We start from the raw sequence: 230686 nt of genomic DNA, 5'->3' as shown, positions 1-230686 counted from the left end.
CCAGGATCCCGGGACCACTTCTTCGTCGGCGAATCCTCTGTGGCCGACCCTTCCCCGTTGCGCGGCGGGGAGAAGTCGATGAGTTCTTCCGGCGTGAGATGGAAGGCTCGGGTATCGATCGACGTGGCCTTGTCCTGGCGAATGAAGCTTCGGAACGGTTCGATGCCGGTGCCGTCCAGCAGATCCATGATCTTGCCGAGCGTCTCCTCGTTGCGGCGGACAGCGCGCGGATTGCAGTCGAACAGAACCATTCCCATGAGTTCTACGAGAGCGCCGTCCTTCCGGGCCCTCAGGTAACGTCGCGCCAGCAGTTCAGCGCCATCGATACTGCCGTCGTCCTCCTTGGTGGGGACGATCAACCAGCTGACAACCTGCAGAAGCAGATCGAGCAGGGCGCGGTCGCCTGGGCCCGAGTCGATGAGCACCAGGTCATAGCCCACGGTGTCGACGAGGTTCTCCAGGGCGATCAGCAGGTTCTGCCGGGGATCGATGCCGTGTTGTTCGGCGCCGGAAACGACAGTTCCGGCCATCGCCAACATCTTTCCGCCGCAGATGACATCAAGATCCTGACGCACATCGCGCACGGGTTCGAGAGCGGAACCGTACTGGAGAGTCATCGCCAGCGACCGGCCTTCGTCGGTGCTCTTGACGCCAAGGTCCCGAATGGTGCAGTTGCCCTGCTGGTCGGCATCGACGACGAGCACTCGCTTACCTCGCTTCGCGACCGCGACGGCGATGGCAGCCACGATCGACGACTTGCCCACTCCCCCTTTTTGGTTGGCCACGAGAATCGTTCGTCTCACGGCTCGGAGATCTGTCAGCAAACGCGAACTGGTCACGATCGTGGACAGTACCGGAGGGCGGGTCGACACAACAACAACCCACGGGGGGTGTGTCGCGGGCAGTTCAGTGATCGCGGCGGCTACCCGGCCGCACGCCAATACCTAGATGGCTCAGGCGATCTTCGGGCTCGCCTGCGAAAATGCACTCCGCAAGGTCGATGCCGACTTCGTTTCGCGTGTCATGGTCGCACTCCGAGAAAAGCCGTAGTGAGAGCCCTTGCCGCAGATCGGCACTCGGAGCGCTCGGCGTGCCAAGCAGCTGTTCGCCACGCGGGCAGGATATCTCGCCGATCTCACGAACGAGTCAGGGGCAGTGTCACTGCCAGCCGGTCCGCCCGGGTATTCGGTCTGACCAAGAGCGGTCGTCACACCCGACCGACAGAGCGAAGAACAGTTCGTTGATTTCTCCTTTGAACTAGCCATGTCTTGACCCATGAGTAGTACGCCGACTCTGCCCGCCGATCGGGTCGGTATGTGTGGCAGCAAATTCGCTCTGTATGAGGCGGTCTCATCGACATGCTTGCTTGCCGCTTCGACCATCCTCGGGTGGATCTGTGGCAGGGAGGTCGCGGGAGTACTCGCAGGTGGAGAGTCGATGGTGATAGACGATGCCATACCAATGGCACCAGCGTGCGCACAGCAAGTGGTACTGCACAATGCCGAATGGGAGATTGGTAAAAGGGGCGATCTGAATGGTTTTGCTCCGGCCATCGATTCGCCGCTAACCATGCCATTACCGAGGGGTGCCACTCGGGGAAACGAATTTGTCATCTGCGTGACAGACCAGAGCGCCAGATATTTGAGCGTGGTTATGGGTAAGCGAGAGACGAGCGGAACTACGCTGATACTGGCACAACATCGGATCGGAGCGAATGTCCTCATGAAGGTCTGACAAATGGGAGCGATAAGCGCTTTAACATCACCCCTGAAATTCGTCATCCTGAAGGCGTATGAAATTGCCAATAGCTCGTCCATTCCGGTAACCGATGTATCTACATCGAGAGCGATCTTTGCGAGGGACTCATTCAATGGAGAACAAGATGCATCAGCATGGGTAAAATTATAGGCAATAATCGGGACATCTTCCGGGGACCAATGAGATGCATGTGAAGGCGTCCTTGCGTCGGGCGCATCCGCTGCCGGAATGGCAGCGGACTCAAGGACGTATCTGCAGATCAAATATTCGATCCGAGAGTGGGCAAGTTGGCAGGCAGTTTGCAGCGTCGCACTTAACGTCGTATGCACCGTCGTAGGGTTCGTCGTAGCCACTGTCGTACGTACGACGTTAACTACGGCGGGTGTCAGCGCACTCGTTACGCCACCATGGGATGTCATGAGATGTTCCACCTGGTCAGAGTGGATAAATATCATAATATTGCGATCGGAACCAAGGTGATCTCTGGCCTGCAGAGCGGGCATTCGCGGCGAGTGGGGGCGTTGGATGTCGAAGCTGACGGCGCCTGTGATCCACATACGTGTGGAGTGCAATCTCCAGCTCACCAGGGCCCTCCTCTCTCGAATCCGCTGACCGTATGAGCAATCTACCGCGTCAGCTGATATTAGCCGGATAGGCGCTTCTGCGGTGGTTGGTGGGCATCTCGAGAGTGATGAGCCTCCGATAGAAATTCCTGGGCGATCCCAGTTCTGTCTCCAACTACGAGGGAGGTTCGGAGGGTGCGATAGTGATCCACCCGTAGGCTCGGCAAGTATGCGCAGATCGCCCGCTCCCCCTTCTCGGGTGGTCCCGAGACCAACGTGATCGATCGACGATCGTGCATCGCCCCCAAGTCGGGAACCTCTCCTCGGCAGTGTCGAAGTCGAACTCGACAAACGGCCAGACGAGGCTCTGCTTGCAGATCCTGTGACGAGTAGGGCATCCGCGCAAGCCGATTCGCCCTTGAAACTGCGCTTCCCACTGCGGGGCAATTCTCCCGACAGCTGCTGTGATTGCTTACCGATTGCGGTTTGCCCGCCGGGCCGAATCGGTGCGGCCGACGAGAGTGGGGGAGGGGTGGTCTTGCGCAGCACGTTGGGTAAACCAGGGCTCAGGCAACGCAGTATCGATGCCCGCGGGCACCCAGATCGATCCGCGGGTCCTTCGTCCATCGCACGAGAATGGTTTCGTTCGTCCAGGTGTCCCCGGTCCGAATGTGCTCTGCGGGTAAGCATCGTCGTACGGGTCATTGCGCCGGACCTGCCAAGCCTGGGGGCGAAACATCCGGCACGACCGCTTCGTCACACAAGCAGGTGGGCACTGTTGGTGCCCTCCACTCCACCGGCGCCGATTGGTTCCTGTTGTGCCGTAAAAGGATCGAATTCCACTTCGGCCTCAGGCTGTCCGTCCCGTCCACGTCGTTGACGGGTGACGGTGACGTGGGAATGGTTTCGCTGAATCTATCGGTAAGCGATCTCGGGCGCACGCGATGACAGCCGGCCGCGCCGCGCATTCACGGACGACCAAGGTCTGGGCGAGCAGGAAGGGCTGCGTCTATTCGGCGGGCCCAGCTGGATGGCGGCCCGAGTAGGGGATGGGGGGGTTGCCGAACCGGTGGTCTGCCGGTGCGGACTGGCTCGGCCGGTCTTCGTATCGCAGATCCTGACAGTTCTGCCTTCACGGTCTCGGCGAGACGCCATCAGCGCGCGCCGGGCCGTATCACGCAGTTTGCTGTCCGGATGCTGATTTCAGCCGCACGAAGGACGTTTTCTCATGTATTTGCATCCTCCCGATGCCCCAAAGCCTGAAAGTGGCCCTCATTTCGCCCGTGTAGCGCACGAGACCCTGTTTCGAGGCCCGGCATCGTTCTAGGCAAGAAAATGTCCCTACGAAGGATTTGGCAGCTAATGCACTCTGACCTGCGGTGATTAACCTGCAGTCGCTACCGGACGGAGATATTCAATGTGATAATGGCACTATGCGCATTGGTGCATGTATTTTGGTTCGAAGAGTCTCCGTGCAGTCACCTATAGCGACACGTCTAGTCCTACATCAATCACCATTCCTGCACGGGACCGTCAAGGAGATGCGCACCGAGTCCATAGGTGGCGCAGGTCGATCGAAATATTGGAGATATGCAGGCCGTACCAGTTCATCGTGTCGGCGATGATGTCGCAGCCGACATCGTCCCCATCCCTGGGAAACGACTCGTAGCTGACTCGAGGCCGACGCCGTTGACTAGTGCAACAGACCGTGCGCAGGCAGATCGCGAGAAGGGTTGATCGTGGAATGGCCTTGGGCGAAAACGCTTCTGGAGAAGATGAAGGGACTGGCATGCGGTGTCACTGAGATACCCGGATCCTTTTACCGGAAGGTCGCCAACGCGGCCGGGGGCGCCAGTGAGGCGTACCCCTCGGTCGACGACAAAGCGGTCACGGGCCTGCCCGCGGACTTCGGAAGTCGGTCTGGCGTTGGCCACGTTGCTGAACTCCCAACCCTTCCTTGGCCTGCGTTGTACGAGCTGAACTCGCGCTCGAGCGAACTGACCGAAGAACAGGCATCGCGCATACACGAAATATGGCGTAAACCTCGGCTGCTCGAGGGTGGGGGATACGTACCACGGCTCGAGCAGGTCCGGAACGACCAGGAATGGATCGCCGCGCACGGCACCGAGGTGGACATCGCCAACACCTCCTATCGCGATCTGCCCATCGACTATCAGCAAGAGAACCAGGAGTCGGCCAAGGTGGCACTGCCGGCCGTCCTCAACGAGTACCTGAGCGGCCGCGATCCCAGTCGATCCGACTTCATTGAGGAAGCTGGCAGCCGAGTTCACGATGCCTGGCTGGAACGAAACAGAGACTGGGCGCCGCCCGATCAGTCCGTACGCTACGGCGATCTCACGGACTCCCTGATCCTTCAGCACTATCCGCAATCTTGCTAGGATTCATATTATGAAAGCTAATACGTCGCTTAGCTTGGATGGCACAGTGCTCGAGCAATCCAGGGAGGTTGCCGCAGCACTCGGTATCACCTTCTCGGCGTTCGCTGAAGAGGCGTTGCGGGACAAGCTGCTGACTGCCTCGGCGCATATTGCCGCCGTCTACGAACGCGCCCAGGGCCGCGACGGCGCCGAGCATTTCGCCGAGGTCGAAGCTGAACGTGCGGCCATAGCCGAGGCGATCCGCGCCGACGGCGCCCAGTGGTAGCCGCCGCCATACCTGCGCACGGGGAGGTATGGCATTACTTGCCCACCATCGCCGGACGTGAGAAACCGTCATCCCTCGGCAGTGACCGCGTGCTGATCGTCTCCCGCAGCGCGGCAAACGCGATCCTGCCGACCGTGCTCGCGGTCCCGGTGGAGCTCGCCCCGAGAATGCCGGGCCTGGCCGTCCCGTTCTCCGACAATGATCCACTGCCTGGTTTGTCGGCGGTCATCTACCGGATTACGCCGCTGTACCGGCCCTGGCTGCAAGATCGCATCGGTGTGGTCAGTGAATCGACGCTGCGACAGGTCGTTGGCGCACTGGTGAGCCTAATCGCGCCCGACACCGTGATCGCTCTCGAACGATAGCCGCCGGATACACGAGAGCATCAGGGGGACAACCGATCTCGCTGGGTCTTCTGGTCCTGGGGCATGTGGTTCAGCCGGTTATCCGGCCTGCCGACGCCCAGCAACTCAACGCACACGGGTTGGTACCGGTGGTCAGGAGTCGGCGAAGAGTGTCCGCCATATCGCTATCGAAATCGAGCGGGGAGACCTTCAGTAGAAGGTCTCCCCGCTCGATCGGTGGGTGTTCGCATCGTTCGGCGGCACCGGTTTTCGATGGTCAGGCGTCCTGACGCTGCAGTCGTACCGCGGCGATTGCGAGAAGTGCTGCGGTCCAGAGGGTGAGGACGGCGAAGCCCTGCCACGGTCCGAGCAGATCCCCTGCGGCGGCGTGCTGCTGGGTGATCAGGTGTCCGGCTTCCGAAGGGAGGTAGGCGTGGATGTGCTTGCCCACCGTGCCGGGGAGCATTTTGGCTATCGGCGCGATGACCAGGACGAAGGCGATGACACCGGTGATACCGGCGGCGGTGTGCCGGATGATCGCACCGATGGCGAGGGCGAAAAGGCTGAGCATGGCCAGGTAGAGGCCGCAGCCGATCACGGCGCGCAACACTCCGGGGTCGCCGAGCGAGACGTGGACCTTACTGCTCATGATCGGCGCGCCGATCATGAAGGACACGAACGAGACCAACTCGCCCATCACCAGGATCAACAGTCCGAACACCGCACCCTTGGCCGCCAGCATCGGCACCCGCTTGGGCACCGCCAGCAGACTGGCCCGGATCATGCCGGTGGAGTATTCGGAAGAGATGACCATGACGCCCAGCACGCAGATCGTGAGCTGGCTCAACAGCATTCCGCTGCCGAGGATGGTGCCGGTCGGATCCAGGCGCATGGCGGCCTGCTGGGAGGCATCGGCGCTATTCCACCCGGCCACACCCATTCCGATGAACAGGGCGGTGCTGGCCACGCCGAGCACGACCAGCAGGATCAGTGACCAGATCGTGGAGCGGACCGAGCGAATCTTTGTCCACTCCGAGAGCATGAGCTGCCCGAAGCCCGGTTCCCGGGTCTCGATGAAAAAAGCTGCATCGGTAGTCATTTCACTCCTCCAGAAACCTTGACGTCGTATTCCACCGCGTCCCGGGTCAGCTCCATGAACGCATCCTCGAGCGAGCCGCGCCGGCGGGTGAGTTCGTGCACCATCAGCCCGGCGGAGGCGGCGAGCACGGCAATGCGCGGAGCCTCCAGGCCCGTCACCTCGAGACCCTCCGTACCGGCGGTGACCATGCCGCCCTCGGCCCGCAGCAACTCGGCGAGCCGATTCTGATCCACGCTCTTGACCAGCACACTCTCCTCGGTGCTGCGCTCGATGAACTCCTCGGTCGAGCAGTCCGCCACCAGTTTGCCGCGGCCGATCACGATGAGATGGTCTGCGGTGACGGCCATTTCGTTCATCAGGTGACTGGAGACGAAGACGGTGCGACCGGCCGCGGCCTGTGCCTTCATCAGATTCCGGATCCAGACGATGCCTTCGGGGTCGAGGCCGTTGAGCGGCTCGTCCAGGATCAGCAGGGCCGGATCACCCAGCAGCGCAACAGCAATGCCGAGCCGCTGCCCCATACCGAGGGAAAACCCGCCCGCCCGTTTGCGGGCCACCGCGGTCAGCCCGACCTCCTCGATGACCTCCTCGACTCGCCGCCTGGGCAGGCCTTGGGCTTGTGCCAGGCAGAGCAGGTGGTCGTAGGCGCTGCGGCCGGTGTGCACGGCACGGGCCTCGAGCAGGGCGCCGACCACCCGCATCGGCTGCGGCATATCGCGGTAGTGCTGGCCACCGATGGTGGCCTCGCCGTGGTCGGGGCGGTCGAGGCCGAGCAGCAGACGCATGGTGGTGGACTTGCCGGCGCCGTTGGGGCCGAGGAATCCGGTGACCCGGCCGGGCTGGACGGTGAAGGACAGGTCGTTCACTGCGGTTTTGCCACCGTAGTGTTTCGTGAGGTGCTTGGCCTCGATCATGGCTTCTCCTTAGAACGATGAGCAGCGGGACGGGTGCTTAGCGGTCCTGAATCAGCCCGAGGACATTGCCATCGGTATCGGCGAAGGTGGCCACCAGTCGGCCCTCGCCGACCTCGCGGGCGGGCTCCTTCACGGTGGCTCCCGCCGCGGTGACCTCGGCGAGCTTCGCCTCGATGTCCGGGACGTGCCAGTAGGTCACCGGCGCGGTCACATCCTGGGTGTCGCTGGCCGGGACCAGTCCGATGTGCTGGCCTTCGGTGTCGAAGCCGACGTAGAAGGACGAATCGGTCTGCGGCTCGATGCCGAGCAGCGCGGTGTACAGCGCCTTGGCAGTCGCCAGATCCGACACGGTGTGCAGGACGGTCTTGATGCCCTGGGTGGTCGAGCTGGTCATGATTTCTCCTGAGGTAGTGGGCCGGATCGACCCGGAGTTTCCGGCTGTCAGGCCGTTCTCGGTGTGCTCATAGCTTGGCTTGCGGTGCCACCGCCCCACATCCGTGACGATCACGGAACCCACCACTGATGGGGGCACCGAGCGGGGCACGGATCGCATACGGTCAGTACGGAACTGGACTGCGTGTACCTGAGCACGCAGCGGAAATAGGGCAGGCTGAGAGCTGTGGCGGTGACGATGGAGATCTCGGTTCGCGAGGCCGAGGTGCTGGCGCTGCTGGGTGAACATCGCAGCAATGCCGAAATAGGTGCGCGACTGTTCATTTCGGTGCGCACCGTGGAGAGCCACGTTTCCTCCCTGCTGCGCAAGCTGGAGGTCCCGGATCGACGGGCATTGGCTCAGCGCGCATCCGAGGTCGCTCGCGTCGACCGGTCACATCCGGTGCCGGTCCTGCCGACGCCGCTGACCTCGTTCATCGGCCGCACTCGCGAACGTGCCGAGCTGACCGAACTGATCGGAAAACACCGGCAGGTGACCGCCGTCGGGCCCGGCGGAGTGGGCAAGACCCGCCTCGCGCTGACGGTCGCGGCAGCGGTGGCCGGCGAATATCCCGACGGGGTGTGGTTCGTGGACCTGGTGCCCATCAGCAGCTCGGATATCTCTGTGGTCGCCGGTACGGTCGCCCTCGCTCTCGGCATCGGCGAGCAGCCCGGCCGGGGCATGGACGAATCGGTGCTGGCCGCGCTGGCCGACCGCAACGCCCTGCTGGTGCTGGACAATTGCGAGCACGTGCGGGATGGGGTGGCGCTGTTCATCGAACGCCTGCTCGCGGCATGCCCGCAGGTGACGGTGCTGGCGACCAGCCAGGCGCGGCTGATGGTGCCGTTCGAACGGGTCTACCCGGTGCCGCCGATGTCCTTGGCCGGTGAGGGTGAATCCGATGCCGTCACCTTGTTCATGGAACGTGCGGCGGCGAGCGGCTGGCCGCCGAATAACGCACTGCGCGAACAGGTCTCAGAATTCTGCGGGCGGCTCGACGGCGTGGCGCTGGCCATCGAGCTGGCCGCCGCCCGCTGGACCACCCTCGGACTGGAGGGCCTCACCGCCGGGCTGTCGGATCAGCTGCGGATGCTCGCCGGCGGCGCCCGCGGCGATGACCGGCACCGTTCGGTGCGCGCCGCGCTCGATTGGAGCCACGCCCTGCTGGATCCGGAGGATCGAGTACTCCTGCGCCAGGTGTCGGTGTTCATGAAGTCGTTCACCGTCGCGGCGGCCGCGGAGGTTACCGGGTCTGAAAAGGGCGTTGTCGCAGACACATTGGCGCGGTTGGTTGAGCAGAGCCTGCTGGTGGTGACGGCCACTCCCACCGGAATGCGATATCGGACGCTGGAGACCATCCGCCAGTACGGGATCGAACGCCTGGCCGAGGCTGGTGAGCTGATCGACGCTCGAGCCCGGCATCTGCGCTGGGGTCTGAACGCGGCCGCCGAACTGGCGGTCGCGCACGCGGATTGGCGGGCCGGGTTCGACGCGGCGGCCGACGATTTCCGGGCCGCGATGGCCTGGGTGGCTGACCAGCCGCAGCAGCGCGCGGACGCCTACCAACTCGCCCGGATTCTGGCGGACCTGTCCTTTACCCGGCATCTGACCGGAGAATCCCAGATGCGCTACGAGCAGGCGGCGGCGCTCGTCGATGACCCGGCCACCAGCGCGGCGCTACTGAGAAAAGCGGCCGCCGTGGCGGGATGTCGAATGCGGGGTGACGATATGTACCGTCTGTACCGGGCCGCCGCGAATGCCGCTCTCCTAGCCGGGGATACCGCGGGCGCAGCCGCTGACCTGGCGACCGCCGTCGCCACCACGTACCGGTTTGCGAGCAAGTTCGCTCGAATCCTGCCGCAGGCCAAGGCGATCGAGCTCATTGCCGATGCGCGGGAGCTGGCCGGCGCCGACCCGGCCGCCCTCGCCGCGGTGGCGCTGGCCGAGGCCGGGAGAGCGCTCACCGAGGCGTTCGGCGCCGCCCAGCGCGCACCTGGCAAGACCGTCCAGGAGGCCGTGCCGGAGCCGATTGCGTGTGCCGAACTGGCGGTTGAACTTGCCCACCGCACCGGTGACCCGCTCGCCGAATCCGCCGCGCTCGATACGCTCACCGGGGCCCAGAGCTGGGGTGGTGACACGTTCGCCGCCGTCGCCACGGCCCGGCGGCGGATCGCATTGCTTTCCTGCACCCAAGACACCCCGGCAGGCACGCACGAACTGATCGATGCGCTCGGCGAGGCCACCGAGGCGTGCCTGGGCGTGGGAGACCTGCCGGGTGCTCGCCGGTGGGCACGGCAACTCGCTGACCATCCCCTGCTGGCCGAGGTCGGCCACCGTGCCACGGCCGGGCTGTTGGTCGCAGATGCATTGGCGGGCAATGTCACCGACGTGCGCGCCCGCAGTATCCGATTCCTCGAATCGTGGCAGCGTGCCGGCCGCCCCACCGGATCGGGCCTGGGCCCGGCGGTGGCAGGTGTGCAGATGATTCATGGCCTGCGCGCGGACGAGGAAGCCCACAGTGAGTGGACTGCCGTCATGGATCAGCTGGGCACTCCACCTGAACATGACTACGGCTACAAGGCGGTCTTCGACTCGATCCTGCTGCTGCACAACGGCCGGGCAAAGGACGCGCTGGAACGGATGGCGCCGGAGCCCGGCGCGGTCTGGCAGTGGGTCACCTGGATCTGGCTGCACTGGTATGTCGCGCTTCGCGCCGAGGCCACCGTGCTCGCCGCAAGCCCCGAGGCCGCCGACCGCCTGGCCGAAGCCCGGACCATCGTAGCCAGAAACCCCATTGCTACAGCCATTGTGGAACGAGCTGGCGCGCTGCTCGCCGCAGATGAGCCCCGCCTACTCGCCACGGCGAAGGTGTTCGAGGCCGCCGGCTGCCACTACCAATCGGCACGAACCCTGGTCTTGGCCGGCGGCGATCATGCCGACCACGGCGCGGCAATTCTCGAGGACCTCGGTCTCGCGCCGATGGTTCCACTCCGTAATCCTTGATGAACCCTCTACCCATAGCCGCCCGCTCAATGTCCCGGAGCTCATCGTCGGCGGATGTTTCGAGAAATATTGAACGGGAAGGGTTTTCGGGACAGCCACGCGACTCTTGACCGCAGGTTGGCCAAACTTGCCTGCTCACGAGCTGGGTATCTCTGAACCCGCTTTTTCGGGAATATGCACCGATAACGATGACGGTAAGTCCCGTCATTCGTCCAGAATTGTGGTGGCGAAGGGTGGTTCCTCCGGCGTCCAGCCTTCGACGCATCGGTACAGCTCGACGTTCTTGGCGGTGAGCAGCTTGCTTCCGTCCGCTCTGGGTGGATAAGCGGTGATCTGCTGCAGATGAATTTTGGTCAGGAGACGCTGCCGCCCAGGCAGGTCCGTGTACTTGATCACGATGTAGGCGGTGCCGCCGCCGATCGCATCCCGAAAGGCTTTGTAACGCTTGACCTGGTCGAGCGTGACCATAATCCTGAAAGACGCCGTCTCTCCCGCAGGGACTACCTTGCGGTCGAGCGATGCCTCCAACTGCATCCGTGGTCCAGGCTCCGAACTCATCATCCACTCGTGCTCGGGGTCCACCACGATCGCCGCATCGTGCACGAACGCGATGCCATTGCCGACATTGCGCACCTCTATTCGGACACCGGACTGAGCCAAGGCGTCAGACCCACTCGTCCACCAGACGTTGTGCTCCTCATCGGGCCGGGACGCGTCGTTCGGGTCCTTGGGTCCAAAGCTCCGGGTGGTGTCGCGCTGGAGCGGGGCATCGACAATGAGCGGGCGAATCGACGTCTCGAAAGCGTTCAGGTTCTGGTCCAGATGCCTCTGCGCCATGTCTACCTGCTTCGCAGCGAGCTCCGCCTGGCGCTGCGCCGTTTCCGCCAGTCCCTGCGCCGAAGTCGCTTGCCTGGCGGCCACCTTCGCCGGTCCGATAGGCAAGAAGTTGACCAGCAGCGCGGCCACCGCCACTACGACAACCCCTATCCCGCTGACCGCCGAGAATGTGTCGGCGGCCGTCCAGCCCTCAGCGATTAGCTCCACCCGAGCAATGATGCTCTGCTGATGCGACGAGGGTGAAGATTCTTCGGTTCGGGCTCCCGCGTCGAGACCGCGGTGGAGGTCGAAGTCGTTGGGCGGCTGATCGAGCCGTGGGTGACATGGTTCGTCAACGTCGCGCACACCGTGATCCTCGGCGTCGCGGTCACGCCGCAAGTACCGAGTCGTGGAAGCGTTGCGGGCCGTGGTGATCACCTGTGGCGACGTTGGCGGGAGCGTGCGTCGTTCATGCCGCCGCTGGCACAGCACTGTTGCCCGTAGGGGTGCTTCTGCGGGTTGGGCTCAGCGCCGCCCAGCGGCGGCTCGCTCGGCAGCTGCTCGGCCGGGTCCGACCGGGGTGGCCTGTCGTGGCTGCTGCTATCCCACGCGGGGACAGCGTTCCTCGTTTTCCTGGGGAAAGGCCAGGCGGCTCGTCAGCAGAGCGGGGACTTGGACCCCGTGTAGCTTCCCTTCAGCACACAAATCAGGAACTGCCCGGCATCGGTCGCGTAGGACGCCGAGCCGCTGGCGGAACCGGTTCCGTCGATGGGCTGCGCATCGGTCAATGCGAGGGGTTCGGCCTGCGCCGGCGCGGCCAGAACACTCACGGGTGCGATCAGGGCGGCCGAAACGACGAGGGTGCTCAGCAGTTTCTTCGAAATCATTTGCTACTCCATTGTTCTCGATCTTGACGGCCCCCAGTATGTAAGGCGAGTCGCGTTCGCCGACAGCCCCGATTCTCAGGGGTCATCCTGCTGAACCAGTCTCCGACTGGGAAATCTTCGCCACACGCTGCGAGGCGACACGAAAATGTCAGTGACTCAGCGACATCAAAATGTCAGTGGTCCGGCACTTCTCGGGGCTGGGAAGGAGCGCGATGTCCTCTACGTCGTGACCGAGACGGTCGCAACGTGATAGACGACAACGACCGCGCCTTCTAACTGCCTGATCAGGCGGATCCGAACCGGTTGCATTCCACTACCGCCACCTCGGGGTACTGCTCTCAAGATTGGGAAGGCCCTAGTCTTTCGGAAAACGGACGTGGTCCTACGGCAGGTAGGTATGCACGTGAACTCCTAGTTGCTGTCGGAGAATCGATTGGCCATGCTCGACGTGCTCATTTATGTCGCTGACGGTCAACCGTTCGATGGAGTCGATTATGCGTCTCGAATCGAAGAGCGCCTGTCGATTGCTGGACTCGATTCAGAACGATGTGATCTCACAGCCCAGGACAGTTCATCACAACCGTCAGCGCGGGCATACGTGTTCTGTCAACAGCAGTTCGACAAGCTCCGGGTCCTCACTCGACGCCGCGATTCACCAGGACCGTATTGCCGTCGGCGTCAGTCGCGTTGCTATCCGCACCGGTGCCCAGCAGCACTTCCGCGTGCTTCAGATCTCCCGCCCGCACCGCCGCGATCAAGTCGACATCACTGTCCATAGCTTGATGGTGCCTGCTGATGGTCACACCATCTCCCCACCGGTGGAGAGTCCTCCCCTCAGGAGAAGTCCATCCAATGCTCTTCGGTAGTGCGGCAATAGCATGCGCTGCCGCGCGTTGTCGTTGGGATCGGTGCGGGGGCGACATGGAGATGGCGACACCTGGATGGCACTCGCATGGCGGCGGCCAAGACCTGGTGGATGGCGTTTCCCGCAGATGGAGCTGTCGTTCGGGGTCACCAGCCCTGGCTCTCGGCCGTCCAGTTCGGCCGGTACAGGACTCAAAAGGTCTTCGATCGGAGCTGAAAACTGCTGTACTGCAATACTTTCCGGTTCAGAACGACCGATCTGGCTGAGGTGTATGTGAAGCCAAGTCGTCAGTAACCTTTGGCAGTGGTGGCGTTGGGGTCCGCCTGCTGAATATTCGCGGCCAGATTCGATCCGTCGGGCTTGACATTGTAGTCCTCCATCGCATAATCCATGCTGGCGGCAATGCTGGCAACGGGGTCGGTCATCGAGTTCGCCGTGCCGGGAACATGAAACTTATCGAAGGTTTTCTGAATCGTCTGAGTGAGGCCGGTCGAGGGGTGTCCCGCCAAGGCGTTACTGTCCCAATTGTTGACTGCCTTGTAGTTGTCGGTCGATTCATTGTCAGTCAGGTGAAGGTATCCCGCCGTCCAGCGAAAGCGAGCGACCGGATTGATGATGCTCAGGGAGTCGAGTGCTTGACTGATAAAGCTGGAGACCTGGCCGTCTGTCAGTTTGCCGTCGGGTGGAAGGTTGGAATCGGCAAATTCCAACTCCGCCAACGTCGATGGCCCGTTATTGAGACGGCGAGCGAGCATGAGTCCGGCCTTATCCTGGCCTGCGATTAAGTCCCGGCATTCGCAGATTTGTGTTTCTGCCCCAGCGACGTCGTCATGCACCTCTCCGACACCGGTGAGGAAGGCGTCGAGCAACGCCTGCTCGGTGGTAGGGGACAGCGGCTTCCGCGGACCTGCGGCCACGATGACCTGCTTGAGCTGGCTGACCCGAAGATCGATCTGGGCGCAGGTTTGAACGACAATATCTCCCACACCCACGGTAGAACCCAGCACGTTGGTATGGCTATCCTGCATACCGGCGTTGATAGTGTTCAGCTGGGCCACGTGTGATTCGTACCTGTCCACGGTGAGGCCGTGGCTTTGTGGATCGATGAAGCCATTGGTCTGCAACAGCTGTATGAGGTCGGGTGCCATATCGGGCCTACCTTGCCCCAGAGCATCTCGCGATAGTCGAATCGCAGTTTGCGCATCCTCTATGACCGCTACCAGACCAAGCGACGCCCCCGGCGGCACCGGACTGAAGTCCACCCCATCGGCGGTCGGCGGTGGCGATGGCTGCGGCATCGCGTTGCCACCCGGTTCAAGCAGTGTCATCTGGATCCCTATCGCGTCCGATGCCTCGAGTATCAGCCTTCCCCAAAGATGGGGATATGTGTTCCGTAATGGGTCCGGGATCAGTGGACCACCTTGCTCGACGACTGCGCTCGCTGAGCTTGGATTGCACAGTGCTCGATCAATCCCGGGAGATCGCCGCAGCGCTCAGGATCACCTTCTCGGCGTTTGCTGAAAAGGCGTTGCGAGACAAGCTGATCACCGCCTCGGCGCATATCGCCGCCCGACACGAACGCGCCCAGGGCCGCGACAGCGCCGAGCACTTTGCCGAGGTCGAGACCGAGCGCGCGGCCATGGTCGAGGCGATCCGCGCCGACGGCGCCCGGCCCGTCCGAGGCGGACGCCTCACGCAGGTCTCAAAAGAGGGTTTGGCTTCACCTTGCTTAGTCAGTTGATGAATTTTTGTTCGGAAGCGCGATAATGGCACTTATCACGCATTGAATGTTAGATATGCGAGGTCAGAGTCTGTTTCTATCAGAGAAAATTGAGGATAGACCGGATCTGTCGATTGCCCCTCTTCCTCGGCTATGCCGCCGGGTAGCAGATTCAGCCGGGACGACGAGGTGTGGGGCGCACCGTTCTCCGGTGTCAGTTGTCGGTTCCCGACCGAAGTGGCGGATTCCCATGAGAGGTGGCGGATCGGTGGCGAGTTCCCACCTGAAGTGGCGAAAATAGTGGGGTGCTGAATGCTCCTGAGCCCCAAGGCGATTCGACCGCTTTGGGTGATTCGTCGTTCGAGGTGGAGTTCGTGACCGGGTCCGGCGAGCGGCGGCAGATGCGTTGGCAGTCGTTTCCGCCGGTCGCCGGGGAGATCGCGGGGCCGGTGCGGTCGTTCTCGTCCTACCGGGGGCAGAAGAACTTCCCGGGCTGGTATTGGTCGGCGACGCTGGGCCGGCGGGTGGGGTTCGAGTCGTGGGTGGAGCGGGATCACCTGGTGGCGTTGGATTTCGACCCGGCCGTGTCCGATGTGGTGTCGCAGCCGTTCACGCTGCTGTGGGATGCCGGTTCTGGCCGGTCGCGGCGGCACACCCCGGATTTCCTGGTCCGGTTGGACAGTGGGCGCACGCTGGTGCTGGATTCGCGACCGTTGGAGCGGATCAAGGACCGGGATCGGGATGCGTTCGCGGCGACAGCGCGAGCATGCGGTGATGTCGGTTGGGAGTACGCGGTGTGGGATCGGCTGGATCCGGTGCCGACAGCGAATCACCGCTGGTTGGGCGGATATCAGCACCCGCGGTGTTTCGACGAGCGGGTCGCGCGGGACCTGCTACGCGTGTTCGCCCGCCCCCAACAGTTGCTCGACGGTGCCGAGGCGGCCGGGGACACGGTGGCGTTGGCGTTCTTGCTGGCAGCGGAGGACTTCGAACTGGTCGGGGCGGCTGCGGCACCGAAGGTCGAACCGATCAACTTGCTCGAATCGCTGCCGGAGAAGGTGCTGGAGACGGCCAGGGACTGGGAACGTCACGTGATCGAAGTCGAGACCGGCCTGCTCCCGGACGCACCCCAGGGTTCGGAGCCGCGTCTGGGTTACGACCCGGCGGTGTTCTCGGTGAGGTCGCGGGAGAAGGCCAAAGCCGAGGAGCTGAGCGCGTCCTCTCTGTCGGCACGCCCGAATGGCGCGCGATTATTTCTGAGGGGGTGATAATCCGCTGCAGTTTCTGCCGACATGGATGCTCGTTCTGCCCGAAGCGGTGGTCCTCGCCGAAATCTTGATGGATCCGATCTGGCGGCGCCGGATCGGTCTCGCGGAGCTGTTCTACGAACAGCGGTCGTTCTATCAGCACGTCGCCCGCCGTCTCGGGCTTCGCGGATGGGCCTCGGGCCTGCATACCGGCGAGGACCCCTGCGCCGTTGGGTCGAGCAGCATCAAGCCCAGCGCCGAGACACCTAGAAATTCACTGCCCTGAACCACGCTGCGGTCTGACGACTTCCGGCCTCCGCACGAACCTCACCGCGCCGACCAGAAATCCGCCACTTCCGATGGGAAGAAATGACAAATGGCCGCATGGACCCCGAATGGCGAGCCGCAGGTCCCCGAGGGTCAACCCCGCCACATCAGACGGGAACTGACATCCCCGCAGCCTTCTCCGCGCGGCCTCGTCCACCGAAACCTGTCGGTTCTCAGGCCCTATTTCCGTCGCGAACGTCAGGCGCAACCGAATCTGGCGAATTCCCACTGCGTGTGGCGGCGCGCTTCGTCCATACCTTCGCGGGTGGGGAGGGCGGTTGACGCTGGCGTTGAACTCGGCAACGATGTCCGACTGGACTGAACTTGGCCGCGACTCCCCCTGTCGTAGTAGCGGATCGTTCTACGGATGTCGGGAGATCATGGACGAGGAACCGGCACAACTGCTCAAGCTTGTGACCGACGGACTCGCGGGCACGATCGACCGACCGGGCCTCCCGCAGGCAGCCAAGGCGATGGCCGAGCATTACCAGGGTTTCGGCAGCATGTCCGATCGAGCAGCCGTCGGACTGGATGACGCCGATCGCCGATCCGCCGATGTGATTCGCACGGCGGCACCCTCTGGGAGTCGTAGCGAATCCGGTATTGCGCCCAAGCCGGGGCCACAAGAACCATTTCTGAAGATCTTTCCTGAACTGGGTGGAGTCAACCCGGGGTTCAAGTCAGGCCAGTGGGGTTTCCGTTACAACTGTCAATCCTGCGCGGTCGCAGTCGACCAACGGCTGTCGCGGAAATACGTGATGGCCGTCCGGCGGCCCAAACCACCTGCCCCTGATTGGCATTGGCCCGACCATGTGATGAAGTCAGTCGGTGTCCGCGACCGACCCCGGGCGGTGTCAGGTTTTCCCGAGATCGAGAGAACGCTGTTGTCCGCGGGTCCGGAGGCGCGCGGGATCATCTATGGTGTGCGGCGCGATGAGAACGGGAAATTCTTGGCGGCTCACACATTCAACGTGGTAAATCGCCGGCGTCGCATCTTCTATGTCGACGGCCAGCTTGGCGACTGGGCCAACACCGATGGTTACGCTGAGTTGCAACTGCTACGGACGAACTGAGGGGTGCACATGGATGAGCCGACAGCTCGGGCACTAGCGTCTCAGTACCTGGAATCGCTCTCGAGCCGATCCCGACCACTGGCCCTCTATTCAACAGTCGAGGACCACGGCTGGTGCTACCTATTCGGGTGGAATACCCTGCGATACATCGAAACCGGAGACATCGCGGACGCGATAGGCCCCGGAACCGGCCCCATCGTAGTGGTGAAGCCGACCGCGGACGCCTGGATGCTCTCGAGCGCACCGACATTCGATCTCCAGCTCGCGCGCTACTCGGAGGAGCACGGGATCACCCCCGTGCCGCACACGCCTCGGTGATGGCGACGACCGCCTGCCAGCTCGGCCGGCGCCCGCACGCCGGCAAGGTCGAGCTCTGACAGTTCGCGGCTCGGACGAAGACGGTTACCTTGGTCGTATGCGGCAGGATTTGTACCCCACCCTCGACTATGCGGACTTTCCGAGCATTGTGATTCCGCTGGAGTCGCCTGCGGGTCTGGTGGCGCATGCGCATCCACAGCATCAGCTGACCTGGGCGCCGGATGGGGTGCTGACCATGGTGGTCGAGGAGTGCCGGTGGGTGGTGCAGCGGGCTCGGGCGCTGTGGATTCCTGGTGGGACACCGCATTCGGTGGTGCCTACGGCGTCGTGTGAGATGTTGTCGCTGTACTTCGAGACCGGTGATTGCCCGCTGGATTGGCGGGTGCCGACCGTGGTCGATGCGTCGGGGCTGATCGGGCCGCTGCTGACGTATCGGGGTGCCGGTAAGAATCGTGTCACCAGCCGCAAAGGGGATTCGGGACCGGTGATTCGGTAGGTGGTTCAGATGTCTGGATCATCGCCGTCACCGTTGATCAAGTGCTCAACGGTGGCGGCGTGGTCGGCTAGCGCGGTGGCGATGTCACGGAGCCGGTGGGCGTTGGCGCGGAGTTCCGGGGTTACCCGGCCGTGGGGAATCCATTGGGTGAGTTCGGTTTCCAGGTCGTTGGCGATGCTGGTCAGGGTGTGCGACACCGGGGTGAGGTATTGCCCGCCCTCGCCGCCTTCGAGGGCTTCGGCCATCCGATCGTGCCGCAGCCGCACGCGGCAGTGGACGCCGGGCGCCGGTGCCGAGCTGGTGGCGAGGCCAGCACACGCACGCCCAGCTGCAGGGCTGGTTCGATAGTCACCGGGTGTGTTCGCCGGGTGCGTAGTGGTTCCAGGTGCCTCCGGAATGCGAGTTCTCGGCCACACCCAGGCGCATCAACTGGTGAGCGGTCTCGAACTCGGTGGCATCGAGTGTCTCGGTGATCTCGACCAGCGAGCGGGCACGAGTCAGCCCCGATCCTCGAGGCCGACTCGTGTTCAACGCCCGTTTGCCTTCGGCATTGCCGCTCAGGTTCGTTTGATCATCGCGACGCAGGGAGCGAAGCCGGGTCACCCGCCGCCGCGGTCGACGGCAAATTGATTTAGGCGGCGTGACCGGTCCGGTGCGATAACCGTGCCAGTGCCTCGTCCACTGCGCGGGTCGCGATTTCGCGCGCTTGCTCGAGGGACACCATCTCCGGCTCGTCGCTGTATGCGTTCTTCAGATCTTTCTCGGCCAACCAGCGGAAATAGGCGCTCTTGCTCATGCCGAGTCCCGCGGCACGGACCTCGACACGCGTATCGAGCTCCTGCGGCATTTTCACCGAGCGTGCTTGCATGCGGTTTTCGGTGCCGGTGTCTGCGGGAGCCGGTGCCTCGGGTGCACTGCCGCGCTGGAGGCGGGCCAGGATCTGTGCCATCTCCTGCGGGGTGACGTCGTCGGTGGGGGTGGTGTTGTCAATCATTGCGGGCCTCCCACTGGGTAAGTTCGGCGGTTTCGGTGACGGTCAACGGGCGGACATCGATGATGGTGAAGTCCGGTGGGGCGATCCGACCGGTGACCTGGACAGGTTGCCCGTCGTCGGTGCGCATCCACAGCTGGTGCATCAGCCATCCGGTAGCGGGGTCATAGGCGGGTTCGCCCCATGCCCTGCGCTGACCGGCCAGCCATCGGCGCATCAGGTCCGTGACCTGCTCGGGGGTGAGGTCGACTCCGGCCTTCGCCATCATCTGTGCAAGCGCGAAGTACAGTCTGATAGCCACCGATGGAGACTACCCCTTAGCTCAATGAGACTACCATGGCAGGGCGGTGCCCGACACGCCCAAGTCGCTGCCGAACCATCCATCGGTAGCCCCGAGTGCTGCCCCGATCGAACTCGCCCGCGGCGACCGATGCGTTAGCGGTGATCGCAAGCAGGGCGCGCACATCGCTGCCGAGGGCGTAGGTCCGCGTCCAGTAACGATCGTTCGCGAGACACCCTCGGCCGCAGCAGGTTTACGCAGGCGAGATCTGTAAAGGTTGCCGTGTACGCGGCAAAATCAACACAGCCGGGGACGGGCATTGGTGCCGCGAAAACCTTACGATTCGCGACTAGGACGGGGATTCTGCGGTCAGCAAAGCGCGTGCCGCTTCAAGGCACGGGCGAAGCCGTTCGGCGGGAGGGACGCCGGCCAGCGCCAGTGATCGTCTCGGGACCTCGAGTCCGATCACGATGTCGGAGGGAAGCGCGGTGAGGATATCGCGCAGAGGTAGTTCACCTTCGCCGGGAACCATGCGTTCGTATAGGGCTTCCTCGGCGTAGTTGTCAGTTCGTGGTTGCAGCGTGGTGTCGTTGATTTGGGCGTAGCCGATGTGGCAGGGGTCGACGGCGGCGAGGTCCGCGGCATCGGATCCCGACCGCACCAGGTGCATGGTGTCGATCAGCAATCGGAAGTCCGGCCTCGCAACATGTTTCACCGCGGCCAGTGCGGTTGGCAGGTCACCGACGGTCAGGCTCGGGCACCACTTCGATCATCGTCTCGATACGGTGCTGCGCCGCCAATTCTGCCAGCGCACCGAACTGGTCGAAGGTGCGGTGGCGGTCCAGGTCGAGGCTGACCACGTTGATCCGGGGCACGCCGAGTTCGGCGAGGATGTCGAGATCGCCGCGAAACGAACGCATGTCAGCGCCCGGTAACACCAGGACCCCGTCGCCCAGCGAGACTGTGACGCCGCGGTGGTCCATCGCGCCCAGCATGTCCTTTCTGAGCGCGGCGTCATCCTTCAGTGAAAACGGTGGATAGCCGAGCGGCACTGACGCCACATTCTGCAGAAAGATCGTGATGCGGCGACATCCGAGATCTGCGGCGAGATCAACGAATTCCACTGGTGGCAAACCGAACACGCTCAGAGCCTCGATAGCCAGCCGATCCATTACCCGAGTGAACCACACCGAAACCGGGACCGAACCATATTGAGCCGCTGCGACTCTGGCCTCATGCGCAGCTCCAATGGCTGCTTCAGTCCTAGCACGCTGAGGTCCCCGTGGCGGGCTGCGGTCAGGCGATGCCCCTGACCAGGAGCTCGCCGCTGGTTGTCGAGGGGGTTCCGGGGAATACAGACCAGTTGAATACGGGTCCTTACCAGTCACTACCCCCGGGTTCCGCCAGATCGCATGTGGCGGAGGCGGCGAGCCTCAGGTCACGGAGCGCGCTGGGCACCCGCCGCCGCCGTGCTGATCCAGAAATCCGCCAGATATCTCGGGAAGAAATGAGGACGACATGACTGATGCAAGTGGCGAGCCGCTGGTCACGGTGGGTGGGGCCCGCCAGATAGGTCGGGAAGCCACACTCCCTGTCAGTTCTCACGCGATCTGTCGGAGGCCTCATGCAAGCTGTCGCATGAGCCGTCTGAGCTGCTCCGGCGGGGAGCGGGGAGTCGGTAAGGAGGAAACTGACCATGACCTACGACGATTTGGCGGCGCAGTTGAAGGGCGAGGTCGCTGCTGGCGGTCTCAGCCGTGGCGATGCGATCGAGCGGCTGTAGCACGCGGGTCGTGTGGACGTGGTAGTCAGGGAAAGTGGTCAGGGAAAGCCGGGTGCGTGAACCGTGCCCCTGATCCGGCCGGGGTCATCGACCGAGTCAGGGCAGGCGAGCGAGCACGCGGCGTCCTCGGTCAGCCGCTCCGGTGCCGCGGCAGTAGCACGCTGACCACCGCGATAGCTAGGCCGAGCCCGGCCGCTACGAGGAAGACCAGGTCGTAGCCGGCGGCAAGGGCGGCCCGGGAACTTCCGCCGGCCTCCATTGCGACCGTTGCGAGCACCGCCAGGCCAACCGACCCGCCTACCTGATTGGCAGTGGCTGCCATGCCTCCGACGATTCCCCCTTCGTCCTCGGGAGCGTCGGCGGTCGCCGCGGCCATGAGGGTGGGGAAGGTCAGCCCGATGCCGACCGCGATGAGCAGCGCAGGCCCGAGCACGCCGGTGACGTAGCCGCTGTCGGCATGGGCCAGCGCGAGCCAGCCGAAACCAGCCAGGAAACAGGCACAGCCAGCCAGCACCTGAGGGCGCACACCAGTTCGCGGCAGCAGGGGGGCGGCCAATCGCGCGCGGTCGTGGTGGCCCTCGCAGGCGACGGAAAGGCACGGGCCATTCCACCGTGGGAGCCGATCTCGGACGAGGACCACGCGCTCGACGACCATGCCCGCGACCTCATCGAATTGCGTTCCGCGGTAGCGCCGTTCACCCCGACCAACGCCGTGCCGCCGGACACGGAACCCAGCTACCTCCACCTCCCCGAGCTCTCCGCACGCGCAGCCGGCCGGACCTGAAGTACCTACCGGCCGACGACCTGACACCGAGCCCGACGATATCGCTTCGGTTCCCACCTATGAGAAGAGAAGGCCGACGAGAACCCTTGTCGCTGAGTTGAATACGACAGATGCGTTCGGCTGTACAGGTTTGCCGGACTCCGGCCGGAGCCGCGGGAGTTGCCATGAGCAGAGCTCCCGCATTGGAGTCTGACCAGCAATGACCGATGAAATCTCCGAGTTGCTGAGAAGAATCAACCTCGAGCTCGGACACGAGCTGCCCGACCTGCCGGCGTTCCGCAGCGCTTCCTCATCTCCGAACTCGGTGATACCGTTTTAACGGGTCGATGATTAACGTCCCGTCAAATAGCGGCTTATATCTCGGAGCGGCGCAATTCGTTCCGATCATCGGGAGGTCGACGATGCGTCTGGATACGAGATCTACCGCTGTCCGGCCCTACGAATGGGCGGAACTGGCGACGGCCGTCCCGGAATACACCGTGTCGGTGCCATGGCTCGAGACCATGGGGCCACTGCTGCCCGGGGACCCGCTGTGGCTGGTCGGTGAGGTCGATGGGCAGGCCCGAATCGGGCTGCACGCCCGTTGGCTCGAGTCTCCACCTTCGGAGTCCCGATACGACATCGCAGCGGTGCTGCGCGGCGATATCCCGTGGCCGGAACCACGGGAAGCTCCGGCGACGGTGCTCGCAACCGGGCAACTGTATCCGTCGATCCTGGTGATGCTGCCTGGATACTCTTGTGCCCCGGCTGGATCGGGCGCGACCGACCCTGTCCTGCTGGGGCGAACCCTGGACGACCTCGACGCGTGGGCGGCAGCTCACGGAGCTCGATCGGTGTCCTTTCTCTACGTTCCCGAACGACAGGCACTGCTCCGCCGAGCCCTGGCGGACTTCGGCGCGCATCCTGTCCCGTTGTATTCGACCTGTGTGCTGCCGATGACTTTCAGCAGTGTCGAGGAGTACCTGCAACAGCTCTCTCAACGGCGGCGCTCCGGGATTCGGCGGCTGCTGCGACGCCTGGACGAGAACAGGATGACAGTCCAAGAAGCGGATCTACACGAGGTCCGCGACGAGGTGCTCGAGCTCCGCCTCGGGCTGCTGCGCAAATACAAGTCCGCCGCCGATCGGACTCAGCAGTCCGACACGCTGGACCGGATGTTCGAACACTATGCGCCCGAAGACATTGTCGTAACCACGGTGCGCCACGAGGACCGCGTCGTCGCCTTCACCTTGGCGCTGCGCCACGGCGACACCCTGCGGCAACTGTGGTGCGGGCAGTTGCCGCAGGCATACGGCGCCTACTTCGTCATGCACTTCCACGAGCTGATCTCGGCGGCCTTGCGGCGCGGAGTCGCTCGTATCGACTACGGCACGCTCAAATGGGCGGAGAAGACCGCGCACGGTTGCCGCCTCGAACCGCTGACCGGGCACATGTGGACGGTGCCCAGGCATGCATAGCAGCCGCATATTCCTTCCGGGCCAGGCAGTTTCGCTGTTCGGCGACGGGCTGGCCATATTGGCTGTTCCCCTAGCGGTGCTCCAGCTGACCGACAATCCGTTACTGGCCGCGCTGGCGTCTGCCCCTCGCCTGGTCGGCTATCTCATCGCCGGACTGCCCGCCGGCCCCCTGGTGGATCGGACCGATCCGTGGCGAGTCCTCATCACCGCAGACGTTGCCCGTCTGATGATTTTCCTGACCTTGTCCGGAGCTATCACGCTGCGGGTGTGCCCGGTTGCGGTGGTATTGGGTCTGGCGATCGCGGCCGGCATCGCAGGGGTCTTCTTCGAGACCGCCCTCACAGTGGCCGTGCGCGATCTGTACGACGGCCAGAAACTGTTGCGCACCAATGCCTTCCTGGAGACGTCTGGCCAGCTGTCGATTGTGCTCGGTCCCGCGGCGGTCGGACTGTTAGCGGCCGGCTGCGGAGTAGGCGCGGCGCTGCTGGTCAATGCGATGACCTTCGCGGTCTCGTTGGCGACTTTGTGGCGCACCGCCAGGAGTGCGACCTCCGTGCGAGTACTCGCCAGCCGGCAGCTGTCCGAACCCACGACCGACCAAGTCCCGATTACGGGGACGCTGCACCGGTCCTACCTCGAATTACGTGCCGGGCTGCGCTATTTGACGGCATCGACGATCCTGGGCGGCCTGGTGTTGCTGCAGGTGATCACCAATTTCGCTCAGGGCTCCGAGACCTTGATTCCCTATTTCGCCCGCGAAAGACTGGGCGCCTCAACAGCTCTGGTCGGTCTCGTGGTCGCCGGTGGCGGAGTCGGCGGAGTCCTCGGAGCGCTGTGCGCCTCGACAATCGCCGCCCGATTGCCGCCGATATCACTGTGCGCACTGGGCGCACTGTCGATCTCGGGCGCGCTGGGGCTGATCGGCGTGGCACCCGATGTGCTCTGCCTGGCCGCAGCCCATGCATTACTCGCCGGAGCATCCGTGCTGGTGGTCGTCGTGGTGCGGACGCTGCGGCAACAGCTGGTCCCTCGGGCGATGCTCGGGCGGGTGACAAGCGCGGCCCGCTCGGCGATACTCGCGGCCGCCACGTCAGGCGCCCTGCTCGCAGGCCTACTGACCCGATTCGACGGCAACAATCCGCGCCCCATCTTCGTGTGCGCAGCGCTGATCATCGCGCTGTCGACACCTATCGTCTGGCTGAACGGTCTGGCCAGGCACCGACATCTCCCTCCGGCATCGAACACGAGGAGCTCGTGCGTCAACACATCGTCGTGATCCACCGCTCGCGGGGACCGCTCGTTCCGTACTTCGACTGCATCGACCACAGCGCGAACGTCGTGACCTACGTATGCGCCGAGCAGGTGCTGGACCGAATTCCCGCATACGCCGCCGCAGAGGTGCTCACCTCGAGCTCCGCGGACGATGTCGCAAGCTCGGTGCGTGATCTTGCGAGCCGCCACGGCGTTCCACACCGCATCGTGGCGATCAGCGAGTTCGATCTACTGGTAGCGGCGCAGCTGCGCGAGGAATTCGATATCGCCGGTGACCGCCTCGACCACGTGCGGGCGTTCCGCGACAAACTATTGATGTGCGCGAAGGTGGCCGCAGCAGGTGTTTCGCTACCGGCGTTCGCCGATGCCCCTGACCGGAATGCCGTGCTGGAATTCGCTGCGCAGCATGGTGTTCCGTTGGTAGTTAAGCCACGATACGGTGCAACAAGTCGTGATGTCGTCGTACTGACCTCTGTCGAGGAACTCTCACTCCTCCCCGACCTCGACGCGGAACCTTTTCTCGTGCAGCGCTTCTGCCCAGGGGAGACCGGTTCGATCGACGGGGTGTGGACCGGCACCGACCTCGGCCCCTGGCGTGGCACACGGTACTTCCACAACTGCCTCGACTTCGAAAATGGCGAGAATAGCTGGGGCACAGTCGATATCGATGACGTTGTGCTCAATGAGTCGCTCGCGGACTTCGCGCGCTCCGTGCTGTCCGCCTTGAGCGAGGGCGTGCCGACCGTCTTCCATCTCGAGCTCTTCCACGGCCCTTCGGGCGTGCCGCAGCTGCAGTTCCTGGAGGTGGCCGGTCGCATCCCCGGTGCGGAATTCACCCATCTGTGGCGGGAGGTGTACCACTACGACCTCGTCGCCGCCGCTGTGGACATTCAGATGGGACGCAAACCGCTGCCCGGCCCGCTGCCGAGCGGGCAACGGGCCGGGCAGCTGCTGGTGCGGCCGCCGGTCGCACCCCCATGCGTCGTCACCGCGGTGTTCTTCGCGGTGGCACCTGCTTACAGCCCCTACTACAGCCTGGTTCCCCAGGCCGGGGAAGTCATCAGGGAAGCGTCCGGCTATGTCGGCGTAGGAGCAAGCTTCCGCTTCCGCGCCTCCTCCTCGGCGCAGGTCGCGGCAGCATTGCTGCATACCTTGGCCGGCTTCCACATGGAGTGTGTCCCTTATGAACTCACGGCCTCAGAGCGCGATGCCAGCTCCTGCCCGACGAGAAATAGGTAGATATGAAGCTCTACACCGGCGAACGACTCGCAGAACTGGCGAAGAGTCGCGGGCTCCCCGACGATTACGTGCGGGAGCTGCGCGTGGTATCGAGCGTACTGCCGTTCCGGGTGAACAATTACGTGGTCGACGAATTGATCGACTGGGATAACGCACCAGATGATCCGATCTTCCGCCTCACCTTCCCGCATCGGGACATGTTGCCGCTCAACATATTCGGAAGCATCGACGAATTGATACGTGCCGGAGTTCCGCGTGCCGTGCTGGCCAAGGCGGCGGCGGACGCACGCCACATGCTGAACCCACATCCGAGCGGGCAACTCGAGGCCAATGTGCCGACGGTGAACGGACTCCCGGTGCTCGGCCTGCAGCACAAGTACCAGGAAACCGTTCTGGTATTCCCCTCACAGGGGCAGACCTGTCACGCGTACTGCGGATACTGCTTTCGCTGGGCGCAATTCGTCGGCAGTGAAGCTCGTCAGGCGCTCTCGGACCCCAGCCGGATGGTCGAATACTTGCATCATCATCGGGAGGTCACCGATGTCCTGTTCACCGGCGGCGATCCGATGATCATGCGGACAGATGTCCTGCGCCGCTGGGTCGATCCATTGCTGTCGGCCGATCTCGGCCACATCGCCACGTTGCGTTTCGGGACCAAAGCATTGTCGTATTGGCCTGCCCGTTTCACCGACGGCCAAGATGCCGACGACTTGTTGCGGCTGCTCGAGCTGTGCGTGGCCGGCGGCAGACATGTGGCGGTGATGGCTCACTTCTCTCATCCGCGCGAGCTGCAGACCACCACCGCGCAGCGGGCGATCGCGCGGGTGCGTGACACCGGCGCGGTGATCAGAGCGCAGGCGCCGCTGGTTGCACACGTCAACGACGACGCCCAAGTGTGGTCGCGGATGTGGCAGCTACAGGTCTCGTCGGGAGTGATCCCCTACTACATGTTCGTCGAGCGCGATACCGGCGCGAGGACATACTTCGAGGTACCGCTGGCCCGCGCGCTGCAGATCTACGTCGCGGCTATCTCCCGGGTATCCGGATTGGCCCGGACAGCACGCGGCCCGGTGATGTCCGCTCATATCGGAAAGGTGGTGCTCGACGGAGCTCCCACTATTCACGGCGAACAGGTCTTCTCCCTGCGGTTGTTGCAAGCGCGAGATCCGAGCCTCGTAGGGCAGCAGTTCTTCGCACGCTATGACCCGGCCGCGTGCTGGTTCGACGATCTGGAACCTGCCCTGGGAACCGAAATCCCAGGCCGGGCAGTGGGTTAGGTCCCGGACTTCGGCGAGACCCAGCGGTAGAATGTTCGCAGCGCAACCAGATTCGAGCTGAACGAGGAGAGCCGGTCATAACCGTCCGGGCCGTTCGGAGCTCGCAGCAGCGTCTGCGGCGCTGCGGAGGTCCGCCCGTTTCGATGAACGGCGCCACCACTTCTCGCAAGGGGACGTTCGCCTGGCACCGCATCAGGCACGCTGCTGCAGCCACACGAAACCCGCCAGCACCAGAATCGCTGCCCCGCGCACGGAGAGAATCCATGCGGGCCAACCGCATTCACGGCCCTGGACGAGTGGATAGATCAGCAAACCCATGCCCGCGCTGGCAAGGATCGCACCCGTCAGGTCGGGCCCGCCCGATCGACCAGGCAGCGCCCGCATGCCGGCGATGAGCGCGAAACCGCCGAGCGGCACATTGATCTGGAAGATCATCCGCCAGCCGGTGTCGAACAGATCTGCCTTGATCAGCAGTCCCGCGATGATCTGGCCCAGGATGGTGGACAGTCCGATCGTGGGGCCGAAGACCCCCGCCGTTCCGGGCGATGGCCTCGTCCAGGCTCAGATGGCGCACCGGATCTTCGGAGATTTCACGGCCTTCGTTCAATGCGACACGCTCGCGCCCATTCGGATCGCCGGGCGAAATTATCGAATGCGCGCCTTATTAGTGAATACTGCTGAGCCTCCGGATCGGGGTTCCGGTAGTAGTCGCCGAGAAAACAACGGATATGGAGTAGTCCCTGGTCAGGGCTGTGGCGGGCGGGGGTAATGGCGTTGGCGAACAACAAGTTTCCGCCAGTCGATGCCCTGGTACTCGCGAGAAACGGTGAACGAGAGCACCACCGCCACACCGGCCCGTGTTCAGTGCTCAGAGTCGTTCACCTGACAAGATCGGTGCCGTTGCCATGCACGCTGTCACCGACCAGGAGCGCCGTGAAACCGAACGCCCACTACTGCGGGGAATGCCCCTGCGTCCCAACCCCACGGGCGGCGTCTACTGCGATGACTGCGTGTGCCCGCTGTGCAACGAGGACCCCGACAGCGACCTCGAATGCGCCTGCCACCGAACCTGGCGGCGCTCGGAGATCCGCTTGTTCGATCAGGGCGCACTCGACGCCGGGTGATGAGGGGTCGGCCGGAGTACGCCAGATCCCTGCCATCGCAAGAGGGTCGGCCCGCGTGTTTCATAGGTGATCACCCGATGAAACACCCCCGCACCCGACAGGCATCCAGGGCATTTGATGTTTCATAGGATGTTGCAAATACCTCAACATTTGAAACATACCTATGAAACAATGTTCGGGTGAGCGACGACGACTTTCTGCGCGTGGAGGCCAACGACTGCCCGATGTCGAGCTGCCGCGCGCCGGCGGGCTCACCATGCCGGACCGGCAAAAGTAAGGTCGCCATCGGCTACCACACCGCCCGATTCCGCCTTGTGCCCTCGCTGGCCAAGTCCCTCACTATCGACACCCCGGCGCTACGCAAACCTGGAAAGGCCTGGACCGAGCTGCCGCGCCCGGCGGCGGCCGCGACCGAACCCGGTGGGCATGTGCGCATCGGCTACGCCCGGGCATCCACCGTGCGCCAATCCCTGGACACTCAGCTCGACTCCCTGCGCGCCGCGGGTGTCACCCGGGTCTTCGCCGAGAAGATCTCCACCCGTGCCACTACCCGACCCGAGCTCGACAACGCCCTCGCCCTCGCCCGCGAGATCCGCGCCTCCGGTGTCGCGGTCACCCTCGTCGTGCACGAACACAAACGGCTCGGCCGCGGAATCGAGCTCGCCGCCCTGGCCGAGCAGCTCAAAGCCTCCGACATCGGACTGGTATTCCTGTCCGGGGAACTCCAGGGGTCCCACGACCCGTCCGGTGTCGTGTTCACCGTGCTGGCCGCCTTGTCGGGGATGGAACGCGAATACATCCGCGACCGCACTCTCGAGGGTCACGAATCCGCTCGCGCGCGGGGCAAAACCATCGGCGGCGCCACCGTCACCGACGAGGACATGCTGTCCATGGCCCTGCACCTGCGCCAGCGCAATCACAGCCTGCGCGACATCGCTGCGCGCCTGGTCATCACCACTGGCAAGAAGAAGGGCCGGCACCCCTCACCCGCCACCGTTCTGCGACTACTGCGTGACCATGACCAAGCCACCGAGCACGCCGGTGGTGGTTCGCCGGCTGCCGCCGACACGATGGTTGTGCCTGGTGTGCGTACTCCGCTGCCTGTCGATCGTCGCGACCCGACGCCCGACTTGCGGCGCTACGACCAACTGCTCACCCGCACCCCGTCCGCGAAACCACCTGAGCCCGAACACACTGCCACGCAACCCGATACACCTGCCGAACCGGTCCAACGTCCGCGCGCGAGTGCGCCGGAATCGGCGCGAGCATGGGCGGCGCGGGTGACGCGGTGGAGGACCGCGCCCGGCCCGGTGTCCGAACTGGTCAGTCTCACCCGCGATCCCGAGCTCGGCGAGTGGACGGTCACCGACCACGACGGCACCCACCTGGGTGCCCTGGCCAGGGAGGTCCGTGTCGGTGGTGGCCGCGGCCGATGGAAAGCCCGCGACCGACACGGCGCTCGCCTCACCGGCCGCGGACCCTGGGCCACCCGAGACGACGCGCTGGTCGGTCTGCTCGGCTACTACATCGACCGACAGACCGTCAGGACATGACAGCGACCCTGCCGCACGACGGCGGCCGGGTCGCTGAGAGTTCCCCTGGTCAGGCTTGCCGACTACCGGACAACTTCGGACGGCTCCTGTCGGCGTTCATCCGTGAGCACATCGGCATCGACGGCCACTACGCCTTCCATCTACCCGACTTCGGCGGTAACCACCGACTACTACGCGACCCCGACAACGCGGCCGATGACTGAACTTCACCTGATGATGCAGTACCGGCCGGGAATCTCCTGGAACTCGACGGCGGCCGCGATATCGTCGTCGCCCAGCGGTGGGGCGTCGACGGGGAGGACGACGAGTTTGTCATCGTCATCGTCGACCCGGTGGATGATGGCTACGCAGATCCCGTGCGCGGTTTCCATGGGTTCGGGGCCACCGAGGAAGTAGGCATCGAGTTCGTCACCGTCGGGTGCGAGGGTGCCGGGGACGAACCCCCTCGGGAAATCGCGCGGGTAGATAACCCTGCAGTTCCTGAAAGCTTCAGGCTTCTAAGCAACGCCATCGCTGCTGGTCCAGCCGTATGTGTTGTTTTTCGCGCGGATACTACCGGGACCCCCCAAGGTGATTCGACCGATTTGGATGATTCGTCGTTCGAGGTGGAGTTCGTGACCGTGTCTGGCGAGCGGCGACGGATGCGTTGGCAGTCGTTTCCGCAGGTCGCCGCAGCGATCGCGGGGCCGGTGCGGTCGTTCTCGTCCTACCCACCCCGAGGTGCCGTGCAGCGATCCGAGATGACTTCCGCCGACGGTCTCAACCCCGGCGACCGGCTCGACGATGAGGACTTCCCCGCCTGCAGCATGGGACGCGCCGCCGAACTCCTCGATGTCACCCAAGCATTCCTGCGCGGTGAAACTCCTTGCCCCGCAACGCTCGGCGGGCGGGCAACGCCGCTATTCGCGGTATCAGCTGCGGATCGCCGCACGAGTACGCCAACTGGTCGATGACGGCAATTCCCTCGAAGGCGCGTGCCGCCTCGTGATCCTCGAGGATCAGCTCACCGAGGCCCAACGCATCAACAACGAACTCCGGCGAACCCTCGACGACCGGCACTGAGACACCGAAGCGACCCCTCCCGCTCAGGGCCAGTCCTCGGTGATGGGATACATGTCGGCGTAGGGATCGGGTTCGCCGGTTTGCGGGTCCAGGCCGGCCAGAAGCCGTCGACGTTGCTCGCGCCAGCTGACGAAGGTGTCTGTCCGGTTCCAGAGCGACGCATGGCCCAGTGGGCAGGCATCGAACCGGCCCAGCATCATTCGGGTGATGAACTGGACCATGCCGCACTCGAACAGGGCCCACGGCGACTCGCCCCACGAGAAGTGCCGCCGCCAGGCTACGACTGGCCACTTGTCCGGTTCGGGGTCGTTCATGAGCCAAGCCATCTCGTTGGCGTTCATTCCTGTGCCCCAGGGCAGCACGGCATCAGCACCCAGCGTCACGCCGGAGACACCTCCGTCGCTGTCCCAGAGCCGGCGCAAACCGGTCGTATGGCTGCCGATGTGAGTCTCCTCCCACCCACGCACGTCACTCGGCAATGGAGGCAGAATGACGAGCTCTCCGATGTCGCCTACGCCGTAGGTGTCCAGCAGTGCCTTGTAGTCGCTCGGAAGCCTGGTGCCGAGCAAAGCTTCGGCTGCCGTCCAGTCGATTCGCTCGCCGCCCGCAAAATCTGCTGGTACAAGATCGAGCAATACGGCTACATCGGGATGAATGTCCATGGTGGTCCTCTCGCAGTCAGCGACAAGCCACGTTAGTTGTGCCCGCTTCGGTGGCACTTCTCATTGATGGTGAGGCGGCTCCGGGCCGGCGATGATGTAGTCGCGGGGTTCGGGAGCATCTCCGCGTCGGATCATGGTTGTCGGAAAACGATCGGTTTACAACACCAGTGGTGACCCCCGGGTGCGCGCACTGATGTGATTGTTCGAAGTCGTGTTCAGTGCTGACGTGCGGATTCGCTTCTGATTGAAGGGGTCTTCGAACATCGGCGTGTCTCGAACTCGCCTTCAGTACCGTTGTTTTGGCTCGTACTCGTCTTCCGCACGGGGGTGTGGGGATGGCCGGGGATTCGTCGCTGTCGGATCGTGGTGTGCTGACCACACAGGAGACGGACCGGCAGGTGGCGGTGCGCCGCGCGGAGGTGATAAGCCCGCTGGCACAGCTGGATCGGGTGAGTGTGCCGGTCGCCGAGGCGGCACCGACGTGTCCAGCCTGTTGCGGGCATGGGTCGATCACCAGATCGAGGCAACCGAGCACCCAGAGCGGCAGACGATTACCGTCGACGAGGCGATCCAGGCGTTGCGGAACCTCCCGCACTCCGCCTGACCGGAGAGCGGGAGACGGGCCAGGGGCTCGGACCCTGGCCCGTGATCACAGCAGGAACAACAACGGCTGCGCCCGCGCGGATCCAGGCAGCACTAGGACCTGCTCTGACCTCAGTGCGCGTCGGTGCTGTTCTGCGCGACCAAAGAGTAGAACTCCCACAGCGCGTCGCCGTACAGCACTCCGGGTCTGGCCACGGCGTGTGGGTAGTACTCGGACTGGTATTCCAGGGTTTCGCTCAACATCAGTCTGGTGTCGTGGAAGGGGGTGCCGCGTCTGATACAGGCCTCAAATTCTCTCTGGATGAGCTGGTGATCGGTCCCGCTATCGGTCCCGCTCCGGCGGGACCGTGGAATGCACTGTGCGCGTGAGGAATCCGTCCGACGACGAAGTGTGGACCGCACCGTTTTCCGGGGTCAGTAACCGGCGGCGTGAGGGTCACGGGTAGCGCGCACTCGCAGCGCGCGAGTGCGCGAAATATCCTGGGCGGTCTCGGATGCGAAGGCCGTGCGGTGGTCCGGGCTAGGTTTCGCGATGTGAGGAAGAGCCGACTGCGGATCGTGGGCCGATGGACTCATTGTGCGCTGCGGTCGGGACCGGTGCCAGTGCTGACCTGCGCTGCAACATCAGTGCGGGCACTATCGCGACAGCAGCGATAACCAGCGCCCACCAATAGGTCTGGGTGAACGCGTGGGTCAGCGACCGGGCGATGTCAGCCGTTGGAGCATGCCCCGCGGGCATCGCCACACCACCGGCCGTCGCGGGCGACTGATGTTCGAAATTGCGCTGCAACAGCACGAACAGTGCCGCGACGCCGAAGGAACTCGCTGTGCGAACGCCGACATTGGTAACCGTTGTGGCCGCGGGGATTTCGGAGTGCTGCAGAGTCTGGTAGCTGGCCCCCATGGCTGGCGGCATGATCATGCCGTGTCCGAGTCCGATCACGAACAGCATTGCCACCAGCAAGGCCGTGCTGGTGTCGGGGCCGATCTGGGTCAGGCCCAGAATTCCGATCAGAACCACCGGCAGGCCGCTGAGAATGAGTAGCCGTGGTGAGAGTTTGTCGGTCACTTTGCCGGTGATCGCCATGGTCGTCATCGCGCCCAACCCCAGCGGCGCCACCATAATCCCTGACCGCAGTGGGGTTTCGGCATTGACGGTTTGCAAATACAGCGGCAGCAATGCCATCAAACCGGACAGTGCCCCGATGTAGAGGAACACTATTGCGTTGATCGCAGCGAAGTTCCGATTCCGCAGCAGTCGGACATCGATCAACGCCGCTGTGCCCTTACGTGCGGCATGCAGGACGTAGCAGGCGACGAGCGCAACACCCGCCAGCACGCTTGCGACGACTCGGGCATCGGTCAGGCTCGCACCGCCACCCGCCTGTGCGGTGCCGTACACGAGCGCACCCAAACCCGGTGACAGCAGCGCCAGTCCGAGTGCGTCGAGCTTGCTTCCACGGTCGCGGATCGAGTCGCGCGGCAATAGCCGGATCGCGGCAGCGACGGCGACGGCACAGAGTGGAACGTTGATGTAGAACATCCAGCGCCATGAGAGGTGGCCGAGAATCAATCCGCCGACGACGGGACCGAGTACCGGGGCAAGCATTGCGGGAACCGCCACCGCGCTCATGACTCGGCGCATTCTTGCTGGGCCGGCCGCGCGCGCCAGCATGGTCTGGCCGATCGGCAGGATCATTCCGGCGCCGAAACCCTGTAGCAGCCGAAACACGATGAGACTGGCGACGTTCCAAGACATCCCGCACAACACCGACCCGGTGATGAACAGCAACAGCGAGGTGATCCACATCGTCTTGGGACCGAACCGTGTGATCGCCCATCCCGACAACGGGATGCTCATTGACAGCGCCAGCGTATAACCGGTCAGCACCCACTGGATCGATGACAGTGACGTATTGAACTGGGCGCCAAGTGTATTGACGGCAACACTGGTGATCGTGGTGTCCAGGATTGTCATGATCGCGCCGAGGAGCACCACGATCACGAGTCTGCGCAAGGCTGGGTCGAAGTCGGTTGATGTTGTCTGAGGAGATGTCATTGCAGCGCTTCCTATATCCCTTAACGATACGGTGTATGGATAACAATACGCTGTTCTGTCAAGCGATACGCTGTATGCAGTAGACTGCGGGCCGTGGACCTGCAGAATCCCGGCAAAGACGCGCACACTGGCACACCCATCTGGGCGCGCCCGAAACCGCAGCGGCGACCCACGGTGACCAGAGACGACATCGTCACTGCCGCAATGAATATCGCCGACGAGGAGGGGTTCGAGGCGGTGTCCATGCGCCGAGTGGCGTCACGGCTGGGTGTGGGTCCGATGGCCCTCTACACCCACATCGACTCCAAGGACGATCTGTTGGACCTGATCGCCGACGCGCTTGCCGGCAAGATCGTGCTCAGCGACGACGACCTCACCGAGGACTGGCGTGAGTCGATCACGCGAGTGGCCCGGCGCGAACGCGCCATGATCAAACAGCATCCCTGGGCCATCGAACTCTTCGGCAAGCGCCGCACGATCGGGCCGAATGCAATGCTGCACAGCGAACAATCGCTCAAAGCCCTGGACGGCCTGGACTCCTCACCGGCGGTGACAATTCAGATCGTGAAGGCGGTTGACCAGTACACCACCGGGTTCGTCCTCCGCGAAACCCTGACCTATTCGCAAGAGGCATTCGGACTCGGCTCCGCCGCCGGCGCCTACATGCGCGACGCGGCCGTCGCCAATGGCTACCGGCGGCTCACGAAGCTCCTGCAGCACAACCCGACCGAACTCCCCGGCAACGACGAGAGTTTCGAACGGGGACTCCGCTGGCTGTTGGAAGGAATCGAGCGGGACATCACCGGCCGATGATTCAGTGATCTATCGCTATTAGTCGTTCAGTGCGGTGAGATCGAGTCAGCATTGGTAGTAAGGCCGCTCCCACATCGAACCCTCCATGCGTGCTCACTATTGACAGCGTTGTCGACACTACTCGAGGAGGGTCGACACTGGTGACCTCGCGGAATCAACTGTCGCGTAAACCCTGCCGGTGGTGTGTCCGGATCCGCCAGTGTGCGGAGGAGTTGTTGGACATGAGGTTTGGCGGTCCAGGTCAATCCGCTGCGTGGCCGGGTCATCGCGCGGACACCGTCGAAGAAGGGCCTCAACTCGGGTCGGATCTGCCCGGTGCCGTCGTCGATCAGGCCGTGAAGCCTGTCGGACAGGACGCAGCGTGCGCAGAGATTCCGCAGTTGGTGCCGGGCTTCGGAACCACAACGGCCGCAACGGTAGTCGCCCGCGATGCCGGCGCTGTCGACGCAGAGCGGCCTCCTGTCGGGTGCCCGCCCGGGGGTCATGCGCTCTGCGCCGTAGCCGGAGCACAGGCCGTAGGTTTCCAGTGCCCAGGTGTGGCAGGTGGAGCACAGATACCCTTCCGGCCAGGGTCGGCGGACCCAGCGAACGGTCCGGAAACTTCGACGGCAACGTGCGCAATCCTGTTCGCTGGTGACCTGACGGTCCGGCTCGGTCACGGTTCAGGGCGCAGGCGGGCTCGTGTGGGCCTGCGTGCGCTGAGGTTGACCACCCCGTCGTCGATGGCGGTCTTGCGGGCGGCGGCGTTCTCGGCCTTGGTGGCGATCAATTCCGCTGATCTGCCGTTTCATCGTCTCCTTCTCAGCGGGATCGCCCAGCGCCGCGCTCAGTGTGTCACCGAGGGCCCTCCGCAACGTCGAGGTCCGGAAGTCCGAGGAGGCAGCCAGCCCTTGCGGCCGTAGTTACGGGCCCGGGTCACCTGTTCGTCGGCGTAGTCGAAGAACATCTGCAACTCGTCGAGAGTGAAGGCGCGCTTCTCGGGACGCGACTCGGCAGGTCGACATCGACGCCGAGTTGGCCCAGCTCGGACCGACCGGCTATCGGGCCCCTACGAATGCGCGACACACTGTTCTGATATTCGACGGTCACGGTCCTTCTCGACATCCAGCTGTGGCCGTTTCGAACCGAGCGCTATGCGGCTAGTTCCGTGCGTTCACGCCAGATGGGGAGCCAGGATCGCCGCGCCTGCACGCACGACGGCCCAGTCGGTGTCCTCGTGTCGCGCCAACGCACGCGGCAACCAAGTGCGGCGTTGCGCCTGCTCCCGGATCAGTCCGGGGATATCGAGCTCGATCCCTGGACTGGAGCCGACCACAGCCAGGTGGTCCACCCGCTCCTGCATGGCTTGCAGCAGTCGGTGGTCGAAATCGGCTACGGCAGCAACGAATTCCTGGGTGCTGACCGTCCTCCGGCCCGACAGCGGCGCAGAGAACGTGATCTCACCGTCGGGATCGGGTGTGAACCGCCACACCACGGTGACCGTGTCCTCGGGGCGGAGAGTGCGCCACCACCGAAACGCGGGTCCGAATCGCAGATATGAGCTGTCGGTCCACCGCAGGCTGTATGCCTCCGAGGCAGCGTCGATCGCGGGATCATCGAGGAGAGATGGGTCGCTGGTATCGACCCATCTCTCGGGTTCAGCAGCGAAGAATTTCGCCAAATCATCCGGTACCGGCTCGAGAGCCGGAGGCAAAACAGTGAGCAGATCCTCCCACAACCGCACCACGTAGTAATCCACCCAAGATGTTGCGGCAGCGCTGCCATCGGCTATCGAATTCGCTTTCCGCTCTGCATATCTCAGCAGCTCGACACCACCAACCTCCAAGCAGTACTTCCCTTGGGTGAGCCCGAACCAATGCAGGCAGCGACTCTCCCCCCACGGAACAACCATCTTGAGGGGCGCCAACTCGAACCGGACGCGCATCATGCCTAGATTCAACTGGCGGCCCCGCGCGCTGTCGACCACGACCTCCCAGGATCGAAAGGTCGATCGCCATGCATAGCTGGGGAGATCAAACACGACCCAATGAAATCGGCAATTGAGTGCGTGCCGGCCCCGCTCGCAGATGGCGTCAGATTCCACCGATACGACATGGGTGTAGCTCTTCTGCAGGGACCGATGTATCTGTGAGCATCAGTGAGCTAGGTGGCGATTCAATCGACGATCGTCACGAATTCGAGAGAATCGTCCAGGGGATCCATCAATCTGTCGATGTTCACCAAGGTTTGTGATCGCGTGAAATACGCCATCTGCGCCACGACATACCCATCGGCAGCGTTTTCGTGGGTAGACCGGTGGCCATCATGTTGCAACACGAAGATCTCACCGGGATCTACATCCCTGGCGATGTCTTCGCGGATGCGGACAACCTCATCAACGACAGGCCGACGGATGGTCAACGCTCCCATGTATACGGGCAGCTTCAGGTCCAGGACACCGTGGAATACCAGTTCGATGAAACGGCAGTACTCATCAGTATCAGCTGCTTGATCCGAGGGGTCGGAGTGCAGAAACAGGCGGGCGAACGACGGTGAGTAGGCATACATCCGGAAGCGTCGCCCGAACTGCACTGGCAGTCTGATCTCCGATCCTTCTGACCCAGTCACGGTTTCGACCCTACAGACACGCGTCACTGTGGACATCGAGCGAGCTTCTCAACCGAGGGGACCACTCCGGTGACAGGTCGAGCTGTGGTTTCCGAGCGTGGTCTGTCGTTGGGCTGGATCGTCTTCTACTGTCGGGGTGGGGGTTCGGCGCTGGAGGCAACTGTGTCGAATCCTGAGGTGTTGAACGTGGAGAACTGGGGGAGATCCGGATGCTGCTCGACCCCTACTCGCTTGGCGAGGGCCGGGTCATCGCACTCATCGAGCCCGATCAATAGAGCATCGGCTGAGACCGCAAAGCCCTTCTCAGTCGAGGGAATTCGTGAACCGAGACGTCCGACTACTGTTGGATGGAAGTGCCCGCGCAGGCACTTCAGCTCTCCAGGGCTGCGAGCGCGCAGGTGATGCTATCGGCAGCGAGAACATCCATCGCGCCGGACTCGGTTCTTCTGAGCAGGCTGTACTGGGATCGGTGAGCTGAAGGAACGCCGACACGGGAGGCCTCGTTGCTCGATGCATATCGCGAGTAGGGGATTGTCTTGCCACACAGCGTCTTCCGGAAAGTGTCGTGAGCTGCGAAGTGGAATCGTGGAGGCTCCTTCGAACGATCGTGCCGAAATTGATGCATGCGGTGCGGGCGGGTGCGGAAACCTTGGCCGAGGTTCAGCACAGCGCCGCCAGAGAGATCGCGCGTGTGATCGACAAGTCGGGCAGGATCGACAAATTGGGTGCCGAGAAGTTGGCCGCGCAGAACTTCGACAGTGGAGAGACCTCGTTTGGCGGCTGGCGAGCGGAGGGGTACAGCACGCCAAACCCCGCCGAGCTCGAACGGGAATTGCTATCCCACAACGGGTTTCAATACATCGCCGAGCTGCCTCGGGCTGAGCCTGGCGAGCTGGTGGGTCGTGCGTGGATCACGAGCGGGGAGCGGCGACGCTGGGAGATCTCGCGGGTTGCCAGGCGCGCACCGGCCTACGCGTTGCTGTCCGCGGTTCTCGCAACCGCGTTGCACGGTGAGAGGTGGTTGATGGCGGGCGACGTCGTATCGGACCTGATTATCGAGCAGCAGCGACTTGCTACGAATGGGGAGACGATCACGATCCGCAAATTTCGTACCTTGCCGAAAGGTGAACCGTTGCAGCCGAGTACACGCGAGTCTGCGGCGCGAGCAAGTACGGTCGCGGGTTTTGCCCGCTCGCTCTCGCTGGATGAACTTCCGCAGGTTCTCTCGATCCTTCGTGGTCGAATGTCGTTCGTCGGCCCCCGGCCTTTGCTGGCCATCGACCACGACCTGATGGTACCGCCGACACTGAGCACCGCAGAACGCAAACACTGGGCCGGTATTCCACGCGGCGGCTTATGGACGATGCACTTTCCGGGTTGCCGAACGCTCGAGCCGCAATCATCGGACTACCTGCGCACGCGGTATCTGGCCGATGCTCTCTATGATCAGATTGCCTGCCGCCGGCTCGATGAATGTCTGCTGGACAGGGTGATTGGGCCCTACTTGCGTCAACAGGGGTATTCCGCACTGAACACGCTATTGGACCGGTAATTCACCTCCTCGGTCCTTCCGTGCGCGCGCACTATTGACGGCGCTGGCCACGCTACTTCAAGACCACTCGAAGCGGCCCGACCGCGCGCTTACGAGCGAATGGCGCGCTAACGCTCGATATGTCACCAACACGAGTTCGTCTTCGTCAGCAAACGCCAGGTTCTCAGGCCAGCACATCGTGCTGGCGGTCGAGATTCGGTGAACGGCCTTGCCGGAGTAGGACATTCGCAGCGAGAACAGGAACCACTTCGCCAGCTCTCCGCGGCAACGCACCATGACCTCACCGAAATCGGCCTCGGCCTCCATGCCCGATTGGTGCAATTGCCCGATGAACACCTGCGCGAGGCGCGCGTCCGGCGCCGACCCGAATTTGCGGTTTGCGCTGCGCGACATAGCGTCTCACCAAGTCATAGGACGCCTCGATCATGGCGTGCTCCTCCAGCAGGCGGTGGTAGATCCGGGTCGCGGTGTGACGCTGCTTGGCCGGCGCGTCCAGATCGCCCCGCAGGATCTCCTCGATCACCCGCTTGTAGGGATCGAGTTTGGAATCGCGCATCGGATACCGCTTGCGCGGCGGCCACGCCGTACTTACGTTGGATCGCCAACCGGGCCATGCCCGCACGAAGATCGCGGATCGCCGCGTACAACTCGACCCCGGACTGCTTCACCATGAGCGCACTCCTCGCGCTCACCATGCTCACCCACAGGGGCCGCTCACCACGCCGAAATTCACGCCGAAACCGCGCCGTAGATAGCGCTCAAAGCCAGCCCAGCACACCGCTGTCGGGGACGGGGGCTGGAGCAGCGGTTTTCGTCGGAGGCTTGGCCGGGGCCAGGGACGGCAAAACCGCGCCGTAGATATCGGTCTTCGCCGGAGGCTTGGCCGGAGGCTTGGCTGGAGGTGCGGCCGGGGGTGTGGCTGGAGGTGCGGCCGGGGGTGTGGCTGGAGGTGCGGCCGGAGGTGCGGCCGGAGGTGGCTGAAGGGCTAATCTTTCCCCCGGTTGGATATCGTTCGGGTTGGCTCCGACGACCTTGCTGTTGCTCCCGTACAGCTGCTCCCAGGTCTCACCGTGCGCGGCGGCGATCGTGCTGAGGTTGTCGCCGGACTTGACGGTATAACTGTTCGCTAGGTTATTCGCATGGACCTTTACTTCCGCCATGTAACCCTGATAGCTCTGAGACACAGTGTCCATCGCCGCGGTAACACACGCCAGAATTGTGTCCGTATTGGAGGTGTCTAATTTTTCGCCGGAGTTTGGATCCGGCGGCAGCAGCTGGCGCAAAGATGTATTAAGGTTGGTGATCGCACCGGTGATGGCGTTGGAGTATTTGGCGTTTGCCTCTGCCATATTTGCAGACGCCGCGACTGCAATTTCGTCGCTAGTGGGAACTATTGCTTCCTGAGCGGAAATCGAAACCAGCTTCGCATTATACGCGTCGATGAATTGGCCTGAGCTTCTGTCCAAAGGGGCGTAAAATGCCGCCGTCAGTGGATTTGGTAAGACCACCGTCGCCTTCTTCGACCCGAAATGACCGAGTATATTCTGTGTCAGACTCTGCAGGTCATTGATAGCGTTCTGCACCAGTCCCGGTACATTCGTGTTGACTATGGTGCCTGGCGGGGGTTTCGCTGTCGTGGATGCAATAGACTGCACAGTGTTATTCGTCGTGCCCGCGGTCGCATATTCGGTGAGTTTGCCGTCGTTGTCGAGAGCGATGTGCCCACCCGAGGCCGCTAGCGGCGCGAGTAGGCCAAGGCCCGTCGGCTTGCCGTCTGGCCCGAGAATCTTATAAGCACCAGGAGCGGCCGCCGAGTCGGCTTCAGCGGTATACAAACCATTCGGCGACACCACGGAGCCGGACGGTGCGGCACCGCCGACCAGCGGTGCCGCAAGCTGTAAGCTCTGGCTGCCTATCGGATCGTCAGGAGTTTTGGTCATTGGCTCACCGGCCGAATATCACCGGCAGCGTTGATCACGCGGCCGGTCTCCTGATCCGTTCCATGAAAGGTCGGTATCAAGTCGCTCAAGGATTGGCCTATCTTGCCCCGTGTGGCCGCGTGATCGTTCAACTTCGCCTGGCGATAGGTCACGTGATAGTCCACCAAGGCTTGTGTGCCGGCCGCGCCGGCAACCCCTAATTCTTTGTGCAGATTGTTCAAGTGTTCGACCGGCGCGACTGCTGCCTGACTGAGTTCGGCGGACCGCTGGTGCTGCAGGTCGCTGTGATGCTGCAGTTCATGCTGATCGATCGCAAACGTCTGGTTCTCGTTCGACATGTCAACTACCTGCCGTCAGCACTCGGTATCGTGGTCACGGTCAATTATTGCTCGACCACGACTTCTCATATCGCCAACGATGGGAACACGTCCGGCTATGCCGAATCAGGTCCCTACGCTGCGGCTTTCGAGGCCGCAGAGAGGTCGGTCGCGACGGGCCACCCATCGGGTCCACCGCCGACCGAGACTGAAGCTAGGCGCGTTCGTTCCGAATGAACTGCGCCAGAGTGATGTCCTGGGTCTCGAAATTGTCCGCCACCTGACGTAGATCGGGACCCGCACATGCGCTACGAGGCATTGACGAGACGATCTTCTCGCCTTTTCGCCGATCTGCGGCGCCGCCCTGATGCGGGGCCGCATCGAACACGGCTCCAGCATGGGGGTCTATCAGCCGAGCCACTGAACAAGCAGTATGTGCACCTCACGGCGCGGTTCGTCGATCAAATACAAGACCTGGCCCGACCCGGCGAATAACCAATGACGGACGGCGCCGTCCGGGTTGTCCTTGTGCTGCGGTCGGCCGTTCCACGGTATGACCTGCAGGGTGGTGAGAACCTCGAGATAGCCATCGAGGGCATCGGTGGGGAGGGCCGCGACCTGGTCGAAGGTTTCCGGGTCCGGGACTATGCGATACAAGGGGTCAGAGGGCTCGGCGCCGGCGTTCGATGTGGGCGAGCATGTCCTCGAGGGTGCCCCCGTGGGGGTTTCCGCCCTGCTCGAGGATTCGTGCGGCCTTGTCCAGCATCCGCTGATATGAGCCCGGATCCCGGAACTCCATCGCCGCAGTGTGCTGCCACTTGTTCAGCAGTGCGTGGATATCGACGAGGGTGTGGGACTTCTTCGCGTCCTCCAGCACCGACTCCCACTCACTGTCGAACTCCTCGCGCAGCGGCGGCGGCAGGGCGGCGCGCAACGCTTCCGGCTCTGCCGCAGGCACCAGTTGGTGCGCGGGATCGTGATGTGGGGCGGCCATACAGACACGATAACCGCTGGCGTCGACAAATCGCGGTGCCGGTAGGAGACATGGGCGTGCTGTGCGCATTAGAAGCCGACCGTGTCGGGGTCTGACTGGTGACTCGGAAGGCTGGATGGCTACGTCCTCAGCAGCTACGGCGCCACGTCCCGGAACGAGCTCTCTGGTCAGTCGTCGTCGGTCAACAGTGCCAGTGCTTCGCCACGATGCGACGGCATCATCACGGCCAGCTGTTCACGTAGCTCTCGCGGCCACCTCGGATTCGCAATCTGTGCGAACAGCCAAGCTGGGTCCCGGTTGTCCATCCGGAAGATGGCGAGTATGAGCACATCATCCCGGAAGATGATGGGATCTCGTTCCGGCGTGATATGTCCAGAGAGAAAATCAATTGCCAAGTCGCGATCCTCCTGGAAATAGTCCACAATTTCTTCCCTTTCTTTATAATTTCGCTCATAGTCGTTCCGTATTGCGATGGGGCCGCAAAGAATCGATGCCGTTTCGATCGAATCCACGAAGTACTGCGTCTTGGAATTCGGCGAAACTCTGAGCCGAGTGGAGTTGTTCGGAGATTATGCCCGATCGGACCGATCCGAAGCTCACTCGCCCCATGCTCTCTTCGGGTTCGGCTCCGACAGAAATACCCGGTGCAGCCTGATTGGTCATTGCAGGGACCGGCCATTCGAACGAGTCGGGATTTCGTTGCTGGTAATCTTTCAGCCAATCGACTACACGTCCCGCCGATTCGATGTCGCTCACATAGATGACCACGCCGTCCGCTCGCATGCTGGTCGGACCAGAAATCTTGGCCAAGCTGACGCCGGGAAATCGGTCAGAATCCTGCACGATTTGATGAACGATGCCCTTCATCAAATCCGGAGCCGCCATTTGGTGTGCGTTTACGTAGACGCGATATCGGATGTCGATCTGACTATCGCCTTCTCGGGAATAGCGAACGAATTTTAAATCATCCGGATCGATAGTCAGATAGTTATCGGGCGTAAGCAGTATGTACCCCGAGCTGTGCTGTGCAAGCGCTCCGCGCGGATATCCGTCAGCGCGTTCTGGAATCATGTCTACCAGATCCTTGATATATCCCGTCGGGTCCGGTACCGATCCTCGCACGGTACCGCTGTATGCGTCATAGATCTTGAGCTTCGGATCACTGCGCCGGTTCCAGATATCGGCGAGGAAAGAATCCAGATTCTCCCTGGACAGCGCCGGCGGTTCCACTCCATTGCTGCGATAGGAATGTTCGCGAACCGCCATCAGATTGTCGAAGCTGGTATCTGGCCGTAGATTCTCATGCAAGTTGTCGAGCGTTCGGGGCTGGTCGAATACCGATGGGAAGTCGGCGACCGCACGTGCTGCGACGTCCGGATGCAGTGGCGGCGCAGGGATTTCGTCCACTGCCGGACCAACGACCGCGGGATGCCCGCCCCGGTCGGGCTCCGCAACCGGGTCTGAAGGTGTCGGGCGCTCAGGTTCCAGTCGTACCCCGGCTTCCAGCCCCTGCCCGAACTTCACTCGATCGCCATTATCGAGGAACACCTTCTCTCCCGGCTCGATCCTTCGATCGCTGACCCAGGCCCCGTTGGTGGAGGCATCGTCCCGAATCCAGATCCGCCGCTGACGGTCCATGCCGATCGTGGCATGGTTGCGCGAAATCTGCTGGACCAGACCTGGATCGGACGTCAACCCACCCAGGTCGTCCCGTCCGACTCTGATCTCCTCACCGGGCGCCAGCCGAAGCGGCAGCGAACCATCCGGACCGGACAGGCGAAGTACGACCGGCTGCGCCTCAGGGGAGGTGACCGGCCCATCCGGGAGATCAGGGTGTGTGATCTCGACGTTCGTCTCGTAGTCACTGCCGAGCCGCACCCGGTCGCTCTGGTGCAGCGTCGATTCTTCGCCATGGCCGAGTCGCCTGCCGTTGATGAACGTGCCGTTCGACGATCCTTCGTCCCGGACCCACACTCGCCCGCTCTCATCCACGCCGAGGGTCGCGTGACCACGAGACACGGTCGGATACGACGAGAAGTGTTCGGACAGAGGTGAATCGGCACGTCCCAGGCGAACCTCACCGCCACGGGGAATGCGGACCGACGCGTTCCCGAACCGGATCTCGACCTCGCCGCCCTGGTCGCCCGCCGCGCTCGGCCGATCGAAACCGCCACCGCCACCGCCACGAAAGTCATCGCCGCCGCCCCCGGCAGGGCGCCCGCCCGCAGGAGGCTGTCCAGGCGTCCAGGGGCTGGCGTCGGCGGCCACCGGCCGGTGGTGATCCGGCGCCCGCGGGGCGACCATTTCGGGTGCGTGACCCGGGCCGTGCTCGCCCCGACCTCGCTGGAACAATGCTCCTTCGCGTCCCTTCGGAGCGACCTCGCCCGGCCGGTTCGCGCCGCCCGGGCGCCGGAGGTCGCCGACCGGCGACACCTGGCGAAGGCCCCGACGGCCTTGGGCGACGTCCTGGCTACGGCCGTGCTCACCGCCGTGCTCGATGTGCCTGACCAGTTGCGCCGGGGCGACGACAGATTTCCATTCGTTACCGGCGGACGGTGCGGCCTCCTCGGTGATGGCCGGCGGCTTCTCGATTTCGGCCGGCGGCTTCTCCACCGCCGACGCCTGCTCGGGGTGACGCGACGCGGGCTGCGGTTCAGCAGTGACTTGGACGGGAGCAGTCTTGGTGGCTGGGAGCGGCAAGTGCTCCGCGACACCCGGAGCAGGCCGGTCCCGAGTGGCATCAACGGATACCTGGTATCCAGGAGACTCCACCGGATTCTGATCCGGCTTCTGGTACGCGGCCTTCGGCAGTTGGCCCTCGCGCTGGGCCGCCGACTCCGGAGTCGGTGCTGTGCGAGGCGACCAGCTACCGATCTCGGCCGTTTTGGCCGGCCGCTGCACCTGTTCGACCGGACGCCGGGGTACTTCGGACCGGACTGGTTCGACAACGCGAGCTTGGACTTGCGCCGGCGGGCGCTCGGCGTCCGGGGCGCTCCTACCCACGACCGTGTGACTGGTCCGCGCTGCCTCGTCGACGCGGACCGGCCGTATATCGGGTACCGCCGCCTGATGCCGCGGTGTCGTATCAGGCGGCGGCTGCGGCACCGGGTCGTCGACCTTGCCCAGCGACTGCTCCGGCCTGCCGGAGTCTGATGCCGGCTCTACACCGTTTCGGGTGCGGTCGTCCGGCACATGAACATCCCCGTTCCGAACCACCGACGACCCGGGCGGTTCGCCGGATGGCTCGGGCGTCGACTGGGCGCCATTGTGGGGTTCCCGGCCTGTGCGCAGCGCCTCGGAGGCGCCACCCAGCAATCCGCCTCCAATACCGGCCTCGACCCCCTGCATGAGGGTGTCGAGGCCCAGGCCGTGGAACAGATTCACCGACTGGCCGTGCGCTGCGGCGATCGCGTTGCCGGCGATTATTGTGATCGCGCCGCCAACGAGGCCGCCAGCCGCGCCGCCTCCGAGCGCACCGGCCATGCCTGCCCCGAGATGTTGGAAGTATTGGCCGGGCAGGGATCTACGATCGCCGAGGATGTGGCCGAATCCCTGCCCGAGTTTGGCGCCAACGAGGCTGCCGGCGACGCCGCCTCCGGCCCCGGCGAGGGCTGCCTCGCCGACATCGGTCCAGTTGATCCCGTTGCCGTGATGATCGGCATCCATCCACAGATCGGCCACGAGAACCGGCGCGCCACCCCAGACTGCTCCCGAGACAACGGTTTTCGCAATAGTGCGGATGGCCGCCCGCTCCGCGACCGCGGCTGCGGCGTCCTCGGCGACCGCGGTGGCCGCCGCGTCGGCGGCCGCTCGGATCTCCGCCTCTGCGGCCAACCGTTCCACCGGTGCGTCGGCGGCACCCCCGGCGAAGAAGGTCAGGGCGTCCCAGACGAGTTGGGCGGCGAGGATAACCAGGGTGACGATGATCACCTGCTTGGCGTATTCGATCGAGTTCGCGGCATCGTCGCACTGTTTCGCGAGGCTCGTGCACTGGTCGGTCAAGCTGTGCAGATTCGCTGTGTTGGTCTTGCCCAGTTCCGTCAGCGCTGCGGCGGTGTTGCCTGTCGCCACGTCGGCGAGTTCCGAGACCGCCACGACATGCTGATCAGCCAGCTCCGAGCACACCTTCGCAACTTCGCGCAGCGCCGTCGCGCGCCGCCGCAGCGCATCTTCGTCGCCGACCGGGAAAGGCCCCGCCACCAGGCTGACCAATGAGCTTGGCACCTCCGGAGGAATCCGCAGTGTCATCGGCACCACCTAGTGCCGATCGACGATAACTGCACCATTAGTGGGATTCATTCGACGAGTGAGCGCTGTCTGCAGCCTCTAGCAGCACCCGATGCAGGGCTTTCGACTGCGGTTTGGCTGCGTCTCCCATCAACTCGACCTCGGCGAAAGCAGCGGCCACGGCCGCAGCGGGGTTGCCGGATCTCCCCGAGCGCTCGGAGATCGGCATCTCCTGCACGGTCGCACGGGCCCGATGGCCACCGACGGCATCCATGGCATATCCGAGTTCATGTACTACCAGCGCGTAGACAGGCGGTAGTTCGATCGCGACGGGCCATTTCCCGGCTTGCCGTTCCGTCGCGATCCATTCAGCGGCGAGACTACGATCACGGGCGGTGGCCAGGCTCAATACCACGTGCATTCCCGATATGCCGTCACCGGACTCCTCGGTGAAACTGCGGGCCAGCTCATCCTCGGGTAGTTCAGAGATGGCTATTGAGGTCAGAATGAGGACCGGATGCCGGGTGAGCATGTCATCGATCGCCGCAGCGAACTCGGCCACTGCCTGCTCGTCTAGTCCCGGGCTACTGAACCCGAGCACCTCGAGCCCGTATTTTCGCGCCAACTCCCGGGCCAGTTGCATCGACAGAGTGTCCCGAGGACCCCGATCTGGTTGCGCGACATCTTTTTTCGCTGGCTTACGGCCGATCGGCCGGGCTTGCGGTCGCGGCGGGACACCGCGACCGGATTCCTGTGGAGCGGATACTCCGCCCCCCGCCGGACGCAGCCGTGTCCAGGGCGTGGTCAGCGGGCCGGAGTCAGATAGCGCGCGTGTGCCGGCCTCGCGACCGAGATCACGACCGCCGCCGTTTAGCGTCGGAGTGGCGGCGCGCATGCTCACCGACGCTTCCGTGGCCGCATTTTCGACCGATGCCGCAGTTGTCCCGCCGGGTGGTCCCGTATCCGCGGCCCGGATGGAATTCGAGGGCAGCATGGAATTCACAGGCGTATCCGCGCTCGTCGGTGACGATCCCTGCGTGGAGTCGACTCCCGGATTCTCGTCGCCGACGACAACGACAGGGGTAGGAGATTTCGCAACGCCGACGAGCGCCGTCCCCGGATCGGCTCGTGCGGTAAGTTCCGTCGCCCTTGGTACCCGCGAATCAGGCTGGAGCTCGGCATTGTTTGATGGTGTATCGGCGGGAGCGACCGCTGATGGCGGAGCGAGGGTGGCCGACGGCGGGGAGATCGGCTGCACCGCCGCCAGAACCCGGCCCCCCAGCTGATCTTGGTTCTGCAGGGCGTCCAGGAGTCCGAGTAGATTGCCACCCTCGTCGCCGAGGCCTGCGGCAACCTGGTGGAAGTCGCTCACGGTCTGCTGCTCGGCGGACACATACGTGCCTGCAAAAGTCTGGCCGATGCTGTCTTTGCCCCACGGCTGACCGTTCTCGGCGAGTGCGGACTGTAGCTGCTGCGCAGCAGTCGATGCCTCGGCCGCGATCGCAGTGAGCCTGGATGTCAACGCCCGCAGTGGATCCTCGTCTACCCGAAGCGAATCGCCCATAGCGGTCCCCCAGATGTCAGATTTCGCTCAGCTCCGGGGCCGAAGGATGGATCATGCCAACGGTCGTCAGTATGGCTTGCAGAGGTCGACTTACCAGTGCTGGGGATGGACCCCTTGCGGATCCGATCACCCACCGTGTGCCTCCCGGCAGGCAAACCAGCGACAGCCCATGACCGGCACCAGGCACGGTGTAACCCCTGCTGGAAGAAGCGTTTACATGACACTCGATACTCACCGCGGCCGCCGGTCGCGAACTAACGACTCCGCGAGTTTCGGAACCAGGTAGTGCGCCAGCAGGTCTCCATGCTGTGATCAGTCTGCACGCCAATTGTATTGGCGTGCAGACTCATTGGGGGGCGCGTGCCCGCTGGTGATGATCACTCTCGGCAACGGGATCTGGACGTGCTTACATGCAGAATTGCTTGTCGACGGTGTGCAGCGCCCGAGCTTTTAGTGAAAGGGTAACTGTAGCAACGGGTTCAGTAAGTCAAGGGCGGCGAGAAACGGTGTGAACGGGGGCATCTCGTCGGGATCGCAATCGATCGCGATGAATCGGGGGCCGCTCTCGACGGGGCTGGATAGTGCGGCGCGCAATTCATCTGTATCGCGTACCGCGTGGCAGGGCAGTCCGGGGAACATCGCCGCCATTCCTTCGGCGAGCATCGCGCGGTGGAAGCGGTTGCGGTCGTCGTGGTTTTGGCAGTACAGGCGGTCCCGGATCACGCACATGGCGTGCGCGTTGTTATTGAGGATCACGAAGGTGATCGGTAGAGCGTGCTCGATCGCGGTGTGTACTTCCATGCCGTGCATCAAGAATGAGCCGTCGCCGGCGATGACGTAGGTCGGGCGAGGGTTGGCGAACGCCGAGCCGATCGCGGCGCCGAAGCTGTAGCCCATACCGCCCATGCCCAGCGCCAGTCCGAACCTGCCATTTACCGGTAGTTCGAGGTGGTGGACAGCCGCCGCACCCGTATTGCCTGCGTCCGCGAAGACCGCACAGCTCGCGGGCAACAGCTCCGAAATGGTCTCCATCACTTCCCGATAGTGAAGTCCCGGCCCGTTCGCTGCTGGCGGCCGCAACCGCATCGCAGTGACCGGGATTCCGGCGTGGAGAGTGTTCTCGGAAGAGGTTGCATCGCTTCCACCTTCTCGCACTAACGCGGTGAGTTCCGGTAGTGAGACGGCCAGATTCGAGCTGGGCGCGTAGAGGGCGGGCAGGTAGGGCGGCTGCCCGCCGATGGCGGCCAGCGGGATATTGCCGAGCGGAATCTGCGCTGTCGCGGGTAATCGGGTGCCCACTAGCAGGCAAAGGGTGGTCGCCCGTGCGACATCGAGCAGTTCCGGATGACCCATTGTGCCCGCGATTCCGCAGTATCCCGGATCTCGCGGGCCGTAGACGTCCTTGGCGTCCGGTGTCACTCCGACTGCGGCATCCAGGGCGACCGCCAGGTCGCGCAACGCCTCCCGCGCATCGTCTCGCGCGACCTGGTTACCCGCGATCACCAGAGTCTTGCCGGTGGTTCGCGCTGTTTTCAGCGCGGTGCCGACGGCGGCCAAGTCTGCCGGGTCTCCGATCGTGCGCGACGGCAGGTTCCGGCGCACTGTCCGTGTCTTGATGGGGGAGCGCTGTACATCCTTGGGCAGCAAGAGAACCGCCGGTCCACCGCCTAGCGCGGCCTCGACCGCGGTCGCGAACTGCTGTGGCAGGTCCGTCGCATGCTCCACGCGTGCGCAATAGCGTGACACCGTACTGAACAGTGCCGCCGCATCGATGCTGCCTGCCTTGCCGCTGGTGTCCTGGAAGGCGCCTTTGCCTTCTAGATCTCGAGGAGGCTGCCCAATCAGAGCGAGTACCGGTATCTGCGATGCGAACGATTCCGCCAGTCCGGCAACCAGATTCATTGCGCCACCGCCGGATGTCGCGACCACTACGCCCACACCGCCGGTGGCGCGCGCATACCCGTCGGCCATTGTCGCGGCGGAGAACTCGTGTTTGGCCACCACGCCGTGAACTCTCGTGTCGCTGCCTGCGGCGTGGTAGGCCGCGGCATCGTAAACGTCCTCGATATTCGCGCCGTCCACACCGAAAATGTGCCGAACTCCCAGTTCGGCGCATCCCCGCACGAGATATTCGGCCACGCGCCAGTCATTCATACCGACTATCCGATCCCTATGCCACATGAGCGATGCGCACCAACTCAGGTGAGATGGTCAGCTGTCGAGCGGGTGCGGGCCGACGGGTAGTTGATTGGCATGCCGATACTCGAGAATGGCCTTGAGGTTGTCCAGTTCGACGCCGTGGCCCGGTCCGAAGATTCCCCACATGTCACCGACCCACTCGGCGCGGTTCGCTGGCGCTGTTGTGGGATAGGGGTTTTCGCCGTAGTAGGGATGCCGGCAGTTTGTCCACGTGACCACGGAGCCGGGGCGATTGAGCACCAATTCGGCGGGGACCACTCGCATCAAGTAGATCATCCAGAGGTCGTCGCCCTGGTCCCACGCGCAGTGATAGTCGACGGTGAGTGCCTCGGTGTTGGAGACGACCTTCATGAAGATCTTGGTGTCGACGCCGAGTGTATCGACGCCCTGGTAAATATTCGGCAAATCGGTCGGTTCGAAATCGCGTGTGCTGTAGCTCCATTCCGACAGGCTATGAATATTTGCCAGGTAATCGAAGACGTCTCGAGGCGGGCAGTCGATATAGCCGTGGACGGTGCAATAGTTCCGGTAGAAATCTTCGTAGGTGTACTCGCCTTGAAGGACATCGGCACAGCGGGCCATCACCTCGCCCACGCCGATCTGTTCTCCCCGCACCAGACCGGGAATGTCGGAGAGTTTTTTCTCGTCGATCTTCATGGGCCCGAAGCTACACCGGCGCCGACGTCGTGGCGGTATTCCCGTTAGTGGGAAGGTCCTGCGGTCGTCGCTGGAGGGGATGGATTAGTGTCGCGCACAACGACAATCGCGCGGAGCACGCATATCGGAGTCTCGAAATATCGGATTACTGAATGTAATTCGGCAAGCGTCGAAGCGAGAGTTTGTCGGCAATACCCGAACTCCTCAGGAGCTGTTAATGAGTCCGTCATTTTCCGGCTTGCCCAGCGGCCATCAGACAATGCTGTTGGCCCACCGCGCGATGGTCAACGATCTTCCCCGGATCGCCGGGGCTGCTTCGCGTTTGGCGGAGTCTCCGAACACGGCGCGTGCCGCCGCGCTCAGCGGTTACATCGACCGGGTGCACACGCTGATCGTTCACCATCATGGGGGCGAAGACGGGTTCCTGTGGCCGCGACTGCGCAGCCTCGGTGCCGACGAGAGCGCGATTGTGCTGCTGACCGGCGAACATGAAGAGCTGGATAAGTTTTTGGCCGACTGGAGCCGAGTGGCGCGGGAGCTCGGTACCGATGGCGGCGTGGCGGCGGAGTTGGCGCGAATAACGACGGATGTGCACGCGCGGATCGTCGCCCATACCGAGGACGAGGAGTCGGAGTTGCTGGCTCGGCTTGCTCCGGTTCTCGACGATGCGGTGTGGAAAGGCTTCGAAACCCACATGCGCAAAACGGCGCCGCTCTGGACGCTGCGGTTTATGCCTGCTTGGCTCCTATCGGTGGCAGCGCCGGACGAACTGGGCGGAGTGCCGGCGCTGCCGATTGCGCGACTCTTCCGTGGGTGGCTCGCGCGCGCACAGCGAGCGGCACTGGGTTGAGCCGTTGGGATTACCGAATCGAGCAGTGCCTCAATACAATTGGAAATAGAAGATTTGCGGTTAGATATGCATAAGATTCTTCGTGCGTTCAAGGTCAACCGAAGCGTGCGATTCCGCGTTCTATCGATAGCGCTCATACCTAGTTTGTCCCTGCTGATAGTCGGCGGCGTGACGGCGGATTACTTTCTGCGCCAGTCGGAATCGATCCGGGATTGGTCCGCCGCAATCAACAAAACCGCGGGACCGGCGCTGGAGTTCGTACAGGCGGTGCAACAGGAGCGCCGCACCAGCATGCTGGTGCTGGCCGGCGATACCTCTGGCGCGGCGAACCTCCCGCCCGAACGGGCTCGGCTCGATGCCGCCGTTCCCACGATGATGGCTGCGGGCAACGACCTGATCAAACTGTTCCACGGCTCGATCGGTGATGCCGTGACGCAAATGCAGGCAACGTTCGGGCAACTACCAATTATTCGCCAGCGGATCGATCTGGGGGCAGCCCAGAGCGATGAGGTCTATGACTACTACGACAAGGTCATTCAAACGGTGATCGTCGCGGGCCGGCTTGCCGCGCGTACGGCCACGGTGCCGGAGGCCGCCAATGAGCAGGACACCGAGGTCGGTCTGTTCGAGAGCGCTGAAGCGATGTCCCGCAGTTCCACATTGGCTGCGGCTGCGGCGATCAAGGGCGGATTTACTCCCTCGCAGCAGGAGGAGTACAGCAAGCTTGTGGGGTTTTACCACAACGAACTCGACAACCGGGTCAGTGAGCTGACCCCGGACGAGATGGCCAGCTACAGCGCGCTGGTGTCGAGTTCGTCGTGGCGGCAGATGGGGACTCTCGAAAAGAGCCTGCTTCAGCGGACAGTCGCGGTGGTAGCTCCACCCGCCGGTACCTCCGATACGGGATCCTCGTCGTCCGGGTCTTCCGCTTCGGGCGGTTCTACGTCGGGGACTTCCCCGCAGGGGTCCACCACCTCGGGAACATCGTCGAATGGCGGCACCACCGTAAATGGCAACTCCGCCAATACCGTGAACAGTTCGCCGGCTGCGGTGTCTCCGTCGATAGCACCCCTGGTCGGGTGGACAGACGCGGCCGAACAGGTAAGTTCCGCGCTGGTCGGAATCTGGAGCTCCCACCTGCGCTACGCAGGCGAGGTGGCCGATCGGGTAGGCGGCAGGCTGGCCCACAGATCCGTCGTGGGTGGTGCGGCGGCCTTGTCATTGTCTTTGATCGCCTTCATGGCTGCGGTGTTGTTGTCCCAGCGGCTGATAGGGCGACTGCGCCGGTTGCGGGCCGAAACCCTTGCGGTGAGCGAGAAGCGGCTGCCCAATATTTTGGAACAGCTCAGGCGCGCCGAAACGATCGACCTGGACCTGGAAATGCCCAAGCTCGACTTCGGTCGTGATGAGATCGGCCAAGTCGCCGATGCGTTCAATCAAGCGCAGCTGGCAGCCACCACCGCCGCGGTGAACGAGGCGCAGACCAGGCAGGGCGTGCAGTCGGTCTTCGTCAATATCGCGCGCCGGAGCCAGGCGACGATGCACCAGTTGCTCGGGCAGTTGGAAAAGGCCGAGCATCGCCACGATGATCCGGACACGCTGAAGATGCTGTTCGAGTTCGACAATCTGGCGACCAGGGCGCGGCGTAATGCCGAGAATCTGGTGATCTTGGGTGGGGAACGGCCTGGTAGGCAGTGGCGCAACCCGGTGCCACTGCACGATCTGGTGCGCAGCGCGGTCACCGAGACCGAGCACTATTCCAGGATCCACACCGTCCGACTGCCCAACGTGCCCGTGGTCGGCGCGGTCGTGGCCGACCTCATCCATCTCATTGCCGAGCTGATCGACAATGCCGCCACCTTCTCCCCGCCGCAGACCCGTGTAGAGATCTCGGGCGAGTTGGGCGGGGCAGGTCTGATCATCGAGATCTCCGACCTGGGCATCGGTTTGAGCAGAGTCGAGATGGCGCGGATCAACGACATGCTGAGCGACCCACCGGACTTCAATATCGCGACGCTCTCGAGCGATCCGCGGCTGGGTCTGTTTGTGGTGGGGCAGCTGGCCAAGCGTCATCAGGTCGCGGTGCGACTGACCGAGTCCGATTACGGCGGTATCCGCAGTGTCGTGCGGCTGCCTTTCGAGCTGGTCGTCGTGGACCAATCCGTCGAGCCGGCGCCGCCGAACGAATTCATGGCGGACCTCGGCGAACTGCGGCGGGGGGCGCAGGAATTCATTCGAGAGCCCCAGTTGGCGGAGTTGATCGCGCCGAGCCAACCGGTGGCGCGCGAGCCGCAACCGGTCGCCGAGGCCGACATGTTCCGCAATCGGACCATGGCCGAGGTGCGGGGCGAGAGCTCCGGCCCCGCCCAGTACGCGTCGTTCGACGATGGCCCTGTGCTGCCGCAGCGCAAGCGGCAGCCTGTCGCGCCGGCAGTGGCGCCTATGCCCGAGGACCACCCCAGTGTTCGCATACAGCGCGACAGGCCGTCGGGGCAGGGGCGGCCCACCGATCTGTGGACCGCCCTGCAGGCCGGAACGAAGCTCGGTCGCTCGGGCGTGCCCGTCGGGTCGCCGGGTGAGCCCTTGTCCGACAACGAAAGACAGTGGAATGACTGAACAGCACGGCAAGTTCAATTGGATCCTGGATGATTTGACCGGCCGGCTCAAGGGTGTTCGCTATGTTGTGATGCTGTCCAATGACGGATTGATGCTCGGACACTGCGCCCAGATTTCCAGGGATGACGGCGAGCGCTTCAGCGCGATGGCGTCGGCGCTGCACAGTCTCGGGGCCAGCGCGGGACGCCAATTCGCTTCGGGCTCACTGCAACAGGTCATGGTCGAACTCGACGAAGCGATGCTGTTCGTCACCGCGGCCGGTGCGAATGCCTGTCTGGCCGTTCTCGGTGAGGCCAACGCGGATTGGGGTTCGGTGGCGCACGAGATGAATCTGACCGTTCAGCGCATGGGAACTTGGCTTTCCGCGCCCTCGCGTCATAGCAACCAAGCTCAATGATCGAACGAAGACATGGATCGGGAACGGGACTTCTGGTACGACGAGGCGGCCGGTCCTCTGGTCCGCTTGTATGGCGTGACTCGCGGACGGACCCGAGATGTGACGCCCGAGCTGACCATGATCACCATCGTCGTTGCGGTCGGCGGTACTGCGGATACTCGGCTGCATCGAATGGATCCCGAGTACCAGCAGATCGTCGAAATCGCGCAGAACCCGCGGGCGATCGCGGAAATCTCGGCACGACTTGGGCTTCCGGTTCGGGTGACCAGGATTCTGATCGGCGACCTGATCGCGGACGGCTATCTGAGCATCAGCTCGAGGCAGTCCCGCCACGCTGCCGACGACAAGAACGAAGCCGCCGAATTGTTAAGGGCGATACGTGATGGCCTTCTCAAGCTTTGACATGGTGCAACCGTCGAAAATCACTTCGGCGAAGATCCTGATAGCGGGAGGATTCGGTGTCGGCAAGACCACCATGGTCGGAGCTGTCAGTGAGATCGCGCCGCTGTCCACCGAGGAGTTGATCAGCGCCGAAAGCGAAGGCGTCGATGATCTTTCGGGTGTGGAGTCGAAGGTGACCACCACCGTCGCACTCGATTTCGGACGCATTACGGTCAACCCGAGTCTGATCCTCTACCTGTTCGGCACGCCGGGACAGGAACGGTTCCGGTTCTTCTGGGATGAACTCGCCGCCGGCGCGCTCGGCGCGGTTGTCCTGGCTGACATCCGCCGCTTGGATGATTCGTTCGCCACGATCGACTTCTTCGAAAGCCGGCGGCTGCCATTCGTGGTCGGGGTCAACTACTTCGACGGCGCGCACCGTTATCGCCTCTCCGACCTGCGAGCCGCCCTCGATCTCGAGGACCAGGTGCCCATGCGGTATTGCGACGCACGCAGCCGCGACTCCTGCAAGCAGCTGCTGGTCGGTCTGACCGAACACCTGCTCACCCGGCTCGAAAGCGTTCCGGACCAGCCGATTTCAGGAACGCCGGCATCGCCGGCGATTCGATTGGACAGATGATCGACATGACCGTCACCGTGAGTTTGGCCGATGTTTCCAGCTATCGGCCTGGAAATCCTGTCTCGGCTGAGTATTTCGCTCAGTTCCATGACGACGCGGGGTCCGCGTTGTCTGCCATGTTCAATCCGCCGCGTTTCCGACATCATGTCGGCGTGGGCGAAACCCCGGCCGATATGGCCTTTCGGGCAATCGCGCCGATGCTGGTTCGCCACGGGCCGGAGCTGTTGGACGAGGTGGATGTCCTTGTGGTGCATACGCAGCTGCCTGAAACCTGGTTCGTTGGCAATGGTGGCGAGATCGCCGCCCAGTTCGGCATCGTGCCGGAATGGCTGATCGACCTCGCTAATGGCGGCTGCGCCAGCTTCATCCATGGGATCAAGCTGGCCCGGGAGATTTTGCAGAACACCAAGGCAAGAAGCGCGCTGGTCGTCAATGTGACGAATACGGCCGGACAGGTGTTCGCCCAAAAAGGGGTGCGTTCCATGGCGCAGGCGGCGATCCCCGGCGACGGCGCGGGCATCGCGTGGCTCACCAAATCGGATCAGTCTCCGATACTCGATATCGAGACGCGGCACCTGCCCCAATTCGCGGGTGAGATGACCTCGGTGGCCACTCCGCCGCGCCGGTACTGGGAGGCGGGTCCGGGCGAGCATCACATTGGATTCACCGAGTCGAACGTCGTCAAGGTGCTGGACCGCGGCAATCGGATCGTCCCGGAAGTTGCTCGGGCGGTCTGTGAGCGGATTGCGGTGCCGCCGAGCGAACTTGACCTGTTGGTGACCAATCAACCCAACCGCACGTTTCTCCGGAACTGGCGTGAGGAGTTGGCACTACCTGCCGAGCGGCACCCGGACACCTTCGAAGAGTGCGGCAATCTCTTCGGCACCGCCATGCCGATGACTTTCGACCATGCCGTGACCTCGGGGCTGGTGCGGGACGGCGACGTGGTCATGTTCGCGGGGTTCGCCCACGCGGGAGATTTCGCCGCCGCGGCTGCGGTGCGCTGGGGTGGACGGCACTCCGCGGGGGGTGCGTGATGCTGACCGCGCTCGAATGCGCGCGATACCCACTGGCACTCAATGAAAATCCGTATGGCCCTTTGCCGTCGGTCCGTCGCGCCTTGGAACTGGCGCTGGCTTCGACGAACCGCTACCCGGAATTTCTTCCCTATCGGTTGCCGCGGCTTATCGCGGCCCGGATCGGCTGTTCGCCCGCGCAGATCATTGTCGGCGCCGGAGCCACCGGCGTCATCATGCACATACTGCAGGCGTTCGCCGCGCCCAGCGGTGCGCGAGTGGTCATGGCGGAGCCGACATTCGACGGCTACCCGCTCCTGACCGAGACAGTCGGTGGCCGTCCGGTCATGGTGCCGCTGACTGCGGACGGAGCGCAAGATTTGGCCGCGATGGCGGCAGCGGTCGACGAGCAGACTGCGGTGGTCGTGCTGTGTAATCCGCACAACCCGACCGGCACCCGGCTGCACTATGGAAAACTGGGCGAATTTCTCGACCGGATCGACACCCGGATCGCGGTGATACTCGACGAGGCCTACATCGAGTTCGTGCCATCCAATCAGCGCATCGATACCCAGACGTTGCTAGCGGCATATCCGAATGTCATTGTGGTGCGCACTTTTTCGAAGGCGTTCGGCTTGGCGGGCCTGCGCATCGGGTATGCCGTCGCCGACCCCCAGACCGCCGCCCGGATTGCCCACTGGCAGGTGCCTTTCGGCATGAACATTCTTGCCGAAGTCGGCGTTCGGGCGTGCTACACGGCCGAGAATGAGCTGAATGAACGCATTCACGCGATAACGAACGAACGCGATCGGCTCTCGGTCGCCCTGCGCCGGCTCGGCTACGCCCTGCCGGACAGTTCCGCGAACCATATCTTTGTTCCGCTGAGCGATCCCGTGCTGACTCATCGCATCTCCGAGGCCTTCGCTAGAGCGGGAATTCGAGTGAAACAGTATTCGACTGGTATGCGGATCACGGTCGGTGACCGCGCCGCCAACGAGGCCGTCATCACCAGCCTGGCCGCTGTTCGCGACGAGTCGCTCGGCCTCCTGCCCGAAGACTATGGATACTGTCCGGTGTAGAGGTGCACGTCATGGGCGAATCGCCCTCGAGCAGGGGGACATCCCGGCCTTCCTCGGATTGCTGTCGGCGACTACTGGGAGCCTGACGTCTCTCCTGCGTATCGGGGTTGCCGGTAGGCTCTCGGAAGGCAGTGAAGCAGAGCGACTTCCACCTTCGGCAGCGGGATCGATCAGCAAAGCAAGGAGGGTCGGCGTGGACGGGCGAGATCTCGGTGCCGAAGCGATCATGACCGAACCAGGCGTCTTCATGAACGATCCGGCGATACCGAACGAGCCTGACCAGCGGTCCGGCAGATCACGTCAGTGGCCCTCGCCGGCTAGGCGGACCCGCACCGGTGTCACTTTGCAGGCGGTGGACGAGAGCGTGCCCGAGCATCGGGCGGCCCCGGAAGATGCTCTGATCGCCGAAGATCTAGCGGCCGCGGAGGCCTCCAATACCCGTCGCGCCTATGTCTCGGGCTGGCGGCGGTTCGACAACTGGTGCGTCGAACGCGACTATGCGGCCTTGCCTGCCGCGCCCCGCACGGTGGCCCGATACTTCGCCGCCGCGGCCCGTGAGCGCAAGGGTGAAGATTTTCGATACAAGACAAGCACTTTCGGGGTGTGGCTGGCGGCGATCGGAGATCGGCACGCTGCGGCCGGATTCGAGCACCCCGGGCAGGATCCGCTGGTCACACGGACCCTGCGTGGCATCCGCCGGCGTCGTATAGCGGCGGGGGAGACCCCGCGCCAGGCGGCGCCCCTGCTGACGGAACATCTACAGACGATCGTGCAGGTCGTCGGTGATGAGGCGCGGGGGTGGAAGCAACAGCTCACCGCTCGCCGGGATATCGCCCTGCTGGTGCTGGGTTTCACTGGAGCGCTGCGGCGAGAAGAGTTGGCGCAGCGCGAGATTCGAGACTTCTCTCCGGCGGGCGATCGTGACGGGGATTGGCTGGCCATCCACCTGCGCGGCTCCAAGGCCAGCCCGGAGGATCCCGAGTATGTGTACGTCCCACGCGGTCGGACCTCGGCGCGCTCGTGCCCCTGGTGCGTACTGCTGCGCTGGATGGCGGTCGTGATTGCCTATGACACCGCGGCAGACGGTGTGAAAAAGCATGCGGTGCAGCAAAATGCGGCTACCCGGCCGCTCGACCTCGCCGAGGCGACCCGAGTTGCCTCCGATGCCGGGATGCTCGCGGTGCAACGACTGCTACGCCGCGAGGGTTCCGACCTCGATACGCATGTCTGCGATCGGCCATGGCCCCGTGCGCCCCGCACCACGGTGGCATTATTCCGGTCACTGAAGAACGGCATGCTGCCGTACGAGGCGCGGCCGCTGACGGGGGAGTCCGTCGAGCGGGTCCTGCGCCGCCGCGCCGCGCAGGCCGGGATCGACCCCGCACTGGTGGCGCAATTCAGTGCACACGCCCTGCGTGCGGGCGCCGCGACCGAGGCTTTCGATCGAGGTGCCAGCCTGGAGGAGGTCATGAACATGACCCGGCATAAGTCGGTGACCACGGTGCGCCGCTACGACCGCAACCCACGCCACAAACGTAATGCGGCCGCGCAACTGGGCCTATAGCCGTGATTGTCTCCGGCGCAACAGAATTCGATGTTGCCGCACTGCAGTCGCCGGCGGGCTTGGCCCCGCGTTACCGCCGCAGCTGGATACTGTTCGCGCGCTGGTGCCTCGCGGCCGAGCGACGCGTGCTGCCCGCGACCGCGATGACAGTGGCTGAATATCTCGAGGACAATCCCGCCGCGAACAGCACGCAACGTGCTCGTCTCGCCGCAATCAACCAGGCGCACAGTATCGCTGGCCTGCCCGCGCCGGGCCGTGCCGTAGTGCTCCGCCAAGCGCTGAACGATCGGTATGCAGAACTCTGCGCCGGGAAGGCCGCGCGCGTGGAGCGTCTCCTGCCGCGAATTCCTGAATGGGGTTGGACCCGTGGGCTAGTGGGTCGCCGCAATGCCGCCCTGCTCGTCCTTGCGGCGTCCGGGTTGTCCTACGTCCGGATCGCGTCGCTGAAGCAAGGCGAGCTGACGTTGTCACGTGACGTAGCGATCGTTGGCCCTGACCTTGCGACAATTACAGCCACGCACGACCCATATCGGTGTCCGGTGGCCGCGCTCGGCCGATGGGCTGCCGTACTGCGCCTGGTGCCGACCCCCGCGGGTCGTGCTGTGCTCGAACATCATCTGACCCATCGCACCCTGCCTGAGGCGGGACTCGATCCGCGTCACACTGATCTGCCACTGTTCACCTCGTTCGATCGGCGCGGCTGGTCCCCAGCTGCCGACTCCGGATGGGGAGACCTGCAGCCGCTCTCGGAGACATCGGTGGCAGCGATCGTCGCCACGCATCTGCGCGGCCAGTTCCCGAAGTATCGCTCAGCCTCGGGCCCTCGCCCACCGGCGAACGAACCTTCGCCTCCGCCCGCGCATTCCGACATCATTCTCGCTGACAACTGGGAGGCTGGTGTCACCGCACGTCTGCGAGATCATCAGCGTCTCAGCGATATCGGCGAAAAGTTCGACGAGATCGACGCCGAAACCGACAGAATCGCCCGCCTCCTCGCCAATGCTCTGGCGATGGCAACGACCTAGTGGCGCACTGCATTACAGCCTCAACGAGGTCGATATCGACACGGTTCTGCAGGCAGTCCGCGAGGTCGGTTCGGAGATCTGACAATAGGCAGTGATTCGAGCACCTCAGAGCTGAATCACCGAGGGGCAGGTCGGATTTGATCCGACCTGCCCCTCGGCAATGCTGAGATATTTCGAGCGGTACGGTCATCCGGCCGCTCGGGCGTAGTTCAAGATTCCTTCGAATGTGGCGGTTGAGCCCGAGGGTAGATGGTCGCTGTCGATCAGTGAGGCCAGGACCAGGCTGTCCAGCTCGGCGAGATCGGGGGCGCCTGTCACGAGATAGTCGTAGCGCCGGGGTGTTCGCAATCGCCCGAATTTCGCGCGGTCTACGCGAGCGCGATGCGCGGACAGGAAAACCTCGCTGTGCCGCCAGGCCCGGAAGTCGGACATGTCATCCCAGGTTGTGAGTGACACAAAAGTGCACTCCTCGTTCGCGGCTATCAGTTTACGAAGATAGAAATCGTGGAATCCGGAGACATCGTCGAGCGTAGAGAGAACGATGCGGTACTCGTCCTCGATCCAGGCGGCGAGATCGGCTGGGCCGGTGACACAGTTGGCAATGACAAGCATGGTGAGACTTCCTGATCGGCGGCCGGGTGCTCGTCATACTCGAGAACTCATAACCCGTCAGGCAACCTCGCCCTTCCCGTGGATGGGAAGAGTGGTGTCGGGTTATGGCGCATTATTTGCTGGAACCTTGTCCGTCGACTCGGGTGTAGCCCAATTATGAGCTCCAACTCCAGCAGTGAAAGTACGTGCATTGATGGTTGTTCACCACGGCACCACCACGAGTTCATATCGGCATAGAACGCTTCCCGATGAACACGGACGGTTTGGAGAGTTCGGCGGCAGGTATGTGCCCGAGGGGCTCATGGCGGCACTACTGGATCTGGAAGAGGCTTATGAAATTGCCCTCACCGATCACGACTTCATCGAAGAATTGACCGATTTGCTGCGCGAACGGATAGGCCGGCCAACGCTGCTGCACAAAGCGCAGAATTTCGCGGACCTGCTGGCTGTGCCTGATGTGCGGGTCTATCTCAAACGGGAAGATATGGCGCACACCGGAGCTCACAAGATCAATAATGCGCTCGGTCAAGCCTTGCTCGCGCGCCGCATGCGCAAGAGTCGAATCATCGCTGAGACGGGCGCCGGGCAGCACGGGGTGGCGGTAGCGACGGCGTGCGCGATGCTCGGGATGGCATGCACCATTTATATGGGTTCCGACGATATGAGACGACAAGAATCGAACGTCGTTCGAATGAAATTGCTTGGCGCAGAGGTACGTTCGGTGAGTACTGGCGGTGGCAGACTCAAAAGCGCTATCAGTGAGGCGGTTCGGGACTGGGTCACGAACGTGGACACCACCTACTATCTGTTCGGGACGGCGGCAGGCCCGTCACCGTATCCGGCGATGGTGCGGGACTTTCAAACGGTGATCGGCAGAGAGACCAGGACCCAGATCCTGGCATCCGAAGGACGTCTACCGGACTGCGTTATCGCCTGCGTCGGCGGCGGAAGCAATGCGATAGGCATGTTCCACCCGTTCCTGAACGACCCCGAGGTCCGTTTGATCGGCGTCGAAGCCGCAGGCCGGGGCATGGCCACCGGTGATCACGCCGCGACCCTTGCCGCGGGAAGCCCGGGCGAAATGGACGGGGCTTATAGCTACGTACTACAGGACGAGGATGGGCAGATCGCTGGCACCCACAGCATCGCGGCGGGCCTCGACTACCCGGGCGTAGGTCCAGAACTCAGCTACCTCAAAGACAGCGGTCGCGTAATCTACCGCGCCGCAACCGATACGGTCGCCTTGCGCGGAATGCGAGCTCTGAGCCGCAGTGAAGGCATCATCGCCGCTCTCGAATGCGCGCACGCCGTCGGCTACCTCCTGGACCAGGCACACCACGGTGATCTGCCTGTCGGCGCACTGATCGTCGTGTGCATCTCCGGCCGCGGAGACAAGGACTTGGCCATCGCAGCGGATCTGCTCGATTCCTAGCGGCGGTGTCGACGATTGCGTGCCGGTCCACGACGAGCCGCCGACACTCAGATCGAACTTATTTATCGGGTAGGCGCCCTCCTCGCTCGGCGGCGAAATTGGTTGCGACCGAATGTCCGGAGCAGCGGTTGGCCGAGGCGATCACCCATTCCGGTAGGAGATCGCGAAACGCGCCGGCCATGGTCTGCACGGCATCGACATCTGTCCGCCCGACGCGCCGCGACGATCCCGTCGACACTGGGCGCTCGGGGCCGGGCAGAGTCAGCCACCGCATCGTTGCCGCCGGGTAGACCGCGACCGCGTATGAGGTGCCTTGTAGGAATCGCCGGTGCTCAACATCGTTAGTCGGAATCCTTTAGATCCGGTTGGCTGGGCGCGGGGAAAGATCCGGTATGCGGAGGTAGCTAGGTTCCGTGTCCGGCGGCATGGCGCTCGAAGGGGTGAAAGGTGCGACCGCTGAACGCAATTCGACGAGGAGGCGCGCGTGTTCGTCGAGTGCGCGGTCTTCATCGGACAGCGGCTCCCAGGGTCGGATCGCCTGCGCTTTTCCGTCGGTGGCGAGCGCCACCACCACCGCGAGTCCGTGCGCTGAGAGCGCGGGCTGATCGGAGTGTGTGTCGGTGGAAGTCACGTGCACGCTCATGTGCATGCTGCGCGGGCCGGTATAGATCAGCCGTGCGGTCACCTCGACCACATGACCGATGACGATCGGCCGATAGAAGCGGATTCCACCGAAATAGGAAGTGATGACATGCTGTCCGGCCCAGGCGGCTCCACAGACGTACGCGGCTTCGTCGATCCATTGCATGGTCCGACCCCCGTGTACCCGTCCGCCCCAATTGATATCCGACGGCGCGGCCAAGAAGCGCAGGGTGGCGCTCGGTGCGGTGCCCGCGGTCGTGTAATGCTGTGCGGCCATTGCTTCCTCGATGTGCCGGCGCACCGAAATCCGTGCCCGTGCTTGCCGGTTTCGCTGCTGCTCGAGGATGGTCGCCGGAATCCATTGCGGGACTTCGACGGAGCGGCGTTCGTCGTCCATCGCGACGAAAATCATCAGGCACTGGGACGTCTGGACAGGTTTCACCCGTGTCGGGTCTGTCGAGTAGACGGTGACCAAGATATGCATGCTGGTGCGGCCGGTGTGCACCAGGTTCGCGTGCAGCTCGACCAGTTCACCGACAGCGATCGGCCGATCGAGGTGGATATTGCCGACATACGCGGTAACGCAGTAGCAGCCGCTCCACTGGGCCGCGGCCGCATAACCGACCTTGTCGATCCACTCCAGGAGCTTGCCGCCGTCAACCAGCCCTGCGATGCCGGAATCATTTGGTTTGACGAGAAATCGATGAACTGAGCTGGTCACTGTTGGATCCGTTCGGGCTGAACCTTTTCGCGTAAGCGCTTCCCCGACTGCGTTGTCTCGTAGGACAGTAGGGTCCGCATCGGGTTACGGGCGAGTAGGGGCTACCTGTCTCGGCAAGACCGCCGAGTGGTCGGATAGCGGGAGCGCATTGCTGAGTTCCCGCCCCCGCCTGTCACCATTCCCGGTGGAAACTGACGTCGTTGCTGGAGTGTCGACCCAATGAGGTTTCCCAGCCCTGGGAAGGATCTCTCCGTCATCTATTGGCGGGGCCGATACCGTTCGCATATGGGGTAACAACAACCTGGACCAGGTGCGCCAAGCCATCGACTCGAGTGTTCAGTGCCCTCTGTCAGTGAAGGCGGCCCGTTCCGACCCTCAGGGTTCCGGCGGATGTAGGCGTCGGTTCAGGTGAAGAATCGTCGCCGTATCAGCGTTCTATCAGCCTGCTGTCTGCCCGGCCAGGCAATGTCATCGACAGCACAACGGACGACGCGGAATTCCTCAGCAGTCGGGGCAACAAGAAGGTTAAGGAAACGAAAATGTCTGAAGTAGCACTGTCGGAGTTCGTCGCGGCGAAGGCAGAAGAATTCGGCCTTCCGGGTGTCGCCGTCGGCGTGTGGGTAGATGGCGCAGAGGTTTTCGCCACCCACGGCGTGACCAGCCTCGAGAACCCGCTTCCGGTCGATCGGGACACCGTTTTCGTGCTCGGCTCGGTGAGTAAGACCTACACGGCCACGGCCCTGATGGGTTTGGTTGCGGAAGGCCGGGTCGAGCTGGACGCCCCTGTGCGTCGCTACATCCCCGAATTCACTCTGCCCGACGAGCAGGCCGCAGCTGACATCACGGTACTGAACCTGCTCAACCACACCGCAGGCATGGACTGGCGGCAAGACGTCAATACCGGCGAAGGCGACGACGCCTTGGCGGCCTACGCCGCCAAAATGGCCGACTTCCAGCTGATCGGCAAACCGGGCGAACGCGCGTCCTACAGCCAGGCCGGGTTCGACCTGGCCGGCCGGATCATCGAAAAGGTCACCGGTCAGACCTTCGAGCAGGCCATCACATCGCTGGTGCTCGAACCGCTCGGGATGACGCACAGCTTCTACTTCCGCGACGACGTCATGACCCGCCGGTTTGCGGTGGGCCACAACCTCGGTGAGGACGGCACTCTCACGGTGGTGCGTCCGTGGAGCCATGCACGCCAAGACAACCCCGGCGGCGGTCTGGCATCCTCGGTCGCCGACCAGTTGCGTTGGGCCCGGTTTCATCTCGGTGACGGGACCAACGAGGACGGCACGCAGGTGATCGGCGCCCACGCGCTGGCGCAGATGAAGCAGCAGACAGTCGAGCTGCGCGCCAGCACATTAGGCGACGGCTTCGGTGTCTGCTGGTTTCTCAAGGAAATCGGTGGCGTCCAGACCATCGGCCACGGCGGCTCGGCCATGGGCCAATTCGCCGATCTGCTCATCGTGCCCGAGCGAAACTTCGCCATCGTCGTCACCTCGAACGCCGGCCCCGACGCAGGCATGGCCTTCAACCGGACCGTGGTCAAGTGGGCCCTCGAGCACTACCTGGACGTCGTCGAGAAGGACCCGGAGCCGCTGCCCTTCGACGAAGCGCGAGCATCTGAAGTCGCCGGAGCCTATGAAAATGACCTCATGACCATCACCATCGGAGCGGTAAATGCCGGGCTCACCATCGAATGCAAGATCAAGCCGGAAGTTCGCGCGGCCGCTGACACCGAGTTGCCCCCGGACATGCCGGTAGCCGATCTCGGCCTGCTGCCCTCCGACGAGTACATCGTCACCAGCGGCGGTCTCCAAGGCCAGCGCGGCTTCTTCAGCCGTAACCCAGACGGCACCATCCTCGGTGCCGACCTAGCCGGCCGCCTCTTCACCAGAGTCTCCGCCTAACCCCCCGAATCAGGCTGTGCGCACTCTCCCTCGCTACAACGACGAAAAGTGCTCTCCGCCAAGCCAACAGCGTGAGGACGGCTGTTCTGTGTGAGCGAAGTCGCCCGACCGCCGGGATCGTCAATCAATCTGACGTCGCGTCTTGGAGCGTCGACCCAATTGGTTTTCCCAGCCCTGGGAAGGATTTCTCCGTCATCGATTGGCGGGGCCGATACCGTTCGCAAAGTGAGTGACGACAACCTGGACCAGGCGCGCCAAGCCATCGACTCGAATATTCAGTGCCCGCTGCCAGAGAGGGTGGCGCGTTCCGAACTTCAGGGTTCCGTCGGATTTGGGCGTTGGTCCAGGTATGGCGTGCTGCTGTTGACGATCGCAGGGACTTGTCCGGATCTTCCAAGTACTGAATGCGTTGGGAACAGCTAATGTTCGGTCACAGTTGGGTGCTTATTCCAACGGCTGGTGAGGAACCGTCGCCATATCGAGACTGCTGTCTGCGGCAGTCGTGGCGACAAGAAGGTTAAGGAAACGAAAATGTCTGAAGTACCACGGTCGGAGTTCGTCGCGGCGAAGGGCAATGGCCCTGATGCGTTGTTCACCAATAAGACGGTTCTCATCTCCGGCGCCAGCGTGGCCGGTCCCGCTCTGGCCTACTGGCTGCAGCGTTACGGCTTCACCGTCACGGTCGTCGAGGAAGCCCCGGCTCTGCGGGAGGGCGGCTACAAGGTCGATATTCGCGGCGCTGCCATGCAGGTCATCGACCGCATGGGTCTGCTGCCGGAGGTCGGGCGCGCTTCCACCGCCATGCGCGGCGGGGACTGGGTCGACGGGTCCGGCAAGACCCTGGCGACCCTGGGCCCGGACCTGATCGGGTTGCGCGGCCCCGGCGATGACGAGGTGCTGCGCGGGGATCTGGCTCGAATCCTGTTCGACGCCACCAAGGGTGAGGTGCAGTACCTGTTCGGTGATTCGATCCTCGACCTGACCGAGGAGGCTGCTGGTGTGACGGTGCGTTTCCGGCATGCCGACCCGCGGGTGTTCGATTTGGTGATCGGTGCGGATGGTATGCATTCTACGGTGCGCCGCAGCATCTTCGGCCCGGAGGAGCAGTTCGCCAAGCACACCGGCATGGCCGCCTGCGTGATCTCGGTGCCCAATTACCTGAACCTCGACCATTGGGAGTTGGTGCACCCGACTCCCGGACAGATCGTGCAGGTGTACAGCACGCAGGAGAATACGGCGAAGGCGCAGTTCATCTTCGGTGCGCCGGAGCAGTTGCCCGAGCGTGGCGATATCGCCGCCCAGCAGCGAGTGGTTGCGGAGGCTTTTGCCGATGCCGGTTGGGAAACGCAGAACCTGCTGCGCTTGATGGCGGAGTCCCCGGATTTCTACTTTGATTCGGTCAGCCAGATTCACCTGGAGCGCTGGTCGAGCGGCCGGGTCGCCCTGGTGGGCGATGCCGCTTACAGCCCGTCCCCGCTGTCGGGTCAGGGCACCAGCATGGCTCTGGTCGGGGCGTATGTCCTTGCCGGAGAGCTGAATGCGGCTAACGGCGACTACACGATCGCTTTCGACGCCTACCAGACCCGCATGAGCGAGTACGTGGATCTGAACCTGACTCTGGGCTGGACCAATGCCAAGCAGATGGTCGCCGCCGACAAGCGTGGCCTCAAGATCCAAACCACGGCCCTGCGTGTCATGCGCCGCCTGCCGTGGAAGGGCATGGCCCTGCGCTCGATCATGAAGCCCCTCAACCACGCCTCGAATGCGATCAAGCTCGAGCAGTACGCCCCCGCCGCCCAAACCGCCGCCTGACCGCACTCGCAAGCCCGCCACAGCAACCGACCCCCGCCGCGCACAGAATGTGCACCAATCTCGTGCGCGGCGCACCAATAACTGCGCAGCAGACCACTTGTCCTGCCTCCCCGAAACGCACGCCGGGATCCACCGCAACCCGTTGACGTGCTGTTCGTGTGGATCCCGGCCAAAAGCATGCTGGGATGGCAGGTGGGGCTGTGGCGGGCATCGCGATTGGTGAGGGGCGGTGAGCTGATGGTGAGTGTTCGGTGAGGGCTGCGGCAGATGCTTCTCTCATGACAACACAGCAGCAGTTCACCAATAAGACGGTCCTCATCTCCGGCGCCAGCGTGGCCGGTCCCGCCCTCGCCTACTGGCTGCAGCGTTACGGCTTCACCGTCACGGTCGTCGAGGAAGCCCCGGCCCTGCGGGAAGGCGGCTACAAGGTCGATATTCGCGGCGCCGCCATGCAGGTCATCGACCGCATGGGCCTGCTGCCGGAGATCGGGCGCGCCTCCACCGCCATGCGCGGCGGGGACTGGGTCGACGAGTCGGGCAAGACCCTGGCGACCCTGGGCCCGGACCTGATCGGGCTGCGCGGCCCCGGCGATGACGAGGTGCTGCGCGGGGACCTCGCCCGAATCCTGTTCGACGCCACCAAGACCGACGTGCAGTACCTGTTCGGTGATTCGATCCTCGACCTGACCGAGGAGGCCGACGGTGTCACGGTGCGTTTCCGGCATGCCGCGCCCCGAGTCTTCGACCTGGTGATCGGTGCTGACGGTATGCATTCCACGGTGCGCCGCAGCATCTTCGGTCCCGAGGAGCAGTTCGCCAAGCACACCGGCATGGCCGCCTGCGTGATCTCGGTGCCCAACTACCTGAACCTGGATCACTGGGAGCTGGTGCACCCGACCCCCGGACAGATCGTGCAGGTCTACAGCACGCAGCAGAATACGGCGAAGGCGCAGTTCATCTTCGGTGCGCCGGAGCAGCTGCCCGAGCGCGGCGATATCGCCGCCCAGCAGCGAGTCGTGGCCGAGGCCTTCGCCGATGCCGGCTGGGAAACGCAGAACCTGCTGCGCCTGATGGCGCAGTCCCCGGACTTCTACTTCGACTCGGTCAGCCAGATCCACCTGGAGCGCTGGTCGAGCGGCCGCGCCGCCCTGGTAGGCGACGCCGCCTACAGCCCGTCCCCCCTGTCGGGTCAGGGCACCAGCATGGCCCTGGTCGGCGCGTATGTCCTTGCCGCAGAGCTCAATGCGGCCCACGGCGACCACACCGTCGCCTTCGACGCCTACCAGACCCGCATGAGCGAATACGTGAACCTGAACCTCACCCTCGGCTGGACCAATGCCAAGCAGATGGTCGCCGCCGACAAGCGTGCCCTGAAGATCCATATCACCGCCGTGCGCGTCATGCGCCGCCTCCCCTGGAAGGGCATGGCCCTGCGCTCGATCATGAAGCCGTTGAACCACGCTTCGAATGCAATCGCCCTGGAGCAGTACGTTCCCACTACCCAGCACGCTGCCTGAGGTCGTAGGCACGTCCCGGCCCGCTACGCACGACGTCGCATCCCGCGTACGAAATGTCCTGCCGCGTACGAAATGTGCGGCAACTTCATGCGCGGCGCCCGAGCTGCATACGTGAGAGGCCACCACCCCCGGAACACGCGCAGGCTCCACCCATTTCGGGCGAGACCTGCGGTTTGACCGCGGAGGGCACACCCGGAATTTCCGGACCGCCGGGCCGTAATGGGGTCGCTGAGCCGGCAGGTCCGGGAGGCAGCCTTGCCCGAATTCGGCTCCCTTCCTTGCCGGCCTGACCTTCCCTACGGCGACGGCAACATCGGCAAGTGGAGCACGTACGAAGTGGGCGGAGACTGGGCCGCACACCGAGTACCCCGAACTACTCTGGCCGATACCCGCGACTTCTTCCGCACATTCATCTGATACGTCCGAATACTTTCCTCGAGGAAATTCCCAATGACTGATCGCATCGACACTCACGCACCTCGTCAGGCAGGCGAACAGCGCGGTCTGCTCGACTTCGACGGTCCCAATGACACAGCCCCGCACCGTAGCCGCGCCGCCACGCGGGCACATGACGAACCGGCCGCAGCTTCCGATGGTGATGACGCCGGCCGGAGCGCTCCCTCGATAATCAGAGGCACGGTGTCATCGCATGTCATCCGCGTGATGCTCGAGGCAGCTGAACAGGTCGGTGTCGCTGAGCATGAGGTCGCCATGATCGGCGGTCTCCGGCGTGAATTGCTCGACGACGACCGCCTTCGAGTCCCATCGATCGCGATGGTTCGCTTGTGGAAATTGATGTACGCCGCAGGTGGACCGGGGGTAGGAATTCGTGCGGCCGATGTTGCCCAGTCAGGACGATTGCACGTCTGGGACTATCTGATAGCAGCGGCACCCACCCTCGCTGAAGGCCTCGGCGACGCCGCACGATTCTCGGCGGCCATGGCAGATCCGGCCGACCACTTCATCGTTGTCGATGACGACCCTCACCTGTCTGTCGTATATCGAAGCGCACCCCACGGCGACATCGTGAGCGCGGCAGTCAATGAATTCACTCTGGGCGTGCTGATGCATCGGGCGCGCGCGGTCCGGGGTGCCGCGGCCGATCCTGTTCGCGTCGAATTCTCCCATCGCGCGCCGCGCAGTCATGGCTATCTCGCCGATGTATTCGGTACCAGCAACATTCAGTTCGACCAGGAGTACAGCAGTTTCACGATGCTGAATGTCGAACGAGCGCAGAATCGACAATCGTATGACCCGGAGCTGCGGCGAATTCTGCACCTCTACGCCCAGTCGATCATCGACACCGCCCAACCCGCGCTGACCTGGAAGGAAACCCTCCACGCCGCAATCAGCGATGTGCTCGCAGACAGCCGAAGCGACGCGGATCTCGAGGCAGTCGCACGCCGGCTGGCGGTCAGCCCCCGCACACTGCAGCGCCGACTGGCCGAGCGCGACACGTCCTGGCGTCGTGAACTCGAGGCTGTCCGCTACCAGCACGCCACTCTTCTCTTGCGGGGTACGCGGCTCCCACTGCGGTCGATCGCCGAACGAATCGGATACAACGACCACCGCGCCCTCGTGCGTGCCGTCCGACGCTGGACCGGGCAAACCCCGGATGCATACCGGCGAACACACCTGCCGGATATAGAGGTTTGACGCGACCGGGCGCCCGGATGCCGCCGATCGAACCGTTGTGATCCAGCATCGGAATGCTGACCGCGTCCGCGCCGTCTTGAACGATATTCACGCCCCAAGGGGTGTGGGTTATTCGAAGGTGCATCAGCCGCCGCCATTACGGGCGTGCAGATCCGCGAATCGCGATGGGCGACTGACGTTTTCTCGTGATTGGCCGCCGACAATAGTGGGGGTGAGCGTGGGATCGGAGTTTCAGTAACGTGTCAGACCACCGGTGAATGGCCCCAACCAGGTAGCCCCCGTGATCCTGCGATCGGTTTGCACTTCGACCAGACGTGCCCCACGCGGAATCCCTTGTCGCATATGATATTCCCTGTCCGACGGCCGGTAGATATTCTGATAGTCGCGGACTCCGTCGGTAGACGGCAGGAAGTGAACCGCATCACCATCATCGATGATTCCTTGGGGAACATACAAGCGTCGGCTACACAGCCCAAGGACTCCGAGTCGGGGTAATCGATGCGCGCTCGACCGCGAGATCAATATGGCCGCACATTCACGAACGGAGCGTAGCGCCCCTCGACGTCTTCCCCGTCGTGATAGCACCGGAACTGGGTGCTGCTCAATACTTTCGTACCGCAGGCGGGGAGTTCTCCATCGACGCCTACTTCGGAGTTCGGAGTGCGGACTGTCGAGCAGCGCTTCAACGTGGCCGGGCGCCAATCCCCAGCGGCCCCGGTACAACGATTCCACTCCCTCGAGGCCTATATCGGCATGCTCACTGCGGCAGGGTTTGTGCTCACCGGTCTTAGTGAGCCGCATCCCACTGGCCAGCAGCGGGAAAACCCTTGGTGGAAAGAGAATTTCAAGCGTCCGCTATTCCTACTGCTGGAGTGTGCGCCGCGCCTCTGACCGGATTGTAGGTGTACTACCTTCATGAACGGTGGTACCCCGATCATCGGGGTACCACCGTTTCGGTGATGGGTTGCCTCGAGGTGTTCAGAGTTTCCCGAGGTCGATGCGGTCGGCCATGGCCTGGTAGCCCGCGTTGTTGGGGTGCTTGTGGTCGCCGGAATCGAAAGCGGGATTGAGCTTTTCGCTGTCGGACGGGTCCGCGACCGCGGCGTTGAAGTCGACGACCGCGTCGTATTCGCCGCTGGTGCGCATCCACGTGTTGAGGTCGCGGATCTTCGCCGCGGAGGTGTCGTCGTAGTACTCGGCGCCCTTCATCGGTAGCAGGGTGGCGCCGGTGATCTTGACACCTGCCCGGTGTGCGGCGGCGATGAGTTCACGGTGCCCGGCGATCAACTGTGCCACCGAGACCTGCGGGTTGGGCTTGTAGGTGGGTAGATCGATCTCGGAGAAGCCGATGTCGTTGAGTCCGCCGAGCACGATCACGCTATCGACGTCGGGCTTGCTGAGCACGTCGCGTTCGAAACGCTTCACGGCGCTTTCACCGAACCACTGCGAGTCGTTGAGGATCAGGTTGCCGCCGATGCCTTCGTTGAGCACCGGGCGTGGTGTGCCCGCATCGGTGAGGCGCTGGAAGAGCCGGTCCGGGTAGCGGGTGTTGGCGTCGTTGGTGGATCCGAAGCCGTCGGTGATGGAGTCGCCGAAGGCCACGACCGTGCCGCCGTGGTGTGCGCTCGGGCCGCTCACCTGGATATCGGTCAGGTAGTACCAGGAGTGGGTGGCCTCGGTGAAGGAGCTGGCGGCAGGGTCGGCGACGTGGTTACCACCGGTGCGGTAGGTGCTGGCGTAGGCCTGGGAGTGGAAGGTGGCGGGGCCGGTCGGGCCTGCCAGGTACAGGGTCACCGTGACCGATTCGAGCGGGGCGAGCTGCAGGCCGGCGGTATCGCTGGTCAAGGCCTGACCGGCGGGGATCTTCGCGACAGTGTCGCCTTGGAAGGTCAAGTCCCGCAGGGTATTCGACTCGACGCCTGCGCCTTGCGCGGTGCGGGCGATGGTGGCGTGGTCGATCCGCAGAGGCCCGTTGCCGTAAAGATTGGACAGGGTGATGCGGGCGGCGGTGCCGCCGTCGGTCACCCGGACTACCTGTCGGACCGTCTGATTGTCGAAACCTGTTTGGGCCCAGTTGGGTTCGAAGCCGATGCTGGGCAGCTGTGGCGCTGCTGACCAGGCGGCATCCCAGGCCGCAGCGGTCTCGGCGGTGGTGTGGGTGGCGGCGTACGCGCCGATCCCACCGACGACGGCAATGGCAACGGTGCCTGCAGCGAGGCGTAAATGCCAGGCGTTCTTCATCGGAGTCCCTTCGAGAACCTTTAATGGGTCTGTGGTCCCATTAAGACTTGGTGACAGTAGCACTCAACCAGGCTTAACGGAACTTCATTCCCGTTAGAGCGCCGTGAGGGTTCGACCCACTGCGCACCGCTCGCCGGAAGCGGTACCCGCAGTTCAGTGCGCGGCCGTAGCCAGCAGTGGCTGTTCGTGGCGCACCACCGGTCTCTGTGATGCCAGTACCACGCCGATTGTGAGTCCGGCAAACGTCAACGGCCGTAACGGCTGATCTACCAGTAGCCACGCCATGACCGCGGTCACCACAGGTGTGGCGAAGAACAACTTCCCCACTCGCGTGACGTGCCAGCGCCGCTGCATCGCATTGAGCAGCAGTAACGCGTCCATGGAGTTCGGGGTGAATCTGCACGTCGCACGCATCAGCAAAGCTCGACCGCGTCGGCCCGAACGCCGTCAAAAGTCTTGGTGGCAAGCGGGTTTCGGCCAGTACTGGATTTCAGGGCATGGCCGCACCCTGCGTCCCGGCCTTTCGCTGACCCCGCACCCCGCACCCCGCACTTGGTCCTGGGTCCGACTGCGTGCAACGCGGTCCTGCACCCCGCAGTGCGGGATCTGGCCGCTGTGCAGATTGCCACGGAGCTGAAGCACCTGGGCGTGGCGCCGAAGAAGACACTCGATGAGGTCACCTCAGTGGTCGCTGCGCTCGAGGCAGGTGAAAAGAACAACGCCATCGCTGCCTCCACTGGGATTTCGCATCACACGGTCCAGTCGATCCTGGTGGCCTTCGAGGCTCTCTCCGGAGCTGGCGAGGGTGATACGACCCAGGGCACGCTGCTCGAGCTCAGGAAGTGATTCCGTTGACGAGGGTGAGGCAGTCGACCACCCACACGCTGACTACCAGGACGGACACCCCCGGCAGGTCAGGGCAGTAGTACAGAAGAGATCGAAGCTTGTGGTGGTTGCGTTTGGGTGCTGATGTTGCGTTGGCATGGTGGTTGCGGGCCGGGCTTCGCGTGTCGAGTCGGCCGCTCGGCGGCCTTTGTCGCCACGCGATAGCCAGCGGCCCTATGTTGGTGCCTCCGGTTTGCTGGGCGCGTTGCGCGCGGCTGTTGCGTTAGAGCGAGCGCCAGTCTTGGGTGGTTCATAAGTTGGATCGGCGGCCGCCGGCTAGGTCTGGGGTTCCGAGCGCTCGCGCGTTCGTGAAGAGAGTCGGGAGCTTCCCCGGCTTAGGTGAAACAGGACGTCGGAGAAGGGGTCGCGCGCGAGGCCGCCCAAGAGGGCACGCAAAGCCCGCACGCTGCGGGGTCGATGATTCGTGCTGGTCCGCGCCATCAAGGCGATGGAGGTAGATAGATAGGCAGCTAGCTAACTAGCTAGTCGCGCGGTGATGCCGCGCGGGCTTACGAGTTCAAGTGGGTGAACCTGGACTACCGACCGGTCGGGCGACCTTTTGGTGCAGGTAGCGACGGTTTGTGCCAGAAACCGGACGGTGTCCTCGGTTTCGATGTGCTGCGGATTTGCTGACCCCTATTCTGCGGGCATGACGACTCCGAAACCATGGACGATGACACTGCCGGGTGCGGCGGTGGTGGGCGGGATGGACTGCGGTGACCCGGACGGATATCCGGTGATCGCGCACCACGGCGCGCCGGGCTCGCACGTGGAAGGTGTTGCTTTCGCTGATGAGGCCGCGAGAGCGGTGGGGGTGCGACTGATTGCGCTCGATCGGCCCGGGATGGGCATGTCGACGCTGTCACCACGTAAGCAGGTCGCCGATTTCGCTGACACCGTGGCGGCGGTGGCCGACCACTTCCGGGTGGATCAGTTCGCGGTCCTCGGCGCTTCCGGTGGCGGCCCGTACGCCCTCGGTGCCGCGGCGCGGCTGCCCGACCGGGTCAGCAAGGCGGTGGTGGTGAGTTCTCCAGCCCCATTCGATGAGCGGGCGGCCACCACAGGCGCCGGTGGGGTCAAGCGTGCCGGTGGACTGATGATCCTGCGCCGGTTTCCTTTCCTGGCTCGTCCGGCGGCGGCACGGATGGCGCAGGTAGTGCGTAAGCGCCGTGGACTGTTGGCGATGATCGCGCAGATGTCCCCGGCTGACCGGGAGCGTATCGCTGGTGATGACTGGTTGCTGGAGCAGTTGGCCGCGAACATCCAGGAGGCGTTCAAGACCGGTACGCGGGGTGTGGCGGTCGATTTCCAGGTGTTGTTCGCCAGGGGGTGGGGATTCGACCCCGCGGATATCACTGTGCCGGTACAGATTTGGCACGGCGAGGCAGACGGCAACGTACCGATCGAAGATGGTCGCCGATTGGGCTGGATGATCCCGGATGCTGTGTTCGAAGAGGTTCCAGGTGAGGGCCACCTGTTGTTCGTCGATCACGCCGCCGAGATTCTGAAGTCGTTGCTTCCGAGCTGATTCGGTGGGATTTCAGGGGGCGGGGATGTGTTGGGCCATGTCCTGGCACATCGGGCAGTCCGCGACCACCGGGGTGGAAATCTCCGAGAGCGGTGTGATGTCGATGAGGGCTTGGGGGCGGTCGCCGGCCATGAGTAGGGTCCAATGCCCTATGAGTTCGATCCATGGCGAGGTCGGGGAGAAGCGCACGTGAGCGCGGATGGAGGCGGTTTCGGCTCGCCCTGAGGCCAAGTCGAAGCACGCGGTGACCACGGCGATGCGGTCATCGACGGAGAATTCGGGGTTGTGGTGACGCCAGCTGGCCAGGGGGGAGGTGGGGGCGGTGAGCCATTCGTGGATGAACCCCGTTTTCAGGTCACACAGGGCCAGAGCGTGGCCGGGTGCGATGGGCATGTGCCTGATCGCGGCCAGGGTGAGGTCGGGGCGGGCGGGATTGATGCCGCCGGTGATGTCGGCGACGACGGCGCGCACGACCCGGCCGGTATCGGTACCGGTGGCGCGGGCAGCGAGGAACAGGTGGTGTGGGCTGCCGTCTTCGTAGGTCTTGGTCGCGGTGCCGCACCAACTGTCGGTAGGCGCCTGCGCGCCGAGCTTGGTCACATTGAACATTGCCAGGAACGTCGAGCGGTCGTCCCAGATATCGAAGTGACTGAGCATTTGCGGGATGGTGTGTCCGGACAGCAGATCTCCGGAAGGGTCGCGGAACAGGAACTGCGCGGGCGGGGTCGCGGTGACCACACCGGAGGGGGTCCAGCTCAGTGCACCGATGATCGGCATCCGCGGTAGCGGCTCGGCCAGGGGCCCGGCCCAGGCGGCGACGGCGTGGACGTCACCGGACGGTCCGAGAACGGGTACGGCGATCAGGCGTTGCATGTGCTCGTCCGGGCCGGAGGGGAAGTATTTGGAGGCGGTTTGGCCGGTGCGGCGCACTTCTGCGACGAGGGTCGGCAGGAGCCGGTTGACGGTGCCGTTGCGGGCGATACTGGCGCGGTTGAGGCGGGAGAAGTTGCGGGGGACGTTGCCGTCGAGGATCAGCGAGGGCTCGGTGTCACCCATGGTGTCGATGACTACCCAGTGCCAGCGGGGTCCGTCCTGCTCCGGGGTGTCGGCCGCGGGTGCGGCGGGCGTGGGGGCAGGTGTGGAGGTGGTGGCGTCGATCGGTCGGTTCTTTCGCATGACTGACCTCCCTTTACGTGGGCAGGATCGAACCCCACCCACGGCGTGTTTGCCTGTGGGCGAGGGATCCTCGGGTGATGGTGGGGGTGAAATGCAACATGGGCGGTCTCCCTTCGTCGGGGCGTCGGTATCCGATCAACGACAACAACCCCGCGATGTTCGCGGGCTTGCGGTCTCGGATGAAGTTTGCGACGCCACCGAGGGACAAACCGCCCAGCGCAAGATCAGTACAGCACCCCGATCCCGTGACGTCAATCACCGATAGCTAAACCGTCTATGACCAGCTCAACGGGATTTCGGTCGTGATTTCGATACGAGAAATGAGCAACTATGACCGATACTGGGCTCCCTGTGGATCGGCTGCCGCATGCCCCGGGCCGGCTACCGATCCTGGGCGATCTCGCCTCGGTTGATCGCCATCGCCCGACCCAGCACGAACTGGAGCTCTCGCGCAGTTTGGGCCAGATCTTCGGGCGCAAGATTCTCGCCTCGCGGGTGATCGTGGTCGCGGGCGCGGCACTGGCGACCCAGGCGTGCGACGAGAGGTACTGGGCGCGATGCCTGGCCGGACCGGGAGAGGTGCTGCGGGAGATCGTGCCCACCGGATTGTTCACCGCCAAGTCGCGGGATCCGTTGTGGGGCAAGGCGCATCGCATTCTCACCCCGGGGTTTACTCAGGGGGCGATGCGCACTTATCACGAGGCTATGGCGACTGTCGCCGATGATCTCGAGGCCGAGTGGGACAAGGCGGCCGGTGGCCGGATCGACGTGCACGCATCTATGACCGCGGCGACCCTCGAGGTGATCGCGCGCGCCGGTTTCGGCACGAGGTTCGGGCTGCTCGGCGCCGCCCCGGCGCAGGCAGAGCAGGCGCAATGGTTCGTCGAGGCCCTGGCCCGGATCCTGCGGTGGGCCAGCGATCAAACCAACGATCTCCCGATCGTGGGTGCGATCCGCACCCGATGGCAGGCCCCACGCGTGAACCGCGATATCGGCGCAGCCCGCAAATACGTGCAGAACCTCATCACCGAACGCCGCGCCAGCGGGCGCACCGACACCGACGATCTACTCGGACTGATGCTCACCAGCCTCGACCCGGAGACCGGGGAAGGGTTGCCCGACAACAACATCGCCGACCAAGTGCTCACATTCCTAGTGGCCGGTCACGAGACCACCGCCGCGCTCCTCGAGGCAGCACTGCACTACCTGGCCGCCGATCCTGCCCTGCAGCAACGCCTCCGCGCCGGCATCGAGTCCAGGGGAGGGTTCGGGTATGACGAGGTCGCGGGCATGCGCGATATCCGCAACGTCCTGAGCGAGACACTGCGACTGCATCCGCCGGTGCCGGGGTTGTTCCGGGTCGCGCGGGAGGACCGCATCCTGGGCGGGTACCGAATTCCCCAGGGGCAAGCGGTGTTTGTGCTATCCCTCGCAGCGCACCGCGACCGGCAGGTCTGGGGTGAGGACGCCGATATCTTCGATGCTGACCGCTTCACAGCAACCAGGCGGCGTGCCCACCCCGACGCCTGGTGGCGTCCCTTCGGGGCCGGTCCTCGCGCCTGCATAGGGATGGCTTTCGCCCTGCACGAGGCCACGTTGCTGCTGGCGAGAATCCTTCACAGCTACGATCTGGCACTCCCTGTCGGTGCTCAGGCACACCCGGTCGGTGCGCAGGCGCGCGATGCTGGTTCGGGTCTGCGACTGTACGAGCGGGGCAGCCTGCGCCCCGAACCCTATGAGCTCATCGCCACCCATCGCTAGTCCCTGCGATCGAAAGGCATGCCTTGACCTGGTATTTCATCGAAGCCCTGGCGCCTACGCCGGAACCGATGACCATCATCAACAAAGACGGCGCACCCAGAGAGTGGACCAGTCTGCGGTCGCTGCACCGGCACGAATCGGTGGATCTCGACGAGCTCCTCGAGGAGGTGCGCCGCAGTGACAGTGGCGCGGTTGTGGATCGGGTGGTGCGGGCCCGCGACGGTCGCGAGCGGTGTGTGCGCGTCGTGCCGGTGCTGGGTCCGACCGGTGATGTGTACGGGCTGCACCTGTGGCTCGGCGGCCTTGACGACGAACCCACCGAGCATCGGCCGGCGGCGGCGATGTGTTTTCATCTCGACACTCTCGCCGCGCAGCTGACCGAGCAGTCCTGGGCGATGTCGAATCTGCCCGGCGATATCGCCCCGCACCCGGGCACCTTGTCGCCGGCGGAGATGTTCCGGCGGGTCGTGCGGTACGACTCGATCGACGAGTTGGTGACCATGGGGGTCACCCCGGATCCGCACGCCATCCACGACCAGCTGTTCACCGTGTTGCACAATGACGGACATCTCATGCAGTGGCAGGCGGCCGGGCGCGGCCGAAAAGACGAGCAGCACACCGGGATGCGCGGGTTGAATTTGGATATCACCGATTTTCAGGCTCCGGCGATCAGCCCCCTCGAGGCCCTAGGCTTGACCGCGGACCGGCCCGCTGACGGACCGGCGGCGGCGCTGCTGGCCTCCACGGAAAGTGTCGCCCGGCCGGTGATCGCCGAATGGATCGGCAAAACCCCGACGTGGATCGACTGGGAAAGAGAAAACGGGGACACCCAGGTCTTCCACCCCGAGGACTGGGACACGATCCGCGCCAGCTTCCAGGACCTGGGACCCGATGAGGAACGCACCACCGCGTGCCGGATCCGGGCGCACAACGAGTCCGGGTGGCAGCCGGTCACGCTGATCTCCCGGCGTTATCCCGGGGAAGTCGGGGCGAATCTGCACGTGGTACGCATCAGCAAAGCCTGACCCCACCTGCTTGGATGCCGTCAAAAGTCTTGGCGGCGCGCGAGTTTCGACAGCCCTCGTTTTTCAGGCCGGGACGCACCGTGCGTCCCGGTCTTTTTTCGTGTGTTGACGTGGGGAACAGAAAAACAAACCTTTCGACCTGTTGTGTGGGGCGGTATGTGAGGTTTACTCTCAAGTCAGCTCAGCAGATGGCAACACATCAGCAACGCTGAAATTGCTTGAACTGAGTGGTCCAGGGTCTGTAGTGGCAGCCCTGAAGGTGTAGCTGGTCTCCGGTGTTCACGGAACCTTTCCGGCTCGCATTCCTTCATTTCGATCCCCCCGTACCGGTTGTTTCGGTGCGCGCGTCGGGATCCTCCTGCCACCACCCCGAAAGGGGGCCCTGATGTCTATTCGCGCACCCCATTTCCGTAGCAACCTCACAGTCACCCGGCCCGTCATTGCGCGGGTACGGGGGTGCTGGCGGTCCCGTCCGGCCCGGCCAACCTCGGGGCCCGGCACGGGCGGGACCGCCACACAACAAGCCGCACGCATTCGCGTGACTTCTCCATTTGCGTTGGTGTGCAGGGTCTTTGCCCTCGCTGCCACTGATACGCGGGCGCAGTTGCATACGGCATATTGCCGTGCGCAGCTGCGCCACGCCCAATGTGCTGTGACACCAACACCACCGGCTCCCGGCCGCCTCGATATGCAGACCGTGCCGATCTTCGGCGGTGTCGTCGGCCCCCGAAATTGGGGCCCCTCCAAGCGTTTCGCGCAGGTCACCCGTTGCATCGAAGGGACACAACAATGAGCATCTCGCGCAAGCACCGCACTTTGATCGCCTTGGGCACCTGGCCGGCACTGCTGGCGGTAGCGACCGGTGTCGCGGCCGCGACCCCCGGACAGCCCGGCATGGTCTCACCCGGGACCGGGCAACCGGGCATGAGTACCGCGCCTTCGCCTCCGGCCGCGGTGGTGCAGACCCCGCCGCCGGCGAGTATGTCCGATTGGGTTCCGGACCCGGTGACTGTTCTGCCGGTGCCGAATCGGCCGAAACCGCAACAGCAGGTCGCACCGCAGCAGCCCTCACCGCAGCAGGTAGCGCCGCAGCGCAGTGCCCCGCAACCGGCCGCCCCCCGTCAGCAGTGGGTGGCCCCGCAAACCAGTGACGACGAGACCGATCAGGTTGCCGATACTCCCGCCGATCCGGTAGCGCCAGTGGTGACGGCGGATCCGCACACCTTGCGCATCGGGACTTCGGTGGTCGCGTTGCCGGAGCAGGTTGATCAGCGCACCCATGACAAGGCGCAGGCTTACACGGATTTAGCCGAGTGGAATCTCGCGGCGTTCGGCGACACTCTCGGCTTGCCGGGCACCGATTCTGATCGTATGGCCGCGGCCGCGCTCGGTGGCACCGTAATCGGTGCTCCCACTGGTGCTTTGCTCGCTGCCCCGGTCGGTGCCGGAGTCGGGTGTGGTGTCGGTGCGGCGATCGGCGCGGTCGCTGGCGCCTTGATCGGTGGCATCCCGACCGCCGGCGCACTCGCGCTGCCGGGTGCGGGTATCGGTGCGGCGATCGGATGTGGTGTCGGTGGTGTCGGTGGTGGTGTCTCCGCCGCGGCCGCGGGTGGTCTCGCCGGTGGCTTGGCCGGTGCCGGTACCGGCGCGGTGATCGGCGGCGCGGACCGCAATGTCACCCTGCCTACCGATATTCCACCCCTGGTCGACGCCCCCGCACCCGTTCCGGTCGATGCTCCCGGACCGGTACCGGTCGATGCCCCTGCCCCCGTGGCGGATCCGGATCCCGCACCGGCTCCGGATCCGGTGCCGGTGCCGGTGGATATCGCTCCGGTCCTCTCGCAGGTCGCGCAGCAAGTGGACGAGTCCGTGCAGCAGGTCGCTGCTGATGTCCCGGCGTTGCAGGCTCCGGTGGATTCCCTCGCGGCGGCGGTGGCGGCGATCCCGCCGGTATCTCCGGACCAGCTCGGCGCTCTGGCCGCCCCGGTGAACGATGCGCTCGCAGCGATTCAGGGCGCGATCGATCCCCCTCCCGCCCCCTAATCCGAAATCCGAAACAGCTTGTGGGAAGGAGTGATCGAGATGACCGCGACCGAGAGCTGGCGGGCCTGGCTACCTGACCATGCCGTTGATCCTGGTACTGATTTTCCGGAACTGCGGGCGCAATTGGAGCAGTTCGTCGACAACGACGATCCCATGCGCGAGATCGCCGCGGACATGCACCGGCGCGCGCACGCCCAAGCCACACACCGGCACATCACCCGCATGGCCCTCGGCGGCGGGTTGGCGCTCGCGCTGGTGGCCGGGGGAGTGGTGCTGCTGACCTCACACGGCAACTCCCCGGCCGCACCCGCCCCGAAACCGGTGGCCGCGACGAAGACGGCGGCCCCGTGGTGCGCCGAAACCCACAGCCCCACCTTGGTTGTCGGCAACGGCAAGGGCAAAGCCCCCGGAACCCCCGGAGTCACCGGCCCGGACCTGATCCTGTTCCAGCAGTACCAGTGGTACGTCGCCCGCAACGCCGACGCCGCGAGAACCGTCCTGTCCGCTGATGCGGTCGCCGCCGATCCCGATCAGGCACGCGCCGCGGTCGCGGCGGTTCCGGCCCATACCCAGCACTGCGTATCGGTCACCACCCTCGCGCCGGACCGGTTCGACGTGCAGATCGAGGAGCACCGACCCGACGGCACGGCCCCACGCTGGCAGCAGACGGTCACCACCGCCGAGCAGGACGGGCACACCGTCATTACCGCGATCACCGCCGGTGGAGGGCAGTCGTAATGCTGCGCATCAACTTTCTCGATCCCATCCTCGGCGAACATGACGCCGGGACCTTCAATACGACCGCACCCGTCGGTGCACCGACCGATCTACTGCCGGCGGGTGCGGGACCGAAATCACTGATCCGCGTGAATGTTCCGTCGATACTGGTCCTCGGCTCGGGCGGGGGAGTCGGTGTCACCACTACCGCCCTCGGCCTGGCCAGCGCAGCCGCGACCGGGCAGGGCATCCCCGACATGGTCGCGGTCGATGCCACTGCTTGGGGCGGAGACCTCGGGCGGCGCGGTTGTGACGCGCAGGCCACCGTCTCGAGCGTGCAATCGTGGCTGTGCACTCCGCAACCGGGATTGCCCTCGGCGGTCACCGCGTGCTCCGGGCGCACCTCCACCGGTGTGCACGTCATGACCCGCACCGCCGACCCACTCCCGGGTGGGGACACCTTCGTCTCGGTACACCGACATCTCGAAGACGCCCACATCACACCGGTATTCGACGGCGGCGGACACGTCGGGTCCGCCCTGATCGCCCCGCTGATCGCTGATCCGCGGATCGGTTTGGCGATCGTGGTGGCTGCCCGCGCGGACTCGCTCAACTCCCTCAACCACACCCTCGGGGTGTTGGTGGACCGGCACGGCGAATGGCTGATCCAACGCACGGTGATCGTGGTCTGCCGCCAGATTCCCGGCAATTTCGGTGCCGGCGCGGTCGAACACGTGCGCGCTCACCTGCACAAGTGGGTCCGCGACGTGGTCGACGTCCCGTACGACCGGCACTTGGGCGGCGGCGGGGCCTTGATCTGGGAGCGCCTGGACGACGCCACCCGTACCAGTTTCCGGCTCGTTCTGGGAGGACTGCTATGAGTACCAACGGTTTCCGATACGGTACGGCGGCCGCGGCCGCGCTGCTGTTGACCGGGTTCGCTACCGCGATCGCCGCCGCCGACCCGGATGCGAGCAGCTGCCCGGCGGTATACGCCCTGGGCGTGCAGGGCACCGGTGAATCCTCACCCGATGCCGCCCCGACCACCGATACCGGCATGCTCAGCACGGTTTTCACCCCGTTCATGGCGGCTGCCCAAACCGCCGGGGTCGCCGTTGATCGCGCCTATATCCCTTATGACGCGTCTTTCGGTGGCATGGGCCCGTCCACTGCGACCACGAACTACGAAACGTCGGTCAATGATGGGCTTACTGCGCTAACCAGCAAGGTTTCCCAGGTCACCGCCTCATGCCCGTCGACTTATCTGGCGTTGACCGGGTATTCGCAAGGCGCGCATGTGGTTTCGATGCTGGCGCAGAAGATCGGTGCCGGTTCCGGACCGATCCCGGCGAGCAAGATCGCGGGGGTGGCGCTGTTCGGCGACCCGACCCGCAACCGCTCTGCCAGTGTTTTCCCCGGCGCACCCGACCGGACCACTCCGGAACCGGTGCCCGGCACCTCCGGTGGTGCGGTCGGCGCGGTGGCCGCGGTGAACGATATGTCCGCTCAGGGCAGTGGGATCGGTCCGCAACGCGATATCGCAGTGAGCTTCGGTGATCTCACCGGGCGGGTCGCGTCCTTTTGCTCCCCTGGGGATTTGAGCTGCGATGCCCCCGACAATGCCGCGCTGCTGCGAACGGTCGCGAATGTCGCCGGGCAAGTGGAGATCGGCAACGACCCGATCAAGTCCCTTGCCAGCATCACCCAAGCCCTGGGTTTGACCGCGATCAAGGCCGCTACCAACGTGATCAACAGCAACATCACCGGCACTTCCTTGGCCAGTTTGAGTCTGAACCCGGGCAAGTCGATCTCTGCGTCTCTGGCGGAAGCGTCGGATCCGCGTACCGAGGTCGATCCGACGGATGTCCTCAAAGCTGTCCTGAAGGTCGGGACCATCGCGATCAACGCGATTTCCACGGTGGTCAAGACGGTGCTGAATCCGGCGAGTATCGCCGAGATCGCGACCGCGGGCCTGGCCAATCCTGTTGCGGGCCTGGCCGTTCTTGGCACCAAGCTGCTCTCGGCGGTGCCGGAGCTGATTCCCCCGGCGACCGCGTCCCGGCTGATCCAGTCGACCTTCACCGAGGTGGTCAACGACGTCAAAGACAACACCGACCTCCTGGATGTCGGCACGTGGACCAAATACTCCGATGTTCTTCTCCGGCATGGCTCCTACCAGCACGATTCGATCTCCGGAGACGGAAAATCGGCCACCAACTGGGTGGGTGAATGGTTCGCGGCCGCCGCGAGCGACGTCTCCGGTCTTGTCCCGGCCGCGACCAAATCCGCGCCTACCTCCGGCAATCCCAGCGCCCCGACTACCTCGGTGGTGCCGAGCGTGACGGCCGCTCCGACTCCCGGACCGTCCGATTCCAGTGCTGGTGGGGCCACCACCGGCGAGAGCAATTGAGCATCCGATGCCCAAACGCACATGCCTAGGAGGTGGGACCGATGGTGGTAGCGCACAACGAGATCGGTCACCGAACACGCAACCCGGTGCGGTCATGACCGTCACCCTGGAGCAGACCCCGCTGCCGGTGCCCCGCGGCAAGGCCCGCACCCGCACCGCTGCCCGGCGTGCGGAAGCCGCCCAGCTGAGCAGTGTGCGCAGCCGCAGCCTCGCGTTCGCGGCGTTGCCGCCGGAACCCGGACGCCGGATCGGGGTGTGGCACAAGCCCGTCAACCACCCCGAAACCCATGCGCCGTTGCTGTGGTTGTTGGGTGCGCATGGCGGCGCCGGAGTCAGTACCCTGGCCCGCCAACTCGCCCCGGCCGCTGATTGTGCCCGGATGTGGCCGGCGGTCCTGGGCGATGAGTCCCCGTTCGTGGTGGTGATCGCCCGCGAAACCATCGAGGGCCTGACCCGCGCGCACGATGTTTTGCGCCAATACCACTGCGGGCAAGCCGGTCCAGGACGGGCGATCCTGGTGGGTTTGATCACCGTGGCCGCCCAACCCGGTCGGGTGCCGGCACCGATCCGCCGCTACAAGGGCGTCATCGCCGATTTGGTGCCCGAGGGCGCGCTGTTGCGGCTGGGCTGGCAACCGGCTTGGCCGTTGACTTCGATCCGGGATCTGCCGGTATGGCAGCCGGGAGAGGAAGCACCCGCCAAAGGGCGTGACCCTGTGGCCGGAGTGCGCGAGCTCGGGGACACCCTGCTCGCCACCGTCACCGCCCTCATCGGCGGCCCTACGTCGAAAGCGAAAACCTCAGGAGCGCAACCATGATCACTCACCTGTCCCTCGCGGCTGTCCTAGCGGTCGAGAATTTGAACCCTCAAGCCCCTCCCGGATCCAACGGTTTGCTGCTGCTGGGTAACTACCTCAAGTGGTTGGCCTATTTGGTCGGTTTGCTCGGAATCGTCTACGGCGGCGCCAAATTCGCGGTGGAGAAATGGAACGGCGGGGTGTGTGAGAGCCCCAAGATCGTCGCTGCGAGCTTGATCGGCGGGGCGGTCGTCGCCGCGTCCGGGGCGTTGATGACTCAAATCATCAATGCCGCAGGCAGTTGAGCTGTCATGCCCGCGTTGCTGGCGAAGGACATCGAAGACCTGCCGCCCACGGTGAGTGGCCCGCTGACTCAGCTGCTGGATTACGGGCTGTGGTTCGCCGAGCTGGTCTGTCTGTGCTGGCTGATCGTGGCGGCCTGCAGATATTTCGCGTTGCGGCATTCGACGGTCGAGACCTTCGCTGAAGCCCATAACGCGGTCGCCAGGAGTCTGATCGCGGCGGTGCTGGCCAACGCCTCCATGCCCATCGCCATCGAAGTACTTCAAACGCGGTGACAGCACCGACACGACAAAGAAGTAGGGGATTGTGATGCGGAAACTCGGCCTCCTAGCCGCCACCCTGGCGATCACCACCGCTGTAGCAGGCTGCGGCAGCGCCACCCACCACACGGCGTCGCCGACCACCGTGCCGCCGGATCCGGGGCGTGTACCGGCGCAGGTGGTGTGGAAGTCCTGGGAAGGGGTGCAACTGCCCTACAGCATCGTCGATGGTCCGGCCACGATCTCCGGTGCGGCGGCCGGGTATTCGCACACCCCGCAAGGTGCGGTGCTGGCCGCGATCCAGGATTCGTTGCGTACCAGTCTGTCTCCGGATTCGTTGTGGTCGCAGGTCGCGGCGCAATCGTTGGTGACCGGGCCCGGCAAAGACGCGTTCGTCCTCGCACGGGCACAGTTCTCGATCACCGGGCCCGCCGATCCGAGGATCGCCCCGGCCGTTGCCGGATACCACTTCACCACCTACACCCCAGGGCGCGCCGAAATCGCTCTCTACACACGGTTTCCCGACAAGTCGCTGGCCGCCTACCACCACCTCATGACCTGGACCGGCGGTGACTGGCGACTGGTCCTTCCGGATCCGGGCGCGAAAAACCCGGTGATGGAGTCCATTCCGGCGTTGCCGAGCGGCACCGTCCGATTCGAGGCCACCCGATGAGCGACCAGCAGCCTGAGCCCACCCCGGAGGGGTCGCGGCGTAGTTCGATGACGCTGATCCTGGCCCTCGTCGCGATCGCTCTCGTGGTGATCGGCGCGGTCCTGGTCGCGGTAACCCGCCACAGCGACGCACACGAGAGTGCCTCGGCGACTTCGGTGCCCGGGTCTGCTGCGCCGGTGGGGCAGGAACAGACCGGGTTCGCGGCGCCCGATGTGGATGCGTTCGGGCGGCGTGTCGATATCCCGAACAACAGGAACGGGCAAACCCTGGTGCAGACCTCCGGGCCGCGGCAGGCGGGAGATCCGTTGTGGCTTACCGCTGCCCCGACCTTGCCTGAGCAGGGTGGTTGGCAACGCGTATTCGGAGTCTCGGTGCCGTTCTCGACCTCCGACGGGCCGACCGCGATCAACGACGGCATCCCGAGCGGCTACTCCCACACCCCGCAAGGTGCGGCCCTCGCCGCAGTGTTCATCACCTGGGAGGCGTACGCGCGGCCCGGCGACTGGACGTTGCGTGAGCGAATGGAGGTCATGACCGACGCCGATCACATAGCGTTCGACCGGCTCAAGGCCGCAGGCAAGGTTCCAGAACTGGCCCCGGCAGGGACCACTCGCTGGCTGGTCGCGCCGGACGCGTACCAAGTCGAATCCTGGTCTGCCGCCGGGGATCTGTGCGTATTGCGGCTAGCGACTAAGGCTGAACCGGCCACCACAGGCGGCGGGCAACGGTGGCGGGCGTCGCAGATCGTGATGACCTGGGACGGTCAAACCTGGCGGCTGCGATTGGCTGCCGATCGTCAACTGCCCGCGTCCTACGTCAATTCGTTGGAGGGGTGGACGACATGGTGAACCTAACCTGCCGCCGCGGGCGGCACATCGTGATCGCGGCGCTGGTCGCCGTGCTCGCGGTCCTGGGACCGGCCGCCAGCGCGTCCGCCGATCCCGACCCCAGCGGCGGCGCAGGCACATTCGGATTCAACACCGCATGTGATCAGCTACAACAGGGCTTGGACGGAATCGGAATTTCCGGATTGCCCAGCCTCGGTGATGTGGTCGGCGACGGCTGCAAGATCGGCAACGTCGTCACCCACCCCGAAGCTGCCGCCACGGCTGCGGCTGACAAAGCGTGGGACAGTTCGTTCGGCAAAGTCGTGTCCATGCTGCTGGGTGGTCTCGCGCAAGGGCTGGTCATTTCGCTGACCTGGTGGACGAAGATTCCCACCTCGGACGTGGTGTCACAGTCGGATCTGTTCGGCGAGATCCGCGCCTACACCTTCCAACTGCAGATTCTGTGCTTGGCCGGGTCGATGATCATGTGCGCGATCCGCTTGGCCATGGCCCACCGCTCCGGTGCTGCTGCCGAGGCGACCGAAACGTTCCGGGTGCTGGCGCGCAGTGTGTTCGCGTCCGCGATCTTCTCCACGGTGCTGGTGTTGGGCACCCAGGCCGGGGATGCGTTCTCCGACTGGGTGATCAACGCCGCCACCCATAATGACGCGAAAGGCGCGGCGGAAGCGATCTTGCAAACCCAGACACTGATGGGGTTGAGCCCGGGTCTGGTGTTCGTGATCGTGATCGTCGGCATGATCGGTGCTCTCGCTCAAGCTGTTTTCGCGGTCGTGCGCGAAGCGCTGCTCGTGCTCGTGGTCGGCATCCTCCCCCTGGCGGCCGCCAGCAGCGGAACCCATACCGGCAAAGGGTTTTACGAGAAGCTCACGGCCTGGTCGCTGGCTTTCGTGTTGTACAAGCCGATCGCGGCGTTGGTGTACATGATCGCGTTCAAAACCGCTGGTACCGGTGGCACGAAGGTCAATGCCGATCTCGGGGCCGGGCAGGTGCCCAGCTCTGATGACGCGCAACGGGCGCTGGTCGGGGTCGTGTTGCTGTGCAGCGCCGCTCTGGTACTGCCCGCGGTGATGCGCCTGGTCTCGCCCCTGACGTCGATGGGTACTGGCATCTCCGGTGCTGCTATCGGTGCCGGTGCTGTCGGTTCCGCTGCGGGCTGGGCGATGAGCGGTGCGAACCCGACCGGGGCCGCGTCCTCCTCGTCCGGCAATGCCGGCGGACCGTCACGAGGCGGACCCCCCGGAGGCGGCGGCGGTGGTGGCGGTGGTGGTGGTACGCGCCCGACCGGTGCGCCGAAACCCAGTGGGGGCGGAGGTGGTGGCAGCAGCGGGTCGGGTGGTTCCTCCGGTGTGAAGGGTGCGGCGGGAACATCGGGGGCGGCCAAGGTCGGGGGGTCGGCGGCCGCTGGTGGGGGTGCGGCGGCGGCCGGCCCAGCCGGTGCGATCGCCGCCGGTGCGGTCAAAGCGGTCCGATCCGCACACCGGTCCATGGAAGCGATCGTCGGCTCTGCCGCTAGCCCGGTGGCTCGCCCCAGCGGTGCTGGTAGTGCGGCGGTGCCGCGATGAGCAGCGAGCAGGTCGAACGCACCTACGGGCAATGGACCCGCCCTCGGTCGGAGGGCATGTGGGGCATGGGGTGGGCCGTGAGCGTGGCCGCGTTCGCGGCGGTCGTGATCGCGCTGCTGGTGGTGATGTTGGTCGGTTTGATGCCCGCCGCAGTGGTGCTTCTGGTCGAAATCATCGTGTTGGCCCCCATGGCAATAAGTCGTGGTGGTCGCACCGGATACGAACGGGGACTACTGATGATCGGATGGTTCCGCACCTGGCTGCGGCGCGAAAACATTTACCTCTCCGGGGTTTTCAGCCGTCTGGGCACGTGCAAACTCCCCGGCCTGATGGCCTCCTCGAAACTGTATGAGGGCATCGACTCCGCCGGGTACCGGTTCGGCATGACCCACATGCCCGCCCACAACCTCTACACCGTCTTGATCCGCTGCTGGCCGCAAGGGGCACGTGCGGTCGATCAGGACACCATCGACCAATGGGTGGCGTCCTGGAGCCAAGTCCTGGCGACCCTGGGCGAAAAGCCGGATGTGGACGCGATTTACGCGGTCATCGATTCGGTGCCCGAGACCGGGAACAGGCTCGCGACCGAGGTCAACCGGCTCACCCGCGACAACGCTCCCGCTCCGGCGCGCACGATGATGGCCCAACTGGCGCAAACACTTCCGAGTGAATCGGTGCGCATGGAAGCGTGGCTGTCGGTCAGCTTCCACGCCACCACCCCCGCCCGCCGCAAAGACCCCGCCGAACAAGCCGAAGAGATCGGGCGCCGGCTGCCGCTGATCGTGGCCGCCCTGTCCGAGGCCGGGGTGCGGGCGCGGCCGATGACAGGGGAGGAAGTGACCGCGCTGCTGCGGCGCGCGTGGGATCCCGCGGCCGAGGCCGACCTGGAAGCGGCCGCCGAGGCGGGCCAGTCGCACGGGTTGACCTGGAACGATGCCGGCCCTGTTCATCACGATGAGCGGCTGGGCCGGCTGGTGCACGACGGGGTCGTCTCGATCACCTGGGAAATGGATCTCCCTCCCGCCGGTGTGGTTCGTGAACGGGTTCTGCAACGGTTGCTGGCCCCCAACGATCAGCTCACCCGCAAGAGGGTCGCGATCATCTACCGTCCGCATTCCTCCGGAGATGCCGCCGAAATCGTCGACGGGGACTACAAAGACGCCCTGGTCGCTGAGCAAACCCAGCGTGGTGTCGGGTCCGCGACCGCGACCATGCGCCGCCAGTCCACCGAACAGGCCCGCCGCGAGCAGGCCGAAGGACACGGGGTGACCCGGTTCGCGGCGCTGATCACCGTGACCGAACCCGCCGGCGCGGATGATCCTGCGCTGGAAGCGATCACCAAGGATCTGTCCTCACAGGCGAGGTTGAAGATCCGCCGCTGCTACCGGTACCAGGCCGCCGCGTTCGCCGCCTGCCTCGGGGCCGGGGTGCTGCTACCGGAAATGGCGTCCCTACCCAAGGTCGTGAAGGAATGACCGGGCGCCTACGCCGGAGCACCGCACGGACACCGGCGAAGAAACCCACCCCGACCAGAACGAAGACCTCCGGCAAGATTTCTCCCCGGGACACCGCACACACCGCGAAAAAGGCGACAGTCCAGTCCGATTCGATGCCGAAGACGTCGACGGGTGGTTTCGGTACCCGGGTGCTGACCGACGCGCAGCGTCTCACCTGCGAAACCCGGGCTGCGAACGGGAATCTGGTCTCGGCGGGGTGGGCGCGGGTGCAGCTGCGCACCGACGACAACCGGCGCCTGGCCGCCGGCCGGCGTGCCGCAGACCCGAACACCGCAGTGAAGAAGGGCGGAAAGAAAAGGGCCGCAGTGCGCGTCACCGCCACCGGCGTGCCCGGCCCCGGCGGCGGCATCTCGCGCTCGGTCGCCGCACCACCGGAATACCGGGCCACGACCGCGCAGGTCGCGGGCTTGTGGCCCTGGTGCGTGGGCGCGGGCGCCCCGGTCATCGGCACCCCTTTGGGCAGGCATCTCGACACCGGTGAAGTGGTGTGCTTCGACCCGATCAACTGGTTCCGGCGCGGCGGGTTCATCACTGCCCCGAGTCTGTTCGTGCTGGGCCTCAACGGATTCGGCAAATCCTCCCTGGTGCGGCGCATCGTCCTGGGCGGTATCGCCCAAGGCGTCACGCCCCTGGTTTTGGCGGACGTCAAACCTGACTATCGGGAAACGATCGCGATGTGTGGCGGCCAGGTCATCGACCTGGGCTACGGGCACGGCACTATCAATCCGCTCGACGCCGGGGTGATGGGCGTCGCGATCGACCGCTTGGAGGAGGGCGGGTTCGCCCTGGAAGCGCAGAATTTGCGTGCGGAATTGCGGGCCCGGCAAACGAATCTGATCGGTGGTCTGGTCGAACTCGTACGCGGGGAGAAGCTGCACGACTTCGAAGACACGTTGATCTCCACCGGCCTGAAACTGCTGCTCACTCCCGAAACCGAAGGCGGGCAAGGCTTCACCGCTGCCGCCCCGCCGCTGTTGGAAGACCTGGCGGCGGTCATCGCGACCGGCAGCCCGGATCTGTGGCTGGACGCGGCCGCGCGCACCGACGAGCACTATCAGGACGCGATCATCCCACTGCGCCGGTCGCTGCGCGCCCTGACGGAAGGTCCGTTCGGGTCGGTGTTCAACGGGCACACCACCACCCCGATCGATATGGACTCGGTCGGTGTCTGCATCGATGTTTCCCATATCCCCAAGGGCGATAAACGGCTCAAGGCCGCTGCGATGCTTACCTGCTGGAGTGCCGGGTTCGCCTCGATCGAAGCCCTGAACCTCCTGGCCGAGGTCGGATTGGAACCGCAACGCTATTTCCAGGTCGTCATGGACGAGCTGTGGCAGGTCCTGGGTTTGGGCGATTTCATGATCACCCGCGTGGACGAGCTCACCCGCCTGCAACGCTCCCTGGCCACCTCGCTGATCATGATCAGCCACTCCATCCGCGACCTGCAAGCCCTCGGCGCGGCCGCCGACAGGGCGGTCGGATTCCTCGAGCGTGCCCGCGCGAAAATTTTGGGTGCCCTGCCCGCCGATGAGCTCGCTGCCCTCGACGGCGTCGTGAAACTCACCGCCGCCGAAACCGCCATGGTGACGAGTTGGTCTGCCCCACAAGCGCTCACCGGTGAACCCGTGCGCCCCGGCGCGGCCGCACCTCTGGCCTCGGGTGTCGGCAAATTCCTGCTCAAAGTCAGTGAGGACCGCCGTCCCGGCATCCCGTTCCTCATGGAGCTCACGCAGGTGGAGATCGAGTCCGGGATCCACGAGACCAGTCAGCGTTTCAGCACCTTCGGCGCCGCCGAAGCTGAGGAAAAGGTGGTGTAGGTTCCCATGATTCTTGTCGGTAGTCCCATCCATTTGTCGGTGATATGTCGGTTCCGACAGTTCGACGGGAATTCGGTCCGGCGTGTCAGCGCCCGACCATTGGGTGCCGGTTGCCGAGTTGCCAATCCGTGCAACAACTCTCGCTCTCCGGCCCGCATCTATTGCCATCTCGAATCCGAACAGCCTCAGTGCAGCTACGAGCTGGTCCGACTCAAAGAGAGCGACAAATCGATGAGAAGAATCCGGCGACAAATCGGTGGGAAAGCCCCATGGCTCACGCACGAAATGAAGGCCAGTACCGACAACTATCTCCGGAACCTACAGGTGGCGTCATGAGTGCACCACAGCGCCGGTACGGGCCGGTCGATGAACGCGTCCGCCGCGCCGCGGTCGACCGTGTCCGGCAGCTTTCCCCCGCCGGCATGTCGCGCACCGCGGCCGCGAAAGTCGTTGCCGCAGACATCGGCCGCCACTTCAACACGATCCTGCTCTGGGTGTCCGCAGATGACGGGCCACCCACCGGGCGCAGCGTCCCACGCCTGGAAGCGGCCGTCGCCCGGTTGCGCCGGGAGCTGGCCTCCTCCCAGCAGCTCAACCAGGACCTGTCCGACGCACTGCACGACTCCTCCGGGGACCGGCCCCAGTCATGAAGATCTTCGCAGCCCTCGCCGCGCTGTGGATCACCGCAGCGCTGATGCTGGTCGTTTTCCTCCTGGACGACGACTCCACGTGCGGCACAGCTGTTCCCGCGCCTGCGAGCCCGGGGGCGCCGTTGCCGGCGGGATCGAAGGTGTATCCGGTCGCGCAAGGGGTGTTCACGATCACCGACGGGTTCGGTGCCCGCGGCGGCGCGCATAAAGGCACGGACTACGCCGCACCCGAAGGCACCCCGATCTACGCCGCGATGGACGGTGTCGTGCACGACTCCGGGCCCGCGTCCGGGTTCGGTGACTGGATCGTCCTGGACCACAACATCAACGGCGAGATCTGGTCCACCGTCTACGGGCACATGTATGAGAAAGACCTCCTCGTCCACGTCGGCGACCAAATCGCTGCCGGACAGCAGATCTCCCGCGTGGGTACCAACGGCGAATCCACCGGCCCGCACCTGCATTTCGAGGTCTGGACCGCCGGCGGACGCAACGGCGGCGGCACCCCGATCGATTCCGTTCCTTGGCTCGAAGGCGCCGCGCAACCGGGCGCAGGACCGGCCCCCACACCGGGTGCCACTCCCGCGCCGGGTGTGACCGTTGATCCCGCTGCCGCAGCCGGGACCGGGACCGGGATATCCCCGACTACACCGGCTCCGGCACCCGCGCCGACGACCACAGGTAACAGTGCTGGCTGCGCACCTGCGGACAGCGGTGGCGGGGTCGACAATCTCCAACCCGGTCTGGTGCCACCGGAATTCGAGCCGTGGTACCGGCGCGCGGGGGCGCTGTGCCCGCAAATCTCCTCCAGTCTCCTGGCCGCGCAAGGCCGCCAGGAAGGCGGATTCAGCCCCGAAGGGGGCGCGAACACCAGCGCGTTGAGTCAGACCGGCGCGCAAGGGCCCTCGCAATTCGAGCCGTACACCTGGACGAGCTGGGGTGCCCCGGTCGACGATCAAGGCACCCCGATCGGGCCGGTCGGCACCGGCGATATTCACAAACCCAGTGACGCGATCATGGCCCAGGGCCGGTTCATGTGCCATATCGCGGAAGCGGTGGACGGCTGGATTTCCTCCGGGCAAGTGCATTGGTCCGGTGACCGGCGCGAACTGTATGTCGCCGGCTACAACGCCGGTGAGGGTGCGGTTCTGAGTTCGGGTGGATTCCCTACCGGCAGTAGCGATTACGTCACCCAGACCCGCCCGTATGTCGACAACATCCTGGCCATGGAACCCCAATACCGGCGTGCGCTGAGCTGAAGGAGCCTGCCATGAAACGCACCCTTGTCCTGGTCTTCGCCCTGGCAGTGCTCGTGCTGCTGGGCGGGGCGCTGATCACGACCACACGCCACCACCCCGCCCAGCACGCAAGTACGCCGGGTGGGGACGGTGACTACAACCTCACCGATCCGACCCCGCATGGTGCTGGGCCCGCGGTCGCGGCGCAGCAAGCCCTCATGACCATGTTCTCCTGGCAGCCCAGTCGTGATGGGTCCGCCGGAGCCGGGCTCGCCCGCGCGAAACCCTGGCTCAGCGGGCAACTGGCCGCCTCCGCTGAGATGCCCCCGGCGACCGGGATCAAGCCCCTGACCGAGTGGGCGCAGTGGCGTCAGGGCGCCGATGTGGTCACCGCGACCGCGACGACCACCGCGATCAGTGCCCCGGATATCGGGCGCTGCGTGGTCAAAGTCGCTCTCACACAAATGGTTCTGCATCGCGACGGGTCCAGTAACCGCTGGCGGGTGATGGACATCGATGCCCGCACCACCGACAGCCCGGACGGGTGGCGCCTGGAGGGCTTCACCGTCACCGATTCGCACTAACCAAACCTGTGAAGGAGAACCCGATGGCTGTTCGACCTATCCGCTACCCGGTTCCTGTGCGGCGCGCGTGGCGCCGCTGGCAGGACTATCGAAGGCGTCGTGGTGGTCACCGATCGCCGCGATGATTCGGCGCTGCCGACCTACGCCCGCCTCGGTGCGCCACCCGGGTTGAAAACTCGCCGCCAATTGCGGGCACAGGGGCGCTCACCTGGCAGCCAAGAGGTCGCAGGGTTGTTGAAATTCCGGCGGCACGGCCGCGAGATCGTGGCCTACCTGTTCGATATCGCGGCCTCGGTACCCAAGCGGTCAGCCACTCCCGCACAACTGGCGGCCTTGCGAGAAGGCAACCGGGAGCGGCAGATACAGGCCGCCGAACGGCGCGGGTACTCCCGCGCATCACTGACCGTCGAAGGCGATCCCGGGCCGGGATGGGACAGCCCCACACCACCGCAAGGCGCGGCGGTACCCACCGCGCAGATCCAGACCCAAGCCCACAGCCCGCCCGAGACAGCGGCGTCCCTGATCGTCGCCGCGACTACCCCGAACCAGCCCCACCCGCCGCCGGTAGAGACCGCATCCGCGCAGTCTCTGCCACCGGACACAACGGCGGCGGCAACCCCAGCAGTGAAAGCGCAGGTGCAACAACCCGATTCGAGCACCACAGCCACTCCTTTGACCCCGATAGAGAAAGGGCATGTCATGCCAGTACACGAAGAAGAACAGATCGTTGTCGAGTCCGCCCAGCTGGTGCAGGCCTCCGCGCTCGCGCTGATCTCCGCCCGCCAAGCGGTCAAGCAATGGGCGGTCGAACGCGAACGCGAAGCCGCAGAGCGCCCACCGGCACAGCAGCAGGAGCAAACCCCGCCTCAGCCCCGGCGAGGATTGTTTGGTCGGATCCGCTCCGCCATCCACAACGCCACCCGCGAGCGTCCCCCGGCAGTCCAAGCACAGCAGCAGGAGCAAACCCCGCCTCAGCCCCGGCGGGGGTTGTTCGGTCGGATCCGCTCCGCCATCCATAACGCCACCCGCGAGCGTCCCCGCACAGTCCAAGCACAACAGCAGCCGGTCCAAGCGCAGCAGCAGAATCCGGCTCCCGCACAGCCGCATCCGGTCGAGGCCATGGTGGCAGACTGGGCTGCCAAGACGGCGACCCATGAATACGCCGTCAAGGTGGAACAAGGCTGGAGAGCTGCGGCGAGCGAGGCCGATCAGCGGATGCGCGCGGCCGGTGTGGACCCGGATCGGGTGCGCGTCAAAGCCGCTGAGATCGAGCAGGGCGCGCACGTTGCCGCCCAGCCGACTCTCGATCCTGAGCGCGTCGCACAGCTGGTCACCGAATACACCCTCAAAGAGCTCAACGCCGCCCGCGCGGTCATCGAACAGCAGAACCCGACACCCCAGCAGGCTGCCACACCGACCGCAGCGACCGCCGCGCCGGCGAAGGAGGCTGCAGCGCCGAAGGCACCCGCAGCAGGCACCGATCCGGCCGCAGCGAAAAAGGCTGCTCCAGCGAAAAAGGCCACGGCAACGAAGAGACCTGCGGCGGGCAAGGCTGCCGGGACCGGCAATGCGGCCGGTGGCTCGGCGAAGAAGACCGCGGCGAACCTGATCAATGACACCCAGCCCACTCCGGACGCGAAGGCCAGCGCGGCACAACAACCCGCGGCCGAACCCACGGCCCAGCAGCAGCAAGCCACCCAGCAGGCGGCTGCGGCGACGGAGGCCCCGTCGGCGGGCGTCGCGCCGTGACCACCCGCCGCGCCGCCGCAAGTGGGCGGGTCACGGGCGACGTGGCGGTCATCATCGCCTTCGCCGCTGCCGCAGCCCTCCTCGGCGTGGGTTACGGCAGTTGGCGGATGGCCCTGGGGCTCACCGGATTCGGTGACCCGACGTGGGAGGCGTTCACCCGGCCCAGCAGTTGGCCGGGCGTGGCCGTGGTGTTCGTCGCCCTCGCCGAAACAGCGCTCCTGGCCCTCGCCGCCCGCACGGTGCTGGGCCGGGTCCGCCGGCATGAAGTCACCCGCCGAGCCCAGGTCATGACCCCGCCGCGCCGCCTGTCGGAGGTCAGCGGGCACAGCGCGACCGAGAAGGCGCGTCGGCTGCGCCCTGATCTTCAGGTGGTGCGCGCCTCCGATACCGGAATCGAGCTCGGGCGCACCGTGATCGGCGATATCCCGCTCTACGCCTCCTGGGAAGACGAGCTGATCATCTTCGGCGGCCCGCGCACCTACAAAACCGCTGGTATGGCCATCAGCGCCGCATGCGCGGCCCCCGGACCTTTGGTGACCACCAGCAACAAACGCGATTTGCACGATCACACCCGCGGGGTACGCGAACGCGTCGGCACGGCATGGGTGTCGGACCTGCAGGGCCGCACCGGCGAACCACAACAGGACTGGTGGTGGAACATCCTGGCCGGGATCGACCGCCTCCCCGCCGCCCGCAGGCTGATGTCCTATTTCGAGGCCGACACCAACGTCCCGGATGCGCGCAACGGCAACTACTTCGAAGGCGGTGCTTTGGAATTGGCCGCCCTGCACCTGCTGGCCGCCGCAGTGGCCGGTGGGGACATCATGCACGCCTACAGCTGGCTCGCCGCCGAAGATTCCCTGCTCCCGGCCCAGATGCTCGATGGCGCCGGCCGCGCCATCGCCGCCGAGAAACTACGCACCGTGCAATCGCTGAATTCCCGCCAGCGCGACGGCCTGTTCGACATGGCCAGGCGGTTGTTGGCGGTGCTGAACGACGAGCAGTACGCGGCCACGGTGCTGCCCCCGCAGCGCACCTTCTTCGAGGGCGACTTGAGCCCATTGGGGATCTGGAATCCCACCCATAACCTGCCCCAGTTCGATCCGGGCGCGTTCGTGACCTCCCGCGACAGCCTGTACCTGCTGAGCCTGGAAGGCCCGGACTCGGCGACCGCCCTCGTCACCGCCCTGGTCGGGTCCATCCTCGATCACGCTCTCAAGATCGCGGCCCGCTCACCCGGCGGGCGCCTGCCCACCCCGATGGTCGGTGTCCTCGATGAGGCCGCGAACGTATGCAAACTGACCCAATTGCCCGCTCTCTACAGCCATTTGGGCTCCCAGGGCATCGTCCTGCTCACCTTCCTGCAATCACCGGCCCAAGCCAGTGACGTGTGGAGCCCCAACCAGCTCGACCAGTTGATCTCGGCGTCGAACTGCCACGTCTACGCCGGCGGGGTGGACGACCTGAAATATCTGCAGGGCTGGTCGGAGAAGATCGGCGATCACGATGTGGCCCGCTGGGCCGACAGCGTCGGGCGCGGCGGTGCCTCGCGCAGTCAGTCCTGGTCGCGTGAATCGACCTTGCCGGTGTCGCTGCTCTCGGAACTCCCCAAAGACCTGGCTGTGGTGTCCACGACCGGCAATGCGCCTGTGCTGGTGCGCAAATCGCTGTGGTGGGACGGCCGATATGCCGACGCGATCAGCGATTCCCTGCGCCACTACAGCCCGCCCGCGACGACGAAGGAGCTGCTATGACCCTCGACCTCGGCATGGACGACGCATTCACCGGCGGCGACGGCCCACCCCCGCCCCAGGAGGAAAGCGAGGACTACAAGTATCCGGACGTCGGGGTCTGGGTCACCGAATGGCTCGCTCCGGCAACAGCATTGAAACTCTCCGACGGCGGCCGCGGCCGCACCTGGTGCGCGAAATGGTTCGAACACCCACCGATCGTGGTCCGGCTCAACGAGCTGTGGCACGCCTGGGAGAAAGCCGTGCGCTCCGGCGACGATCACGCCCTGCACGGCTGGTACGTCTACGACTACGACGCCACCATGCGCGCACTCACCGACGGCGAATACGGGCCCATGCACGCCTGCAGCCCGACAAAACATCGCGACATACCGTGCCTGCCGGTCGAACCGGTCCCGCCCGGGTTCTTCACAACCAATACAACGACGCTGATCACGGTCATTTCCGCACCCCCTAGATCCGCCCCGACGACGGAGGAATAGATCCGATGGGGCGCGGGGATGTCGTGGAGCTGGCCGGACAGCGGGTGCGGCTCGAGGAACTGCGGGCGCACCCGCACCGGTACACGCGCCTGTTCACCGAAGCCAAAGCCGTTGACGGACACGGTCGTTGCCTGTGCCGCACGGACGAGCCCCGCCGCCTGGTGATCCGGTGTCTCAATACCCGCCACTTCCTGGCCCGCTGGCCCGGCGACGGCGCCGAACACCAGGACGCGTGCCCGTTCCACCAACCCGACCCCACCCTCAGCGGCCGCTCCGCGTACGCCGACAATGCCATCGTCGAAGGTGTCGAGGGCACCACCATCCGCTTCTGCACCCCGCTACTGAGTACCACCGCCACCGCGGCCGCCGAGGGCGCAGCCGAGGATCTGCGCGCGGCCGCCGCCGGCAGCGGCCGCCGCACCGTCGGGCTGCTCGGCGTCCTGCATTTCCTGTGGGAGAACGCCCAACTCAACACCTGGCGCCCCGGAATCCACCGGAACTGGGCCAGCGTGGTCCACGACATCTCCCACTGCGCCCAGGACTGCACCCTCAGCCGCCGCGCCCTGACCGAGGTGCTCTACCCAGTCCCGCCCTACCGCCCCGATATCGGTCCCGCCAACATCGCCGCGTTCGAGGCGTGGCTCGACCGGCTACGCAGCCCCCGGGACCAGATCCGGCGCGGACTGCTACTCGGGGAACTGGTCGAAGCCCACCCGACGAAGTACGGAATGTCCTACAAGATCAGGCATCTGGCCAAGAAACTGTTCCTCTCCGAGCAATTACATCAGCGCATCCTGCGCTCCTACCCTGCCGCGTTCGCCCGCGCCGCGACCGAACACAGTGGCCGCCGTATCGGCTTGTTCCTGCTCGAGCGCACCCCGAAAGGGCATGCGGTCGTAGCGGATGCCGCGATCATGCTCACCACCGGCAGCACCTATATCCCCGCCGATTCCAGCCACGAACTCGTCATGGCGGCCGCGCTGCAGCAGGCCGGACGCACGTTCCTCAAACCGGTCCGCTACGACCACACCGCGCTGACGCTGCCGGACTTCGTCCTCACCGACACCACCGAGCCCACGGTGGTCGAAGTCTGGGGCCTGGACAGCGAAGAGTACTTGCGGCGCAAGGAAATCAAGATCGGCGAATATCAGCGCTGCGGTACCCACCTCATCGGATGGCGGCCACCGGAGCCGTTGCCGGACCTGGCCTTACCGAGGTGAAGTTCTTCCTGGGCACCCATCAACCGCACTGGGTCACCACCGAGTCCAGCCACGCAGTGCCCGCCGAAGACGCGATGGAGGCGACCGAGGAGGCGCTGCTGTTCATAGCCGGAGTCAGGCACACGATCAACCGGCTGTAGCCCGCCCTGCATCAATCGACACCGAGCGCGCCCCACCGTTGCGGTTCTTCGATTCTCAAGGCGCGCCGACGATCTCGTCGAGTGCGGCGCGAGCGGCCTCGAGGAACTCACGTTGTGCCGTCATGAAGGCGCTCCCGGCGGCTTCGACGATTCCGCGGCGTTCGTCGAGATCTGCCGCGGCCTGCGCGTGCGCCTCGGCGAAACCCCGGACATCGCGAACCAGGGCACCGAGCTGCTGGATCAACCTCTGCCCTACCTCGGCAACGCTGGTCGGGCCTTCGAGGGCGACCAGGTAATAGACCTGTTCGGTGTCCTTGAACAGGCTACGAATCGCGGCCAGTCGAGCCTCGTCCACCGCTACCGGTGCCGGCGCGGTGTCCAGTTCGCGAAAGTACTGCTGGTCGGCCCGATCCGCGGCACTTATGGCCGTGAGCAGATCGAGGTACACGCTCTGACGGCGTTCTCGCCGCCACCGCAGATGCTCGAGACGTAACTCCCGCAGTTGGCTGTCCTGCTGCGTCAGCTCTTGCCGCACTTGCTGCCGCTCCGCCACGGCCTGCCGACGCCCTTCGGCCCTGGCCGCGATTGCGGCGGTCAGCACCGTCCCGAGAACCGTCCCCGCAATTCCCACGGCTGCGATGAGAACGCTGATCACACCAAACCCCCGTCCCGCACCGACCAGTATGCGGGTGCGGCCACCTCCGAGTCCGTCCATCGGGCTCCATATCCGTCCGAGGTTGTATTAGAACCGCGCTAAAATACTCAATTAGTCACGGCCACAAGCGATTGGGTTCGTGACAAATTGGTTGTTGCGTCAGGCTTGTCGGTACCTGCTGCGATGCTCGAGACTGAGATCGCACAGGAAAGGCAGGTGAACACCATGGACAGTGCCGAAGGCACTCCTGCGGACCAGGCCGCGGCGACGGCCGATGCCGACCCTGCCGATCCCTACGTCGTTGATCCGGTGTTCGTGCTGCGGCTCGCTGCCCGCCGCGACCGCCCGCTGGTGCCGCGGACCCGGGTGGAATACGCCCGGCGAGTGGCCCTGTTCCTGAGCTGGCTGCGCGATGCCGGCCCCGACCACCGGCATGCGCTCATCACCCCGGAAGGGCGCGATGAGGCAGTGCGGGTCTACCTGCAGCATCTGAAGAGTCTCGGGCGTACTCCGAGCACCTGGAATGTGACCCTGGCGGCGGTCAATGCCTATTTCCAGTTCCTCGGGCTCGGCGGCACCGCTGTTGCCCCTGCCGAGATCCGCCGAGTCCTCACCAGCCCTCTGGGAATCACCGAGCAGTCCCAGCTGATCGCGACCGCTCAAGAGCGCGCAGCCCACACCAGGCTGTTCCGCATTCGCCGGGCACGGAATCTGGCGGTCGTGATGGTGCTGCTCTACGGTGGGCTGCGCGAATCCGAGGCCGAGGCCCTCGACGCGGACCATGTCGTACTCGATGGCCCCCGCAGTTTCGTGCTTGCGCCTGGCCGCAGGGTCTACCTGCCGCGTCGTGCACGCACAGCGCTAGCCGAATGGGACGCCGAGCGCAGGGAACTGCTGGGGGACCTGCGGATCAAAGCATTCTTCCTCGCGGGGGACAACGACGGCACCGACTGTGATCTCCGGCGGCTCTCGCAGCGGCAGATCGAGGACGTCGTGCGCGACCTCGGCCGTGAGGCAGGGCTGCGTAATGGGGACGGCATCGGCCCCGGGGTGCTGCGCGCCACTCACGCCCAGCACGTAGTTGCCGATGAATCCGACCCGGCGCAAGTCGCGCGCCGGTTGGGTCAGGTCAAACCTGATCTGCCGCAGATCCATGCATTGCGGGCCGCACCGCCGATCCAGCATCCGGGGCGGGCGCGACCTGCCGATCGTGAGGACACTCAGCTCGCCTTGGATTTCTGATCCCCGGGGTGCTGCGATCGTGGGTCGGGAAATCGCGAGATGTAGTCGTGGGCGCGTTGCCAGGGGTCGTGGGCGAATTCGCGGCGGCCGCGCATCCAGTACCGGGCGCACAGCTCGTCCAGAGCCAAATCGATCGGCCGGGCCTGATAGTCGGGGCGGGGTTCGGCCGCGCGGGAGGTGAGGAGAAGTTCCGGTTCCGGTGTCCATCCGGAGTGATCGAAGGCCCACACCCCGTTCGAGGCGTACACATGGCCGGGGTTTTCAGCACCGGTAGGCCATAGCCCCATCGCCCCGAATCCGTTGTGGCAGGACAGGAACGCATACGCGAGGACGTGACATGCGCCGGCCGCGAAGAAGTACTGATCGTCGCGGTCCCAGGCAAGGCGTTCGTCGGCTCGCTCGAGGGGAGTCCGCCGGAACACCGCGCACGGAACGTACATGTATCGAGTGTATTGCGTTGGCAGGGTGACGAATTGGCGATTTCGACTTCTACAGATGTGCGCCTTGGTCGGTCCCGTGACCGAGTTCCTGTTCGGGTGGGGTGGCGTCGTGTTCGGGTTCGATGTCCTGTTCGGGGTACGGGTGAGCTGCACGCCAGCGCTGTTCGAGGGCGCGTTCGGTGGGGGAGAGGCCGCGGCGGCGGGCGCGTTCGGTCTGTGCCTGCTCGAGTCGTCCGGCGGCCGTGGTTCGTTGTACTTCCCGCCGTTCTCGGGCAGCCTGCGTCCGCGCATCTGCAGCACGCGCTGTGGCGAGTTCGGCGGCCCGCACGGTGTCGCTGTCGCGCGCGAGCATCGCCGCCCATTGCGCTTCGGGTACACCGGTTTCGGTACGGGCGCGGGCTGCCGATGCAGCGGTGGTGCGGGCGCGAGCTTGCAGCTCGGTGCGGATCGCATGGGCAGCGGCGAGCTCGGTGGCCGCGTCCCGGCGTGCGGTGCGCCGGTAGGTGGGCAGCTCGTCGAGAACGTGCTGGGCTTGCTGTACCGCGAGCTCGGCGCCGGCGAGCGCGTGTACGGCCTGCTGTGCTGTGGCGGAGGCTTGTTGCGCTGCGCGAATGCTGTCGCAGTGGACGTCCAACTGCTGGTGTTGGGCATGCGCCTGTGCCTCGAGGGAGCTGCGGCCGGTGTTCGATAGCTCTGCCGGATCGAGAATGGTGGCGGTGTTGCGCAACTGCCGGATCGTGGTATCGAGGGCGCTCGAGGTGAGCATCCGGAAAGGCTGCGTCTGCATCTGCTGGTGCAGGTGCAGTTGCTGCAACACACCGATTTGGTGCAGCAGATCGGTGGCGTGATCGGCGACCGCGCGATCTCGTCCGGGATGCTCCGGAGGCAGCGGGGTCGGGGTCGGTGCGGTGACCGGTTCGCCGGTCTCGAGGTGGTGCTGGGTGAGGATCGTCGCGGCGCGTTGGGCGAACACGGTGGCGGTATCGCGGCCGCGGACCAGGCGTGGTTCGGTCGCGGTGGTGATCTCGGTGATCAGCGCGGTGGTGTCGAGGCCGGCGGCGCGGGCATCAGCGAGCACGTCGAGGAGGTGTTCGTAATCGCGTCCGTCCACCACCTGTCGGTGTAGCCCGGCAGGGAGTTGTTCGGCGAGCTGGTAGCGCGCCCAGTCCCGGCCCAACACTTTCGCGCAGTGTTCGTAGTCCGCGTGCATCCGGTCGATCCGGATAGGCAACTCCGCGGCGTTGTCGGTGCCCAGGGCCAGGGCGTCGGCGAGGTTCGTGATGGCGGTGACCCGGTCGGGATTGGCCTCGAGTTCCTCGACCTTGTCGGTGAGGCTGAGGCGCTCGAACAGTGCGGCGGCGTAGTCGGCGAGCTCGCGGTCCATGCCGGGATGGCGGGGTGGCAGTGCGGGAAGTTCGGGTACTTGCAGGTCGCGGACCGCACTGAATTTGCCTTCGCTGCTACGGGCGGGCAGCCCGAGTAGGCGGGCGATGTGGCGGTCGGCGCGGGCCCGCAATACTGCGGCGGGATCGCCTGTGTCGTCGAGGGTGTCGTCGGTGGCCCGCCAGCGATCGGTCGCGATGAGCCCGACCAGCGTGGTGGTGTCCACCCCTGCCTGGTCGGCGAGGTCGAGGGTGTCCAGCAGCGTCGGATAGTGCGGGGAGGCTTGCACCTGCTGGGCCAGATCTACCGGCAGGGCCCGCTCGAGCAGATCCTCCAGGCGGGGGTGCGCGAGGAGGGTGCGGGCGTAGTCGTAGATCTCGCGGGTGCGTTGCGGGTCGTCGGCTCCGGCGGCGATTTCCTCGCGTAGTCGTTGGGTGGCGCTGATGTTGTCGTCGTCGCGTGCGAGTTCGCGGCACCACACCTGGTAGTCGGTGAGTTCCTCGCCGGGGGCGTGGTCGAGGTCGGGTTCGGGCAGGGTGTCGGTGGCCAGGAAGATGCCGTTGTATTCGCTGCCGCGGGTGAGTCCGACGTAGGCGAGGCTGCGTCCGAGTGCGGAGCCCATGAGCACATACGCGCGTTGGACGGTCATTCCTTGGGCGCGGTGCACGGTGCTGGCGTACCCGAGTTCCACCGAGTCCCGCACGTACCGGGCGGGCAGATGGACGTGCCCGCGGTGAGTGATGCCGACGACGGTGAGGGACCCGTCTTCGTGCACGGTCCGCACCCGCCATTGTTCGCCGTTGTCGACCGGGTTCCCGCGGCGGTAGCCGCCAGTGATACGCAGCCGGTTGGTGTTGCGGCGGGTGACGATCAGATCGCCCGCGTGCGCGGAGTGCTCGTCTGCCAACAGTGCACCGGCGGTGGTGGTGTCGAGGTGACCGCGCAAGCCGTAGGCGGTTTGGGCGGCCCCGTTGAGCAGGTGCACATCGTCGAGGGTGGCGGCCATCATCAAACTGCTGACCCCGGCATCGAGGTCGTCCAGGTGCGCGGTAAGGATCTGTTCGCGCAGCTCATCAGCCATCCCGGACACGACGCGGCCCGCGTGTTTGTAGAACTCCCAGGCCTGCTCGGCGTCGCCGTCACGCACATCCAGGGACGCTTGTGCCTCGTCCGGATCGGTGAACCGCACGACTTCTTGCAGGTGGGGTGCGGCGGTGTCGCGGGCGATCAGGCGCAGCATGCCACCGGCCTCGACAGCGGACAGTTGCGCGGGGTCGCCGATCCAGCGCACCACCGCCCCGGCGTCGTCGGCGATGGTCTGTAGTGCGTGCAGGTTGTGGGTGTTGGCCATGCCTGCCTCATCGACCAAAAGCATCGTTCCGGCGGCCAGTCCGGCGTCGCCGCCGTTGCGGATGATGGTGAGCAGGGCGTCGATGGTGCGGGCGGGGACCTCGATTTCCTCGCCGAGGATGCGGGCGGCGCTCTTCTGCGGGGCGAGGGCGATGACGGTGCGCCCGTCATCGATCCAGGTGCGGGCGACCGCGCGCATGGCGGTGGTTTTCCCGGTTCCGGCGGGCCCGATCGCGACCGCCAACCGGGTGCCGGAGGTGCACAGGTGCCGCACGATCTCGCGCTGACCAGCATTGAGCTTCTGTCCGGTGGTCGCTTCGGTAGCGGCGATAGCGGCATCGACCGCGGCGGTGGTGACGAACTCGGTGGTCGGGGTGCGGGCGGCGTCGCACAGCGCGGTTTCCGCGTCCAGAACAGCTTGGCTGGTGTAGCGGATGGTGGTCGCGGCGCGGGTGCTGTACACGTTTTCCCCGTTGCGTCGGGCGAGCGCGGCGGGTACCGGGTCGGGGTCGATGCTCAGTTGCAGGCACTGCCCGCGCACTGTCGCGACGAGTTGTTCCACGGCTTCGCGTTGGGCGTGGTCGGAGTCGAAGTGGCACAGGGCGACTCGGTCTTCGGCGGCGGCGCGGATGTGTACTTCGGTCCAGGTCGGGCGTCGGCGAGACACGGTGTCGAGCACGTCGGCGACGAGGCGTTCGGGGTCGTACACGGTGCGCTCAGCGGAGGAAGCCGCCAGTTCCAGGCGGTCCAGGAGGTTGCTGTCGTTGGCCGGATCCAGCAATGCGGCGACCTCGGTGGCGGCGGTCTCCCGTGCGAGGTCGGTGTCGAATTCATATAGTCGCAGGGCCTGGGCGATCCCAGCGCGGATGCGGCTGCGTGGTGCTTCGGCGATCCCTTTCGCGCCGCCGAGCGCGATGCCGGCGGCCAGTGCGGCGTGCTGGGGGTCGTAGCCGCGCACGGCGTCGGGGTGGTTGCTCAGGTAGATGACATCGCGTACGAACTCTTCGGCGGTGCGTCCGTCATCGAGCAGGGTTTCGGCGCGCTGCGCCCATTCGGCGAGCATCTCCCGCAACGTTTTCGGGAGCGGTTTGGCATCCCGGGTCGCCAATGTGGCGGCTTGGGTGAGTTTGATCTGGGTCGATTTGCTGGGGGAGTGGCCGTGCTTGGTCCGGTAGTCGCGGACTAGTTCCTCGGTGGCGCGCAGGATGTTGGGGCGCCGGGAGAACGCGGTGATCATTTCCTCTGGCACGTCCGCGATTTCCAGGACCGGGGCCTTGGAGATACCGCCTCGGTAGCGTTCTTCGAACCGCAGGCCGAGGCGCCGTTGCAGCATGCCGGTGAGGGTGGCGTTGTATTGGCACGACAGCGACACTGTCGCCGAATAGAGGGCGCGCGCGTCGAGGGCGGACCATTTTCCGTCGTCGCCGAGCACTCGTGCGGATACGACAGCGTGCGTGTGTGGATTCATGTCGCCGGTGCGGTTGTCGAAGTGTTGGTACAGGGCGAAAGTCAGTCCGTCGGCGTCGATTTGGCGGACTCCGCCCGCGCCGCGGCGGGCCAGGGCGTAGGTGTCCTGCATCCGGTCCAGGGTGTCTTTCATGGCTTGCTCGTGGCATTCCCAGATCGCTTGGCGGGTGTCGTCATCGCCCAATCCCCACAGGATCGACACCGATTTTTGCGGGGTGAACACGCAGTCGTAGGCGGCGACCGCGTGCCCGAGGTGCCGTTTCTCATCGGCGAGGGCGCCGGTGATCTCGTGGTCGGACGGGTCGTGCCCGAGGTCGTGGCTGAGGCTGTCGCGGGCGGCGTTCTCGCGCAGCAGGGCCCATTCGTCCTTGCTGGGGGAGCGGCCGTGGGCGAGAAGGAATTCGGCTTTGCCGTGGGCGTAGGCGGCGGCGATATCGGTGGTGCCTTGGCCGCGCCGGTGGTGCCCGCTACCAAGTTTCGTGGCAGCAAGTGCATCTCGGACCGATCCGCCCTCGCCCAAGACCTCGAGCATGATGTCGTCGGCGCGGGGGTGGATTCCCTCGCCGTAGAGGGCTCGCATCTGGGCTTCGGTGACCTCGCCGGTCACCTCGAGGATCTGCGCGCCGCGCCCGAACCATCGGCCGGCCGGAGCACCCGAAGCGGTGTAGTAATCGGTGAGCCCTTGGCCGTGGGCGCGTGTTCGGTCGCCGGTGGCCACCTGTCGTGTGAGGTAGGTGTAGCCATCGCCCGCGTGGATCGGGTGGATGGTCATCACAAGATCGAGTGTGCGCGCCAATTCGCAGCATCGGAAGGGGGTAGACCCAGAAATGTTGGTGAAGCAATACTATTGATACCCAGGACTATTGGGGTTGTTGTGGTGACTGATGGCTTCTCGGGGAAATGGTGTTAGCCAACAATTCAATGTTGTGGTGATTGCCCTGAAGGCTTGTGTGTCGCATGGCGGTGTAGTGGGCCCAGGTGTGTGCGGAGAGTGCCGCCCATCGACCGGCGGTAATCGGGGAAAGTCCGAGGAGTTCGGCCAGGACGGGGGTGGGCATTTCGGCGGCGAGTTGGAACATCGCGGCATGGCGGGCGTGGTGGGGGCGGATGCCGTGGGCGACGAGTTCGCCGCGGATGTTCTCGGTGACCAGGTGCTTGCCGGGCAGTCGTCCGGGGAACAGCCATGTGTTGTGGTTGGCGTAGGAGGCGGGGCCGCCGTGGTGGAGGTGCTCTCGCAACAATTCATCGAGCGGAGCGGGCATTTCGATGGCGACCGTATCGAAGGTGACGGTGACCGAGTCCGCGAGCAGGGTGAGCTGCTCGGGTCGCATCCGGCAGATTCGGGAGAGGGGTTGAGCGAACAGCAGCATGAACAATCCGGCGATGCGGGTGTAGCGGCGAATGGTGGTCTCGTGCAGCAAGGTTTCGATGTGTTGCCAGCGTTGGTCTTCGGCGAGTTCGACCTGTAGATCTGGGCGCGCAGGCGCCGGAACACGCAACTGGTGGGTGAGTTGGGTGCTGTTGGTCCAGTCGATGAACCGGGCCAGGATCGGGCCGCGTCCGGGGTAGCGGGCCAGGTAGCGGTCGAGGTCGGCTTGGGTGGTCGCGGGGAGTTCGATGCTGTGTTCGTCGAGCCAGATCAGTAGGCGGATAGCGGTCAGGATGTTCGCGCGGGCGTTTTGGGTGGCGCTTCGGGTGACCTTGTTCTGGCTTTCGAGGTGGCGTAATCGGCGCAGCAGGTGCCATTGGGCGAAGCGGTGGATGATGTCGGCGTGGTGCTTGGGCATCAACCCGACAATCTCGTTGAGCCAGTGTGTGGTTCGCGCGATCAGTGGTTGATAGGGCTCGATCACTCCGGTCGCGGCGAGTAGGTCGCGGATGTAGTTGATGGGGCGAGTGCTGGGCAATTCTTCGAAGGTGTCGTGGGAGATCGGCAGATCACCCAGGGCCATCGCGCGCAGAATTTCCGGGCAGGCTGAGGGTTTGGTGAACCATTGCACCGTGCTTCGTGGGCGTTTTCCTGCCATCCAGGCATCGAAAACCGGCTGCAGTTGTGGATGGATTTTCCCGGTCCTATCAGCGAGCAGTGCGCTGGCCCGCTCGTGCAGGGTGCATGGAGCGCAGTAGCGGCCGTAGTGGCGGTCCTCGTGTCCGCAGCGCGGGCAGGCGTAGATAGGTTCGTTGCCGGTGCAGGTGGCGCAAGCGGGTCGGTGCTGGTGATCGTAGAAGGCAAGTACTTTCGGTTCTTCGCAGCCCGGGCAAGGTTTGGGTGCGCGGAGAAACCGCAGCTGACAAGTCTGGCAGACCAGATCATCGAGGATGGGGCGAGTGCAGAGCGCGGTCTTGCCGCAGTGCGGGCAGAGTGTGCGCGGGATCTGCTTGCGGGTCACTCGTTGTGCTCGTAGGGGCGGCGAACGGTGGCGCGGATCGGACGCAGATCGCCGATGCCGAGCCCTTCCTCGGTGTTCGCGTCGGTGCCGGTGCGGGCCTGCTCGACCTGCGTGGCAACAGGTTCGAGCAGGTCGTTGGGCTGGCAATCGAGGATGTCGCAGAGCGCGGCGAGCAGGTCGGTGTTGATGCGCGACGGTGCGTTGGTCACCAACTTGTGGACGTATTGGCGAGTCATATGGATGCCGCGATCGGCCAACAACGGCACCATGTCACTGGTGTGAAAGATGCCGCGAGTAGCCATCACCTGACGCAGATGCCAGCGCATCGCGACTTGTCGAGGACTCACCTGTTCTCCTGAGGGACGGTGGTTTTGGGCGCGCGAGCATAGATCCGGTGCAGGGCGTTTCGCAGGGTCTGATTCTTGAAATCGTTACTCACCGAGGCGTAGATCGCGGTCGTCGAGGCGTAGCGGTGCCCGACCTGATCCTGCACGAACCGCTCCGGGTAACCGAACTCGATCAGATGCGTGACATAGGAATGGCGCAAGCAATGCAGCGTCAGTTCCGGTGCCAGCCCGGCGCCGGCGCGGGCGCGGGAGAACCGACGTTCGAGGAAAGCGCCGTCGACCCGGGTGAGGCGTTCGGTGATCCATAACGCGGGATGATCGGCGGGGCGAAAGATCGTGCGCGCCTGCTCGACCCACTGCCGCATGCCCGCCACGATCCAGTCGAATTCCGGCACGGTCAGCACCGTGCGCCGCCGCGGTGTGCTGCCGCGGGTGGCCTTGCCGTAGCGCACGTGCAGCGATCCGTAGGTGCCCCACTCGGGCATGTGTGGGTTCGGGCGCAGGTCGACAAGTTCGAGTCGGCAGAGCTCGGTTCGCCGCAATCCGTAGGCGTAGGCGGTCTTGATCATTTGTGCATCGCGCAGTGCCGCGAGCGCACCTTTGCGGCCCGAGACGGCGATCCGCTCGACCCGTTCGTCGAGGTAATCGAACAGCTGCTGCACCTCGTCATAGGACAGCGGCCGCCGCGTGGGGCGACCTTCGTAGTCGCTCAGATGCGCGACGGTGTTCCACTCATGGCAGACCTGAGAAGGGACCTGCCCGAACCTGTCTCGGCACTGGCGCACCCATTCATAGCGAGGATCGATGAGGTAGTCGCAGAACATTCGCAGCACCAGGTGATAGCCACGGATCGTCGAGGGAGCCAACCTCCCACCCGAGACCGAGGTCAGCGAAACAGTGAAATCCTCTACGTCCGAGGCCGTCCAGGACCACGGATAGGAACCGGTGAACGCGGCGAATCTGCGCAGCAACGCGGTTCGTGGACCGATCGTCGAGAGCGACAATATCCGTGATTTCTGCTGGTTCTCCCAGCCCGTCAGCATGGCTTCGTATACCGCTGCCGGCTCGTCGAGATGACGCACTCCGGGGACGAGAACCAGCCCCGCGGAACCAGGAATATTGGACAAAATCCGCTCCCGACTGTCAACGGAAAGGCGACAATGTCGCCTTACGGTAGCAGCGAGACTGGGTGCGTCAGCGCGTTCTGGGGAAACCTGAACCTGTCACGAAAACCGCCATCCGATAGTCCCGCTGGTAGCGGCGAAACTGTCGCTTCTAAAGCGATAGTCCGAGTTATTCACAATAGTGCAAGAGGTGTGTACGAGATTGAGGCTTTAAAGGGGGGTAGAAGGGTGGGATACGTGCAGGCAAGGGGCGTGGGATCGAAAACGGGGGCGCGGAAGGGAAAAGGGGGCGCACGGTATTGAAAGTGGGGATGAGTAGGGCGGTACGGGCGTACGGTGAAGATCAACAACTGTTCGGGCAAACCTCAGCTACCGGCCTTCCGGGCCGCTAGCCGGCGCGAGGGGCCGCGACCGGCCCCGGTCTGGGAGGGCTTAGCAATGAGCGGACAGCAGAGCACAGGGGACCGGGTGACCGCCCGGCAGACCGCGCGAGCGCGTATGGCCGAAGTCGCGGCGGCCAACCGCAAACGCGAGGAGGAAAACACCGGCGATCTGACGGCGTTCCTGAAATCATCGACGGCGGTAGAGCGGGCGGCCACGCGACGCGATGCCGCGATAGCGGCGGCCAACGACACGTACACAGCGGCGGGCGCGGCTGCCGAGCGCGAGCAGGCGGACGCGCTGGCGCGGATCAAGAACCGCGGAACGAGCGAGACGGACCTAGCAGAGCTGGCCGGGCTCGACGTCGTGGAAGTGCGGCGACTGCTGCGCCTGGTCGCGCCACCGAAGAAAGCCACACCGAAAGTGGTGAAACCGCCAGCGACCGCGCCGGTCGCGGTGGCTGAGCCTGCGGCCGTACTCGAGTAGTTCGTCTCGGGGCGCGCTGGCACCCAGACCTGGACACGCAAAAAGCCCCTGTTTGGACCAGTCCTTAACTGGTCCAAACAGGGGCTTGTGTTGCCGCGCGGCAAGCGGCGTTGGTTGCCTGGGCACGTCGTTGTGCCTGCGGGGTTAGGGGCTGGGGTTTTCACCTCTGGCGAGCGCGACGCGGTGACGCGTGAGGTCCAGCAGAGCGTTGCTCAGCAGATCGGTTTTCTCGTACCAGTTGGCGGAGGATTCCGCGGTGAGGGTGAGTGCTTCTCGGAGGATGTGGATTTCGGCTGCGGCGGTGCCGGTGACTATGAGTTCGGGCCCGCATCCGACGAAAAGTTGGTATCGGGTGCCGTGGGGCCAGAGGCTGGCGACGTGCATGGTGAGGTCGGGGGCGAGTTGGACGTCGTAGGTGATGTGTCCGTCGGGGTAGGTGCGCATGTTGAGTGGTGGTGCGAGTGCGGTTACGGGGTGTACGGCCATCGCGGGGTCCTTCGGGGTTATTGGCGGGCGCGGGTGGTGAGTGTGATCAGGCGGGAGCGGACGGTGTACCAGTCGCGGCGGGCGTCACCGGCGAGTTCCTCGAGGTCGGGGATCGGGGCGTAGGCGTCGGCCATTTGCGTCATGCGGGTACCGATGAGCGCAAACCGCCGGCGGTAGGCGTCTTCGACGACTTGGCGGGCACTGGACCATGTGGTGATCGGGTTGCCGAGTGAGTAGACCCCGGCGACCCATAACGCGATGCGGTCGGCGGACAGCATGAGCGGGGCAAGCTTGTCTCCGAGTCCGCGGGCAAGGGCGGCGACGGCTTGCGGGGTGGGTTGCTCGCCGCGTTGCTCCACGATGATTCGGATCATGACGAACACGGATTTGCTGAGGTGGTCGGCGAGATCATCCGCGTGTACCAGGGCGAGGACTTCGACGGCTTCCTCGCGGGTGAGGTTGAGCAGTGCGGCAATGAAATTCCACTCGGGAGACATCGCCGCGTGAGTGCGGCGGTCGGCGTCCGCGCTGATCTCGGCGAGTACGTCGCCGAGACCGGCTTCGGTGGGTCCGGTGGGGTGCTCAGACCGGCGGATGGGGCGAGCGGTGCGGGTCATCGAGTGAACCTCCTTCCGGCGCAATGGAATCGGCGGTAGTGACGAGGGTGTTGGGGCGGTGGGCGTGGCCGTCGAGGATGTAGGGGCTTTGGGTGCGGTCGCTGTGGTGGGGTTTCTGGCTAGTGGGCTCGCGCAGGCGGCGCAGGTCGTCGTCGAGGGCGTTGCCGTGGCGTACCAGTGCGATGCGAGCGGTAGGGAAGGGGCGGTCTTGGTAGCGGGTGGTCCGGAAGTCGGGTTTGGACACGCGGCTGATCAGCGCGGTGTCGGTGTCGGCATGGATTTCCTCGACGGTCCAGCGGGCACGGTTTTCGGTGCCGTCTGCGCTGATGGTGTGCACGGTGTCGCCGATGTAGATCGCGGGGTCTTTGCGCTTGCTGGGCATGGTGGGTCCTTCGGTTTGTGGGTTCGCCGCTGTCTTCCCGAGCGGGCGCGCGTCCGGTGTCGTACCCGGCCGCCGGCCGGGTACGGGCGCGGGGTGGGCTGGGGGCCGGCCGCTCGGGAAGGCAGCACGGAGCCCCAGCGCAGTTCCGTACGGCTGGCGGTGCGGTAGGACGGGTCTGTGGCGGGCCGCTGGTATGCGGCCCGCCACAGCGGATTTAGTCGGTCGGTCGGGTGGGTTCGGGTCCGGGGCGCTGGTCTTGGGTGAGCTGGTCTCGAACCTGCTTTTCCATGACGTCTATGTGCAGCTGCTGGTAGGGGGTCGCTTCGTAGTCGGGCAGTGGGGCGGGCGGTTCGATCTCGGGGAGCTCAGCGGCCTTCCACATGCGCAGGAACAGTGCGACGGTGGTGGTCGGGAGTGGCAGTGTCGGGGCCGTGGGCAGCGTGATGAGTACTTCGACGGCGGTTCCGGGGCGGGTGTCGGCTCCGGCGCTGACGCGCTCGAGGATTTCGCGGCAGTGCGCCCGGTAGAGCGGTCCCGAGCACATTCCGGGATGGGTGGGTATCAGCAGATAGAAGGCGGCGTCGAGGGTGCTGTGTTGGTCGGGGTGGCGGGCTTGTGCGGCGCTGATGGCTTCTTCGGCCCACCTGATCCGGTCATCGTGGGTGGAACAGTCGGCGTGAACGGTGTCCCACATCGTCATGACTGCGGCGGTACCAAGGGTGTCGCGTTGTTGCATGGGTGATCACTCGATTCGGTGTCGGTGGTCGGGTAGGTGCGCGGCGGGGACCGGCGGCAGTGCTGCTCGGCCGGTCCCCGGTACTCGCGGTTAGATCAGGGTGAGTTGTTCGGCCGGTCCGGCGGCCGATGCGGACGCGAATTGCGTTGCGGCCGGTGCGGGTTCGGCGGTGTAGCGGCATCGCACGGGGTCGCCGTGGTGGCGGCCGCAGCAACGGAGGTCGCGGGACAGAAGGCGGCCCATCCTGGCGGTGCGGGCGCGGACTTCGCGCTCGTAGTCGTCGATCTGGCTGCCCGCAATCGCGTCGTAGTGGGAAAGGTCGGCGGTGTGGCCCTCGGGGTCGATCTCGGGCAATCCGGCGGCCTGCCACATACGGAAATACAGTCCAGCGGCGGCAGTGCTGAGCGGGACGGCAAGGCTGACCTTGCGCAGGACAATCAGCACTTCGACAGCGGTTCCGGCGCGGGTGCCGCGACCGTGACCAGTGCCGATCCTGGTGAGGATCTCGCGGCAGTGCGCCCGGTAGACCGGCTCGTTGTTCATGAGGGGGTGCTCATGCTGGAGCAGGGAAAAGCTGTGCCATATCTCGTCGGCGTGGGCGGGGTAGCGGGCTTGGGCGGCTTGGATTTCTTCCTCTGCCCAACCGATCTGCTCGAAGATTGGGCCGCATGTGGTGGTGACCTCGGCGAAAATCTCTTCGACGGTCTGATCGGCGGGCAGTGTGCCTGTGGTGTTCCCAGTCATGGGGTTACTCGATTCACGTTCAGGGCCGGGGGAGTGGCCTGGGAATGGAAAGCACGGGGGCCAGCTGTGTTCGACTGGCCCCCTGCGCTAGTGGTGCGGTCTGCCGGGTGCGGCGTGGTCGCTACATCGATCGGAACGCGGTGCACAGCCACCGGCGCTGGCGGTGCTCGAGGCGGGCGGCGATAGCGACCGCGCGCGGGGGGCGGGCGGGCTCGCGGACCCATACGGTTGCGCACGCTTCGATTACGTCGGGGCGTGGTCGGCAGATGTGCAGGGTGTGTAACTGACGTTGTCCGCGAGTGGTTTTGGCGCGGGTTTCCAGGGACGCGATCATCGGCCGGGACAGGTGGTTACGGAGTTGGCGGGCGGTGCGCCGGTGGTCGAGAACCTCGAGGATGTTGGCGAGTAGGTGCCATGTCTGCTCGCGGATATCGCCGTTCTCGCTCCACATCGGGAACGGTCCGTGATCGATCGGCGGGCGGGCGGGCACAGCCTTGGGGATCGGCTGCACCGTGCTGGTGCGACTCTCGGTGGGGGGCTCCAAACGCGGGGCGGGCACAAGCCTCGGGCCTGGTGTGGTGACGAGTGCGTCACGGTCGCAACGGGATTCGGTGCGGGTGTAGACCATGGTCAGAACTCCTCACGGCCTCGTCGGCCGGGTATCAGGTCTGGGATGGGTCACTCGGAAAGGGGACCGGGCGCACTCGGCGTCCGGTCCCCATTTCTTTGAGCGGTGGCTACTCAGGCGGTGGCGGCCTGGGCCTGGGGGTGCTCGGTGTGCCAGCGCTGGTGGATCGCGCGGACGTAGGCATCACGCTGGGCCTGAGTGGTGATCGGGTCGTGTGTCGCCAAGGCGGCGTACTGGGCGTCGAACCAGGTGCGGATGGCGTCGCGGGCGGCGCAGTAGCGGATTTCGTGGCGCAGGACTGCGAGCAATTCGGCGCGGTGCCGGTGAGGTTGCGTGAGCTTGGACATGCTCACGCAGTACTCGCACGTGGCTTCGGCGGTGGTCGTGGTGTGCATTGTGGGGCTCCTTGGGATGCCTGCTCGGGTAGGGTGGTGCGGGCATCGGGCCGCTAAGGACGGCCCGATGCCCATTTCCGGGGTGGTGGTGGCGGGTTACTCGTCGCGCGGGGCCATGACGGTGAACACGGGTTCGCCTGCGTCGCCGGGGCCGATGTGGATTACCAAGGTGATCGGGCGCGGGGTCGGGTCGTCGCTGTCGTGCACCAGGCGGTAGACGGTGAACTCGAGCCGATTGGTCTTGAGGGCCTTGCGATGGCGTCCTGATGCGATGGCGAAATGGGCTTGCATGATGACGTCCCACGCTCGGCCGGTCTCGCTCTGGCCGTGGCCTCCGTCTTCGGGCCAGTGCACCGCTTCGACCCAGGAGTGATGTGCGATGACGAACGATTTCCGAAATCCGGCTTCGTGAGCGAGTTCGATGTAGTCGTGGAGCACTCCGTCTGCGATGGCTTGGGCTCGGCTGTAGGTGTGGATGATCTCGGCGTTTTCGAACATGGGGCTTAGTTCCCTTCTTTGGGTGGGGTGCAGGGGCGTAACCAGTCCGGGCCGTGTCCTTGGCTGGCCCAGATCTTCATTTGGTCCGAGTGAATCGGGTTGAATGCCTCGCTTCCGCCTGCGGCGAGTACCCGCGCGGTAATCCATTCCGCGTAATGCGCGATAGCGCGGGAATCTTCCGCGTCCAATACATGTGCCGCGAATTTGTGTGCGGCGGCGTAAACCCATGCGGTGTCGTATCCTGAATCTGTGGCGCTATCCTCGATGTCGGGGAAGCCTTTATCGCCTGTGTCCGGCATGGGCTATGCCTCGAATTCGATGTCTTCGGCAGAATCGGTGTAGGGGCCTCGGCCGAATTCGTCCGGTGGTGCCGAGTAGCCCTGCCACAGGGTGACTACTCGGTAGGACTGGGCACCGATACGCGGGCCGGGGCATCGCACGAAAACGATTGAAATCCGCTTCTCTTCGGGGGTCCTGAGGTGGGCGGACATGTATCCGGCAGCCTGGCGCAAGCTGTGGTAAGGGCCTCCCCACTGCTTCCAGACCTGGCGGCCGTCCTCGTCCTGCACGCGGTGCAGGACCCGGAAAGGCCAAATTGAGGGTTCCCAGTAGTCGCTACCCATGAGGGCGCTCCTTTCTGTCTGCGCGCGGGTATTTCCCGTACGCGAGAATGAACAGAACTGGTGATGTTCTGAGCTGGGGAATCCACTGTGAATTTGTCAAATTACATAGGTAGCGGGGGTGGTCCTCGCCCCCTTTGGAGTGATTCCCGGTCCCGCACCTTCTATCTCTATTCTAGAGTGTTTTACGCATATTCGGGTCGTTTTCGCTGATGTGTCGGACCTGTTCAGTGGGTATTTTTCGGTGGGTTCGGCAATGCGTGTTGCCTGTATTTGGCGGAGATTCCGGCAGATTCGGGGCTTGACATTCGCGCCCCGTTCCTCTGGGCTGGCTGCCCCCCGGCGAGGGCAGGGGTTCCGGGGGCAGCGCCCCCGTGCGTGGCCGCCAGGCCGCGGAGCACTACCCGGTTCGGACCGCAGGGGGGATGGGGTGTTGGTGGGTCCCTCCGGTCGGCTGGGCGTCTCCGATCACGGTGCGGTGCGGCGGGGCAAGGGCGCTTTTCCCTTGAGCCGTCGTGGCGCACCGTGATAGCCCTGCTGTGCCGATCGGAGGGGCACGCCGACACCCGACGGGACGAGCACCGCGCGAGCGCAGCTCGCGGACCCCGGCCGCCGGCACAAGGGCAACGGTGCGATGCCGGCTGGCCCGGTGTGGACGTACGTCGGCTCGGTGGTGAGCCTGCGGGAGCTGCGCTAGGTCGGGGACGGCTGGCGGTCGCGGCAGCCCTCGCACTCCGGGGGCCGGAACCGCATAGGTTCCGGCCCCCTTCTCTGGCGTGTGCTGTTAGGTGTTTTGGGCGTCGGCCTCGGCGAGCGCGTCGGTGAGGGTGATTTCGCCCATCACGGCGCGTTCGATCGGGCCGGGCTTGTATCCGGCAGCGGCCAGCACCCGCAGATAGCGGGCGCTTGCGTTCGCGTCGCCGAGGTAGCAGACGTGCGGGTTGGCCTGGGTGATGCGCCAGTAGTGCGGCTGCTTCTCATTGGGCTGCATACCGGCCTCGGTCGCTGCGATGAACGTTCCGGCGATCAAGATCAGGCCACGCTGATCGGTGGTCTTCTGCTTGTCGGCGGGCAACGTGTCGTCGTAGCCGCTGACGCTGGAGAGTTTCGCGAAACGGCCCATCCCCGAACCGATTCCGAACCAGTCGGCGGCGAACCCTCGCGCGTGCTGCTTGGTCAGGGCGTCGGGATCGGCCAGGACTTCGTGCGCGATCCATTGGATGAACCCCTTGGGCAGGGTTTTGCGCTTGAGGAGGGTGGCAGTGATGAACAGGCGGCGGGCCTCGGTGTCGATCCGTGCGGCCTCGTTGGCCTTGCGGGCGCGCCGGTTCGACTCGCCCTGATCGGTGTTCGGAGTGCCACCGGCGCGGACGACTTTCAGGCCAGCGCCTTTTCGGTCGTTGCAGTAGTGGTGGGCTTTGATGGTCGGTTCGAAACGGACCTCGTCGGCGTGGTGCAACCCTTCGGCCGGTTGGGCGGTGGGGTCGAGATAGGTGCGCTGATCGACGCTGTCGGCCTCGACCGGCTCCCCGGTCGCGATGAGTATCGGCTGTTCCTCGTGGCTCAGTACCAGTGACCAATGCGAAGGGCTGGTGACGTCCTTCACGGTGGCTTTGCGTCCTCCGTGGGTGGCGAGTTCGCTGATCGGGGTGGGCTTGTCGGTGTCGTAGTAGCGGGGCTCGTGGTCCAGGATCGTGTAGCCCTTCGCCGCGAAAGCGTCGCGGGCCTGGGCCAGTGCGGCGTCGGCGCGGCGGCGACGCCCGATCGCGATCACGCTGCGGTCGAAATCATCGTTCGCAGCGGCTTTGACCAAACGGGTCATTTCCTCGTCGCTGGGATCGAGTTCGGCGGCCACCGCTGCTTGCACGATGTCCAAGCCCGCCATCTGGGCGTCGCGGGCCTTGTCCGGGGCCTTCGCGGTGCGGATTCGCTTGACCGCGTTGACTTCCTCACGCGTGACGGTTTTGAGCCGTTGGGCGACCTTGGTGACCGACATCCCCAGATCGAGCATTTCATCGACTGCGCCGATACGGTCGGCCTCGGTCATCGCCGCCCGGTGCTCGTTCTCGTCCCACTGGGTGCCGATCTCGTCGCACCGCTGCTGCTTCGGGGTGTCGCCTTGGGGCGGCGGGACCAGGATCACCGGGCACGGCCGGTAGGACACCCTCCGGGCGGCCAAGGTGCGGCGGTGGCCGACGCGAACCTGCAGAAAGCCGTACGGGTTGATCCATGCCGTGGGGCTCTGCTCGAACCCGTTCTCGGCGATTGAGCACAGCAGATCGGCGGTGAGGCTCTCGATGGCGTCGGTGCGGATGTTGCGCCCGAACACCAGGTCGTCGGGGTCTACCTCGAGCGAGACGCGTCCGGTCACGGTGGCGGCGAGTTGCGCGGTGAGTTCGGTGATGCGTTCGGGTGTGAGTGGCACGGGCGGGCGTTGGCGGAACTCCTCGTCGGTGTAGAAGCGCGGCGCGGGATCGGTCGGAACTGGTTGCGGCGCTGAGGTTTCGGCGGCTTCGGGTGGGCTGGTAGCGATGGTCATCTCAGAGTGCTCCTTGACTCGGTGGTTGGCACCTGGCACCGGGCCGCTAAGGATGGTCCGGTGCCAGGTGGTGCGGGTCTGGTTCGGCAAGCAGGGGATTCGGTGAACGCGCGGCGGTGCTCGCGCGGACCGGGGGCGGTGCCTCGGCGGGGGTGGTGTCATCGGCCGTTGGGTGCGCAGGCTTTGCACCATTCGGCTTTGCGGACGTGGCTCATCGGGCTGTCGTGGCGGCAGTCGCCCATGGCTTGGGCTTCGATGCCGCATCGGGTGATGACGCTGTGCATCCTGGCTCCGTGCGGGTTGCGGTACTCGCGCAGCTGCGCGACCTTGTGCACGGGATAGCCGTAGAGGTAGCGGGCATCGGTCACGTCACGAAAACTGTTGTCAATCAATGTGTTTCATCCCTTCTAGTCGAGGCCGTGCCAGGTGTAGCCCCGGACCCGGTCGGGGAAGGGTGGGGTGTCGATTCCGGCGAACGGGGGCGCGTCGAGTGCGGCGTAGTCGTGGGCGAACTCGGCGATTCCGGCGAGTTCGGCGCGGTGCTTGCTCAGGTGCTGGTCATACGCGGTTTGGGTGCGCACGATCCGGGCTTCGGTGGCGCGGGCGGCCACTGAGGGGGCGAGGTCGGGGTAGGCGGCCTCGGGATGGGCGTCGGCGTGCCAGCTGCGGGTGACTTCCTGGCGCAGTTCCCGGGCTCGCTGCGCTGGGTCGGGGGGTTCGGGGAGGGTGGACATGCGGGCTCCTATCGGATGGGGTCATCGGTGGGTGGAATCGAGCCATTCGCTGTACTCGAGGGCGTTACGGCGCTGGTACTGGTGCACGCTCAGGCCCTCGTATTCGGCAATGTGGTACTCGCACAACAGGTCCGGGTCCGGGTCCTGCGGCTAGTCCTTCGCACGCCACGGGCAGGGGGCGGCCATGACGGGTCCTTTCGGGGAGGTGCTCTGTGCGTCAGGTCCGGCGGGGTGTGAGGCGCTCGCGGCGCAGCGCGAACTCGAGGAATCCGGTGGAGACCTCGTCCAGACGGACCCAGGTCTCCCAGTTGCCTGGGCTGTGCACGATCACGCGCAAGTAGCCGTCGCGGTCGCGGGCCAGAGTGATCAGGTCGCCGTCGACGTCGGGCAGATTGACCAGCACTTCGCCATGGTCGTGGTAGGGGATCATGGTGCGTCTCCCTCTCGGGGGCGGACGTAGGGGCCGAGGTAGACCCGCAACCGTTCCAGGGCCAGGAACGGGTGCTCGCCGCGCTCGCCGGGGCCGTGCTGGTAGAAGTCGTCTTCCTCGCGGTCGTAGATCTCGCTCACCACGATTGCGATGGCTTCGCGGATCTCGGGGGCGAGATACTCCACGGTGGCGGGGCGGGGGGCGGGCTGGCGTTTGGGCATGGGGATCGTTCCTTCGGTGCGGGTGGCCGGGGCGGGGGTGCCGCCCCGGTCGGGGCGGGTTAGTGCTGGGTGTGGCTGCGCAGGAACGTGGCGGCCACATCTCGGGGCGCGAGCTGCTGAATGACGGCAAGGTGCAAGGTCTTGGCGACGTGGTGCTCGGGGTCGGCGGTGCACGCCTTGTCCAGCAGGACTTCGGCGGTGGTGCCGTCGCCGTAGCGGGTGTAGATGGTGAGCGCCGTCAAAGTGGCGGCGTGGGCCTGGTCGGGGCCACTGGTTGCGGTGGTGAGCAGCCCGTAGAGCACGGCGTCGGCGTCGGGGACGGTGGTGGGGTGTAGCCGGTCGGTGCGTCCGGCGGCGATCTCGTAGAGCTCGTCTCGTACCCGGTCACAGCGCAAACGCACGATGAGGTCCGCCAGTCCGAGCGGGTCGCTCTGCCACAGCGAGTTCATGCGGGACATGTAGATCAACACCGCGTGCAACTCGGCGTCGTGGTGCTGTTCGTGCCGATTGGCGCGCAGTGCGGCGGCCAAACGCTCGGCGTGCTTGCTCTCGGCCTCGGGCAGGGCCTCCCGGACGCGCCGGGTGAGCCAACCGTCCTTGCCGAATGCTCGTTTGGCGGCCCAGCGGGAAGGAAACAGGGGCGGGGGGATGGTCACAGGAAACCTCCGGTGATGTGGGGAGGGTGCCGGGCCGCTAAGGCCGGTCCGGAACCCTCCCGGGGATGGGGTTTGCTGATTCACTGTGAAGTTCTCAAAGAACCGAATTGCGCTGGTAGCAGCCGGTTTCGGCTACCGCCTCATCCTATCTCTATCGTTCTATGTTTTACGCATATTGGGTAAAACATTTCAGATAGAGTCGGCCGGTATTTCGGGTGGGGGCGGTCAGTATTCGGGGAGTTCGTCGTCGCATTGGCGGCCATCGGCGGTGAGGGCGTCACCGGTGACCGTGATGTGGGTGAACCGGTAGATGATCGTGGATCCGCCGTAGTGCTCGATACCCCATGCGATGTAGCTCAGGGGAACCTCGGCGGCTTCGGCGACCGCGCCGACGAACCGGATCACCTGCTCGAGGAACTTGGTTTCGATGAATGCCATGCCGTCATCGAGGCGGCCCCAATCGCTGAGCCTGAGAGCCTCGTGGGCGATCTGGTGCAGCTGGGCGAAGGTGATGCATACCCCGTGCCGCTGCTTGCACTTCGGGCACCTCTGAATGGTGTTGGTGCTCATGGCTTCTCCTATTCGGGGTGGTTGACGGTGAGGACGAGGGCGGTGGCGTTGTCGGCGTGGGGACCGGCGGCGCGGACGGCCCAGCGTGTGAGCCACTCGGCGGCGCGGGTGGCGGTGCGGGCCTGGGTGAGCGCGTAGCGGATGGCTTTTTCGGGGAGGGCTTCGTGAATTCCGTCCGTGCACAGCAGGATTCGCGCCGGATGCCAGTCCGGGCGCGGCCCGGGGTGCCATCCGGCCCTCTCGGGCACGGTGTCCAGGGAGCCCAGCGACCGCGTCAGCGACCAGGGCGCGCCGAGGTGGGCGAGGTTGTGATCGCGCGTGAGCTGGATGAGCCGACCATCGCGCAGCAGGGCATAGGCGCGGCTGTCGCCGAGCCACGCGGCTTCGATGTCGTAGGTGTCGGCGTCGACGGTGAGCAGTACCAGGGTGGTGTCCGGGAGCTGGAACGGGTAATCGGCGCGGTCCTGGTCGTAGGTGCGGTAGACCGGGTCCGGGGCGTAGTCGGCAAGCACGGTCATCATGGCGCGGGTGGCATGGATGACGTGCTCGGGGGAGTACTGGTTGTCGGGGAGGGCGGCCAAGCGGCACGCGATATCGGCGGCCGTGTGCGCGATCACGTCGGATCCGCCCCCGGCTCCGCCCATCCCGTCGGCGACGACAGCGACCGCGTACCCGCCGCGTAAGTCGTAGGCGTAGTCGGACTGGTGGGCGTCCTCCTGATAGGCGCGCCCGCCGACGAGCGTGCGGGCACCGATGTCGAATGTGGCGTGAACCTTGGTGAGTATCTCTGAACTGATCATGACTCTATCCTACCGTCTTTTACTCATATTCGTGGCGGTTTAGGTGCATGTCGCAGCAGGTCAGTGTATGTTTTTCTGTCAGGTTCGTGCGCGGGTCGGGGACGGTGTTTGTCCCTGGGTGGGGGCGCGTGCGCCCCCTGGGGCAGGCCACCGGCCTGCCCCTTACGCCTGCCCTTTCGAGCGCAGAGGCTCGCGGGTCAAGGGTGGCCACCGGCCATCGCCGTAGGCGACGCGACGCAGGAGCGCCCTTGACGCGGGAGTGGCGCCGATTATCATGCAGGCGCCACCACCCAGGGGCACGCGGCCGCAGGTCGCGCAGGGTTTCCGCGGGCACCGCCCGCGCTCGGCGACCAAGGTGCCGGCCGCACCGGAGCGGCGAAGGGTGACCGGTGCGTGCGCACGCTGGCTGGAAGATGAGCCCGCGGGAGCTGCGCTAGGCCCGGGAGGGCGCGGTGTCGCGGTAGCTCTACTCGGTGCTTCGCCGGCGGGTCGCGCGGTGGTTTCCGGGCTGGGTTTGCGCGTCTCACCCCACCCTGGTGTGTAAAAAAGTAGAATTTAGATATGGCTACGGTGAGTTTCACGACGCTGACCAAGGAGTTGTCGGCGCACGTCAACGCTGCATATGAGGACAATCAGCTCTTCGTCGCGCAGCGCTACGGTGCGCCGGTGGCGATGCTGATCGGCCATGATCTGTGGCTGACCGGGCAAGAACGGGCAGTCGAGCCCGCCTCGCACACGGAGAAGAACGCCCGCTGGGTGCGGGAAAACCTGAAGGTCATCCGCGATGGTCTGGCGATCGGCACGCACACCGTCATAACGGTCGATGCCGTACCGAAAGCGGTGTTCGTACCGTACGAGTGGATGCGCACCCAGTTCGAGGAGCTGGGATTGCCTGCGACGCAACATGATCCGGACTGCGCGATGGTGATCTACCGTAACCCGCGCACGGTCGAGGACCTCGCGGCGGAGTTCGCCGGCACCGAGGACCCGGACTTCGAAATGGATCGGCGGCTCTCCGCGGGTCCGGCGCGGGTGCCGGCGGTGCGCCGCGAACGGTTGCGCGCGGTCATCTACGTCCATGACGGGGTGGTCGTGCGGGTGCGGTCGGTCGACAAGGCCGGAACCTGGGAGGACCTTCCCGGCCTGCACAGTCTCGCGCCGGTCTCGGCGCCGATGACAGCCGCTCGTATCGAGAAGACGCTGCCCGGGCTGGGTATCCATCCCCGCGACAAACGCGAACCGCGGTGGGGAACCTGGCGTGAATACATCGACCTGGCTGTCGAAGACTGAGCCGGGCTTTCGGCCTCACCCCAGCTCGAGGCATGTGTCAGGGGCAATGTTGTTATCGCACAGCGAATCCGATCGAGTTGCAGGCGGCACCCGAGCCGCGTCGGTGCGTGTTCTCGGGCTGAGCGGGCGTCCCGATGTTGTTATTGCACAGTCGCTTCAAGCGGTCACAGTCGGCCCGGCGGTGATCATGGCGGTGCGGTTGTGGTCATGTACGGCGCCCGGAAGGGCTGTTGCTGGCACGGGCAGTCCGGATCCAGGGGCGGCCGGTGGTCCAGCGCCTGGCACGTCCCGCATCGCGTAAGACGGTGGCCTCCCCGGACGCCGGGGACCGGGCAAGAAATCCATCCGATGACCACTGCTCCCGGGGTAAGCAGGAAGTGGCCGTTGAGGCAGTGCACCAGCTGCGCTTCGGCGTAGGCGCGCCCGTTCCAGACGAGCTGGTTGGGATCGGTCACGACGACACCGTCCACCGCGTAGATCGGCCGGTCTCTGCGTCGTCGAATTTCGGCCACGCCTTGGAGGGTATCGAACACATGATCGATTATTGTGCGTGTCATGGTGTCATCGGGTGATCAAGTGTTGCTGGTGATCGGTGGGCACGACGTGTTCACAGTGGTCGAGCTGATCGACGACTCGCAGGCGCTCGTGCAGAGCGCGCAGGTGTACAGCGGCGAAGATGATGCGGACGCGAAAAGGCGGTGGGAAGTGGGCCGTTATAGGTTCCCGGCGCCGATCGCCCGCTGGTGCCGGCCGGGGTGTGAGAACACGAGCAGGCCCGGACGCGGGGAAGCGTCCGGGCCTGCAGTGTTATCGGGGTGGGGTCAGGCTGAGTGGGGGTGGCGGCGGGCCAGGATGCGCAGGACGTCGTCGCGGCTGATGGCGTCGAGGTTCTCGGCGCCGGCTTCGGTGGTGACCCATTCGGAGATCAGCTGATCCGGGACGGTCCCTGAGCCTTTCGCGCGCTCGAGCAGGCTCCGGTAGGCGGAGTACGGCATGCGCAGGGTGGCGGTGAACGTCACGGGCATCTCGTCATCGACCGGGCGCGGTACCTCTACCGCTGGTGTGGCGGGGTCCAGGTGCAGGTCGTCCCACATGTGTTCGGCCCAGTCGGGGCCGTAGGTGTTCAGCAGGTCGGTGTGTACGGCGTCGGCGCGGTCGCCCAGGTCATCCTTGGAACGGCTCATCGCTGTGCTCCTCCCACTTTTCGAATACGGTCAGGTCGCTGCCGGTGAGTTCGCGGGCCCCGATGATGAGCAGGGTGAAGTGCTCGATTTCGCGGCACGCGATCACCAGCGGTCTGCCCGCGGTGGTGCGTCCTGCTATCAGTGTCACCCGGATCGGCGCTCCAGTCGATGGGCGCGCCCAGCGCCGTGGGGCGTTCAGCGCTTGGTACACCTCTTCCGGGGTGACTCCGCGCAGGGCGTCGATCGCCCAGACCGGCAGCTCGAATGGCATGGGCGCCACCCTATTCGCCCCGCTCGCGTACAGGAATTCACTCGCGAGCCAGGTCCCTGACCAGCACCGCGGGGACGCCGCGGGCCGCTGAATGCCGGGTCGGGTGATCTGGGCCGCACCAGGAGCGGGTTGGTCGTAGGGTGGCGGCGTGGCAGGGGAGAAGCTCACGCAGCTGCGTGCCGATCTCGCACGGATCGACGACGAGATCGAGGCAGCCCTGGCCGTGGACGAGAACGCGGACACGGCCGCCCGCGAAGACCAGGCGAACGATCTGATGGACCAGATCGGGGAGATTCTGGACTACCAGGGTGCGCAGGGGCAGGACGAGATCAAGGCCCGGCCCCCGCGCGAAGACCCCTCGGCCTCACCGGGACAGCTCTTCTAGGTCTGCACCGTCGCGCAACCGGTATCTGGGCTGGTAGATGACCCGGCGAGGGCGGTGCGATGCTGATCTTGTGGTCGTGGTGCTCGGCGACGTCGGCGAGCCGGAGGACTCCGCACTCGATGCGGGCCCGGCCCGATCCTTGCCTGCGCCGGCCTGGCCGCCACGGCAGATCCGGACGCCGGTCACCGATATCCCGCAGATGGCCGCGGCCGCGCATGCGCGGGGTGACACCGATCGGGTGATCCTGGTGGACGTCGCGGATCCGCCGGTCATCGCGACACCGGGGCGAACTACCAATCAATGGCTGCTAAGTGGTGCTTTCGCTGTGTTCCCGGTGCCGTGCCGGTGGTGCGGGTGGTGGCGTGATGGTGCGTGCGAATGCCCGCCGGAGCTGTGATCGGCTGACGCACCACCATGCAAACCGATCGGTCTGTTACCTCGGTAGGCTGCTGCGTATGGCGCGCGTTCCGGCGCCGATGCTCGCGACGGCAGGCCCAGCCCCCGCCGATGACGACACCCGGTACGCCTACGAATGGAAATACGACGGACGTTGTATAGCAACGGTTTCCGATGGGGCATGCCTGATGGTCAGCCGTAACGGCACCAACCTGAAACCGGCGTTCCCGGAGATCGCGCAGGCGCTGCTGACCTTGGCTGCGGGGCGGGAGCTCACCCTCGAACAGCGAACTCGTCACCCCGGACCGCAATGGCATTCCTCGCTTCGGAAGGATCAGCCGCCGCCTGGGCGCAGCCCGTCCGAGCGCGACGCTGCTCGCCGAGATCCCTGCCCGGATGTACGCTCGATCTACTCGGCATGGGCGGGGAAGACCTGCGCGGGCGGACCTACCTCGAGCGGCGCGAGCACTTGGACCAGCTGCCCCTGCCGTCGAACGGACCGATCCTGTTGTCCCCGTTCTACCAGGGGATACCGGTGTCGAGGATGCTGGAAGTCGCTGCCGCGCACCAGGTGGAAGGTATGATCGGGAAACGCGTGGACTCGGTCTACCCCGGTGTAACGCGGGGATGGCCGATAAATGCTGCCCTCTCTTCGGGTCGTCAGGGCGTAGCGTTCCGGCGATGACTGAACGTCCGGCTGCCGATCCGACTCTCGACCACATCGGTGAGATCCCCGAAGAGGACCGCGGGCGGATCTATCAGATGCTCGTCACCTCGCAACACCAGCAGAACCCACCCCAGTGGACGCCGGACGGCAAGGTGATCGCCGATGTCTGGATCATCGAGCAGCGGTTGCGCGCGGACCGGCTGGCCAGCGACAAGCTGACTGCCGCGACCCGGCTGCTCACATGGGCAACCGTCAGTCTGGGACTGACGACCCTCGGTCTCGTGATTGCCACGTTCGCGCTGGTGATCGCCACGCTGCACCACTAAGCCTGGGCAGCCGTGGTGAGATTCACTACAGCTGCGGCCTACGGCACGCGGTTGAGGCACCTCTGACATGCCTTGTCACTGAATCGGGCCGGTGGCCAAAAGTTCAGATCGTGCGCTTCCTGGTACTCCATCGCGGAAGTAGATAGACCGCACAAGGTCACCGATCCATGCCGGTCTTCTTGCTCAGAGCGCTCGACGGCGTGGGCCCGATCAGCTTCGGGGTAGTCACGCGACGTGCCCATGAATTGCCTGGTCACATAGCGCACCTGCACCGCACTGTCGTAGTAAGGCATCTCGTGACCGTAGCCAGTGCCGGACCAGATCGATGTAGGACACCACCGAACGCTGGGACAGGATCTTTCGGATATCGCGTGACGCGCTGTGCCGATTACCGACGTTCCGTGCCGTGTCGATCGGGAAGCCGTCGTGAGCGGAATCCGCAGTACTACTGTCGCGCTTGGGGATTCGAGGGTGGGGATGGGATCGTCCCCGCAATCGGATGCCTGGGACGGTCGCGCGAACCGTTCCGTGGCCACTTCGCCCGGTGGCCTTCATGGTCTCGCCTCTCAGCCGGGATGAGACCGAACACAGAATACCGCCCGAAGTGCCGGCGGGAGGACCTCAGACTCCCTTCCCGCCGGCACCGGTTAAGCCCTGGCGGGGGATAGGGCGATCCTACGATTACCGGCTCACCAGTCTGCGCTCCCAGAGCTCGACAGAACCGTGTGATTGACTGGGCGCCATGCGAATTGGCGAAGCGAAAGCCGCCCTGATGGCCGGATTTGCCCGGCAACTCGCGCTCCCCAGTGGCGCCACCGGCCTAGCGGTGACCCAGCTGTTGAACGTGGCGAACCGCAAGCTGATGGACGGCGCGGCCGCGGCCCTCGCCGCCCGGCCGGGCGATATGGTCGCCGATATCGGTTTCGGTGGTGGCCACGGGTTGCGGGCACTGCTCGAGCAGGTCGGCCCGACCGGCACCGTATACGGCATCGATCTGTCGCCGACCGTGATCGCGCAGGCGCGGAAGGTCTTCCACAAGCCCATCGGCGAGGGCCGGCTGAAACTGCACCACGGCCCGATGGACGAACTGCCGCTGCCGGATGCCTGCCTGGCCGGAGTGACCACCGTGAACACCGTCTACTACATCGAGGACGAACCACTGGCCGCGTCGCTCGAGGAGGTGGCGAGGGTCCTCAAGTCCGGTGGCCGGCTGGTCCTCGGTGCGGCCGATCCGGCTTACCAGGCTGGTCTGCCGTTTCGTGACGGCATGATCAGCCGTGCACCGCAGGAGATTTCACAGTTCCTCGAGGAAGCCGGATTCACCGTCACCGACCATCGGCGCATCGGAGAGGACGACCGCGCGTTCCACGTCTACATGGGCACCCGGTGATCGATTCGGGTGGCCCGTGCCCGTCCCGTCTCAGGGCCAGGGCCACCACGCGAATCGGCGCATGCGCCGACGAACCCAGGTCATCGGATGAATGCGCGACAGCGCTCGCCGACCGGCGGGTGCCGCACGCACCAGGACCGAGACCACCACGACCCAGCCGACAATCACCCCGAAAATGATCATCTGAGCGTCGGTCTGCAACCAGCGATAGATCAACATGACCCAGTCTGTGAGGTCATACCTTCTGACGCACACAGGGATTGTCGGGCCGCCGGCTTATGGCGCCACCGCGGCGGGGTCGTACACACCAGGGCACGGTGGTGGGGGCGGGTGTGTCCTGGAAGTACCTGTAAGTGGTCGGCGGGATGTGGCTGAACAGTCGAAAGCAGCCGTACGTAACTGCCTGGCTGAGTGCTCGTTTTGTGTACGGAGCGTAGCCGGGACGACCCGGCGCTCGGTGCCGCACGACCCAGAACTTATCGGAGGTTGAAAACAAGCCCTTCCCGCGTTATCCTCTTACACCTACGATAATGTCAATAGATTCATAGGTCGGGAGGACTTCATGCCTTGGTACCAGGAGATCGCCGCCGATCTACGCGAGCGTCTCTCACCCTCGAGCCCCGATCGTGAACCCCAGTGGAATATCGGCGACCAGTTCTGGACGATCTCCGAGATCCAGAACCAGTACACCGACGACATCCGCGGCGAGCCCTCGATCACCACCGCGATGGCGGCGAAAAACGAACTGGAAGACGAAGGGCTCATCAAGTCGCAGCAGGGCCTGGGCACCTTCGTCATCGCCACTCGCTCACTGCGTGAGGTGGATGTCCCCGCCGGCCTCGCCACACTGCGGGCCGGCACGGCCGAACAACTCGCCCGGCTCGACACCCTGCTGGCGGCACTGGCGGTGCCCACTCACTCGGTGACCATCGACCTGCGCGATCCCGCCGACGACAACGTGTACTTCGTGCTCACCGATGCCTTGGGCGAGTGGGCGCATCGGCAGCGGGGGCTCGCCGAGCAGGAGGACCAGGAGCCGGACGGTGGCAACGCCATGAGTCGGCGGGAATGGGCCGACACCGCCGACAGGCTCCGTGGGCTCGTCGGAGAAGCGATGTAGGAAGAATTCCGGAAGTGCTTGCGGGCGGTGTCAATACAAATGGCACCGCCCGCAAGCGAAAGCTGCGCCGACCCACGCCTCGTCCGAATCGCCTTTCACCGCAACGGGTTTCACCCGAGCGACGCGACGGCGGACCCTTGGACGGGCAGGTCCAGCAGATCGCGCACCTGGGCATCGGTGACCGGCGTGAAGTCCTGATATCAGCCAAGGCATGCATTGAGGCGTGGAGGCCCCCGAATCGGCGGCGGCCACACACAACCATTGCGATGCATTCGCCCTGGCGTCGGGTCAGATGACGCGCCCAGTGAATTGCCGAGCATGAGGACAGAATGCGTTGTGGCTCAGTCACATACTCCGGATAGCCTCCGAGCAGATTTCGGCGGACGCAGGCCCTCAGCGCTCAAGCCTCGGATTACGAACTGGGCGCTTCGTGGGCCGAGTTGCCCACGAGGGGAACCGATTCTAGCGGGAGTACCCGAGGTTGCGGCGTGGGCTCCTGCTCGGGCCATGGTGACCGTGGGTCGGTGTGGTGTCGTGTTGTGCCTGGGGTCGCCGCCGGACCGCAGTCGACGCAGGATGTGCGAAGCCAGCCTGGGCAGCGTCCCTCACCGCCTTGTCGTCTGCGTCGTGCGCCTGGCTCCGGGTCCGGCGCGCGGTGGCCCATGCTTGGTTACGCAGATCCATCAGTGCATCGAACTCGACATCGACGCCGGCCCCGGTTTCGAGCCGGTGATCGATGCACTTGAGTCGGTCGATGAGCTCGTGTGCCTGCTGCACGTTCGGTATACGCGTGCTGGCAAGGGTGTCGATGACGGCGCGGTACTGCGGGGCCACGCAGCCCCCGAAGCTCGGACCGAGGGCGCTTCGGCCCTTCGTCGCGGTGAGCAGGCGACGCACGGCCTGCTTCTCCTCGCGCTCGCACAGGTTGGTGACGTAGGTGTAGAGCCGAGGTAGCGCCCACATCGGCAGGGAGTCCGGTTCGAACGCTTCTCCGCGCCGACCAATGTCGTCCAGGGTGGCGGCCACCTGGGCGTAGTCGGCGAGGCATCGGGCCGCGCGCACCTGATCGCACGCCGCCAGCAGCCGGCTTTCGAAGTAGGCGTGGAACTGCATCGTCCGGCGCGCCTGATCGTCGACCGCGGCCTTGCCAGCCGCCCGCAGGTAGCTGTACAGCATCAGTGCGCGAAACTCGTCGCTGTCGCTGTCATCGAGTGCTCGGGCGATCGACTCGAGCGCCACTAGCTCCGATCGGATCCGCTGGTAATGCTCCAATGCGCCGGGCTCGCGCACCGCGCGCAGCTGGTCCCACAGTCCCAGCAACTCGTACTCGAATTCGCTCATCCCCCAGCTCCTTTCGATTCACGCCGATGCTATCGGGGCGACGCGCGCCGTAGTGGAAAGAGCGGCAGCGAAGTCGCGGATTCTGGCGGTCCGGCTGCATCGTGAAGGAGGCGAATGAAGACCTCGCCACGTGTTGATTATTGTCCGGTGCTGGTACTTCGGGCGTAAGCGTGGGCTGTATTGAGTAGCAGCCCTTTGAGAGAGTCGGTGGTGTACCGCTCCGCGCGCGCCATGAAAGGTATGGGCGGGCTGGGCGCGCTCAGCGTCAGGAGCGGACGGTAGTCGAAATCCTCGCCCTCGACCGTCTTGACCTTATGGCGAGGAAACGGCGGGTAGGTGGGCTCGTCCTCGATCCATTTGGTGTGCTGGCGAATACCTGTGTCGAAGAGCGCCTGGTCCAGATCATGCACGAGCACGAGCGCGTAGCGCCCATCGGTGAGTAGCATTTCCCCGTTTCCCTTGGTGGCCCAGCCGTCTGCAGGAGGACGAAGCCACCACCCATGCGCCACGATCTCCACAGCGTGAAGGCACCATTGCCGTGAACTGAGGAATCCGGTCTTCTCCTTCACCGCTTTCGCGCCGATTACCCGGCATACCGGTTCCGGCGCACAGCCCCTCCGCTCGAGCAGTTCTAGGAACTCCGCGACCAGCCTCACCTTCTGCCGACGGTCGCTGGCGTCGGCCACCGCAGCATCGCGTGCGGCGGAATCAAGTTTTTCCAGCTCGTCTTCCAAATCACCCATCGCCCGATTCTCCCACCGACCTCCGACAGTTCCTCCGGATCGGCTGGACCGCAACGGTATTCGCGAACAAGGACACCTGCCCGATGACGCAAACCCGGCACCACCGCCCTGAGGGCCCCGCTCAAGTTGTCGGCCGGGGCCGGTAAGCCTTCGCCGAACTCTGCGACGAAGCGTGGCCCGGAGTCGGTACGCGCGCCGGATTCATTGACAGTCAGATGTAATCTAGTTCGGACCAACCACCGCCACGACGTAGCCCGCATCGGCCTGTGTCGACGATCGCTGGTCACATCCTTTACTCTTGCCGCGCAACGGTTTTAGCCCACTCTGGTCTTCGCGCGCCGTACACGTCAGTCCTGCAGAGAACGAGACTCCAGTTCGGCGAGATACGCAGCGGTGGTGTCGGCTTCGGGTGAGCCCATGTGTCGGTAGATCTCGACCGCGGCCCGTAAATCGCTCACCGCTGCCGGGATGTCGCCGAGAGCGGCGTGGCAACGGCCGGTGCCGTCCAAGGCTCGGGCCTGGTTTTCCTGGCTGCCGACCGTGCGGGCCATCGCGAGAGCCTCGGTGAAAACTGCCAACGCCTCTGTCGGTTCACCGCTGCTCAGCAACACCAACGCGACCCCGTTCAACGCGTCGGCTTCTCCGGCAAGGCTGCCGACCTCGTGATAGATGATCAGGGACTGCTGCAACAAGTCGGTGGCAAGCTCGTACTCCCCACATTGCTGGCGCATAACACCGAGGTAGTTGAGAGCGTCGGCTTCTCCGAGACGGTTACCGAGTTCGCGGCAGACGTTCAGGGACTGCTGCAACAAGTCGGTGGCAAGTTCGTAGTCCCCACATAGGTGGCGCACAACACCGAGGCCGATGAGGGCGTTCCCTTCTCCGTCGCGGCTGCCGAGCTTGCGGTACATGATCAGGGACTGCTGCAGCGCGTCGGTGGCAGACTCGTACTCCCCGCATAGCTGGTGGACTATACCGAGGTTGAAAAGTCCGTCGGCTTCTCCGTTGTGGCTGCCGAGCTCGCGGTAGATGATCAGCGATTGCTGCAACACGTCGGTGGCAGACTCGAGCTCCCCGATGAGCCGGTATACGCCGCCCAGACGGGTAAGAGCGTTGGCTTCTCCGACGGGGTTGCCAACCTCGTGGTAAATGATCAGCGATTGCTGCAACACGTCGGTGGCAGCCCCATACTCCCCGGTTTTCTGGCGCAAAACGCCGAGCGCGGCGAGCGTGTTGGCTTCTCCTGTACGGCTGCCGATTTCGCGGCAGATGACCAGGGACTGCTGCAACGTGTCGGTGGCAGCCCCGAGCTCCCCACTGACTACCTGCGTCGCGCCGATGGTGTGGAGGACGCTGGCCTCTCCGAGGCGGTTACCGATTTCGCGATAGATGATCAGCGATTGCTGCAACAAGTCGGTGCCAGGCCCGAACTCTCCTCTGTCCCTGCGCATGACGCCGAGATGGTGGAGAGCATTGGCCTCTCCGAGGCGGTTGCCGAGCTCTTCGTACAGGGCCAGCGCTTGTTGGTGCGCATCGGTGGCTTCGAACCGGTCGCCATTGAAGCGCCGCATATAGCCAAGTGAGATAAGGGCGTTGGCCTGACCGAGTCGATCGGCAAGACTGCCAGCGGCCAAGGCAGCTCGGTGGTATATGTCGACTGCCAGCGGCCACGGCCCATCTCGCTCCAGCAAACCCGCAAGCGAACCTGATAGCTCTACCAAGCGTGAGGGCTGGCGGTCGGTGACGTGGTCCAGGCAGGCCAATAAGTTGGCACGCTCGGCGCGCATCCACGTCAATGCGCACGCCTGGTCACTGAACTCCTGAACCTCGACACGCGGGGAAACAGCGGCCAGGCAGTCGGCAACGGGTCGGGTTCGCGGGCCCAGGAGTCGGTCCGCTGAGGCGGCGGACGCCTGGTAGTAGTCCAGCAGTTGATCCAGGGCTCGTTCGTTGCCGTTGCTGTCTGTGTCGTTGTCGGCGAGTGTACGAGCGTAACTGCGCAGCAGATCGTGCAGCCGGAAGCGGCCGGGGGTCGTTTCGTCGATGAGGTTGTCGGTGTACAGGGCGTCCAACTCGGCACGCGCCGTGTCCACGGCAATACCGGTCAGTGCGGCCGCCGCATGTGCGTCGGTGTCCAGGCCGGGGTGCAGGCCTAGGTTTCGAAAGAACCGTGCGCGCTCAGGGGGAAGGTCGCGGTAGGACAATTCGAATGCGGCGCGCACCGCGCGCTGTTCGGTCCCGAGTTCGGCCAAACGATCAGTGGCCGCGGTGAATTCGGCCGCGAGTCCGCTGATGGTCCAGGCAGGGCGGTGTGCCAATCGCCCGGCGAGGATCACGATCGCCAACGGCAGATACCCGCACAGAGCCACGATCTCCTCGACCGCGGCACGGTCATCGGCGGAGTCTCGATGGGCAAGATCGATGAACAGCTGCGCTGCGCTGTCGGGGTCGAGCACATCGAGAGGAAGTGGCACGGCACCGTCGAGGTCCAGGCGTCGGCGGCTGGTGATCAGGGTGAGGCAGCCCTCTCCTGCGGGCAACAGGGGTTCGACCTGGGCGATGTCGGCGGCGTCGTCGAGGATCAGCAGTATCCGTTTGCCGTTCACGCGGTCCAGCCACAGATCCCGTCGCCCCTCGAGGCTCGGGGGGACATAACGGGGGTCGATGCCGAGGTCGGCGAGCAATCTTGCCAGGACATCGAACGGTGTCGCGGGCGGTTGTCCGAGGGTGTGGGCGTGGAGTTCGGCGACGAAGCGGCCGTGAGGGAACTCCTTGCCCAGGCGGTGCGCTGCCCGGATGGCCAGGGCGGTTTTGCCGATTCCGGGCATGCCGTTGATGGCGTGGATCGAGACCACCCGCCCGCGCTTCGTCGACGCGAGGATCCGTTGTAGCTCGGCGTCGCGGCCGACGAAATGGGTGATGTCGCGGTGCAGGGTCGAGGTGAGGACGGGCCGTGCTTGGTTTTCGTCGCGTCCTCGTGTGGGTCGGGGTGTGTCCTTGTCGGCGTGGGCGTGTTCCCAGAGTTTCTGCCAGGTCGGCATGTGGGTCAGTTCAGAGGGGACTGAGTCCGATGTGGCCAGTGCCAGGTCCCGCAGTGCCAGGATCACGAACTCGACGCTGTCGAAGGTTTTGGGCAGACGGTCACCGCGGCGCCATTCACTGATGCGCTGCGCGGGGATCTCGACTGCTGTGTGGTTCTTGGCCTGGACTGAGGACCTGCGTTCGGCGGCCGCGCGGCGAACCCTGGCCAGGGTCGGGTTGCCTGCGGCCTCGAACAGCGCCTGGAGTCTGGCGGCGAAAACTACTCGCGCGGAGCCTGATTCGCTGTTCTCGGATTCTGAAATCTTCCCCACCATGAGCTGGATGGTACCGATCCATCCCGTCTGCAGCACAGGTTTGCCCGACCTGATCGGCTGAGCCCGGCGGTGGGTGCCGGCCGCGAAGTTCTCCGCCTGCGCGAGCTCTTATCCGCTGCGGAAACACCGCCCGATCTGCGGAGACAGCAGAGGGTGCCACATCAGCTCTCAGCGTCGAATTCGGATTCTTTCTACCTTCATGTTGTCGCCAATTAATCCGGCGACAACAACCCACAAATGCCGTTCACGCCTGCCGTGTGTTTCGGGCATGAGAAATAAATGGGTCGTCATGGAGGTGGGAAATATTATGAGTATCGATCTGGGTGCAGCATATTGTATTCACGGAACGGTTTGCGGGTGTCGCCGTGAATAACGGACCGCGCATTGTCATCGTGACACCGATCGATTCCGAATCGATCGCCTATTCGATCATCTTGTTCGCCGCGCTGTTGGGCGTCGCCGTTCTGGTGATGATCGCAGTGGTGCTGGCATACCCCGGTGAGGATTCCCAGAACCCTGATCCGGCCGTGGTCGTGTCCTCGGCCGTGCTACCGAGCACGACATCGCCGCCGTGCTATCCGTTCGAGGATTGTTCGGCCACGCCTAGCACGACACCGCCGCCGTGCTACCCGCTTGAGGACTGCTCTGCCACGCGCTAGCAACGATGTCAGGCCCACAGCGTAGCAACCCGACAATCGCGTCCTCCTCTTTTATTCCTATCGAGAAAAGAAGCAAATCAATGAACATCATCACGAAGAGTTCGATATCTACGGGCGTGGCTGCACTGCTGGTCGGGGCTGCTTTGATGGGAGCTGCCACCGCGCGCGCGGAAACTTGGCCGGGCTCGTGCGCGGACTTCACGAACAATACAGGTACAACTGTCACGTTGGTGATGACATACCCGAGCCTTTTGCACTGGGACTTCGCCGGGCACACCGGGCCTTTTAAATTGATGGACAAAGAAGGGAATATTTTGATTTCACCCACCGGTGACTGGATAGTGCATACAGATCCGGAAGACTACATCACCAGAGTTCACAACGGACTCGCCAACCTGCACAGCGGATGCAACGGGTCGGAGGAAATGACAGTCAACTAGCCGAGCTCCCCGCCATCGGGGGATCGGGCTTGTGGTCGGTCCGGGCGCTTCGTGATGGCCGCCCCAGGTCTATCGGCAACAGGCGCCACCATACACAAGGGACAGCCCCGGAGGATTCGGCCCGCCGGGGTTGTCCCTTGTTGTCGAAGTTGAATCGAGACGGTCGGTGAGCAATAGCCGCTCGATCGTGATCGTGCCGAATTCGTCCCTGTTCTGTTGCAGTGGTTCATATTTCGTGCACGTCGCGATCGGTCACCTCGCTCAGGAGTGCAGTGTTGCCGGTGCTCATGGCGCAGCGCAGTGCCAAGCCTTGGCGCGAGTCGGCGAGGTGGCGCCGTCGCTCACCGGGCCATCTCATCACGGCCGCTGTGCGGCCCGCTGGGGTTGCGGGGGTACCCGGGGTATGGGTGGCGGGTATTTGGCGGCTCTGTGCGCGATTGGGGCTGGGGCGCCTGAGGGGTTGCGAGATAACTACGGTTATCGGGCAACTGGGCCTAGAATGACCGAAAACGACCTCCCGGAACACCTTTCGCGGGCGAGAGTTCGTTTCCTGGTTATCGGGCAACTACGAACAGGGGCGATCGTGAACGACACCGACGAGGCGCGGCAACGGTTTCTGCCCGAATTCGAGCACATTCTCCGGATCGGCGGCGGGGCCGGTTTTTCGCTCGGATTCTGGGGCGGATTCGGTGACTACGCGTCCTACAAGATCGATGCCCGCGACCGCGCCGGTATCGAGGCCCTCGAACGGCTCGACGCGCTGATTGCCGAACTGACCAACTTACGGGGCCGCCTGGCGGAGGCCGTGCCGCAGGACGCGCGACCCGCGGCCGCGCAATGACCGACCTCGCCGAGCCCGAGATCGACACCGCCTACCGCCCGCTGCCGGTGCACATCGAGGACTTCCTCAACGATCTGCACAATGCGAACAAGCCCGCCAACACCATTCGCGCCTACCGGGGCGACCTGGCTGCGTTCGCCGATCATTACGACGGCAACCTGAAAACGATGGACGTGGAACCGATCCGGGCGTTCATGACCGCGATCTCCGGACAGTCCCCGGCCACCCGCAAACGCAAACGCGCGGCGGTGTCCGCGTTCTGCCGGTGGGCCGAGATCGACGACCGGCTCGAGGTCAACCCGATGGGCAAGGTCGGTACCGTCACCGTGCCCAAGCGGCTCCCGCGCCCCGCGCCGGCCAAGGACATCACCCGCGTGCTCGATGGCATCTGCGCCCGGCGCCCGCGCAAGGATCTATCCCTTGCCGTGTTGCAGGATCGGGTGTTGTTCGAAACGGCGTACGTGTGCGGCGCGAGGGCGGACGAGGTGTTCGGAAGCCCCGTCCCAGGTCGCACGTCCTGGGACGAGTCAAAGCCGCAGCAACCGTGTTTAGCCGCTGCGGCTTCGCTGGCGAACCTTGTTACGGGTATCTACAGGTGCGCAAGTCACGTGCAGCAGCACGTTATTGCATTTCGGTGATGATGTTAGGGACAACCGGGGTCAGTCCGGGTGCCGGCGGAAGATGAACCGAGCTTTGCCGAAGTTTGTTATGACCTGGTTGGTGTGGTGGCGGTGATCAGCGATGAACAGAACCTCGTCGTAGTGCGGGTCCGAGGTCACGTCCAGGTGCGCGCCGAGCACGGTTTCGAAGTATTGTCCGGTCTCGAGGGGGCCGGTCCACTCGAGACATAGATCGTGGCCCTTGGTGTAGACCGAGGCGGTTTCCGCGCCCAGAGAGCACGGGTCGAGCAAGGCTGGACGACGAAGAAGCCTGCTACACAACAGAATCCAATCCTCCAGTCCGCGTGGCGCGTATGCCTCGTCCGCGTCGAAACGGTTCTGCTCAGCGCTTGTCATCCGATCTTCGGTCAGGAGGGGCTCGGGACTGTCCGGTAGTTCCAGCACACCGTGCGTGGCAATCCGGACCAGGGCGTCGGGCAGCTTCAGATGCGTGAGCTGCCAGAACGATCCGACACGGTGCGCACGCAATCCCGGGACCCCGTGCACCTGGTCCTCCTCGTCGATGCAGGGGACGAGCTCGTCGAGCAAGCGGCTGGTGCGCGTAGTTTCGCCGGCATCAATGGTCAGCTCGGTGCGGGTGGCGTGCACGCCGAGCCCGGCGAACCAGGTGCTGTCGCTGTCGCGTAGCCCGTAGCTGCGAGCCAGGCGCGCGCAGATTTGGGCTTCCAACCGGCGTTGGCGGTCCGGTGGATCAATGAACGGCAAGGTGCTGAGCCCGTCGGTGCGCAGGGCGAGCACGGCGCGCTCGTGGCCCTCTCGTGTGAGCCGATGGCGGGCCCGGGCGGTCAGCCACGTCGGCTGGTCCGGCTTCGACATGCGCGAAAATCCCTTCGGCGTGGCCCGGTCCACGCGTGAAATCGCCGCGGGAGCGTACCCCTGCGGCAAGTGGGGGAGTCGAAATGTCCGCGCCCTCTTGGGCCTTCATCCGATCCGCTTTCCGGGTCGGCGGTCGGGAGAGGCCGTCGGACAGCGGCCCGATCCAGAGCATATTCGCGGGCGGAGTAGCCACTGTTTGGGCTCGCCGATCCCGCACGGTAGTTGTCGGGGAGGGAGCCAGATTCATGCGATCAACCGGCCGCCGCCACACGTCGCTGTGGCCTTCATTGCGACAAGTTCGGCAGTGTCCGGGTAACTGATGTACAGCGGGGCCATCGCTGCGTCCACGGCGTTCATGTCAAGCGGTGCGGCAGCCATGCGAGCGATGGAATCGCGCACTACCGCAGCGAATTCTGGCGGCCAGGTGGTGTCGCATACAGCCCGCACTATGCCCGTATCAGCGTCCACCAGGACCACGGTCACCGCGGCCGAATCGCTGGGGCCACATCCGATGCCTGGAAGGTCGCCGGGCTGCTCCAGGTGCGGGCTGTACGGGGCGTCGCTCCACGGAAGGTCATCGCCGAATGTCCACGCCAGCAGCGCGACATTCGATGCGTCGATCCAAGCGAACCGGGGCACGCCCGATCGCACGGCTTCCACCTCTGCCTCAGCCGGATTCGCGACCATCAGAACGAGATGAATTGCGGCACGGGTGATCCGCGCTATCGGCACCGGCGCCCAGTGGCGCCGCTGGGGGTCGTAGAGCTGTCCGACTGCGACACTACGCATGGCACGCCCCTAGCCACGGACGCCGACGCGACTCGCAAGCTCGCGGAGCCCGCTCGTCCGGTCGTTGTCGAGTAGTTCAGCAACGACTGACCGAAACAAACTCTGGTGCCGCGCCCACTGGTCACCACCTACCTTTTCAGCGGTCGCGACCAGCTTGAATGCGTCGTCGTAGCGACCCATTCGGGTGAGTGCGGCGGCCCGATCGAGCAGATGCCGAGCCTGCGACACCTGTGTGAGCCCGGTGCCGCCCAGGGGCATCAGTTTGGCTGCTGCCAGCGCGTCGGCGTAATTCTCGGAGGACACGTGAATATCGGTCACTTGCATGACGACCTGCGATGGACCGAAGTTGCATTCGTAGTCCTTGGTATCGCCCGGCAGGCGCGTAGCAACCGACTGGGCTTCCTCCGCGAGATCCAATGCAAGCGAGATTTTTTGGTCACGGCCGGAGGCTGTAGCAGCCTGCAACAGCAGCGACCCGTACACCGACAGGTGCGCGTCGGGAACGTTGCCGACGGGCTGAATGTCCTTGGCAGCGTTGAGGACCAGGGCGGTGGATTCTTCGTGGCGGCCCTGCACGAGCAGTTGCCAACCGATCGACCCGCGCAATGTCGCTTCCAGCAGCGGATCGTTTCCTTGCTGCGCGGACTTGTGCGCGTCTTGGATTGCCATCCAAGCGGTATCGGTGTGACCCAGGTGCACGAGGGTGCAGGCGGCGGCCCACAGGATGCGGGCGTTCATCTCCGAAGCCGGCGCCAGATCGGGGCTTCCCTGCGCGGCCTGCTGGGTGGACCGCAGATCGGCGATGCTGGCCGGAAGGATCGCGGCCAGTTTCTCGTAGCGGCCAGCCCAGTAGGAACCCCACGCATAGGTGACGGCCCGGCGCGCTTCCCCGAGTGAGACCGGTGGGTGTTCGTCTGCGGTGCCGGTCAGTTGGCCCACTGAAGTGAGAGCGCGGCGGATCGCGATTACGCCGGTGCTCTCGTCGGTGGCCTTGGCGTTGGGTAGGCCGCTGCGTTTGCCCATGATGTCGCTCACGTCGCAGTCGAGCGCGCCCGCGAGCTTGCGCAGAGTGGCCAGTGAGGTCGAGTTTCGTTTGTGCTGCTCGAGCTGCTTGAGCAGTTCGAAGCTCACACCGGATTTGTCAGCCAATTCTTGGCGAGTGAGGGCCTTGCCGCGCAGTTCTCGGATGTTGTCGCCGATACGGCGGCCCGGCTCAGGTTCGTAGTCGTCCATGAGGTTCCCGTCAGCGGAGGGAAGTGTTCTACCCGGAGGTTACCCGCGGAATTTCTTCACAAGGGGTGCATGGTGCACCCCCAGGTTGGCGAGGATCGGGGCGACGATGCCTATCAGGCACGCTGCCGGGTTGTAGTCATCGCCCCCTTGTTTGGCTCCCCGGCAGCGGGCCGCGACAGAGCAGGGACATCGCTCCAGGTGCGCCCGTCTATCGAACGAACATCAAAGGTGGGGTGGCCCATGGAGCCAGTGATATTCGGGTACGTGCGTGAGGATCTGGTGACCGACCGCCTCAGCGAAGTCGAGCGGCTCATGCGGGAATTCGCCGAGCTGCACAGTCTCGGGGGTGTGCAGCTCTTCCGGGAGCCGGGGCCGAGGGTCGAGATGCTGTGGTCGCTGTACGCGACCTTGGCGCAGGCGGGGCGCCGGCATGTGGTTACACCGACTCCTGCACATCTGGACGGGCTTGCGGAGCCGAGAAGGGATCTGCTGCGCAGGTTTTCGGCGCTGAACGCGCAAGTCTGGTATTTGCCGCCGGAAGCGAATTCCATAGCGTCTCGACATCACGTCGTGCCTGGACTACCGGATATCCAGCCCGCGGCGACGCTGGTCGGTGAGTTCAGTTGCCAGGCTTTGGACACGATGGAGTCGGTCGCGCGCCTGCACCTGCATGAGGATCTGACCCGGGCGGGCCTGCGGGACATGGTCGATGCCGTGGAGGCGGTGGTGGTGTCTCTGGTCGCTGATGCGGTACAGGCAACGAGATCTGCGATATCGGCAAGTGCCTGGTTCTTCAATGAAGCCGACGAGTTCAATCAGGTGACGGTGCGGGTAACCCGCACCCCCGACGAACTCCTGATCGAGGTCCACGAAACCCGCGCGCACGCCCACGACCTGGTCAGCGCGGCTGTGTCGAGCCGGGGCCGGGCGGGGCGGGTTCGTGCGACGGACGGCGGCACGTTGACGTGGTGCGCGATGCCGATACCCCGGGACTGGCGCGATCTGAATACCGCGGTCACCAAGTACCACTCGATCGTCACTACGCGACCACGGAGCTTGATGTGAGCGGGCCGGACTACGGCATTGAGCAGCCGAATGGTGCACGGGTATACAACGCGCTGATCGGCGGCAAAGACAACTACGAAGCAGATCGCCGCGTGCAGTTCATGTTGGTCGAACTTTGCCCATCGCTGCCGCGAACTCTGTGGCGGGCAAGGGATTTCGTGGAATCTACAGCCCGGCGGCTAGTGGTGACAGGTGTCCGTCAGTTCGTCGATTTGGGGGCGGGGTTTCCCCGTGACGGTGACGCGCTCGCCCAATTGAGAGTGCTCGCGCCGGACTCCACACTGGTCTCCCTCGATAACGACGTGCTGGTGAACGCGCACGGGCGGGCGCTGCTGCCGCCCCGAACGGTCGTGGTCGACGCCGATTACACCAATGGGGTCGAGCTGACCAAAGCATTGGACTGCGAGCTGGACCTTACGAAGCCGGTCGCGGTGATCCTGGCCTCGGTGCTCGACCACCTCGCTCGGCCCACCGATCTCCTTGAGACGCTGGGCGCGATTCTCGTGCCGGACTCGTATCTGGTGATTACCCACCTCGGTTCGGATCTGCTCTCGGATCCCACAGCGGTCGCGGCGGTGTTCGAAGGTGCGGGAATGCCGCTGTTCCCGCGTGATCGCGTCGAGTTGCGTGCGTTACTCGACGGATTCGACGTGCAGAAGGTGGACGTCGTTCCAGCCGATTCGCTGGTGCCCAATGCCGAGCCTCTGGCAGTCGCAACCACCGCCACGATCTCCAGTTATGGCGCCGTGGCCCGGATCCTCGGGCCGGTCGAATCCAGCCAGCGAGAGAAGGAGAGCCGGATATGAGCGCGTTGGGTTATGCCATTGTGCGATCGGATTTGGCCGGCTCCGCGACAGGCATCGGCGCGCGACGGCCGCGCGCGGGAAGACCACCGCGACGACATTGCGTCACAACATCTTCGACTCAGTAGGAGGCCGTGCCCCTGCATGGAGGGGCGCATCACTGATCGGGCCGACGCGGCACGCAACCACCGCCGCCCCCTCAGGCCCCAGATACCCATAGCTACTCCACGCAGGAGCGATCGACAGTGCATACCTCGATAACCGGCAGCGGCTCGCCCTCGACCACACCGACCCCGGAAGCCGCATCCGCGGCTCTGCGCCTCTTGCAGCGCGGCGCGCCGACCATCCCATTGCCCGCTTCCGAACCTGCTGCGGCGCAGGCGATTGCATCGCCCACCCACCTGCCCTCGACCGGAGATGTCCGCGACAGGTTGGCCGAGTTTCTCGACAAGACAGCCGGTCCGGGAGCGAGCCTGTCCGGCGTTGACGAAATCATGCTCGCCGATCCCAACGTCCTGGCCGATGCGGTCGCGGCGGTGACCGCGAACCGAGTCGTCGTCACCGGCACATTGGAACGGCGGCTGATCCTGGCCGAACGCCCGGGTGAGGCAGGGTGGATGATCGCGGATCTGGCCGGGCAACCGCATTCCTCGCGGGCCTGGCCCGAGTGGGCACAGCAGGGGATCGGGCTCGCCGATCCGGATTCGTGGCTGAGCACCGCGACCCTGACCGGCGAAGCACTGCACCGCCTCGAGCGTCCGGACGTGCTGCTGGCGGCGTTGTATCACCCCGAGAACTTCCCGCTTCCAAGATTCCCGCTGGCGATATCGGATCTGGCGCGCGCGACGCGGGCGACGTTGTGCGGTCGGGTCCGGTTGATGGACATGCAGCTGGGCGTCACTCTCGATGAGCTGTTGGCCGCCATCGCCGCCGGGGTCGATGTGCTGGGGATATCGGCGACGTTCGGTCAGCACGATCTGCTGGCCACCGTGCTCGACACCGTGGCCGGCATCGAGGACAGGCCGGTCACGATCGTGGGCGGCAGCCTGGTGGCGCGCACGGAACGGCTGCTGCTGACCGATTACCCGTGGCTGTTGGTCGCACGTGGGGCGGGAGAACCCACCATCGCCGATACCGTCACACACTGGCACGACGACATCGACCAGTCTCAGATCCGTGGAATCGGTTACGTCGGAGCAAGTTTCGGCGAGGGAACCTTCACCCTCGGCCGACAGCGGCACACCGCGAGCGTGGCCAACCGCGCGCTGACCGATTTCCTACCCGAACTCGATCTTCTGGCCCCGACCCTGGCCCATGGGGGTGTGGCCCAGCTCGAGGCGTCGCGAGGGTGCACGAACACGTGCAGCTTCTGCCCACGCGGGCACAAGGGCTCCCATACCGGTCGCGCGCCGGTGGATCTGGATTGGATGGTGGGCGCGATATCGGGGATCTTCGACCACTTCCCGGACCGCTCGCACACGCTGTACCTGGTGGATGAGGAGTTCATCGGCGCCGACGACGACGCAGTGCCTCGCGCGTTGGCGCTGGCGGCGACCGTGGCCGGGCATGGGATGGCGTGGGAGAGTTCGTGCCGGATTGATCAGGTCGTGGACCCCGCGCAGGATCGGGCCTGGCACATCGACCGCGCGGCGATGTGGCGGCAGCTGATCATCGACGGGTGCCGACGCTGCCTGTTCGGTGTCGAGTCCGGCGTGACCTCCGTGCTCGAGCGGTTCCACAAGGAGACCACCGGCGAACAGAACGCACTCGCGATCCGAACCCTGTCCGCACTCGGCGTTCCGCCCCGGTACACCTACATCACCCTCGATCCGCTGATGAGCTGCACGGAGCTGGCCGAGACGACCGCGTTTCAGGCCCGCACGGACCTGTTGCTGCGGCCGTGCCCGGAGCTGAGTCCGGCCGAGATTGTCGATGGGGTGCGTGATGAGTCGTTCGTCGCCGCCCATGAGGCGGGCCGTCCGTTCTACTCCGAGATTTCCTATCTGCTGGTGAGTATGGAATGCCTGATCGGTGCCGCGTACACGCGGGCGGCGAAGGCGGCCGGGTTGACCGGGGACGCGAATCCGATGATGGGACGGCTCGATTCCCGGTACGCGGACTGGCGAATCGGGGTGTTCTCCGAGCACGCCCAGCGGTGGGTAGACCGGAATTTCGCGTTGGACTACGCGCTCAAGTCGATCGAGAAGCTGATCGAGGGGCAAGCGCGCCTGGTGGTGCGCTCTGCGCGGCGCGTGCTCAAGAACGCGGCGTTCGATCTGCTGACCTCGATGGTGGGGATGCTCGAGGTCTACCCGCTGGAGCGGCCGGAGCTGCACGCCGCGTTGGACGGTGAGCTGAATGTGTTGCGCGAGAGCCTGTTTGCGAAGTTGCGTGATCGGCTCGCGGGCGTCGTGGCGCACGTGTGTGAGACCTTGCCGGTTTCTGACGGTGCGTTCCTGCGTGATCAGCATCAGCGGTGGTCGCAGCGCACCGGATGGGATCTGATCAACGCCGCCGATCCGTGCGGGACCTGATCTGTTGCACGGCAACACTTTTCATCTCATTCAAGGAGTGTCGAGTATGACCACCGATATTTCGAACAACGGCCGTGCCGTCGGCGGAGCCACGGCACGGTCACTCACGGCCAGCACGCGTTTCGGCCGTTTCCTGGCCCTCGAGGGGACCAATGGCAGCGGCAAGTCCACCCTTGCCACGCAGGTTGCGGATCTGGACTACGCGCGCGCGACGCAGGTCCTGGCTGAGGGAGATCCGCGGCGGGGTCTGGTGTGGGTCTCACGCAAGCAACCGGCGGTGACCGACACCGACAGCGGCATCGTGATGGCGCGGCTGGCTGAGGTGTTGTGGGGCACGGTGGACGATCCGGCGGCGTTGCCCGATACCTTCTGGGCGGCAACGCAAGCGGCCTGGTTCACCGCGTTTTCCAATGCGGTCCTGGCGCCGCTGCTCGAGGCCGGATTCGATGTGCTCGTGGACGGCTGGATCGGGCGTATCAGCACCCAGCTGCTCGCCCAGGGCAATCACAGCCCCGCAGAGCTGGCGGCGCTGTTCGCTCATGTGCGCCGCCCGGATCTGACTGTTCTCGTGGATGTCGATCCGCAGGTGACCTGGGCGCGCCATGCCCAGGTGAAACCGGGTGATCTGGGAATCCACGCGGGAGCCGACATCACCCACGCCCGCACCGCGTTCACCGACTACCAGCAGCGCACCCGCTCCGGGCTGTGTCTGGCGGCCGCCGAGCAGGGTTGGCCGATCCTGCACGTGGGGGACGGTGAAACCGCCGAGCAATCTGCCGAGCGGCTGGCCGCACTCGTGGCCCCGCTGACTTCGGCCGCCTCGGACGGCGGGACGGGTCTGGGACGCGCGCCGGCGGCGGGGATCGAACTCGATGCCGCGATATCGCTGCTGACGGGATTGGCGGGCGGGGAGCATTACCGCTGGCCCCACATCGACAGCGCATTCGATGCCGCCGTGACCGGCCAGGCGCGACGGTCGCTGTCCGACCGCGACGCACGCGGAGTGATCGGCGAATTCGAGCGGGCGTTCGCGGGATTCCTCGGAGCCGAATACGCGGTGTCCTTCGCGTCGGGGACCGCGGCAATTCATGCGATGAGCCGCGCTGCGGGTCTGCGTCCTGGTGATGAAATCATCGCTCCCGCATACACGTTCGCGGCCACTGCCAGCCCGTTCGCGTTCGAGGGTGTCACCGTGCGGTTCGCCGACGCCGACCCGCGAACCGGCAACGTGACCGCCGAGAGCATCGCCGCGCAGATCACCGCCCGTACCCGCGCGGTGATCGTCACTCATCTGTGGGGCATCCCGGCCCGCATGGACGAAATCGCCGCGCTTGCCCACGATCGGGGCCTGTGGTTGTTCGAGGACTGCTCGCACGCGCACTTCGCGTCGTGGCAGGGCCGCCGCGTCGGCCTGTGGGGCGATATGGCGGCGTTCTCCTGCAACCAGAAAGCCATCACCACCGGCGAAGGCGGCGTGCTGGTCACCAGCCAGCCCGAATTGCGGGACAGGGCCTTGCTGTTCGGGCATTACGGCAAGCGCAGCACCACCGAAATCGACGCGACCAAGCCGTATTCGCGGTTCGCGATGACCGGAATGGGACTCAAAGAACGGATCACCACCCTCGGCGCGGCCATCGGCGTGCAGCAGCTCGCGCGCGCCACCGATATCGAACACCGGCGCCGCGCCACCCTCGACCGCTTCGCCCACGCCCTGGCCGACAATCCGGTCCTGCGACCGATACAAGTGGATCTCGCCGAGGGCAGCCACGGCCTGTATGTGCTGGGCCTGAACTACAGCGGCGAGCACGCGAACTTCTCGCGGGAGGAATTCGTGGCCCGCTGTCATCGTGCCGGGGCCACCGAGGTCGATATCCCCGGCTCCACCGGCGACATCAGCGGCCATCCGCTGTTCGCCCGCTCCGATCCCTTCGGCGAATGGGTGGCCCCGCAAACCGCTGTGCGGCATCTGATGCCGGGGGTGAGCGCGTTCGCCGGAACGTTCGTGAAACTGCCGCTGTGGGGATATCCGGGGGATGGCCCGGTCGTGGACAGTTACCTGCGGGTCGTGGCCGACGTGGCGAGCAAGGCGTGCCGGTGACCGCGGTGGAGGTCGGGGGCCGGTATCGGCTGCACACCGAGCTCGATGGCGACTTCACCCCGGCGCGGCTGGCCGGATCGGGTGCGGCCCGGCGGGTGCCGCTGGTCACCGCCGCTGATGCGGCCAGGCAGCTGGCCGCCTTGGGCGTGCGTGCGGCCGATACCGACGCGGCATTGATAGCGGGAATCGAAACCCATCGGTTGGCGCGGCCGCCGGTGGGTGAGCACCTCGGGGCGATGAGCACCGCCCATGCCGAGGCGCTGGCGTGCGTGGCCGCGCGGTGGATGCGTTATCGCCCCGGGCAACTCGCGGATCTGCGCGCGGTCAATACCGCCTGCAAGATCCTCGGTGCCCTGGCGCTGTACCAGCAGGCGCGACCCGACCCGCTGATCGGCGGGTATATCGCCACCGTCGCTGACCAGCTCGAGGAAACCACCGGCATTCTGGCCCTGCACTTGCGCAATCGCCTCAATCCGCCGGCCCCGCCGCCGATTCCGCCCGAGGCATTCGAGCCGCTGCGCGCACGCGCGCGGGCCCGGGTCGCGGTGCTGGCCCCGCCGAGCTCGCGCGTCGCGGCCGAGCTGCTGGCGGGCCTGGCCGCATGCGGGCTCGACGCGGCGTTGATCGCGTGGTGCCCGCCACCGTCCCCGGCCGCGATCCCGCCGGACTCGCATTACGCGAGTGCCTGGTATCCCGACCCCGCGCCCGAGGGCGACCGGCCCCCGGCCCCGGCCGAGCGCGTGCGCAGCTGGGATGAGGCGGCCGCGGCGCTCGCGCGGTGCGCGGATCTGACCGTTCTGGCCGGGATGCCGATCGTTCCCGGCCGGGTGCTCGCCGCGACTCGACTCGGCGCGGTCAATGCCCACAACGGTGCGTTACCCGCGCTGCGAGGCATGGACGCGCCGGGGTGGGCGGTGCTGACCGGTCAGCCGATCCTCTGCACAGTCCACGTCGCCCGCTCGGGCGTGGACACCGGCGAAGTCCTGGCCAGCGAACCGGTGCCGCTGACTCACCTGCCCACGCTGAAGGCCCGCGTCCGCGCCGCGCAGGTGCGGTTGCTGATCGCGGTCGCGGTCCACGTCGCGAGCTCGGGCCAGCTGCCCACCCTCTACCCGCAGCAGGGGTTGCCGGTGCAGTACTACCGGCTGCACCCGCACCTCAAACGCCATCTCGACGCCACCATTCCGCTGCTTCGCACGAGGTACTGACCATGACCGACTACCCACACCCCGATTTCGCCGCCCTGACCGAAATCGACTGGGACGACACCGAATCCATCCTCACGTGTGCCACGCTCGTTTTCGATGCCCTCACCCGTGAGGACAACGCGCTGGTGCTGAACCTGCTCGAGCGGCTGCCCTCGCAAGCGGCACTGACCAGCATGTGCGAGGGCTACGACTTCATGCGCAAGCTGGTGCTGTGGACCGACCCTGACACCGATGTCCGGTTGCGGCTGCACCTCTACAGCGGCCGCCACACCGAGCGCCCGCACAATCACCGCTGGCCGTTCTCCTCCCGGATCGTGCGCGGCCGCTATCAGCACAACCTCTACGGCTCCGATGCCGAATTCGATGAGCGCACCGACCCGGCATCGCTGAAACCTCTACTGGCACAACGGCAGCGCCCTGGGGACACGTTCGCGTTGGACCATGCCAGCGTGCACAATGTGTGCGCCGATCCAGGCACGGTCTCGATGATCCTGCGCGGGCCCGCGGCGAAAACGCGGTTCCTGATCCACGACACCGCCGCCGGTGCCGCCCCGTTCCATGTCTACGGCGCCGCGCAGGAAACTGCGGATATCCGCGCAAGCAAACAGCTCGACCCCGCCGCCCTGGCCACGGCGATCGGGGACGCACGAAACCTCCTGCTCGCCCATCCAACTAGCGAAGGACGCCCGTGACTGATCAAGCAATGCTTTTCGGCTCCACCGGGGACCGCGCCGAGAACGATCCGGACCGGCTCACCGTGTGCGCGCTCAATGTGCAGTCCGCACCGCCGGCCCGCGCGCACAAGCTCGCGGAATGGCTTCTCAGCACCGAGGCATCGGTGCTGGTGCTGACCGAGATCCGCGACAGCGACGGATCACGGCAACTGCTGGAAACCCTGCGCGCGGATGGCTTCTCGACCACTCCCGCACAGCTCAACGCCGCCGGTGCCCCGACCGCCGGGGACAAATACCATGCCGTCATCGCCACGTTCGGCCACCAGATCAGCCGCCAGCTGCGCGGCCCGATGGGCAACCGGGTCGCGGTCACCGATCTGACCACCGTGCACGGGCAAGTGCGGATCGTGGGCATGTATGCCCCCGCCAACGGCATGACTCTCGAGAGCAGCCACACCCGCGCGCAGTTTCAGCGCCGCGCCCTCGGCGAGCTGGCAGCGCTGCGGCGGCCGCGCACAGTGTTCGCCGGGGATCTCAACGTGGTGGAGCCGGGCCATGAGCCCCGGCTCACCGCCTATGAGACCCACGACTACGAGTTCTATACCGCGATCTGCTCGGCCGGGATGGTCGATACCTTCCGGAGCCTGCATCCGGACCAGCACGAGCACAGCTGGTTCAGTGATCGGTTCCTGGCCCAGCGTATCGACCACACGTTCATGACCTCGGCGACCGGCACGGTGACCGGATGCCACTACGACCGCACGACGATCGACACCAGCCTGTCCGATCACTCGGCGATGATCACCACTATCGACCTGCGAACCGGTCAGGCCACGGGCTCGCTGACTTCGCCATGAGCACGAAGCTTGTCCAGGAACCGCGTCATGCCCGGGTCGAACTGCTCGGCGGGCTCCCACAGTGCGGCGTTGTCGATGGGCCACCAGCGCAGCTCGCGCGCTTCGGCCGGATCGCGCCGCAGCACCATGTCCTCGTCACCGGCGATAGCGAACCAGAAACTCACGTCGGTGTGCGAGTGATCTCCGCGGGTCTGGGTGACGGTCAAGAACAGCGGCTCACCACCACATACCGGATCGAACTGCGCCTCGATATCGAGTTCCTCGTGCGCTTCGCGCAGCACCGTGACGCGCGGGTCTTCGTCCGGATCGACATGACCGCCCGGCGGCAGCCACGCGTTGGCCTTGACGTGATCGGCCAGCAGCACCGAACGCCGGCGGCGGTCGAAAATCACTGCATAGGAACACAAATGGGTCGGTGGGCCGTCCGGCTTGCGGACCCGGAACAGCGGGGCACCGCTGTCTATCCATTCCAGGACGAACTTCTGGGCGTCCTGCTCCACGTCATCGAGGGCGGTGATGGAAGCGGCCAGATCACGCACGATCCGGCGAGCATTGTCGGTAGATGTCACAAGGGTTCCTCCATAGCGGAATGCGTCTCGGGGGCATTCCTGACTGGGCAACCGAGGAACCCTAACAAGGTCGGGACCGACACGCCCGGCACGGAAACCCTGCTCTGTTCTGGAGGTATCACCACATGCTGACTCGCACATTGGGCGATGGTGGGCCGCGCGTGTCAGCCCTGGGCATCGGCTGCTGGGCCCTGGGCGGCCCGGCCGAAAACCTCGGCCTGCCGACCGGTTGGGGCGAGATAGACGACGGCGAAGCGTTCGACGGATTGTGCTGCGCGTATGAGAAGGGCGTCACCCTCTTCGATGTCGCCGATGTCTACGGCCACGGCCGCGCCGAATCCACTCTAGGCCGTCTAGTGCGCCAAATCCCGCGCGACACAATCACTTTGACCTCGAAAGTCGGTTACGGCGGTGATCCGGAGCACCCGTACACACCCGAGCACATGCGCCGCCAGCTCGAACGTTCCCTCGCCCACCTCGGCACCGACCATATCGACCTGTATTTCTTCCACCACAACAACTTCGGCCCCCAAGACAGCGACCTCGAATCCGCCCTCGCCACCATGGAGCAATTCCGGGCCGAAGGGCTCGTTCGCGCGGTGGGTATGCGCGGCCCGCACCGGTACGCCCTGGACCGGATTACCGGCCAACCCACCACCGACAAGTACGGGCGGTTCTACCGGCTGTTCTCGCGGATCGGCCCGCAGGTGATCGCGGTCCGCGACAACCTGCTGACACCCTCGCGCGCACCGATTTTCGCCCTGGCCGCCGAACACGGCTGCGGCGTCCTCACCTACAAGCCTCTTGCGCAGGGCCTTCTGACCGGCAGCTACACACCCCGGCGGCCCCGCCGTTTCAACCCCGGCGACCACCGCGCCCGCAAGCGCTGGTTCACCGATCCCGCCATCGACATCATCGACTTCGCCCTAGACACCGTGCGCCAGTACATCGGGGAAGACGATCCGGCCGAACTGATCCGGATCGCCCTGTGGTCGTGCCTGGACCACGGCGGCCACACGGCGGTCCTCGCCGGGTTCACCACACCCGAACAGGTCACTATGAACCTTGCTTGCCTGGATCACCCGCCCACACCCGAAGTTGTCGAAATCGCCCGCACCGCAATGCGAAAAGCACAGCAGGAACTCGACGGAGCGTTCGAGGTTTTCACCGATCAAACCGTGTAGCACTGCACGTATGTCTAGGGCGGCTGGTTGGCCCGATGAGGCCATTTCGATTGGGGGTCTGCGAATCTCGACGCGGGCGAGGGCCGGGGTTCCGGACTGGTGAGGTCGCGTATTCAACTGTCGCGGGATGTGTCTGGTTTCCAGCCCTTGGGTGATCTTGGCCGGGGGCCCGTGGCGTAGCGGCTCCAGACGGCCGCCGGTCTGGGCGGCGAGTCTGGTTGTGGTGGTGTAGTGGTAGTTGAGGGCGTCGGCGACAACCGGGGCGGGCATTTCGAGGACGAGCTGGCGCAGCGTCGCACATTGTTTCCCTGAAACCGGTACCTGATCCCTAATGGCCGTGTAAAGAGATGCACTGCTCCGAGTCCAAAATAAAACCGAAGGGTCCCCTTATATCAGGTTGCGTATCGATTCCCAGTAGCGGGAATGGAAGGGGGGCAAGCGGGGTGATCGCATGACTACAGTGCTCGGTGAAGTTTCGATCCGGGCACGATGACTTTCGGTAGTTCAAGTAAGACGTTCTTTGGGTGGATCGTGGGGTCCGGCCGCGATATATCGCGGCCACGATTCGAACGTGCATATCAGGGGGAGCTGCAAGATGACGAATTCCACGAAGGTTTCAATCCATGACCAAGTCACCGCAATCATGGATCACTTGGAGCAGCATCAGGTCTACGCCAATGGCTACTTCGCATACCTTGAGAACTCACCGTGGAACGCCCCGGCCTACGACTTCCACCGCGCCAATTTCTTCCATCGGACCGAGGGCACGGTCAAAGGCATCGCTTACGTGTGTGCGCAGGCGGCCGCCCGTGACGACCGCGACACGCTGGTTCTGTTCTCGCACATCCTCAACGAAGAGACCGGGAACGGCGAGGCGGCACACTGCCATGAGCTGTTGATGGAGAACTCCCACAACCTGTTCGGTCGGACCGAGTTCGGCCTGCCTCCGCTGCTCGTGCGGGAGGCGCGCAACAGCGACCTGGTCCTTCCCGAGACGGTGGCATACCGCGAGCGCACTCTGGAGCTGCTGGGCAGCAACTATCACCGCATGCTGGGTGTGGCGATGGCCCTGGAGTCTCATGCCGACAAGATGCTGCAGGTCTGCCGTAGGGCGTTCCGCAACAGCCGCAACGAGCTGCACGCGGGCGAGTTCGTGGATAGTGTCGAGGTCTATTTCAATGTCCACGTCGGTGACGAGGGCGTCGAGGAACGCCATGCCGCCGATGCGAAGAAGTGCGTTCTGCACAACTGCCGTACCGATGCGGACGCCGCCGAGATCGTCTACGGGGCGACAGAGACCCTGAACATTCAACTGGACATGTGGACCGCAATGCACAAAGCGGTGGCCAAGAATTGAATTCCACAGGCAGTAGTGCTGCTCTTACCGTAATGCAGAAGAATCGCGGCATCGCCGACGCTATTCTGCGGATTCCCGAGTCAGCAACTCACGGAACTATGGCGAAACTAGCGGCGCTCAATCGAGGACTCCCCGAACATGAGCAGATCGTCGATCTCAGCATCGGCGCACTGGATATGCCGGCTGATCCCCGGATCGATCGCGGCGTAGTCGAGTTCATTCAAGAACACCCCGACACAATTCATGCGTTCGCGCCGGTCAAGGGATTTTCGTTCCTGTTGGATTCCATTGCCGCGCGGCAGGCTCGCCTCCACGGAATCACCTACGACCCGGACAGTGAAATCATGGTCACCCCGGGCGGGGTGAAAGGCTCGATTTCCGTGGTCTTCCATGCGCTGCTGAATCGGGGCGACGAGGTCGTGGTTCCCGTACCCAACTGGCCGCACTACGCGGACATGGTGCAGCTGCACGAGGGGGTCCTCAAAACCGTTCTGGTCACGGCGGATGGCGGGTTGACGGCGTCGGCCCTCGAGGCGGCGATCTCGGAGCGAACCAAGATTGTCATCCTGGGTGACTGCATCAACCCGACGGGCAAGGTCTACTCGACCGAGGAGCTGTCGGCGCTGGCCAGGATCGTCGCCCAGCACAACCTGCGACGCGAGGCCCGCGGGGAGAACCCGGTCTACGTCCTGTTCGACACCCCGTACGAGGCCCATGTCATCGAGCCACGCGCCCAGACATTCGCCGCCATAGACGTCAGCTTCCCTGACGGCAGCCACTGCTGCATGCGGGCGTGGACGGTGGCGGTGACCGGGCCGGGCAAGACGTACGGCATGCACGGTGATCGGATCGGGTATCTGTGTGCTCCGCCGGACATCGTGAACGCGGCCGCGCGGGCACAGGTCAATCTCACCTCGTTCGCGTCCACCTACGGCCAGGTCGCCACGCACATCGCGCTGCGGCCGGAGATGGATGAGGTCGCGACCTCCAGGGCGGTGGCCGCACGCAGCAACCTCGAAGCCATGCTGGCCGAGCTCGAGGCAGTCCCTTCGTTGCAGGTCACCGCCCCGCAGGGAGGCTACTTCCTGTTCGTCGACTTCGTCGCCTTCGCCGACGCCTACCGCGAGCGTGGCTACAGCACCGCCGATCAGTTCCTGCTGGCCGAGGCGAAGGTCGCCACGATCTGCGGCAACCACTTCGCCGACGGTGAGCCCTTGGACCATTTCGTGCGGATCAACTGCGGCCGGACGGGTGCACTCCTGAGCGAAGCCGGCAAACGAATCAGGCGTGCATTGGATCACCTCGAATCCTGACGTCGATAGACGCGGACGGGGCCGGCGAACACACACAGGAACCGACTGAAATGGAGCAGACGATCACGAACGTCAAGAGGCAAGGACTCGGCGAAGACGAACGAGACGGGGGTCCGTCAGCGTCCCGTACACGACCGTCCCTGCCGCCGCTCACCTACGTCTCCCTCGGTGAGCGTCCACTCAGACGGTTTCCCCAATTGTTCGTCGGTCTCGCCCTGTACGGGTTCAGCCTCTCGGTCATGGTCCGCACATCTCTGGGCGTCAATCCCTGGAGCGTCCTGTACGAGGGGCTGGAACGTCACACTCCCCTCAGTTTCGGCATGATCAGTGCCCTACTGGGTGTTTTCGTGCTCTTGCTGTGGATCCCTCTCAAGCAGAAGCCGACCTTGGGTACCTTCGCCAACATCATCGTCGTGGGGTTCTCCTCCGACCTGGGTCTCGCGCTCATTCCTCAACATCTCGGGCTCCCGGCCCGGGTTGTGCTGGCCATCGGGTGTGTGGTGCTCAACGGCTTGTCCATCGCCGTCTATGTCGGTGCGCGCTTCGGCCCCGGTCCCCGCGACGGGCTGATGACCGGTACGTCGGCGACGACCGGGCGTTCCATCCGGCTCATCCGCACCTTGATCGAGCTTGCCGTGCTCGCGGTGGGCTGGGTTCTCGGCGGCACTGTGGGTGCCGGCACGGTGATGTACGCACTACTGGTGGGTCCGGTCGCCCAGTTCTTCCTGCCCTGGTTCGCCTACCGCAGGACCAGCGAAAGCACTGTGGACGCAGCGGGCCGACCCTAGGAAACGCCTCCGCAACGAGGCGCCGGCCCGCAAGCTCCCCGCAGCGCAGAGAGTCGAATCGGGATCGCTCTGTGAGTTCGTCTGTTGGGCGGGTAAGAGCGTGGTCGATATCCACGACCACGCTCGCCAGTGGCCACGCACGTGTTGGCCGCACCTGGAAGTTGAACTGATTCAGGGGATTTCGCTCGACTCGAGGGCGTCGAGGTGCTTCTGTAGCGGGCAGGGACGATCGTGTGTGGCACGCCCTGCGCTCCCGAGTGGTCGATGGCGACCTCGTGTGCGGGTATCGAATTCGTCCAGCCGTTCCGCCGCCACAGCTCCACCCCCCTGGCCGACAGCACCCCACAGGATCGAATGACACCGTCGATCTTGCGTTGGGCTCGACCAGATGCAACCGCGCCGCGCCCGGCCCTCGAAATGCCCGCCCCGGTTGTCGCCGACGCCCTCAACTACCACTACACCACCACAACCAGACTCGCCGCCCAGACCGGCGGCCGTCTGGAGCCGCTACGCCACGGGCCCCCGGCCAAGATCACCCAAGGGCTGGAAACCAGACACATCCCGCGACAGTTGAATACGCGACCTCACCAGTCCGGAACCACGAGAGGCCGGGGACGGGGAAAGGAGTGCATCGCGGGGCAGTACGACGGGTCCGCGCTGGATCGGGTCCCCTTCTAGCGGTCCCGCACAGTGGCCGAATCTCCGGCACTCTCCGGCATCGACTGGGGCACTGATTTCCGCACCCGTCGCCGGGCCGCCAGCACCTCGGCGACAACCGAAAGCCATTGTGCGAAAAGGTCGTCACGCACCACATCCGGTTCTCGGCCGGACGCGGCAGCGGTCATCCAGGCCCGGACGACCTGGGTCGGCTGCGCGCCGATCAGCGGCTCGGGCAATTCGGTCGCGGCCGACAACCCCATCGCCTGAACACATGACGCCAAGAACTCGGTCGGGTAGGGACCGATTCCGAGATCCTCCAATCGCAGTGCCGCACCGATCACCCCGTCGGAGAAAAGCATCGACCGTTTGTCCCCGGGATCCGGTAGCCCCTCGGCGAGGGCGGCCGGAATGTCGACGTCGAGGAAGGCACTGTCCGGACGCCTGGCATCCTCGCTCATTGCGGGAGTGCGACCGAGGTCGGGTCGCTCAGTCCGGTGGTCGGGCTGTCGCTGGTCAGCTGACCCAGCTGGCCGTCGATGAACTGCTGTTTGGTCACCCACTCGGTGAATCCCCACGGGTTGTAGATCTCCAGTTTGTCACCGCGGGCCGCCATGATCATCACCTCGTGGGCCGCGCCGTCCTTGGCGCCCGGCGGAGTGGCCACGGTGAGCGGCACCGGCTTGCCCGCATCCACCGAAGAACGCCCGCTGGGTGCGGGAGAATCTGAAGGTCATCCGTGAACGCCTGGCGATCGGCACACATACCGTGGTCACGGTCGACTCGGTCCCGAAGGCGTTTTCGTCCCCTATGAGTGGATGCGCAACCAGTTCGAAGAGCTGGGATTGCCTGCGACACAGCATGATCCGGACTGCGCGATGGTGATCTACCGCAACTCGCGCACGGTCGAGGAGCTCGAGGCGGAGTTCGCGGGCACCGAGGATCCGGATTTCGAGATGGATCGGCGGCTGTCCGCGGGCCCGGCGCGAGTGCCGGCGGTGCGCCGCGAACGGTTGCGTGCGGTGGTCTACGTCCATGACGGGGTGATCGCACGCGTTCGGACGGTCGACAAGACCGGAGCGTGGGAAGACCTGCCGGGCCTGCACTCTCTCGCACCGGTCTCAGCGCCACTGACCGCGGCACGCATCGACAAAACCTTTCCTGGCCTGGGGATTCATCCCCGCGATAAACGCGAACCGCGATGGGGAACCTGGCGCGAATACATCGACCTGGGCACCGAAGGTTGACTCGGGTTCGACGGCAACCAATGTTGTTCCCGCACATCACCTCACCGATGCGGGACGAGGTGACGCGGGCGGGTCGTCGAGCCCGCCGGGTGTAGTCGGGCTGGGTTCTCGGGCTGGTCGGTGGCACCGATGTTGTTTTCGCACAGTGGAGTCGTGGCCATACATCGAGGAAATCCTCACTCGTGGTCACCGCCGTTCGCACGGCTTCTGACGCTCCGGCTCGTCGCTGTATGCGTTCTTCAGATCTTTCTCGGCCAACCAGCGAAAATAGGCGCTCTTGGTCATGCCGAGTCCCGCGGCACGGACCTCGACACGCGAATCGAGCTCCTGCGGCATTTTCACCGAGCGCGCCTGCATGCGGTTTTCGGTGCCGGTGTCAGTCGCTGTCGCGTTGGGCTTGCTGCCATGGTTGGGTTCGTGCCGGACAGCGCGTCTCCGTCACTCAACCACAGTGGTCCGGCCCAACAACGATAGTTTTCGTCGGCCCGCTGCCACCCCAGCCGACGCAGGTATGTGGCGCGGTGACCCTCACGGGTCCAGCGTAGTACCAAAAGCCACCCGTTTCCGCCTGCGGATCCGAGTGGACCCCGTCCTTGAGCTTTTCGATAAAAGCCCCCAGCCCAACTTTCTTACCCGGAGTGTTGTTCGTAGTAGCCACGCAGTCGACAGATCCGTTGTAGAGCAAGTGAATACGAGCACCCGGGACATCGCGATAGTCGATCTCGTGATAATTGTCGCCACACGCCTCGGCAGGGGTAGCCACCGCGTTGGCGGGGGCAGCGATCGCGACTGAGCCTCCGAGGATCGCCAGGACTGCGAGTCCGATCCGAATTCCCTGACTGTGCACGCGCATGCTTTCCTCCGGTGTCGCATGATCAGACGATGCCCACCAACCTCTAGGGTCCGCGGAAAGTCGGTGAGGTCAGCCAGGTTGTTGAGCGTGCCAGAACCCCTGCCGGTCAGAGACCGCCCCCTTCCCAGCTCTGGACGGGCAACGTGCCCAGAGTCCTGTCGCCAACTTCTCACGGGGTGAATTCTTGAACCGCCCGCCCGGCGTCGAACTGTCGCTCAGCGTGTTCATCGAGGACCAGACGCACGACGGGCTTTACTCCTGGCTGCGAAAACGCTACGTGCTGGTCGATCCAGACCATCAGCGCATGGTCGACCGACTGCTACTCGAGATCGCCGGCGCCGATCCACAACCTGACGATTTGCCTCATGATCAATAAGACTGGCTACGCGATCTTCTTCATTTCAATACCGCGCTGCGGCTGTTCCCGATCGGAGCAGCGGCGGTGATGGAACGTGTGTCGGCGGAGGCCGAACGGGAACTCACTGAGCGGGCGGCGGCAGTCCGGAAATTGCTGCACTGGGTCAGTTTTCTCGTGCGCGACGACGGTAATTGCAACCTCGGCTCCCTGCCGCCGACGCACGGCGCCGTGTCGGTCTACTACAGCACACAGGCGGGAAAGGACGTCGGCGTATACGTCCAGTAGGTCGCCGGAGAGCAACTGATGGCCGAAGCGCTTGTCGGGCAGCGGAGAAGCTTCCACGGCAGCACACCGGCGGTGCGACCATCAGTTTCTGATTCTGCTGCTGTTCGAGACCGGGGCTTGCCTGGACAAGGCACAGGGGTTGCGGTGCTCGGACCTGCGCCCGCGTGCTGATGAGGTGCGGGCGATGATTACCACCGGGGTGTCACCGGCAATGACTGTTCTCTCGCCCACCCCAAGCGCCTCTGATATCGCCGTACCAATCGATGCATTCGTGCGGGGCCGAAACATAAACCGGTCCCGCGTATGTGGTGAAGTTTCCCTTGTCGGTAGCGACGGAACCAGGATCACCCGAACGACCGACCTGGGCGGCCATCTCTTCCCTGCCTCCTGGCTGATCGCGAACTGTGACAACGCAATTCTTTCCAGTAACGCTGCTATAGGTTAAGAACACGGTTCCGCCGTTCACCCCAGCTGAATCAATGACACCGTACCCTCCACCGCATTGACCGCCGTACGTCGCCGCCGATGCTGTACCCGGTACGAATACAACTGCTCCGCCAACCATTGCGACCGAAACGGCGCAGGCCGCAGTAAATTTCCTTGCGCTAAGCATTCCACACTCCCAAGCTTTCGGGTCGGAACAGACGTGTCCGGGTGGGCAACAGCGTAGGGAACTCTGTCTCGGGGATGTCGACAATGCCTGCCACGACTGGGAAGCCATCGAGCTGAAAGGGTCTTCGATGCCCTGTTCGTGGAAGGCGCGTATCCGTGGTCGAAGCCACGACGACTGCCGCTCGCTCGGCGGTTCGCAATACACTCCGCGCCATGCGAATCGGCTACGGACGAGTCTCCACCCGCGACCAACACCCCGAAGCCCAGAATGACGCGCTCACCGTAGCCGGATGCGAACAAATCTTCATCGACAAAGCCTCCGGCAGCCTGACCGCCCGGCCGAAAGGCGACCGGCGCGTCATCCGACGACGAGGGCAGCGTCCGCTGCGGGTACACCGTGGAATTCAGTGGGTTGAACGGATTCGGCAATCGATGGCTGTTCTTCGGTGACCTGGAGCCGGCCGTCGCGTTCGCTGCCTGCGGCGCAGATGTCGTACGACCACCTTGCAGTCGGGCTTCTTCAGGCCGCCGTAGGCCGGCGCACCCTGGCCAGGGGAATACGGAGTTGCCCCTTCTGGTCGCGGGGCTGGAATGGCTGGCTGTCGGTGGGTTGTCGGCGCATTGTCAGCGGCTGGGGTGACCGTGTACTCGGGCCGGATGAGCGGCCAGTGAGGAACGGAAGGAACCGGAAATGAATACTTCGCAGGCACAGCAGATTGTCGATGGGTTGTTTCAGAAGATCGACCGTCAGGGGGCGCGGCCCGGGCAGCGGGACCCTGAGGTGGAGGCTCTCGCCCAGCAGCGGATCGCCCGCGATCCGGGCGCTATCGATGCGATGGTGCAACTGCTGATCGGGCAGGATCAGGCTATCGCCCAGCTGCGGCAGGAGAATGCTCAACTGCGGCAGCAGGTGTCGGATTACCAGCAGCGGGGCGACGCTGATGATCGCCGGTCCGGTGGGAGTGATTTCCTTTCCGGGGCAGCGCAGATCGCTTTGGGGATCGGGGGTGGGATCCTGGCCGCTGATGTCATCGGGGACGTCTTCGGCGGCGGCGATAGCTGGTGGTGACGCCAGACCGGCAGGGAGAGCCGATGAGCATGCACTGGTGGCGGTAAACCTCGAGAACGTATGTGTCTCAGTGCATGCTGGTGGGGGGTGGACTAGCTGGTGTTGGATCACCGAATCAGGAACCAGTCAGCTGAACCGGGGGGCGGATGGTCAAGGTCTGCCGCGCCGGCACGCAGGGCGCAGGATCCGTGGCGTGTTATCGGTCGCGACACTCAGGTGGCGGGGGGCTGTGTGTCTGCGCCGCGATCGCGGCGCAGAGCGGTGATGAATTGTGTGAGTGAGGTGTAGCCTGCCGCCCGAAGGTCGGCCAGCAACACATCGCGCGGGTCGGGTGAGTCGATATCGTCGACGGTTCGACGGCCGCGAGGGTGGCAGAGTCACGTGGCCTGCTCGGTACATGGTCAGGCGGGTCGGAGTTATACGTCGATTCGTGCGAATCCGGTGTACTCTGCGGCGCCGCAGAGTCGTTTGTATCTCACTTGAACGAGTCGGAGTCTTTCTCGGGCAAGGTCTTCACTCCGACAGACCTGAGTACCACCGTCGACACCGTATGACGTGAAGTGTCCCGATGAAAACCGAACGGTGCTGTTGGGCAGAAACGACGAAAGCCGTTCGCGGAGGGGATTTCCGGACCGGCTTTCATCGAACGGGGTGTTGCATGGAACCACAGGTCGAGTTGGGCTTCGGGGTGTTGGTCGCGGGCGGAGACGCGTCCGTAGCCGATTCGCATGGCGCGGAGTGTATTGCGAACCCCCGGCAGGTTGACGTTGGCGCGTACGCGCCAACCTTTACAGATCTCGCCTGCGGAAACCTACTGCAGCTGAGGGTGTCTCGCGAACGATCGTATCCGGACAGCGACAAACCGACGGCTTCCACCGCATGTCAGGGGCACTTTGCCTGTCCCCGTCTGGACTCGAACTCACCCTGGGCTCCCTCTGGACCGGCGGCTGCTGATCTGCCGTGACCTTCCGAATCGGTCAGCCGCAGTGTGATGGGCCACCACCAGCGGAGCCGCCGTTATTGGCGCCTCCGAACGAGCCGTACCAGTAGATGCAAGTGTGCGGGGCGTACCAGTAGACAGGGCCTGCGTAGTACGAAAACGAGCCCGCGTCGATGTCCATATTGTTGCTCACACCGTGGAACGGAATCGTGGGGATGCCACCACCGATACCCCCGGTACCCACCGCTGCCGTCAGCAGTGTCGGTGTCCCGATCTTTGCCGTCTTCCATGTGACAACGCAGTCGGTGGAGCCGTTGTACATCAACCAGACGGTCGCCTGCGTTTCGATGTTCCCGTGATCGATCGCGTAATACCCTGCGCCGCACGTCTCTTCAGGCGAAGAGGCTGCCGCCGCGGGCCCGCCCGCCGCTACCGACGCAGCAAAGAAGGCAGCCGCCGCGAACCCCACGGCCAGCCGGGCCCGCAACTTCAGATTCTTCATGGGTACTCCCTTGTTCCGCAACACATCTGCCGAGCGCTTGTCGCGCGGAGTATGGTACTCTCGCGCGGCATTCCCACCGCTGGGAAGGTTCCCGCGACCGATACTCGCGCCGCGGGAACTCTCTAGCGTATCCCGACGCGCGACACCTGTTTCTGGACGTAACATGCTGCCCGCACCACGATTTCGATGCCGCGATCCCCGGTAGCCGAACCCCGTCGCCTGTCAGCTGGATACAGCGTGTTTTTTCTAATCGTGCGCGGGCTGGATCTTCCGGTGCGGCTCAGCGGGCCCCGACCGTGACAACGGGAAGGAATCCCGACGCCGCGAACTGCTCGAGATAGAGGTTCACCACCACGTGATCAATTACCGGACAGTGGATGTTCTTCTCGCGCAGCGCCTCCCGGGTGTGTACATCGTCCCAACGGGTGTGCCCGGCGAGCTCACCGAAGGTGGAGGCGAGTACCGCCGCGCGGGCCAGGGAGTCGTCGCCTGCGGCGGAGCGGGTCGTCGATTGCCGGTTCAGTTCGGCGAGTACGTGGTCCATCGGCCGCTCCCGCACCTGGTGACCTTGTTTACGCAGGCATTCCAGCGGCAGTAGCGGATGCGTGGGTAAGCCCGCTACTACCCGCCATCGTTCTCGACGTCGCTGTCACCCCGCCGGTTGTCGGTAAACGATCGTTTGCCGACAACCGGCGGCGTGTTCGGGTATCGCCAGGTGTGACTCGCAGCGCTAGATGGCGGCGTTGTCGCACCCCTCAGGTGGCGCGGGCGCTGAGTCGATGAGGCACGAACCGATCCGACCGCTGCCTCGGTGACCACGACGGCGTGAACAGGGGATCTCACGTCTGGCCGGCCGCACGGATCGCGGTGGTGGCCAGGCGGAATGGATGATCGCTTCCAGGGTTGAACCACACGTCGGTGCCGTCGGGGACGGTCTCGGGAAGTCGTGCGCCCAGCACAGGCAGCCATCGTGGCACGGCCAGTTGGTGTTTGTGGATTTCGGCGGTCACGACGACCACGCACGGAATGTTGTCGGGGGAGAGGGCTGTCCGCGGCTCGTTCTGGTCGTCGCAGGCGATCTCGACGACGGTGTGGGTGAGTGCCGGGATGATCTGATCGCTACGGTCCTCTCCGGCGGTGATGAGGCGCAGCAGGGCGTCGAGAGGGTCGCTCGGGGTGTCCGGGGTCTGCGGCCGATACCCCGGATTCGGCCGGAAAGGCCCGAGCGTCCCATCCTGCTCGAGTCTCCACCCACCGACCATCACCTCCGCCGGCGGCGTGTCCTGGGTGGGGTCACCAGCCCAGTTCGGGTCGAAGAGCACGAACCAGTCACCGTGGCGCACTGCTGAGGACGGATCCATCGGCCACACTCCCTTTCGTTCGGTTGTCACGGATTCTCCGGCGGTGGGTACGACTCGAACAATTTGTCACGCGGCAGAGGTATCACACCCAGAAATTTGCGACGCGGGCGAGCCAGCACGCCCAGATGGGTGCGCACACTGTCACCACTCCCGGAAATTGGCGTTGCAGCCGTATCGGTGGGAGCGTGAATGGGCCCGGTCACCACACCGGTTGTGTGAAGGTGTTCAGCTGCCAGCCGGGCAGCGGAGGCCTCGGGCGCGCCGGACGAGCACGCAATGAGCACGTGTTCACCTGCGGGGTTTCGTCCGATGGCGCGCGCGGAATTCTCGTCCGCGGCAAGCATCTGCCCGAATTCCCGTCCATTCACCTTCACATCGACCCAGTCCGGGACAGCTTCGGTCCCCCGGTTGATGCTGGCCCAGAAGCCGTCGCGATCGGCATGGGCTATGAGGTAGTTGGGCGGTTGACCCGATTTTCGGACAGCGTCGGCCCACGGAGCATCCTCAGGCTTGCCGAGCGCAGTACGGAACCCGTAGATCACCTCGATTGGGGTGACTTTCGTGTCGGCTTCTCGTGTCGGTTGCTCTATCCATCGGATCGCTGCCGGGTAGGAATGTTCTCGTTCGAAGGTGGCTCCTATCTGGACACCGCCGGCGTCGGTCAGGGGCTTGCTCCACACATCCTCCAGGCGAAACCTGATTTGCTCGATTTGCTCGTCTTCGTCGGTCGTGCCGCTGAACCATGTCACCTGATCGGCGGCCTCGATGTCGGCGCCAGAGAGCCAACGCGGTGCGCCCTCCAATGCGTCGGCGGCACCCCTGGTCAGGTCAGCCGTAGCCGACCCGCTCGCACGGATCGCACCCAGTAAGCGGTCACGCACCGCGCGCAAGGCCACACTCATCGCGCCGGTCACGCTGCTCTACCTCCATGCACACCGAACATTCGCCGAGCCCGGACCGGCCACCCCGCATCGACGATGCTGCCCGATCAGCAGCGGATGATTGCGCGTCGACATTTCCCAGTGGGGAGAAGTGGCCGGTCGAATCCACCTGCGCAGCCACGTCTGGAAACCATGGTCTCCGGACACCGCCGGTCGCAGACTCGCATCAGACGCGACTTTCCCGCATCTGATGCGGACTTTGCCAACTCCAGACGGCCATGCCCTGATCAGGACATATGTTGAACATCGTTGGATTTTCGGCGCTTACTACCGGAACCCCTGACAGTCCCTCACCTAGCTGGGTACAGCGCGATTTTCTGATCGTGCGCGGGCCGGATCCTCCGGTGCGGCTCAGCGGGCCCCGACCGTGACAACGGGAAGGAATCCCGACGCCGCGAACTGCTCGAGATAGAGGTTCACCACCACGTGATCAATTACCGGACAGTGGATGTTCTTCTCGCGCAGCGCCTCCCGGGTGTGTACATCGTCCCAACGGGTGTGCCCGGCGAGCTCACCGAAGGTGGAGGCGAGTACCGCCGCGCGGGCCAGGGAGTCGTCGCCTGCGGCGGAGCGGGTCGTCGATTGCCGGTTCAGTTCGGCGAGTACGTGATCCATCGGCCGCTCCCGCACCTGGTGACCTTGTTTACGCAGGCATTCCAGTATCTCACGCACCGCGACGGGTGAGTGATTGACCAGGTGGTAGACGGTCTCTCGGCGCGGGCCCGACGCGAGGGCGACGATCGCGCGCACGACGTAGTCGACGGGAACCAGTGAGACCGTGGCATCGCCTACCTCGGGCGTGACGCCGAGCACCGCGGCGGCCCGCACCATGTTCCAGAAGGCGTCGTCGGGATTGTTGACGCCGGTGGACGTGTCGCCGCAGATTGTTCCCGGCCGGTGGATGGTCACCGGCACCCCCCGCGCGCCGGCCTGCCGAACCAGTTCCTCGCCAACCCATTTCGAGGTCAGGTAGCCGTTCGGCTGGAGTTGATCGGCGCGCAGCCGGTCCTTCTCGCCGACGACCTCGGGAACCGGGCCCGCCGGGATCGCGGCGCCGAGTGTGGAGATGAAATGCACCTCCTTCACCCGTGTGGTGGTAGCCAGTTCGAGCACCGCCCGCGTTCCCTCGACGTTTACCGCGCGCAGCCGCTCATAGGGATCGACATGATTGACCCTGGCGCCGTTGTGATAAACGACGTCGATCCGTTCGGCGAGCAGATCGAACTGCGCGGGGGCGAGGCCGAGTCGCGGATCGGCCAGATCGCCGCGCACGGCCGTCACCCGCTCGGCGACGCCGTCGGTGGGCAGCCGAAATCTGGTCAGGGCCGCCAGGATTCGATCCAGCGGATCCTCGTGATCCTCCGCGCGCACCAAGCACCAGACCTGGGCCCGAGTGCGGGTCAGCAACTCGTGCAGCAGATGTGCGCCGAGGAATCCGGTCGCGCCGGTGAGCAGGACATCGGCTGTGGTGTGCCGTGCGGGTGCGCATCCCTCGACCGAGATCGCCGGGTCGAGGATCGCGTCGGCCGCGGGTGTGAATGCCGAGATGGGTTGGCGTGCGCCGCTCACGTATGCCGCCAGGCCTGCCACCGTCGGTGCGGCCAGGATCGCGGACATCGGAACGTCGCAGTCGAGTCGGTCCGAAAGCCGTTGGTGCAGCACGAATATCAGCAGTGAGGAGCCGCCGAGCTCGAAGAAGTCTGACGTCGGTCCCACTCTGGAGACGGCGAGAACCATCGCGAAGACCTCCGCGATCGCGATTTCCAGTGGGGTGCCCGGTTCGGCCGCGTCCTCGCTGACGAACACCGGTGCGGGTAGTGCCGCCCGATCGATCTTGCCGCTGGTGTTGACCGGCAGCGAATCGAGCACCATCACTGCTGCCGGGACCATGTATCCCGGCAGCAGTCCGGAAACCCTGCGCCGCAGCTCCTTCGACTCGACGGTGCCACCAGCTCGTGGCACCACATAGCCGATCAGATGGTCTTCCTGGCCGGACCGCCGCACGGTGACCACGGCTTGCGCCACCGCGGGATCGTCGAGCAGGGCGGATTCGATATCACCCAGCTCGATGCGGTGCCCGCGGACCTTGACCTGGAAGTCGGTGCGGCCCAGGTACTCGAGGATCCCGTCGGGCCGGGAACGGACCAGGTCACCGCTGCGGTACATCCGTGCTCCCGGCGGTCCGGACGGGCTGGCCACGAATCGAGTCGCGGTGAGTCCCGGCGCGCGGTGATAGCCGCGGGCGAGCTGATCGCCCGCGAGTACGAGCTCACCGGCGACGCCGGGAAAGAGGCGATGCAGCCGAGCATCGAGTACGCCGCACTGCGAGTTCCAGACTGGCACGCCGATCGGCATGACCGACGCACGCAAGTCCGCGTCTGTGACATGGTGTTCGGTGATGCTGACCGCGGCTTCGGTCGGACCGTACAGGTTGTGCAGCTCGGCGGGGCTTACCTCGGCGAACGCCTGTGCGGTCTCCGGCGCGAGCGCTTCGCCGATGACGAAGACTGCCCGCAGTGACTCCAGCTCCGCGAAGCTCGCGGAGCGGGCCACCAGTGTGAGCATGGTCGGTACGAAATCGGTCAGGGTCACACGATGATTCGCGATCAACCGGCAGATGGCGTGCGGGTCCCGATGTTCGTCGGGCCCGGCCAGCACCAGCCGCGCACCGGAGCCCAGCGGCAGGAAGTACCCCCACAGCGAGACATCGAAGGTGGCGGCGGTCTTGTGCAAATACGTGTCCCGGGCCTGGATGTCATAGCGAGTGCGCATCCAGGTGAGCTGGTTGAGGATCGCGGTATGGGTGACGACCACGCCCTTGGGCTTACCGGTGGATCCGGAGGTGTAGATGACGTAGGCGGGATGATCGCCCCGCAAGGCCGCAGTCCGCTCGCCGTCACGCACCGCTCCGGTGGGATACCCGGTTGTGTCGATGGTGTCGACGGTGTGCGGAGCGCCAAGAGCGAATCCATCCTGGGTTGTGGTCAGGACACAGTGCGGCGCAGCGGAATCCAGGATGTAGCCGATTCGCTCGGTGGGATGATCGGGATCGATCGGGACCCACGCCGCTCCCGCCTCCGCGACCGCGTACAACGTGACGACCTGCTCGATGGATCGGCGCATGGCAACCGCGACGAGGGATTCCGGGCCGATGCCCTGGGCGATCAGCCATCGTGCGAGCCGGGTTGCGCGATCGTAGAGCTCAGCGAAGGTGACGGACTCGTTCCCGCTGACTACAGCGACCGCATCCGGGTGCGCGGCCGCCTGAAGGGCGATCGCGGCGGTGAGATGCCCCCGCGTGACCGGCACATCGCCGCCGCAGTGCGCATCGAGGTCGTGGCCGTCGGCAATCGCGAGGTCGCCGACCGATGTACACGGATTGGAGAGGATCGACCGCAGCAGCCGGGTATAGGCGTCGATGAACCCCTGGACCGTCGATCGATCGAAAAGGTCTGTGCTGTAGCCGAATCGCAGCGCGATGGGACCGGGTGCGCCCTCGGCGTCGCGGGTGTCGATCACGCCGATGTGCAGATCGGTTTTCACCGTATCGGTCTCGATTTCGAACACGGACATGGCCGTGGCGGTCATCTCCAAATCGGCCGGTGTGAAATTTTGGAACGCGAATCCGACCTGATACAGCGGATGCCGTCCGGGCGACCGCACCGGATCGACCGCGTCCACGACGTATTCGAACGGCACCTCGGAGTGCGCGAAATTGGCCAGGTCGCGATCTCTGGCGCGGGCCAGCAGCGCGTCGAAACTCTCCGCGGGGTCCACCCGGGTACGAGAGACGGTGGTATTGACGAACATCCCGACCACGCCGTCGAGGGCCGGCTCGGCGCGATTGGTCATCGGCACACCGATCGCGATGTCCTCGGTGCCGGTCAGGCGGGCCAGCAGGATCGCCAGCGCGGTGCGCATCACCATGAACAGGCTCGCCTGGCGTCCACGCGCGAAGGTCAGCAAATCCTCGTGCATGGCGGCGGGCAGCAGGTGATCGATCGTCGCGCCGCGCAGCGAGGCGATCGCGGGCCGGCGGCGGTCGGCCGGCAGGTCGAGTTGGTCCGGCAACCCGCGCAATTCGTCGGTCCAGTATCGGAGCTGTTGTGCCAGTATCGATTCGGAGTCATCCCGAGAGCCGAGCAGTTTCCGTTGCCAGAGCGCGTAGTCGGCGTACTGCACCGCGGCCGGGCGCCATGGCGGTGTGGTGCCGGTGCATCGCGCTGCGTAGGCCAGGCCCATATCGTGGGCAAGGGGAGCCATCGACGAGCCGTCGGCACAGATATGGTGCACCGCGCAGACGAGCACCTGCGCGGTCGGCGTCCGCAGCAGTCTCATCCGCAGCGGAACCTCGGCGGTGACATCGAAGCCCTCGCGAATCACTCGATGCACCCGCGCGGAGAGCTCCTCATCGGTGACATCCTGCACGGCGAAACCGTTCATCACCACGACCGCGTCCATGATCTGCTGGTACGGCCCGTCACCATCGGCGGGATAGCGGGTGCGCAGCGCCTCGTGGCGGGTGATCACATCCAGCAGTGCCGCGCGCAGCGCATCCGCGTCGAGACCGGCAAGGCGCAGGGCGAAGCCGATATTGTCCACTGCGGTGGCGGTATCGAACTGGTTGCGCAGCCAGAATCGAAGCTGGTTCGGCGACAACGGAAGTCGATCCGGGCGCAGCCCTGCCAGCAGCGCCGGGCGGGCGGTGTCGAAATGCCGGGACCGGATGGCCCTGGTCAGTGTGGCGACGGTCGGATGGTCGAACAACAGGTGGGGCGGAATCCGCGCTTTCCAGATCTCGCTCAGTCGCGCCGCCGCCTGGGTGGCCAGCAGCGAATTGCCACCCGCCGCGAAGAAATCGCTGTCGGCGCCGAGCCGCTCGATGCCGAGCACCTGCGCGAACACCTCGGTGACCAGGTCCTCTCCGGCGCCGGTCACACGCCGCGGACCCGTACGCCGCACCGGGAGGGTGCGCAGTGCGGGCCGGTCGACCTTGCCGGCCTTGGTGAGTGGGAAGTCCTCGACCACGATGACGGAGTTGGGCACCATGTAGGCCGGCACGCGTGCTGCCAGACCCGCCAGCAGATCCGACGTGGGTGGCTGTGAACCGGGATCGGCCAGGACGAACGAGACCAGTTCGGTGTCGCCGGTGGGGGTTTCGCGGTCCACGGTCACCGCGCGCGCCACGCCGTCCAGCTGGGTGAGCGCGGCGTCTATTTCCCCGAGTTCGATGCGCAGGCCGCGGATATTGACCTGATGGTCGATCCGGCCGAGATACTCGAGATCGCCGATGTTATTGCGGCGCACCAGATCTCCGGTGCGATACATCCGTTTCCCTGCCGCCCCTTGCGGATCCGCTACGAAGCGTGCCGAGGTGAGTGCGGGCAGACCTGGATAGCCACGTCCCACTCCTGGCCCGGTGACATACAACTCGCCGACCGAGCCGCTGGCAGCGGGCCGAAATCGGGTATCGAGGATTCGGTGCCCGACGCCCTGCACCGGCCTGCCGATCGATACCGCGGCATCGGGTTGTAAGGGACCGCTGAGGCTGGCTGCGACGGTGGTCTCGGTAGGTCCGTAGGCGTTGTGCACACGCCGCTCACCGGTCGCCCATCTGGTGACCAACGACGGGGGGCATGCCTCACCGCCCACCACGATGGTGCGGAGGGTATCGAGCCCGGCCGGTTGGACGGTCGCCAGGACCGAGGGGGTCAAGAAGGCGTGCGAGATCCTGTGCTGGTGCAGGAATTCCGCCAGATCACCGCCGCCGACGATCGAGGGCGGGGCGATGACCATCGTGGCGGACGATCCGATCGCGAGCAGCAGCTCGAGCACCGATGCGTCGAAGCTCGGCGATGCGAAGTGCAGGCACCTGGACGCGGCGGTGGTAGCCAGGGACGCGCGGAGGTCCGCGCACAGCGCGGCCAGACCGGTGTGTGTGAGGGCGACGCCCTTGGGTAGACCGGTCGATCCGGACGTGTAGGTCAGGTAGGCGATGTTCGAGATGCGCAGGGGCGCACTCTGATCGAGGTAGGAGATCGGATTCGATGGTTCCCCCGCGAGTTCGGCGAGAACCTGCGGGTCGTCCAATGCCAGCCACCGGACCGTGTCGGGAAGATCGTTGTGATGACGGCGATGCGTAAGCCCCAGCACGCACCCGCTGTCGTTGAGCTGGTATTCGATCCGTGCCCGTGGATAGGCTGGATCCAACGGGACGAACGCCGCGCCGGTCTTCGCGATCGCCCAGACTGCCGTGATCGAGTCCACCGATCGGGGCAGCGCGATAGCCACCCGATCCTCAGGCCCGATCCCGAGCCGGGACAGCTTGCGCGCCAACTGATTTGTGCGAGCGTCCAACGTGCGATAGCTCAGTTCGACTTCGCCGGCGACGATCGCGATTCCGTCGGGGTTTCGCTCGGCCGCTGCGGAAAGCAGGGCCGCCAGGCTTCGGCCACCGGTTCCGCTGTCGCGTCGACGACGAGTCGAACGTGGAGTCGGAGCGGGGGTGCCGTCGCGCATGGGTATCCTGCCGTCTTCGGTCGATTGCCCGGCTGATGCTACGACCAACCCACACCCCTTGCCACGGCAGAGAAGTGGATGTCTGCCGGTCTCGGGGTCCCGGTAGTAACCGCGCGAAAAACAACGGATATGGCGAAGGCACGGTTCAGGCAGCGTCGTCGGGTTCGAGCGGGCGGCGATAGACCCCGGGCCTGATCTGGACGAGCTGGGAGCGCGCGGTCCAGTAGTCGAGGATGCCGGTGACCCTGTCCGGTGTCATCGCGATGCCCAGGCGCAGCGGTGGGCTGATGACCGAAGTCGGCACGGCGCTCAGCGACCGGTGCGCGACATTCGACATGAGCGCGCACCAGGAAGAGTTACCTGACAACCAGTTTGGCCGGCCGCCCAACACGCGGGTCACGGCATGTCAGTGCGTTCGATGCCGATCGAACTCAGTCGATTCGACTACCGATGTGGCGACCTATCGAGGAATCCACGCATGATCGCGCGCCAACGCTGATTGATCTCCGCTGCATCAATTTTCGGTCGCATCGCAGGGTCGAAGCAGTCGAGTATCTTCCTCGACTCGACAAACGAGATACCCAGCTCCATCTGGAAGATCCACAAGAACCGCATTCCAGTCAGAGGCACGTCCTCACGCATCGACAGGTGGTCCAACATCTCCAGAAGCGAGGCGTCCTGCTCGAAAAGCCCTTGCAGCCGTTGGTCGTTCAGTGCGTCCATTGCAGCGGATCTACTCGGCGATCTCGCGCTCGGCCAGGAACTTGTCGAGCACGTCGAACAGGACCTCAAGCACACGTGCTTCCTGCTCAGGGGTACGAGCGTCTGAGCGGTCGTGATCCGGTAGCGCGATCAATTCGATCAGCGCCTCCCATACGAGGCTGTTCTGGTGGCCGATGTAGTTGGCGATCAGCCACTCGTGGAAACCGTCCAGCAGCGGTCTGTCGCCGCGGCGGGCGGCCGCGTCGTAGTGTCAACGGCGGGCGAATACCGGCCAGCCGTTGCAGGTGCGCAGCAGATCGAGGTAGGCGTCGTCGAAGAAGACTCCCAGTCGTTGCTCCGCAGCTGCGATATCGACGTCGCTGGCCGGTGGATTCGGTGGTGCGTACCGCCATACCTCGCCGCTCAATTTGGCCGCACGTTCCTGAAGTTCTGAAACTGTCGTGACGAGCTTGCTCCAGTTCCTCACCGTGGCTCCTTCGAGTTGTCCGGCTGTGCGTGGCGCGGCTGGAATGTCCTTCTGCTGCGTCGATGGCCTGGATCGATAGCTGTATCAAGATCATAGTTTTCAGCTATCGAGCTGGTTCGATCTGACATCACATAATCGGCAATATGGTGCGTTCAGCCGGCACCAGATAGATGCTGCGGGTTGATCTTCCGAGGCGCCGCACTGGCCGTTCCGAACAGCGCGCAATGGGGCATAGAAGACTGCGTTAGCGCCGCTGGAGTGCCGCGATTTTTTTTCGCCCCGCCGCGAGAATGCTGAAAGTCGGCTTCCTTTAGCGTTGTTCGACATCTTTCCGGCGGTCGGTCGCGTGCCGCACATCCGGCACCACAGACGCGAGGCGCTTCCGTGTGGCTGATGACAATATTTTCTTACCGGCACCCCTATTCGATCGCGATCCAGACCTCGTGGTGTGAGTCCTGTCGGCAGATGAAGATGAGGAGTTCGTCCCTGACGCCGTCGAAGCCGGTCGGATCATGGAACTCTGCGTCGTAATCTTGTTCGGCCGCGTGGTCTTGCTCTCGCAGCGGGGTCCAGCTCTGCGCACCGCGTTCCCCGTTGGGGAGTGTCAGAAGCAACTGCATCTCCGACCCGCAGGCGCACTGCACCGGTCTTGGGCCGTGTGGCCAGTACGGCCATCCACCGGCCTTGAGCCCTGGGGCTACCGACAGGTCGTTGCTGTAGCCGTAGTCGGACTCCTCGTCGAGACTGTCGATCCAGCTGTAGACGCGAGACTGTAGCGGCTCGGGAAGATCCTCGAGGTCGGGATATTCGGTGATCTGCTCGGGATGGACGACGCACTGCTCCAAAACAAATCCATTCGCGCTCGTAGCGCTCGACGCACCGGCGATTGCCTTCGTGAGGGAGTCGGCCGCCCGCCAGATCACCTTCGGAGCAGGCCCGCTGTAGTGCTCGTGCATGCCGGGAACGTCAGGATGCTGGTAGGGGCACCACAGGATCTGTAGCAGGTCCGTCCCGTCCGGGAACCGGACTTCGGGTATGTCGGCGGCATTGAGTTGCACGACTGGGACCATGGGGACCGGTTCGGTGGGTGCCTCTGGCTCCCACGTCCTCAAAGTCGTGCGCTGAGAGCGTCGGTTCTTGGCCTCCGTCATACGCTGCTGCGCGATGGCCATCTGGCTTGCCCGCTCCGGGTCGGCAATCTGTTCGAGCACTTCGCCGTATTGGGCGAGTAGTTGGGCACGGTGTTCATCGGCCCTCCGAGACTCGTCCAGGTCCTCTGCGGTGCGCTCGCGTATGACCTCGACCAGGTGGGGCAGCTGACAGGTCGGCCAGGGCTCTTCCGCGGGCCAGAGCATCTGTCCCGCTACCGAACTCGCCTCAGCTTGCGGTACTCCGCGACGTGGGTGCAGGCGGGTCGCACTCTTTGCGAAAGCCGCTAGCTCGGGAAAGACCGTGAGGATGTCAAAGGGGCGGGCAGGGGTGTTGAACATGCGGTGAGGATCCTTGCTTGATCTTGGCGCCGACAAGATAACCGAGAGTGCGCATCAATTGAACACCCGCCAGCGTGCGAGTCCCGCGTTTGCAACCAGCAGTGGGAACACTGAGGTTCTCTCCGAACGATGGAGACCGGCTCAGCAGGATGGGTTCGTCACCGAGTAGCCTGAGGTTCCCCCCGAACGGTGGACAAGGGGGTTACGAGCTTTAGGCGGCAGTTGCTCGGAGTGAGCGCTCGAAGGCGTCTGGACTTTGCATCCCGATCGCTGAGTGCCGCCGCACAGCATTGTAGAAATTGATCCAGCTGTCAACCGCGGCAACGAGTTCGGCTTTCCTCGCGTAGACGTGCCGGTAGTACTCCTCGTGTTTGAAACTCGACCAGAACGATTCCGCGGGGCTGTTGTCCCAGCAAATCCCGGTCGCGCCCATCGATCGCCGCAACCCGTACCTCGAACATGCTTTCGCTGTCAGGTGCGCGGTGAACTCGCCGCCGCGATCGGAATGCAAGATCGTGCCACGACACAGGCCATCCCGGGCGGAGACAGCGGATTCGATGGCCTCGGTGACCATGTCGGCACCGATATGGTCGGCAATGCTGTAGCCCAACACTTTCCGGGAATGCCCGTCACGGATCGCACACAAGAACATGTCCCCCTCACCGCAGGTGAGGTAGGTGATGTCGGTGAACCAGGCCGCCTCCACACGGCCCTGGTCGAAGACGCGGTCCACCAGATCCGGTGGGAACGACGCGTCCGGATCGACGACGGTGGTGCGGACCTTGAACGTGCGCGGGCTGATGCCCTCGAGTCCGATCGAGGCCATGATCTTGGCGACGGTCTTCTCGGTGACCCGCTCACCCTGCTCGCGCAGCTCAGCGGTGATTCGTGGCGCCCCGTAGGTACGACGGGAGTCGGTGTGCACCTGGGTGATCTTCACTTCCAGATCCGCGCGCCGCTGCTGGCGGGGCGTCAAAACTGTTGCCGCTCTGCGCTTGAGGTACTGGTAGTAGCCGGAGGTGGAAACCTTCAGCAGTGGCGCCATCCGAGAAAGCGAAAAGCGTTGCCCCTCAGGGGCTTGGGTGCCAGCGGTTTCGTCGATGTGTTCGGAGCCGGCGTACTTCACCATCAGATCGAACCGGGCCGATTCTTCTGCATCGCGGCAAAGTACGCCGAGGCTTTTACCAAGAAAGAGTTGTCTTTCTCCAGCTCGGCGACCTGTTTTCGCAGCCTCAAAAGCTCTGCGCGTTCGGCCACGTCCAGAGGTTTCTCCCCGTGGACCTCGACGGCGGCGATCCCGCGTCGCTCGTCCTTGACCCAGTTGCTGAGCAAGCCCTCGTTGAGGCCCAGTTCCCGGGCTACTTCGGCGATCGTGCGACCGGAATCGATCACCCGGTGGGCAGCCTCGACCTTGTACTCGGCCGTGAACGAACGGCGGCCAGCCCTCCGCTGCCTGCAGAGGAGAAGGTCGACCCGGTGTAGAGCTGCAGGAGGCCGGGATTTGCCGGACGCAATCGCTCGGGCATCCACAGCAGACGCCGCTTCAGCAAGGCGGGGGGTGGTTCGCTGTGCGGTTCGCCGGGCGTCGAATGGTAGGCAATTGCACCGTTCACTGCCCCGGAGGCAACCTTCCCACCCAGCCGGCCGGGGCCGGGAGCTGGGAACCATCCCATCGAGGGATCTCCGTGTCCGACGCCACGACCCGGCCGCGGCTCCACGGGGTCCTCGCAGCAGGTGTGAATCCATTGCCCGTCCACGCCAGGACGTTGAGCATGCGTCCCGACGCAATGACCTCGCCCATATCGTCACCGTCGACTGCCGCATCGGGAGATATTGATATCTGTTGTGTGACAGGTGATTCCGACGGATAGGCGACATCGTTGGCGATGGTGGAATCCGCGCCCGGTTCGGTATGCGGCGTCGTGGTCTCGGGTGTTCGGTCCGTGCCCCATCCCCTCGGGTCGGGGTTTTTACTGCCGGGATTGTGGTGGAAACCCAGCGCTTTATTGCGCAGTTGGGCAGCCGGTCCAGGGGGGCGGGGAAGTCGGAGGCGGTTCCCGAGGGTATCGATGTAGAAGCCGTCGTCAACGTACGCCGCAAGCACACCGCCCAGCCGCGCGTGGCTATAGGTGAGATCGGTCGCCCCTGCCTGCTGACCGACCCGCGTCGGATTGTCGAGTCCACCGCGGTTGTTGCCCGAACCCCGACCACCCGATCCTGAACCCGCAGCCTCGGTCGACGGCCCCACCGGCTCGCCGCCGCTCTCCGCCCGGCCGGTCAGCGGCTCACCCCCCGCATCGGACTGCGCACCACCGGCCGGGTTCGACGGAGTATCGCCGCCGAGCTCGGGCCTGTCGGCCTGTAGCGGCGAACCTTCCGGAATCGGCTGGACCACAGGCCCGCGAGGCGGACCTTCCGCCGACAGCGACGGACTGAGGTTCTCATGCTGTCCGATCCACGAGGGGTCAGCAGATTGGTCCACTGCCGGGAATCCCCATCTCACAGAGCTTCCCGCAGCTGGGAGTTGGCTTCCCCACCACGCCTCGTCAGGCAGCTGGAGCCAGTGGCCGCCCAACCGAGCCGCCCCACGTCGCGGTGGCCGCACAGGCTCAGCCGGATCGGCGACCTTCACCCGCGATGTACGAGTGCGATAAGAAGCCGCTGCCGAGGCAGCCGCAGTGGCTCCGAATATGCCGGTCAACACCCATCCCGTTGCCTCAATGCCGATCTCCGGCAGCAGGTAGTATCCCCCCACCAACCCGCCGATGAGGCCGCCTGCTCCGTTAGCGATCTGGCTAACGGAGATCGCGGCACCGATCACGCGTTCTGGAACGACCTTGGCTTGGTACTTGGAGAACTCTTTGTTCGTCGACATGACGGCCGCCCCGACCAGGACCGCTGTTATACCGATAATTGCCGGGTTGGTCGTGAGCGCGAGCTCCGCTGTCCATCCGGCCCACGACACCATCGTGCTCGGATGAAGCCATTTCAGGTTGAGCCGGTTGGTGAGACGCGACGGTGGCCTCGCAGCGAGCGCCGTCCCGGCAGCGCCGCCAGCCAACACCAGCCCCGATGTAACGGGCGAGTAGCCCGCTGAGTGGATGATGTCAATCAACTGCACGGTTGACGCCGCTCCGCCGATACCCCACGGAACCGAAAACATCGCGCAGGCGCGCAAATACGCGTCGTCCCACACGGCGCGCGCACCGTCGAGCAGGCGCACGCGGTTGAGCTGCTCCGCCGCAGGGACTGGCGGAAGCGTCCGCAGCGTCGCCAGATTCACGGCGTAGGACAGGGCGTTGCTCGCGAACAGTAATGGATGCGAGAGGTTTGCGATCACCGGGAAGATGAAATTGCCCAGCGTGCCGGAGGCATGCCTGTCCACCAGGGCCAACGTCATCGCCGCCACCTTCTCCTCGGCGGTAACGGCTAGACGGCGGCCATAGACCGTGGTGCTCATGCCGCCAAAGGTGTCGGCGACGCGGGTGACGACCAAGGATCCAATCAGACCAGCCGTGACACCAGGAAGGCCGAACAGCACCATCCCGCCTGCGACACTGGTCGCGACCAAGCCGGTCGCCGCGGCCAGCCGGATCGTGCGCCTGGGTTCGAATTTGTCGGCAGCATATCCAGACGGCAATAGTGCAAGCAGACTTGCGAATTGGGCGGCCGATGTGGCGAGGCTCACCAAGGATATAGAGCTGCTCGCTTGCTCTATGAGCAGGGGAATAACCGCAGCCAGCCCGGTGCTGCCCGCAGACGAGAAGGCCGACCCAGTGTAAAGCCAAATGAGGTTGCGGTTTGCCGACTGCAATCGCTCGCGTATCCACCGTATCCACCTCAGACTCCGGTTCAGCGAAGCTGGGGGCGCTTCGCGGGGCAGTTCGCCGGGCGTCGAGTGCTTGCGGACCCAGTTCAGATGAAGACGCCGCTTCAGCACGACCGGAGGCACTTCGCCAGGTGTCGAGTTGTGGACGAACGCGCCGCTACCTGCCGCCTCGGTTGGTAGTCGTGCTGGCTCGACGCCGCTCTCTACCCGGTCCGCTACCGGCTCAGGCTCAGCAACCTGCCGTGAATCGCCGACTGGGATCGAAGGGTTTTCGCCGCCGGGGTCGGAGCTGCCCTCCTGGGAAGGCGGGTCTTCCACCGGATTGGTTTTTGGTTGTCGACGATGGGTCCCCTTGCCTAGGAGACGCGCATCGTGTGGCTTGTCATCGCCAGAACCCACGTCATGTGGGGTGGCGGCATAAAAGACAGCTGCGGATCCGACGCTCTTGCGCGTGCGCGGCTTCCGTTCCGGCCGGTCGAGCACTTCCTCGGGACTGGGCAAGCGGGCGTCCGAGGGGAAGGCCGATATCTGGAAACGGGACGACACGGGCACCTGCGCCAGGCCCACGGGCGTCATCCTGCCGGGTGCTGCCGTCTCCTCTGAACGTTCCTTTGTCCCTGGTGCCGCGATTTCCCCCGCAGTCCAGGGCGTGGACCTTCCGGCTGCGGGGAGTTGGGTGCCACCGAACTGCGCCAGATCGCGCGGCTGGAGCAGGTGGCCGCTTAACGGGACGTGCGCACGTCCCGGCAAGTGTGGTTGCTCCGAGCCTGCAGGGGACTGCTGCGACTCGCCCGTCGTGCCGTTCGACGAACGGCCCGCGCCTTTCGACACAGCCGACTGCTGAGTCCGGCGGGATACAGTGCTGTGCTGACCGCCGGGACGCCCGACCGGGTCACCCGGGGGCGGGGGCTCACTGGGGGCACGGGGCTGCTGTATCCGAGGCCGCTGCGCGAGGGTGCCAGGAGCCGGCGGTGCGTGGGCGGGGTTGTTGCGCAGGCCGCGATGGGGGGCCTGCAGTTGTTCTTCGGCGCGACGTTGCAGCCTCGGCGTCGTCTCCTCCCGCAGTACCCGCACGGCCTCGTCGAGATGGTTGTTGGCCTTGCCGATGGCTTCGCGGGTTTCCGCCGAGGGAGCGGTTTCGTACCCGGCTGCAGCCCGGTCCCGCTCATCGACCGCATTCAGATACTGAATGATCTCGCGCGTGGCCTGGGCGTCTTCGATCTCGGTGCGGTAGTCCTCCGGCGAGGTGTAGATCTTCGCCGATCCGGGCGTACCACCGTTGACCCGATCCTCACCCGACCCGCCGCGCGCGGAGCGCCAGATCGCCTGTAACAACACCCGTCGCGAAAAGGCCGGGCCGCCACTGATTCTGGTAAATACGCCGCCGAGCTCCTTCGCCTCCGCCGTCGGCTTCGGATCTGTTCCCCGTGCCCCCGATTTGTTGATGAACATGATGCTGCCCGGCTTCCCGAACTTCTCCACCAGGCGGCCGGCCTCACGTTCGGCGCCATCCCCGCCGCCGTGCTCCTCATACCAGCGGGCGTCGATCGCCGAGTATCGCAATTTCACCCCGTCTGCGATCTGCAGGCCATGTTCGGCCGCGTAATCTTTCATGCGCCGATCCACGATCGCGTCGACCCAGTCCGTGACCCCACGCTCAGGCAATTTCTTGTCTTGCCACCGATTCAGTGCGGTCCTGGTCTCCTCGACCATCCGCCCGCCGCCCGGCTTGTCGACCACACTCTCCACTACACGTTCGTGGGCTCCGTGAATATCCTTGTTGTCGAGCATGATGTTCCACTGCGTCCGGCCTTCCTGCCGGATATCCACAATCGTGCCGTCTTTCACGACAAACGAAATATCCGCGGTATCAACGACATCGGTCGCCATACCCGCCAGCTTCTTCTCGTGGGTCGTGTACTCCGCAGGAGCTTCCTCGAACAAATTCGATTTGTAGAACCTCGCGATCGCGGGCACCCCGAAGTAGTCACCTCGCTCGTCGTGTGTGCCGCCCCAACTATCGTGGATGGCCTCTGCCACTTCTTCCGCCGTGCCCGACACACCCTTGGGGTTCTTCAAAAACCGGCTACCGATCCACTGCTTCAATGACATCGTCAGTGAATCCTCCGGGTGATTGGCCCGCACCGTCACCCCCTCGACGATGTCGAGATACTGCCCCAGATCCTGCAACCTTGTCGAGGTCGACTTGTCCCGACCCCACGACAGCTTGTCGGTGGTCTTCGAATCGATCAGCATCACCATGTCGTGCTCGCGCGAGGTGTTGTAGTCCCTGTCGCGTTCCAGGCCCCACCTCGCCAGCGCGAACTTTGCGAAATGCTCCGCGTCGGCGAGCACCGACTCCGGATCCTCGGTCGCCCGTGCAAGCTTCTCGAATGCGTCGACACTCAGCCGTGCATGCCACAGACCACGCGTATTCTCCGGCCTGCCGAAATCCTTATCGGTCAATCCGTGTGCCAGCACGGCGATACGGAACTTCTCATACACATCTTTCAGATGCTGTTCCGTCTCCGGCTCCGCGTCGCCGCCAGCACCTGGCGACAAAATAGCCCGCGTCTCCCCATCGAAGGCGGTATCGACCTCGTCGAAATTCCCTACCCCCTCCGGGATCGGCTTGAATCGCCGCGGCACCTTGTACTCGTCTGCCACTGCGTCCAGATGATCAGCCAACGCATCCAGATGCGGCTCTGTGCGCAGCCACGCCCGAAGGTCCGCCACCACCTTCTCCGACGCACCCGCGCGCTCGATCTCGTCGACCATCGCGTGCGCTTCGTGCAGCCCGACGAACAGCACACCTTCCTTCGTCCCGACCACGAACAAACTCCGGTTCTCCTCCAACGCTTTCCAGGCCCACTGCGGGAACGGCTCGTTCTCCTTCAGTGTCACCACATCCACGCCCGAATCCGGATGCTGCGATCCGAGGAAATTGGTCACCTCGCCGACCATATCCATCACCAGCGGATCGCTACTGGTCAGCGTGGTCGCCACACCATGCACCCGGGCGTCCCGATACCCGGCCATGACCACCACCAGCGTCTTGCCCTCCCCGCCCTTCATATCCGCCGGGCCGAACTCGGTCAGCACATACGCCAGCATCTGCGTCTCCCGCGGTGTGCGCCCGTCCGGATCACGACGCGTCATCCACTCCGACATTGCCGCCACCCGCTCCGCGCGAGAACCGTCGCGCGCCATACGATCCACCACATCGTCGGCCGCTCCGGGACCGATCATCGGGTCCGTCTCACTTGTCCGGCGCAACACTTCGTCGCGGAACGCGAACGCCGCCTTCTGTACCGCATCCGCAGCTTCGAGCGCCTTCCTCGATGCTCTTCTCATCGCCTCCCTCTTGTCCGCGAGCCCCTCCTCATACGCGTCTCGATCCGGTGTCTTCGCGTTCTCCACCGCTGCCAGACGTTCCTCGATCACCCCCAGCACCGCACCCTTGAAATCCTCAACCGCCTGCGGGTACGCCGCCTCCTTCGCCTCCAGGTCCCCTCTGAGGTCCTCCACTCGCGAAGCCGCTGTGGCGTCGGACTCACGTCGTCTCAACACCCCCTGCCAGTCAATGGATCGCCGCGCGACTTCCCTGTCGAACCCACGCAGCGACCGCCATCCCGACACCGCCTCGCCACGCCCGGTCCTTACCGCTTCCAGGTCATCGGAGCGATCCCCGGCGGCAGTCAGCAGCGCCTCATGCTCAATCAGCTCGTCCCGCAGGTTTTCCCCACCCTGTTCGACCTCCTCGCGCAGCAGCTTCAATTCTTCGTGCCGCGGCTCGTTGCCGGTCCGAGCCTCCTCGTATCCTTTCCGGCTGTCCTCCAACGCATTCCGCGCCGCCTCGACCCGACGCCCGGAAGCCGCAATGCTGTCGTCGAGCTTGCCCTTCAGACCGGCGTCGAGCTCGGCTTTCGCTGTCTCGTATTTATGCCTGGCGTCCTTCACACCATCTCTGGCCGCGTGCAGATCGGTGCGCGCGTTGTCCATCTGCACCTCGGTGGTCTCGCGCATGTGCACCGCCGCCTGTTCGGCGGCATCGACTCTCGCCTCCGATTCGGCCTGCTTCGCCTCGTAGCGTTCCTGCACCGCATGCTGCACTGCAGCATCGTGCTGGGCCTGCCCGGAATCGAACGCGACCCGACTGTCATGCACCGCCGCCTGCGCCCGGGTCACGGCCGCATCCAATTCGGCTGCACGCCTGTCGATCTCATCCTGCAGCGCCGAACGGTAATCCGCGTCCGCGCGTGCAGCCGCTTCCCGGAACGGCTTCAGCTTCTCCGCTACCTGCTCGTCGACCTGCGTTTCCCGCCGCAGCAGCTCCTCGACGGAACGCGTGTGCTTCCCGCCGGACAGCTCGGCCCGAACCCGGCTCTGCCGGGTATCGTTCTGCGATACTTCGCTATTGAGCTGATCGCGTGCCCGTTCAGCCTCGGCATTCAACTGCTCGACATGCTGGTCCTCAGTCACCTCGCTCGACAGGCCGGGCTTCTGCTGATCGCGGTGAGCCTCAGCAGCGTCGAGCTCGACTTGCGCGGTGTCCAGTCTGTCCTTTGCGTGTGCAAGCTCCGCGCCCGCCTGAACTACACGCGGGTCCTCGATAGCTACCTCATGTTCCAGACGCGCCCGCAATGTCGCTTCGTTCGGATCCATTTCGGTGATTTGGTGAACACCATCCACGCCGGCCGCATCCGTGTAAGCCCCATCGGTATGGGCCACATCCATGCTCACCGTTGCATCGGGGACAGCGTCGGTGCGGATCCGATCGCCAGCGAGACCTGCTGTCTGCTCTGGATTTTCGGCGCCGCCGTCTCGAACGATGCCGGAATCCTCAGAATTCGATGTTTCAGCGGGCACGACATCGCTGCGGGATTCGGGCACGACCGGCGCAGAGATACCCGATCGAAAGCCTTCGGCGGCAGGAGGTTTCAGCGCATCCGCTGCCCTGGGACCAGGCACGGTTAGTTCGGCTACCGGTCTCGGGACGGGAGTCTGCTCAGCCCTCGGGCGGGCCGTCGACGGTGGCGAATCGCCCCGACCAGCGGAGTGACTTATCTCTCCGAAGCCGCGGCCGATACTGCTGTGTGCGGCGGTGAAGTCCGTCTTGCCCGCATCCCCGAGACCGCCCTGTTCAGCTGTCTCATTGTTCTCGCGCGTTACCGACCTCGTGCCGGCCGGATCTGCCGGGACGTCGAGGCTCCCGGTCACGTCGAAGGGCTCGCGGGTCTCAGCGTCGGGGATGGGATTGTCGCTCGGTGCCCTGGGGAATTCGTAGAACCCGGTACGACCGACGGTGACAGGCCCGGAACTCTCGAGTGGATCGTTGTTGTTCGTCGGCCCGTTCGTACCGTTGCCTGCCGCAGCCTCGTCATCCTGATCGGCAGGCGTCGGCGGCGGAACTGCGGGGAGAGCATCTGCCCCGGCGACGGATATGGGAGAAGGGTTGCCGCCCTTCGATTCCGATGTCGGCGCGCGCATAGCGGCCGCCCCGGCGGTAGCGGGTGTTGCGCCTCGCTCGGTAGCGCCCGAGGACAGCGGTGTTCCAGGTATGACGAACCCGGCCGCGGCTCTGGCCGCGCTCGCCGAACCCCACGCACCGCCGACAATGCCGGGGGCGAGAGCAGCGACACCGTTGGAAAACAGTCCGCCGAACGAGAGTCCCTTCCCAAGCTTCGACAGACTCTGATCCTCAACGGCCGCTGGGAGATTGGTCGCGAGTATGTTTGCGGCCCCACCGAACACACCGCCGAGAAATCCGCCGTACCCGATGTGAATCAGGCTGACGCCGACCTGCGCGATGACCCGGCTCCATCCGCTGCTCCGGTCTGTGACGAAGTGTCCGAGACTTTTCGCCATCCCTGCGCCGAAATACGCACCGGCGACACCGCCCGCGAAGCCTCCCGCTGCGTCAGCAGCGATCTCCTCCAAATTGAAGCCGCCGTGTCCCTCGATGGACTCTTTGGTATCTGCGAACACCGTTGGGAGAACACCCCATACGCTGCCGATCGCACCCATCTTGATGATCTTGCCCAGAATTCCGCGTTCCGCGGCGCCCTCCGCCGCATGCTCGGCGACTTCTCTCTCCGCGAACTCTGTTGCCGCCCGGACGGCCGCTTCCGCTGCGGCTTCATCAGCAACAGCCTTGGCGCAACCCCCTGCGGTGAGGAGTATTCCGTCCAAGATCAGTTGGCCGGCAAGAGTGACCATGGAGAACTCGACGATATCTCGGGCGTGTTCCACAGAGTCGGCCGTTTTCTCGGCTTCCGCGGCCAAACTCTCGAGGTAGTCAGCGACTGTAATGGTGTTCTGTGTGTTCAGTTCGCCGTTCTTGTAGAGGGCATCCGCGCCGGCGCCTGTCATCACGTCTGAGATTCGCTCGACGCACGCCTCATGACGATTTCCCTGCGCGCGCAGTTCTGCTGCCGCCTCTCGGCACGCTTTCGCCCGCAGGCGCAGATCATGTTCGTTGGTTTGGGGCCAATGACCGCCGAGCAGGTTCACCACAGGCTCGGGACAGTCGAGAGGAATTGGGGGTGGCGTATTTGTCACTTGCCGCCCAGAAGATCACCCAGTACTCGGGCGACGGTCGAATACACTTGCTGCGCATCCGATCCGAGGACCGGATCGCTCAACTCAGCAGCGGCATGCCTGGTGTCGACAATCGCATCGGGCTGTCGTACAGCCGCCGATTTCAATACGAGCCATGCGACAAACACACCATAGTGCGCGGCTAACAGTCCGCCGATCGGCGGACTGTTAGCCGCACTGACGGCACCTTCAGGTTGAGCCCTCATGGGATCGGATTTCTTGGCCGTAGCTGGTTGAACCGGCTGTTCCGGCGATCGCGAGGGCGGTGCACTGCTCGTTCGCGGTGCGGACACTGAGGGGCGTTGTGCAGGCGAGGTCGCAGAAGCCCCGCTTGCGGCTGCTGCCTCCTCCCCCGCCGCAGCAGCGCCTCGCCCAATGGCCGATACCGGTGTGGCATCCGACGGCAAAGCCCCCTTCTGTCCCGAGCCGGCGAACGATGTCACCGAAGGCCCAGACAATGGTGTGGCGGCAGCAGTCGCGGCGGGCGACCGGCTTGGACCGTTGGGCAACAACGCTTTCGGAGCCGTTTGTCCGACGGTGAACGGCACCGAGTTCGAGGCCGCGGGTGTGTCGGTCAGCGGGGCCGACTTCTGGGCGGCAGGTGTGCTGCCCGAGTCAGGCACGTTCGTCGAACCGGGCGCGTTCGCGGAACCACTCGGGGGGATTTGGGATACAGCGGGTTGTCCACTTGCTGTTGGTTTTTCGCCGGCACTAGCTGATGTGCGCTCAGCTACCGGCAACTGCGGGCTCACCGGAGATTCGACCGGGCTCTGTTGAGGCCTCACGGCTGTCGACGGAGCCTGTTGCGGTGCCGCATTGCCATCCGATGCCGAGCCAGCTCCCTGAAGAGTAGGAATGGTTTCGCGGTCGGCAAGTGTGACCGAGTTCAGATATGAGGAGATATTCTGTGCTTCCCCGGCCAGGCTTTGAACTGTATCGCGAAAATTGACCAAACCCGTTTGTTCAGAGGGAATATAGGACTGCCCGAACGCACGACCGGTGGTGTCAGCGCCGAAGTCAGTCCCCTGCTTCGTCAGGAACAACTGAAGTCGTTGCAATGTCTGTGCGGCGTCGGCCGCGATGCCCGCCAGATCCGATGCCAACACCCGCGCAGCATCGTCGTCCACCTGCAGCTCATTGGCCATACCGTCTCCTGCGCAGAAGCCAAATCGGCGCCTGATCGTGCATTCACTTTAGGACCAGTACGGCGTCCCGGTGTCTCCAGTCATGGGAAGCCCATTCCTGGTTGGTGCCCTGCGTTCGGTGCTGTTCTGCGCGACCGAAGAGTAGAAATCCCACAGCGCGTCGCCGTACTGCACTCCGGGTCTGGCCACGGCATGCGGGTAGTACTCGGACTGGTATTCCAGGGTTTCGCTCAGCATCAGGCTGGTGTCTTGGAAGGGGGTGCCGCGTCTGATACAGGCCTCGAATTCGCTCTGGATGAGGTGGTGATCGGTCCCGATATCGGGACCGCCTGCGGACAATGTCTCCGCACGAGCCTCGCAGCGCTCGAGGCAGGCGTGCACTTCTCCGATCAGATGACCTTCAAACATGTTGTTCGCCCACTCCTCGGCCGTGGTGTCGTACTTACCCCGGGTGGTACCCCAGAAATGCTGGTTGGGGCGGTTCACGTGCGAGATCCAATGGGCCAGGTCGCCGACGGCCACGGGATCGTCGAGTGTCGGGTCGATCAGAATCTTTTTCGCGGCGTGATCGACGCGAGAGACGCTCCCCGGCGCGGCTCTGCCGACCATCCAGTTGTCGTGCTGCACCTGGGTCAGCCTGCGCGACAACAACGGTGACAGTTCGATAAGCCGGTCGGCGTCCGGGCCCAGCCCGGAAGGCAACGGTTGAAAGACCTCTCCGTCATAGGAACCGTACGTCCGTAACACCGGCACATAGCCCTGTACCTCATAGACGAGATTCCTGTGATCCCCGGCCGGATCGAACAGCTCTTTTTCGAATTGTCGCCGACTCTCCGCGTCGATGGCGGATTTGCCCGCCGCCGACGAGCGCACGCCGCCGCCGATCTCTTTGAGCTCGCCCGACCCGCCGGCGGCGCCTTTGCCCAGCGCCGACTTGAGTTGTCGGGCGACTGCCGACATCGCCTCGCCCCACCTTTCACTCACACGGTGTGAGCATTCCCTACCGTGTGCCCGGGCGGTAAGGACGTATGCCTGGCAATGAGAACCGCCCGGTGTTCCAGCGTGGCTGCGGTGCGCTGGTTCGGAGGGGACAATGATGCGGACAGATCACTCCGCCGCTTTCGACCTGCCGCATGACATGTGCTTCAAGGTGAATCAACCCCGTTGTCGCCGGTCGCGGAGAGGACCGCGCAGCCGGCCTGCACAGAGGTGCGATCCAATCGATAGTCCCACGAAATATGCCACCCCACAACACTTTCCGTGGAGAGACGGTAATGTTCACTGGGATAGTTCGTGCATGGCAGGGGGCGCGAGGTGCCGAAATCCAGGGGCGCAAGCCGAAGAAGTCCGACACTGCTCGCCGCGGGTCCCTGCGTCGCGTATCAGCACCGGCCGCGGCGAAGGAGATCGCCGTCGGACCGTACCGGATACGCCCTGCCCGAACCTCGGAGGAACTGAGCGGGTTCGAGCGCTGGACGTCGATGGCGGGCGCGGGGGGACCGAAGGTGGCGGCGAACCTGGTTCGTGCCCATGCCGACGGATTCCTGGGTGAAGGTCTGCGCGATCCCGACAGTAGCTATCGGCTGATGGCGGCCGCGGTGACCGGTGGTGACGTCGATGCTGTGGTCTGGGCGCGTACCGACGCGCTGGTCGCCACGCTGGACGGACAGATCGTCGGTGGCGCACTCGTCGGGCCGGCCGCGCAGTTCATCTCCGACCTCGGCGAAGCGCACGATCTCAGCACCACGGCCGTCATGCAGGCCCTGCTGTTCACATCCAAACTGCATCTGGTGGCCATCGACGACGACCGCCGCCGGCGCGGCCTCGGCCGCGCCCTGGTGCACGCCGCGACTTTCTCCGCGTACCGCGGCGGGGTGCAGATCCTGTATGGCCAATTCCTCACCAGCGACCAGGGATTGGCCGACTTCTACGGTCGGCAGGGCTTCACGGTGATGCCGCCTGCCACACCGCTGAACTTCTCTCACTGGCTGGACGGATTCCCCGGGGGACCAGCGCCTTTGGCGAACGAGACATTCTTCTACCGCCTCCTGACCACCGACTGCTTTTGACCTGCGGCTCTGCGGACAACTCGCGGTTCGTCGATGAGATGGCCGAATGGGCGATGCGCGTGTCGGTCGATTTCCTGTGTGCGGTTGTCCGCCAGCCGGTCCGAGCTCGCCCCGCCCACGCCGGGGATGAGTGCTCCACGGATAGAGACGTCGCAGACTCAGCTTCGGCGAGACCGAATAGCAGTCCATAGACACGCATACGCCCGCCAATCGATGCAGATCGGTTGGGGGCCTTGATATGTGACGAATTGTGCCGACTTATAGCGTGCCGCGAAGTCGATAGTGAACCATGAGCCCCGGTCGGGATTGAACCGATATCAGCCACATCTCAGGGGGAATCCGTTGTCCGAGAAGAAAAAGCCTCGCCCGGTCGCTGGGTTGCTCGGCCTTGTCGTATTTGTCGTCGTGATATTCGCAGTGTTCTCGAGCTGCGGCTCGCACAACTCATCGAGCAGCGCACCGGCAGGGCAGTCTGCCGAGGATGACGGCGCGGTCACCGATCCACTCGGCCCGGGGGCGCCGGCGCCGGCGGGCCTCTCGTGCGCTGAAATCGGCGGAGTTTTCGTCGCACACGGAACCGATGGCCGTGGCGACTGCGAACCGGCGGATCAACGCTCGAAATGTCATGTGCCTCCGGGTGAGCAGGATGATCAGTATGTGGCCTATTTCGTTCTCACGCCGCCGTTCCCGAAAGGCACTGTGGCCCAAGCGATGGTGACTGCGGACCTGGCTACAGCCAGCAATGCGGATTGCTGGAAGATGCCGTTAGCGCAGTAGCTGCGCTGGATCGTCAGTTCAGATTGCGTGCTCGGCGGGCGGCACGAACATCCGAATCATTTGCAGCAACTACATGCCGGGTGATCGGCAAGGCCTAGGAGGATCCGCTGATGGGCTCGCACGCTGGCTCCGGTGCCGGATTCGTTGGCTACAGGCCCAGATCGACGATCGGTTCCCTGGTCTGGGCTTGTCTCCGGTGTCAATCGACATCTGGGTGATGTGTGGCCGACGGTGCCGGGTTCTCCGCGGGAGTACATCGACTTGCAAGGATGGGTTTCCATGGTTGGGAGGCAATGTGTTTCACGCAATGAAGGGTCTGCCCGTAGGTTTTGGGTGGGTCGAATGATCTCCCCTCCGATCGTCTCGGCCCGGCAACTCGGTGCGCTTGCGTGTCGTTGATGCGGATGCCGCCGGGCTTACCCCCCTTCGTCCGGCGGCATCGTCGTGTCCGGAGTGGCGTGATGCTGGGTGCAAGTTGCCTTCGGACAGGATCGTCCACGCGGCTACAACCTGGAAATCGCATCCCGCAGCAACAAACTCAGGGTGTGGATCGGTGGCCACAGCCCGAGCGAGCGCTTCGATCTCACCCGGCCGGCCCCGCGAACACGTAGCCGGCAGCGCTGATCTGATAGGACAGCGGAGTCTCGTCGAGTTCACTAGACCTTCCACCCACCCGACCTCGGCGGCATCCACCGCCCGCCGCGATCCCGATGCTCGCGGCGAAGGATGAGCCACCGCTGCCGTGCACGACCTGATACTCGGTCGACAGGATGCGGATCGATCGGTTGAATCGAGACATGATGCGGATCCCGTTCGAGCTGGCGCCCATCGACGAGGTCGTTCCGTGGGGCGAGCACCGAACATTGCACTGGTTCGGGCTCACTCAGGGGTGGTACGGCCTGGAAGTCGCGGGCATCGAGCTGCTCCGATATACCGAGCAAACCCAGGCATTGCTAGGCGAGGACCCGACCGTGCCGCGGTGGGCGGACTACTACGTAGTGCGGCTGTGGGAGGACATGTTGGGGGTCCTGCCCCAGGTTCTCGAGCCCGTGCCGGGTGATCTGGCGGAGTTCTTCGCCGGTGGTGGAGAAGGTTGGGCCGACATCAGCGATCCGGATGTCTTAGACAACCCGGCGATCGATCCCGCCTACGAAGGGCGGCGCCTGCGTTGCTTCGACACCGCGTATCTGCGGGCCGGTGGGGCATTCCGGTGGTGGCGCACTGTCGATCCTGACGACCGTGTGAGCGTGGCGTGGCAGTTCGCTTCCGGTCCCGACGACCAGATCGCTTTCGCCGCACCACTATCGGGCCGAGCGTCGGTCGAAACAAGCGAATTCATCGCCGCTGTCACCGATTTCGATCATCGGCTGTTGCAGGCTATGCAGGAGCGTGTGGACCGGCTGGTTGTTACCGGCGCTGCACCCGGCATCGTGCTCGATGTTGAGGGCCTGACCCGCGAACAGGCCAAGCGGCGCCTGTGGTTGCCACAGGCTTTGGCGCGACAGGTTGAGGACACCGACTGGGACGCTGTACGAGCGGGTGTAGCGATCCTGGCACCGCATCTGGCATAAGCGCCCATGTCGCGTCTCAGGCGGTTTGACTACCACGACATCAACGTCCGCCTCAACTACCCGCCCTCGGCCGTGTCGAATTCGAATGCCAGATCCTGCACGTCTCCGATACCGGCCAGCGCATGATCGTCTACTGCGCCACACCCGGCATTCTCAACCGGCGCCGCATTCTGGGCTTCGGCCGCTGCCCCGTCGTCCACCTGCTCAACCCGCAGGCCGGGACCGGAGCTCTGGGGTTCGTCCGATCCGTTTCCGATGGCCGCGCCCAGGCGCTACCTGCTCCCGAGAGTTCCTTGGCGTCCTACGGCTGAGTTATGGCTGCCGCCAGACGCTGTTCGACGGTTAATGCGGCTTCGCTGCGAATGTCGGTGACACCGACCGAGAACACCAGGATTCGCCGCAGATCACGGGTGGCGAATACGCCGCTGTAGTAGCCCATGTCCTGGCCGGTCTTGCCCCAGACGAGCGTGCCGTCGGGAAGCGGAACCTGCATGAGACCGATACCGAAGCACGCTTTACCGGCATTCGGTCCGCTGCTCGGCATATGTCCGACTCCGGCCAACGACGCATCGGCAACAGCCCGGCCGAGCGGATCGACCTCTACCAGACCTGGAGCAACCCCGTTCGCCGCCGCATCCTGTCCCACCTGGGCGAACACGGGCCGGCCAACTCGACCTCGCTGGCTCGGGCACTGGGCGAGAGCACCGGAACCACCAGCTATCACTTGCGCAAACTCGCCGAACAGCACCTCATCGAGGAGGACGCCGAACGTTCCGACGGTCGTTCCCGGTGGTGGCGCGCCTGCAATGTGGTGTTCCGCAACCCGCCGCGTTCCCAGATGACCCCCGAGGAGCTCGCCGCCGCCGACGAGTTGTTGAACCTGCGTGTCAGCCGTGACATCGAGCTCTATCTACGGTTCGTCGCCGAATACGACACCGCCGACGGATGGTGCGACGGTGATCGATTCCGCGCGCACCTGACCAAGGAGGAGGTTCGCCAGTTCGCCGAGGACTATCAGGCCCTGCTCCGCAAATACCTGCGCCCCGTCGAAGACGCGCCGCCGGGCGCCCGGACCATGGCTGTGCGCTTCTACATGCTCCCGGAAAACCCGCTCGATGATTCAGAGGGCGGCGCGGACACATCCGGGCAGTGATTCCCGAACGCTCCGATCAACCCGCCGCAGACATAGGCGCGTCCGCCCACTGAGTGTCACACGGCTCGCTTCCCATGAATTCGTCACGGGCGCAGAGCTTCTCGTTGACGGGTATTTCCATGACCAAACTCCCTCACTGCTCGCCATGCGAGCATTAGCGCCACCGCCTACAGGGGGTTGGCCGGTGATCTTCCGGATGATCATTCCGAGCCCGACGAGCCGGGGGAGTCGACCAGGTGCCGCAGCTCGTTCCCACGAGTTCGGGAGGTGCTCGTGGACATTCCGCTTTGTGTCAAACGTTCAGCAGGACCGGTTTCTCCGAACACGCACATCGGACTGGGCTGCTGGGGCCGGTCTCGTCGATTCCTGTTGATTATGGTGTTGTGTGCTTATGCTCACCGTTGTGAGCGATGCCCCGGCCAACCAGAAACGGCAATGCCCTTCCTGGTGCGTGGAGCACTTCGATCACCTTGATTCCGGGCCTCGCGCGGCCGACGGGTTCGAGGTCCACACGGGGTTGAAATCGAATCAGCCATTGAGCATATTCGGTCTGTGGCCGCTCACGACCTCGCTGGAGCGGACCGACAGTGTCGACGGCGAACCTGTGTCTTACGCCATCGAGCTGCATGTAGGGGAACGGTCCTGGCTACAGCTCACCCCTGCCGAGGCCGACTACTTGGCCCAACAGCTGCACCTGCTGACCGCTGAAGCTCGCCGCATGCCCGCTACGCGACAAGCGGGATCCCTCGACTGACCGGCGACCGGTCTCGGTGTCGCAGGTTCAAGTCGGGTCGTTGGGCCATGGCACTCCGGTATTGCTCGGGGCATAGGCCGCGCCGAGCTGTTCCCAGCGTGCGCGACATGGCCGCTACATTCCGCCCCTTGACATGCTTGCCAGCCCACCACGGTTCGTACGGAGCAGACTCGACTGCCTATGCCAGTCGGCGGATTTTCAGCATGTGAAGCTCCCGATCGAGAATCTGTCGTTGCTGGTAGGCCGCATCAACTCTTGGATTTCCGGGGCCTTCACCGGTTCTGCGCATGTGGTTCACGAGTCTGTTGTCAATCCAACGGATCTGCTCGCTTATCCTTTCCCGGGCGACGGCCCGCTCTTCCCGGCTACCGGTACGCGCGATGGTTTCGTTATTGAGCACCTTCCAGGGAACGTCGGCGCCATCGAGCTCGTGACAGATTTCGCGATCGAGTTTAGTTGTCGGTTCGACAGGGGCTTTGACCAGGTCCATATGGGCTACTGTCCGCGGACCTGGAATCTGAGCTTCTATGAATTCCATTGCGGTGAACGAGGGCAAATGATATAACCTGTCTAGCATTCTGAGCGGATAGTCCCAGTTCGTTGGAGTAAGTTTGAATTCGCCGGGCAAAAGCCGGCCGAGCCGGGAATCCAAATGTGGAATAATACCGAAGGATTCGGGACGCGGGTCCTGAATCCGTGAAGGGAAGACCCAGGCTCGCCCGTTCCAGCTGTCTCCTATGGTGAACGTGGACTCCTGCGCAACTTCTGGCTTCCAGACCACCTCCCACTCGCCGTAGGCGCTGAGCAAATCGCTGTCGCCGATCGCAACCTCCCAGGAGCCGGGCCCGTCCTCATCCACCCTCCGATGCCGTACGGACCGGTCGCCGCCGGATATTCCCCGCTCACTCGCACGTAGCCGTACACGCGACGCATTTCGGGCGGGAAGGTGGTTGGGTCACAGCCGAACCACAGATGCTCGTATTTGGCCCGTTTGGTAAGGTCGGCTCCTCCGCCGTGTTCGCTGACCTCGAAATTCGTCTTGTAGCGACCATCGTGTAATATTTTTAATAATGTTTCTGGGCGCACCCGCGTCGCAATAGGTTTGCCGATCACGAGCGGTTTCATACGCGTGACGAGTTCATTGCGGAATTCCATCGGATCTTCTCCGAGTTCCGTTGCTACTCCATCGAGTTGATGAAGGATTGAGGATCGCAACTCCTCGACCGCCCCGCGATGGAATTCATCGATCCTTTTCGAGAAGTCGATTGCCGGCGCGAATCTCGCATCCAGCTCGGCCCGCAGCTTGCGGGTTACTGCACTGGCGAATTTTCTGTTACTGTCCGCCGCCCTGTCCAAGAGTGAGCTGAGTTCGCCCGCGATTTCCCGGCCTACTTTAGCCACCGCCTCGGAGATAGCAGGTTCTTCTCCTAGGGCAGCCACTCGAGGATGGTATCCAGACTGTTTCGCTGTTTCGAGCGCTCGGTTGCCAGCACTGGGCAGTTCAACGGTGCCCTCCGCGGGGGCCCCGATCGGTGGGAACGGTGCCGACAACCAGGGGGTTTCTTCGCGGTCAACTGGTTGTCGAAGCTGCCTTCGCGTTGTGATTGCCTGTAGCGGCGGGGCCGGTTCGGATGTGCAGCGGCTATGAACTGATGAAGTCATCGCCGGTCTGGTTGCTGGGAACAATCCCTGTGAGGGATCACGAGGACAACATCTTCCGGACGACCCAGCTGACGAGGAAGAGGCTTCGGCAGCCGGACCCCCTGCTCACTCCCGAACGGGCTCAGCCTGTTTGCTGACGTCGTGGTCAGCGGGGACGTGGGTTTCACCTGATATGGCGTTGGGCTTGTCGAGGTCTCGTGCTGTTCCGTCGATGGCGGGTCCGCAACCGTCGGGAAGGTGTTCCAGCACAACGGCGATGGCATCGGCGACCGTTTCTGCGTTGACGAAATCCCGATCGACTCGCTGTAGGTCTAACCACCAGGAATCCATCGAGGATGACTCGATCTGCCAGACGACCCTGTATCCGCCCTCGTCCCTGGGAATCACGAAGGGCAAATCGGTGGTGAATGGGAAACGAGTGCTGCGGCTGAAGTGCAGGGCATTCATGGAGGTGTACGGGCGGAGTGCTCGGAGTGCGGGCTGTGCGTAGGCCGCCTCGAGCAGGGCGGGGTCGTGATACTCGGATTCGAGGAACTGGTTCCAGATGAACTCCACAGCAGTGCCTTGCTCGAAGGCCAGACCAAGTGCTGTGGGACGTATGAATGGTGCGGCAGCGCAGAGTTGTTCGAGGTCAGCACCCGCCTGCCAGGCGACGACCGGGCCCACGCACGTCGCCAACTCGGTCGTGCTGCCGGAGGCCATGCAGACTCCGCGTTCCGAGAATTCGATATTGAAGAGCCGCTGTCGCCGGGCCAGATGAGTGTCCGAGGTTCTGGTTGCGCTCTCAACGACGGTGGCTGTCGAACGCCATTCTGGAGCCGGGTGAACTGCCGCGACCAGGTCGGTTCCGCTGTCGTTCAACGCGCATTGCATCGCCTCCCGAAGATTCCCAGCCCGCTTGATATCGGGATAGAGAGCGGCCATTTCTTCCGGAAACGCTGAGATCACATGTAATTATGACGTCACGCCCGAACTGGCAGCTGTTCCCACTGGTGGTTGCGGCTCGTTCTCAGCACTCAGAATTCGACTGAGTGTGGGCCGGGTTATGACAGAGCTGCTCGCGCACCCTCGGGGCGTATGGGCTGCACAAGGCTCCCGCGAGAAGGCAATGCCCCAGATCCTCGTGCGAAGGGTCCGGGGCATTGACTGGGTAATCGGCAAGCAGTCGCCTACTTACTGACGGCGGCAACTGTACTTGGGCGCCAATGGTGAGTTCCTGGTCAGGGGCCATCGCCTGACCGCAGCCCGCCACGGGGAACTCGGTGTGCCAGGACCGAAGCGGCCATTGGGGCAGCGCGCAAGGCAGGGTTGCGGCGGCTCGAGATGGTTCGGCCCGGTTTGAGGGTGGGTTCACTCGTATCGAAGCCCTCCGCGTATTCGGTTCGCCAGCAGTGGAATTCGTGGATCTCGCCGCGGACTACATCACGATTTTTTGCAGAATGTGGGCGTCGGTGCCTCTCGGCTATTCGCCGTTCTCATTGAAGGGCGGGTGCTGAAGGCGTTGTACATGCGCTGGGCAGTGGCCCGCGGATCCGCGGTCAGGGTTGCTCTTTCGCGACGACAATGTTTACGTGGACGCGGCGGAATACGTCGAGGATGCTCTGCTGCTGCTCGATACCGATGCCGTACAGCAGTCGGCGCTGATAGTCCTGCTGGGCCCGGTCGAGCTCGTCGGCGAACAGTTCGCCGGCGGGAGCCAGTGCGGTCAGGGTGTAACGGTTGTTGTCTGGGTCCATGCGCCGGACGAGCAGTCCATCGGCCTCGAATTGCTTGACCAGCCGTGTAATGCTCGCGGTGTCGGTGCCGAGCGCCTGCCGAAGATCGCTGTGGCTGGACTCGCCTTGCCACCGCAGCAGCATCAGTAGTCGCAGCCGCAGCGTGCTCATCCCCACGTGGTCGGCAAATGCGGTCTGCAATTTCATTGCGGTCATGCCGAATTCTCGGAAGAACTCGTTCTCTGAGCTAAAATTGTGCACGGAAATTGATAGCATCAACTCTTGGTGGAATCAAGAGTTGATGCGTTCAAAGTACTGTTACGCTGCGCACCACACCGATCGAACAGGCCATGCGGCATAGGTGGCGGCCGCCGGATCGAAATCAAGCGGTAGTTGCGAGTACTCTTGCGGCCGTTGACGACCGCCCTTGGGAATGTCTAGCCAACTCACTGTGATGCCGAATGCCGGATAGTTTCGAGCCTCCTTTGCCGAGAAACGGCAGTCGTCCGAAGGTCCCGGCCCCGGGTCTTCCTTGACGCCAGAGATCAGGCCGTCGCGTGACACTGTGCGTACAGGGCCGGGGGCTCGGTGTCGTACAGGAAGTTATCCAGGAAGCACCCCAACGCGCTGGCAGACCCGGTCGCCGAGCCCGTGCCGGTACTGCCGGCCACTGTGCCGGCCGACGGGCTTTCGGACAAGACGGGTGCTGCCGCAGCAGTCCCGGCCCCTGCCAAACCGATCGATATGGCCGCGAGGCCGATCGAGGCGATGTTCCGAATAGTGTTGCGAGCCATAGCGTTTCCTGTTCTAAGTATGCAAGGGCCGATCGAGTAATACCGGCGAACGGAACAGTACATGAATGAAAGGAATGTGTTCCAGAATTGGCGGAGAAGGTGACACAGCTGGCGGGTATTGACCGATATTGAGTCAGCGTGCGCGCAGATCGTGAATCAACTCATCGAACTGCGGTGCGTTCGTCCAACTCGCTGTCGGCGAACAGATCAAACTGACGGTCGTTGATTCGTGGCGGTGTCCATGACTCGCCGTCGCCGACAGCGTCTGTCGCGAGATCGCGTACCGCCGCGCGATCTCCGTGTGTGCCACCCCGTCAGCGGCCGGCACGATGATCCGGGCTCGCAGCACCAGCCCGGACTTCATCTAGACCGCCGGTCGGCGGAGCAGTAGTAGCGGCCGTCCTGTCGATACCGTCCAGTGCTCGTAGCCATTGAGCGCGAGGAGAATCACGGTCACGATGGACAGCATCGCGATCTCGGGCAGCAGCGGTGCGGCGACGGCCAAGGCGGCGAATACCGTTGCGACAGTGGCCCGGCCCACTGTGGCCGCGCCGAACATCCGCCAGCGGGTAAAGCAGAATGCCGATACGTAGAGTGCGGCACCCATCGGCAGCAGGTATCCGGTGGCCCCGTGCGGAATCGCCGTCGGCTCCTCGACCATGGTGCGCGCACCCACCGCAACCAGGACCAGGCCGATCACCAGCAGCAAGTGCCCGTAGCTCAGCACATCTCGCACCACGGTGCCACGCACCTGATTGGTGCGCAGCGAATGCTCCACGGCCGAAAACCCGTACGCGAAGTACAGCCACCACAGCCCGCCGCCGAGGACGAAGGTCAACACCACGCTGCCCCAGGACACCACACCGAGATGGGCCTCCGCCGCCTGGGAGCCCACAGATGCCACCATCTCCCCGAGCGCGATGATGACGAAGGTGGCGAACCGCTCGGGCAGGTGCGTCGCCCCGAATTGGACGGTCCCGAGCCGCCGCGCAAGCAGAGCCGGACCGCCGAAGGCCAGTAAGACCGCAATGATCCAGAGCCCGTTGCGAATTCCGCCCGCGGGCACCACCGCAGCAGCTACCAGCAGCAGGGCGCTCATCAGTGTCACGGTGTACGGGTTGAACCAATTGCCCTGAGCCCCCGCTCGCCCGAACGCCTCCTTGCGCCGCATCGCATCCCACAGCAGCAGCCGTAACACCAGATGCGCCACGGCGAGTACCAACGGCGGGCCGTACCCGGTGAACGCGTGGGGTGCGCTGATCGCGATGACGAACACGCACAAACCGCACGCGAACAAGAAGATCCGCTGCCTGTCCGAATCCTCGATCCCGTGCACTGCCAGCGTGGTCCCCACCCACGACCACCACATGATCGCCAGCAATAGCATCGTCTGGCCCACAGCAGCCCAACTCTGTTCCGCCACCGGCATATGCGCGGCCTGGGTCACTGCGAACACCAGCACCAGGTCGAAGAACAACTCCGCCCAGCTGGCCCGTTCATGCGTCTCGTTGCGAAGTTCCGTCACACCCGTAATTCCCTTTGTCCGCGAATCTGTCCAGCAATATCCGCAATTCGCTACGGCACGACGGTCACCGCCAGCGCCCAGATCTTACGAGCCGCATGGCGACCGAGCTCACGAGACGGTATTCGGGGACGTCACAGGCATGCTGTCGCCGCGCGGGACCTGCCGCGTAAGCGGCTGCCCGCCATGAGGACTCCGACCTGTCGACACCGACCGTGATCATCAGTGGGCCGTCGGTGCCCAGTCCGAAGCTGGAGTCGCCTTGCGCTCCGGGTGTCATCGCCTCACCCGCCTCCTCAGCCGAACAAAGTGGTGGCCGCCATCGCTTCCGGGCACACGGACGCGATGGCAGCGCGGGCTTGGATGCTGGCTGGGACCCAACGCTCCCGATCACGGCATCAGCACCACTGTCGCGCAACCTATTTCGATGCCGTGGACGGTCATCTTTCGGAGGCATCGGTCGTGGTGTCGACATGACTGCGCACCGAGTTCTTCGAAATTGGCTCGCTGAGAAACCGGACGCCGGCTGACGTGGTCTGATCGCGGTGTCAGCAGCTCAGGACGGTGGTGGACCACGGCCGAGCTGAGCAAATCTCAGCGTTGACCGGGGGGTACTGCGGCATTGGGGGAACGGCTGGGTCGGGGGTCTCTATCCACAGCCACGCTGAGCTTACTACAGGATTCTTTTCTAGGAGAAGAACTACATGAGGGCCGGATTTTGTCTGCATGACCTGGGGAAATAGGGGATCGGTGTCCGCAAGATATGCGTGGGGTGTCCGCAAGATATGCGTGCCGTCCTGGGAAAACGCCGGTGCCCGTGTCCGCAAGATATGCGTGGACAACGTCCCTCGACGCCCTAGTTATCCACAGGTCTCGTTCATGATGTCCGCAAGATATGCGTGGATAACTCACGACCTTCACCGTCCGCGAGATATGCGCATCAGCTCGGCGTTTCTGCTTACATACGCTGAGCGTGTCGCGGTGAGATTCATATCTTGATCTGCGATGACGGCCGGATCTGGCTGCGGTGCAGAGGTACTCGGTGCGCATATCTTGCCGACGCGAGTTATCCACTGTCCGCAAGATATGCGTGACTTCGGCTCTGATGTCCGCAAGATATGCGTGGGGTGTCCGCAAGATATGCGTGCGGCGACGGCGCGGCGTGTGTCGGTGGTGAGAGGTGTCGGTCCGCGAGATACGGGCGGCGTTCCACCGATGTCCGCAAGGTATGCGTGGCCTGAGCTGCGGATATTCGAAATGTCCGCAAGGTATGCGGATGCTCGGCCGGTTCCGATCGGTGGACTGGGCACGGTGTTTGGTGCCCTCACCAGCTGCAACGACTCGTTTCGCGGACGCTGATCCCCGAACTTGCGGGTGGGGGAGAAGGGGCTGACCGGCGGACGTCCGCAAGATATGCGCGCGACCAGTCTCGACGGCGGGGGTAATCGCGCTGGTCACACCGGTTTCGGGAAGTCGGTCTCAGTGCCCGGCCGCCACGTGTCCGCAAGATATGCGTGCGTGTCTGCAGGATATGCGTAGCGCCGGGACCGGGTATTCCCAACTGAGGGAAGTCCGTGGCGTACATGCGATGCTGGGGGAGTGCCACCGAAACGCAGTCCGCTGGATATCGTCCGCGCTGCCGCCGAAGTCTGGGACGGCGAGCAGGAAGTCGGCTACCTGGCACGCGTTTTCACGCAGACGTCGCTGCCGTACCGGGATCCCGGTGATGTCCCGGCCTGGGGTCGTCGCAATGGTGACCTGTCGCTGACGGTCCAGCCGGGCATGACCACCGATCACAACAATAAGACCAGTTCGATCGGCTATCCGTTCGGGACGATGCCACGACTGATCCTGACTTTTCTCTCGACCGAGGCCGTGCGCACCGGGTCGAAGGAGATCGTGCTCGGCGACAGTCTGAACGACTTCATGGGCTCGATGGGTTTGACGGCGACCGGTGGGAAGAACGGGTCGCTCACGCGGATGCGCAACCAGTCACACCGTCTGTTCAATGCCAGCTTGACCATCGAGTACAAGGGTGACGCGAACCGCCGGATCGGCGCGAAATTGTCGGTCGCCAGTGCGTACAACATTTGGTGCGGTAGCGAGCCGGAAGATGGGCATCCCTCACTTTTCACCTCGACTGTGCTGCTGAGTGATGAGTTCTTCCGCGAGGTGACCGCGCACCCGGTGCCCTTGGATATGAACGCGATCAAGGCGCTCGGCGGATCGGCGTTGCGTCTGGATATCTATGCCTGGCTCACCTACCGCATGTTCTCGGTGAAGCGAGAGACCACGGTCCCGTGGGAGTCGCTGATGGTTCAATTCGGTTCGGCCGCAGACTCCTCCGACCGTCGTCGTCGCCACCAGTTCCGTCGGGACTTCACCGAATCGCTCAGGCGAGTACTGGTCGTCTACCCGCAGGCGAACGTCGACACCACCGACGCGGGCGTGGTGCTGCGCCCAGGTCTGCCGCACATCCCGATGTCGCCGGGATTCCGGGCCCTGGCTCGCGCTTGAGGCCCGCTGAGTGGCGGCCGGTTCCTGCACCGAACGCCGAATGGGAACGCACAGTCTCCGAGACTCCAACGGTGCTGGTGGGATTCGGTGCACCTAGGTTCGTCGGGTAGGTATGCCGGTCATCGCGTCGGGCCGACCGCGGCTTTGCCGGGCCGATCTCGGTGCGTGGGGGGAAGCAGGGGGAGAATGTCCTTGCGAGAGTTGATCATCAGCTTGAGCAGGATGGACGCGACCTGGGAATCCACGGTCCGATGGGATGTGCCACGCCGGGCGGCTATCGCAGTATTGGTCAGTCCCGTGGTGACGAGCACCGCTACTTCTTGCTCGCTGAGCGTGAGTTCGTCCCACAGCGCCGAGCGCTCATCGCGGTTGCTCGAACCAGCCCCCCGGTCCCCAGCGGGATTGTCCAGGGAGCGATCGCCGGCAGCGAGCCATAAGGTCTTCCGTGCTGTCTCACCCTCGTGCACCGCCGCTTCGAAAGCCTTGTGCCCCAGTATATTCCTGGCGATATCGACCGCATCGGCTGATCGCTTCGCGACAGGCCGAAGGTTGCTCAGGTCGATACACAACTGCTCGCGCAGCGCCGTCGCGTCACCCTCGAGCCTGGCAATTTCCAACGCCCACTGCGCGATCCGCTCCGATGGCACGTCCTGGTCCGAACCGTGGTTGGTGATCATGCGGCCGAGGATCCATGCCCGAACATGCAGGCCCCAGACTCCGCCCCAGTGGTCGCGCATGGGAATCTGCCATTCCAGCGCCAAATCACACAGGGCCAGAGCTTCATTCGGATCGCCGTGCTCGGACACCGCGATCGCACGCGCATACTGTGCCCAGGAGATCGCCCACTGCGCCCCTGACGAGGTGATTCTATCGAGATGCCCGCGCGTCACTGCCAGTGCCTGTTGCGCGGTCCCGTGGAAACCGGCTGCCAAAGCCTCGAACAGCCCGCTCATGGCCATCCCGCCCGGATCGCCCGCCACATCGAATTTGGCCCGCGCTCGCGCCAGCACGACCGTGGCTTGCGGATCACACTCCAGCAGCATCAGCACACTGCCCCAGAGGTATTCGACAAGTGCCGGTAGCCCGATGTCGACTGCCGGGTCTTCGCGCCAGGTCGTTCGCGCCTGCGGTTCGAGGCAACTGGCAACACAATCGTTCAGCATGCTCTGGGCCTCGCCGGGCAGCCCCTGACACATGCTGAGCGAGCCGATCAGAGCGCGAGCCGATACCTCCAGTTCTACCGGGCACCGGCCCAGTTGCTGTGCGGCGGTCAGGCTGCGTTCGGCCAAGCCACGCGACTCCCGCAGGCAGCCACGGAGAAACGGAATGCGCAGGGCGATAAGCCCGGCGGCGATTTCCAGGCCGATCACCGCTTCGTCGGGGTCGGACAGACTGCCCTCGATAGCCCACAAGATGTTGTCCCAGCTCGCGCGGGCGCGAACCAGAAGATCCTGCTCCCGCGCGCTGACCCACTGCTGGCTCACCGCGATGATCTGATCGCGGTAGTAGCGGCGATGGCGCCCGGATAACCGCAGCCATTCGCCGTCGTCGGGATCGCGCAGTCGCGCATCGGCGAACATCCGGAAGCTCTCGAGCAGCGAGTACCGAACGCTGTCCGTGCCAACATGAATGGACACCATGGACCGATCGGCCAGTTGCTCGAGCAATCCTTCGATCTCGTGCCGCGCCAGCCCGCCCAGGTCGGTGTCGGCGCAGACCACCTCGATCGCGTCCAGGTCGGCACCGACGTCCGGCCCGGCGATTCTGTCGAGGTCGTCGGGATCGATATCGTCCGGATTGATGTCGTACCCGGTGGCGAAGACCGACATTCGCGCGAACAAGAGGCGTTCTTTTGCCTCGCACAATTCGAACGACCAACCGATGACGGCGTCGATACCACGATGGCGCTCGGCACCGCCGACCCGGAATCCCGGCGACCAGCGCAACCGGCGGTCTTCCAGAGCGCCGTCCAGTTCGCGCAGGATCATCGGTAGCGGCTGGTACCGCAGCCGCGCGGCGGCCAGCCGGATATGCAGCGGGTTGTTATCGAGATGCCTGCAGATCGATTCCACCAACGCCTGATCGCGGTCCAGCACGGGACGACCGGCCAGCTCCGCACGTTGCCGGAATAACTCCAGCGCCTGGCGGCGCGGCAGCGGCGAGATGGGCACGATGTGCTCGTCGACCCATCCGACCGCCGTGCGACTGGTGGCCAGCACCTGCAACCCGGGGATCGACTCGAGCAGTTCGGCGATTACCTGGCCGACTCCTTCCAGGACGTGCTCGCAGTTGTCCAGTACCAGCACAGTGGGCAGGGCCCGCCCGACTGCGTCGGATCGGCCGAGTGCGTGTAGCAGCGCCTGCTGCCCGGACTGGTTGGAGAAGTCGCCGTCGCTGACCACGGACAGGATCGCGTCCTCGATCGATGCGGCGCTCGAGTCCTTGGCCAGCCGGGCCAGGTGCACCCAATGCACCGGCATCCGTCGGGCTTTGCGAATCCGGCGGGCCACCGCGGCGGCGAGGCGGGTCTTTCCGATGCCGCCGGCTCCGACCAGGGTGACCATCCGTGCCGAGTCCGACAGCAGTGTGGTGATCCGCTCCAGCTCGCGATCACGACCGCCGAGTTCGCCGTCGACCGTCGGTGTATCAGTGTCGAAGAAATCAGGTCTGCCCGGCATGACCGGAGAGCCTAGCGACTGTCCAGTATGCCCGTGGGTGTGATCGGCAGACATTCATCGGTACCACCTATCCGTAGGTCGTCGCCGCGTCCACCGATGCACCCGGGCTACCTATTCACCGACACTGACGGCATAGCTCCCCGGTAACGGCCAGAACTGTTGGAAGGCAGGACATATGACACAGGTGTAGGTGCTGGGTGCGGGCTAGTGCGGTCTGTCGCTGGCCCTCTGGCTGCTCGACGCCTGCAGTGAATCCCGCGCGGGGCTGCTGCGTGAGTTCCTGGTCAGCGACGGATGACCTGGGGTGGACCGGCCAGAAGAGGGTGATGAGGTCCACGAGGTCACGCTGCCCCGATTCCCGCGGTGAAAGCTCCCTGAATCTTGTTGCGGGGACTGGAATAGCGGGCTGTCGGTGGGTTGTCAGCAGCTGGTGTGACCGTGTACTCGGGCCGGATGAGCGGTCAGTGAAGAACGGGAAGGAACCGGAGATGAATACTTCGCAGGCACAGCAGATTGTCGATGGGCTGTTTCAGAAGATCGACCGTCAGGGGCCGCGAGACCCTCAGGTGCAGGCTCTCGTCCAGCAGCGGGTCGCCCACGATCCGGGCGCGATCGCTGCGATGGCGCAAATGCTGATCCGGCAGGATCAGGCTATCGCTCAGCTGCAGCAGGAGAATGTTCAGCTGCGGCAGCAGGTGTTGGACTACCAGCAGCGGGGCGATGCTGATGATCGCCGGTCCGGTGGGAGTGATTTCCTTTCCGGGGCAGTGCAGATCGCGCTGGGGGTCGGGGGTGGGATTCTGGCCGCTGATGTCCTCGGGGACGTCTTCGACGGCGGCGATAGCTGGTGGTGAAGACGTCCCGGCAGGGAGCGCCGACGACCATGCACCGGTGGCGGTGAACGTCGAGATCGCAGGTGTCTCAGTGCATGCTGGTGAGGTGGACCCGGTCATCGCGATACCAGCGAGCTCGGGTCCGATCACCCTACGCGGCGCCGGATTCAGATCCCGCCACCTACACCGCGGGCGGTGAACTTCGGGCTGTGTGATCTGCTCGGGAGGCAACTCTCACCCCGGACTCGGGACGGCGATCGTCGGTTATATGTTCTCGCGGATCGGGGTGAATCCCGCGGCGGGGCTGCGTGAGTTCCTGGTCAGCGCTGGATGACCAGGGGTGGACCGGTCAGAAATCGAGAAGCGCTGGTTGGTGGGTCGTCGTTAGGGTTTTGACATGGCACAGAAGCAGCAGGTGGACGGGCGTTCGGCGTGGACCAGCGCACGGCGTTCAACCACGGGATGGCCAAATTCTTTGCCGTGGGCGGAGATCTGCACATTGCCGAGCTGTCGGTCGCCGAAATCGGCCGTCGCGCCAGCGACTACGACCTGACTGTGGTCACTCGCGCATCGAAAGATCTCGCTGCGTGCTTTCCGGTGATCCCGAGTGGGCAACGCCCTCGAGCCGATACCGCCGCCGTCGCCGGGGCTTTCGTGCGACCGTCCACCATGTCCGACCTATCGCAGCCAATTTCCTGAACCATTCTTACCGATCGGAGAGGCGTGACATGGGTGGCAGGAAAGGAAGTCTCGTGACCTCCGATACCCTCGATCTGGGGGCAGAACTCGTTCTTCCTTGTCCGGCAGAGCTTTCTGGACGCCGGATCAGCAGCACGGGATGGGCACCGAACTCCTCTTCCGTCGTGCGGAGTCGCAGTGTCACCGCAGGGCTGCCACGGGACCAGGTGTTCGCGCCGCGCGCAGCGAATACCGCAGGGGTGCAACCTTCGGCTACGTGTGCTCCCGCGGTCATTCAAGATACGGTCTCGGTGCATCTTGCGCGGTTGGTGCGTGATGCGGGGGTGCAGTTCGGCCTCTCACGTGAGGAGATCATGTCGATCCCCGAATTCAACTCGGACGCATTCGAAGATGATCTAGGCCGCATTCCGACCGCCGCGCAACACCGATTGTGGGAGCTCGTGCACGCCACGGGCGGTCCCCACACGGGTCTTCGGGTGGCTGCCACCGCCGAGCTCGGCCGGCTGCATGTATGGGACTACCTGATCACCGGCGGTAATACGCTGGCCGAAGGGTTCAGCGATGCTGCCGCGTACCTCACGGCGATCGCCGACCCCGCGCTGATGTTGCACGTCGCCGAGGACGGACCGCTACTTACGGTGGGCTACTTCGGAAACACCGATCGCGAGGCGGTGGATACGCAGACCAGCGAGTTCGCGATGGCGGTACTGATGCGGCGGGCGCGGGAAGCCAGGGGTGCCGCCGTCACACCTGTTCGTGTCGGATTCGCGCACCGCGCACCGCAGCATCACGGCGCTTTCGTCGACCACTTCGGTACCAGCAATATCCATTTCGACCAGGACGCGGATACGCTGACTTTTCACGAAGCCGAAGGTGCCGTGGTGCGTTCGCCACGCGATCCCGAGTTCGGGCGGATTATGCGACTGTATGCCCAGTCGATCATCGATTCCGCTCGGCCGGCGCGAAGTGAGATCGACGCGTTGCGCGCTGTCGTGCTCGACGTGCTGGCCGCTGGTGTATCAACCGGTCAGGTCTTCGATGAAGTGGCGCACAGGTTGTCGGTCAGTTCGCGCACACTCCAGCGCCGCCTCGCCGCGCACGGTACGACGTGGCGGGCGGAGTTCGAGGCGGTGCAACATGAGCAGGCTGTTCGGTTGTTGCAGGACACTCAATTGCCATTGCAGTCGATCGCGGGACGTCTCGGTTACAGTGACCACCGCACTCTGGGACGGGCGTTTCGTCGCTGGACCGGGCAGACGCCGGACGAATACCGGAAGAGTTCCCGAGCTACAACCTGACATAAGATCTATTATCGGCGCATGAATTCGCTTGTGCAGGACACGAATTCGCCTCTCACTGACATTGAATGCACACTCCGGCTTGTCTCGGATAGCAATGAAGCGCAGCGCGTGAACGTCGAGTGCGCCCGAATCCGGGCATCGTTCAGCGAAAGCCCGTATGTAGCTGCGGGTTTCGATCAATACGTCACAGTGACGTAACACGCTGATGTGCGGACCCCTTGATGACTCGATCACATGTCGCATTTGAGTCGTTTCGTGGAGACTACTGACGAAGTCTTGTGTGTAGGAACATGATTCGACTCCCCATGAGTGGAAAGTGCAAGATCGCCATCCGGGACCGACCGCCATAGGCTCGCGGCGTGTGACGTGTTGCGAAACATGGTCCAATAGAAGGGAACCGCGATGTTCGGCACCAGGATGCCCGCGATCAGGAGAATCACCGCCAGGATGTGTGCCATTGTCGCACTTTCGCTGATATCCGTGGCAATGACACATATTCCGGCCGAGGCTACGGCCTGCGACCCAACTTCCGGGCCGTCTGCGGATCAAAACTGGTCCCGAGGGCAAGACCCCTACCCCGCCCCGCCCTCCCCCGGCTACCCGCCGAACTGGACTGGGCACTCTCCGCGTGACTCCAGGCACGGCCACCTGCCGTACCCGCCTCAGCAGCCGCGTATCTGCACCGGCTCATCCGGAAGTTGCTGAGCAGAGTCGATAGATATTGCACCACAGGGTGTTTCGAAACTTCTTCACTCGCTGAAGAATCGGGACTGTGCCTGCCAGCCCCACCTGGCAGGCACAGTGATCGAACGTCACTCGGTCCGTAGTGTGCCCGTCGCGCGGAGGTAGACGTTCTCGACCGTGATCCCGATAGCGGTGGGATCTGCGATAACTCGCAATTGCACTGAGGCGGCGTCGGCGTCGGCGTCGACCAGGATCTCTACAGCGACGTGTGCGTGTTGTGGATTGGTGCGGTCGATCATCGCCGAGGCTATCGGCTCGCCGTCTCGCAGCATGTCGACGCCAACGGTTCCCGGAATATGTTCGGCGCCGAAATCAACTGTGCCGTAGAGGAAGTAGGCGATTCCCGGAGCTTGGCTCCCGCCATGGAGCTGGATCTGTGTGCCTGTGGGATCCAGGCCGATGAGGGGTCGAAGTTCACCGGTGGACCGGAAGTAGGCCTGATCACCGCCGGCATGGCCGTAGTCGCATAGCGGGATGGGTGAACCACTGCGTATCTGCCGGCCATACGGATTTCCTTGGCCATCGACTTGGTCGAAGGCGTTGAATACCGCGGAGGGCGGCTTGCCGTAGTCATATTCCCAGTCGCGCAGCCGACTCCACCGCGCTGGGCCGGGGCGGCCGCCGATCAACCTTGCGGCGTCGGTGAAGCTGCCGTCCGCGACGCTGGTCAGGAACTGCGCCATTCCGCCATCGAACCGGCGCCAGCGGTCTCCGGCGTTCAGGTGAGGCAGATGCATGGAGATGGGCCAAGCGTCGGGGTCCTCGCCGACCGGTGCCCAGAAGAACAGGTCCCCGTTCCAGGTCTTGCCCCATACGAGCAGTTCAGCGGATTCGGAGGCGCCGGGATTCGGTGGGGTTCCAGTGCGTGCCGGTCCATCATCGGAACCGAATGCCTCATAGAAGCCGAAGGATTTGAGCTGGCGACTGCGATCAAGCAGCGCTGTCAGCGAGGGCCGATCTCCTGTCCGGTGGGCCGGAAAGAACACCGAGAGCTCTTGATTGATCTGTCCCTCGCCGTAGAGGTCGATAAAGTCGCGGTAGTCCGTGGGCAGGCGGAAACCCATGGCGCGCTCGATGTCGCCCCAGGGAGAAGCCGCTACCGGAGGCAGCGGAGGCGGTGGCATGAGCGAACTCAGTTGTGCGACAGCAGGATGCACGGACGCCCTTTCGGTCGGTCGTGCCGAACCTAACAGTCACGATATCTTTTTCCAGCAGTGGGAATAAGCTTGCGATGTCCGCGGTGAATGGCGAGGATTCAGTAGCCCTTCGCCGAGCGGCTGGGATCGGCCTGTTGAACGTTCGCTGCCAAATTGGAGCCGTCTCGCGAGACGTGATAGACGTCCATCACGTAATCTACGCTGCTCGCGATATTGGCTACCGGGTTGGTGATGATCGATGACGTTCCGGCGACATGGTATTTGTTGAACGTGCCCGGAATGGTTTGGGTGAGCCCTTGCGAGGGATGTCCGGCCGCAGCATTCGAGTCCGTCGTATTGATGGCACCGATGTCCCCGCCCGATTCGCGTGCTATCAGAACTTCGTAACCCTTCGTCCAGTTCGCGATGGAAACCGGATCGTTGATACCGAGTTGATGGAGGGCCTGCTTGATGTAGTCGTCGATCTCGGCCTTGCTGAGTGTGTGGTGCTGGCCGGTGCCACCGGAAGAATTTACTGGAGCGGTGTACTGGCTACTATAACCACCACTGCTGTCGGTGGGCACATAGCTGCTGGGCGACGCACTCTCGGGAGAACCACCGGAATAGCTTGCCGGAGAGGCGCTGTCGGTCGCGGGGCTGTTCTGGGCTACGGCGTCGCTGTGAGTATTGTTCTGGTCCAGGGCCTGCGTGACTGCCTGCTCGGCTTTGCTAACATCGCCGTCGATGTCGGCTATAGCATTGAATTGATCTTGAATGCTGGGGTTCTCGGGCACGCTGGTCAGTCGCTCCCGGATTGTCTCCACGAGTGCCGTGACTTCGGTGGTCGTATTGCCGCTGAGTTCCGCCGACTTCTGAGCGATATCGGCGATATTGGCATCGAGTGAATTCAATTCGGTCCGAAACAGCGTGGCCTGTACCTGAGTGATTTTGTAACTCGCCTGCATCTCACCGCTGGACAACGGTGGTGGACCCAGCCCGCTCAACGTCTCGGAAGTGACTCCCTGGGCGGTACCGTTACCGAGGGTGTCCAGCAACTTCTGCAGGATTGGCTCGACGTAGGCGACGTATCCGTCCAATATCGGAGCGTTGGCACGGCGCGGCAAGGTAAGCGTTGTCACCACTGTTCACCCTTCGCAACGCAGCCCATCCATCTGCCAGCTTCCGTCCGCCGACGTCAATGGCATGCTAGACGGTCTCGATCACCCTGCGCGGCAACGCGTTCCCACGAAAGGGAAGGTTCCCTGCGGGCCGGCAGTTGGACGCACAGATGATCGATATCTCGAATGACCCTCCCTGACTTGGGAATAGGGAAGTCCACCCGATCGGCAGAATTCTGTTCCCAGGTATGGGAATAGAGAGGATGGGTTGATCGGCACGCACGGTTACTGTTCGAATTACGCCGAGGCAGTTCACCACTGTTCCGCGGCCCAAGGTCGGTGCGTCATGCATTATTCCGGATAGTCACGGGGACGGTTCAAACCTCCACTTTGCACCGGTGACATCCGGCGAGTACGCGAGGTTCGGGCATTCGTGCCTTGCGTTCGTGCGTGACGCACCGCCGCTTCCGGGCTCCTGATCCTCCAGGGGGAGCCCGGAAGCGGCATTACATTTGCCCAGCGCCGATTGCCGGTCATGGATCGCGGGTGACATGGCCGACCACCTTGAAGTTCCGAGTCGGGAACGGGATGACGTTCGATCTTTCGGCGTATGGGTCCTTCTCGATACCGACAGTTCGCGCCGCTACTTGCTGGCGGATGCACACGGCCGGATGGCAATCTCGATGAATGATCATGGCTTCCAGCGCCTCCGCTGCGTTCATCTCGATGTCGTCGTCGCGAACGTCGCAGTCTTCCAATCTTTTCAAGCGTGGACCATAGAATTCCACGGGCCTACTCCTCACTATTTGGGTCTTCCTTTGCATTCGTCACTTCCGGTACGCGTCCATCCAGGGCCAGCCGTTCCGTTCCGCGATCTCGGCCAGCTGTTTTCTAGAGCAACATGAGCGCGCTGTTCCCGCGTTGGCGGCGACGCAATTTCGGTGCCGCCGGAGTTCGATTTTCACGTTGTCCTGATTCTCGAGATGTTCCGATGGCGGCAGCCGGTGATCGCTGATACGAGAAATCGTTCCGGACATTGCTTACCCACCCCTGCCCTGCGATCTGATGCGGATTTCATCGGTCACGATCGCCTCCGATGCTGCCCAGCAGCGCTTGCGGCAAGCCGGAGTTCGAGTGACCGCCCGCCGCGGATGCGGATCGAGATCGGGCGCGGCACCCCTCCCCCGTCGTAACCTTCCTTTACGTATGTGCCTGTGCCCCTGGGGTCCTCAATGAGGGCACCGACAACGATGACGGCCGAGACAGTGATGATCGAGATCAAAACCCAAGCATCCCAAGGCATTTAGGCTCTCCCAGCGCTTTTGGATGAATCCCCGGCGGCGGCCTTTCGTGCTGTCATCGCCAGGTGGTATGCGTTAAGCAGACACCTAATTGTTGTCAGAAAAAGCGTCCGTTACGGACAGTTCGTGAAATATAGTTAACCGTCCGTCACGGACGAGCCCGGCACGGACATGCCCGCCAAGGGCGCGCCTGTTACGGACTCTCGTCAGATAGCGAGGCTAACGAAAATGACCGAATGGACGGTCTCTCGCCTGGATTTCGGCAACTTCATGAAAGAGCTGCGAGAACACGCATCTCGGCCGGCGATGACAGCGGCCGCCGTGCATATCGGCGTTTCTCGTCAGGCCATCGACCGAATGGAGGACGGTTCTCTCACGAGGCTGGGCGAGCTGCACATCAACGCGCTGCTCGACTTCTACGGCGCCAACGATGATGCGCGGGTGAAGGCCGAGGAGCTGTGGCGGGAGATCAAGACCGAGGAGAAGGCTGCCAAGGGGCAAGGCACCACCCGGGGGTTGTGGAAGGCGTACAAGGATCAGGTCGCGCCCATCACGGGGAAGTTCTTGCGGCTGGAGGGTATTGCCAATCATGTGATCGCCCACCACCCGGTAATCTTCCCGGCACTTCTCCAATCTGCCGACTACCGGCGCGCCCTTGATCGTGTGAGCGAACCCGCCCTGTCGGTCGTCGACCTGGAGCGCCGCATCGAGCTCACTATGAAACGACAAGCGCGCCTTGATGATCCGACTTTCAGGCTTGAGGCGTTCCTGTCCGAAGCTGTTGTGCGCAATCGTGTGGGTGACGCGAGGGTCATGCGGAACCAATTGGAATGGCTAGCGCGGATGAGCGAGCGGGAGAACGTTGCCATCCGCCTTGTGCCGTTTGACGCCGGAACCCATCCGGGATTGACCATGCTGACGTTCGTCTGGTTGGCGTTCCCCCAGGGTCCGAGTGGGAAGGCGCTGCCGACAATGGTTTACGCCGAGGGCGCCATCGGCAGCGTCTTCCACGAGCAGGACGAAGAGGTCAGCCAATATCGACAAGCAATCGAGGGCCTGCGCGCTGTAGCGTTGAACGAACAAGACACCGAGGATCTGATGATGAAGATCGCGAAGGAGCACGCGGCGTGAAGAAGCCGGTCAAGGGCGAGTGGTACAAGTCGAGCCGGTCCGATAGCGGTAAACAGTGCGTGGAGGTTTTCCACGGCGAGGACGTGACCAAGGTCCGGGACACGAAGGACAACGGCTGCGGCCCCACCCTGGAGTTCCCGGCCAGCACATGGGCGGCGTTCGTCGACAGCCACATCTGGGAACGCTGACCGCGCCAACACCAATAGGAAGCCCCGACTGGGCGTCCAGTCGGGGCTGCGCGGTGAAGCGAGGGACTTCCTAGTGGCTGGTTTTCCTCGCGGTGGCGTGAATCTGCTTGGGGAACAGGAGTTCTGCCATTGAGCTCCATCGGCACGATGTGAGTTCACATAGTCGCTGACGCCGAGGTGATCACTGATTGGCTGGTTGACGAGGTGACCCAGGTCGAGCGCGCCGCTGGCCGAGTGCGCGCACCGCGCTCGAGGTGGGGTGACGCGATGGCCCACCTATACCTATGCCAGGCGATGCCGAACTCCTCGCCCTCACGGAAATACCCTGGTACGAAAGGGTTTTCACCATCGCTGCCGAGAACCGGCCCTTCTGGCCGCCTACCCCGGGTCGCTTACGTGCCGACCACTCGCCCGCCGCCGGGCATTCGTTGGCGGCACCGAGCGCCCGTGGGATGTCCTGACCGACAGCCACAATCGGTGGTCTCGGAAGCATTCGGGTGTGTGAAGCGCCAGGCAAGCATGTTCAGCAGGGCGCGAGCGGGGGCGAGCGGGGGCGAAGTCGGTGCTGGTGGCGAGTACCTGTCACGGTTCTTCTCGGCAGCGGGGACACTGCGTATTCGAATGATGAAAACTGTTCATTGTCACGCTATTTGCCGGCACGTTATCTCCTAAAGGTCCTGGCGCTGCGCACAGAGCGTGACGGCGGGAGCGATGCCCGCTTGAGAGAGCCTGAATATCTCGTGGCATGTGCTGGACGAGGATGAGTTGATCAGGAACGGGACGCTGGTCGGGGACGAGTCAGCAGAGTCGCCCGGGCGGGGAGGGGCGACGAAATTCGGATTCGCTCTCCTTCTGCGGTTCTATGAAGTGCCTGGCCAGACGATCAAGGCCCACCGGGCCCGAGCTCTCAGCAGTAGTCGACCGGGGATTTGGTCGGGGTCACGTTGCCTGTTCGTAGGTCACGGCCGCAGGGCCGCAACAGCGCGTGCAGGATTGACGCGGCGAACGAGACCTCAACCTCGACACTGCCCCAGCCAGACCTCGATGCCTGGCCAACCGCCCAACGGGCCGCAACTCGCACCGAGAACACCTCAACCAACGACCTGCGGACGTTCGCACGGTCCTAGCGCGAGGCCGGATGCGGGCAGCGGGAGACGGTCGGGCGAGCCAGAGACTCGTGGACTGTTGGGTAACCGATGCGGTAGCTCTTAGTTCTTCCCGTGGGCGAGAACAGATCGAACCTGAGTGATGGAACACTAGTTGGTGTAACGCTATCTAACGGCACGTTATCGATCACGGGTTTGGCACCGCCCATGGGCGTGGATGAATCCGCGAATCGACTGCGACTAAGGAACTCATCGATGCGCACGCCGGCCACCACTCGCAAGTTCTTCGCCTCCGCTCTCTTCGCCTGTGCTTTGACGGTCATTCCGGCACTGGGCACCGCCGTGGCGAGCGCAGCTCCCGTGGGCTCGCACGTCTCGCACGCTCTCGACCACACGGGCAGTAGCGCTGGCGGGCACGGGAACAGCCACTCCGGTCCTGCCGGCGGCCGCAGCTCCGGCGGACCGCGGCCGGGCGCCATCGACGGCCGCCGGGTCGCGGATCGGGGCTGGGCGCCAAATGGTTCGACCGACAATCGCAGGGTGGGCGACCGGATTGTCGAGTCGGGGACGACCGAGGGTCGACGGGTAGCCGACCGGGACTATTTTCCCGTTGGACCGCCTTTGATCAACAGCCACGGTGGTCAGCGCACGTGCTGGCCGCTCGTGGTGAACTGCCCCGCCTTCTAAATCCGCATTCGACCACTCGTGTGCCGGGACCAGCGTGGTGTCCCGGCATACGAGATGGTTGTGGCGCCGGGGTCAGGACAGCACGCCGTCGGTACACATGCTCGAGCTTCGCCAGGTGCGGGCCGGCCGGATCACCGGGGAATCGAAGGCCCACTGCGACACCGGGCCGGCCGAATGCCAGAGCAGTATGCCTGCGACGGGGAACAATTCGTAGACATCGTCCGGGCCTTCGATCAGCTGATTGCCGACGCAGTAGTCGTTGTAGTCGGTACCGGGCTGCAACGCGCCGGGACTGAACTGGCCGACCGGGTTACCGGCGCCGGGGCTGTATACCGAGCCTTGCCGCCCCGTGGCCGAAGTGCGGTCCCAGCGCGCCCCGCCGAAACCATCGGTACCGCAGGTGAAGGCCCAGCCGCCCGCGTAGATCGTGCCGCCCTGCCGGTAGCCGGCACTCGCCCACAGACATCCCGCATGCGAAATATCCGCTGCCGCAGGGGTTGTCGCCGCGCCGAGAGCGAACGCTCCGGCCAGGGCGAGGGTCGCCGATATGACGCGGGCCCGCCATCGGGGGCCGGGGGTGCGGGCGGGCGTCCAATTGTGTTGTGCGCGTGTGACCATCGATGTCTCCGTTTCGCCGTCTGCCGTTCCGGGCCGACCGCGACTCGTATAACGGCACTAACACTGACGTTGATTAACGTACCGACATCTAGCGGCGCATTATTTGCGAATGTGACCACCTTTGGGAAGATGACCAGCGCTCGATCAGGGGTTCTGCAGCAGCTCGCGGATTTCGGGGTCCTGTTCGAGCTCGCGCTCGATGAATTTGCCCACCAGATCCCCCGCCGCCCGGCCCGGGTCCCGGCGCAAGGCATTGACCCGCGCGGTGAATTTGGCGAGATCCTCAGGCGTGCGGCCGGAGTGCGCGTAGGGCTCCCACGCGTGTTCGCGCACCAGGCCGACGATCCGGTGCGCGACCCGATCGCAGTCGGTCCGCAGCCTTTCGACCTCGTGCAGGATGTCAGCGGTGGGCACGTCCGCGGCGGCCAGGCAGTTCAGGAGCCCCGCGAGATCGTGATCGGCGACCCGATAGGTCGTGGCGTCGACCGGCGCGAAGATTCCGGCGGCGACGACCCGGGCCAGCCCGTCGGGCACTTCGCCGAAGCGATCCTGCAGCTCGGCGGCGGTAACCGTGTAGTAGTCCGCGTTCGCGCCCGATTCCTGCTGATCGACGTCGACCACACCGAGGACATCGCTGAGATCGTCCCCCCTGTCCAGCGCGGCCAGCAGCTCTTTGATCCCGTTGAGTTTGATTCCACGATTGAGCAAACGGCTGATCGTGCGGACCCGATTGATGTGTTCGGCCCCGTAATAGCCGGTCCTCCCCCGTACCTCAGGTGGTGGGAGAACTCCGCGCTCGTGATACACGCGCACGCTGCGCACAGTGGTGTCGGCGACCCGCGCGAGCTCGTCGATGGTGTATTCGGGCCCTCCTGGCATACCTAAAGGAAACCACATCGAACCTACTGCGGAGTGCCGCCCGGCGTCGCGTTGCCCATCGTGCCGATACGGAATGGCCTATTCCTCGACGCGTCCAATGAAACCCCTTCCCGCCCTTGGTGATTGGTGACCTTCCTAGCATTGGTGCGAGTTCTATCCTGTCTCGATGGATGAATCGCCGTATGCCCGGGTGAGTGACGCGGAGCGAGAACGGGCTCTGCAGGAGCTCTCCCGGCATTTCAGTTTCGGGCGGTTGACCGCACCCGAATTCGATGAGCGCACTTCACATGTGTGGCGGGCGGACACCAGACGGCAGCTGGCGGAGATGTTCGCCGATCTGCCGGCGCCCCCGGCGCTCGAGCCGGTGGCCTATCCCGGTGTGGCGCCCCGGCTGATGGTGCGCGGGGTTGCGATCACGATGTTCGTGATCGTCTTCGCCCTGGCCCTCGGTAATGGCATGTGGTTGCTGCTGCTGGGAGCTATACCGGTGGTGTTGTTGATCCGCCTGCATCGTCAGTAGTCACAGCAGGGTGCGCGGCCGGACACTGTTGGCCAGATCGATGAGGCGATAGCGGTGGAACCGGTCGGGCACGCTGTGCGCCAGGGCACGTAAAGAGGATTCGAGACCACGGCGCAGTCCGGTCTCGGTGACCTCGAATCCGAGGATTGTCGTTTCCGGCCGTTCGGGGCGCCCGTCCGCGCGCAGGCATTCGAGGGCTGCTCCCAGTACGACGACCCGCAGTTGAAGTGCGCGTGGCTCTTGACTGAGTTCCTCGAGTCGGGTGGCGGCGGTCGCGAGGTCCGAGTCGGTGATCGCCGCGACGGGACGCGAGACCAGTAGCAGGCTTCCGGTCAGCCGCATCAGGGGAAAGTGCCGGGAGGCTTCCGGTACCTGATCGAGGACCTCGACGGCCTGCAGTACCTGGCCTGCGGCTACGAGACGGCGGGCCAGGCCGACTGCCGCGCTGATCACGCCGTGATTGACCTGCCAGAGCATTCGGTAGTGCTCCGATGCCGGTAGCTGCCAGCGCGGATCGTCCTTGCCCGGGGAGCCCTCCCCCGCGAGTTCGGCGCTGGCGGCCAGCGCCGCGAGCGGCGCGATCTCGCCGGGCAATGTTGCCGAGACGGTCTCGAAGTGCCGGTATGCGCGGTCGGGATGACTATCGAGCAGGGCGGCGATCCCGGCGAACCAGTCGATTCGCCAGTCATGGCTGTATCGGGTTGTGAGCTCGGTCAGCAATTGCCGGGCCGGGAGGGTCCGGCCCAGATCGAGGTGGGCGCGCACCGCCGTCAGTGCGCCCTCGAGCTCGTAGGATTCCGGTGCCGCGATCGCGCCGGCGAGGATTCTGCTGTGGGTGCGCTGGAGGGCGTCGAGGGCGTAGGTGGGCTCGGCGTGTAGCAGGGTGGACAGCAGATCCGCGGAGGGATCCTCACTGTCCATGAGCGGGACCGGCAGCGCCGCGACAATCTCACACGGATCGAGGCCGGGTTCCTCGCCGCTGCTGGTCACCATGCCGTCGGTCCGTGCGATGAGCATCGCAACTCCGAAATCACCTCGCATGGAACCGAATTCGATCGATGTCTGGGGGTGCTCGGTGTCGGTGTCGGCGGCGAGCACCATCCGCAGCACGCCGCCGAGCTGGCAGTACATCGAGTACGCGGAGGGAAAGCGGCGGCGGGGGTCCGGGTCGGTGGCGCGTCGCAGTAGTCGGTAGAGGGCCGGGTGCCGGCGTAGTGCCGGGCATTGCGCCGGATCGGGGATGCCGGGCAGGTAGTTGCCTTGCTCGTCTCGGTCCAGGTCGAGTATCAGCGCTGCCAGGGTCCGCCCGACGGAGTGGATGTCGGAGGCGATGGTGGGCCCGGTCGTGAGGATCTCCGGTGCTTGATAGCCCAGGGTGCCGTAGATGCTGCCGAAGGAGTCCATCGCGGCCACCGCACCGAGGTCGATGAGCTTGACCTCTTGCTCGGTGATCATGATGTTGGCGGGTTTGAGATCGTTGTAGGCGAGGCCGAAGGAGTGCAGATAGTCCAGTGCGGGAAGGGCTTCCATCACGTAGGCGAGGGCTTCGGCGACCGGGAGCCGGTCGGGCCCGCGCTGGTCGGCAATGGCTTTCAGTGTTCGTCCGCCGACGTATTCCATCACGATGTAGCCGTCCGGTGCGCCCCCTGGCGCGGCGTGCTTGACGAAGTTGTAGATCTTCACGATGCCGGGATGGGCCATCTCGGAGAGGAATTGGCGTTCGGCGACAGCGACGATGTGTGCTTCGAAGTCCAGGGGGTTCTGCAGGCCCTTGAGCACGACCCAGCGATCGCTCACATTGCGGTCGACGGCGAGATAGATCCAGCCGAGCCCGCCGGGCGCCAGGCAGCCCTGGACTTCGTATTGGCCGGCTATCAGTTCCCCGTCCTGCAGCAGCGGCCGGAAATTGAAGGGCGAGTGGCAGTATGGGCATTCACCCGCGATTGCGGCGGGATGCTCGCCGGTTCGGCGGCCGACCGGGCGATCGCATTTCCAGCAGAATCGCTTCGGCTCGGGGACCTCAGGGTTGTGCAGTACGACCTGCCGTGGATCGACGGGGGTCTCTCTCGGCAACTCCACCAGGCCGCCGCCGAGGCGTCGCACGCTGGGGCGTGATCGGGCGCTGCGACTGGAGGGGGTGGCGAGCCCGAGGTCTTCTGTGGTCATGTCGGCGGCGAATCGCGACACTGGATCGGTGCCGGCTGGGCGCCGGGTCGCCCAGGGGTGAGATGTCCGTTGCAGCGCTTCGGTGCCACGCATGCGCCGGTTCCCCCAGGGGCTGGGTGCTCGATGGTCGGATGTGGGGGGTTGTTCCGGCATGGAAACCTCTCGCGCCGACCGTGTAAATCGAGGTCCCATTCTCGTGGTGCCCCGAATGCTGCGCGCATGCCGTATTCCCCACCGTGGGAAGGGGATTCGCCACGGTGGGGATCGGCGCCGGGTCCGGCCGGTATCGATCTACTCGAAGTCGGATTGTTCGATCGCCTCGAGGACGGTCGGCGCGGCCACCGGGTGTGCGTCCTCTACCGGGGCGTCCTGCAACCGTGGGCGGCGTTCGATGACGATCGGATACTGCCCGGTGAAGCCCTGGCGTTCGGCGGCGAGGCGCTGCACCCGGTGCCGGACCAGGAACCAGCCGCCGGCGAGCAGGGGGGCCATGACCAGGATGGTGGCGAGCACCGAGCCGCGCTGGACATTGTCCTGCCCGAAGGCCATGAGTGCGACGACTCCGGCGAGGAAGAGCAGGGTCGCGTAGCCGGTGTAGGGGGCACCCATGAGCCGGAAGGCGGGGCGCTCGGATTGTCCGTCGCGCCACTGCTTCCACAGTTTCAATTGACACAGGATGATGGCCGTCCACGAGGCGATGGTGCCCAGGGCCGACATGTTCAAGACGATTTCGAAGGCTTGGTTGGGGATGACGGCATTGAGTGCGACACCGATCAATGCGATAGAGCCGGTCGCGAGAATGCCCACATAGGGGACTCCGGTTCTCGACATCCGGGCCGCTGCTCGTGGCGCGCTGCCGTTCATGGACATCGATCGCAGGATGCGGCCGGTCGAGTACAGGCCGGCGTTAAGGCTGGAGAACGCCGCGGTGAGCACGACCAGGTTCATGATCGTACCGGCCGCGGGCACACCGAGTTTCACGAAGAAGGTGACGAACGGGCTCACTCCGGCCTTGTAGGCCGTGTACGGGAGCAGCAGGCCCAGCAGCACCAGTGAGCCGACGTAGAACATGGCGATGCGGGCGATGACGGAGTTGATGGCCCGGGGCATGATCTTCTCCGGGTTCTCCGCCTCCCCTGCCGCGGTGCCGATCAACTCGACTGCGGCATAGGCGAATACGACGCCGGTCGTGACTACTACCAGGGGTGCCAGGCCTACGGGGAACAGGCCGCCGTGCTGGGCGATGACACTGAATCCCGTGCGCTCTCCCCCGACGGAAGAGCGCTTGGCCAGCAGGACGGTGCCGATGACCAGGAACAGAACCAGCGCGACGACCTTGACCAATGCGGCCCAGAATTCGAGCTCGCCGAACCAGCGGACCGAGATGAGGTTGATGCTCACGACGATGGCCAGTGCGATGAGGGCGATCAGCCACTGCGGGATCACCTGTAGCGAACCCCAGAAGTGGATGTAGGTGGCGACCGCGGTGATGTCGACGATGCCTGTCATGCACCAGTGGAAGAAGTACATCCACCCGACCACGAAAGCCAGCTTCTCGCCATAGAACTCGCGGGCGTAGGAGACGAACGAGCCCGAGGACGGGCGGTGCAGGACCAGCTCCCCCAGTGCGCGCAGGATGAAGAAGACGAACACGCCGCAGACCGCGTAGACCAGGAACAGTCCTGGTCCCGCGGTGGCCAGGCGGCCGCCGGCGCCGAGGAACAGGCCGGTGCCGATGGCGCCGCCGATCGCGATCATCTGGAGCTGTCGCGGCCGCAGCGACTTGTGGTAGCCCGCGTCCTCATCGGCCAAAGCGTGTGGCGCTTCGGGGTGGCGAACGGTAGTCATGATGACGGCCTCTCAGGTGACGCGGGTCATATCGAGCAATAATGTACCGCTATATAACGGCACGTTCAATAGGTGACTAGAATCGCCCTGTGAACGAAACACGTTGGTTACCTTGGTGATTACTCGGCTACCCGCCGGTCGATCCCATTGAACGCACCGCTATTCATCGATACACTCGCTGGGTCAGTCAGCGATGGAGGGTACCCATGGCATGGTTCGAGCGCGAGTTCATCGCCGTGCCCGAGGCCCAGAAGAACCAACTGGTCTTCAAATGGCCGGATCTCAACATCCGCCGCTACAGCCGTGCCATCGTCAACGCTGACCAGACGGCCTTGTTCGTCCGATCGGGCGCGGTAATAGCGACGCTGGGCCCCGGACGGCATCGCATCGACGCCGAGGAACTGCCCGTCCTGGGCGCCCTCGTGGACAGTCTGACCGGCGGCAACTACTACCGCGCCGAACTGTATTTCGTCTCAGCCAGAGAGCTTCCCGGCATCAGGTTCGGCGGCCGGCTCGCCGATATCGTCGACCCGGTCAGCGAACAGGTGGTGACCCTGCGGGCCTTCGGCGAATTCGCCCTGTCGGTACGAGACCCGGCGGCACTGATCACCGGTCTCGTCGGCACCTCCGCTCCCGCCGATCCCGGCGCGGCGCCGACCTGGTCCGCTGACCTGCTCCTCAAGTCGATGAAGATCGCTGTCACACAGGGTATTTCACGCCGCGAATGGCCGGTACTCGGATTGTCGGCGCACCTGCCCCCGATCGAGGCGACAGTCCTGCGGGAAACGAACATCGCCCTCTACGAATTCGGGCTGCGCATCCCGCGGATGGGCAACTTCGACATCACCCTGGATCCGGAGGACGCCGATCGCCTCAAACGGCTCGCCAAGGATGTCACCTACATCCGAATGACCGGAGACTTCCAGCGATACGCCATGGGCGAACTCGCCCTCGGCGCCGGGCGAGGCCTGACCCATGGTGTCGGCGGCGACAGCGGATTTCTGGGCGCGGCAATGGGAATAAGTGCACTGCAACAACACTCGGCCCCAGCACCGATGGCGACCACTCCCCCGTCACCCCCGTGCACCTCATGCGGGGCTACCACCGCCCCGGGGGCGCGGTTCTGCGGCGACTGCGGCACCGAGCTAGCGCCCCGCCGGCCCCGCCACTGCGCGAGCTGCGCCGCAGAACTGTCCAACACCGCAAAATTCTGCCGCGACTGCGGCACTCCCGCACGCTAGGTCGTATATGGAGGTCGAGCGGCGTGACTGGGATGCTTGCTGCTGCCTGGCGCGCTCTACGTGACTGCATATTGGGTGAGGTCTGCTGTGGGGGTCCGGCCGCGGCCGATATCACCAGGGGGTACGCCGACGCGTCGAAAGGCGCAGCGCAATCGTTCTCTCGCGCCGAAGTCGAAGCACACGATCACATGGAAGGGCTGGAAAGAAATCTACCCAGTGCTTCCTACCCGGCTGCCAGCTCCGTCCGAGATATTCGAGAGGCAGACGAAATAGGCGGCGCAGAGGTCGGCCGCACAGCCGCAGAACCCTCGGCTGCACCATCGAAAAACGTTCCCGATCTGTCCCATGTGGCGCCTCTGGGCGATCTGGTCGACGCAGACCGTCTAGACCATCAGACCGTGAACCTGGCGCTGAAAGGGCTCGAGCGCCAGTACGGACCGTACCGACTCGATAACGTGTCCACAGACTACGAAATCAGCTGGACCGCTGCAGGGCGGAGAAGGCAAGAATTATTGATGAGCGCATCCATCCGAGACGGCGAGCAATCAGCGGGAATTATCAGTCATTGCTTCAGCCGCGATGACGAAGGCAAACTAGTAGTTGAAAACAGGGTTATATGTCTTTGGCCAGAATTTCGCGGCAAAGGATTCTCTACCGAATTTTCCAAGGCGATCGAGGAGTACTACCGACGATCAGGGGTTGACCGTATCGAGCTGTACGCGGACCTGCAGGATGGGGGTTACACGTGGGCGCGAGCAGGCTTCGGCTGGGACCTGGATCCGGGAAAACTCCGCGGATCTGTCAACAGCATCAGGGCTCAGATTAGTCATTTGGTTACGAGCACTCCGGGGCTCTCCAGTGCGGACAAGGCCCAACTAGATGACATACTGGCAAGATTTCAAGGCCACGTGGCAGGATATCCATCCCCGAATGAACTTGTTTCACTTTCCGGCGACGAACCAAACCTTGGCGAGAAAATCATGAGAGGATCGAAGTGGCACGGGATGAAGAAGCTCTGAATATCTCTACCGACGAGAAATTATTAATTAGAAATTCACGACGGCGGGCCGCCCACTCAGGCGGGTTCTTGGCGCGGCTTGCCCAGGCTCCGGGGCTGCGGGAGCCCGAGGGTTGAGATCCCCCGGGCCACCCGGCCGTTATAGACGAGATTCAGAGACTGGTGCGGGTGAACTTTTCCGTGTCCAGACCCTGTCCGCCCCGGGCATTTTCTCCCTTCCTAAGTGCCCCTACGAGAAAGTCTTCAAAGTGCTTCTGCTTGAATTCCCATGCACTTCGGCAGGTCTTCGCAATGTCGGGGATGAGCTCCCCTAACAGCGCGTTACCCTGATTTTCGAGAATGTATTGGTAAACTCTCTCCACGGCACGCCTACGCTGCGCCTCAGCCAGATGAGGGCTCGCTGGACACGTCATTCTCAAACCGGCGCCCAGATCGCTGCTGTGCAAGATCTGCGACCTGAAGAACAATTGCCACCCAGAAGCGATAGCGTCGATATCCCTATCGTTCCCCGAATCCGGAGCAGCCGTGCCGTCGGCGCGCTCCAAACTCAAGATAATCAAGAGAAGCAGCGTGCTGAATACTATGAAGTTATCAAACTGGGCAAGCGGTTCGTCCAATACGTAGTATGCCACGTCCTTGGCCGACTCCCCCAGGTCCGACCTATCGACGGCGTATCGCAGTTCTCTGGTATAGGCACCGTGCGCCGCGTGAAATACCGCAAGAGCCAGAACCAATTGGGGGTGTTCTGCCGCGCGTGCACGTAGGTCGGATTGACGTAGAGCGAAGCGTGCAATCTCGGCCCGCTCACTCAGATATCGTTCGGCGATATCAATCGGCGCCGATTCGGGGGTCAAAAGAAAATTGAACTGGTGCGGAATCAAATCTATCGCAGTCCGCACCAGTTCGAGATATGTTTCCCGATCGAGGTTGTCGGTGAAATACGGCAGATACCGGCCGAAGAAATCATCCGGTGGAAAATAGTGCCTTATCGCGGACCTGACGGATCTGGATTTCGCATGAACTGCCGACATATCGATGCTGAAATCATGAAATCCGAACGTCTCGTTGACTTGTCGAGGCGTGGGTTCGTCATAGCCTTGATCACCGATGAACTCCACCACCCCGATCTGCCGAGTCGCTCCCGAACGAAGCGGCGCCTTGGTCCACGACGGCCATTCCGGGTGTTTCAAATCCGTCGGCGAGGATTTCAGCACGCCGGCCCTGTCGAGGCGATGTACTATCTCGTCGAAAAAACGATCCGCATCGAAATCTTGCAAGTCGAATTCCATGATGCTTCCGAATTGTTTCTATTTCGAGCTGTTGTCCGTATCGGGATCGATACCCAGCGCCCGCGCCAAGTCGACTGGAACCCGCGCGGGACAACTGGCCCCGGGCCCTTCGCTACCGCCGGCGGTATGCACCTTTACCAGGAGTGGCCAGTCCAGCGACGGCTTGAATGATTGATCTTGTTCGCTCACGATGCATCAACTTCTTAATCAAAGGTAACAACAGAATACGGATGAGAAGATCTCCGTCACCCAAGAATACTCGATCAAGTGACTACGAATATCCCCATGCATGGGAACCGCGCCGCCTGTCCACGAGCGTTGCTTCGGGACCAGCGGCAGTTTCCACAAGCGGGGAGCAGTGTGTTGTCAGGGATTCTCCAGGATATTTCGGGAAGCCCGGGTGATCCAGGTTGCCGGCGGCGGACCGACGGATCGCTGATGCGATGACGCCGCGGGCGGACGCTCCGGGAGGCGTCGTGCGTACCGGGCCAGTAGAACCATTCCGGCGACAAGGCCCCATCCCGTAGTCGCGGTCCCCAGGGTCGACAGGAGAGGCCCAGCCAGCAATGCGCCCGCGGCTCCGCCGCTGTGGGCAATGAGCTTGGTTGCGCCGAACACCCTGCCGACCAGCTCATCGGGGAAGGCGCGCAGGCGGTAGAGGGTCAGCGGAATATTGCCGAGCGGTACCACGAAACCTACGCCCATCCAGCATATTGTGAGCGCGGCCAGGTTTGAGCTTGCCACCATGGTCATACACAGAAAGACCCATACCCACACCATCACGGTGACCGCGATCCGGGGGCTGATACGGCTTGCGAGACTTGCAGCTGGGACTGCACCGAGCAAACCGCCCAGACCAGTTGCCCCTAAGACGACACCGACCGCCCAGGCAGAGTGGCCGCTAGCTCTGACGTCCAAGGTAATCAGAAGTACGAAGACCTGGAGTATCGCATTCGCTACCGCGAGAGCAATTGTGCCACCACGAACCATAGGTTCATCCCAGACCATCTGCATTCCTACCCGGAAATGTCGCCAGTCCCAGATCCGGACGATATTCGAGGATTCAGACTCCGACTTGGCCGGGGCCTGGTCACGTATCTTCGAAAGTGTCCACAGACAGTATAGATAAGACAAGGCATTGGCCAAAAAAGGTAGAGTGCGAGCAATTCCAACCGCTGCCGCACCGACTGACCGGCCTATTATATTTGCTATATGTTGCTCAGCATCGAAGAAGGCAAAAGCTCCGGGCCGCTCATCTTCGGTAACGATATCCCGAATGAGGATCAGCTCACTGGTGTTGAAAAATACATATGCCGTACCTTCAGCGAACGCAGCACCAGTCAGGAACAGCGGCAAACCCGGCGGCTCCATTATGATGACGATTGCCGCGAGCAGAGTTGCCACCAGTCCCATCCGCTGGCACGCCAAGAGAACCCGCCGATGATTCCAATGATCAGCCACGACGCCGGCTGGAATTTCGAAGATCACCATCGGCAATATCATGGCAAATGCCACGATGCTCGACACGATCGGAGAACCGGTAAGGATCAAAGCCAGCAGGGGGTAGGCGATCTGCACGCCCTTCAACCCGACATTCGAGATGGCATTGCCGGTCCACAATAATAGAAAGTTTCTATTACTCAATATGTTCGAATCAGACATAGCGAACCACAAATTCTTCTGGCATCGAATCCGTCGGAAATCTTCACAAAAGCCGTGTCAGAACTGCGGTATTACCATACTGGCCCTTCCACCTCGCGCGAGAACATCGACGCGTCCACCCCGACGACCATCAGATTGCGGCCTGATCAACGGTCACCGGAGAAGAGCCGCACCCCTGGGCCGACACCGGTGGGTCATCGAACGCAACAAGAAACTCGCGAAGGCGAGATCGAAATCGTTCACCTGAGACACGGTCTAGAGAAGCATGCGTACCGGAGTACCTCGTGGAGCGCGGGGACTCGCGTGAGTGGCTCACGTCGAGCCCCCTGCTCCCTGATCTCCTTCGCAGTGGGCGGGTAACTGACCTGAGGCTCAGTCGAGAGGCGGTGAGGTAGATACCACCGAATCGATGCTGGTCACTATGCTGCGCACCTGTCGAGCGGCCACTGACAGGGTTGCCAGGTCGAGGGTTCCGGTGGCGAAGATCTCGCTGAGGGCGGCTCGGGCTCGGACGAGGCGCGAGCGGTTGATGGATTCCCAGTAGGCGATTCTGTCCTCGGCGGTGTCCTCGGGTGCGGTCGCGTTCAGGACATCGAGGGTCAGGGAGCGCAGGGAGGCGTAGAGATCGTCGCGGACGGCGAGGCGGGCGAGGGTGCGCCAGCGGTCGGTCCGCTCGAGGCCGACCACGGCGTCGAGCAGGCGCTGGATCTCGAATTGCTGGTCGAGCGCGTAGTAGAGCGCGACCACTTCCTCTGGTTTCCGATCGGCGATTTCGGCGATGTCGAGCACGTCCAACAGCGGGAACCGGTAGATCAGCAGGTACACCTGCTCTGCCAGGTCTCGCGGGGCGCCGCGTTCGATGGCAATGCTCGAGCGGGCGCTCACGTTGGTGGCGATAGAGCCTGGCCGCCATGCGGGCACCATGGGGCTCAAGGCCCGGACACCGTCGCGGTACCGCGCGATATCCGCGCCGATCGCGACAGGCTGGGGACGGTTGGTCAGCAACCACCGGGAGGCGCGGTCAAGGGTGCGCTTGGTTTCCAGCTCGAGGTCGTCGCGCACCGCGGCGGGCATCGGGGCGGTACGGATACGGTCCCACAGCTCGTACAGGTCGAAGATCTCCGCGACCGCGGTGAATGCCCGCACCGCGTCGTCGGCGCTGACCCCCATCTCCTCCGCGAGGCGGAACACATAGGTGGTGCCGCCGTAATCGACAACGCGGTTGACCACACTGGTGGTGATAATCTGCCGCCGCAGTGGATGGCGGCGCAGCGCATCGCCGAACCGCTCGCGCAGCGGCTGCGGGAAGTAGTCCGACAGTGCGGATGCGAATGCCGGGTGATCGGGAAGACTTCCAGCCAGCAGCTCGCTCTTGAGTGAAAGCTTCACGTGTGCAAGAAGATTGGACAGTTCCGGGGAGAGGAGACCGGAGCCCTGCGTGATTCGACGTTGCATTTCCGCATCCGAGGGCAGTGCCTCCAGGGTGCGGTCGAGCCCTCGTCGCTGCTCGAGATCGGTCAGTAGCCGCCGGTGGACGGCTGCCATCTGCGGCGCGTGCGCGCGTGAGATGCCGAGCCGGAAGTTTTGTGAGATGTTGTCGCGCAGAACGAGTTCGACGACCTCGGGGGTCATTGCGGCCAGTAGTAGATTGCGCTGGAGAATCGACAGTTCGCCGGCAGCGACCACACTGTCCAGTAGGACTTTGATGTTGACCTCATGGTCGGAGCAGTCCACACCGCCGGAATTGTCGACGGCGTCGGTATTGCACCTGCCGCCGTTGCGACTGAATTCGATGCGGCCCAGCCCCGTCGCGCCGAGGTTGCCGCCCTCGCCGATCACCTTGACGCGCAATTCGTTGCCGCTCACGCGGATCGCGTCATTGGATTTGTCGCCGACATCAGCGTTGGTCTCGCTGCTGGCCTTGACATAGGTACCGATACCACCGCTCCACAGCAGGTCCGCCGGGGACTTCAGGATGGCGCGCATCAGCTCCGGCGGAGACAATGCCGTCACATCGGCCGCCAGCCCCAGCGCTCGGCGCACCTGCTCGCTGACCGGAATCGACTTCACCGTCCGGTCGTAGACACCGCCGCCCGCACTGATGAGCGACCGGTCGTAATCCGCCCAGGAGGAACGCGGCAGGGCGAACATGCGCTCGCGCTCGACGAACGAGATCTCGGGATCGGGATTGGGGTCGAGGAAGATATTGCGGTGGTCGAAGGCTGCCAGCAGGCGGATGTGCCGTGAGAGCAGCATGCCGTTGCCGAATACGTCGCCGCTCATATCGCCGACACCGACCACAGTGAAATCTTGTGTCTGGGTATCGATAGCCATCTCCGCGAAGTGGTGCTTGACGCTCTCCCAGGTGCCGCGGGCGGTAATGCTGATGGCCTTGTGGTCGTAACCGACCGAGCCGCCGGAGGCGAAGGCGTCGCCGAGCCAGAAGCCGTATTGCTGCGCAACATCATTGGCGATATCGGAGAAGGTGGCGGTGCCCTTGTCGGCGGCGACCACCAGGTAGGTGTCGTCACCGTCGCGGCGTACTACCCGAGGCGGCGGTACCGCACGCCCGGAGGCGGAATCGATATTGTCGGTGAGGTCGAGCAGTCCGGAGATGAAGGTGCGGTAGCAGGCGATACCTTCGGCCTGCACCGCCTGCCGGTCGGCCACCGGGTCGGCGGTGGCGGCCGGGGGCTGCTTCACCACGAATCCGCCCTTTGCCCCGACGGGGACGATGACGGCGTTCTTGACCGCCTGGGCTTTCACCAGGCCCAGGATCTCGGTGCGGAAGTCATCGAGACGGTCAGACCAGCGCAGTCCTCCGCGCGCGACGGGGCCGAACCGCAGGTGCACGCCCTCGACCTTCGGTGAATACACAAAGATCTCGAATTGCGGTCGCGGTTCGGGTAATTCGGCGATAAGGCGCGGATCGAACTTGAACGAGAGGTAGTTTCGCGCCTCACCCGAGTCGTCGGTCCGGAAGTAGTTGGTCCGCAGCGTTGCCCCGATGAGGCCCAGGAGGGCGCGCAGAATGCGGTCGGTGTCCATACTCACTACCGCATCGATCTGCGCCTTCAGGTGTTCCTCGATGGCGACGGCCCGTAGCGTGACCAGTTCACCGGTACGCGCGGGATCGAAACGGATTTCGAACAGTTCGAGGAACGAACGCGCGGTGTCCGGATGGCTCTGCAGCATTCGCGTGATGCTGCCGACGGAGTAGGCGAAACCGGCCTGCTTCAAATACTTGGAGTAAGCGCGCAGGACCGAGATCTGCCGCCAGGTCAGCCCCGCCCGCAGCACCAGTTCGTTGAGGCCGTCGATTTCGGTGCGGCCGAACCACATGGCCGCCATGGCGTCGGCGAAATTGTCGCGAACACCGTTCTGCGGCAACGCTGTTCGATCGGTGGGACCGGTAATGTCACGCAGCAGTACAGTAGGCACGCGCAGGCCGAAATCGTAGATCCAACGGCGGGACCCGTCGGTGAGGGTCATGGGGTAGGGGCGCTCGTCGAGGACCTCCACACCGAGGCTGTGCAGCATGGGCAACACCCGGCTCAGCGACACCTCGGCGCCGTGGATGTAGAGCGTGAACCGCCACTCCCCCGCCGGCGCGGCAGGGTTGCGGTACAGATTCGTATCGATGGAACCTTCGCTGAGACTGCGGAGGCGGCGCAGGTCGGCGAGCGCTCGGTCCGGCGCGAACTCCTGCCGGTAGGTCGCCGGGAAGGAGGTGGCGTCGTCGCTGGCAACCTCCTGCGCCACTTCCGATCCCACCGCGGCCTCGGCGACCATCAGGTCTGTCCAGGACCGTGTGGTGGCGAACAGCAGTTCCTGGATTCGCTCGCGATTGGTCTCGGAGACATCGGCCGGGGACGCATCGGCGGGGCGGTGGACCGTGAAATAGACCACGGCGAGCTCCGATTCGGTGGCCCGGGCGGAGTAGCCGAGCTGTTCGGCGTCGAATTCGGCGCGCAGGATCTCGCGCATGCGCAGGCGTACTTCGGTGGAGTATCGGTCCCGGGGCAGGTACACCAGGCAGTAGACGGCGTTGCTGCGCGGATCGGGCCGCAGGAACAGCCGCACTTGCCGTCGCAGGCCCAGATCCATGACCGCAGAGACGGTTTCGAACAACTGGCGCGCATCGGTGGAGAACAGCTCGGCGCGTGGAAAGGTCTGCAGCATTTCCAGCAGCGCCTGGCCGGAGAACGAGTTCAGGGCGAATCCTGCCCATTCGATGACCTCGTGGACCCGCCGCGAAATCACCGGAATGTCGAGAATGTTCTCGTGCTGGCCGGTCACGGTGAAGGTTCCGATGAACAGATGCACGCCCCGTAGCCGCACCGGAGGACCGAACTTGGCGTCGGGATCTGTTGTCGAGGTGTCGATATCGGAGATGCTGAATATATAGCCGTCGGGTGAACCGGGCAGCACTGCGTCGAGGGAGCCGCCCGACAGGCGTAGCACAGTGTGGTCGGGGGTGAAGACCGGAATGTCGATATAGGCGGCGAGCTGCTCGTGCAGAATGCCCAGTCCCGCGGTGCGCAGCAGCATCGGATCGGCAGTTGGCATCGTCGGGGAATCATCGATGCGGCGGTAGCCGTAACCGAGCAGGGTGAAGCGGCCGTCGCCGAGCCAGCGCAAGAGTTGCGCGCAGTCGGCGCTCTCGAGGTCATCGGAATGGGCTGCAGCACTATCGAGGTCGGCGGCCACCTCCAGCGCGGTGGTCGTCATGGCGGCGGTGTCCTGTGCGATCCGGCGAATCACGGCCAGCAGCGCCGAGAGTTCGTGGTCGATACTGTCGAGCAGTTCCTCGCCGGTGCCGACGGCGAGCTGTACGTGGATCCAGGATTCCGAGGTCCTGTGATCGCCGACCTCGAGGTCGGCGCCGGCGCTCGGGGCGACGGCGCGCAACCGGCCATGATTGTCGCGCAGCACATCGAAGACCGGGTGCACGACTTCGGTGACGACGGCGCCGAGCCGGCGCAGCATCGAGGACACCGAGTCGACCAGCAGGGGCATGTCATCGTTGACGATCTGGATCGCCGGGCCGAGGCCACTGTCATCGCCCGGCCGATACACGCGGGTGGTCGCGGAGCCGGGCCGGCGCGAGGTCGCCAGTTCCAGATGGTGCCGGAAGATCTGTCCGGCACGATCTGTCACGGTCGAGGCCGAGGCATCGGGCCGTATCCAGCGGAAGTAGACCGCCTCCAGATCCGCAGGATTCTCGCGGAGTTTTTGCAAAGAAAGCATCTGCAGAGCGGTCACCACCATGGTCCGCACCTTCCCAAGATATGAGCCGTACCCTGCGGTCACAGCACTTGTATAACGTGCCGCTATTTGACGGCTCATCATTTAATGTAACAAAAGGGTTCGGCTACGACGAACGTCTACGACCACTGGTGGGGAGGGTGTTCATCGGAGCAACCCTGATCGCCGCAGGAAGGTTCGGGCGCCGGAGCTACTGGCGAAGGATCCTGTCTCGATCCGCGAACCGGAGCGGGCATCCGCGTACCAGACCTCCCATGCCGGACTGATCGCCAAGAAGACAGCGCCGTCCGCAACAACTGCCGGACCGGCGGATCGCCACTGCCGCAGGTCCTCTGACAACCGGTTCGCGGAATCGACTCGCACCGCCACGGGCAGATCTCTGCCGGAGCCGATCCCGCCGGCCAACAACGAGTCGGTACTGGGGATGACACACTGGTCGCCCTCCGCGGCCGATCCCCCATGGCGGCATACCGCGGCCGAACGTAGGCCGTCCGGCAGTGCTTCGACCGGACCGATTCCGCCGATGGGTGGCAGACCGGGTGACCACAGGTGCAGGATCACCACCGCGACCACGGCGATCGCCACGATGCCCACGATCGCGGCGCGCCACTGCTGGAACGGGCCTTCCAGCGCCTTCACCGTGTCCGCTACCACGCCGCCTGTCTTGGCGGCCGCCTTTTCGACCCGGCCGGCCACCACCGCAGCCCCCGCGACGGCCTCACCGGCGACGGTCAGCGAATGCCCGAATCCCTTGTCTGACAGAGGTGCCCCGCAGTGCGCACAACTCGAGGCGGTGTCGGGGTTTCCGCGCCGGCAGTAGTCGCAGATCTGTGCGAGAGCGCTCAATGTCCGGTGATCACAATCGATGAGAGGGCGATCGTATTGATGCTCGGGTCGCCTTTGGAGGCCAGCACGGTCACTACGATTCGGGAGGCACTGACCGGCGGATTCACTTTCGTGACGACGAGAGCGCGCTGATCCATGGTCTTCTGGGTGTAGGTGGTCGCATTGGCGTCGTCGAACTGATAGGAAACTCGGCTGGCAGTGCGGTATTTCGGCCACTGATCGACACCGTCGGATCCGACCGCATCCCAGCCGGGGGTAATGCCGATCGATTCAATTTGGTAGGAGCGGCCGAGATCGATCGTCAGCACTTGGCCGTCGACCTTGTAGGCGCGCGTGCACGACCACGCCTTCCCTGCGCCGGCGAACGCGTCCATTCCTGGAGTTCCGCCCGGCGGGCAGTGCGACTGGGCGGATTTCACCTCGATGGCGGAAGCGGAGACCGCGGTGGTCGTGGTGGGCTGGCCTGCCGCAGCGGGGCTCGGCGCGGCGGTGGCGAAGACGGTCTGGTTGTCGGCGGGGTGTTCTCCGCCGCCGCTGAGCAAGGCCACGATCAGCACCACCACCAGGACGCCGCCGATCACCAACGCCACCTTCGGTTTACGGATCACGATGAGCAGATCGCGCATCGGATCAGCGAAACGTGAAGTGGCGAAACGTGATTCTATCGCGGCAGCGGGCGGCGCCGGCCGTTCGGCGGTGTCGGGCTCCGGTGCGGACTTGGTCTCCGGCAGTGGCGCGGAGAAATCCATCGAGGCGAAGTCGCCGGGCGTCTGACCGTTCAATAAGGC

At 64.5% G+C, this 230686-nt stretch carries 208 protein-coding genes and 7 pseudogenes (2 of these 215 only partly in view); 101 read left to right on the top strand and 114 right to left on the bottom strand.

Annotated elements, in window-relative coordinates; translation table 11 throughout:
- Positions 1 to 839, bottom strand: partial view of a ParA family protein gene (locus OG326_RS42955; protein ID WP_327146909.1) — the 5' portion only. Its footprint begins 85 nt before the window's first position; the window shows 839 of its 924 coding nt (coding positions 1–839); its start codon is at positions 837 to 839; its stop codon lies beyond the left edge, outside the window.
- Between the two features lie 3221 nt (positions 840 to 4060).
- On the opposite strand from OG326_RS42955, the gene OG326_RS42950 reads away from it, so the two are divergent.
- The 3 genes from OG326_RS42950 to OG326_RS42940 are packed head-to-tail and all read left to right on the top strand — an operon-like array spanning position 4061 to position 5350.
- Complete coding sequence (locus OG326_RS42950; protein WP_327146908.1) at positions 4061 to 4720, top strand: hypothetical protein; 660 nt, start codon at positions 4061 to 4063, stop codon at positions 4718 to 4720.
- A gap of 46 nt (positions 4721 to 4766) precedes the next feature.
- Positions 4767 to 4985, top strand: coding sequence for a hypothetical protein (locus OG326_RS42945; protein WP_327146907.1), 219 nt, complete (start codon positions 4767 to 4769; stop codon positions 4983 to 4985).
- A 38-nt stretch (positions 4986 to 5023) separates the two neighbouring features.
- Positions 5024 to 5350, top strand: coding sequence for a hypothetical protein (locus tag OG326_RS42940; protein ID WP_327146906.1), 327 nt, complete (start codon positions 5024 to 5026; stop codon positions 5348 to 5350).
- Between the two features lie 256 nt (positions 5351 to 5606).
- Here the strand turns inward: OG326_RS42940 and OG326_RS42935 are convergent, their stop codons facing one another.
- Genes OG326_RS42935 through OG326_RS42925 form a run of 3 tightly spaced genes read right to left on the bottom strand, consistent with a single transcriptional unit; the run spans position 5607 to position 7736 of the window.
- Entirely contained in the window at positions 5607 to 6428 is an 822-nt protein-coding gene (locus tag OG326_RS42935; RefSeq protein ID WP_327146905.1) for an ABC transporter permease, read from the bottom strand.
- Complete coding sequence (locus tag OG326_RS42930) at positions 6425 to 7342, bottom strand: ABC transporter ATP-binding protein (RefSeq protein ID WP_327146904.1); 918 nt, start codon at positions 7340 to 7342, stop codon at positions 6425 to 6427. The genes OG326_RS42935 and OG326_RS42930 overlap by 4 nt, the downstream gene beginning before the upstream one ends.
- Positions 7343 to 7379: 37 nt before the next feature.
- Positions 7380 to 7736, bottom strand: a complete 357-nt coding sequence (locus tag OG326_RS42925) for a VOC family protein (RefSeq protein ID WP_327146903.1) — start codon at positions 7734 to 7736, stop codon at positions 7380 to 7382.
- 237 nt (positions 7737 to 7973) lie between these two features.
- Here OG326_RS42925 and OG326_RS42920 point away from each other — a divergent pair, with 237 nt between their 5' ends.
- Positions 7974 to 10778, top strand: a complete 2805-nt coding sequence (locus tag OG326_RS42920; RefSeq protein WP_327147033.1) for an ATP-binding protein — start codon at positions 7974 to 7976, stop codon at positions 10776 to 10778.
- Positions 10779 to 10982: 204 nt separating this feature from the next.
- Here OG326_RS42920 and OG326_RS42915 read toward each other — a convergent pair whose 3' ends face one another.
- The 4 genes from OG326_RS42915 to OG326_RS42900 form a co-directional block, all read right to left on the bottom strand.
- The gene (locus OG326_RS42915; protein ID WP_327146902.1) at positions 10983 to 12032 is read right to left on the bottom strand and encodes a hypothetical protein; all 1050 of its coding nucleotides are present in this window, start codon (positions 12030 to 12032) and stop codon (positions 10983 to 10985) included.
- 218 nt (positions 12033 to 12250) lie between these two features.
- Positions 12251 to 12481: a hypothetical protein gene (locus OG326_RS42910; protein ID WP_327146901.1), complete on the bottom strand. Its 231-nt coding sequence runs from the start codon at positions 12479 to 12481 to the stop codon at positions 12251 to 12253.
- A gap of 635 nt (positions 12482 to 13116) precedes the next feature.
- Complete coding sequence (locus OG326_RS42905; protein WP_327146900.1) at positions 13117 to 13257, bottom strand: hypothetical protein; 141 nt, start codon at positions 13255 to 13257, stop codon at positions 13117 to 13119.
- Positions 13258 to 13633: 376 nt separating this feature from the next.
- Positions 13634 to 14674, bottom strand: a complete 1041-nt coding sequence (locus OG326_RS42900; RefSeq protein WP_327146899.1) for a hypothetical protein — start codon at positions 14672 to 14674, stop codon at positions 13634 to 13636.
- Between the two features lie 131 nt (positions 14675 to 14805).
- On the opposite strand from OG326_RS42900, the gene OG326_RS42895 reads away from it, so the two are divergent.
- The 6 genes from OG326_RS42895 (at position 14806) to OG326_RS42875 (ending at position 18527) form a co-directional block, all read left to right on the top strand.
- Positions 14806 to 15087, top strand: coding sequence for a hypothetical protein (locus tag OG326_RS42895; RefSeq protein ID WP_327146898.1), 282 nt, complete (start codon positions 14806 to 14808; stop codon positions 15085 to 15087).
- A 284-nt stretch (positions 15088 to 15371) separates the two neighbouring features.
- Entirely contained in the window at positions 15372 to 16334 is a 963-nt protein-coding gene (locus OG326_RS42890; protein WP_327146897.1) for a TnsA-like heteromeric transposase endonuclease subunit, read from the top strand.
- A 28-nt stretch (positions 16335 to 16362) separates the two neighbouring features.
- Positions 16363 to 16599, top strand: coding sequence for a hypothetical protein (locus tag OG326_RS42885; RefSeq protein ID WP_327146896.1), 237 nt, complete (start codon positions 16363 to 16365; stop codon positions 16597 to 16599).
- A 421-nt stretch (positions 16600 to 17020) separates the two neighbouring features.
- A complete protein-coding gene (locus OG326_RS42880) occupies positions 17021 to 17713 on the top strand; it encodes a toxin glutamine deamidase domain-containing protein (protein WP_327146895.1) in 693 nt (230 codons plus the stop codon).
- Between the two features lie 9 nt (positions 17714 to 17722).
- Entirely contained in the window at positions 17723 to 18031 is a 309-nt protein-coding gene (locus tag OG326_RS43150; protein WP_442791103.1) for a YrhB domain-containing protein, read from the top strand.
- A gap of 97 nt (positions 18032 to 18128) precedes the next feature.
- The gene (locus OG326_RS42875) at positions 18129 to 18527 is read left to right on the top strand and encodes an AraC family ligand binding domain-containing protein (protein WP_327146893.1); all 399 of its coding nucleotides are present in this window, start codon (positions 18129 to 18131) and stop codon (positions 18525 to 18527) included.
- A gap of 5 nt (positions 18528 to 18532) precedes the next feature.
- Here OG326_RS42875 and OG326_RS42870 read toward each other — a convergent pair whose 3' ends face one another.
- From OG326_RS42870 to OG326_RS42845, 6 genes and pseudogenes are all read right to left on the bottom strand, one after another.
- Positions 18533 to 18772, bottom strand: coding sequence for a hypothetical protein (locus tag OG326_RS42870; protein WP_327146892.1), 240 nt, complete (start codon positions 18770 to 18772; stop codon positions 18533 to 18535).
- A 103-nt stretch (positions 18773 to 18875) separates the two neighbouring features.
- Positions 18876 to 19058, bottom strand: coding sequence for a hypothetical protein (locus OG326_RS42865; protein ID WP_327146891.1), 183 nt, complete (start codon positions 19056 to 19058; stop codon positions 18876 to 18878).
- Positions 19059 to 19158: 100 nt separating this feature from the next.
- Positions 19159 to 19521: a hypothetical protein gene (locus tag OG326_RS42860; RefSeq protein WP_327146890.1), complete on the bottom strand. Its 363-nt coding sequence runs from the start codon at positions 19519 to 19521 to the stop codon at positions 19159 to 19161.
- Positions 19514 to 19819, bottom strand: a complete 306-nt coding sequence (locus OG326_RS42855) for a hypothetical protein (RefSeq protein WP_327146889.1) — start codon at positions 19817 to 19819, stop codon at positions 19514 to 19516. Before OG326_RS42855 ends, OG326_RS42860 begins: the two co-directional genes overlap by 8 nt.
- A 328-nt stretch (positions 19820 to 20147) precedes the next feature.
- Positions 20148 to 20970, bottom strand: a pseudogene (locus OG326_RS42850) (sugar phosphate isomerase/epimerase family protein).
- Positions 20971 to 21711: 741 nt separating this feature from the next.
- A complete protein-coding gene (locus OG326_RS42845; protein WP_327146888.1) occupies positions 21712 to 22095 on the bottom strand; it encodes a hypothetical protein in 384 nt (127 codons plus the stop codon).
- 54 nt (positions 22096 to 22149) lie between these two features.
- On the opposite strand from OG326_RS42845, the gene OG326_RS42840 reads away from it, so the two are divergent.
- From OG326_RS42840 to OG326_RS42825, 4 genes are all read left to right on the top strand, one after another.
- The gene (locus OG326_RS42840; protein WP_327146887.1) at positions 22150 to 22365 is read left to right on the top strand and encodes a hypothetical protein; all 216 of its coding nucleotides are present in this window, start codon (positions 22150 to 22152) and stop codon (positions 22363 to 22365) included.
- A gap of 401 nt (positions 22366 to 22766) precedes the next feature.
- Positions 22767 to 23822 carry a GNAT family N-acetyltransferase gene (locus tag OG326_RS42835; RefSeq protein ID WP_327146886.1) on the top strand — a complete coding sequence of 352 codons (1056 nt, stop codon included), beginning with the start codon at positions 22767 to 22769 and terminating at the stop codon, positions 23820 to 23822.
- A complete protein-coding gene (locus tag OG326_RS42830) occupies positions 23815 to 25098 on the top strand; it encodes an MFS transporter (RefSeq protein WP_327146885.1) in 1284 nt (427 codons plus the stop codon). The genes OG326_RS42835 and OG326_RS42830 overlap by 8 nt, the downstream gene beginning before the upstream one ends.
- 1237 nt (positions 25099 to 26335) lie before the next feature.
- Complete coding sequence (locus OG326_RS42825) at positions 26336 to 27610, top strand: KamA family radical SAM protein (RefSeq protein ID WP_327146884.1); 1275 nt, start codon at positions 26336 to 26338, stop codon at positions 27608 to 27610.
- A 192-nt stretch (positions 27611 to 27802) separates the two neighbouring features.
- Here the strand turns inward: OG326_RS42825 and OG326_RS42820 are convergent, their stop codons facing one another.
- On the bottom strand, positions 27803 to 28045 hold the full coding sequence (locus tag OG326_RS42820; RefSeq protein WP_327146883.1) for a hypothetical protein: 243 nt from the start codon (positions 28043 to 28045) through the stop codon (positions 27803 to 27805).
- Between the two features lie 470 nt (positions 28046 to 28515).
- Between OG326_RS42820 and OG326_RS42815 the strand changes: the two genes are divergently transcribed.
- The 3 genes from OG326_RS42815 to OG326_RS42805 all read left to right on the top strand — a co-directional run bounded on the left by OG326_RS42815 (position 28516) and on the right by OG326_RS42805 (position 30490).
- Positions 28516 to 28734, top strand: a complete 219-nt coding sequence (locus OG326_RS42815) for a hypothetical protein (protein ID WP_327146882.1) — start codon at positions 28516 to 28518, stop codon at positions 28732 to 28734.
- Positions 28735 to 28913: 179 nt separating this feature from the next.
- On the top strand, positions 28914 to 30287 hold the full coding sequence (locus tag OG326_RS42810) for a recombinase family protein (RefSeq protein ID WP_327146881.1): 1374 nt from the start codon (positions 28914 to 28916) through the stop codon (positions 30285 to 30287).
- The gene (locus tag OG326_RS42805) at positions 30284 to 30490 is read left to right on the top strand and encodes a hypothetical protein (RefSeq protein WP_327146880.1); all 207 of its coding nucleotides are present in this window, start codon (positions 30284 to 30286) and stop codon (positions 30488 to 30490) included. Before OG326_RS42810 ends, OG326_RS42805 begins: the two co-directional genes overlap by 4 nt.
- Positions 30491 to 30493: 3 nt before the next feature.
- Here the strand turns inward: OG326_RS42805 and OG326_RS42800 are convergent, their stop codons facing one another.
- The gene (locus tag OG326_RS42800; RefSeq protein WP_327147032.1) at positions 30494 to 30754 is read right to left on the bottom strand and encodes an inorganic diphosphatase; all 261 of its coding nucleotides are present in this window, start codon (positions 30752 to 30754) and stop codon (positions 30494 to 30496) included.
- Between the two features lie 273 nt (positions 30755 to 31027).
- Here OG326_RS42800 and OG326_RS42795 point away from each other — a divergent pair.
- A pseudogene (locus OG326_RS42795) lies at positions 31028 to 31349 on the top strand (helix-turn-helix domain-containing protein).
- A gap of 23 nt (positions 31350 to 31372) precedes the next feature.
- On the opposite strand, the gene OG326_RS42790 reads toward OG326_RS42795, so the two are convergent.
- From OG326_RS42790 to OG326_RS42780, 3 genes are all read right to left on the bottom strand, one after another.
- Positions 31373 to 32011: a hypothetical protein gene (locus tag OG326_RS42790; protein WP_327146879.1), complete on the bottom strand. Its 639-nt coding sequence runs from the start codon at positions 32009 to 32011 to the stop codon at positions 31373 to 31375.
- Between the two features lie 714 nt (positions 32012 to 32725).
- Positions 32726 to 32857 (bottom strand): hypothetical protein, encoded by a 132-nt coding sequence (locus tag OG326_RS42785; protein WP_327146878.1) that lies wholly within the window; start codon positions 32855 to 32857, stop codon positions 32726 to 32728.
- 277 nt (positions 32858 to 33134) lie between these two features.
- Positions 33135 to 34799, bottom strand: coding sequence for an MDR family MFS transporter (locus OG326_RS42780; protein ID WP_327146877.1), 1665 nt, complete (start codon positions 34797 to 34799; stop codon positions 33135 to 33137).
- Between OG326_RS42780 and OG326_RS42775 the strand changes: the two genes are divergently transcribed.
- Positions 34767 to 35486: a TetR/AcrR family transcriptional regulator gene (locus OG326_RS42775; protein WP_327146876.1), complete on the top strand. Its 720-nt coding sequence runs from the start codon at positions 34767 to 34769 to the stop codon at positions 35484 to 35486. The two genes, OG326_RS42780 and OG326_RS42775, sit on opposite strands and share 33 nt — an antisense overlap.
- 877 nt (positions 35487 to 36363) lie before the next feature.
- Here OG326_RS42775 and OG326_RS42770 read toward each other — a convergent pair.
- From OG326_RS42770 to OG326_RS42760, 3 genes and pseudogenes are all read right to left on the bottom strand, one after another.
- Positions 36364 to 36480, bottom strand: a pseudogene (locus OG326_RS42770) (site-specific integrase); the annotation flags it as partial.
- A gap of 159 nt (positions 36481 to 36639) precedes the next feature.
- Positions 36640 to 37452, bottom strand: coding sequence for a DUF5984 family protein (locus OG326_RS42765; RefSeq protein ID WP_327146875.1), 813 nt, complete (start codon positions 37450 to 37452; stop codon positions 36640 to 36642).
- Positions 37453 to 37640: 188 nt separating this feature from the next.
- The gene (locus tag OG326_RS42760; RefSeq protein ID WP_327146874.1) at positions 37641 to 38093 is read right to left on the bottom strand and encodes a hypothetical protein; all 453 of its coding nucleotides are present in this window, start codon (positions 38091 to 38093) and stop codon (positions 37641 to 37643) included.
- A 619-nt stretch (positions 38094 to 38712) separates the two neighbouring features.
- Here OG326_RS42760 and OG326_RS42755 point away from each other — a divergent pair.
- Positions 38713 to 39366 (top strand): annotated as a pseudogene (locus OG326_RS42755) (sugar transferase); the annotation flags it as partial.
- A gap of 336 nt (positions 39367 to 39702) precedes the next feature.
- Here the strand turns inward: OG326_RS42755 and OG326_RS42750 are convergent.
- The 11 genes and pseudogenes from OG326_RS42750 to OG326_RS42700 all read right to left on the bottom strand — a co-directional run bounded on the left by OG326_RS42750 (position 39703) and on the right by OG326_RS42700 (position 51543).
- A complete protein-coding gene (locus tag OG326_RS42750; protein ID WP_327147034.1) occupies positions 39703 to 40038 on the bottom strand; it encodes a hypothetical protein in 336 nt (111 codons plus the stop codon).
- Positions 40039 to 40403: 365 nt separating this feature from the next.
- Positions 40404 to 41585 (bottom strand): LysM peptidoglycan-binding domain-containing protein, encoded by a 1182-nt coding sequence (locus tag OG326_RS42745; protein ID WP_327146873.1) that lies wholly within the window; start codon positions 41583 to 41585, stop codon positions 40404 to 40406.
- The gene (locus OG326_RS42740; RefSeq protein WP_327146872.1) at positions 41582 to 41923 is read right to left on the bottom strand and encodes a hypothetical protein; all 342 of its coding nucleotides are present in this window, start codon (positions 41921 to 41923) and stop codon (positions 41582 to 41584) included. Before OG326_RS42740 ends, OG326_RS42745 begins: the two co-directional genes overlap by 4 nt.
- 387 nt (positions 41924 to 42310) lie before the next feature.
- A complete protein-coding gene (locus OG326_RS42735; protein WP_327146871.1) occupies positions 42311 to 42559 on the bottom strand; it encodes a hypothetical protein in 249 nt (82 codons plus the stop codon).
- A 4-nt stretch (positions 42560 to 42563) separates the two neighbouring features.
- Entirely contained in the window at positions 42564 to 42896 is a 333-nt protein-coding gene (locus OG326_RS42730) for a DUF6247 family protein (protein WP_327146870.1), read from the bottom strand.
- Positions 42897 to 43063: 167 nt separating this feature from the next.
- On the bottom strand, positions 43064 to 43318 hold the full coding sequence (locus OG326_RS42725) for a hypothetical protein (protein WP_327146869.1): 255 nt from the start codon (positions 43316 to 43318) through the stop codon (positions 43064 to 43066).
- 28 nt (positions 43319 to 43346) lie between these two features.
- On the bottom strand, positions 43347 to 46577 hold the full coding sequence (locus tag OG326_RS42720) for an FHA domain-containing protein (protein ID WP_327146868.1): 3231 nt from the start codon (positions 46575 to 46577) through the stop codon (positions 43347 to 43349).
- A 213-nt stretch (positions 46578 to 46790) separates the two neighbouring features.
- Positions 46791 to 47144, bottom strand: a pseudogene (locus tag OG326_RS43145) (WXG100-like domain-containing protein); the annotation flags it as partial.
- A gap of 37 nt (positions 47145 to 47181) precedes the next feature.
- Complete coding sequence (locus tag OG326_RS42710) at positions 47182 to 48024, bottom strand: hypothetical protein (RefSeq protein WP_327146866.1); 843 nt, start codon at positions 48022 to 48024, stop codon at positions 47182 to 47184.
- Positions 48025 to 49137: 1113 nt separating this feature from the next.
- Positions 49138 to 50841, bottom strand: coding sequence for a thiamine pyrophosphate-binding protein (locus tag OG326_RS42705; RefSeq protein ID WP_327146865.1), 1704 nt, complete (start codon positions 50839 to 50841; stop codon positions 49138 to 49140).
- A gap of 57 nt (positions 50842 to 50898) precedes the next feature.
- Positions 50899 to 51543, bottom strand: a complete 645-nt coding sequence (locus OG326_RS42700; RefSeq protein WP_327146864.1) for an SRPBCC family protein — start codon at positions 51541 to 51543, stop codon at positions 50899 to 50901.
- 217 nt (positions 51544 to 51760) lie between these two features.
- Between OG326_RS42700 and OG326_RS42695 the strand changes: the two genes are divergently transcribed.
- From OG326_RS42695 to OG326_RS42655, 9 genes are all read left to right on the top strand, one after another.
- On the top strand, positions 51761 to 52393 hold the full coding sequence (locus OG326_RS42695) for a hemerythrin domain-containing protein (protein ID WP_327146863.1): 633 nt from the start codon (positions 51761 to 51763) through the stop codon (positions 52391 to 52393).
- Between the two features lie 39 nt (positions 52394 to 52432).
- A complete protein-coding gene (locus OG326_RS42690) occupies positions 52433 to 55009 on the top strand; it encodes a sensor histidine kinase (protein ID WP_327146862.1) in 2577 nt (858 codons plus the stop codon).
- The gene (locus OG326_RS42685) at positions 55002 to 55406 is read left to right on the top strand and encodes a roadblock/LC7 domain-containing protein (protein ID WP_327146861.1); all 405 of its coding nucleotides are present in this window, start codon (positions 55002 to 55004) and stop codon (positions 55404 to 55406) included. The genes OG326_RS42690 and OG326_RS42685 overlap by 8 nt, the downstream gene beginning before the upstream one ends.
- 99 nt (positions 55407 to 55505) lie before the next feature.
- Positions 55506 to 55808 carry a DUF742 domain-containing protein gene (locus tag OG326_RS42680; protein ID WP_327146860.1) on the top strand — a complete coding sequence of 101 codons (303 nt, stop codon included), beginning with the start codon at positions 55506 to 55508 and terminating at the stop codon, positions 55806 to 55808.
- Entirely contained in the window at positions 55789 to 56427 is a 639-nt protein-coding gene (locus OG326_RS42675) for a GTP-binding protein (protein ID WP_327146859.1), read from the top strand. Before OG326_RS42680 ends, OG326_RS42675 begins: the two co-directional genes overlap by 20 nt.
- Positions 56424 to 57464, top strand: a complete 1041-nt coding sequence (locus tag OG326_RS42670) for a 3-oxoacyl-ACP synthase III family protein (protein WP_327146858.1) — start codon at positions 56424 to 56426, stop codon at positions 57462 to 57464. Before OG326_RS42675 ends, OG326_RS42670 begins: the two co-directional genes overlap by 4 nt.
- Positions 57464 to 58522 (top strand): pyridoxal phosphate-dependent aminotransferase, encoded by a 1059-nt coding sequence (locus OG326_RS42665; protein WP_327146857.1) that lies wholly within the window; start codon positions 57464 to 57466, stop codon positions 58520 to 58522. The genes OG326_RS42670 and OG326_RS42665 overlap by 1 nt, the downstream gene beginning before the upstream one ends.
- A gap of 193 nt (positions 58523 to 58715) precedes the next feature.
- Positions 58716 to 60086, top strand: coding sequence for a tyrosine-type recombinase/integrase (locus OG326_RS42660; protein WP_327146856.1), 1371 nt, complete (start codon positions 58716 to 58718; stop codon positions 60084 to 60086).
- A gap of 2 nt (positions 60087 to 60088) precedes the next feature.
- Positions 60089 to 61111 (top strand): hypothetical protein, encoded by a 1023-nt coding sequence (locus OG326_RS42655; protein ID WP_327146855.1) that lies wholly within the window; start codon positions 60089 to 60091, stop codon positions 61109 to 61111.
- Positions 61112 to 61297: 186 nt separating this feature from the next.
- Here the strand turns inward: OG326_RS42655 and OG326_RS42650 are convergent, their stop codons facing one another.
- Positions 61298 to 61723, bottom strand: a complete 426-nt coding sequence (locus OG326_RS42650; protein ID WP_327146854.1) for an antibiotic biosynthesis monooxygenase family protein — start codon at positions 61721 to 61723, stop codon at positions 61298 to 61300.
- A 193-nt stretch (positions 61724 to 61916) separates the two neighbouring features.
- Here OG326_RS42650 and trpB point away from each other — a divergent pair, with 193 nt between their 5' ends.
- Positions 61917 to 63155 (top strand): tryptophan synthase subunit beta, encoded by a 1239-nt coding sequence (gene trpB, locus OG326_RS42645; RefSeq protein ID WP_442791108.1) that lies wholly within the window; start codon positions 61917 to 61919, stop codon positions 63153 to 63155.
- Between the two features lie 355 nt (positions 63156 to 63510).
- On the opposite strand, the gene OG326_RS42640 is transcribed toward trpB, so the two are convergent.
- Positions 63511 to 64518, bottom strand: a complete 1008-nt coding sequence (locus OG326_RS42640) for an acyl-CoA thioesterase (RefSeq protein ID WP_327146852.1) — start codon at positions 64516 to 64518, stop codon at positions 63511 to 63513.
- Positions 64519 to 65057: 539 nt separating this feature from the next.
- Between OG326_RS42640 and OG326_RS42635 the strand changes: the two genes are divergently transcribed.
- The 4 genes from OG326_RS42635 (at position 65058) to OG326_RS42620 (ending at position 71416) form a co-directional block, all read left to right on the top strand.
- On the top strand, positions 65058 to 66431 hold the full coding sequence (locus OG326_RS42635) for a serine hydrolase domain-containing protein (RefSeq protein ID WP_327146851.1): 1374 nt from the start codon (positions 65058 to 65060) through the stop codon (positions 66429 to 66431).
- A 531-nt stretch (positions 66432 to 66962) separates the two neighbouring features.
- Entirely contained in the window at positions 66963 to 68243 is a 1281-nt protein-coding gene (locus tag OG326_RS42630; protein WP_327146850.1) for an FAD-dependent monooxygenase, read from the top strand.
- Positions 68244 to 68521: 278 nt separating this feature from the next.
- On the top strand, positions 68522 to 69760 hold the full coding sequence (locus OG326_RS42625) for an FAD-dependent monooxygenase (protein WP_327146849.1): 1239 nt from the start codon (positions 68522 to 68524) through the stop codon (positions 69758 to 69760).
- A gap of 450 nt (positions 69761 to 70210) precedes the next feature.
- Positions 70211 to 71416 (top strand): helix-turn-helix transcriptional regulator, encoded by a 1206-nt coding sequence (locus tag OG326_RS42620; protein ID WP_327146848.1) that lies wholly within the window; start codon positions 70211 to 70213, stop codon positions 71414 to 71416.
- A gap of 978 nt (positions 71417 to 72394) precedes the next feature.
- Here OG326_RS42620 and OG326_RS42615 read toward each other — a convergent pair.
- Positions 72395 to 73657 (bottom strand): SGNH/GDSL hydrolase family protein, encoded by a 1263-nt coding sequence (locus OG326_RS42615; RefSeq protein ID WP_327146847.1) that lies wholly within the window; start codon positions 73655 to 73657, stop codon positions 72395 to 72397.
- 153 nt (positions 73658 to 73810) lie between these two features.
- Positions 73811 to 74038: a hypothetical protein gene (locus OG326_RS42610; RefSeq protein WP_327146846.1), complete on the bottom strand. Its 228-nt coding sequence runs from the start codon at positions 74036 to 74038 to the stop codon at positions 73811 to 73813.
- A gap of 234 nt (positions 74039 to 74272) precedes the next feature.
- On the opposite strand from OG326_RS42610, the gene OG326_RS42605 reads away from it, so the two are divergent.
- Both OG326_RS42605 and OG326_RS42600 read left to right on the top strand, forming a co-directional pair.
- Positions 74273 to 74503: a hypothetical protein gene (locus OG326_RS42605; protein ID WP_327146845.1), complete on the top strand. Its 231-nt coding sequence runs from the start codon at positions 74273 to 74275 to the stop codon at positions 74501 to 74503.
- 775 nt (positions 74504 to 75278) lie between these two features.
- Positions 75279 to 76070 (top strand): alpha/beta fold hydrolase, encoded by a 792-nt coding sequence (locus OG326_RS42600; RefSeq protein ID WP_327146844.1) that lies wholly within the window; start codon positions 75279 to 75281, stop codon positions 76068 to 76070.
- A gap of 12 nt (positions 76071 to 76082) precedes the next feature.
- Here the strand turns inward: OG326_RS42600 and OG326_RS42595 are convergent, their stop codons facing one another.
- Positions 76083 to 77246, bottom strand: coding sequence for a GAF domain-containing protein (locus OG326_RS42595; RefSeq protein ID WP_327146843.1), 1164 nt, complete (start codon positions 77244 to 77246; stop codon positions 76083 to 76085).
- 330 nt (positions 77247 to 77576) lie between these two features.
- Here OG326_RS42595 and OG326_RS42590 point away from each other — a divergent pair, with 330 nt between their 5' ends.
- From OG326_RS42590 to OG326_RS42485, 22 genes are all read left to right on the top strand, one after another.
- Positions 77577 to 79007 (top strand): cytochrome P450, encoded by a 1431-nt coding sequence (locus OG326_RS42590; protein WP_327146842.1) that lies wholly within the window; start codon positions 77577 to 77579, stop codon positions 79005 to 79007.
- Positions 79008 to 79075: 68 nt separating this feature from the next.
- Entirely contained in the window at positions 79076 to 80032 is a 957-nt protein-coding gene (locus tag OG326_RS42585) for a GAF domain-containing protein (protein WP_327146841.1), read from the top strand.
- Positions 80033 to 80821: 789 nt separating this feature from the next.
- Positions 80822 to 82075 carry a hypothetical protein gene (locus OG326_RS42580; protein WP_327146840.1) on the top strand — a complete coding sequence of 418 codons (1254 nt, stop codon included), beginning with the start codon at positions 80822 to 80824 and terminating at the stop codon, positions 82073 to 82075.
- A gap of 39 nt (positions 82076 to 82114) precedes the next feature.
- On the top strand, positions 82115 to 82813 hold the full coding sequence (locus tag OG326_RS42575) for a hypothetical protein (RefSeq protein ID WP_327146839.1): 699 nt from the start codon (positions 82115 to 82117) through the stop codon (positions 82811 to 82813).
- On the top strand, positions 82813 to 83673 hold the full coding sequence (locus OG326_RS42570) for a hypothetical protein (RefSeq protein WP_327146838.1): 861 nt from the start codon (positions 82813 to 82815) through the stop codon (positions 83671 to 83673). Before OG326_RS42575 ends, OG326_RS42570 begins: the two co-directional genes overlap by 1 nt.
- Complete coding sequence (locus OG326_RS42565; RefSeq protein ID WP_327146837.1) at positions 83670 to 85202, top strand: cutinase family protein; 1533 nt, start codon at positions 83670 to 83672, stop codon at positions 85200 to 85202. Before OG326_RS42570 ends, OG326_RS42565 begins: the two co-directional genes overlap by 4 nt.
- Positions 85203 to 85296: 94 nt before the next feature.
- Positions 85297 to 86019, top strand: a complete 723-nt coding sequence (locus OG326_RS42560) for a hypothetical protein (protein WP_327146836.1) — start codon at positions 85297 to 85299, stop codon at positions 86017 to 86019.
- Entirely contained in the window at positions 86016 to 86303 is a 288-nt protein-coding gene (locus OG326_RS42555) for a hypothetical protein (RefSeq protein WP_327146835.1), read from the top strand. Before OG326_RS42560 ends, OG326_RS42555 begins: the two co-directional genes overlap by 4 nt.
- A 6-nt stretch (positions 86304 to 86309) precedes the next feature.
- Positions 86310 to 86576 carry a hypothetical protein gene (locus tag OG326_RS42550; protein WP_327146834.1) on the top strand — a complete coding sequence of 89 codons (267 nt, stop codon included), beginning with the start codon at positions 86310 to 86312 and terminating at the stop codon, positions 86574 to 86576.
- Between the two features lie 34 nt (positions 86577 to 86610).
- Positions 86611 to 87234, top strand: a complete 624-nt coding sequence (locus OG326_RS42545; RefSeq protein WP_327146833.1) for a hypothetical protein — start codon at positions 86611 to 86613, stop codon at positions 87232 to 87234.
- A complete protein-coding gene (locus tag OG326_RS42540) occupies positions 87231 to 88082 on the top strand; it encodes a hypothetical protein (RefSeq protein WP_327146832.1) in 852 nt (283 codons plus the stop codon). Before OG326_RS42545 ends, OG326_RS42540 begins: the two co-directional genes overlap by 4 nt.
- Positions 88076 to 89644, top strand: a complete 1569-nt coding sequence (locus OG326_RS42535) for a hypothetical protein (RefSeq protein ID WP_327146831.1) — start codon at positions 88076 to 88078, stop codon at positions 89642 to 89644. Before OG326_RS42540 ends, OG326_RS42535 begins: the two co-directional genes overlap by 7 nt.
- A complete protein-coding gene (locus tag OG326_RS42530) occupies positions 89641 to 91119 on the top strand; it encodes an SCO6880 family protein (RefSeq protein ID WP_327146830.1) in 1479 nt (492 codons plus the stop codon). The genes OG326_RS42535 and OG326_RS42530 overlap by 4 nt, the downstream gene beginning before the upstream one ends.
- A 134-nt stretch (positions 91120 to 91253) precedes the next feature.
- Complete coding sequence (locus OG326_RS42525) at positions 91254 to 92978, top strand: hypothetical protein (protein ID WP_327146829.1); 1725 nt, start codon at positions 91254 to 91256, stop codon at positions 92976 to 92978.
- Between the two features lie 332 nt (positions 92979 to 93310).
- Positions 93311 to 93628, top strand: a complete 318-nt coding sequence (locus OG326_RS42520) for a hypothetical protein (protein ID WP_327146828.1) — start codon at positions 93311 to 93313, stop codon at positions 93626 to 93628.
- A complete protein-coding gene (locus tag OG326_RS42515) occupies positions 93625 to 94887 on the top strand; it encodes a M23 family metallopeptidase (RefSeq protein WP_327146827.1) in 1263 nt (420 codons plus the stop codon). The genes OG326_RS42520 and OG326_RS42515 overlap by 4 nt, the downstream gene beginning before the upstream one ends.
- An 11-nt stretch (positions 94888 to 94898) precedes the next feature.
- Entirely contained in the window at positions 94899 to 95450 is a 552-nt protein-coding gene (locus OG326_RS42510; protein WP_327146826.1) for a hypothetical protein, read from the top strand.
- Between the two features lie 99 nt (positions 95451 to 95549).
- The gene (locus OG326_RS42505) at positions 95550 to 97199 is read left to right on the top strand and encodes a hypothetical protein (protein WP_327146825.1); all 1650 of its coding nucleotides are present in this window, start codon (positions 95550 to 95552) and stop codon (positions 97197 to 97199) included.
- The gene (locus OG326_RS42500; protein ID WP_327146824.1) at positions 97196 to 98953 is read left to right on the top strand and encodes a type IV secretory system conjugative DNA transfer family protein; all 1758 of its coding nucleotides are present in this window, start codon (positions 97196 to 97198) and stop codon (positions 98951 to 98953) included. The genes OG326_RS42505 and OG326_RS42500 overlap by 4 nt, the downstream gene beginning before the upstream one ends.
- A complete protein-coding gene (locus OG326_RS42495) occupies positions 98950 to 99432 on the top strand; it encodes a DUF4913 domain-containing protein (protein ID WP_327146823.1) in 483 nt (160 codons plus the stop codon). Before OG326_RS42500 ends, OG326_RS42495 begins: the two co-directional genes overlap by 4 nt.
- A 5-nt stretch (positions 99433 to 99437) precedes the next feature.
- Positions 99438 to 100652, top strand: coding sequence for a DUF1173 family protein (locus tag OG326_RS42490; RefSeq protein ID WP_327146822.1), 1215 nt, complete (start codon positions 99438 to 99440; stop codon positions 100650 to 100652).
- Positions 100649 to 100792, top strand: a complete 144-nt coding sequence (locus tag OG326_RS42485) for a hypothetical protein (protein WP_327146821.1) — start codon at positions 100649 to 100651, stop codon at positions 100790 to 100792. Before OG326_RS42490 ends, OG326_RS42485 begins: the two co-directional genes overlap by 4 nt.
- Before the next feature lie 55 nt (positions 100793 to 100847).
- On the opposite strand, the gene OG326_RS42480 is transcribed toward OG326_RS42485, so the two are convergent.
- A complete protein-coding gene (locus tag OG326_RS42480; RefSeq protein ID WP_327146820.1) occupies positions 100848 to 101507 on the bottom strand; it encodes a hypothetical protein in 660 nt (219 codons plus the stop codon).
- A gap of 165 nt (positions 101508 to 101672) precedes the next feature.
- On the opposite strand from OG326_RS42480, the gene OG326_RS42475 reads away from it, so the two are divergent.
- Positions 101673 to 102689 (top strand): tyrosine-type recombinase/integrase, encoded by a 1017-nt coding sequence (locus OG326_RS42475; RefSeq protein WP_327146819.1) that lies wholly within the window; start codon positions 101673 to 101675, stop codon positions 102687 to 102689.
- Here the strand turns inward: OG326_RS42475 and OG326_RS42470 are convergent.
- The 5 genes from OG326_RS42470 to OG326_RS42450 all read right to left on the bottom strand — a co-directional run bounded on the left by OG326_RS42470 (position 102668) and on the right by OG326_RS42450 (position 111193).
- Positions 102668 to 103129, bottom strand: a complete 462-nt coding sequence (locus tag OG326_RS42470; protein ID WP_327146818.1) for a hypothetical protein — start codon at positions 103127 to 103129, stop codon at positions 102668 to 102670. The genes OG326_RS42475 and OG326_RS42470 overlap by 22 nt on opposite strands.
- A gap of 49 nt (positions 103130 to 103178) precedes the next feature.
- On the bottom strand, positions 103179 to 108101 hold the full coding sequence (mobF, locus tag OG326_RS42465; RefSeq protein ID WP_327147031.1) for a MobF family relaxase: 4923 nt from the start codon (positions 108099 to 108101) through the stop codon (positions 103179 to 103181).
- 88 nt (positions 108102 to 108189) lie between these two features.
- Complete coding sequence (locus tag OG326_RS42460; RefSeq protein ID WP_327146817.1) at positions 108190 to 109719, bottom strand: hypothetical protein; 1530 nt, start codon at positions 109717 to 109719, stop codon at positions 108190 to 108192.
- Positions 109716 to 110045, bottom strand: a complete 330-nt coding sequence (locus tag OG326_RS42455) for a helix-turn-helix domain-containing protein (RefSeq protein ID WP_327146816.1) — start codon at positions 110043 to 110045, stop codon at positions 109716 to 109718. Before OG326_RS42455 ends, OG326_RS42460 begins: the two co-directional genes overlap by 4 nt.
- 17 nt (positions 110046 to 110062) lie before the next feature.
- Positions 110063 to 111193: a tyrosine-type recombinase/integrase gene (locus OG326_RS42450; protein WP_327146815.1), complete on the bottom strand. Its 1131-nt coding sequence runs from the start codon at positions 111191 to 111193 to the stop codon at positions 110063 to 110065.
- A 435-nt stretch (positions 111194 to 111628) separates the two neighbouring features.
- Between OG326_RS42450 and OG326_RS42445 the strand changes: the two genes are divergently transcribed.
- A complete protein-coding gene (locus tag OG326_RS42445) occupies positions 111629 to 112057 on the top strand; it encodes a hypothetical protein (RefSeq protein ID WP_327146814.1) in 429 nt (142 codons plus the stop codon).
- A 144-nt stretch (positions 112058 to 112201) separates the two neighbouring features.
- Here the strand turns inward: OG326_RS42445 and OG326_RS42440 are convergent, their stop codons facing one another.
- The 17 genes from OG326_RS42440 to OG326_RS42360 all read right to left on the bottom strand — a co-directional run bounded on the left by OG326_RS42440 (position 112202) and on the right by OG326_RS42360 (position 123113).
- On the bottom strand, positions 112202 to 112543 hold the full coding sequence (locus OG326_RS42440) for a hypothetical protein (protein WP_327146813.1): 342 nt from the start codon (positions 112541 to 112543) through the stop codon (positions 112202 to 112204).
- A gap of 17 nt (positions 112544 to 112560) precedes the next feature.
- Complete coding sequence (locus OG326_RS42435; RefSeq protein ID WP_327146812.1) at positions 112561 to 113160, bottom strand: hypothetical protein; 600 nt, start codon at positions 113158 to 113160, stop codon at positions 112561 to 112563.
- A complete protein-coding gene (locus tag OG326_RS42430) occupies positions 113126 to 113542 on the bottom strand; it encodes a hypothetical protein (protein ID WP_327146811.1) in 417 nt (138 codons plus the stop codon). Before OG326_RS42430 ends, OG326_RS42435 begins: the two co-directional genes overlap by 35 nt.
- A 214-nt stretch (positions 113543 to 113756) precedes the next feature.
- Entirely contained in the window at positions 113757 to 114242 is a 486-nt protein-coding gene (locus OG326_RS42425; RefSeq protein WP_327146810.1) for a hypothetical protein, read from the bottom strand.
- Between the two features lie 126 nt (positions 114243 to 114368).
- Entirely contained in the window at positions 114369 to 115022 is a 654-nt protein-coding gene (locus OG326_RS42420) for a hypothetical protein (RefSeq protein ID WP_327146809.1), read from the bottom strand.
- A 121-nt stretch (positions 115023 to 115143) separates the two neighbouring features.
- Positions 115144 to 115650 (bottom strand): Rv3235 family protein, encoded by a 507-nt coding sequence (locus OG326_RS42415; protein WP_327146808.1) that lies wholly within the window; start codon positions 115648 to 115650, stop codon positions 115144 to 115146.
- 113 nt (positions 115651 to 115763) lie between these two features.
- Positions 115764 to 116045, bottom strand: a complete 282-nt coding sequence (locus OG326_RS42410) for a hypothetical protein (protein WP_327146807.1) — start codon at positions 116043 to 116045, stop codon at positions 115764 to 115766.
- Positions 116046 to 116141: 96 nt separating this feature from the next.
- The gene (locus tag OG326_RS42405; RefSeq protein WP_327146806.1) at positions 116142 to 116543 is read right to left on the bottom strand and encodes a DUF6573 family protein; all 402 of its coding nucleotides are present in this window, start codon (positions 116541 to 116543) and stop codon (positions 116142 to 116144) included.
- A 302-nt stretch (positions 116544 to 116845) separates the two neighbouring features.
- Positions 116846 to 117166, bottom strand: coding sequence for a hypothetical protein (locus OG326_RS42400; protein ID WP_327146805.1), 321 nt, complete (start codon positions 117164 to 117166; stop codon positions 116846 to 116848).
- 781 nt (positions 117167 to 117947) lie between these two features.
- On the bottom strand, positions 117948 to 119702 hold the full coding sequence (locus OG326_RS42395; RefSeq protein ID WP_327146804.1) for a ParB/RepB/Spo0J family partition protein: 1755 nt from the start codon (positions 119700 to 119702) through the stop codon (positions 117948 to 117950).
- Between the two features lie 158 nt (positions 119703 to 119860).
- Complete coding sequence (locus tag OG326_RS42390; RefSeq protein WP_327146803.1) at positions 119861 to 120094, bottom strand: hypothetical protein; 234 nt, start codon at positions 120092 to 120094, stop codon at positions 119861 to 119863.
- Positions 120095 to 120109: 15 nt separating this feature from the next.
- Positions 120110 to 120436 carry a hypothetical protein gene (locus OG326_RS42385; protein WP_327146802.1) on the bottom strand — a complete coding sequence of 109 codons (327 nt, stop codon included), beginning with the start codon at positions 120434 to 120436 and terminating at the stop codon, positions 120110 to 120112.
- 217 nt (positions 120437 to 120653) lie between these two features.
- A complete protein-coding gene (locus OG326_RS42380) occupies positions 120654 to 120866 on the bottom strand; it encodes a hypothetical protein (RefSeq protein WP_327146801.1) in 213 nt (70 codons plus the stop codon).
- The gene (locus OG326_RS42375) at positions 120863 to 121087 is read right to left on the bottom strand and encodes a hypothetical protein (protein WP_327146800.1); all 225 of its coding nucleotides are present in this window, start codon (positions 121085 to 121087) and stop codon (positions 120863 to 120865) included. The genes OG326_RS42380 and OG326_RS42375 overlap by 4 nt, the downstream gene beginning before the upstream one ends.
- 59 nt (positions 121088 to 121146) lie before the next feature.
- Positions 121147 to 121743, bottom strand: a complete 597-nt coding sequence (locus OG326_RS42370; protein WP_327146799.1) for a DUF4192 family protein — start codon at positions 121741 to 121743, stop codon at positions 121147 to 121149.
- A gap of 225 nt (positions 121744 to 121968) precedes the next feature.
- Positions 121969 to 122313 carry a hypothetical protein gene (locus tag OG326_RS42365; protein WP_327146798.1) on the bottom strand — a complete coding sequence of 115 codons (345 nt, stop codon included), beginning with the start codon at positions 122311 to 122313 and terminating at the stop codon, positions 121969 to 121971.
- Positions 122314 to 122321: 8 nt separating this feature from the next.
- Positions 122322 to 123113: a PP2C family protein-serine/threonine phosphatase gene (locus tag OG326_RS42360; protein WP_327146797.1), complete on the bottom strand. Its 792-nt coding sequence runs from the start codon at positions 123111 to 123113 to the stop codon at positions 122322 to 122324.
- Between the two features lie 561 nt (positions 123114 to 123674).
- On the opposite strand from OG326_RS42360, the gene OG326_RS42355 reads away from it, so the two are divergent.
- Positions 123675 to 124403 carry a hypothetical protein gene (locus OG326_RS42355; protein WP_327146796.1) on the top strand — a complete coding sequence of 243 codons (729 nt, stop codon included), beginning with the start codon at positions 123675 to 123677 and terminating at the stop codon, positions 124401 to 124403.
- A 185-nt stretch (positions 124404 to 124588) separates the two neighbouring features.
- Here OG326_RS42355 and OG326_RS42350 read toward each other — a convergent pair whose 3' ends face one another.
- From OG326_RS42350 to OG326_RS42340, 3 genes are all read right to left on the bottom strand, one after another.
- Positions 124589 to 124915 (bottom strand): hypothetical protein, encoded by a 327-nt coding sequence (locus OG326_RS42350; protein WP_327146795.1) that lies wholly within the window; start codon positions 124913 to 124915, stop codon positions 124589 to 124591.
- Positions 124916 to 125224: 309 nt separating this feature from the next.
- Complete coding sequence (locus OG326_RS42345; protein WP_327146794.1) at positions 125225 to 125587, bottom strand: hypothetical protein; 363 nt, start codon at positions 125585 to 125587, stop codon at positions 125225 to 125227.
- On the bottom strand, positions 125568 to 125858 hold the full coding sequence (locus OG326_RS42340; protein ID WP_327146793.1) for a hypothetical protein: 291 nt from the start codon (positions 125856 to 125858) through the stop codon (positions 125568 to 125570). Before OG326_RS42340 ends, OG326_RS42345 begins: the two co-directional genes overlap by 20 nt.
- Positions 125859 to 126006: 148 nt before the next feature.
- Here OG326_RS42340 and OG326_RS42335 point away from each other — a divergent pair, with 148 nt between their 5' ends.
- The 3 genes from OG326_RS42335 to OG326_RS42325 all read left to right on the top strand — a co-directional run bounded on the left by OG326_RS42335 (position 126007) and on the right by OG326_RS42325 (position 127632).
- Positions 126007 to 126243 carry a hypothetical protein gene (locus OG326_RS42335; RefSeq protein ID WP_327146792.1) on the top strand — a complete coding sequence of 79 codons (237 nt, stop codon included), beginning with the start codon at positions 126007 to 126009 and terminating at the stop codon, positions 126241 to 126243.
- A 70-nt stretch (positions 126244 to 126313) separates the two neighbouring features.
- Entirely contained in the window at positions 126314 to 126640 is a 327-nt protein-coding gene (locus tag OG326_RS42330; protein ID WP_327146791.1) for a hypothetical protein, read from the top strand.
- Between the two features lie 680 nt (positions 126641 to 127320).
- Entirely contained in the window at positions 127321 to 127632 is a 312-nt protein-coding gene (locus OG326_RS42325; protein WP_327146790.1) for a hypothetical protein, read from the top strand.
- A 38-nt stretch (positions 127633 to 127670) separates the two neighbouring features.
- Here the strand turns inward: OG326_RS42325 and OG326_RS42320 are convergent, their stop codons facing one another.
- A complete protein-coding gene (locus OG326_RS42320) occupies positions 127671 to 127925 on the bottom strand; it encodes a hypothetical protein (RefSeq protein ID WP_327146789.1) in 255 nt (84 codons plus the stop codon).
- Positions 127926 to 128374: 449 nt separating this feature from the next.
- Between OG326_RS42320 and OG326_RS42315 the strand changes: the two genes are divergently transcribed.
- Positions 128375 to 129022 carry a class I SAM-dependent methyltransferase gene (locus tag OG326_RS42315; protein WP_327146788.1) on the top strand — a complete coding sequence of 216 codons (648 nt, stop codon included), beginning with the start codon at positions 128375 to 128377 and terminating at the stop codon, positions 129020 to 129022.
- A 30-nt stretch (positions 129023 to 129052) separates the two neighbouring features.
- Here OG326_RS42315 and OG326_RS42310 read toward each other — a convergent pair whose 3' ends face one another.
- Positions 129053 to 129241: a hypothetical protein gene (locus OG326_RS42310; protein ID WP_327146787.1), complete on the bottom strand. Its 189-nt coding sequence runs from the start codon at positions 129239 to 129241 to the stop codon at positions 129053 to 129055.
- A 343-nt stretch (positions 129242 to 129584) separates the two neighbouring features.
- Between OG326_RS42310 and OG326_RS42305 the strand changes: the two genes are divergently transcribed.
- Positions 129585 to 130142, top strand: a complete 558-nt coding sequence (locus OG326_RS42305; protein WP_327146786.1) for a hypothetical protein — start codon at positions 129585 to 129587, stop codon at positions 130140 to 130142.
- Between the two features lie 462 nt (positions 130143 to 130604).
- Here the strand turns inward: OG326_RS42305 and OG326_RS42300 are convergent, their stop codons facing one another.
- The 3 genes from OG326_RS42300 to OG326_RS42290 all read right to left on the bottom strand — a co-directional run bounded on the left by OG326_RS42300 (position 130605) and on the right by OG326_RS42290 (position 135582).
- Complete coding sequence (locus OG326_RS42300; protein ID WP_327146785.1) at positions 130605 to 131483, bottom strand: hypothetical protein; 879 nt, start codon at positions 131481 to 131483, stop codon at positions 130605 to 130607.
- 137 nt (positions 131484 to 131620) lie between these two features.
- Entirely contained in the window at positions 131621 to 132226 is a 606-nt protein-coding gene (locus OG326_RS42295; RefSeq protein WP_327146784.1) for a hypothetical protein, read from the bottom strand.
- A 347-nt stretch (positions 132227 to 132573) separates the two neighbouring features.
- Positions 132574 to 135582, bottom strand: a complete 3009-nt coding sequence (locus tag OG326_RS42290; RefSeq protein ID WP_327146783.1) for a tetratricopeptide repeat protein — start codon at positions 135580 to 135582, stop codon at positions 132574 to 132576.
- 323 nt (positions 135583 to 135905) lie between these two features.
- Between OG326_RS42290 and OG326_RS42285 the strand changes: the two genes are divergently transcribed.
- The 4 genes from OG326_RS42285 to OG326_RS42270 all read left to right on the top strand — a co-directional run bounded on the left by OG326_RS42285 (position 135906) and on the right by OG326_RS42270 (position 138160).
- Positions 135906 to 136241, top strand: a complete 336-nt coding sequence (locus OG326_RS42285) for a hypothetical protein (protein ID WP_327146782.1) — start codon at positions 135906 to 135908, stop codon at positions 136239 to 136241.
- Between the two features lie 80 nt (positions 136242 to 136321).
- Complete coding sequence (locus tag OG326_RS42280) at positions 136322 to 136681, top strand: hypothetical protein (RefSeq protein ID WP_327146781.1); 360 nt, start codon at positions 136322 to 136324, stop codon at positions 136679 to 136681.
- A 583-nt stretch (positions 136682 to 137264) separates the two neighbouring features.
- A complete protein-coding gene (locus tag OG326_RS42275) occupies positions 137265 to 137522 on the top strand; it encodes a hypothetical protein (RefSeq protein WP_327146780.1) in 258 nt (85 codons plus the stop codon).
- Positions 137519 to 138160: a tyrosine-type recombinase/integrase gene (locus tag OG326_RS42270; protein WP_327146779.1), complete on the top strand. Its 642-nt coding sequence runs from the start codon at positions 137519 to 137521 to the stop codon at positions 138158 to 138160. The genes OG326_RS42275 and OG326_RS42270 overlap by 4 nt, the downstream gene beginning before the upstream one ends.
- A gap of 21 nt (positions 138161 to 138181) precedes the next feature.
- Here OG326_RS42270 and OG326_RS42265 read toward each other — a convergent pair whose 3' ends face one another.
- The 3 genes from OG326_RS42265 to OG326_RS42255 all read right to left on the bottom strand — a co-directional run bounded on the left by OG326_RS42265 (position 138182) and on the right by OG326_RS42255 (position 141040).
- Positions 138182 to 139018 carry a hypothetical protein gene (locus OG326_RS42265; RefSeq protein ID WP_327146778.1) on the bottom strand — a complete coding sequence of 279 codons (837 nt, stop codon included), beginning with the start codon at positions 139016 to 139018 and terminating at the stop codon, positions 138182 to 138184.
- A 243-nt stretch (positions 139019 to 139261) separates the two neighbouring features.
- Positions 139262 to 139807: a hypothetical protein gene (locus OG326_RS42260; RefSeq protein ID WP_327146777.1), complete on the bottom strand. Its 546-nt coding sequence runs from the start codon at positions 139805 to 139807 to the stop codon at positions 139262 to 139264.
- Between the two features lie 9 nt (positions 139808 to 139816).
- Positions 139817 to 141040, bottom strand: a complete 1224-nt coding sequence (locus OG326_RS42255) for a helix-turn-helix domain-containing protein (protein WP_327146776.1) — start codon at positions 141038 to 141040, stop codon at positions 139817 to 139819.
- Between the two features lie 69 nt (positions 141041 to 141109).
- Here OG326_RS42255 and OG326_RS42250 point away from each other — a divergent pair, with 69 nt between their 5' ends.
- From OG326_RS42250 to OG326_RS42220, 7 genes are all read left to right on the top strand, one after another.
- Complete coding sequence (locus tag OG326_RS42250) at positions 141110 to 142105, top strand: hypothetical protein (protein ID WP_327147029.1); 996 nt, start codon at positions 141110 to 141112, stop codon at positions 142103 to 142105.
- Positions 142102 to 142911 carry an SAM-dependent methyltransferase gene (locus tag OG326_RS42245; protein ID WP_327147028.1) on the top strand — a complete coding sequence of 270 codons (810 nt, stop codon included), beginning with the start codon at positions 142102 to 142104 and terminating at the stop codon, positions 142909 to 142911. Before OG326_RS42250 ends, OG326_RS42245 begins: the two co-directional genes overlap by 4 nt.
- Before the next feature lie 737 nt (positions 142912 to 143648).
- Positions 143649 to 145442 carry a B12-binding domain-containing radical SAM protein gene (locus OG326_RS42240; protein ID WP_327147030.1) on the top strand — a complete coding sequence of 598 codons (1794 nt, stop codon included), beginning with the start codon at positions 143649 to 143651 and terminating at the stop codon, positions 145440 to 145442.
- Positions 145443 to 145488: 46 nt separating this feature from the next.
- On the top strand, positions 145489 to 147540 hold the full coding sequence (locus tag OG326_RS42235) for an aminotransferase class I/II-fold pyridoxal phosphate-dependent enzyme (RefSeq protein WP_327147027.1): 2052 nt from the start codon (positions 145489 to 145491) through the stop codon (positions 147538 to 147540).
- A complete protein-coding gene (locus OG326_RS42230) occupies positions 147537 to 148748 on the top strand; it encodes a formyltransferase family protein (RefSeq protein ID WP_327147026.1) in 1212 nt (403 codons plus the stop codon). The genes OG326_RS42235 and OG326_RS42230 overlap by 4 nt, the downstream gene beginning before the upstream one ends.
- Before the next feature lie 2 nt (positions 148749 to 148750).
- Entirely contained in the window at positions 148751 to 149440 is a 690-nt protein-coding gene (locus OG326_RS42225) for a hypothetical protein (protein ID WP_327147025.1), read from the top strand.
- The gene (locus OG326_RS42220) at positions 149437 to 150279 is read left to right on the top strand and encodes an endonuclease/exonuclease/phosphatase family protein (protein WP_327147024.1); all 843 of its coding nucleotides are present in this window, start codon (positions 149437 to 149439) and stop codon (positions 150277 to 150279) included. The genes OG326_RS42225 and OG326_RS42220 overlap by 4 nt, the downstream gene beginning before the upstream one ends.
- Here OG326_RS42220 and OG326_RS42215 read toward each other — a convergent pair.
- Complete coding sequence (locus OG326_RS42215; RefSeq protein WP_327147023.1) at positions 150249 to 150848, bottom strand: NUDIX hydrolase; 600 nt, start codon at positions 150846 to 150848, stop codon at positions 150249 to 150251. The two genes, OG326_RS42220 and OG326_RS42215, sit on opposite strands and share 31 nt — an antisense overlap.
- A gap of 161 nt (positions 150849 to 151009) precedes the next feature.
- Between OG326_RS42215 and OG326_RS42210 the strand changes: the two genes are divergently transcribed.
- From OG326_RS42210 to yczE, 4 genes are all read left to right on the top strand, one after another.
- Positions 151010 to 152032, top strand: a complete 1023-nt coding sequence (locus OG326_RS42210) for an aldo/keto reductase (protein WP_327147022.1) — start codon at positions 151010 to 151012, stop codon at positions 152030 to 152032.
- Between the two features lie 595 nt (positions 152033 to 152627).
- Positions 152628 to 153389, top strand: a complete 762-nt coding sequence (locus OG326_RS42205) for an iron-containing redox enzyme family protein (protein WP_327147021.1) — start codon at positions 152628 to 152630, stop codon at positions 153387 to 153389.
- Entirely contained in the window at positions 153353 to 154702 is a 1350-nt protein-coding gene (locus OG326_RS42200) for a pyridoxal phosphate-dependent aminotransferase (protein WP_327147020.1), read from the top strand. Before OG326_RS42205 ends, OG326_RS42200 begins: the two co-directional genes overlap by 37 nt.
- A 239-nt stretch (positions 154703 to 154941) precedes the next feature.
- Positions 154942 to 155490 carry a membrane protein YczE gene (yczE, locus tag OG326_RS42195; protein ID WP_327147019.1) on the top strand — a complete coding sequence of 183 codons (549 nt, stop codon included), beginning with the start codon at positions 154942 to 154944 and terminating at the stop codon, positions 155488 to 155490.
- A 674-nt stretch (positions 155491 to 156164) separates the two neighbouring features.
- Here yczE and OG326_RS42190 read toward each other — a convergent pair.
- Together OG326_RS42190 and OG326_RS42185 are read right to left on the bottom strand one after the other, a co-directional pair.
- A complete protein-coding gene (locus tag OG326_RS42190) occupies positions 156165 to 156608 on the bottom strand; it encodes a hypothetical protein (protein ID WP_327147018.1) in 444 nt (147 codons plus the stop codon).
- A complete protein-coding gene (locus OG326_RS42185) occupies positions 156605 to 156844 on the bottom strand; it encodes a hypothetical protein (RefSeq protein ID WP_327147017.1) in 240 nt (79 codons plus the stop codon). The genes OG326_RS42190 and OG326_RS42185 overlap by 4 nt, the downstream gene beginning before the upstream one ends.
- A 121-nt stretch (positions 156845 to 156965) precedes the next feature.
- Between OG326_RS42185 and OG326_RS42180 the strand changes: the two genes are divergently transcribed.
- The gene (locus OG326_RS42180) at positions 156966 to 157394 is read left to right on the top strand and encodes a hypothetical protein (protein WP_327147016.1); all 429 of its coding nucleotides are present in this window, start codon (positions 156966 to 156968) and stop codon (positions 157392 to 157394) included.
- A 186-nt stretch (positions 157395 to 157580) separates the two neighbouring features.
- Here the strand turns inward: OG326_RS42180 and OG326_RS42175 are convergent, their stop codons facing one another.
- Positions 157581 to 157751 carry a hypothetical protein gene (locus tag OG326_RS42175; RefSeq protein WP_327147015.1) on the bottom strand — a complete coding sequence of 57 codons (171 nt, stop codon included), beginning with the start codon at positions 157749 to 157751 and terminating at the stop codon, positions 157581 to 157583.
- 680 nt (positions 157752 to 158431) lie between these two features.
- Between OG326_RS42175 and OG326_RS42170 the strand changes: the two genes are divergently transcribed.
- The 4 genes from OG326_RS42170 (at position 158432) to OG326_RS42155 (ending at position 160571) form a co-directional block, all read left to right on the top strand.
- Complete coding sequence (locus tag OG326_RS42170; RefSeq protein WP_327147014.1) at positions 158432 to 158623, top strand: hypothetical protein; 192 nt, start codon at positions 158432 to 158434, stop codon at positions 158621 to 158623.
- A 69-nt stretch (positions 158624 to 158692) separates the two neighbouring features.
- Positions 158693 to 158890, top strand: a complete 198-nt coding sequence (locus OG326_RS42165; RefSeq protein WP_327147013.1) for a hypothetical protein — start codon at positions 158693 to 158695, stop codon at positions 158888 to 158890.
- Positions 158891 to 159715: 825 nt separating this feature from the next.
- Positions 159716 to 159952 (top strand): recombinase family protein, encoded by a 237-nt coding sequence (locus OG326_RS43140; RefSeq protein ID WP_442791105.1) that lies wholly within the window; start codon positions 159716 to 159718, stop codon positions 159950 to 159952.
- A gap of 241 nt (positions 159953 to 160193) precedes the next feature.
- On the top strand, positions 160194 to 160571 hold the full coding sequence (locus OG326_RS42155; RefSeq protein WP_327147012.1) for a DUF2076 family protein: 378 nt from the start codon (positions 160194 to 160196) through the stop codon (positions 160569 to 160571).
- Positions 160572 to 161046: 475 nt separating this feature from the next.
- Here the strand turns inward: OG326_RS42155 and OG326_RS42150 are convergent, their stop codons facing one another.
- The 16 genes from OG326_RS42150 to OG326_RS42075 form a co-directional block, all read right to left on the bottom strand.
- On the bottom strand, positions 161047 to 161301 hold the full coding sequence (locus tag OG326_RS42150) for a hypothetical protein (RefSeq protein WP_327147011.1): 255 nt from the start codon (positions 161299 to 161301) through the stop codon (positions 161047 to 161049).
- A 247-nt stretch (positions 161302 to 161548) separates the two neighbouring features.
- Positions 161549 to 162013 (bottom strand): hypothetical protein, encoded by a 465-nt coding sequence (locus OG326_RS42145; RefSeq protein WP_327147010.1) that lies wholly within the window; start codon positions 162011 to 162013, stop codon positions 161549 to 161551.
- A 280-nt stretch (positions 162014 to 162293) separates the two neighbouring features.
- Entirely contained in the window at positions 162294 to 162557 is a 264-nt protein-coding gene (locus OG326_RS42140; protein ID WP_327147009.1) for a hypothetical protein, read from the bottom strand.
- A 295-nt stretch (positions 162558 to 162852) separates the two neighbouring features.
- Positions 162853 to 163404 (bottom strand): type VII secretion system-associated protein, encoded by a 552-nt coding sequence (locus OG326_RS42135; RefSeq protein ID WP_327147008.1) that lies wholly within the window; start codon positions 163402 to 163404, stop codon positions 162853 to 162855.
- The gene (locus tag OG326_RS42130) at positions 163401 to 164288 is read right to left on the bottom strand and encodes a hypothetical protein (RefSeq protein WP_327147007.1); all 888 of its coding nucleotides are present in this window, start codon (positions 164286 to 164288) and stop codon (positions 163401 to 163403) included. The genes OG326_RS42135 and OG326_RS42130 overlap by 4 nt, the downstream gene beginning before the upstream one ends.
- 378 nt (positions 164289 to 164666) lie before the next feature.
- Entirely contained in the window at positions 164667 to 170834 is a 6168-nt protein-coding gene (locus OG326_RS42125; RefSeq protein WP_327147006.1) for a non-ribosomal peptide synthetase, read from the bottom strand.
- Between the two features lie 145 nt (positions 170835 to 170979).
- Complete coding sequence (locus tag OG326_RS42120; RefSeq protein WP_327147005.1) at positions 170980 to 171171, bottom strand: hypothetical protein; 192 nt, start codon at positions 171169 to 171171, stop codon at positions 170980 to 170982.
- 107 nt (positions 171172 to 171278) lie between these two features.
- Complete coding sequence (locus OG326_RS42115; RefSeq protein ID WP_327147004.1) at positions 171279 to 171557, bottom strand: hypothetical protein; 279 nt, start codon at positions 171555 to 171557, stop codon at positions 171279 to 171281.
- 10 nt (positions 171558 to 171567) lie between these two features.
- The gene (locus OG326_RS42110) at positions 171568 to 171690 is read right to left on the bottom strand and encodes a hypothetical protein (protein WP_327147003.1); all 123 of its coding nucleotides are present in this window, start codon (positions 171688 to 171690) and stop codon (positions 171568 to 171570) included.
- A gap of 117 nt (positions 171691 to 171807) precedes the next feature.
- Positions 171808 to 172023 carry an SMI1/KNR4 family protein gene (locus tag OG326_RS42105; RefSeq protein ID WP_327147002.1) on the bottom strand — a complete coding sequence of 72 codons (216 nt, stop codon included), beginning with the start codon at positions 172021 to 172023 and terminating at the stop codon, positions 171808 to 171810.
- A gap of 419 nt (positions 172024 to 172442) precedes the next feature.
- Positions 172443 to 173513 carry a hypothetical protein gene (locus tag OG326_RS42100; RefSeq protein WP_327147001.1) on the bottom strand — a complete coding sequence of 357 codons (1071 nt, stop codon included), beginning with the start codon at positions 173511 to 173513 and terminating at the stop codon, positions 172443 to 172445.
- Positions 173514 to 173724: 211 nt separating this feature from the next.
- Positions 173725 to 174558 carry an IS3 family transposase gene (locus tag OG326_RS42095; RefSeq protein ID WP_327147000.1) on the bottom strand — a complete coding sequence of 278 codons (834 nt, stop codon included), beginning with the start codon at positions 174556 to 174558 and terminating at the stop codon, positions 173725 to 173727.
- A gap of 83 nt (positions 174559 to 174641) precedes the next feature.
- On the bottom strand, positions 174642 to 174905 hold the full coding sequence (locus tag OG326_RS42090; RefSeq protein WP_327146999.1) for a transposase: 264 nt from the start codon (positions 174903 to 174905) through the stop codon (positions 174642 to 174644).
- A 217-nt stretch (positions 174906 to 175122) separates the two neighbouring features.
- Positions 175123 to 183858, bottom strand: coding sequence for a WXG100-like domain-containing protein (locus tag OG326_RS42085; RefSeq protein ID WP_327146998.1), 8736 nt, complete (start codon positions 183856 to 183858; stop codon positions 175123 to 175125).
- A gap of 41 nt (positions 183859 to 183899) precedes the next feature.
- Positions 183900 to 185087: a hypothetical protein gene (locus OG326_RS42080; RefSeq protein WP_327146997.1), complete on the bottom strand. Its 1188-nt coding sequence runs from the start codon at positions 185085 to 185087 to the stop codon at positions 183900 to 183902.
- A 48-nt stretch (positions 185088 to 185135) separates the two neighbouring features.
- Positions 185136 to 186047 carry a hypothetical protein gene (locus OG326_RS42075; RefSeq protein WP_327146996.1) on the bottom strand — a complete coding sequence of 304 codons (912 nt, stop codon included), beginning with the start codon at positions 186045 to 186047 and terminating at the stop codon, positions 185136 to 185138.
- A 314-nt stretch (positions 186048 to 186361) separates the two neighbouring features.
- On the opposite strand from OG326_RS42075, the gene OG326_RS42070 reads away from it, so the two are divergent.
- Positions 186362 to 187156 carry a GNAT family N-acetyltransferase gene (locus OG326_RS42070; protein WP_327146995.1) on the top strand — a complete coding sequence of 265 codons (795 nt, stop codon included), beginning with the start codon at positions 186362 to 186364 and terminating at the stop codon, positions 187154 to 187156.
- A gap of 342 nt (positions 187157 to 187498) precedes the next feature.
- Positions 187499 to 187933, top strand: a complete 435-nt coding sequence (locus tag OG326_RS42065; RefSeq protein WP_327146994.1) for a hypothetical protein — start codon at positions 187499 to 187501, stop codon at positions 187931 to 187933.
- A 583-nt stretch (positions 187934 to 188516) separates the two neighbouring features.
- Here the strand turns inward: OG326_RS42065 and OG326_RS42060 are convergent.
- Positions 188517 to 188732, bottom strand: coding sequence for a hypothetical protein (locus OG326_RS42060; RefSeq protein WP_327146993.1), 216 nt, complete (start codon positions 188730 to 188732; stop codon positions 188517 to 188519).
- Between OG326_RS42060 and OG326_RS42055 the strand changes: the two genes are divergently transcribed.
- Both OG326_RS42055 and OG326_RS42050 read left to right on the top strand, forming a co-directional pair.
- Positions 188731 to 189504 (top strand): DUF5984 family protein, encoded by a 774-nt coding sequence (locus OG326_RS42055; protein ID WP_327146992.1) that lies wholly within the window; start codon positions 188731 to 188733, stop codon positions 189502 to 189504. The genes OG326_RS42060 and OG326_RS42055 overlap by 2 nt on opposite strands.
- A gap of 122 nt (positions 189505 to 189626) precedes the next feature.
- Positions 189627 to 189815 carry a hypothetical protein gene (locus tag OG326_RS42050; RefSeq protein ID WP_327146991.1) on the top strand — a complete coding sequence of 63 codons (189 nt, stop codon included), beginning with the start codon at positions 189627 to 189629 and terminating at the stop codon, positions 189813 to 189815.
- On the opposite strand, the gene OG326_RS42045 is transcribed toward OG326_RS42050, so the two are convergent.
- Positions 189806 to 190048, bottom strand: coding sequence for a hypothetical protein (locus OG326_RS42045; RefSeq protein WP_327146990.1), 243 nt, complete (start codon positions 190046 to 190048; stop codon positions 189806 to 189808). The two genes, OG326_RS42050 and OG326_RS42045, sit on opposite strands and share 10 nt — an antisense overlap.
- Here OG326_RS42045 and OG326_RS42040 point away from each other — a divergent pair, their 5' ends adjacent.
- A complete protein-coding gene (locus OG326_RS42040; protein ID WP_327146989.1) occupies positions 190049 to 190657 on the top strand; it encodes an ArsR/SmtB family transcription factor in 609 nt (202 codons plus the stop codon).
- Positions 190658 to 191060: 403 nt separating this feature from the next.
- The gene (locus OG326_RS42035; RefSeq protein WP_327146988.1) at positions 191061 to 191411 is read left to right on the top strand and encodes a DUF6907 domain-containing protein; all 351 of its coding nucleotides are present in this window, start codon (positions 191061 to 191063) and stop codon (positions 191409 to 191411) included.
- 178 nt (positions 191412 to 191589) lie between these two features.
- Here OG326_RS42035 and OG326_RS42030 read toward each other — a convergent pair whose 3' ends face one another.
- The 6 genes and pseudogenes from OG326_RS42030 to OG326_RS42005 form a co-directional block, all read right to left on the bottom strand.
- A complete protein-coding gene (locus tag OG326_RS42030) occupies positions 191590 to 191901 on the bottom strand; it encodes a hypothetical protein (RefSeq protein WP_327146987.1) in 312 nt (103 codons plus the stop codon).
- A 245-nt stretch (positions 191902 to 192146) separates the two neighbouring features.
- Entirely contained in the window at positions 192147 to 192851 is a 705-nt protein-coding gene (locus tag OG326_RS42025; RefSeq protein ID WP_327146986.1) for a hypothetical protein, read from the bottom strand.
- Positions 192852 to 193178: 327 nt separating this feature from the next.
- Positions 193179 to 194021: a DUF6193 family natural product biosynthesis protein gene (locus tag OG326_RS42020; protein WP_327146985.1), complete on the bottom strand. Its 843-nt coding sequence runs from the start codon at positions 194019 to 194021 to the stop codon at positions 193179 to 193181.
- A gap of 590 nt (positions 194022 to 194611) precedes the next feature.
- The gene (locus OG326_RS42015) at positions 194612 to 195004 is read right to left on the bottom strand and encodes a MarR family winged helix-turn-helix transcriptional regulator (RefSeq protein ID WP_327146984.1); all 393 of its coding nucleotides are present in this window, start codon (positions 195002 to 195004) and stop codon (positions 194612 to 194614) included.
- Positions 195005 to 195946: 942 nt separating this feature from the next.
- On the bottom strand, positions 195947 to 197107 hold the full coding sequence (locus OG326_RS42010) for a low temperature requirement protein A (protein WP_327146983.1): 1161 nt from the start codon (positions 197105 to 197107) through the stop codon (positions 195947 to 195949).
- 136 nt (positions 197108 to 197243) lie between these two features.
- Positions 197244 to 197384: pseudogene (locus OG326_RS42005) on the bottom strand (universal stress protein); the annotation flags it as partial.
- 1319 nt (positions 197385 to 198703) lie between these two features.
- Here OG326_RS42005 and OG326_RS42000 point away from each other — a divergent pair.
- Positions 198704 to 199621: a replication protein RepA gene (locus OG326_RS42000; RefSeq protein ID WP_327146982.1), complete on the top strand. Its 918-nt coding sequence runs from the start codon at positions 198704 to 198706 to the stop codon at positions 199619 to 199621.
- A gap of 119 nt (positions 199622 to 199740) precedes the next feature.
- Here the strand turns inward: OG326_RS42000 and OG326_RS41995 are convergent, their stop codons facing one another.
- Both OG326_RS41995 and OG326_RS43135 read right to left on the bottom strand, forming a co-directional pair.
- The gene (locus OG326_RS41995; protein ID WP_327146981.1) at positions 199741 to 201840 is read right to left on the bottom strand and encodes an ATP-binding protein; all 2100 of its coding nucleotides are present in this window, start codon (positions 201838 to 201840) and stop codon (positions 199741 to 199743) included.
- A 39-nt stretch (positions 201841 to 201879) separates the two neighbouring features.
- A pseudogene (locus OG326_RS43135) lies at positions 201880 to 202185 on the bottom strand (LuxR family transcriptional regulator); the annotation flags it as partial.
- Between the two features lie 440 nt (positions 202186 to 202625).
- Here OG326_RS43135 and OG326_RS43130 point away from each other — a divergent pair.
- Together OG326_RS43130 and OG326_RS41985 are read left to right on the top strand one after the other, a co-directional pair.
- The gene (locus tag OG326_RS43130) at positions 202626 to 203153 is read left to right on the top strand and encodes a DUF2076 domain-containing protein (protein ID WP_442791107.1); all 528 of its coding nucleotides are present in this window, start codon (positions 202626 to 202628) and stop codon (positions 203151 to 203153) included.
- Between the two features lie 566 nt (positions 203154 to 203719).
- Positions 203720 to 205129 carry a helix-turn-helix domain-containing protein gene (locus OG326_RS41985; protein WP_327146979.1) on the top strand — a complete coding sequence of 470 codons (1410 nt, stop codon included), beginning with the start codon at positions 203720 to 203722 and terminating at the stop codon, positions 205127 to 205129.
- Positions 205130 to 205944: 815 nt separating this feature from the next.
- On the opposite strand, the gene OG326_RS41980 is transcribed toward OG326_RS41985, so the two are convergent.
- The 3 genes from OG326_RS41980 to OG326_RS41970 form a co-directional block, all read right to left on the bottom strand.
- Positions 205945 to 206940, bottom strand: a complete 996-nt coding sequence (locus OG326_RS41980) for a hypothetical protein (protein ID WP_327146978.1) — start codon at positions 206938 to 206940, stop codon at positions 205945 to 205947.
- A 191-nt stretch (positions 206941 to 207131) separates the two neighbouring features.
- Complete coding sequence (locus OG326_RS41975) at positions 207132 to 208151, bottom strand: hypothetical protein (protein ID WP_327146977.1); 1020 nt, start codon at positions 208149 to 208151, stop codon at positions 207132 to 207134.
- A 512-nt stretch (positions 208152 to 208663) separates the two neighbouring features.
- Positions 208664 to 208918, bottom strand: coding sequence for a hypothetical protein (locus OG326_RS41970; RefSeq protein WP_327146976.1), 255 nt, complete (start codon positions 208916 to 208918; stop codon positions 208664 to 208666).
- 741 nt (positions 208919 to 209659) lie between these two features.
- On the opposite strand from OG326_RS41970, the gene OG326_RS41965 reads away from it, so the two are divergent.
- The 3 genes from OG326_RS41965 (at position 209660) to OG326_RS41955 (ending at position 212543) form a co-directional block, all read left to right on the top strand.
- Positions 209660 to 210562: a helix-turn-helix domain-containing protein gene (locus tag OG326_RS41965; protein WP_327146975.1), complete on the top strand. Its 903-nt coding sequence runs from the start codon at positions 209660 to 209662 to the stop codon at positions 210560 to 210562.
- Positions 210559 to 210750 (top strand): DUF397 domain-containing protein, encoded by a 192-nt coding sequence (locus tag OG326_RS41960; protein WP_327146974.1) that lies wholly within the window; start codon positions 210559 to 210561, stop codon positions 210748 to 210750. Before OG326_RS41965 ends, OG326_RS41960 begins: the two co-directional genes overlap by 4 nt.
- Positions 210751 to 212111: 1361 nt before the next feature.
- Entirely contained in the window at positions 212112 to 212543 is a 432-nt protein-coding gene (locus tag OG326_RS41955; protein ID WP_327146973.1) for a hypothetical protein, read from the top strand.
- 72 nt (positions 212544 to 212615) lie between these two features.
- Here the strand turns inward: OG326_RS41955 and OG326_RS41950 are convergent, their stop codons facing one another.
- Both OG326_RS41950 and OG326_RS41945 read right to left on the bottom strand, forming a co-directional pair.
- Positions 212616 to 213161 (bottom strand): hypothetical protein, encoded by a 546-nt coding sequence (locus OG326_RS41950; RefSeq protein WP_327146972.1) that lies wholly within the window; start codon positions 213159 to 213161, stop codon positions 212616 to 212618.
- A gap of 144 nt (positions 213162 to 213305) precedes the next feature.
- Positions 213306 to 214040 (bottom strand): MerR family transcriptional regulator, encoded by a 735-nt coding sequence (locus OG326_RS41945; protein WP_327146971.1) that lies wholly within the window; start codon positions 214038 to 214040, stop codon positions 213306 to 213308.
- Between the two features lie 166 nt (positions 214041 to 214206).
- Here OG326_RS41945 and OG326_RS41940 point away from each other — a divergent pair, with 166 nt between their 5' ends.
- On the top strand, positions 214207 to 214560 hold the full coding sequence (locus tag OG326_RS41940) for a DUF1707 SHOCT-like domain-containing protein (protein WP_327146970.1): 354 nt from the start codon (positions 214207 to 214209) through the stop codon (positions 214558 to 214560).
- Here OG326_RS41940 and OG326_RS41935 read toward each other — a convergent pair whose 3' ends face one another.
- Positions 214561 to 216726, bottom strand: coding sequence for a tetratricopeptide repeat protein (locus tag OG326_RS41935; RefSeq protein WP_442791104.1), 2166 nt, complete (start codon positions 216724 to 216726; stop codon positions 214561 to 214563). It abuts the gene before it with no gap.
- Positions 216727 to 217017: 291 nt separating this feature from the next.
- Entirely contained in the window at positions 217018 to 218574 is a 1557-nt protein-coding gene (locus tag OG326_RS41930) for an amino acid permease (protein ID WP_327146968.1), read from the bottom strand.
- A gap of 206 nt (positions 218575 to 218780) precedes the next feature.
- On the opposite strand from OG326_RS41930, the gene OG326_RS41925 reads away from it, so the two are divergent.
- On the top strand, positions 218781 to 219815 hold the full coding sequence (locus OG326_RS41925; protein WP_327146967.1) for an SPFH domain-containing protein: 1035 nt from the start codon (positions 218781 to 218783) through the stop codon (positions 219813 to 219815).
- Between the two features lie 23 nt (positions 219816 to 219838).
- Positions 219839 to 220834, top strand: a complete 996-nt coding sequence (locus OG326_RS41920; RefSeq protein WP_327146966.1) for a GNAT family N-acetyltransferase — start codon at positions 219839 to 219841, stop codon at positions 220832 to 220834.
- A 151-nt stretch (positions 220835 to 220985) separates the two neighbouring features.
- Here the strand turns inward: OG326_RS41920 and OG326_RS41915 are convergent, their stop codons facing one another.
- The 5 genes from OG326_RS41915 to OG326_RS41895 all read right to left on the bottom strand — a co-directional run.
- The gene (locus OG326_RS41915) at positions 220986 to 222122 is read right to left on the bottom strand and encodes a hypothetical protein (RefSeq protein ID WP_327146965.1); all 1137 of its coding nucleotides are present in this window, start codon (positions 222120 to 222122) and stop codon (positions 220986 to 220988) included.
- A gap of 366 nt (positions 222123 to 222488) precedes the next feature.
- On the bottom strand, positions 222489 to 223784 hold the full coding sequence (locus tag OG326_RS41910) for an MFS transporter (RefSeq protein WP_327146964.1): 1296 nt from the start codon (positions 223782 to 223784) through the stop codon (positions 222489 to 222491).
- Between the two features lie 372 nt (positions 223785 to 224156).
- Positions 224157 to 229055, bottom strand: a complete 4899-nt coding sequence (locus OG326_RS41905) for an NAD-glutamate dehydrogenase (RefSeq protein WP_327146963.1) — start codon at positions 229053 to 229055, stop codon at positions 224157 to 224159.
- Between the two features lie 141 nt (positions 229056 to 229196).
- The gene (locus OG326_RS41900) at positions 229197 to 229898 is read right to left on the bottom strand and encodes a hypothetical protein (protein ID WP_327146962.1); all 702 of its coding nucleotides are present in this window, start codon (positions 229896 to 229898) and stop codon (positions 229197 to 229199) included.
- A protein-coding gene (locus OG326_RS41895; protein WP_327146961.1) for a discoidin domain-containing protein crosses the window boundary here: on the bottom strand, positions 229895 to 230686 show its 3' portion. Its footprint extends 162 nt past the window's final position; 792 of the gene's 954 nt are visible here — the last part of the coding sequence; its start codon lies off the right edge, out of view; it ends in the stop codon at positions 229895 to 229897. Before OG326_RS41895 ends, OG326_RS41900 begins: the two co-directional genes overlap by 4 nt.

It is taken from the genome of Nocardia sp. NBC_01327, assembly GCF_035958815.1.
GTDB lineage: Bacteria > Actinomycetota > Actinomycetes > Mycobacteriales > Mycobacteriaceae > Nocardia.
The sequence above is the reverse complement of the archived record's forward strand: the minus strand, read 5'-3'. Positions and strand labels throughout refer to the sequence as shown.

Excerpts from the sequence above, each read along its gene's own strand:
- OG326_RS42420 (WP_327146809.1), bottom strand. The coding sequence starts at position 115,022 with ATGACTGGGAACACCACAGGCACACTGCCCGCCGATCAGACCGTCGAA.
- OG326_RS42665 (WP_327146857.1), top strand. The coding sequence starts at position 57,464 with ATGCTGACCGCGCTCGAATGCGCGCGATACCCACTGGCACTCAATGAA.
- OG326_RS42510 (WP_327146826.1), top strand. The coding sequence starts at position 94,899 with ATGAAACGCACCCTTGTCCTGGTCTTCGCCCTGGCAGTGCTCGTGCTG.
- OG326_RS42550 (WP_327146834.1), top strand. The coding sequence starts at position 86,310 with ATGCCCGCGTTGCTGGCGAAGGACATCGAAGACCTGCCGCCCACGGTG.
- OG326_RS41915 (WP_327146965.1), bottom strand. The coding sequence starts at position 222,122 with ATGGAATTCGACTTGCAAGATTTCGATGCGGATCGTTTTTTCGACGAG.
- OG326_RS42300 (WP_327146785.1), bottom strand. The coding sequence starts at position 131,483 with ATGAGCGAATTCGAGTACGAGTTGCTGGGACTGTGGGACCAGCTGCGC.
- OG326_RS42610 (WP_327146846.1), bottom strand. The coding sequence starts at position 74,038 with ATGGACGCGTTACTGCTGCTCAATGCGATGCAGCGGCGCTGGCACGTC.
- OG326_RS42630 (WP_327146850.1), top strand. The coding sequence starts at position 66,963 with ATGTCTGAAGTACCACGGTCGGAGTTCGTCGCGGCGAAGGGCAATGGC.
- OG326_RS42060 (WP_327146993.1), bottom strand. The coding sequence starts at position 188,732 with ATGTCTCGATTCAACCGATCGATCCGCATCCTGTCGACCGAGTATCAG.
- OG326_RS42435 (WP_327146812.1), bottom strand. The coding sequence starts at position 113,160 with ATGACCCGCACCGCTCGCCCCATCCGCCGGTCTGAGCACCCCACCGGA.
- OG326_RS42820 (WP_327146883.1), bottom strand. The coding sequence starts at position 28,045 with ATGATCTTCCAGATCAATGTGCCGCTCGGCGGTTTCGCGCTCATCGCC.
- OG326_RS42685 (WP_327146861.1), top strand. The coding sequence starts at position 55,002 with ATGACTGAACAGCACGGCAAGTTCAATTGGATCCTGGATGATTTGACC.
- OG326_RS42455 (WP_327146816.1), bottom strand. The coding sequence starts at position 110,045 with ATGCGCTGGCATCTGCGTCAGGTGATGGCTACTCGCGGCATCTTTCAC.
- OG326_RS42270 (WP_327146779.1), top strand. The coding sequence starts at position 137,519 with ATGACCGACCTCGCCGAGCCCGAGATCGACACCGCCTACCGCCCGCTG.
- OG326_RS42250 (WP_327147029.1), top strand. The coding sequence starts at position 141,110 with ATGGTGCACCCCCAGGTTGGCGAGGATCGGGGCGACGATGCCTATCAG.
- OG326_RS42280 (WP_327146781.1), top strand. The coding sequence starts at position 136,322 with ATGAACATCATCACGAAGAGTTCGATATCTACGGGCGTGGCTGCACTG.
- OG326_RS41955 (WP_327146973.1), top strand. The coding sequence starts at position 212,112 with ATGCGCACGCCGGCCACCACTCGCAAGTTCTTCGCCTCCGCTCTCTTC.
- OG326_RS42415 (WP_327146808.1), bottom strand. The coding sequence starts at position 115,650 with ATGGTCTACACCCGCACCGAATCCCGTTGCGACCGTGACGCACTCGTC.
- OG326_RS42515 (WP_327146827.1), top strand. The coding sequence starts at position 93,625 with ATGAAGATCTTCGCAGCCCTCGCCGCGCTGTGGATCACCGCAGCGCTG.
- OG326_RS42700 (WP_327146864.1), bottom strand. The coding sequence starts at position 51,543 with ATGAAGATCGACGAGAAAAAACTCTCCGACATTCCCGGTCTGGTGCGG.
- OG326_RS41910 (WP_327146964.1), bottom strand. The coding sequence starts at position 223,784 with ATGTCTGATTCGAACATATTGAGTAATAGAAACTTTCTATTATTGTGG.
- OG326_RS42575 (WP_327146839.1), top strand. The coding sequence starts at position 82,115 with ATGACCGCGACCGAGAGCTGGCGGGCCTGGCTACCTGACCATGCCGTT.
- OG326_RS42910 (WP_327146901.1), bottom strand. The coding sequence starts at position 12,481 with ATGATTTCGAAGAAACTGCTGAGCACCCTCGTCGTTTCGGCCGCCCTG.
- OG326_RS42875 (WP_327146893.1), top strand. The coding sequence starts at position 18,129 with ATGCGGCAGGATTTGTACCCCACCCTCGACTATGCGGACTTTCCGAGC.
- OG326_RS42410 (WP_327146807.1), bottom strand. The coding sequence starts at position 116,045 with ATGCACACCACGACCACCGCCGAAGCCACGTGCGAGTACTGCGTGAGC.
- OG326_RS42565 (WP_327146837.1), top strand. The coding sequence starts at position 83,670 with ATGAGTACCAACGGTTTCCGATACGGTACGGCGGCCGCGGCCGCGCTG.
- OG326_RS42920 (WP_327147033.1), top strand. The coding sequence starts at position 7,974 with ATGGAGATCTCGGTTCGCGAGGCCGAGGTGCTGGCGCTGCTGGGTGAA.
- OG326_RS42440 (WP_327146813.1), bottom strand. The coding sequence starts at position 112,543 with ATGGCCGTACACCCCGTAACCGCACTCGCACCACCACTCAACATGCGC.
- OG326_RS41935 (WP_442791104.1), bottom strand. The coding sequence starts at position 216,726 with ATGACCACAGAAGACCTCGGGCTCGCCACCCCCTCCAGTCGCAGCGCC.
- trpB (WP_442791108.1), top strand. The coding sequence starts at position 61,917 with ATGGTTGTTCACCACGGCACCACCACGAGTTCATATCGGCATAGAACG.
- OG326_RS42150 (WP_327147011.1), bottom strand. The coding sequence starts at position 161,301 with ATGCGAATCGGCTACGGACGCGTCTCCGCCCGCGACCAACACCCCGAA.
- OG326_RS42490 (WP_327146822.1), top strand. The coding sequence starts at position 99,438 with ATGGGGCGCGGGGATGTCGTGGAGCTGGCCGGACAGCGGGTGCGGCTC.
- OG326_RS42860 (WP_327146890.1), bottom strand. The coding sequence starts at position 19,521 with ATGATTGACAACACCACCCCCACCGACGACGTCACCCCGCAGGAGATG.
- OG326_RS42430 (WP_327146811.1), bottom strand. The coding sequence starts at position 113,542 with ATGCCCAGCAAGCGCAAAGACCCCGCGATCTACATCGGCGACACCGTG.
- OG326_RS42325 (WP_327146790.1), top strand. The coding sequence starts at position 127,321 with ATGACTGAACGTCCGGCTGCCGATCCGACTCTCGACCACATCGGTGAG.
- OG326_RS42560 (WP_327146836.1), top strand. The coding sequence starts at position 85,297 with ATGACCGTCACCCTGGAGCAGACCCCGCTGCCGGTGCCCCGCGGCAAG.
- OG326_RS42535 (WP_327146831.1), top strand. The coding sequence starts at position 88,076 with ATGGTGAACCTAACCTGCCGCCGCGGGCGGCACATCGTGATCGCGGCG.
- OG326_RS42255 (WP_327146776.1), bottom strand. The coding sequence starts at position 141,040 with ATGGACGACTACGAACCTGAGCCGGGCCGCCGTATCGGCGACAACATC.
- OG326_RS42530 (WP_327146830.1), top strand. The coding sequence starts at position 89,641 with ATGAGCAGCGAGCAGGTCGAACGCACCTACGGGCAATGGACCCGCCCT.
- OG326_RS42400 (WP_327146805.1), bottom strand. The coding sequence starts at position 117,166 with ATGGGTAGCGACTACTGGGAACCCTCAATTTGGCCTTTCCGGGTCCTG.
- OG326_RS42480 (WP_327146820.1), bottom strand. The coding sequence starts at position 101,507 with ATGGACGGACTCGGAGGTGGCCGCACCCGCATACTGGTCGGTGCGGGA.
- OG326_RS42165 (WP_327147013.1), top strand. The coding sequence starts at position 158,693 with ATGGAACGTGTGTCGGCGGAGGCCGAACGGGAACTCACTGAGCGGGCG.
- OG326_RS42365 (WP_327146798.1), bottom strand. The coding sequence starts at position 122,313 with ATGAGCACCAACACCATTCAGAGGTGCCCGAAGTGCAAGCAGCGGCAC.
- OG326_RS42525 (WP_327146829.1), top strand. The coding sequence starts at position 91,254 with ATGCCGAAGACGTCGACGGGTGGTTTCGGTACCCGGGTGCTGACCGAC.
- OG326_RS42080 (WP_327146997.1), bottom strand. The coding sequence starts at position 185,087 with ATGGCCAATGAGCTGCAGGTGGACGACGATGCTGCGCGGGTGTTGGCA.
- OG326_RS41965 (WP_327146975.1), top strand. The coding sequence starts at position 209,660 with ATGACCGAATGGACGGTCTCTCGCCTGGATTTCGGCAACTTCATGAAA.
- OG326_RS42615 (WP_327146847.1), bottom strand. The coding sequence starts at position 73,657 with ATGAAGAACGCCTGGCATTTACGCCTCGCTGCAGGCACCGTTGCCATT.
- OG326_RS42475 (WP_327146819.1), top strand. The coding sequence starts at position 101,673 with ATGGACAGTGCCGAAGGCACTCCTGCGGACCAGGCCGCGGCGACGGCC.
- OG326_RS42595 (WP_327146843.1), bottom strand. The coding sequence starts at position 77,246 with ATGCGAAAGAACCGACCGATCGACGCCACCACCTCCACACCTGCCCCC.
- OG326_RS42570 (WP_327146838.1), top strand. The coding sequence starts at position 82,813 with ATGCTGCGCATCAACTTTCTCGATCCCATCCTCGGCGAACATGACGCC.
- OG326_RS42625 (WP_327146849.1), top strand. The coding sequence starts at position 68,522 with ATGACAACACAGCAGCAGTTCACCAATAAGACGGTCCTCATCTCCGGC.
- mobF (WP_327147031.1), bottom strand. The coding sequence starts at position 108,101 with ATGACCATCCACCCGATCCACGCGGGCGATGGCTACACCTACCTCACA.
- OG326_RS42835 (WP_327146886.1), top strand. The coding sequence starts at position 22,767 with ATGCGTCTGGATACGAGATCTACCGCTGTCCGGCCCTACGAATGGGCG.
- OG326_RS42585 (WP_327146841.1), top strand. The coding sequence starts at position 79,076 with ATGACCATCATCAACAAAGACGGCGCACCCAGAGAGTGGACCAGTCTG.
- OG326_RS42375 (WP_327146800.1), bottom strand. The coding sequence starts at position 121,087 with ATGCCCAAACGCCAGCCCGCCCCCCGCCCCGCCACCGTGGAGTATCTC.
- OG326_RS42830 (WP_327146885.1), top strand. The coding sequence starts at position 23,815 with ATGCATAGCAGCCGCATATTCCTTCCGGGCCAGGCAGTTTCGCTGTTC.
- OG326_RS42555 (WP_327146835.1), top strand. The coding sequence starts at position 86,016 with ATGATCACTCACCTGTCCCTCGCGGCTGTCCTAGCGGTCGAGAATTTG.
- OG326_RS42360 (WP_327146797.1), bottom strand. The coding sequence starts at position 123,113 with ATGATCAGTTCAGAGATACTCACCAAGGTTCACGCCACATTCGACATC.
- OG326_RS42190 (WP_327147018.1), bottom strand. The coding sequence starts at position 156,608 with ATGAGCGAGGATGCCAGGCGTCCGGACAGTGCCTTCCTCGACGTCGAC.
- OG326_RS41930 (WP_327146968.1), bottom strand. The coding sequence starts at position 218,574 with ATGACTACCGTTCGCCACCCCGAAGCGCCACACGCTTTGGCCGATGAG.
- OG326_RS42295 (WP_327146784.1), bottom strand. The coding sequence starts at position 132,226 with ATGGGTGATTTGGAAGACGAGCTGGAAAAACTTGATTCCGCCGCACGC.
- yczE (WP_327147019.1), top strand. The coding sequence starts at position 154,942 with ATGGTCCGCACATCTCTGGGCGTCAATCCCTGGAGCGTCCTGTACGAG.
- OG326_RS43130 (WP_442791107.1), top strand. The coding sequence starts at position 202,626 with ATGAGGTCCACGAGGTCACGCTGCCCCGATTCCCGCGGTGAAAGCTCC.
- OG326_RS42075 (WP_327146996.1), bottom strand. The coding sequence starts at position 186,047 with ATGTCGGCAGTCGCCCGACAACTCAAGTCGGCGCTGGGCAAAGGCGCC.
- OG326_RS42885 (WP_327146896.1), top strand. The coding sequence starts at position 16,363 with ATGCTCGTTCTGCCCGAAGCGGTGGTCCTCGCCGAAATCTTGATGGAT.
- OG326_RS42870 (WP_327146892.1), bottom strand. The coding sequence starts at position 18,772 with ATGGCCGAAGCCCTCGAAGGCGGCGAGGGCGGGCAATACCTCACCCCG.
- OG326_RS42705 (WP_327146865.1), bottom strand. The coding sequence starts at position 50,841 with ATGAATGACTGGCGCGTGGCCGAATATCTCGTGCGGGGATGCGCCGAA.
- OG326_RS42385 (WP_327146802.1), bottom strand. The coding sequence starts at position 120,436 with ATGTCCACCCTCCCCGAACCCCCCGACCCAGCGCAGCGAGCCCGGGAA.
- OG326_RS42750 (WP_327147034.1), bottom strand. The coding sequence starts at position 40,038 with ATGTCGCGCAGCGCAAACCGCAAATTCGGGTCGGCGCCGGACGCGCGC.
- OG326_RS42925 (WP_327146903.1), bottom strand. The coding sequence starts at position 7,736 with ATGACCAGCTCGACCACCCAGGGCATCAAGACCGTCCTGCACACCGTG.
- OG326_RS42320 (WP_327146789.1), bottom strand. The coding sequence starts at position 127,925 with ATGCCTTACTACGACAGTGCGGTGCAGGTGCGCTATGTGACCAGGCAA.
- OG326_RS42635 (WP_327146851.1), top strand. The coding sequence starts at position 65,058 with ATGTCTGAAGTAGCACTGTCGGAGTTCGTCGCGGCGAAGGCAGAAGAA.
- OG326_RS42040 (WP_327146989.1), top strand. The coding sequence starts at position 190,049 with ATGTCCGACTCCGGCCAACGACGCATCGGCAACAGCCCGGCCGAGCGG.
- OG326_RS42175 (WP_327147015.1), bottom strand. The coding sequence starts at position 157,751 with ATGCAGGCGCGCTCGGTGAAAATGCCGCAGGAGCTCGATTCGCGTGTC.
- OG326_RS42590 (WP_327146842.1), top strand. The coding sequence starts at position 77,577 with ATGACCGATACTGGGCTCCCTGTGGATCGGCTGCCGCATGCCCCGGGC.
- OG326_RS42620 (WP_327146848.1), top strand. The coding sequence starts at position 70,211 with ATGACTGATCGCATCGACACTCACGCACCTCGTCAGGCAGGCGAACAG.
- OG326_RS42235 (WP_327147027.1), top strand. The coding sequence starts at position 145,489 with ATGACCACCGATATTTCGAACAACGGCCGTGCCGTCGGCGGAGCCACG.
- OG326_RS42670 (WP_327146858.1), top strand. The coding sequence starts at position 56,424 with ATGATCGACATGACCGTCACCGTGAGTTTGGCCGATGTTTCCAGCTAT.
- OG326_RS42930 (WP_327146904.1), bottom strand. The coding sequence starts at position 7,342 with ATGATCGAGGCCAAGCACCTCACGAAACACTACGGTGGCAAAACCGCA.
- OG326_RS42380 (WP_327146801.1), bottom strand. The coding sequence starts at position 120,866 with ATGATCCCCTACCACGACCATGGCGAAGTGCTGGTCAATCTGCCCGAC.
- OG326_RS42540 (WP_327146832.1), top strand. The coding sequence starts at position 87,231 with ATGAGCGACCAGCAGCCTGAGCCCACCCCGGAGGGGTCGCGGCGTAGT.
- OG326_RS41940 (WP_327146970.1), top strand. The coding sequence starts at position 214,207 with ATGGATGAATCGCCGTATGCCCGGGTGAGTGACGCGGAGCGAGAACGG.
- OG326_RS42310 (WP_327146787.1), bottom strand. The coding sequence starts at position 129,241 with ATGTTGATCTATCGCTGGTTGCAGACCGACGCTCAGATGATCATTTTC.
- OG326_RS42290 (WP_327146783.1), bottom strand. The coding sequence starts at position 135,582 with ATGGTGGGGAAGATTTCAGAATCCGAGAACAGCGAATCAGGCTCCGCG.
- OG326_RS42045 (WP_327146990.1), bottom strand. The coding sequence starts at position 190,048 with ATGCCGAGCAGCGGACCGAATGCCGGTAAAGCGTGCTTCGGTATCGGT.
- OG326_RS42650 (WP_327146854.1), bottom strand. The coding sequence starts at position 61,723 with ATGCTTGTCATTGCCAACTGTGTCACCGGCCCAGCCGATCTCGCCGCC.
- OG326_RS42115 (WP_327147004.1), bottom strand. The coding sequence starts at position 171,557 with ATGGACGCACTGAACGACCAACGGCTGCAAGGGCTTTTCGAGCAGGAC.
- OG326_RS42355 (WP_327146796.1), top strand. The coding sequence starts at position 123,675 with ATGGCTACGGTGAGTTTCACGACGCTGACCAAGGAGTTGTCGGCGCAC.
- OG326_RS42125 (WP_327147006.1), bottom strand. The coding sequence starts at position 170,834 with ATGCGCGACGGCACCCCCGCTCCGACTCCACGTTCGACTCGTCGTCGA.
- OG326_RS42155 (WP_327147012.1), top strand. The coding sequence starts at position 160,194 with ATGAATACTTCGCAGGCACAGCAGATTGTCGATGGGTTGTTTCAGAAG.
- OG326_RS41945 (WP_327146971.1), bottom strand. The coding sequence starts at position 214,040 with ATGCCAGGAGGGCCCGAATACACCATCGACGAGCTCGCGCGGGTCGCC.
- OG326_RS43150 (WP_442791103.1), top strand. The coding sequence starts at position 17,723 with ATGGATGAGCCGACAGCTCGGGCACTAGCGTCTCAGTACCTGGAATCG.
- OG326_RS42545 (WP_327146833.1), top strand. The coding sequence starts at position 86,611 with ATGCGGAAACTCGGCCTCCTAGCCGCCACCCTGGCGATCACCACCGCT.
- OG326_RS42695 (WP_327146863.1), top strand. The coding sequence starts at position 51,761 with ATGAGTCCGTCATTTTCCGGCTTGCCCAGCGGCCATCAGACAATGCTG.
- OG326_RS42425 (WP_327146810.1), bottom strand. The coding sequence starts at position 114,242 with ATGACGATGTGGGACACCGTTCACGCCGACTGTTCCACCCACGATGAC.
- OG326_RS42935 (WP_327146905.1), bottom strand. The coding sequence starts at position 6,428 with ATGACTACCGATGCAGCTTTTTTCATCGAGACCCGGGAACCGGGCTTC.
- OG326_RS42395 (WP_327146804.1), bottom strand. The coding sequence starts at position 119,702 with ATGACCATCGCTACCAGCCCACCCGAAGCCGCCGAAACCTCAGCGCCG.
- OG326_RS42345 (WP_327146794.1), bottom strand. The coding sequence starts at position 125,587 with ATGAGCCGTTCCAAGGATGACCTGGGCGACCGCGCCGACGCCGTACAC.
- OG326_RS42905 (WP_327146900.1), bottom strand. The coding sequence starts at position 13,257 with ATGGACAGTGATGTCGACTTGATCGCGGCGGTGCGGGCGGGAGATCTG.
- OG326_RS41905 (WP_327146963.1), bottom strand. The coding sequence starts at position 229,055 with ATGGTGGTGACCGCTCTGCAGATGCTTTCTTTGCAAAAACTCCGCGAG.
- OG326_RS42805 (WP_327146880.1), top strand. The coding sequence starts at position 30,284 with ATGACAGCGACCCTGCCGCACGACGGCGGCCGGGTCGCTGAGAGTTCC.
- OG326_RS42580 (WP_327146840.1), top strand. The coding sequence starts at position 80,822 with ATGAGCATCTCGCGCAAGCACCGCACTTTGATCGCCTTGGGCACCTGG.
- OG326_RS42030 (WP_327146987.1), bottom strand. The coding sequence starts at position 191,901 with ATGGACCTGGTCAAAGCCCCTGTCGAACCGACAACTAAACTCGATCGC.
- OG326_RS42745 (WP_327146873.1), bottom strand. The coding sequence starts at position 41,585 with ATGACCAAAACTCCTGACGATCCGATAGGCAGCCAGAGCTTACAGCTT.
- OG326_RS42315 (WP_327146788.1), top strand. The coding sequence starts at position 128,375 with ATGCGAATTGGCGAAGCGAAAGCCGCCCTGATGGCCGGATTTGCCCGG.
- OG326_RS41950 (WP_327146972.1), bottom strand. The coding sequence starts at position 213,161 with ATGGTCACACGCGCACAACACAATTGGACGCCCGCCCGCACCCCCGGC.
- OG326_RS42445 (WP_327146814.1), top strand. The coding sequence starts at position 111,629 with ATGAGCGGACAGCAGAGCACAGGGGACCGGGTGACCGCCCGGCAGACC.
- OG326_RS42095 (WP_327147000.1), bottom strand. The coding sequence starts at position 174,558 with ATGGCGCCACTGCTGAAGGTTTCCACCTCCGGCTACTACCAGTACCTC.
- OG326_RS42015 (WP_327146984.1), bottom strand. The coding sequence starts at position 195,004 with ATGACCGCAATGAAATTGCAGACCGCATTTGCCGACCACGTGGGGATG.
- OG326_RS42900 (WP_327146899.1), bottom strand. The coding sequence starts at position 14,674 with ATGACACTGCTTGAACCGGGTGGCAACGCGATGCCGCAGCCATCGCCA.
- OG326_RS42145 (WP_327147010.1), bottom strand. The coding sequence starts at position 162,013 with ATGAAGAATCTGAAGTTGCGGGCCCGGCTGGCCGTGGGGTTCGCGGCG.
- OG326_RS42880 (WP_327146895.1), top strand. The coding sequence starts at position 17,021 with ATGGACGAGGAACCGGCACAACTGCTCAAGCTTGTGACCGACGGACTC.
- OG326_RS42520 (WP_327146828.1), top strand. The coding sequence starts at position 93,311 with ATGAGTGCACCACAGCGCCGGTACGGGCCGGTCGATGAACGCGTCCGC.
- OG326_RS42205 (WP_327147021.1), top strand. The coding sequence starts at position 152,628 with ATGACGAATTCCACGAAGGTTTCAATCCATGACCAAGTCACCGCAATC.
- OG326_RS42265 (WP_327146778.1), bottom strand. The coding sequence starts at position 139,018 with ATGTCGAAGCCGGACCAGCCGACGTGGCTGACCGCCCGGGCCCGCCAT.
- OG326_RS42815 (WP_327146882.1), top strand. The coding sequence starts at position 28,516 with ATGCACGCTGTCACCGACCAGGAGCGCCGTGAAACCGAACGCCCACTA.
- OG326_RS42140 (WP_327147009.1), bottom strand. The coding sequence starts at position 162,557 with ATGGACCACGTACTCGCCGAACTGAACCGGCAATCGACGACCCGCTCC.
- OG326_RS41925 (WP_327146967.1), top strand. The coding sequence starts at position 218,781 with ATGGCATGGTTCGAGCGCGAGTTCATCGCCGTGCCCGAGGCCCAGAAG.
- OG326_RS43140 (WP_442791105.1), top strand. The coding sequence starts at position 159,716 with ATGCGAATCGGCTACGGACGAGTCTCCACCCGCGACCAACACCCCGAA.
- OG326_RS42070 (WP_327146995.1), top strand. The coding sequence starts at position 186,362 with ATGTTCACTGGGATAGTTCGTGCATGGCAGGGGGCGCGAGGTGCCGAA.
- OG326_RS42055 (WP_327146992.1), top strand. The coding sequence starts at position 188,731 with ATGATGCGGATCCCGTTCGAGCTGGCGCCCATCGACGAGGTCGTTCCG.
- OG326_RS42790 (WP_327146879.1), bottom strand. The coding sequence starts at position 32,011 with ATGGACATTCATCCCGATGTAGCCGTATTGCTCGATCTTGTACCAGCA.
- OG326_RS42305 (WP_327146786.1), top strand. The coding sequence starts at position 129,585 with ATGCCTTGGTACCAGGAGATCGCCGCCGATCTACGCGAGCGTCTCTCA.
- OG326_RS42180 (WP_327147016.1), top strand. The coding sequence starts at position 156,966 with ATGCGCAACCAGTTCGAAGAGCTGGGATTGCCTGCGACACAGCATGAT.
- OG326_RS42225 (WP_327147025.1), top strand. The coding sequence starts at position 148,751 with ATGACCGACTACCCACACCCCGATTTCGCCGCCCTGACCGAAATCGAC.
- OG326_RS42730 (WP_327146870.1), bottom strand. The coding sequence starts at position 42,896 with ATGGCCGCCCCACATCACGATCCCGCGCACCAACTGGTGCCTGCGGCA.
- OG326_RS42340 (WP_327146793.1), bottom strand. The coding sequence starts at position 125,858 with ATGCCATTCGAGCTGCCGGTCTGGGCGATCGACGCCCTGCGCGGAGTC.
- OG326_RS42260 (WP_327146777.1), bottom strand. The coding sequence starts at position 139,807 with ATGCGTAGTGTCGCAGTCGGACAGCTCTACGACCCCCAGCGGCGCCAC.
- OG326_RS42825 (WP_327146884.1), top strand. The coding sequence starts at position 26,336 with ATGAAGCTCTACACCGGCGAACGACTCGCAGAACTGGCGAAGAGTCGC.
- OG326_RS42050 (WP_327146991.1), top strand. The coding sequence starts at position 189,627 with ATGATCGTCTACTGCGCCACACCCGGCATTCTCAACCGGCGCCGCATT.
- OG326_RS41980 (WP_327146978.1), bottom strand. The coding sequence starts at position 206,940 with ATGGGTTTCCGCCTGCCCACGGACTACCGCGACTTTATCGACCTCTAC.
- OG326_RS42785 (WP_327146878.1), bottom strand. The coding sequence starts at position 32,857 with ATGTTGAGCGAAACCCTGGAATACCAGTCCGAGTACTACCCACACGCC.
- OG326_RS42740 (WP_327146872.1), bottom strand. The coding sequence starts at position 41,923 with ATGTCGAACGAGAACCAGACGTTTGCGATCGATCAGCATGAACTGCAG.
- OG326_RS42405 (WP_327146806.1), bottom strand. The coding sequence starts at position 116,543 with ATGTTCGAAAACGCCGAGATCATCCACACCTACAGCCGAGCCCAAGCC.
- OG326_RS42495 (WP_327146823.1), top strand. The coding sequence starts at position 98,950 with ATGACCCTCGACCTCGGCATGGACGACGCATTCACCGGCGGCGACGGC.
- OG326_RS42470 (WP_327146818.1), bottom strand. The coding sequence starts at position 103,129 with ATGTACGTTCCGTGCGCGGTGTTCCGGCGGACTCCCCTCGAGCGAGCC.
- OG326_RS42675 (WP_327146859.1), top strand. The coding sequence starts at position 55,789 with ATGGCCTTCTCAAGCTTTGACATGGTGCAACCGTCGAAAATCACTTCG.
- OG326_RS42120 (WP_327147005.1), bottom strand. The coding sequence starts at position 171,171 with ATGTCGAATGTCGCGCACCGGTCGCTGAGCGCCGTGCCGACTTCGGTC.
- OG326_RS42100 (WP_327147001.1), bottom strand. The coding sequence starts at position 173,513 with ATGTTCAACACCCCTGCCCGCCCCTTTGACATCCTCACGGTCTTTCCC.